This window comes from Kosakonia oryzae (assembly GCF_001658025.2).
Lineage (GTDB): Bacteria > Pseudomonadota > Gammaproteobacteria > Enterobacterales > Enterobacteriaceae > Kosakonia > Kosakonia oryzae.
Genome location: NZ_CP014007.2, coordinates 4,245,624 through 4,476,309, shown reverse-complemented (window position 1 = coordinate 4,476,309; position 230,686 = coordinate 4,245,624). Strand labels below are relative to the sequence as shown.

General features: G+C 53.4%; 194 protein-coding genes, 5 tRNA genes, 3 rRNA genes and 3 pseudogenes (2 of these 205 only partly in view). 136 read left to right on the top strand and 69 right to left on the bottom strand.

All coding sequences use genetic code 11. The annotated features are described in order from the left end of the window. On the top strand, positions 1-485 hold the 3' portion of the coding sequence (gene ampD, locus AWR26_RS21215) for a 1,6-anhydro-N-acetylmuramyl-L-alanine amidase AmpD (RefSeq protein ID WP_007373168.1). It extends 79 nt beyond the left edge of the window; 485 of the gene's 564 nt are visible here — the last part of the coding sequence; its start codon lies off the left edge, out of view; its stop codon occupies positions 483-485. Further along, complete coding sequence (gene ampE, locus AWR26_RS21210; RefSeq protein ID WP_043954986.1) at positions 482-1,336, top strand: beta-lactamase regulator AmpE; 855 nt, start codon at positions 482-484, stop codon at positions 1,334-1,336. The genes ampD and ampE overlap by 4 nt, the downstream gene beginning before the upstream one ends. A gap of 14 nt (positions 1,337-1,350) precedes the next feature. On the opposite strand, the gene AWR26_RS21205 is transcribed toward ampE, so the two are convergent. From AWR26_RS21205 to aroP, 3 genes are all read right to left on the bottom strand, one after another. Further along, the gene (locus AWR26_RS21205; protein ID WP_064568420.1) at positions 1,351-2,301 is read right to left on the bottom strand and encodes a glycoside hydrolase family 43 protein; all 951 of its coding nucleotides are present in this window, start codon (positions 2,299-2,301) and stop codon (positions 1,351-1,353) included. Next, entirely contained in the window at positions 2,301-3,707 is a 1,407-nt protein-coding gene (locus AWR26_RS21200) for a glycoside-pentoside-hexuronide (GPH):cation symporter (RefSeq protein ID WP_064568419.1), read from the bottom strand. Before AWR26_RS21200 ends, AWR26_RS21205 begins: the two co-directional genes overlap by 1 nt. 170 nt (positions 3,708-3,877) lie before the next feature. Further along, a complete protein-coding gene (gene aroP, locus AWR26_RS21195; RefSeq protein ID WP_139227946.1) occupies positions 3,878-5,251 on the bottom strand; it encodes an aromatic amino acid transporter AroP in 1,374 nt (457 codons plus the stop codon). A gap of 532 nt (positions 5,252-5,783) precedes the next feature. Between aroP and pdhR the strand changes: the two genes are divergently transcribed. The 7 genes from pdhR (at position 5,784) to yacL (ending at position 18,031) form a co-directional block, all read left to right on the top strand. Then, entirely contained in the window at positions 5,784-6,548 is a 765-nt protein-coding gene (pdhR, locus tag AWR26_RS21190) for a pyruvate dehydrogenase complex transcriptional repressor PdhR (RefSeq protein ID WP_043954981.1), read from the top strand. A gap of 162 nt (positions 6,549-6,710) precedes the next feature. Then, a complete protein-coding gene (gene aceE, locus AWR26_RS21185; RefSeq protein ID WP_064568418.1) occupies positions 6,711-9,374 on the top strand; it encodes a pyruvate dehydrogenase (acetyl-transferring), homodimeric type in 2,664 nt (887 codons plus the stop codon). Between the two features lie 14 nt (positions 9,375-9,388). Further along, on the top strand, positions 9,389-11,284 hold the full coding sequence (gene aceF, locus AWR26_RS21180) for a pyruvate dehydrogenase complex dihydrolipoyllysine-residue acetyltransferase (protein WP_064568417.1): 1,896 nt from the start codon (positions 9,389-9,391) through the stop codon (positions 11,282-11,284). A gap of 203 nt (positions 11,285-11,487) precedes the next feature. Next, positions 11,488-12,912, top strand: coding sequence for a dihydrolipoyl dehydrogenase (gene lpdA, locus AWR26_RS21175; RefSeq protein WP_007373177.1), 1,425 nt, complete (start codon positions 11,488-11,490; stop codon positions 12,910-12,912). Between the two features lie 157 nt (positions 12,913-13,069). Continuing rightward, complete coding sequence (locus AWR26_RS21170) at positions 13,070-14,482, top strand: hypothetical protein (RefSeq protein ID WP_074922568.1); 1,413 nt, start codon at positions 13,070-13,072, stop codon at positions 14,480-14,482. Between the two features lie 272 nt (positions 14,483-14,754). Beyond that, complete coding sequence (acnB, locus tag AWR26_RS21165) at positions 14,755-17,352, top strand: bifunctional aconitate hydratase 2/2-methylisocitrate dehydratase (RefSeq protein ID WP_139227947.1); 2,598 nt, start codon at positions 14,755-14,757, stop codon at positions 17,350-17,352. 316 nt (positions 17,353-17,668) lie between these two features. Further along, positions 17,669-18,031, top strand: coding sequence for a protein YacL (yacL, locus tag AWR26_RS21160; RefSeq protein WP_043954975.1), 363 nt, complete (start codon positions 17,669-17,671; stop codon positions 18,029-18,031). A 28-nt stretch (positions 18,032-18,059) separates the two neighbouring features. On the opposite strand, the gene speD is transcribed toward yacL, so the two are convergent. From speD to AWR26_RS21145, 3 genes are all read right to left on the bottom strand, one after another. Then, positions 18,060-18,854, bottom strand: a complete 795-nt coding sequence (gene speD, locus AWR26_RS21155; RefSeq protein ID WP_064568414.1) for an adenosylmethionine decarboxylase — start codon at positions 18,852-18,854, stop codon at positions 18,060-18,062. 20 nt (positions 18,855-18,874) lie between these two features. Then, the gene (gene speE, locus AWR26_RS21150) at positions 18,875-19,735 is read right to left on the bottom strand and encodes a polyamine aminopropyltransferase (protein WP_007373184.1); all 861 of its coding nucleotides are present in this window, start codon (positions 19,733-19,735) and stop codon (positions 18,875-18,877) included. A gap of 94 nt (positions 19,736-19,829) precedes the next feature. Next, positions 19,830-20,177, bottom strand: coding sequence for a YacC family pilotin-like protein (locus tag AWR26_RS21145; RefSeq protein ID WP_007373185.1), 348 nt, complete (start codon positions 20,175-20,177; stop codon positions 19,830-19,832). Positions 20,178-20,320: 143 nt separating this feature from the next. Between AWR26_RS21145 and cueO the strand changes: the two genes are divergently transcribed. Then, positions 20,321-21,907: a multicopper oxidase CueO gene (cueO, locus tag AWR26_RS21140; RefSeq protein WP_064568413.1), complete on the top strand. Its 1,587-nt coding sequence runs from the start codon at positions 20,321-20,323 to the stop codon at positions 21,905-21,907. A gap of 166 nt (positions 21,908-22,073) precedes the next feature. On the opposite strand, the gene AWR26_RS21135 is transcribed toward cueO, so the two are convergent. Next, positions 22,074-24,464 (bottom strand): glucose/quinate/shikimate family membrane-bound PQQ-dependent dehydrogenase, encoded by a 2,391-nt coding sequence (locus AWR26_RS21135; protein WP_064568412.1) that lies wholly within the window; start codon positions 24,462-24,464, stop codon positions 22,074-22,076. Positions 24,465-24,668: 204 nt separating this feature from the next. On the opposite strand from AWR26_RS21135, the gene hpt reads away from it, so the two are divergent. Then, a complete protein-coding gene (hpt, locus tag AWR26_RS21130) occupies positions 24,669-25,205 on the top strand; it encodes a hypoxanthine phosphoribosyltransferase (protein ID WP_051643997.1) in 537 nt (178 codons plus the stop codon). Between the two features lie 28 nt (positions 25,206-25,233). Here hpt and can read toward each other — a convergent pair whose 3' ends face one another. Then, positions 25,234-25,896, bottom strand: a complete 663-nt coding sequence (gene can, locus AWR26_RS21125) for a carbonate dehydratase (RefSeq protein ID WP_043954972.1) — start codon at positions 25,894-25,896, stop codon at positions 25,234-25,236. 102 nt (positions 25,897-25,998) lie between these two features. On the opposite strand from can, the gene AWR26_RS21120 reads away from it, so the two are divergent. The 3 genes from AWR26_RS21120 (at position 25,999) to AWR26_RS21110 (ending at position 29,067) form a co-directional block, all read left to right on the top strand. Next, positions 25,999-26,925 (top strand): ABC transporter ATP-binding protein, encoded by a 927-nt coding sequence (locus AWR26_RS21120; RefSeq protein ID WP_043954971.1) that lies wholly within the window; start codon positions 25,999-26,001, stop codon positions 26,923-26,925. After that, on the top strand, positions 26,922-27,692 hold the full coding sequence (locus AWR26_RS21115; RefSeq protein ID WP_043954970.1) for an ABC transporter permease: 771 nt from the start codon (positions 26,922-26,924) through the stop codon (positions 27,690-27,692). The genes AWR26_RS21120 and AWR26_RS21115 overlap by 4 nt, the downstream gene beginning before the upstream one ends. Positions 27,693-27,822: 130 nt before the next feature. Continuing rightward, complete coding sequence (locus AWR26_RS21110; protein WP_064568411.1) at positions 27,823-29,067, top strand: polysaccharide deacetylase family protein; 1,245 nt, start codon at positions 27,823-27,825, stop codon at positions 29,065-29,067. 5 nt (positions 29,068-29,072) lie between these two features. Here AWR26_RS21110 and panD read toward each other — a convergent pair whose 3' ends face one another. The 9 genes from panD to thpR all read right to left on the bottom strand — a co-directional run bounded on the left by panD (position 29,073) and on the right by thpR (position 36,143). Then, positions 29,073-29,453 carry an aspartate 1-decarboxylase gene (gene panD, locus AWR26_RS21105; RefSeq protein WP_020456583.1) on the bottom strand — a complete coding sequence of 127 codons (381 nt, stop codon included), beginning with the start codon at positions 29,451-29,453 and terminating at the stop codon, positions 29,073-29,075. Between the two features lie 127 nt (positions 29,454-29,580). Further along, complete coding sequence (gene panC, locus AWR26_RS21100; protein ID WP_064568410.1) at positions 29,581-30,444, bottom strand: pantoate--beta-alanine ligase; 864 nt, start codon at positions 30,442-30,444, stop codon at positions 29,581-29,583. 11 nt (positions 30,445-30,455) lie between these two features. Further along, complete coding sequence (gene panB, locus AWR26_RS21095; RefSeq protein ID WP_064568409.1) at positions 30,456-31,247, bottom strand: 3-methyl-2-oxobutanoate hydroxymethyltransferase; 792 nt, start codon at positions 31,245-31,247, stop codon at positions 30,456-30,458. Positions 31,248-31,346: 99 nt separating this feature from the next. Then, positions 31,347-31,826: a 2-amino-4-hydroxy-6-hydroxymethyldihydropteridine diphosphokinase gene (gene folK, locus AWR26_RS21090; protein WP_064568408.1), complete on the bottom strand. Its 480-nt coding sequence runs from the start codon at positions 31,824-31,826 to the stop codon at positions 31,347-31,349. Further along, positions 31,823-33,220, bottom strand: a complete 1,398-nt coding sequence (gene pcnB, locus AWR26_RS21085; protein WP_206062530.1) for a polynucleotide adenylyltransferase PcnB — start codon at positions 33,218-33,220, stop codon at positions 31,823-31,825. Before pcnB ends, folK begins: the two co-directional genes overlap by 4 nt. A gap of 84 nt (positions 33,221-33,304) precedes the next feature. Beyond that, entirely contained in the window at positions 33,305-34,171 is an 867-nt protein-coding gene (gluQRS, locus tag AWR26_RS21080) for a tRNA glutamyl-Q(34) synthetase GluQRS (RefSeq protein WP_139227948.1), read from the bottom strand. 91 nt (positions 34,172-34,262) lie between these two features. Next, positions 34,263-34,718 carry an RNA polymerase-binding protein DksA gene (gene dksA / locus AWR26_RS21075; RefSeq protein WP_007373199.1) on the bottom strand — a complete coding sequence of 152 codons (456 nt, stop codon included), beginning with the start codon at positions 34,716-34,718 and terminating at the stop codon, positions 34,263-34,265. 174 nt (positions 34,719-34,892) lie between these two features. After that, positions 34,893-35,597, bottom strand: coding sequence for a DNA/RNA nuclease SfsA (gene sfsA / locus AWR26_RS21070; protein WP_043954964.1), 705 nt, complete (start codon positions 35,595-35,597; stop codon positions 34,893-34,895). A 12-nt stretch (positions 35,598-35,609) separates the two neighbouring features. Beyond that, on the bottom strand, positions 35,610-36,143 hold the full coding sequence (thpR, locus tag AWR26_RS21065) for an RNA 2',3'-cyclic phosphodiesterase (protein ID WP_064568406.1): 534 nt from the start codon (positions 36,141-36,143) through the stop codon (positions 35,610-35,612). Positions 36,144-36,216: 73 nt separating this feature from the next. Between thpR and hrpB the strand changes: the two genes are divergently transcribed. The 6 genes from hrpB to fhuB (AWR26_RS21035) all read left to right on the top strand — a co-directional run bounded on the left by hrpB (position 36,217) and on the right by fhuB (AWR26_RS21035) (position 47,493). Continuing rightward, on the top strand, positions 36,217-38,646 hold the full coding sequence (hrpB, locus tag AWR26_RS21060; RefSeq protein ID WP_064568405.1) for an ATP-dependent helicase HrpB: 2,430 nt from the start codon (positions 36,217-36,219) through the stop codon (positions 38,644-38,646). Positions 38,647-38,756: 110 nt separating this feature from the next. Next, on the top strand, positions 38,757-41,285 hold the full coding sequence (gene mrcB, locus AWR26_RS21055) for a bifunctional glycosyl transferase/transpeptidase (RefSeq protein WP_064568404.1): 2,529 nt from the start codon (positions 38,757-38,759) through the stop codon (positions 41,283-41,285). A gap of 241 nt (positions 41,286-41,526) precedes the next feature. Beyond that, complete coding sequence (gene fhuA, locus AWR26_RS21050; RefSeq protein WP_064568403.1) at positions 41,527-43,779, top strand: ferrichrome porin FhuA; 2,253 nt, start codon at positions 41,527-41,529, stop codon at positions 43,777-43,779. A gap of 47 nt (positions 43,780-43,826) precedes the next feature. Beyond that, entirely contained in the window at positions 43,827-44,624 is a 798-nt protein-coding gene (gene fhuC, locus AWR26_RS21045) for a Fe3+-hydroxamate ABC transporter ATP-binding protein FhuC (protein ID WP_064568402.1), read from the top strand. Continuing rightward, a complete protein-coding gene (gene fhuD / locus AWR26_RS21040) occupies positions 44,624-45,514 on the top strand; it encodes a Fe(3+)-hydroxamate ABC transporter substrate-binding protein FhuD (protein ID WP_064568401.1) in 891 nt (296 codons plus the stop codon). Before fhuC ends, fhuD begins: the two co-directional genes overlap by 1 nt. Further along, positions 45,511-47,493: a Fe(3+)-hydroxamate ABC transporter permease FhuB gene (gene fhuB / locus AWR26_RS21035; RefSeq protein WP_064568400.1), complete on the top strand. Its 1,983-nt coding sequence runs from the start codon at positions 45,511-45,513 to the stop codon at positions 47,491-47,493. The genes fhuD and fhuB (AWR26_RS21035) overlap by 4 nt, the downstream gene beginning before the upstream one ends. Before the next feature lie 54 nt (positions 47,494-47,547). Here the strand turns inward: fhuB (AWR26_RS21035) and hemL are convergent, their stop codons facing one another. After that, a complete protein-coding gene (hemL, locus tag AWR26_RS21030; RefSeq protein WP_064568399.1) occupies positions 47,548-48,828 on the bottom strand; it encodes a glutamate-1-semialdehyde 2,1-aminomutase in 1,281 nt (426 codons plus the stop codon). 169 nt (positions 48,829-48,997) lie between these two features. Between hemL and clcA the strand changes: the two genes are divergently transcribed. From clcA to AWR26_RS21015, 3 genes are all read left to right on the top strand, one after another. Continuing rightward, positions 48,998-50,404, top strand: coding sequence for a H(+)/Cl(-) exchange transporter ClcA (gene clcA / locus AWR26_RS21025; protein WP_064568398.1), 1,407 nt, complete (start codon positions 48,998-49,000; stop codon positions 50,402-50,404). A gap of 82 nt (positions 50,405-50,486) precedes the next feature. Continuing rightward, positions 50,487-50,831 carry an iron-sulfur cluster insertion protein ErpA gene (gene erpA / locus AWR26_RS21020; protein WP_007373210.1) on the top strand — a complete coding sequence of 115 codons (345 nt, stop codon included), beginning with the start codon at positions 50,487-50,489 and terminating at the stop codon, positions 50,829-50,831. Between the two features lie 394 nt (positions 50,832-51,225). Then, on the top strand, positions 51,226-51,798 hold the full coding sequence (locus AWR26_RS21015) for a response regulator transcription factor (RefSeq protein WP_167351156.1): 573 nt from the start codon (positions 51,226-51,228) through the stop codon (positions 51,796-51,798). Between the two features lie 62 nt (positions 51,799-51,860). On the opposite strand, the gene AWR26_RS21010 is transcribed toward AWR26_RS21015, so the two are convergent. From AWR26_RS21010 to mtnN, 3 genes are read right to left on the bottom strand one after another with little or no spacing between them, the layout of a single operon-like run. Continuing rightward, on the bottom strand, positions 51,861-52,484 hold the full coding sequence (locus AWR26_RS21010) for a TRIC cation channel family protein (protein WP_064568396.1): 624 nt from the start codon (positions 52,482-52,484) through the stop codon (positions 51,861-51,863). A 14-nt stretch (positions 52,485-52,498) separates the two neighbouring features. Continuing rightward, on the bottom strand, positions 52,499-53,254 hold the full coding sequence (gene btuF, locus AWR26_RS21005; protein ID WP_064569075.1) for a vitamin B12 ABC transporter substrate-binding protein BtuF: 756 nt from the start codon (positions 53,252-53,254) through the stop codon (positions 52,499-52,501). A gap of 37 nt (positions 53,255-53,291) precedes the next feature. Continuing rightward, positions 53,292-53,990 carry a 5'-methylthioadenosine/S-adenosylhomocysteine nucleosidase gene (gene mtnN, locus AWR26_RS21000; protein ID WP_064568395.1) on the bottom strand — a complete coding sequence of 233 codons (699 nt, stop codon included), beginning with the start codon at positions 53,988-53,990 and terminating at the stop codon, positions 53,292-53,294. Positions 53,991-54,097: 107 nt separating this feature from the next. Between mtnN and dgt the strand changes: the two genes are divergently transcribed. From dgt to cdaR, 3 genes are all read left to right on the top strand, one after another. Next, positions 54,098-55,612 (top strand): dGTPase, encoded by a 1,515-nt coding sequence (dgt, locus tag AWR26_RS20995; protein WP_064568394.1) that lies wholly within the window; start codon positions 54,098-54,100, stop codon positions 55,610-55,612. Positions 55,613-55,747: 135 nt separating this feature from the next. Further along, positions 55,748-57,184: a serine endoprotease DegP gene (gene degP / locus AWR26_RS20990; protein ID WP_043954947.1), complete on the top strand. Its 1,437-nt coding sequence runs from the start codon at positions 55,748-55,750 to the stop codon at positions 57,182-57,184. 159 nt (positions 57,185-57,343) lie between these two features. Beyond that, a complete protein-coding gene (gene cdaR, locus AWR26_RS20985; RefSeq protein ID WP_020456602.1) occupies positions 57,344-58,501 on the top strand; it encodes a DNA-binding transcriptional regulator CdaR in 1,158 nt (385 codons plus the stop codon). Between the two features lie 42 nt (positions 58,502-58,543). Here cdaR and AWR26_RS20980 read toward each other — a convergent pair whose 3' ends face one another. From AWR26_RS20980 to map, 4 genes are all read right to left on the bottom strand, one after another. Then, complete coding sequence (locus tag AWR26_RS20980; RefSeq protein WP_007373219.1) at positions 58,544-58,933, bottom strand: DUF3461 family protein; 390 nt, start codon at positions 58,931-58,933, stop codon at positions 58,544-58,546. A 121-nt stretch (positions 58,934-59,054) separates the two neighbouring features. Next, positions 59,055-59,879: a 2,3,4,5-tetrahydropyridine-2,6-dicarboxylate N-succinyltransferase gene (gene dapD, locus AWR26_RS20975; protein WP_064568393.1), complete on the bottom strand. Its 825-nt coding sequence runs from the start codon at positions 59,877-59,879 to the stop codon at positions 59,055-59,057. Between the two features lie 32 nt (positions 59,880-59,911). Then, a complete protein-coding gene (gene glnD / locus AWR26_RS20970) occupies positions 59,912-62,587 on the bottom strand; it encodes a bifunctional uridylyltransferase/uridylyl-removing protein GlnD (RefSeq protein WP_064568392.1) in 2,676 nt (891 codons plus the stop codon). Between the two features lie 153 nt (positions 62,588-62,740). Further along, the gene (map, locus tag AWR26_RS20965; RefSeq protein WP_043954941.1) at positions 62,741-63,532 is read right to left on the bottom strand and encodes a type I methionyl aminopeptidase; all 792 of its coding nucleotides are present in this window, start codon (positions 63,530-63,532) and stop codon (positions 62,741-62,743) included. A 308-nt stretch (positions 63,533-63,840) separates the two neighbouring features. Here map and rpsB point away from each other — a divergent pair, with 308 nt between their 5' ends. The 20 genes from rpsB (at position 63,841) to tilS (ending at position 87,391) form a co-directional block, all read left to right on the top strand. Next, a complete protein-coding gene (gene rpsB, locus AWR26_RS20960) occupies positions 63,841-64,566 on the top strand; it encodes a 30S ribosomal protein S2 (RefSeq protein WP_064568391.1) in 726 nt (241 codons plus the stop codon). Positions 64,567-64,706: 140 nt separating this feature from the next. Further along, positions 64,707-65,558, top strand: a complete 852-nt coding sequence (gene tsf / locus AWR26_RS20955) for a translation elongation factor Ts (protein ID WP_064568390.1) — start codon at positions 64,707-64,709, stop codon at positions 65,556-65,558. 145 nt (positions 65,559-65,703) lie between these two features. Further along, positions 65,704-66,429, top strand: coding sequence for a UMP kinase (gene pyrH / locus AWR26_RS20950; protein WP_007373225.1), 726 nt, complete (start codon positions 65,704-65,706; stop codon positions 66,427-66,429). Between the two features lie 148 nt (positions 66,430-66,577). Continuing rightward, a complete protein-coding gene (gene frr, locus AWR26_RS20945; protein WP_064568389.1) occupies positions 66,578-67,135 on the top strand; it encodes a ribosome recycling factor in 558 nt (185 codons plus the stop codon). Between the two features lie 96 nt (positions 67,136-67,231). Beyond that, complete coding sequence (gene ispC, locus AWR26_RS20940) at positions 67,232-68,428, top strand: 1-deoxy-D-xylulose-5-phosphate reductoisomerase (protein WP_064568388.1); 1,197 nt, start codon at positions 67,232-67,234, stop codon at positions 68,426-68,428. A gap of 185 nt (positions 68,429-68,613) precedes the next feature. Further along, the gene (gene ispU, locus AWR26_RS20935) at positions 68,614-69,372 is read left to right on the top strand and encodes a (2E,6E)-farnesyl-diphosphate-specific ditrans,polycis-undecaprenyl-diphosphate synthase (RefSeq protein WP_043954934.1); all 759 of its coding nucleotides are present in this window, start codon (positions 68,614-68,616) and stop codon (positions 69,370-69,372) included. A 12-nt stretch (positions 69,373-69,384) separates the two neighbouring features. Beyond that, positions 69,385-70,242 carry a phosphatidate cytidylyltransferase gene (cdsA, locus tag AWR26_RS20930; RefSeq protein ID WP_064568387.1) on the top strand — a complete coding sequence of 286 codons (858 nt, stop codon included), beginning with the start codon at positions 69,385-69,387 and terminating at the stop codon, positions 70,240-70,242. 11 nt (positions 70,243-70,253) lie between these two features. Beyond that, a complete protein-coding gene (rseP, locus tag AWR26_RS20925) occupies positions 70,254-71,603 on the top strand; it encodes a sigma E protease regulator RseP (RefSeq protein ID WP_064568386.1) in 1,350 nt (449 codons plus the stop codon). A 31-nt stretch (positions 71,604-71,634) separates the two neighbouring features. After that, on the top strand, positions 71,635-74,049 hold the full coding sequence (gene bamA / locus AWR26_RS20920; RefSeq protein WP_064568385.1) for an outer membrane protein assembly factor BamA: 2,415 nt from the start codon (positions 71,635-71,637) through the stop codon (positions 74,047-74,049). Positions 74,050-74,166: 117 nt separating this feature from the next. Then, positions 74,167-74,661, top strand: coding sequence for a molecular chaperone Skp (gene skp / locus AWR26_RS20915; protein ID WP_064568384.1), 495 nt, complete (start codon positions 74,167-74,169; stop codon positions 74,659-74,661). A 3-nt stretch (positions 74,662-74,664) separates the two neighbouring features. Continuing rightward, on the top strand, positions 74,665-75,693 hold the full coding sequence (gene lpxD / locus AWR26_RS20910) for a UDP-3-O-(3-hydroxymyristoyl)glucosamine N-acyltransferase (RefSeq protein ID WP_064568383.1): 1,029 nt from the start codon (positions 74,665-74,667) through the stop codon (positions 75,691-75,693). Positions 75,694-75,864: 171 nt separating this feature from the next. Beyond that, positions 75,865-76,320 carry a 3-hydroxyacyl-ACP dehydratase FabZ gene (fabZ, locus tag AWR26_RS20905; protein WP_007373234.1) on the top strand — a complete coding sequence of 152 codons (456 nt, stop codon included), beginning with the start codon at positions 75,865-75,867 and terminating at the stop codon, positions 76,318-76,320. 3 nt (positions 76,321-76,323) lie between these two features. Beyond that, complete coding sequence (gene lpxA, locus AWR26_RS20900) at positions 76,324-77,112, top strand: acyl-ACP--UDP-N-acetylglucosamine O-acyltransferase (RefSeq protein ID WP_007373235.1); 789 nt, start codon at positions 76,324-76,326, stop codon at positions 77,110-77,112. Beyond that, complete coding sequence (gene lpxB, locus AWR26_RS20895; protein WP_064568382.1) at positions 77,112-78,260, top strand: lipid-A-disaccharide synthase; 1,149 nt, start codon at positions 77,112-77,114, stop codon at positions 78,258-78,260. The genes lpxA and lpxB overlap by 1 nt, the downstream gene beginning before the upstream one ends. Continuing rightward, on the top strand, positions 78,257-78,853 hold the full coding sequence (gene rnhB / locus AWR26_RS20890) for a ribonuclease HII (protein WP_064568381.1): 597 nt from the start codon (positions 78,257-78,259) through the stop codon (positions 78,851-78,853). The genes lpxB and rnhB overlap by 4 nt, the downstream gene beginning before the upstream one ends. Before the next feature lie 38 nt (positions 78,854-78,891). Continuing rightward, positions 78,892-82,374: a DNA polymerase III subunit alpha gene (gene dnaE / locus AWR26_RS20885; protein WP_064568380.1), complete on the top strand. Its 3,483-nt coding sequence runs from the start codon at positions 78,892-78,894 to the stop codon at positions 82,372-82,374. Between the two features lie 12 nt (positions 82,375-82,386). After that, positions 82,387-83,346, top strand: coding sequence for an acetyl-CoA carboxylase carboxyl transferase subunit alpha (accA, locus tag AWR26_RS20880; RefSeq protein WP_007373239.1), 960 nt, complete (start codon positions 82,387-82,389; stop codon positions 83,344-83,346). Between the two features lie 100 nt (positions 83,347-83,446). Continuing rightward, on the top strand, positions 83,447-85,585 hold the full coding sequence (locus AWR26_RS20875; RefSeq protein WP_064568379.1) for a lysine decarboxylase LdcC: 2,139 nt from the start codon (positions 83,447-83,449) through the stop codon (positions 85,583-85,585). Positions 85,586-85,643: 58 nt separating this feature from the next. Further along, complete coding sequence (locus AWR26_RS20870) at positions 85,644-86,033, top strand: VOC family protein (protein WP_007373241.1); 390 nt, start codon at positions 85,644-85,646, stop codon at positions 86,031-86,033. Positions 86,034-86,098: 65 nt separating this feature from the next. Continuing rightward, positions 86,099-87,391, top strand: a complete 1,293-nt coding sequence (tilS, locus tag AWR26_RS20865) for a tRNA lysidine(34) synthetase TilS (RefSeq protein WP_064568378.1) — start codon at positions 86,099-86,101, stop codon at positions 87,389-87,391. Positions 87,392-87,418: 27 nt separating this feature from the next. Here the strand turns inward: tilS and rof are convergent, their stop codons facing one another. Together rof and AWR26_RS20855 are read right to left on the bottom strand one after the other, a co-directional pair. Then, a complete protein-coding gene (gene rof / locus AWR26_RS20860; RefSeq protein ID WP_007373243.1) occupies positions 87,419-87,679 on the bottom strand; it encodes a Rho-binding antiterminator in 261 nt (86 codons plus the stop codon). Then, positions 87,666-87,866 (bottom strand): YaeP family protein, encoded by a 201-nt coding sequence (locus AWR26_RS20855; RefSeq protein ID WP_007373244.1) that lies wholly within the window; start codon positions 87,864-87,866, stop codon positions 87,666-87,668. The genes rof and AWR26_RS20855 overlap by 14 nt, the downstream gene beginning before the upstream one ends. A gap of 195 nt (positions 87,867-88,061) precedes the next feature. Between AWR26_RS20855 and AWR26_RS20850 the strand changes: the two genes are divergently transcribed. The 3 genes from AWR26_RS20850 to nlpE are packed head-to-tail and all read left to right on the top strand — an operon-like array spanning position 88,062 to position 89,757. Continuing rightward, positions 88,062-88,607, top strand: a complete 546-nt coding sequence (locus tag AWR26_RS20850; RefSeq protein WP_064568377.1) for a YaeQ family protein — start codon at positions 88,062-88,064, stop codon at positions 88,605-88,607. After that, positions 88,604-89,026 carry an alternative ribosome rescue aminoacyl-tRNA hydrolase ArfB gene (gene arfB, locus AWR26_RS20845; RefSeq protein WP_043954914.1) on the top strand — a complete coding sequence of 141 codons (423 nt, stop codon included), beginning with the start codon at positions 88,604-88,606 and terminating at the stop codon, positions 89,024-89,026. Before AWR26_RS20850 ends, arfB begins: the two co-directional genes overlap by 4 nt. Positions 89,027-89,061: 35 nt before the next feature. Continuing rightward, entirely contained in the window at positions 89,062-89,757 is a 696-nt protein-coding gene (gene nlpE / locus AWR26_RS20840; RefSeq protein WP_043954912.1) for an envelope stress response activation lipoprotein NlpE, read from the top strand. A gap of 47 nt (positions 89,758-89,804) precedes the next feature. Here the strand turns inward: nlpE and proS are convergent, their stop codons facing one another. From proS to metN, 6 genes are all read right to left on the bottom strand, one after another. Continuing rightward, a complete protein-coding gene (gene proS, locus AWR26_RS20835) occupies positions 89,805-91,523 on the bottom strand; it encodes a proline--tRNA ligase (RefSeq protein ID WP_043954911.1) in 1,719 nt (572 codons plus the stop codon). Between the two features lie 112 nt (positions 91,524-91,635). Then, a complete protein-coding gene (tsaA, locus tag AWR26_RS20830) occupies positions 91,636-92,343 on the bottom strand; it encodes a tRNA (N6-threonylcarbamoyladenosine(37)-N6)-methyltransferase TrmO (protein ID WP_064568376.1) in 708 nt (235 codons plus the stop codon). Then, positions 92,340-92,747: an Rcs stress response system protein RcsF gene (gene rcsF, locus AWR26_RS20825; protein ID WP_043954907.1), complete on the bottom strand. Its 408-nt coding sequence runs from the start codon at positions 92,745-92,747 to the stop codon at positions 92,340-92,342. Before rcsF ends, tsaA begins: the two co-directional genes overlap by 4 nt. A gap of 108 nt (positions 92,748-92,855) precedes the next feature. Next, positions 92,856-93,671 (bottom strand): methionine ABC transporter substrate-binding lipoprotein MetQ, encoded by an 816-nt coding sequence (metQ, locus tag AWR26_RS20820; protein ID WP_043954906.1) that lies wholly within the window; start codon positions 93,669-93,671, stop codon positions 92,856-92,858. Between the two features lie 39 nt (positions 93,672-93,710). Beyond that, positions 93,711-94,364, bottom strand: coding sequence for a methionine ABC transporter permease MetI (locus AWR26_RS20815; RefSeq protein ID WP_007373253.1), 654 nt, complete (start codon positions 94,362-94,364; stop codon positions 93,711-93,713). Then, the gene (gene metN / locus AWR26_RS20810) at positions 94,357-95,388 is read right to left on the bottom strand and encodes a methionine ABC transporter ATP-binding protein MetN (RefSeq protein ID WP_064568375.1); all 1,032 of its coding nucleotides are present in this window, start codon (positions 95,386-95,388) and stop codon (positions 94,357-94,359) included. Before metN ends, AWR26_RS20815 begins: the two co-directional genes overlap by 8 nt. Before the next feature lie 187 nt (positions 95,389-95,575). Between metN and gmhB the strand changes: the two genes are divergently transcribed. The 7 genes from gmhB (at position 95,576) to AWR26_RS20775 (ending at position 101,810) form a co-directional block, all read left to right on the top strand. After that, positions 95,576-96,142 (top strand): D-glycero-beta-D-manno-heptose 1,7-bisphosphate 7-phosphatase, encoded by a 567-nt coding sequence (gmhB, locus tag AWR26_RS20805; protein WP_007373255.1) that lies wholly within the window; start codon positions 95,576-95,578, stop codon positions 96,140-96,142. Between the two features lie 372 nt (positions 96,143-96,514). Beyond that, a 16S ribosomal RNA gene (locus AWR26_RS20800) occupies positions 96,515-98,054 on the top strand. A 73-nt stretch (positions 98,055-98,127) separates the two neighbouring features. Further along, a tRNA-Ile gene (locus AWR26_RS20795) sits at positions 98,128-98,204 on the top strand. 102 nt (positions 98,205-98,306) lie between these two features. Then, positions 98,307-98,382 (top strand) — tRNA-Ala (locus AWR26_RS20790). A 179-nt stretch (positions 98,383-98,561) separates the two neighbouring features. Continuing rightward, positions 98,562-101,466: ribosomal RNA gene (locus AWR26_RS20785) — 23S ribosomal RNA — on the top strand. Between the two features lie 94 nt (positions 101,467-101,560). Beyond that, positions 101,561-101,676, top strand: a 5S ribosomal RNA gene (rrf, locus tag AWR26_RS20780). The 16S, 23S and 5S rRNA genes sit together here with 3 tRNA genes alongside, the layout of an rRNA operon. Before the next feature lie 57 nt (positions 101,677-101,733). After that, positions 101,734-101,810, top strand: a tRNA-Asp gene (locus AWR26_RS20775). 84 nt (positions 101,811-101,894) lie between these two features. Here the strand turns inward: AWR26_RS20775 and fabF are convergent. Genes fabF through AWR26_RS20755 form a run of 4 tightly spaced genes read right to left on the bottom strand, consistent with a single transcriptional unit; the run spans position 101,895 to position 106,332 of the window. Beyond that, a complete protein-coding gene (fabF, locus tag AWR26_RS20770; RefSeq protein WP_064568374.1) occupies positions 101,895-103,169 on the bottom strand; it encodes a beta-ketoacyl-ACP synthase II in 1,275 nt (424 codons plus the stop codon). Between the two features lie 19 nt (positions 103,170-103,188). Next, positions 103,189-104,751 carry a DHA2 family efflux MFS transporter permease subunit gene (locus tag AWR26_RS20765; protein ID WP_064568373.1) on the bottom strand — a complete coding sequence of 521 codons (1,563 nt, stop codon included), beginning with the start codon at positions 104,749-104,751 and terminating at the stop codon, positions 103,189-103,191. Further along, on the bottom strand, positions 104,748-105,791 hold the full coding sequence (locus tag AWR26_RS20760) for an HlyD family secretion protein (protein ID WP_064568372.1): 1,044 nt from the start codon (positions 105,789-105,791) through the stop codon (positions 104,748-104,750). Before AWR26_RS20760 ends, AWR26_RS20765 begins: the two co-directional genes overlap by 4 nt. Further along, a complete protein-coding gene (locus tag AWR26_RS20755; RefSeq protein WP_064568371.1) occupies positions 105,778-106,332 on the bottom strand; it encodes a winged helix-turn-helix transcriptional regulator in 555 nt (184 codons plus the stop codon). The genes AWR26_RS20760 and AWR26_RS20755 overlap by 14 nt, the downstream gene beginning before the upstream one ends. A 200-nt stretch (positions 106,333-106,532) precedes the next feature. Between AWR26_RS20755 and dkgB the strand changes: the two genes are divergently transcribed. Then, positions 106,533-107,336, top strand: a complete 804-nt coding sequence (gene dkgB, locus AWR26_RS20750; RefSeq protein ID WP_007373263.1) for a 2,5-didehydrogluconate reductase DkgB — start codon at positions 106,533-106,535, stop codon at positions 107,334-107,336. Positions 107,337-107,369: 33 nt separating this feature from the next. On the opposite strand, the gene yafC is transcribed toward dkgB, so the two are convergent. Further along, positions 107,370-108,269: a DNA-binding transcriptional regulator YafC gene (gene yafC, locus AWR26_RS20745; RefSeq protein ID WP_064568370.1), complete on the bottom strand. Its 900-nt coding sequence runs from the start codon at positions 108,267-108,269 to the stop codon at positions 107,370-107,372. A gap of 229 nt (positions 108,270-108,498) precedes the next feature. Between yafC and AWR26_RS20740 the strand changes: the two genes are divergently transcribed. Continuing rightward, the gene (locus AWR26_RS20740) at positions 108,499-109,299 is read left to right on the top strand and encodes an endonuclease/exonuclease/phosphatase family protein (protein ID WP_035889512.1); all 801 of its coding nucleotides are present in this window, start codon (positions 108,499-108,501) and stop codon (positions 109,297-109,299) included. Positions 109,300-109,358: 59 nt separating this feature from the next. Here the strand turns inward: AWR26_RS20740 and mltD are convergent, their stop codons facing one another. Beyond that, a complete protein-coding gene (gene mltD / locus AWR26_RS20735) occupies positions 109,359-110,729 on the bottom strand; it encodes a murein transglycosylase D (RefSeq protein ID WP_064568369.1) in 1,371 nt (456 codons plus the stop codon). A 74-nt stretch (positions 110,730-110,803) separates the two neighbouring features. Next, a complete protein-coding gene (gene gloB / locus AWR26_RS20730) occupies positions 110,804-111,559 on the bottom strand; it encodes a hydroxyacylglutathione hydrolase (protein ID WP_064568368.1) in 756 nt (251 codons plus the stop codon). Between the two features lie 33 nt (positions 111,560-111,592). On the opposite strand from gloB, the gene AWR26_RS20725 reads away from it, so the two are divergent. Next, the gene (locus AWR26_RS20725; RefSeq protein WP_043954885.1) at positions 111,593-112,300 is read left to right on the top strand and encodes a class I SAM-dependent methyltransferase; all 708 of its coding nucleotides are present in this window, start codon (positions 111,593-111,595) and stop codon (positions 112,298-112,300) included. Here the strand turns inward: AWR26_RS20725 and rnhA are convergent. Further along, positions 112,297-112,764, bottom strand: a complete 468-nt coding sequence (gene rnhA, locus AWR26_RS20720; protein WP_035889499.1) for a ribonuclease HI — start codon at positions 112,762-112,764, stop codon at positions 112,297-112,299. The genes AWR26_RS20725 and rnhA overlap by 4 nt on opposite strands. Positions 112,765-112,816: 52 nt before the next feature. Between rnhA and dnaQ the strand changes: the two genes are divergently transcribed. Together dnaQ and AWR26_RS20710 are read left to right on the top strand one after the other, a co-directional pair. Next, a complete protein-coding gene (gene dnaQ / locus AWR26_RS20715; protein ID WP_090397556.1) occupies positions 112,817-113,548 on the top strand; it encodes a DNA polymerase III subunit epsilon in 732 nt (243 codons plus the stop codon). A gap of 132 nt (positions 113,549-113,680) precedes the next feature. Then, positions 113,681-113,757: transfer RNA gene (locus tag AWR26_RS20710), tRNA-Asp, on the top strand. A gap of 92 nt (positions 113,758-113,849) precedes the next feature. Here the strand turns inward: AWR26_RS20710 and AWR26_RS20705 are convergent. The 6 genes and pseudogenes from AWR26_RS20705 to queF all read right to left on the bottom strand — a co-directional run. Continuing rightward, positions 113,850-114,060, bottom strand: a pseudogene (locus tag AWR26_RS20705) (hypothetical protein); the annotation flags it as partial. A 174-nt stretch (positions 114,061-114,234) separates the two neighbouring features. Beyond that, positions 114,235-115,008, bottom strand: coding sequence for a flap endonuclease Xni (xni, locus tag AWR26_RS20700; RefSeq protein WP_064568367.1), 774 nt, complete (start codon positions 115,006-115,008; stop codon positions 114,235-114,237). A 90-nt stretch (positions 115,009-115,098) separates the two neighbouring features. Continuing rightward, positions 115,099-116,466, bottom strand: coding sequence for an L-serine ammonia-lyase (locus tag AWR26_RS20695; RefSeq protein ID WP_064568366.1), 1,368 nt, complete (start codon positions 116,464-116,466; stop codon positions 115,099-115,101). A gap of 56 nt (positions 116,467-116,522) precedes the next feature. After that, positions 116,523-117,812, bottom strand: coding sequence for an HAAAP family serine/threonine permease (locus AWR26_RS20690; RefSeq protein WP_064568365.1), 1,290 nt, complete (start codon positions 117,810-117,812; stop codon positions 116,523-116,525). 444 nt (positions 117,813-118,256) lie between these two features. After that, entirely contained in the window at positions 118,257-119,621 is a 1,365-nt protein-coding gene (gene ppnN / locus AWR26_RS20685) for a nucleotide 5'-monophosphate nucleosidase PpnN (RefSeq protein ID WP_043954876.1), read from the bottom strand. A gap of 87 nt (positions 119,622-119,708) precedes the next feature. After that, positions 119,709-120,554, bottom strand: coding sequence for an NADPH-dependent 7-cyano-7-deazaguanine reductase QueF (gene queF / locus AWR26_RS20680; RefSeq protein ID WP_064568364.1), 846 nt, complete (start codon positions 120,552-120,554; stop codon positions 119,709-119,711). Between the two features lie 69 nt (positions 120,555-120,623). Here queF and syd point away from each other — a divergent pair, with 69 nt between their 5' ends. From syd to AWR26_RS20640, 8 genes are all read left to right on the top strand, one after another. Beyond that, on the top strand, positions 120,624-121,175 hold the full coding sequence (syd, locus tag AWR26_RS20675) for a SecY-interacting protein (protein ID WP_064568363.1): 552 nt from the start codon (positions 120,624-120,626) through the stop codon (positions 121,173-121,175). A 633-nt stretch (positions 121,176-121,808) separates the two neighbouring features. Continuing rightward, positions 121,809-122,138 carry a YqcC family protein gene (locus AWR26_RS20670; protein ID WP_064568362.1) on the top strand — a complete coding sequence of 110 codons (330 nt, stop codon included), beginning with the start codon at positions 121,809-121,811 and terminating at the stop codon, positions 122,136-122,138. Continuing rightward, positions 122,138-122,932, top strand: coding sequence for a tRNA pseudouridine(65) synthase TruC (gene truC / locus AWR26_RS20665; RefSeq protein WP_064568361.1), 795 nt, complete (start codon positions 122,138-122,140; stop codon positions 122,930-122,932). Before AWR26_RS20670 ends, truC begins: the two co-directional genes overlap by 1 nt. Before the next feature lie 5 nt (positions 122,933-122,937). Continuing rightward, positions 122,938-123,387 carry a flavodoxin gene (locus tag AWR26_RS20660; RefSeq protein WP_064569074.1) on the top strand — a complete coding sequence of 150 codons (450 nt, stop codon included), beginning with the start codon at positions 122,938-122,940 and terminating at the stop codon, positions 123,385-123,387. Between the two features lie 377 nt (positions 123,388-123,764). Next, entirely contained in the window at positions 123,765-125,117 is a 1,353-nt protein-coding gene (locus AWR26_RS20655) for an MFS transporter (protein WP_064568360.1), read from the top strand. Continuing rightward, positions 125,117-126,457: an enolase C-terminal domain-like protein gene (locus AWR26_RS20650; RefSeq protein WP_064568359.1), complete on the top strand. Its 1,341-nt coding sequence runs from the start codon at positions 125,117-125,119 to the stop codon at positions 126,455-126,457. The genes AWR26_RS20655 and AWR26_RS20650 overlap by 1 nt, the downstream gene beginning before the upstream one ends. Positions 126,458-126,475: 18 nt before the next feature. Continuing rightward, positions 126,476-127,816 carry a glucarate dehydratase gene (gene gudD, locus AWR26_RS20645; protein WP_064568358.1) on the top strand — a complete coding sequence of 447 codons (1,341 nt, stop codon included), beginning with the start codon at positions 126,476-126,478 and terminating at the stop codon, positions 127,814-127,816. An 87-nt stretch (positions 127,817-127,903) separates the two neighbouring features. Continuing rightward, positions 127,904-129,043 (top strand): glycerate kinase, encoded by a 1,140-nt coding sequence (locus AWR26_RS20640; protein ID WP_064568357.1) that lies wholly within the window; start codon positions 127,904-127,906, stop codon positions 129,041-129,043. A gap of 139 nt (positions 129,044-129,182) precedes the next feature. Here the strand turns inward: AWR26_RS20640 and barA are convergent, their stop codons facing one another. Then, entirely contained in the window at positions 129,183-131,948 is a 2,766-nt protein-coding gene (gene barA, locus AWR26_RS20635) for a two-component sensor histidine kinase BarA (protein ID WP_064568356.1), read from the bottom strand. A 57-nt stretch (positions 131,949-132,005) separates the two neighbouring features. Here barA and rlmD point away from each other — a divergent pair, with 57 nt between their 5' ends. The 5 genes from rlmD (at position 132,006) to eno (ending at position 139,941) form a co-directional block, all read left to right on the top strand. Beyond that, positions 132,006-133,307 carry a 23S rRNA (uracil(1939)-C(5))-methyltransferase RlmD gene (gene rlmD, locus AWR26_RS20630; RefSeq protein WP_064568355.1) on the top strand — a complete coding sequence of 434 codons (1,302 nt, stop codon included), beginning with the start codon at positions 132,006-132,008 and terminating at the stop codon, positions 133,305-133,307. Between the two features lie 52 nt (positions 133,308-133,359). Beyond that, positions 133,360-135,597 carry a GTP diphosphokinase gene (gene relA / locus AWR26_RS20625; protein ID WP_064568354.1) on the top strand — a complete coding sequence of 746 codons (2,238 nt, stop codon included), beginning with the start codon at positions 133,360-133,362 and terminating at the stop codon, positions 135,595-135,597. A gap of 63 nt (positions 135,598-135,660) precedes the next feature. After that, positions 135,661-136,452: a nucleoside triphosphate pyrophosphohydrolase gene (gene mazG / locus AWR26_RS20620; RefSeq protein WP_043954858.1), complete on the top strand. Its 792-nt coding sequence runs from the start codon at positions 135,661-135,663 to the stop codon at positions 136,450-136,452. Positions 136,453-136,804: 352 nt separating this feature from the next. Continuing rightward, positions 136,805-138,442 carry a glutamine hydrolyzing CTP synthase gene (gene pyrG, locus AWR26_RS20615; RefSeq protein WP_035889482.1) on the top strand — a complete coding sequence of 546 codons (1,638 nt, stop codon included), beginning with the start codon at positions 136,805-136,807 and terminating at the stop codon, positions 138,440-138,442. Positions 138,443-138,642: 200 nt separating this feature from the next. Then, entirely contained in the window at positions 138,643-139,941 is a 1,299-nt protein-coding gene (eno, locus tag AWR26_RS20610; protein ID WP_064568353.1) for a phosphopyruvate hydratase, read from the top strand. Between the two features lie 56 nt (positions 139,942-139,997). Here eno and AWR26_RS20605 read toward each other — a convergent pair whose 3' ends face one another. Next, on the bottom strand, positions 139,998-141,107 hold the full coding sequence (locus AWR26_RS20605) for an SDR family oxidoreductase (RefSeq protein ID WP_064568352.1): 1,110 nt from the start codon (positions 141,105-141,107) through the stop codon (positions 139,998-140,000). Between the two features lie 383 nt (positions 141,108-141,490). Between AWR26_RS20605 and queE the strand changes: the two genes are divergently transcribed. Both queE and AWR26_RS20595 read left to right on the top strand, forming a co-directional pair. Next, on the top strand, positions 141,491-142,162 hold the full coding sequence (gene queE / locus AWR26_RS20600) for a 7-carboxy-7-deazaguanine synthase QueE (protein ID WP_064568351.1): 672 nt from the start codon (positions 141,491-141,493) through the stop codon (positions 142,160-142,162). 141 nt (positions 142,163-142,303) lie between these two features. Continuing rightward, positions 142,304-143,089 (top strand): SDR family oxidoreductase, encoded by a 786-nt coding sequence (locus AWR26_RS20595; RefSeq protein ID WP_064568350.1) that lies wholly within the window; start codon positions 142,304-142,306, stop codon positions 143,087-143,089. Positions 143,090-143,132: 43 nt separating this feature from the next. On the opposite strand, the gene queD is transcribed toward AWR26_RS20595, so the two are convergent. Further along, on the bottom strand, positions 143,133-143,495 hold the full coding sequence (gene queD, locus AWR26_RS20590; RefSeq protein ID WP_007373296.1) for a 6-carboxytetrahydropterin synthase QueD: 363 nt from the start codon (positions 143,493-143,495) through the stop codon (positions 143,133-143,135). A gap of 359 nt (positions 143,496-143,854) precedes the next feature. Between queD and cysJ the strand changes: the two genes are divergently transcribed. Both cysJ and cysI read left to right on the top strand, forming a co-directional pair. Continuing rightward, on the top strand, positions 143,855-145,660 hold the full coding sequence (gene cysJ, locus AWR26_RS20585; protein ID WP_064568349.1) for an NADPH-dependent assimilatory sulfite reductase flavoprotein subunit: 1,806 nt from the start codon (positions 143,855-143,857) through the stop codon (positions 145,658-145,660). Continuing rightward, positions 145,660-147,372, top strand: coding sequence for an assimilatory sulfite reductase (NADPH) hemoprotein subunit (cysI, locus tag AWR26_RS20580; RefSeq protein WP_064568348.1), 1,713 nt, complete (start codon positions 145,660-145,662; stop codon positions 147,370-147,372). The genes cysJ and cysI overlap by 1 nt, the downstream gene beginning before the upstream one ends. Here cysI and AWR26_RS25910 read toward each other — a convergent pair. Continuing rightward, positions 147,370-147,471 (bottom strand): annotated as a pseudogene (locus AWR26_RS25910) (hypothetical protein); the annotation flags it as partial. The gene cysI and the pseudogene AWR26_RS25910 sit on opposite strands and share 3 nt — an antisense overlap. Before the next feature lie 57 nt (positions 147,472-147,528). On the opposite strand from AWR26_RS25910, the gene cysH reads away from it, so the two are divergent. From cysH to AWR26_RS20535, 9 genes are all read left to right on the top strand, one after another. Then, a complete protein-coding gene (cysH, locus tag AWR26_RS20575) occupies positions 147,529-148,263 on the top strand; it encodes a phosphoadenosine phosphosulfate reductase (protein WP_064568347.1) in 735 nt (244 codons plus the stop codon). Positions 148,264-148,358: 95 nt separating this feature from the next. Beyond that, positions 148,359-149,237, top strand: a complete 879-nt coding sequence (locus AWR26_RS20570) for an NAD(P)-dependent oxidoreductase (protein WP_064568346.1) — start codon at positions 148,359-148,361, stop codon at positions 149,235-149,237. A 757-nt stretch (positions 149,238-149,994) separates the two neighbouring features. Next, the gene (locus AWR26_RS20565; RefSeq protein ID WP_043954843.1) at positions 149,995-150,711 is read left to right on the top strand and encodes a FadR/GntR family transcriptional regulator; all 717 of its coding nucleotides are present in this window, start codon (positions 149,995-149,997) and stop codon (positions 150,709-150,711) included. Next, positions 150,708-151,721 carry an ABC transporter ATP-binding protein gene (locus tag AWR26_RS20560; RefSeq protein ID WP_064568345.1) on the top strand — a complete coding sequence of 338 codons (1,014 nt, stop codon included), beginning with the start codon at positions 150,708-150,710 and terminating at the stop codon, positions 151,719-151,721. Before AWR26_RS20565 ends, AWR26_RS20560 begins: the two co-directional genes overlap by 4 nt. Continuing rightward, the gene (locus tag AWR26_RS20555; protein ID WP_064568344.1) at positions 151,718-152,785 is read left to right on the top strand and encodes an ABC transporter ATP-binding protein; all 1,068 of its coding nucleotides are present in this window, start codon (positions 151,718-151,720) and stop codon (positions 152,783-152,785) included. Before AWR26_RS20560 ends, AWR26_RS20555 begins: the two co-directional genes overlap by 4 nt. Before the next feature lie 11 nt (positions 152,786-152,796). Continuing rightward, entirely contained in the window at positions 152,797-154,311 is a 1,515-nt protein-coding gene (locus AWR26_RS20550) for an ABC transporter substrate-binding protein (protein WP_175518610.1), read from the top strand. 20 nt (positions 154,312-154,331) lie between these two features. Beyond that, positions 154,332-155,276, top strand: coding sequence for an ABC transporter permease (locus AWR26_RS20545; protein WP_064568343.1), 945 nt, complete (start codon positions 154,332-154,334; stop codon positions 155,274-155,276). After that, positions 155,276-156,151, top strand: coding sequence for an ABC transporter permease (locus AWR26_RS20540; RefSeq protein WP_064568342.1), 876 nt, complete (start codon positions 155,276-155,278; stop codon positions 156,149-156,151). Before AWR26_RS20545 ends, AWR26_RS20540 begins: the two co-directional genes overlap by 1 nt. Positions 156,152-156,160: 9 nt before the next feature. Further along, on the top strand, positions 156,161-157,762 hold the full coding sequence (locus tag AWR26_RS20535; RefSeq protein WP_064568341.1) for a gamma-glutamyltransferase family protein: 1,602 nt from the start codon (positions 156,161-156,163) through the stop codon (positions 157,760-157,762). Between the two features lie 163 nt (positions 157,763-157,925). On the opposite strand, the gene AWR26_RS20530 is transcribed toward AWR26_RS20535, so the two are convergent. Both AWR26_RS20530 and fadE read right to left on the bottom strand, forming a co-directional pair. Beyond that, entirely contained in the window at positions 157,926-158,696 is a 771-nt protein-coding gene (locus AWR26_RS20530; RefSeq protein WP_064568340.1) for an amidohydrolase, read from the bottom strand. Positions 158,697-158,807: 111 nt separating this feature from the next. Next, positions 158,808-161,255, bottom strand: a complete 2,448-nt coding sequence (gene fadE, locus AWR26_RS20525) for an acyl-CoA dehydrogenase FadE (protein ID WP_064568339.1) — start codon at positions 161,253-161,255, stop codon at positions 158,808-158,810. 236 nt (positions 161,256-161,491) lie between these two features. On the opposite strand from fadE, the gene lpcA reads away from it, so the two are divergent. Both lpcA and AWR26_RS20515 read left to right on the top strand, forming a co-directional pair. Then, positions 161,492-162,073 (top strand): D-sedoheptulose 7-phosphate isomerase, encoded by a 582-nt coding sequence (gene lpcA, locus AWR26_RS20520; protein WP_007373312.1) that lies wholly within the window; start codon positions 161,492-161,494, stop codon positions 162,071-162,073. A gap of 150 nt (positions 162,074-162,223) precedes the next feature. Continuing rightward, positions 162,224-162,991: a class II glutamine amidotransferase gene (locus AWR26_RS20515; protein WP_007373313.1), complete on the top strand. Its 768-nt coding sequence runs from the start codon at positions 162,224-162,226 to the stop codon at positions 162,989-162,991. On the opposite strand, the gene dpaA is transcribed toward AWR26_RS20515, so the two are convergent. Further along, positions 162,962-163,699, bottom strand: coding sequence for a peptidoglycan meso-diaminopimelic acid protein amidase (dpaA, locus tag AWR26_RS20510; protein ID WP_064568338.1), 738 nt, complete (start codon positions 163,697-163,699; stop codon positions 162,962-162,964). The genes AWR26_RS20515 and dpaA overlap by 30 nt on opposite strands. A 352-nt stretch (positions 163,700-164,051) precedes the next feature. On the opposite strand from dpaA, the gene dinB reads away from it, so the two are divergent. Next, the gene (gene dinB, locus AWR26_RS20505; RefSeq protein WP_064568337.1) at positions 164,052-165,107 is read left to right on the top strand and encodes a DNA polymerase IV; all 1,056 of its coding nucleotides are present in this window, start codon (positions 164,052-164,054) and stop codon (positions 165,105-165,107) included. Between the two features lie 35 nt (positions 165,108-165,142). Here dinB and pepD read toward each other — a convergent pair whose 3' ends face one another. Further along, entirely contained in the window at positions 165,143-166,600 is a 1,458-nt protein-coding gene (gene pepD, locus AWR26_RS20500; protein WP_064568336.1) for a cytosol nonspecific dipeptidase, read from the bottom strand. A 259-nt stretch (positions 166,601-166,859) separates the two neighbouring features. Between pepD and gpt the strand changes: the two genes are divergently transcribed. The 3 genes from gpt to crl all read left to right on the top strand — a co-directional run bounded on the left by gpt (position 166,860) and on the right by crl (position 169,126). Then, complete coding sequence (gene gpt, locus AWR26_RS20495; RefSeq protein WP_003863205.1) at positions 166,860-167,318, top strand: xanthine phosphoribosyltransferase; 459 nt, start codon at positions 166,860-166,862, stop codon at positions 167,316-167,318. 107 nt (positions 167,319-167,425) lie between these two features. Next, complete coding sequence (frsA, locus tag AWR26_RS20490; protein ID WP_064568335.1) at positions 167,426-168,670, top strand: esterase FrsA; 1,245 nt, start codon at positions 167,426-167,428, stop codon at positions 168,668-168,670. A 57-nt stretch (positions 168,671-168,727) separates the two neighbouring features. Beyond that, complete coding sequence (gene crl, locus AWR26_RS20485; RefSeq protein WP_064568334.1) at positions 168,728-169,126, top strand: sigma factor-binding protein Crl; 399 nt, start codon at positions 168,728-168,730, stop codon at positions 169,124-169,126. A 142-nt stretch (positions 169,127-169,268) separates the two neighbouring features. On the opposite strand, the gene phoE is transcribed toward crl, so the two are convergent. Beyond that, entirely contained in the window at positions 169,269-170,366 is a 1,098-nt protein-coding gene (gene phoE / locus AWR26_RS20480; protein ID WP_064568333.1) for a phosphoporin PhoE, read from the bottom strand. Positions 170,367-170,662: 296 nt separating this feature from the next. Between phoE and proB the strand changes: the two genes are divergently transcribed. Further along, complete coding sequence (proB, locus tag AWR26_RS20475; RefSeq protein ID WP_064568332.1) at positions 170,663-171,766, top strand: glutamate 5-kinase; 1,104 nt, start codon at positions 170,663-170,665, stop codon at positions 171,764-171,766. An 11-nt stretch (positions 171,767-171,777) separates the two neighbouring features. Further along, positions 171,778-173,031, top strand: coding sequence for a glutamate-5-semialdehyde dehydrogenase (gene proA / locus AWR26_RS20470; RefSeq protein WP_064568331.1), 1,254 nt, complete (start codon positions 171,778-171,780; stop codon positions 173,029-173,031). Positions 173,032-173,162: 131 nt separating this feature from the next. On the opposite strand, the gene AWR26_RS20465 is transcribed toward proA, so the two are convergent. Then, the gene (locus tag AWR26_RS20465) at positions 173,163-174,953 is read right to left on the bottom strand and encodes a methyl-accepting chemotaxis protein (RefSeq protein WP_064568330.1); all 1,791 of its coding nucleotides are present in this window, start codon (positions 174,951-174,953) and stop codon (positions 173,163-173,165) included. Between the two features lie 573 nt (positions 174,954-175,526). Between AWR26_RS20465 and AWR26_RS20460 the strand changes: the two genes are divergently transcribed. The 6 genes from AWR26_RS20460 to AWR26_RS20435 all read left to right on the top strand — a co-directional run bounded on the left by AWR26_RS20460 (position 175,527) and on the right by AWR26_RS20435 (position 182,388). After that, a tRNA-Thr gene (locus AWR26_RS20460) sits at positions 175,527-175,602 on the top strand. A 166-nt stretch (positions 175,603-175,768) separates the two neighbouring features. Next, complete coding sequence (locus AWR26_RS20455) at positions 175,769-176,983, top strand: tyrosine-type recombinase/integrase (RefSeq protein ID WP_064568329.1); 1,215 nt, start codon at positions 175,769-175,771, stop codon at positions 176,981-176,983. A gap of 142 nt (positions 176,984-177,125) precedes the next feature. After that, complete coding sequence (locus tag AWR26_RS25820; RefSeq protein ID WP_244256210.1) at positions 177,126-178,085, top strand: hypothetical protein; 960 nt, start codon at positions 177,126-177,128, stop codon at positions 178,083-178,085. Positions 178,086-178,209: 124 nt separating this feature from the next. Then, positions 178,210-178,431: a helix-turn-helix transcriptional regulator gene (locus AWR26_RS20445; protein ID WP_064568328.1), complete on the top strand. Its 222-nt coding sequence runs from the start codon at positions 178,210-178,212 to the stop codon at positions 178,429-178,431. 264 nt (positions 178,432-178,695) lie between these two features. Then, positions 178,696-181,245, top strand: coding sequence for an SIR2 family protein (locus AWR26_RS20440; protein ID WP_064568327.1), 2,550 nt, complete (start codon positions 178,696-178,698; stop codon positions 181,243-181,245). A 267-nt stretch (positions 181,246-181,512) separates the two neighbouring features. Then, positions 181,513-182,388: an AraC family transcriptional regulator gene (locus AWR26_RS20435; protein ID WP_064568326.1), complete on the top strand. Its 876-nt coding sequence runs from the start codon at positions 181,513-181,515 to the stop codon at positions 182,386-182,388. Positions 182,389-182,574: 186 nt separating this feature from the next. Here the strand turns inward: AWR26_RS20435 and AWR26_RS20430 are convergent, their stop codons facing one another. Genes AWR26_RS20430 through AWR26_RS20415 form a run of 4 tightly spaced genes read right to left on the bottom strand, consistent with a single transcriptional unit; the run spans position 182,575 to position 186,507 of the window. After that, entirely contained in the window at positions 182,575-183,852 is a 1,278-nt protein-coding gene (locus tag AWR26_RS20430; protein WP_064568325.1) for an MFS transporter, read from the bottom strand. Then, positions 183,849-184,340, bottom strand: coding sequence for a YhcH/YjgK/YiaL family protein (locus AWR26_RS20425; RefSeq protein WP_064568324.1), 492 nt, complete (start codon positions 184,338-184,340; stop codon positions 183,849-183,851). Before AWR26_RS20425 ends, AWR26_RS20430 begins: the two co-directional genes overlap by 4 nt. 15 nt (positions 184,341-184,355) lie before the next feature. Then, on the bottom strand, positions 184,356-185,279 hold the full coding sequence (locus tag AWR26_RS20420; RefSeq protein ID WP_064568323.1) for a dihydrodipicolinate synthase family protein: 924 nt from the start codon (positions 185,277-185,279) through the stop codon (positions 184,356-184,358). Between the two features lie 16 nt (positions 185,280-185,295). Beyond that, positions 185,296-186,507 carry a PfkB family carbohydrate kinase gene (locus AWR26_RS20415; RefSeq protein WP_064568322.1) on the bottom strand — a complete coding sequence of 404 codons (1,212 nt, stop codon included), beginning with the start codon at positions 186,505-186,507 and terminating at the stop codon, positions 185,296-185,298. A gap of 190 nt (positions 186,508-186,697) precedes the next feature. On the opposite strand from AWR26_RS20415, the pseudogene AWR26_RS20410 reads away from it, so the two are divergent. Further along, a pseudogene (locus AWR26_RS20410) lies at positions 186,698-187,016 on the top strand (transposase); the annotation flags it as partial. Positions 187,017-187,033: 17 nt separating this feature from the next. Here AWR26_RS20410 and AWR26_RS20405 read toward each other — a convergent pair. Both AWR26_RS20405 and AWR26_RS20400 read right to left on the bottom strand, forming a co-directional pair. After that, entirely contained in the window at positions 187,034-187,339 is a 306-nt protein-coding gene (locus AWR26_RS20405; RefSeq protein ID WP_064568320.1) for a hypothetical protein, read from the bottom strand. Between the two features lie 395 nt (positions 187,340-187,734). Further along, positions 187,735-188,886, bottom strand: a complete 1,152-nt coding sequence (locus tag AWR26_RS20400) for a Gfo/Idh/MocA family protein (protein WP_064568319.1) — start codon at positions 188,884-188,886, stop codon at positions 187,735-187,737. Positions 188,887-189,167: 281 nt separating this feature from the next. Between AWR26_RS20400 and AWR26_RS20395 the strand changes: the two genes are divergently transcribed. Continuing rightward, the gene (locus AWR26_RS20395; protein ID WP_064568318.1) at positions 189,168-190,034 is read left to right on the top strand and encodes a BadF/BadG/BcrA/BcrD ATPase family protein; all 867 of its coding nucleotides are present in this window, start codon (positions 189,168-189,170) and stop codon (positions 190,032-190,034) included. Positions 190,035-190,062: 28 nt separating this feature from the next. Beyond that, positions 190,063-191,184 carry an ROK family transcriptional regulator gene (locus AWR26_RS20390; protein ID WP_064568317.1) on the top strand — a complete coding sequence of 374 codons (1,122 nt, stop codon included), beginning with the start codon at positions 190,063-190,065 and terminating at the stop codon, positions 191,182-191,184. Between the two features lie 268 nt (positions 191,185-191,452). On the opposite strand, the gene AWR26_RS20385 is transcribed toward AWR26_RS20390, so the two are convergent. Then, entirely contained in the window at positions 191,453-192,544 is a 1,092-nt protein-coding gene (locus AWR26_RS20385) for an ABC transporter ATP-binding protein (RefSeq protein ID WP_064568316.1), read from the bottom strand. A 12-nt stretch (positions 192,545-192,556) separates the two neighbouring features. Then, complete coding sequence (locus tag AWR26_RS20380; RefSeq protein ID WP_064568315.1) at positions 192,557-193,156, bottom strand: GNAT family N-acetyltransferase; 600 nt, start codon at positions 193,154-193,156, stop codon at positions 192,557-192,559. Between the two features lie 527 nt (positions 193,157-193,683). Here AWR26_RS20380 and AWR26_RS20375 point away from each other — a divergent pair. Genes AWR26_RS20375 through AWR26_RS20365 form a run of 3 tightly spaced genes read left to right on the top strand, consistent with a single transcriptional unit; the run spans position 193,684 to position 196,769 of the window. Beyond that, positions 193,684-195,024, top strand: coding sequence for an ABC transporter substrate-binding protein (locus tag AWR26_RS20375; protein WP_064568314.1), 1,341 nt, complete (start codon positions 193,684-193,686; stop codon positions 195,022-195,024). A gap of 57 nt (positions 195,025-195,081) precedes the next feature. Beyond that, positions 195,082-195,954 carry a carbohydrate ABC transporter permease gene (locus AWR26_RS20370; protein WP_064568313.1) on the top strand — a complete coding sequence of 291 codons (873 nt, stop codon included), beginning with the start codon at positions 195,082-195,084 and terminating at the stop codon, positions 195,952-195,954. Beyond that, positions 195,954-196,769 (top strand): carbohydrate ABC transporter permease, encoded by an 816-nt coding sequence (locus tag AWR26_RS20365; protein WP_064568312.1) that lies wholly within the window; start codon positions 195,954-195,956, stop codon positions 196,767-196,769. Before AWR26_RS20370 ends, AWR26_RS20365 begins: the two co-directional genes overlap by 1 nt. A 68-nt stretch (positions 196,770-196,837) precedes the next feature. Here the strand turns inward: AWR26_RS20365 and AWR26_RS20360 are convergent, their stop codons facing one another. Beyond that, positions 196,838-197,581, bottom strand: coding sequence for an AraC family transcriptional regulator (locus AWR26_RS20360; RefSeq protein WP_064568311.1), 744 nt, complete (start codon positions 197,579-197,581; stop codon positions 196,838-196,840). Between the two features lie 180 nt (positions 197,582-197,761). Here AWR26_RS20360 and AWR26_RS20355 point away from each other — a divergent pair, with 180 nt between their 5' ends. From AWR26_RS20355 to AWR26_RS20235, 25 genes are all read left to right on the top strand, one after another. Next, the gene (locus AWR26_RS20355; RefSeq protein ID WP_064568310.1) at positions 197,762-199,894 is read left to right on the top strand and encodes a TonB-dependent siderophore receptor; all 2,133 of its coding nucleotides are present in this window, start codon (positions 197,762-197,764) and stop codon (positions 199,892-199,894) included. Next, positions 199,888-200,754, top strand: a complete 867-nt coding sequence (locus tag AWR26_RS20350; protein WP_244256209.1) for an iron-siderophore ABC transporter substrate-binding protein — start codon at positions 199,888-199,890, stop codon at positions 200,752-200,754. Before AWR26_RS20355 ends, AWR26_RS20350 begins: the two co-directional genes overlap by 7 nt. Then, positions 200,747-202,720: a Fe(3+)-hydroxamate ABC transporter permease FhuB gene (gene fhuB, locus AWR26_RS20345; protein WP_064568309.1), complete on the top strand. Its 1,974-nt coding sequence runs from the start codon at positions 200,747-200,749 to the stop codon at positions 202,718-202,720. Before AWR26_RS20350 ends, fhuB (AWR26_RS20345) begins: the two co-directional genes overlap by 8 nt. A 29-nt stretch (positions 202,721-202,749) precedes the next feature. Then, entirely contained in the window at positions 202,750-204,363 is a 1,614-nt protein-coding gene (locus tag AWR26_RS20340; RefSeq protein ID WP_064568308.1) for a cyclic peptide export ABC transporter, read from the top strand. A 207-nt stretch (positions 204,364-204,570) separates the two neighbouring features. Continuing rightward, the gene (locus AWR26_RS20335; protein ID WP_064568307.1) at positions 204,571-205,254 is read left to right on the top strand and encodes an ABC transporter ATP-binding protein; all 684 of its coding nucleotides are present in this window, start codon (positions 204,571-204,573) and stop codon (positions 205,252-205,254) included. Continuing rightward, positions 205,254-206,501: an ABC transporter permease gene (locus AWR26_RS20330; RefSeq protein ID WP_244256208.1), complete on the top strand. Its 1,248-nt coding sequence runs from the start codon at positions 205,254-205,256 to the stop codon at positions 206,499-206,501. Before AWR26_RS20335 ends, AWR26_RS20330 begins: the two co-directional genes overlap by 1 nt. Then, positions 206,494-207,240, top strand: a complete 747-nt coding sequence (locus AWR26_RS20325) for an outer membrane lipoprotein-sorting protein (RefSeq protein WP_064568305.1) — start codon at positions 206,494-206,496, stop codon at positions 207,238-207,240. The genes AWR26_RS20330 and AWR26_RS20325 overlap by 8 nt, the downstream gene beginning before the upstream one ends. Next, positions 207,237-208,490, top strand: a complete 1,254-nt coding sequence (locus AWR26_RS20320; RefSeq protein ID WP_139227848.1) for a hypothetical protein — start codon at positions 207,237-207,239, stop codon at positions 208,488-208,490. Before AWR26_RS20325 ends, AWR26_RS20320 begins: the two co-directional genes overlap by 4 nt. A gap of 192 nt (positions 208,491-208,682) precedes the next feature. After that, positions 208,683-209,678, top strand: a complete 996-nt coding sequence (locus tag AWR26_RS20315) for a sensor histidine kinase (protein ID WP_167351155.1) — start codon at positions 208,683-208,685, stop codon at positions 209,676-209,678. After that, positions 209,671-210,462 (top strand): LytR/AlgR family response regulator transcription factor, encoded by a 792-nt coding sequence (locus tag AWR26_RS20310; RefSeq protein ID WP_064568302.1) that lies wholly within the window; start codon positions 209,671-209,673, stop codon positions 210,460-210,462. Before AWR26_RS20315 ends, AWR26_RS20310 begins: the two co-directional genes overlap by 8 nt. A 444-nt stretch (positions 210,463-210,906) precedes the next feature. Then, positions 210,907-211,686: an SDR family oxidoreductase gene (locus AWR26_RS20305; RefSeq protein ID WP_064568301.1), complete on the top strand. Its 780-nt coding sequence runs from the start codon at positions 210,907-210,909 to the stop codon at positions 211,684-211,686. Then, complete coding sequence (locus AWR26_RS20300) at positions 211,686-212,075, top strand: acyl carrier protein (protein WP_064568300.1); 390 nt, start codon at positions 211,686-211,688, stop codon at positions 212,073-212,075. Before AWR26_RS20305 ends, AWR26_RS20300 begins: the two co-directional genes overlap by 1 nt. Next, complete coding sequence (locus AWR26_RS20295; RefSeq protein WP_064568299.1) at positions 212,075-213,139, top strand: hypothetical protein; 1,065 nt, start codon at positions 212,075-212,077, stop codon at positions 213,137-213,139. The genes AWR26_RS20300 and AWR26_RS20295 overlap by 1 nt, the downstream gene beginning before the upstream one ends. A 13-nt stretch (positions 213,140-213,152) precedes the next feature. Beyond that, positions 213,153-214,439 (top strand): beta-ketoacyl-[acyl-carrier-protein] synthase family protein, encoded by a 1,287-nt coding sequence (locus AWR26_RS20290; protein WP_064568298.1) that lies wholly within the window; start codon positions 213,153-213,155, stop codon positions 214,437-214,439. Positions 214,440-214,449: 10 nt separating this feature from the next. Beyond that, positions 214,450-215,856, top strand: a complete 1,407-nt coding sequence (locus AWR26_RS20285) for an AMP-binding protein (protein ID WP_064568297.1) — start codon at positions 214,450-214,452, stop codon at positions 215,854-215,856. A gap of 15 nt (positions 215,857-215,871) precedes the next feature. Then, positions 215,872-216,543 (top strand): hypothetical protein, encoded by a 672-nt coding sequence (locus tag AWR26_RS20280; RefSeq protein WP_139227849.1) that lies wholly within the window; start codon positions 215,872-215,874, stop codon positions 216,541-216,543. 52 nt (positions 216,544-216,595) lie between these two features. Then, a complete protein-coding gene (locus AWR26_RS20275; RefSeq protein ID WP_064568295.1) occupies positions 216,596-217,258 on the top strand; it encodes a class I SAM-dependent methyltransferase in 663 nt (220 codons plus the stop codon). A gap of 87 nt (positions 217,259-217,345) precedes the next feature. Beyond that, entirely contained in the window at positions 217,346-218,473 is a 1,128-nt protein-coding gene (locus AWR26_RS20270; RefSeq protein WP_167351154.1) for an AMP-binding protein, read from the top strand. Next, the gene (locus AWR26_RS20265) at positions 218,473-219,282 is read left to right on the top strand and encodes a class I SAM-dependent methyltransferase (RefSeq protein ID WP_064568293.1); all 810 of its coding nucleotides are present in this window, start codon (positions 218,473-218,475) and stop codon (positions 219,280-219,282) included. Before AWR26_RS20270 ends, AWR26_RS20265 begins: the two co-directional genes overlap by 1 nt. A 3-nt stretch (positions 219,283-219,285) precedes the next feature. Then, a complete protein-coding gene (locus AWR26_RS20260; RefSeq protein ID WP_064568292.1) occupies positions 219,286-220,359 on the top strand; it encodes a citrate/2-methylcitrate synthase in 1,074 nt (357 codons plus the stop codon). After that, positions 220,350-221,150: a hypothetical protein gene (locus tag AWR26_RS20255; protein WP_064568291.1), complete on the top strand. Its 801-nt coding sequence runs from the start codon at positions 220,350-220,352 to the stop codon at positions 221,148-221,150. The genes AWR26_RS20260 and AWR26_RS20255 overlap by 10 nt, the downstream gene beginning before the upstream one ends. Continuing rightward, on the top strand, positions 221,135-221,692 hold the full coding sequence (locus tag AWR26_RS20250; RefSeq protein WP_064568290.1) for a hypothetical protein: 558 nt from the start codon (positions 221,135-221,137) through the stop codon (positions 221,690-221,692). Before AWR26_RS20255 ends, AWR26_RS20250 begins: the two co-directional genes overlap by 16 nt. Before the next feature lies 1 nt (position 221,693). Then, complete coding sequence (locus AWR26_RS20245; protein WP_064568289.1) at positions 221,694-222,203, top strand: DUF6622 family protein; 510 nt, start codon at positions 221,694-221,696, stop codon at positions 222,201-222,203. Between the two features lie 228 nt (positions 222,204-222,431). Further along, complete coding sequence (gene gcvA / locus AWR26_RS20240) at positions 222,432-223,337, top strand: transcriptional regulator GcvA (protein WP_064568288.1); 906 nt, start codon at positions 222,432-222,434, stop codon at positions 223,335-223,337. A gap of 135 nt (positions 223,338-223,472) precedes the next feature. Further along, positions 223,473-224,363, top strand: a complete 891-nt coding sequence (locus AWR26_RS20235; RefSeq protein ID WP_064568287.1) for an oxidoreductase — start codon at positions 223,473-223,475, stop codon at positions 224,361-224,363. Positions 224,364-224,466: 103 nt separating this feature from the next. Here the strand turns inward: AWR26_RS20235 and AWR26_RS20230 are convergent, their stop codons facing one another. Beyond that, positions 224,467-225,384, bottom strand: coding sequence for a LysR family transcriptional regulator (locus AWR26_RS20230; RefSeq protein ID WP_064568286.1), 918 nt, complete (start codon positions 225,382-225,384; stop codon positions 224,467-224,469). 100 nt (positions 225,385-225,484) lie between these two features. Here AWR26_RS20230 and AWR26_RS20225 point away from each other — a divergent pair, with 100 nt between their 5' ends. Next, positions 225,485-226,483 carry an aldo/keto reductase gene (locus AWR26_RS20225; protein WP_064568285.1) on the top strand — a complete coding sequence of 333 codons (999 nt, stop codon included), beginning with the start codon at positions 225,485-225,487 and terminating at the stop codon, positions 226,481-226,483. Between the two features lie 122 nt (positions 226,484-226,605). Here the strand turns inward: AWR26_RS20225 and AWR26_RS20220 are convergent, their stop codons facing one another. After that, positions 226,606-227,076: a hypothetical protein gene (locus AWR26_RS20220; protein WP_064568284.1), complete on the bottom strand. Its 471-nt coding sequence runs from the start codon at positions 227,074-227,076 to the stop codon at positions 226,606-226,608. Positions 227,077-227,131: 55 nt separating this feature from the next. Beyond that, positions 227,132-228,598 (bottom strand): efflux transporter outer membrane subunit, encoded by a 1,467-nt coding sequence (locus AWR26_RS20215; RefSeq protein ID WP_064568283.1) that lies wholly within the window; start codon positions 228,596-228,598, stop codon positions 227,132-227,134. 89 nt (positions 228,599-228,687) lie between these two features. Between AWR26_RS20215 and AWR26_RS20210 the strand changes: the two genes are divergently transcribed. The 3 genes from AWR26_RS20210 to AWR26_RS20200 form a co-directional block, all read left to right on the top strand. Continuing rightward, a complete protein-coding gene (locus AWR26_RS20210) occupies positions 228,688-229,302 on the top strand; it encodes a TetR/AcrR family transcriptional regulator (RefSeq protein WP_064568282.1) in 615 nt (204 codons plus the stop codon). Positions 229,303-229,376: 74 nt separating this feature from the next. Further along, the gene (locus AWR26_RS20205; RefSeq protein ID WP_064568281.1) at positions 229,377-230,486 is read left to right on the top strand and encodes an efflux RND transporter periplasmic adaptor subunit; all 1,110 of its coding nucleotides are present in this window, start codon (positions 229,377-229,379) and stop codon (positions 230,484-230,486) included. Further along, a protein-coding gene (locus AWR26_RS20200; RefSeq protein ID WP_064568280.1) for an efflux RND transporter permease subunit crosses the window boundary here: on the top strand, positions 230,483-230,686 show its beginning. The gene runs 2,898 nt beyond the window's last position; the window shows 204 of its 3,102 coding nt (coding positions 1-204); the start codon lies at positions 230,483-230,485; its stop codon lies beyond the right edge, outside the window. The genes AWR26_RS20205 and AWR26_RS20200 overlap by 4 nt, the downstream gene beginning before the upstream one ends.

Here is a 230,686-nt window from a genome sequence, read left to right as displayed (position 1 = left end):
AGCCTTCACTGCTGGTGGTACATAATATTAGCCTGCCGCCCGGCAAATTTGGCGGCCCGTGGATAGACGCGTTGTTCACCGGCACGCTCGATCCCGATGCCGATCCCTTTTTCGCCGAAATTGTTCATCTGCGCGTTTCCGCGCACTGCCTGATTCGCCGTGATGGTGAGGTTGTGCAATATGTGCCTTTCGATAAACGCGCCTGGCATGCAGGCGTATCCTCTTATCACGGCCGGGAACGCTGTAATGATTTCTCGATTGGGATCGAGCTTGAAGGCACCGATAATCTGCCGTATACCGACGCGCAGTATCAGCAACTGGCGGCGGTGACGCGAACGCTCATTGAGCTTTATCCGTCGATTGCCAACAATATGACCGGCCACAGCGATATTGCGCCGCAACGGAAGACCGATCCCGGTCCGGCTTTCGATTGGGCCAGATTCCGTGCGCTGGTCGCCGGTTCGTCAGAAAAGGAGATGCCATGACGTTATTCACCATGCTGCTGGTGCTGGCAGCAGAACGGCTGTTTAAACTGGGAGAGCACTGGCAACTGGATCACCGGCTGGAAGCGCTGTTCCGGCGGGTTAAGCGTTACTCCATGTTCCGTACGCTGTTGATGACAGTGCTGGCGATGCTGGTGACTTTTCTGATCCTGCGTGCGCTGCAGGGGCTGTTTTTCAACGTACCGTTGTTGGTGGTCTGGATCCTGATTGGTGTGTTATGCATTGGCGCGGGTAAGGTGCGTCTGCACTACCACGCTTACTTGAAAGCGGCGGCACGTAATGACAGCCATGCCCATAATGCGATGGCGAATGAGTTAACGCTGATACACGGTGTACCGCCGGGGTGTAATGAGCGTGAGTTTTTACGCGAACTGCAAAACGCGCTGGTCTGGATCAACTTCCGCTTTTATCTGGCGCCGCTGTTCTGGTTTATTGTCGGCGCATACTGGGGGCCGGTGCTGCTGACGGGTTATGCGTTCTTGCGAGCCTGGCAGTCGTGGCTGGCGCGTTACCAGACGCCTAACGAACGTCAGCAGTCAGGCATTGATGCCATTTTACATGTGCTGGACTGGGTGCCCGTCAGGCTGGCTGGCGTGGTGTACGCGCTGGTTGGGCACGGCGAAAAGGCGCTGCCCGCCTGGTTTGCTTCTCTTGGCGACGGCCATACATCGCAATACCAGGTGCTGACGCGCCTCGCGCAGTTCTCACTGGCGCGCGAGCCGCATATGGACAAAGTCGAAACGCCGAAAGCCGCAGTGTCGATGGCGAAGAAAACCTCGCTGGTGCTGGTTGTTGTGGTCGCATTGTTGACGATTTACGGCACGCTAATCTGATTGCGTGCCGCAGTTTACTGATTATCCGCAGCCGGGATGCCGAAATCAGGCATCCCGTTTTCTTGCCAGCGAATCGTTTTCAGACGGGTATGGCGATTGGGATCGTAGAGCGGGTCGCCCTCAATTTCGTTGTAGTTCCGCGCGTGATACACCAGCACAACTTCCCCTTCCGGCGTTTGCGTAAAGCTGTTGTGGCCAGGGCCATACTGACGGTTTTCGTGGCTGGTTCTGAACACCGGCTGCGGTGATTTGTGCCAGTTCTCCGCGAGCTGGGGGTTAGCGGTAATATCAATCCACAGCAGCCCCATACAGTAGTTCTCATCGGTGGCGCTGGCCGAGTAACTGATAAACAGCTTGTCGTCGTGGAACAGGACAGCCGGGCCTTCATTCACCAGAAAACCCCGGCACTCCCAGTCAAATTCCGGCTTGCTCAGCATCACCGGCTCACCTTTGAGCGTCCATGGATTTTCCATTTCCGCCAGATAGAGGTTGGAGTTTCCCGCGATGTGCGGCGCTTTTTGCGCCCACAGATACCAGCGTTTGCCCTGGTGGACAAAGGTTGTGGCATCGAGGGCGAAAGTATCAAACGGGGTTTTCACCTGGCCTTTTTCCAGCCATTTTCCGCTGAGCGGATCGGCATCGGCGCACTCCAGCACAAACATGCGATGCTGGAACATATTCAGCGCATCCAGCGCTTTCGTCCAGGTCGCGGCAAAATAGAGATACCATTTACCGTCAATATGATGCAGTTCCGGCGCCCAGATTAGCTCGCTCATCGGCCCGCTTTGCGGCTTGCGCCAGACGACCACGCCTTCGGCATGACGCAGCCCCTCCAGCGTGGCAGCGCGGCGGATCTCCAGCCGGTCATACTCCGGCACGGAGGCGACAAAATAGTAGACATTCTCATGGTGCAGAATAAAGGGATCCGCGCGTTGTTCGATAAACGGATTCGGCCACTCTTTCATTATGCGTTCCTTACGTTGTCGCCTGCCGGTACGTGCTGACGATCGGTCAGCGCATGGTAGTTGATGCGACGTTTTTCCAGATCCGCCTGGATCTGTTTCATCAATTCGCGGTCGACTTTCAGCAAGCGAACCACGCCGGCGGTAATCAGGTAACCGACGCCCGGGATCACGGTAAACAACAGCATGATGCCGTTGATGGCGCTGGCGCTCTGCTGTTTGGCTCCGGCGTCGTAACCGTACCAGGAGAGCAGAAAACCGACCATCGCCCCGGCGATCGCCAGCCCGACTTTCAGGAAAAACAGGTTGCCGGAAAAGCTGATGCCAGTAATACGTTTACCGGTTTTCCACTCGCCATAATCATCGACATCTGCCATCAGCGACCAGTGCAGCGGGGAAGGGATCTGATGCAGGATATTGAGCAGGAAGTAGAGCACCACGATCAGCGTAGTGGCATGGGGATCAAAGAAGTAGAAGGCGCAGGAGAAGAACGCCAGCACGATATTGGTCCAGAAGAAGACTTTCAGCTTGCACCAGCGATCGGTGAGTACCTTCGCCATCATGCTGCCGAGCATCATGCCCACGACGCCGAGGCTGATAAACAGCGTGGCGAAGTGGGTGCTTTCCCCCATAACCCAGGTCACGTAATACATGGTAGCCGCCATGCGGATAAAGCCAGGGCAGACGTTACACAGCGTCAGCAGCAGAATGCGCACCCACTGGTCGTTTTTCCACACATCTTTTAAATCATTTTTCAGATCGTCATTGGTCGGTATCGCCGGGCGAATACGTTCGCGCACGGTAGCGAAGCAGAACAAAAACATGCACATACCGATAAATGCCAGCACTGCCATCGCCATCTGGTAGCCTTTGGCTTTATCTGCGCCGCCAAACCACTCCGCCATCGGCAGCAGCGTTAATGACAGGAGCAGCGTGGCAATGCCGACCATCACAAAGCGGTACGACTGGCAGGCAACGCGCTCTTTCGGATCATTGGTAATAACGCCGCCCAGCGAGCAATAGGGGATATTAATGGCGGTATAGGTAAGCGACAGCAGGAAGTAGGTGACGAAGGCATAGATAACTTTGCTGCTGTAGGCCCAGTCCGGCGTGGTAAACATCAATACGCTGAATACAGCATAGGGAACCGCAATCCACAGTAACCACGGGCGGAAGCGCCCGTATTTACTTTGCGTGCGGTCCGCGATTGCGCCCATCAGCGGGTCAGTAACCGCATCAATCACACGAATCGACAGCAGCAGGACGCCAACCAGCGCCGGAGCGAGACCGAAAATATCAGTATAGAAATAGTTAACAAACAGCATGATTGCGCCAAAGATGATGTTACATCCGGCGTCTCCCATGCCATAGCCGATCTTTTCTTTAACAGACAGCTTGTTGTTGCCCATTGCCGATTCTCCCATTGATATATGGTATGAATTATTTGCCTGCAAATTTTCGTTTGCGTAGCAGAATCAGCGTGGGGAGATGGACAAAATAGCTATGTAAAAGAAAGTGTGAGGGAGGTAACGTTGCGGTAACCCCCTCTCCCGCGTGGAGAAAGGGGGCAAGACAGGAATTAACTGGCTTTTACGGCTTTTGCATTTTTCTGTTTGAACAGATAGCCGACACCCAGCACGGCAATCCATACCGGGATCAGATAGACCGAAATCCCCATGCCAGGCGTCATCAGCATGATCACCAGCACAGCGGCCATAAACAGCAGGCAGATCCAGTTGCCCAGCGGGTAGAACAGCGCCGGGAAGCGTGGCGTCACGCCCTGCAACTGTTTCGCGCGACGGAAACGCATATGCGCCAGGCTGATCATCGCCCAGTTGATCACCAGCGCGGAAACCACCAGCGCCATCAGCAGACCGAACGCCGATTCCGGTGCAAAGTAGTTGATCAGCACGCACAGCGCGGTGAAGAGCGCGGAAGTCAGGATGGTGTTCACCGGCACGCCGCGTTTATCCACTTTTTGCAGCATTTTCGGCGCGTTACCCTGCTTCGCCAGGCCAAACAGCATACGGCTATTGCAGTAGACGCAGCTGTTATAAACAGAGAGCGCTGCTGTCAGTACCACAATGTTCAGCGCGTTGGCGACGAAAGAGTCACCCAGTTCGTGGAAAATCAGTACAAACGGGCTGGTATCTGCCGTTACGCGGGTCCACGGCATCAGCGAGAGCAGTACCGCCAGTGAGCCAACATAGAAAATCAGGATACGATAGATAACCTGGTTGGTGGCTTTTGGAATGCTCTGTTCCGGGTTATCGGCTTCTGCGGCGGTGATCCCCACCAGCTCAAGACCGCCAAACGAGAACATAATGATCGCCATCATCATCACCAGCCCACCGATACCGTGTGGCAGGAAGCCGCCCTGTTCCCACAGGTTACGTACGGTCGCCTGCGGGCCAGCGCTACCGCTGAACAGCAGCCAGCCGCCGAAAACGATCATGGCGACAACCGCGAACACCTTAATAATGGCAAACCAGAACTCCATCTCACCAAACACTTTCACATTGGTCAGGTTGATGGCGTTAATGATGACAAAGAAGGCCGCAGCAGAGGCCCAGGTTGGGATTTCCGGCCACCAGAACTGAATATACTTACCGACCGCGGTCAGTTCCGCCATCGCCACCAGCACATACAGCACCCAGTAGTTCCAGCCAGAAGCAAAACCGGCAAAGCTACCCCAATATTTGTAAGCAAAATGGCTAAATGAACCGGCTACTGGCTCTTCCACGACCATTTCGCCCAACTGACGCATGATCAGAAAGGCGATAAAACCTGCAATGGCGTAGCCCAGAATAATACCGGGGCCGGCGGATTGAATGACCGATGCGCTGCCCAGAAAAAGGCCAGTCCCAATAGCGCCACCCAGCGCAATAAGCTGAATATGGCGGTTCTTAAGGCCGCGCTTTAGCTGATCGCCGTGCTGTTGACCTTCCATCATGAAACCTCGTGTGTGGTTATTATGTTTACGCTGTCGTTTGCGTGTAAGAAATAAATTCCATTTTTTGTATTTTATTATTTACGAATTGCGGACGTGATTTTTCGTCTGGCTCTTTCGTAGTGCCAAGAATAGTGGTAAGTGCGCGTGAATGCATCTGCTTTATGAAGCTGTTATGACGACTGATGAAAAAGAAACCGTTTGTCAGTACCCCAACTACTCCCTTTCCGACTACTTATTTTGTTTTTATGCAAATAAATTGCATAAACAATCAAAAATAAATCAACTGAATCGGTTCATATGCCTTAACTGGCGTTTCAATAAAGTTAAAACTGCCTCTTTCGTGGTAAATGGGACATTTGTGCAAGGTTACATCTTTGAAACGTCATTTCTGTATGATTGTTAAAATGTGCGTGGTTTCCTGATTTCAATCAAAACCTGTATGGACAGAAGGTGAATACTTTGTTACTTTAGCGTCAAGAACGTGAAATTGGTAAGACCAATTTACTCCGGCGAATGGCAGAGACAGGGAACCATGGCCTACAGCAAAATCCGCCAACCAAAACTCTCCGATGTGATTGAGCAGCAACTGGAGTTTTTGATTCTCGAAGGGACCTTGCGTCCCGGTGAAAAACTTCCTCCAGAACGCGAACTGGCGAAACAGTTCGATGTTTCTCGTCCTTCACTGCGCGAGGCCATTCAGCGCCTCGAAGCGAAAGGTCTGCTCCTTCGTCGCCAGGGTGGCGGGACTTTTGTCCAGAGCAGTCTGTGGCAGAGCTTCAGCGATCCGCTGGTAGAGCTGCTCAACGATCATCCCGAATCCCAGTTTGACCTGCTTGAAACCCGCCATGCATTAGAAGGCATTGCGGCCTATTACGCAGCGCTGCGCAGCACAGATGAAGATAAAGCGCGTATCAGCGAGCTGCACCAGGCGATTGAACTGGCGCAGCAGTCCGGGGATTTGGACGCGGAGTCCAGTGCTGTCGTGCAGTATCAAATTGCCGTAACCGAAGCGGCACACAATGTCGTGCTGCTTCATTTGCTACGCTGCATGGAGCCCATGTTGGCGCAAAACGTCCGGCAGAACTTCGAATTGCTGTACGCACGCCGGGAGATGCTCCCGCTGGTCAGCAACCATCGCTCAAGTATTTTTGCGGCGATCATGGCCGGGCAGCCGGAAGAGGCGCGTGAAGCGTCGCACCGCCACCTGGCGTTTATCGAAGAGATTTTGCTGGACAGAAGCCGTGAGCAGAGCCGTCGTGAACGCTCGCTGCGTCGGTTAGAGCAGAGAAAGAATTAAGATTTTCTGGCGCAGTTTGTGCCGGAAGAGTTGTGACACCAGCGCCAAACTTTAGAGCGCGGCAACTAAACGCAGAACCTGTCTTATTGCATCTTTCCCGAAGGGTGCAATGGGACAGGTTCCAGACAAATCAACGTATTAGATAGATAAGGAATACCCCCCATGTCAGAACGTTTCCAAAATGACGTGGATCCGATCGAAACTCGCGACTGGCAACAGGCGATCGAATCGGTCATCCGTGAAGAAGGTGTTGAGCGTGCTCAGTATCTGATTGACCAGCTCCTTTCTGAAGCCCGCAAAGGCGGTGTGAAAGTGGCAGCTGGCACAGGGGCGAGCAACTATGTAAACACTATTGCCGTTGAAGATGAGCCGGAATATCCTGGCAATCTGGAACTGGAACGCCGTATTCGTTCAGCTATCCGCTGGAACGCAATCATGACGGTTCTGCGCGCCTCTAAAAAAGACCTTGAGCTGGGCGGCCACATGGCTTCCTTCCAGTCTTCTGCGACCGTATATGAAGTTTGCTTCAACCACTTCTTCCGCGCCCGTAACGAGAAAGATGGCGGCGATCTGGTTTACTTCCAGGGCCATATCTCTCCGGGTATCTACGCGCGTGCGTTCGTTGAAGGTCGTCTGACTGAAGAGCAGATGAACAACTTCCGTCAGGAAGTGCACGGCAAAGGCCTGTCATCTTATCCGCACCCGAAACTGATGCCGGAATTCTGGCAGTTCCCGACCGTATCCATGGGGCTGGGCCCGATTGGTGCGATCTACCAGGCGAAGTTCCTGAAATATCTGGAACACCGTGGCCTGAAAGATACCTCTGAACAAACCGTTTACGCTTTCCTCGGCGATGGCGAGATGGATGAGCCGGAATCCAAAGGTGCGATCACTATCGCTACCCGTGAAAAACTGGACAACCTGTGCTTCATCATCAACTGTAACCTGCAACGTCTGGATGGCCCGGTAACCGGTAACGGTAAAATCATCAACGAACTGGAAGGCATCTTCGCAGGTGCTGGCTGGAACGTGATCAAGGTGATGTGGGGTTCCCGTTGGGACGAGCTGCTGCGTAAAGATACCAGCGGTAAACTGATCCAGCTGATGAACGAAACCGTTGACGGTGACTATCAAACCTTCAAATCCAAAGACGGCGCCTACGTTCGTGAGCACTTCTTCGGTAAATATCCGGAAACCGCAGCGCTGGTTGCAGACTGGACTGATGAGCAGATCTGGGCGTTGAACCGTGGCGGTCACGATCCGAAGAAAATCTATGCTGCACTGAAAAAAGCGCAGGAAACCAAAGGCAAAGCGACTGTTATCCTGGCCCATACCATTAAAGGTTACGGCATGGGTGATACCGCTGAAGGCAAAAACATTGCCCACCAGGTTAAGAAAATGAACATGGACGGCGTGCGTTATATCCGCGACCGTTTCAATGTTCCGGTAACCGATGAGCAGGTTGAAAATCTCTCTTACCTGACCTTCCCGGAAGGCTCTGAAGAGTACAAATACCTGCACGAACGTCGCCAGGCGCTGAAAGGCTACCTGCCGTCTCGTCTGCCGAAGTTCACCGAGAAGCTGGAACTGCCTGCGCTGTCTGATTTCTCCCAGTTGCTGGAAGAGCAGAACAAAGAGATCTCCACCACTATCGCTTTCGTTCGTGCTCTGAACGTGATGCTGAAGAACAAATCGATCAAAGATCGCCTGGTTCCGATTATCGCCGACGAAGCGCGTACTTTCGGTATGGAAGGTCTGTTCCGTCAGATTGGTATTTACAGCCCGAACGGCCAGCAGTACACCCCGCAGGACCGTGAGCAGGTTGCTTACTACAAAGAAGACGAAAAAGGTCAGATCCTGCAGGAAGGTATCAACGAACTGGGTGCCGGCGCATCCTGGCTGGCGGCTGCGACCTCTTACAGCACCAACGATCTGCCGATGATCCCGTTCTACATCTACTACTCCATGTTCGGGTTCCAGCGTATCGGTGACCTGTGCTGGCAGGCTGGCGACCAGCAGGCTCGCGGCTTCCTGATTGGGGGGACTTCCGGTCGTACAACGTTGAACGGCGAAGGTCTGCAACACGAAGATGGTCATAGCCACATTCAGTCGCTGACTATCCCGAACTGTATCTCTTACGATCCGGCTTATGCGTACGAAGTGGCTGTCATCATGCATGACGGTCTGGAGCGCATGTACGGCGAGAAACAAGAAAACGTTTACTACTACATCACCACGCTGAACGAAAACTACCACATGCCGGCCATGCCGGAAGGTGCCGAGGAAGGTATCCGTAAAGGTATCTACAAACTCGAAACCGTTGCAGGTAGCAAAGGTAAAGTTCAGCTGCTGGGCTCCGGTTCTATTCTGCGTCACGTGCGTGAAGCCGCGCAGATCCTGGCGAACGATTACGGCGTGGGTTCTGACGTGTACAGCGTCACCTCCTTCACCGAACTGGCGCGTGATGGCCAGGATTGTGAGCGCTGGAACATGCTGCACCCGCTGGAAACTCCGCGCGTTCCGTACATCGCTCAGGTGATGAACGACGCTCCGGCAGTGGCTTCTACTGACTATATGAAACTGTTCGCTGAGCAGGTTCGTACTTACGTACCGGCTGATGATTACCGCGTACTGGGTACCGATGGCTTCGGTCGTTCCGACAGCCGTGAAAACCTGCGTCACCACTTCGAAGTTGATGCTTCTTACGTGGTGGTTGCAGCGCTGGGCGAACTGGCTAAACGTGGCGAAATCGACAAGAAAGTGGTGGCGGAAGCAATCACCAAATTCAACATCGATGCAGAAAAAGTTAACCCGCGTCTGGCGTAAGAGGTAAAGAGATAATGGCTATCGAAATCAATGTACCGGACATCGGGTCTGATGAAGTTGAAATCACCGAGATCCTGGTCAAAGTGGGCGACAAAGTTGAAGCTGAACAGTCGCTGATCACCGTAGAAGGCGATAAAGCCTCTATGGAAGTCCCGTCTCCGCAGGCTGGCATCGTTAAAGAGATCAAAGTCTCTGTCGGCGATAAAACCGAGACCGGCAAACTGATCATGATTTTCGATTCCGCCGATGGTGCAGCAGCCGCTGCACCTGCTAAGGCAGAAGAGAAGAAAGAAGCGGCACCGGCTGCTGCTCCGGCCGCTGCGGCTGCCAAAGAAGTTAACGTACCGGATATTGGCGGCGACGAAGTTGAAGTCACCGAGATCCTCGTCAAAGTGGGCGACACCGTTGCGGCTGAACAGTCTCTGATCACCGTAGAAGGCGACAAAGCCTCTATGGAAGTTCCGGCACCGTTCGCGGGTACGGTTAAAGAGATCAAAATCAACACCGGCGACAAAGTCTCCACCGGTTCCCTGATCATGATCTTCGAAGTTGCAGGCGCTGCACCGGCAGCGGCTCCGGCACAGGCGGCAGCTCCGGCTGCGACAAGCGCGCCGGCAGCAGCGGCTTCTGGTCCGAAAGAAGTTAACGTACCGGATATCGGCGGTGACGAAGTTGAAGTGACCGAAGTGCTGGTAAAAGTGGGCGACAAAGTTTCCGCTGAACAGTCACTGATCACCGTAGAAGGCGACAAAGCGTCTATGGAAGTTCCGGCACCGTTCGCCGGTACCGTAAAAGAGCTGAAAGTGAACGTGGGCGATAAAGTCTCCACCGGCTCTCTGATCATGGTGTTTGAAGTGGAAGGCGCTGCACCTGCCGCCGCTCCGGCTGCTGCGGCTCCGGCTCCTGCTGCTCAGGCGGCAAAACCGGCGGCTGCACCGGCACCGGCGAAAGCTGAAGGCAAATCTGACTTTGCTGAAAACGACGCATACGTCCACGCGACGCCGCTGATTCGCCGCCTGGCGCGCGAATTCGGCGTGAACCTGGCGAAAGTGAAAGGCACCGGCCGTAAAGGTCGCATCCTGCGCGAAGACGTTCAGGCTTACGTGAAAGAGGCGATCAAACGCGCTGAATCTGCGCCTGCCGCTGGCGCAACCGGTGGTTCTCTGCCGGGTCTGCTGCCGTGGCCGAAAGTGGACTTCAGCAAGTTTGGTGAAATCGAAGAAGTGGAACTGGGCCGTATCCAGAAAATCTCTGGTGCTAACCTGAGCCGTAACTGGGTGATGATCCCGCACGTTACGCACTTCGATAAAACCGATATCACCGATCTGGAAGCGTTCCGTAAACAGCAAAACGCCGAAGCTGAGAAGCGCAAACTGGACGTGAAATTCACCCCGGTTGTCTTCATCATGAAAGCCGTTGCTGCAGCGCTTGAGCAAATGCCGCGCTTCAACAGCTCTCTGTCTGAAGATGGTCAGAAGCTGACGCTGAAAAAATACATCAACATCGGTGTGGCGGTGGATACGCCGAATGGTCTGGTTGTTCCGGTCTTTAAAGACGTGAACAAGAAGAGCATTACTGAGCTGTCCCGCGAACTGACTGTCATCTCCAAAAAAGCGCGTGATGGCAAGCTGACCGCTGGCGAAATGCAGGGCGGTTGCTTCACCATCTCCAGCATCGGCGGCCTGGGCACCACCCACTTTGCGCCGATTGTGAACGCGCCGGAAGTCGCTATCCTGGGCGTCTCCAAATCTGCAATGGAGCCGGTCTGGAACGGTAAAGAGTTCGTGCCGCGTCTGATGATGCCGATTTCGCTCTCCTTCGACCACCGTGTGATTGACGGTGCTGATGGTGCGCGCTTTATCACCATCATCAACAATATGCTGTCGGACATTCGCCGTCTGGTGATGTAATCGAGAAAGCCGGCCTGACGGCCGGCTTTTTTCTGATAATCTCATTGGGCTTTTGGGGTTATCAGGGGCAAAGGACAAATCGTTTGCCGTTTGTTGTTTCAAAATTGTTAACATTTTTGTAAACTGCGGGCGGATAGAACGTCCCGGTGGATGAAGGGCGACACGAAGTACCCCTGACCGCCGGAAATCAATAAGAGGTCATGATGAGTACTGAAATCAAAACTCAGGTCGTGGTACTTGGGGCAGGCCCGGCAGGTTACTCTGCTGCCTTCCGTTGCGCTGATTTAGGTCTGGAAACCGTCATCGTTGAACGTTACAGCACCCTCGGCGGTGTTTGTCTGAACGTAGGTTGTATCCCTTCTAAAGCGCTGCTGCACGTAGCAAAAGTTATCGAAGAAGCCAAAGCGCTGGCTGAACACGGTATCGTATTCGGCGAGCCGAAAACCGATATCGACAAAATCCGTACCTGGAAAGAGAAAGTGATCACCCAACTGACCGGTGGTCTGTCGGGTATGGCGAAAGGCCGTAAAGTGAAAGTGGTCACCGGTCTGGGTAAATTCACCGGGGCGAACACCCTGGAAGTTGAAGGCGAAAACGGTAAAACCGTGATCAACTTCGACAACGCTATCATCGCGGCGGGCTCCCGTCCGATTCAGTTGCCGTTCATTCCACACGAAGATCCGCGTGTATGGGATTCCACCGATGCGCTGGAGCTGAAATCCGTACCGAAACGTATGCTGGTTATGGGCGGCGGTATTATCGGTCTGGAAATGGGTACCGTGTACCATGCGCTGGGTTCAGAGATCGACGTGGTTGAAATGTTCGACCAGGTTATCCCAGCAGCAGACAAAGATATCGTTAAAGTCTTCACCAAACGCGTCAGCAAGAAATTCAACCTGATGCTGGAAACCAAAGTAACGGCCGTTGAAGCGAAAGAAGACGGTATCTACGTTTCTATGGAAGGCAAAAAAGCCCCTGCTGAAGCGCAGCGTTACGACGCCGTGCTGGTGGCTATCGGTCGTGTACCGAACGGTAAAAACCTCGATGCCGGCAAAGCAGGCGTTGAAGTGGACGAGCGTGGCTTCATCCGCGTTGACAAACAGCTGCGCACCAACGTGCCGCACATCTTTGCTATCGGCGATATCGTCGGTCAGCCGATGCTGGCGCACAAAGGCGTGCATGAAGGTCACGTGGCCGCTGAAGTTATCGCCGGTAAGAAACACTACTTCGATCCGAAAGTTATCCCGTCTATCGCTTACACCGAGCCAGAAGTTGCATGGGTTGGTCTGACTGAGAAAGAAGCGAAAGAGAAAGGCATCAGCTACGAAACCGCCACCTTCCCGTGGGCTGCTTCTGGCCGTGCTATCGCTTCCGACTGCGCTGACGGTATGACCAAACTGATTTTCGACAAAGAGACGCACCGCGTTATCGGTGGCGCGATTGTCGGCACCAACGGCGGCGAGCTGCTGGGTGAAATCGGTCTGGCGATCGAAATGGGTTGCGACGCGGAAGATATTGCGCTGACCATTCACGCGCACCCGACGCTGCACGAATCTGTTGGCCTGGCCGCAGAAGTGTTCGAAGGTAGCATCACCGACCTGCCGAACCCGAAAGCGAAAAAGAAATAAGTTTTCGCTGACAATAAACGCCTCTTCGGAGGCGTTTTTTTTACGCCAATTTTACCAGGTAACCGCGTTTTTCACTGCCAGGGGGGTAAATATTACGCAGATTTTGCCGATAGTAATGCCTATAGCCATTCCCGGCGAGATAAGGAGTTTCATCGTCATGATCACCGGACTTAACCTGTCATCGCTTTCATCAGCAATGAGAGTGGCGTCAACTTCCCTGGCGAGCACCACGGTGCGCACAACTACCCGCGCTGCCACGCCTGCCGAAGCACCCTCTTCGACAAAAGTGATGTTTGGCAGCCAGACGTCTGATATTGCAGCGGTCTACAGCCTGTCACCGAAAAAACTCAGCGCGACTTCACCCCAGGATGCCGTGATGAAGGGGTTATTGCAGGCCGCTGTCGGCAGTAACTCGTTGTCCTCTTTAGGCAGTATTGGCAGCACGCTGCTGAGTAATCTGAAAGAGAGTCGTACCGATGTCACCCACGCCGTTACCAGCGCGACGGCGGGAGCGGCGGGCCAGCAATCTGCGGTTTCGCTGGATATTGTGACGCAGTCGGGTTCCACCTTGCACCTTAACATGACGCAGAAAGAGGATGGCGTGGTGGTGGAGTTAAAAACCGACGGTGAAGCGCTGAATGATGATGAAGCCGCGGCTGTCGCAAACCTGGGCACATCGCTTGAGAAAGCGCTAAGCGGACTGGGGCAAAATCCGCCGAAAATCGATATTTCCGGGCTAACCAACTTTGACAGCAGCGTGCTGAAATCCGTGGATTTAAAAACGGATGTTCGCACTGATGATGCTTCGGTACAGTCGCTGAATTTCCATGCCAGCACCACCGACCGCTATGTCGCCTATCAGGATAAGGATTTCTCGCTGAAAGTGAGCAGCGACCTGTCGAATCCAGCATTGGCTGGCGACTACGCTCAGCAGCAGGCCACGTTAAGCGCCTACGATACTAAGTTTGACAAGGCGCGCTCGACCGGGCACGGCGATCGCGATCAGATGGAAGCGCTGAAGTCGGTGTTCCGTGCGTTAAACACCACCGCCAGCGCGGAGCGTACCGCGATTACGGTTGGTGCGGATATTCGCGTTGATAACAGCGGCCGGTCGCAACTGAGCGGGCTGAACGATTTCTCACTGTCGCTGACACAGACTGAGAAATCAATTAACCCGGCGCGCGATGATGAGAAAGATCGTTTCTCTTATCAGGCCTCCCAGTCGACGACAGAAAACGTGCTCAGCGACGGTTCAAAAAGCGTGAAACAGACCACGCGCAGCCACATTAGCGCGGCCTGGCATGAAGCGCTCGATCCTTCGATTCCGCTGGCGCTGAATAAGATGAAGTCGTCGCAGAACTACACCTATCATCTGCTGGAAAATGATGAAGAGAGTACAACCACGCTGAATTACAACAGCCGTGGGATGCTGGGGTCGGTTGGTCACAACGAACAAGTGAACAACCGTGAAACGGTGAAAAAATATGTGCGCGGCGAGCTGGTGGATCAGACGGTCACGCCATTGCAGTACGCGCGCAGTAACGTGCTTTCGCTGCTGAAATCCGCATAACTCTGTCATCACAAAACGGCTCTGCGGAGCCGTTTTTCATGGTTTTTAGCGTCGATTCTGTTTCGTTAAAACCGTCTCTAGCCTGCATTATTCCGCCCTTAACGATTCAGCAAGTATTTAATGTTGCTTTTTTGTAAACAGATTAACACCCCCTGAAAATCCTGCTATGCTGCCCGACGCGGTTCGCGGATTTACCCTACAAACTGCTGTCTCACAGGAGCGTGAAGAGAAACGCCTGCCGCATTATGACAATGAGAGCGAGGAGAACCGTCGTGCTAGAAGAATACCGTAAGCACGTAGCTGAACGTGCCGCTGAGGGGATTGCGCCAAAACCATTAGATGCAACCCAGATGGCAGGCCTTGTCGAGCTGCTGAAAAGCCCGCCTGCTGGCGAAGAAGAATTCCTGATTGATCTGCTGACCAACCGTGTCCCGCCGGGCGTTGATGAAGCCGCCTATGTCAAAGCGGGTTTCCTTGCCGCTGTCGCCAAAGGCGAAGCCACCTCCCCGCTGGTTACCCCTGAAAAAGCCATCGAACTGCTGGGTACCATGCAGGGCGGTTACAACATCCATCCGCTGATTGATGCGCTGGATAACGACAAACTGGCGCCGATTGCTGCCAAAGCGCTGTCCCATACACTGCTGATGTTCGATAACTTCTACGATGTGGAAGAGAAAGCCAAAGCGGGCAACGCATATGCGAAGCAGGTGATGCAATCCTGGGCCGATGCCGAGTGGTTCCTGAGCCGTCCGGCGCTGGCGGAAAAAATTACCGTCACCGTCTTCAAAGTGACGGGCGAAACCAACACCGACGATCTCTCTCCGGCACCGGATGCCTGGTCGCGCCCGGATATCCCGCTGCACGCGCTGGCGATGCTGAAAAACGCCCGCGAAGGCATTGAACCTGATCAACCGGGTGCCGTTGGCCCGATCAAACAGATCGAAGCCCTGCAACAGAAAGGTTTCCCGCTGGCGTACGTTGGCGACGTTGTGGGTACCGGTTCTTCACGTAAATCCGCCACCAACTCTGTGCTGTGGTTTATGGGCGACGATATTCCGTTCGTGCCGAACAAACGCGGCGGCGGCCTGGTGCTGGGCGGCAAAATCGCGCCAATCTTCTTCAATACCATGGAAGATGCCGGTGCGCTGCCGATCGAAGTGGATGTCAGCAGCCTGAACATGGGCGACGTGATTGACGTTTACCCGTTCAAAGGTGAAGTGCGCAACCACGAAACCGGCGAACTGCTGGCCAGCTTTGAACTGAAAACCGATGTGCTGATCGACGAAGTGCGCGCCGGTGGCCGTATTCCGCTGATTATCGGCCGCGGCCTGACCACCAAAGCGCGTGAAGCGCTGGGTCTGCCGCACAGCGACGTATTCCGTCAGGCAAAAGATGTGGCAGAAAGTAACCGCGGTTATTCGCTGGCGCAGAAAATGGTGGGTCGCGCATGCGGCGTTGCGGGTGTCCGTCCGGGTGCTTATTGCGAACCGAAAATGACCTCTGTCGGCTCCCAGGACACCACCGGCCCGATGACCCGTGATGAACTGAAAGATCTGGCGTGCCTGGGCTTCTCTTCCGATCTGGTGATGCAGTCCTTCTGCCATACCGCTGCTTATCCGAAGCCGGTTGACGTCACCACGCACCATACGCTGCCGGACTTCATTATGAACCGTGGCGGTGTTTCCCTGCGTCCGGGCGATGGCGTCATCCACTCCTGGCTGAACCGCATGCTGCTGCCGGATACGGTCGGCACCGGCGGTGACTCCCACACCCGTTTCCCGATCGGCATCTCTTTCCCGGCGGGTTCCGGCCTGGTGGCGTTTGCCGCCGCGACCGGCGTTATGCCGCTGGATATGCCGGAATCAGTGCTGGTGCGCTTTAAAGGCAAAATGCAGCCGGGCATCACGCTGCGCGATCTGGTGCATGCTATCCCGCTGTATGCCATTAAACAGGGTCTGCTGACCGTTGAGAAGAAAGGCAAGAAAAACATCTTCTCCGGCCGCATTCTGGAGATCGAAGGTCTGCCGGATCTGAAAGTTGAGCAGGCGTTTGAGCTTACCGATGCTTCCGCTGAACGTTCCGCTGCCGGTTGCACCATCAAGCTGAACAAAGAGCCGATCATCGAGTACCTGAACTCCAATATCGTGCTGCTGAAGTGGATGATTGCAGAAGGCTACGGCGACCGTCGTACGCTGGAGCGTCGTGTCCAGGGTATGGAAAAATGGCTGTCGGATCCGCAACTGCTGGAAGCCGATGCTGACGCAGAATATGCGGCGGTGATCGACATCGATCTGGCGGAAATCAAAGAGCCGATCCTCTGTGCGCCGAACGATCCGGATGATGCACGTCTGCTGTCTGACGTGCAGGGTGCCAGCATCGATGAAGTGTTCATCGGTTCGTGCATGACCAATATCGGTCACTTCCGCGCCGCCGGTAAGCTGCTGGACAGCCACAAAGGCCAGCTGCCGACCCGTCTGTGGGTGGCACCGCCAACCCGTATGGACGCTGCGCAACTGACGGAAGAGGGCTACTACAGCGTGTTCGGTAAGAGCGGCGCGCGTATTGAGATCCCGGGCTGTTCCCTGTGCATGGGTAACCAGGCGCGTGTGGCCGATGGCGCAACGGTGGTTTCGACCTCGACGCGTAACTTCCCGAACCGTTTAGGTACTGGTGCAAACGTCTACCTGGCCTCTGCAGAACTGGCAGCGGTTGCCGCGCTGATCGGTAAACTGCCGACGCCGGAAGAGTATCAGACCTATATTGCTCAGGTTGATAAGACGGCGGTCGATACCTACCGTTATCTGAACTTCGACCAGCTTAATCAGTACACCGAAAAAGCCGACGGCGTGATTTTCCAGACCGCCGTCTGACCGACAAGCCACCCTTCGGGGTGGCTTTTTTTCTGCCTCCACTGCGCAATACGTTTCGTTTAAGCGCAGCAAAGTTTTTCAAACCCTGCTGTTTCCATAAAAAACCAGGCTACTTACGTGCCGCATTTAGCGGGTGCGTGAGACGATATTTGCCCGGCTCAAACCGATTGAGCATCGGGTGTCGAAGGCCGACGGGTGATTTCTGCGCAGGCAGATGGATATTTTGCAACGCTTCCGGTTGTTGCGCTGTTTTTCTTGTATTGTGCTGCGATAATTACTGCATAGGCGGTTATCAGGCCTGCAAGAGGAAGCAACTATGGATTACGAATTTCTGCGCGATGTCACCGGAACCGTTAAGGTGCGCATGTCGATGGGGCACGAAGCAGTCGGGCACTGGTTCAATGAAGAGGTAAAAGAGAACCTGGCCCTGCTGGACGAAGTTGAGCAGGCGGCAAAAACGGTGAAAGGCAGCGAGCGATCCTGGCAGCGCGCCGGGCATGAATATACGCTGTGGTTGGATGGCGAGGAAGTGATGGTTCGTGCCAACCAACTGGAGTTTTCCGGCGATGAGATAGAAGAGGGGATGAGCTACTACGATGAAGAGAGCCTCTCACTGTGCGGTGTGGAAGACTTTTTGCAGGTGGTCGCTGCCTACCGTCAGTTCCTGAAACAACGCTAACCGGGAGCGTCCTTGCTCCCTTCGCGCGTTACACGGCCGGGATATTTCGGCCGTAGTAGATCTCGCGCATCTCTTTCCACAGCGCTTCGGTGATCTCTTTACGCTCTTCGGGGGTCAGCTCTTCCGGCCTGGTATGGAACATGTAGTGCTTCAGGTCGAACTCCTTCAGCAACATTTTGGTATGGAAAATGTTTTCCTGATAAACGTTAACATCCACCATGTCATACAGTGATTTCATGTCATCAGACATAAAGTTCTGAATCGAATTAATCTCGTGATCGATAAAGTGCTTCATGCCGTTTACGTCACGCGTGAAGCCGCGAACCCGATAATCGACGGTGACAATATCGGACTCAAGCTGGTGGATCAGGTAATTCAGCGCTTTCAGCGGTGAAATTACGCCGCAGGTGGATACTTCAATGTCGGCGCGGAACGTACACAAACCGCCTTCCGGGTGGCTTTCCGGGTAGGTATGTACGCAGATGTGGCTCTTATCCAGATGCGCCACTACCGCTTCCGGCAGCGGGCCGGGGTGCTCTGTTTTGTCGATCAAGTGAGGATCGACCGGTTCTTCGCTCACCAGAATGGTGACGCTTGCGCCCTGCGGTTCGTAATCCTGACGGGCAATATTCAGGATATTGGCACCGATGATGTTACAGGTTTCCGTCAGGATTTCGGTCAAACGGTTGGCATTATAGAGTTCATCAATGTAGGCAATATAGCCGTCACGCTCTTCTGCGGTTTTGGCGTAGCAGATGTCGTAGATACAAAAACTCAGGCTTTTGGTCAGGTTGTTAAAGCCATGTAGTTTAAGCTTTTTCAATTTTTATCACCTCCTTAGAGTCACTGTGCAGACAACGCGTCTTGCAGATATTGTGGCAGAGCGAATGCTGCGGTATGAATCGCCGGATTGTAGTAACGGCAGGTGAGTGCGGCATTGTGGAAACGGGCGGCGATGATCTCGGTCGAAAGATGGCGCAGTACCTCGTTATCCGTGGCCCAGGCGAAGGTCATAATACCGCCGTAATAGGTCGGTACTGCGGCCTGGTAAAAGCTGACGTCGCTAAAATAGTGGCTCAGCTTACGATGACTGCCGACGGCTTCATCTTGTTGCAGGAAACTGACGCCGTTTTGCGCGACAAAGATCCCGCCAGCATTCAGGCAACGTTTGCAGCCTTCGTAGAACGCTGAGGTGAACAGGCTCTCGCCGGGACCAATAGGATCGGTACAGTCGGAAATGATCACGTCGAACGTCTTGTCGGTCTGATTAACAAAGTTGACGCCGTCATCGATCACCAGATGGAACCGCGGATCGTCGTACGCGCCCGCATTGTGCTTCGGCAGGTACTGGCGACAGAAAGAGACGACGCCCGCGTCGATTTCTACCATGGTGATGGTTTCGATGTTTTTGTGGCGGGTGACTTCACGCAGCATTGCGCCGTCGCCGCCGCCGATGATCAACACATGTTTTGCGTGGCCGTGCGCCAGCAGCGGAACATGGGTCATCATTTCGTGGTAGATAAATTCGTCGCGTTCGGTGGTTTGTACCACGCCATCCAGCGCCATTACGCGGCCAAAGGCGGCGTTCTCGAAAATGATCAGATCCTGGTGATCGGTCTTTTCGTGATAAAGCACTTTGTCCACGGCAAAGTACTGACCAAAATGGTCATGCAGCGTTTCTTGCCACATCGTGTTGTCGGCCATTGGTTGCTCCTTTGTTAACGCCCGTAAAACGGGCGCAACATAATAGCTAACTCTGCTCGTGGTTGCACGGTCAGAGTTTAACCATGGCGACAGCTTACTTCACGTAGGCGAGCAGGCTTAAGGAGTCGCGGGCCAGCGCTTTGCATTTTTTGGCGGTGGGAATGCCAATGCCGCTTAAATCGCGGTAGCTATCTTCGCCAAGCGACTTCATGTCCCATGCATCATAGTTGCTGAGATCCCACTGGTTTTGCTGGGCGAAAAATACCAGCGCACGGCGGATCTGCCCGTTGGGTAAATTGTTATAACCGCAGTCATTTTTCAGAAAGACGAACACCGCCGTGAGATCGGCCATGTCTTCGGCTTCGGATTCGCTTAGCGCATAACTGTTCACGGAGACAGCCAGCAGGCTGCCAAGGAGTACTGTTCTGAAAAACGTCTTCATTATTTCTACCACGGCGTAACGGAATTTAAACGTTAGCACAGTCCGCATAAGGCGACGATATTTATTATTACCTCTTTTCTTGACCTTCCGGCAGGGGAAAGGTTTAAGCTCAAATTATCGTCTGCACCAGATAAGGAAATGCCATGCAACGTCGAGATTTTTTGAAATATTCCGCCACGCTGGGCGTGCTAAGCGCCTTACCGCTGTGGAGCCGCCCACTGTTTGCCGCGGAACGCCCGGCGCTACCTATTCCCCCGCTACTTAGTGCCGATGCGCAAGGACGTATCGCGCTGACGGTGCAATCAGGAGAAACGCTATTTGGCACGAACAAAGCCGCCACCTGGGGGTATAACGGCGCACTGTTAGGGCCAGCGTTACAACTGCGTCAGGGACAGAAGGTGACGATTGATATTCGTAACACCCTTGCGGAAGAGACGACCGTTCACTGGCACGGGGTGGAAGTGCCTGGCGACGTTGACGGCGGGCCGCAGGGCATCATCAAAGCGGGCGGCAGTCGCTCAGTGACCTTTACACCCACGCAGCAGGCCGCGACCTGCTGGTTCCATCCGCATCAGCATGGCAAAACCGGCCGTCAGGTTGCGATGGGGCTGGCGGGACTGGTGCTGATAGAAGATGACGCTATTCGCCAGTTGCGGCTACCGACGCAGTGGGGCATTGATGATGTGCCGGTTATCGTGCAGGACAAAAGGTTTACCGCGCAGGGGCAGATCGATTATCAGCTGGATGTGATGAGCGCCGCGGTCGGTTGGTTCGGCGATACGCTGCTGACCAATGGCGCAATCAACCCGCAACATGCCGCTCCGCGCGGCTGGCTGCGCCTGCGCTTGCTGAATGGGTGTAATGCGCGTTCGCTGAACTTCTCGACCAGCGATAAGCGCCCACTGTATGTGGTGGCGAGCGATGGTGGTTTATTAAGTGAACCGGTGAAAGTGAGTGAACTGCCGATGTTGATGGGCGAGCGTTTTGAAGTGCTGGTGGATACGCGCGATGGCAAACCCTTTGATATCGTGACGCTGCCGGTGCAGCAGATGGGAATGACGGTCGCACCGTTCGATAAGCCGCATCCGGTATTACATATTCAACCGCTACAGATCGCCGCTTCGGGTACTTTGCCGGATTCGCTGGCCCCGGTGCCGGGTTTACCTGCGCTGACAGGCTTAACGCAGCGGACGCTGCAGCTATCGATGGATCCGATGCTCGACATGATGGGCATGCAGGCGTTGCAGAAGAAGTATGGCGATAGCGCGATGGCCGGGATGATGATGGGGAACGGGCAAATGGGACATGGCCAGATGATGAACATGGATCACGGTAAGATGATGGATATGGACCATGGGCAGATGAATCATGGCGCGCAGGGGTTTGATTTCCACAATGCCAACCGCATCAACGGTAAAGCTTTCGATATGAACACGCCCGCTTTCGCGGCAAAAAAAGGGGAGTACGAGCGCTGGGTGATTTCCGGCGAGGGCGACATGATGTTGCACCCCTTCCATATTCACGGCACTCAGTTCCGTATTTTATCGGAGAACGGCAAACCACCGGCCGCACATCGTGCAGGCTGGAAAGATACGGTTAATGTCTATGGTGCGCGCAGTGAAGTGTTAGTCCGTTTTCAGCATGATGCGCCGAAAGAGCACGCTTATATGGCGCACTGCCATCTGCTGGAGCATGAAGATACCGGCATGATGTTAGGGTTTACAGTGTAAAAACGCCTACCGTCAAACGCCCGGTGGCGAGATGCTTACCAGGCTTACGCGATCTGCAGGCCGGATAAGCGGTAGTGCCATTCGGCAAAAAAGCCCGGAAGCGTTTAGCCTACCGGGCTTTCTACCATCAGCATGCCGGATGCGTCATCTCATCCGGCATTTTTATTTACTTTGCATCGTCCGGCAGCGCATAGGCCACGATATAGTCGCCCATCTTCGTACCGAACGAGCCGTGACCGCCTGCGGAAATGACAACATACTGCTTGCCATTCACTTCATAGGTCATCGGTGTTGCCTGGCCACCTGCCGGTAACCGGCCTTGCCACAGTTTCTCACCGTTGCTCATATTGTATGCGCGCAGGTAGTTATCTGCGGTTGCGGCAATAAACAGCACGTTACCTGCGGTGGAGATCGGGCCACCCAGCATCGGCATACCCATATTGAACGGTACAGGAACCGGCATCGGGAACGGCATGCTGTCCTGCGGCGTACCAATACGTTTTTTCCATACCACCTGGTTGGTTTTCAGATCCAGAGCGGAAATGTAACCCCACGCCGGTTGTTTACACGGCAGACCAAACGGTGACAGGAACGGGTTCAGCGTTACGCCAAACGGCACACCATACTGCGGCTGAATCCCTGATTCCGTACCGGTGCCTTTTGCATCCTTAGGCGGTTCCATCGGGTTACCAGGGCCGCGCGGGATCAGCTTCGACACAAACGGCAGCGCCATCGGGTTAGCAATCGCTACCTGACGATCGGGATCGACAGAGATGCCGCCCCATTCGAACATACCCAGGTTACCCGGGAAGACCAGCGTGCCCTGCTCAGACGGCGGAGTGAAGATGCCTTCATAGCGCAGTTTCTGGAACATCACGCGACACACCAGTTGGTCGAACATGGTGGCGCCCCACATGTCCGCGCCGCTCAGGTTTTGCTTCGGACGGAAACTCAGGTCAGAGAAAGGCTGGGTTTTGCTGACGTAATCACCTTTCGCTGCGCCTTGCGGTACCGGTTTTTCCGGCGCCGGAACAACCAACTTGCCGTTGGTACGATCCAGCACGAAGATGTTACCAGTTTTCGCCGGCGCGTAGATGACCGGAACGGTTTTGCCATTAACGGTAATATCCGCCAGCGTTGGCTGCGACGGCATATCCATATCCCACAGATCGTGGTGAACCGTCTGGTAGCTCCACACCAGTTTGCCGGTGCTGGCATTCAGCGCCACGATTGAACTGGCATAGCGTTCCTGCTCCGGCGTGCGGTTACCGCCCCAGATATCCGGCGTGGTAACGCCCATCGGCAGATAGACTAAATCCAGTTTCGCGTCATAGGCCGCAGGTGCCCAGGAGTTCGGCGAGTTAAAGGTAAAGGTATGTTCGTCCGACGGAATCGCGTTCGGATCTTTCGCGCCCGGATCGAATGCCCACAGCAGTTTACCGGTGTTGACATCGAAACCACGGATAACGCCAGAGGTTTCACGGGTTGAGAAGTTATCGGTCACCGAACCGGCAATCACGATAGTTTTATCCGTGATGATCGGCGGCGAGGTCGGCTCATACAGGCCAGGCGTGGTGTCCGGCATGTTGGTTTGCAGATTCAGGATACCTTTGTTAGCAAAGGTTTCGCACAGCTTACCGTTATCCGCGTTGATGGCAAACAGACGGCCATCGTTCACCGGCAGGATAATACGGCGCGGGCAATCGGCAACCACGTCCGGGCTGGCATTATCGGCGCGCGCTTCATGGAAAGAAACGCCGCGGCAAGTGACATGCTGGAAGGATTGATTGGCATTCAGTTGCGGATCGAAATGCCACTTCTCTTTACCGGTTGCGGCATCAACGGCAAACAGACGCTGGTGCGCAGTACACAGATAAAGCGTGTCGCCGACTTTAATGGGCGTCACTTCATTGGTCAGTTCGCCCGGATCGGTTGGCAGCTTCAGATCGCCCGTGCGGAATACCCAGGCTTCCTTCAGGTTCTTCACGTTGTCGGCGTTAATCTGTTTCAGCGGCGAGTAACGTTGGCCTTCCTGGTTGCGGCCATAGGCCGGCCAGTCGCCATCCGCTACCTGAGAAATAGGTGCGGCAGGGGTTGAATCGGCGCTCAGAGTGCCATTTACTTCTTGCGGGTCGTTAAAGCCCGCCCAGGTGAGGATCCCGCCGCTAATCAGCAGGGCCACCACCAGTCCTGCGACGGCGCCGCCGGATGGGATAACCAGTCGCCGCCAGACGAAGGGGAGAATCAGCCAGATGCCAAAGAAGACGAGGATATCGCTTCGCGGCGCCAGCGCCCAGAAATCGAAGCCGACTTCCCACACGCCCCAGATCATGGTGGCAAGCAGCAGCGCGGCATACAGCCACAGCGCAGCACGCTTACCTTTCCACAGTAACCAGGTGACACCCAGCATCACCAGACCGGCGATCGGGTAATACCAGGAGCCACCAATGGCAACAAGCCAGGCTCCCCCGATTAACAGATACAGCCCGCAAAGCGCTGCAAACAGTGTTGTCAGCGTAATCAGAAGCCGCGGTTGTTGAGTTTTTGTTTCCGCCATAAAAGACACTCATCTAAGTTGTTAATTTTTTGATAGCAGATAATTATAGTCATTAACAAATGTGATCGTCATCACAAAATGAGCTTTCTTGTTCGATAGCCAATGAAAATCAATTTGCTGGTATACTTTGCGTCTTAATTCTCAATTCGTCAGGCAATCGCCAGTGATTGAGTGATTTACTCTTTAAATCAAATGGTTAGTAAAATGAAACACACTGTGGAAGTGATGATCCCGGAAGCGGAGATCAAAGCGCGTATCGCTGAACTGGGTCGTCAAATCACTGAGCGTTACAAAGATAGCGGCAGCGAAATGGTGCTGGTTGGCCTGCTGCGCGGATCATTTATGTTCATGGCGGATTTATGCCGTGAAGTGCAGGTTTCTCACGAAGTCGATTTTATGACCGCCTCCAGCTATGGCAGCGGTATGTCCACCACGCGTGACGTGAAAATCCTGAAGGATCTTGACGAAGATATTCGCGGCAAAGATGTGTTGATCGTCGAAGATATTATTGATTCCGGTAACACGCTGTCGAAAGTACGTGAAATTCTTAGCCTGCGCGAACCGAAATCGCTGGCGATCTGTACGCTGCTGGATAAACCTTCCCGCCGCGAAGTGGACGTGCCGGTGGAGTTTGTCGGTTTTGCTATTCCGGACGAGTTTGTGGTGGGCTACGGGATTGACTACGCGCAGCGCTACCGTCATCTGCCGTATGTCGGCAAAGTGGTTCTGCTGGACGAATAAAAAAATCGGGGCCGCTGGCCCCGAGTGATTATTTGTGGTTGTTGTGCTTCTTACTGAGGTTGGAGACGCCCTGGCGATAACGCTGCTCCAGCGATTCGCGGTTGGTTGCGCTCACTTCCAGATTGCGCAGCAGGCCGTCGTGAATGCCGTAGGCCCAGCCGTGAATCGTCACTTTCTGGCCGCGTTTCCAGGCGGATCGCATGATTGTTGAATGGCCCAGGTTGTAAACCTGTTCCATGACGTTCAGCTCGCACAGGGTATCGAAGCGGCTCTCTGCCGGTATCTCGCCGAGCAGCGAGCTATGTTTAAACCAGATATCGCGGATGTGCAGCAGCCAGTTATCGATAAGCCCAAGTTCAGGATTTTCAACCGCCGCCTGCACGCCGCCGCAGCCGTAGTGACCGCAGATGATGATGTGTTCGACTTCCAGCACGTCCACCGCGTACTGCACAACGGAGAGGCAGTTCAGGTCGGTATGAATCACCAGGTTGGCGACATTACGATGAACAAACAGTTCGCCGGGTTCGAGGCCGGTAAGGCGCTCGGCTGGTACGCGGGAATCGGAGCATCCAATCCAGAGGAAACGCGGTTTTTGTGCTTGTGCCAGCGTGGCAAAAAAACCGGGATCTTCTTCCACCAGCATTTTTGACCATAGTGCGTTATTGCTGATGAGTGTATCTATGTCCTTCATGGAAGTGGATAACCTGTAACGGTAAGTGCGTTGCGCTAATATAGGTGAACTCTTCCTCTTTTAAAACTACACATCGAGTGTAAAAAAGGTAAGCGATATTTCATGACCATTGCACTGGAGCTTGAGCAGCTTAAAAAAACCTATCCGGGCGGCGTTCAGGCGCTGCGCGGTATTGACCTGAAAGTAGAAGCCGGGGATTTCTACGCGCTTCTTGGACCGAATGGCGCAGGGAAATCCACCACCATCGGCATCATCAGTTCGCTGGTCAATAAAACGTCCGGGCGCGTCAGCGTCTTTGGCTATGACCTGGAAAAAGATGTGGTCAACGCCAAACGCCAGCTGGGGCTGGTGCCACAAGAGTTTAACTTTAACCCGTTTGAAACCGTCCAGCAGATCGTGGTGAACCAGGCGGGCTACTACGGTGTGGATCGCAAAGAAGCGCTGGTGCGCAGCGAAAAATACCTGAACCAGCTTGATCTGTGGGAAAAACGTAACGAACGCGCGCGGATGCTCTCCGGCGGTATGAAGCGTCGCCTGATGATCGCCCGTGCGCTGATGCATGAACCGAAACTGCTGATCCTCGATGAGCCGACCGCAGGCGTGGATATTGAACTGCGTCGTTCCATGTGGGGCTTCCTGAAAGATCTGAACGATAAAGGCACCACCATTATCCTCACCACCCACTATCTGGAAGAGGCGGAGATGCTGTGCCGCAATATCGGCATCATTCAGCGCGGCGATTTGATCGAAAACACCTCGATGAAAGCGCTGCTTTCCAAACTGAAATCGGAAACTTTTATTCTCGATTTGGCGCCGAAATGCCCGCTGCCGAAGCTGGAGGGGTATCAGTACCGGCTGGTGGATACTTCCACGCTGGAAGTCGAAGTGCTGCGCGAGCAGGGGGTGAACAGCGTTTTCAGCCAGCTCAGTGCGCAGGGTATACAGGTGTTGAGTATGCGTAACAAAGCCAACCGTCTCGAAGAGCTGTTTGTCACGCTGGTTCATGACAGAAAAGGAGAAAGCGCATGATGCAGCTCTATTGGGTGGCGCTGAAGAGTATCTGGTACAAAGAGATCCAGCGTTTCATGCGGATCTGGGTACAAACGCTGGTGCCGCCAGTGATCACCATGACGCTCTACTTTATTATTTTCGGCAATCTGATCGGTTCGCGGATTGGTGAAATGCACGGTTTCACCTACATGCAGTTTATCGTGCCGGGGCTGATCATGATGGCAGTGATCACTAACGCTTACGCCAACGTCGCATCGTCATTCTTCAGCGCTAAGTTTCAGCGCAATATTGAAGAGCTGCTGGTCGCGCCGGTTCCGACGCATGTGATTATTGCTGGCTATGTTGGCGGCGGCGTGGCGCGCGGGCTGTGCGTCGGTATTCTGGTTACTGCCGTTTCGCTGTTTTTCGTGCCGTTTCAGGTGCATTCATGGCTGTTTGTCGGTTTAACGCTGCTGCTGACCGCCGTGCTGTTTTCGCTGGCCGGTCTGCTGAATGCGGTGTTTGCCAAAACCTTTGACGATATCAGCCTGATCCCGACCTTTGTGCTGACACCGTTGACCTATCTGGGCGGGGTATTTTACTCCCTGACGCTGCTGCCGCCGTTCTGGCAGGCGCTGTCGCACCTGAACCCGATAGTCTATATGATCAGCGGCTTCCGTTTTGGTTTCCTCGGCATTACCGACGTTCCGCTGTTCACCACTGTGGCCGTGCTGGTGGTGTTTATCATCGCTTTCTATTTTATTTGCTGGTACTTGATTAATCGCGGCCGCGGGCTGCGCAGCTAATCTCTGCGGGCTGGCTCTTTTGCACAAGAGAGCCAGCCTATCTGAACAGGCTGTTTTTTGTACTTACTCCGGCCTTTGAATATGTGCAGTTTTGTTACACTAATGACAGTCTCTCAACCCGGTTCGTCTCATGTCGCGTTTGATTACCCTTCTGCTGCTACTGGTTACCTGTAGCGCGTCTGCCAGCATTGTCAGTGAACAGCGCATTCCTGCGCGCTATATGCAAACCAACGAGGATGCCAATATCTGGGCGCAGGTCGGCGACAGAGTGGTGACGGTCGGCAATATTCGCGCCGGGCAAATTCTGGCGGTGGTGCCGGGCGCAGAGGATTACTACGCCTTTCGCTTCGGCTTTGGCAGCGGTTTTATCGATAAAGGCCACCTGAGCGCGGTGGAAGGCAAGCAGCGCGTTGAGGACAGCCTTGGCGATCTGAATAAGCCGCTGAGTAACCAGAATCTGGTAACGTGGCAGGATACGCCGCTGTATACGGCACCGGATAACCGCAGTGAACAATTTGGTACGCTGGCGGAAAACCTGCGTTATCCCATTATCGATAAGCTGAAAGATCGCCTGAACCAGACCTGGTTCCAGATCCGCATCGGCAACCGGCTGGCCTGGGTAAGCAGCCTGGATGCGCAGGAAGACAGTGGTATTCCGGTGCTGACCTACCATCACATTCTGCGCGACGAGGAAAACACCCGTTTCCGTCATACCTCCACCACCACGTCGGTACGCGCTTTTACTAACCAGATGACCTGGCTGCGCGATCAGGGATATACCACGCTGTCGATGTATCAGCTTGAAGGCTATGTGCGTAACCGCATGAACCTGCCCGCACGTTCGGTGGTGATCACCTTTGATGATGGCCTGAAATCGGTCAACTGTTACGCTTACCCGATCCTGCGTGAATACGGTTTTAAAGCGACGGCGTTTATTATCTCCTCGCGCATTAAACTGAAGCCGCAGAAATGGGATCCGAAGTCGTTACAGTTTATGAGCGTGTCGGAGCTGAACAGCATGCGTGACGTGTTTGACGTGCAGTCGCATACGCACTTCCTGCACCGGGTCGATGGCACGATGCACCCGATATTGCTCAGCCGCAGCTACCACAACATCCTGTTTGATTTTAAACGCTCCCGCCGGGCGCTGGCGCAGTTCAACCCGCACGTGCTCTATCTTTCCTACCCGTTTGGCGGTTATAACGAGCTCGCGATAAAAGCGGCCAATGACGCCGGTTTTCATATGGCGGTCACGACAGTACGCGGGAAAGTGAAGCCGGGCGATAATCCGTTCTTGCTGAAGCGTTTGTACGTGCTAAGAACGGATTCGCTGGAAACGATGGCGCGGCTGATCAGTAACCAGCCGCAGGGGTAGGGGAATCAGGCAACCTGAACCGGCACAGCTTTCGCGGTGCGTTTCATTTCGTTGTCGCCGTCAAAATAGGCCACTTTCGGCTGCCAGCTACGGGCAACCTCATCCGGTACGGTAACGTAGCTGGCGATAATCAGGATATCGCCCACGTCTGCGCAGTGCGCCGCTGCGCCGTTAACCGAAATAATTCTGGAACCACGTTCCCCGGCAATAGCGTAGGTTGAGAAGCGTTTGCCGTTGGTCACGTTATAGATATCGATGGCTTCATATTCGAGAATACCAGCCGCCTCAAGGAAATCCTGGTCAATAGCGCAGGAACCTTCATAGTGCAGGTCGGCCTGTGTCACTTTGACGCGGTGGAGCTTGCCTTGCAGCATTGTGCGAATCATGAGTTAAACCTTCATTACGGATAAGTCAGCTAAAAATGAGGGGCGGCATCCTGCATTTCCCCGCATGCTCATTTCACTCCCGTCGACCGTGAAAAGTCTTAACGAGAGTGGAGTCCTGGCGAAATTTTTACCCTGCCTGGCGGGCAAGTTCAACCACTTTATTGTCGATAAGGCGCGCCTGTCCGAGCCATGCCGCCATTAAAATCACCGCCCGCTGGCTTTTGGCCGAAAGCGCTTCCAGCGTGTCGGCGTCGCGGATCTGGATATCGTCAGCGCGCAGACCAGCATCGTTGATTTCCTGGGCTGCAATGGCGATCAGCTCTTCTTCGTCACTCACACCAGTTTGCAATTTCTCCGCAGTGGCATTCATCACTTTGCTCAATGCCGGAGCGATTTTACGCTCGTCAGCGGTGAGGTAACCGTTGCGTGAACTCAGTGCCAGACCATCTTTCGCGCGGACCGTTGGTACGCCGACGATCTCAATGTCATAGCCCATATCGGCCACCATTTTGCGGATCAGCTGCAACTGCTGGTAATCCTTCTCGCCGAAGCAGGCGATATCCGGCTGTACCAGATTAAACAACTTGCTGACGATGGTAGAAACGCCGCGGAAATGCCCTGGACGGCTGGCACCCTCCAGCATGGTGGAGAGGCCCGGTACGTCAACATAGGTTTGACCTTCGGTGCCCTGCGGATAGATATCGGCAGGTGCAGGCGCGAAGACAAAATCCACCTTGCGCTTGTTCAGCTTTTCGCAATCATCCTGCAAGGTACGCGGATAGCGCGCCAGATCGTCCGGACGGTCGAATTGCATCGGGTTCACAAAAATGCTCACTACTACTACGTCGGCGCGGGCTTTTGCTTCATCGACCAGCTTCATATGGCCATCGTGCAGGTTACCCATGGTCGGGACCAGCGCAATACGTTTCCCTTCCTGACGCAGTCGGCGAATATGCTGACGCAGCAGCGGGAGTGTTTCAATAATCAACACAACAGGACTCCTTAATGGAAACTGTGTTCTTCGCCCGGATAGACGCCGGACTCGACTTCGGCAACATACTGCCTGACCGCTGCGCGCATGTCGCCTGCTTCATTGAGGAAATTTTTAGCAAATTTAGGAATATGGCCGCCAGTGATGCCAAAAGCGTCATGCATAACCAGAATCTGACCGTCGGTAACATTGCCTGCGCCAATTCCGATTACTGGAATGGTTAATGCGGCGGTAATGCGCTGCGCCAGTTCAACCGGCACGCACTCCAGCACCAGCAGTTGCGCTCCGGCAGCTTCCAGCGCCAGCGCATCGTCAAGCAGCCCCTGAGCTGCGTCGCCGCGCCCCTGAACTTTGTAACCGCCGAAAATATTGACCGATTGCGGCGTCAGGCCGAGATGACCGCACACCGGCACCGCGCGTTCGGTGAGCATTTTTACCGTCGGCGCCAGCCAGCGGCCGCCTTCAATTTTCACCATATTGGCGCCTGCGCGCATCACGATGGCGGAATTCTCAAAGGCCTGTTCCGGCGTGGCATACGCCATAAACGGCAGATCGGCGAGCAGCAGGCATGCCGGAGCACCACGGCGCACCGCTTGTGTGTGATAAGCGATATCTGACACGGTGACGGGCAGGGTGGAATCATGACCTTGTACCGTCATCCCTAACGAGTCGCCAACCAGCATCACGTTAATCCCTTCTTCGGCAAACAATTTGGCGAAGCTGTAGTCGTAAGCGGTGATTGTCGCGAAGCGTTTCTTATCCTGTTTACACTTATGCAGCCAGGAGATGGTGGTAGGTTTCATAGTGTTTCCTGATAGTTCAAAGCGTGTTTTGGCGCATTCTATCAGTAACATTCAGGTGGGCAATGATTTTAGGCCGCCTCAACGAGGCAGCAGGGGGAATTACCAGGCTTCGGGTTTTGGCGCGTTGAGCAATTCCAGCGTGGCTCGCAGCGAAGCACCATCCGGGAAGTACAGATCGGGGGCGATTTCAAACAGCGGCCACAGCATAAAACCCCGGTTTTTCATATCGTAATGCGGCACCGTCAGGCGCTGCGTATTCAGCGTTAAGGCACCGAACAACATAATATCGAGATCGAGTGTGCGTGGCCCCCAGCGCTCCGCTTTACGTACGCGGCCCTGCTGCAACTCAATCCGTTGGGTGTGATCGAGCAGCGCTTCCGGCGCAAGCGTTGTCTCCAGCGCCACGGCAGCGTTGAGATAATCCGGCTGATCCGGCGGCCCGAGCGGGGGAGTGCGGTAGAGCGAAGATACTGCCACAATGCGGCTGTGTGGGATTTCGCCGAGGGCGGCGATCGCCGCGTTGACCTGATCAAGCGGCGATGCGAGATTGCTGCCCAGCGCGATGTAAGCGAGGGTCACGCACTGCCCTCACGGCGCGGCGTACGTTTACGCGGGCGACGGTGACGGCGGCGTTCTGCTGGCTCTTCGCCTAAATCATCCAGCATATCTTTTTGTGCGGGCGGCGCTGAAACCTGGAATTCACCCCACCATTTCGCCAGACGTTGCAGCTCGCCGTTGTTTTCCGCTTCGGCGCGCAGCGCCAGCAGATCGTAAGCGGCGCGGAATTTCGGATGCTCCATCAGCTTCCAGGCGCGTTTGCCCTGGCGGCGGGACATGCGTAGCTGTAGCTGCCAGATATCACGGATAAGCGTCGTAATGCGTTTTGGAATGGCCAGCGAACGACAGGCTTCGTCCAGCACATCATTCATTGCCAGCGCGAATGCATCGTAATAGGCAAGCCCGCCTTCCTGCGCGATGCGCTGCGCTTCCTCGAGCAGCGGATACCAGAACATAGCGGCAAACAGGAACGCCGGATTGACGCGCATATCATTGTGGATACGGTTGTCGGTATTCTTCAGCACCTGCTCAATAATGCGCTCCATCGGGCTGTCACCTTTTTCGGTGAAGTAGCGGGTGATGGTCGGGAACAGGGGCTGGAACAGGCCATATTCGCGCAGTAAGCGGCAGGTGTCGTAACCATAGCCCGCCTGCAACAGTTTGAGGGATTCCTCAAACAGACGCGCGGGCGGAACATCGTTAATTAATGTGGCAAGACGTGGGATCGGCTCGGCCGTCTCTTCACTGATGCGCATCCCCAGCTTGGCGGCAAAGCGCACCGCGCGCAGCATGCGCACCGGATCTTCACGGTAGCGGGTTTCCGGGTTGCCAATCAGGCGAATCACGCCCTCTTCCAGATCGCGCATGCCACCGACGTAATCACGCACGGTAAAATCGGCGACGCTATAATAAAGGCTATTGATGGTGAAGTCGCGACGCTGGGCATCTTCTTCGATAGAACCGAAGATATTGTCTCGCAGCAGCATACCGTTCTGGCCGCGCTGGGAAATAGAACGATCGGTTTGCTGTTCGTCGTGATGACCGCGGAAGGTGGCAACTTCAATAATTTCCGGGCCGAACATGACATGTGCAAGGCGGAAACGGCGGCCGACCAGCCGGCAGTTGCGGAACAGTTTGCGTACCTGATCCGGCGTGGCGCTGGTGGTGACATCAAAATCTTTGGGTTTTTTGCCCAGCAATAAGTCGCGCACGCCGCCGCCTACCAGGTAAGCGTCGTAGCCCGCTTTATTCAGACGATAGAGCACTTTGAGCGCATTTTCACTGATATCTTTGCGGGAAATAGCGTGCTGCTCACGCGGAATAACCGTCATCTGCGGTTGAGCCAGCGCCTCAACGGCGATGCTCTCTTCGCGGCTTAGCACCTTGCGGCAAAAATTAGCGACTCGGGTAAAAATAGTACACCTCGGTAGTGTCAAACGTCAGGACAAAAAAATAGCGGCTAATCATAGCTCAGCGCGACGCATTTGAGAATGATGTATTCACATCTGCCCCTCTGGCACGCGGGAAAGTGACCAATTTTCGACCGCCCGATTCAGCAACGCTTCGATGCTGAGATCCTGCCACTCATTTGTTACATCCTGGTTCAGAAATTGTAAAGCCCTGATTATTATGGGGCGGGGATCGCCGCCAGGCAAGGCAGGGGCATGGTTTTGCTTGGAGAGCTTATTCCCTTGCTCATTAAGCGCCAGCGGTAGATGAATATACCCAGGCACAGGCCAGCCAAGCTGCTGATAGAGCGAGATTTGCCGCACTGTCGGTTCAATCAGATCCGCGCCGCGAACGATCTCCGTCACGCCCTGAAAATGATCGTCAACCACGACGGCCAGGTTGTAAGCGAATAGCCCATCACGACGATGAATAATGAAATCTTCCCGCGCCAGTTTTTCATCGGCCACAATACGGCCGCGTAGCCGATCGTCAAAATACAGCACCGGCTGATGTTGCAACAGACGTAGCGCGGCATTTTCCGGGCCGTTGTGTCGGGTGCGGCAATAGCCATCGTAGATGCCGCCGATACTCTGGATACGCGCGCGGGTGCAGGTACAGAAGTAACTTAATCCGCCACGTTGCAAAGTGGCGAGCACTTCACGGTAGGCATCATGTCGCTGCGATTGCCACAGCACTTCACCGTCCCAGTGTAAACCGTAGTGTTCCAGCTGACGCAAAATCGTCGTGGCTGCACCGGGAACCTCACGAGGGGGATCAATATCTTCGATACGGACGAGCCAGGCACCCTGATTGGCGCGGGCCTGCAGGTAGCTGCCAAGCGCAGCAATCAATGAGCCAAAGTGCAGTTCACCGGAAGGAGATGGCGCAAAGCGCCCAATATAGTGTGATTCAGGCATATCGACAGGCAAAAAAATATAGGGCGGGAATCACTCCCGCCGTATAAGGCGCACCACGCCTAAGTGATGCGTCATCAGTGATAGTGGGGGATTAACCCGCCATCTGTTTTTCGCGGATTTCCGCCAGCGTTTTACAGTCGATGCACAGATCGGCAGTCGGACGCGCTTCCAGACGACGGATACCAATTTCCACGCCGCAGGATTCACAGAAGCCGAAATCTTCGTCTTCTACTTTTTTCAACGTCTTCTCGATCTTTTTAATCAGCTTGCGCTCGCGATCGCGGTTACGCAGTTCGAGGCTGAACTCTTCTTCCTGAGCGGCACGGTCAACCGGATCCGGGAAGTTAGCAGCTTCGTCCTGCATATGCGTAACGGTGCGATCGACTTCATCCCTGAGTTGATTACGCCATGCTTCAAGAATTCGCTTGAAGTGCGCCAGCTGGGCTTCGTTCATATACTCTTCGCCCGGTTTCTCTTGATACGGCTCCACCCCAGCGATGGCGAGAATACTCAGGGACGATGTTTTACGGTTTTGCCCTTCTTGCATGTTGCTTCTCCTTAACACGCACTATCGATCCCCGTGTGGGGGAAAAATCAGGCCGCTATAAATAACAGATGCTTTTACAGATGGCAAATATCTAAACGTAACACTTGACAAGGCTGTGAGGAAAAGCGTATTTGCGCACGCGAACAATTCACTGACCCGTCAAACGCTTGCCCTCTATATAGTAAAAGGTAGCGGCAACCTAAGAGTGATATTATCGGCAGAAAGTTCCGCTTTATAAGCGATTACTTCTACCCCCTGACGTTGTGCGTCACTCAATAACCGTGCGTATTCCTCGTCAATATGGCGTGCTGGAGAAAAATGTTCAACGGCAGAGTGCAGGACGGCAAACAGAATTACCGCGCGATCGCCGCTGGCCGCGACGCTCATTAACTCCCGCAGATGCTTTTGTCCTCGCAGGGTGACGGCATCCGGAAAGTAGCCTGACTGCTGCTCGGCGAGCGTGACCGATTTCACTTCAATATAGCAGTTGCGACGATCCTCTGCCTGTAACAGAAAGTCAATTCTGCTACGCTCCGCACCATATTTTACTTCGCTTTTCAGCGAGCTATATCCCGTCAGTTCCGCCAGGCGACCGGCGAGAATGGCTTCTTTTGTTAATGCATTGGCCTGCTGGGTGTTGACGCAAATAAATGCTCCCTGCTGGGTTTGAGTTAATTCCCAGGTGTGTGCATATTTGCGCTTCAGATTTGTCGAAGTGGAATACCACACCGTATCGCCTGGCGTTGCGCAGCCCGTCATTGCTCCGGTATTAGGACAATGTAATGTCAGGGTTTCTCCTTCCGGGGTAATCACATCCGCCAGGAAACGTTTATAGCGCTGAATCAGTGTGGCGGATTTAAGCGGCGGAATAAATTCCATAGGAAATCCTTATTATTCTGTTGTAAGCGTCCAGCGGTTTAGCGGCGTGTAACGCGTGCGTCCCTGGATAAACTGCGATTCATACAGGGCAAATTCGCTGACCGGGAAAGACCAGCGAAACCCCGGCGGCGGGATTGGCACCGCGCGGCTGGCGTCGCGCAGCAACGTAATGTGCGGATGAAACGGTTGAGGGCTTTGATAACATCCGCTGCGCGAAGCCTGCGCGCGCAGCATATCGGCCAGTTGCAGCAACCCGCGTGGCGGCTGGCGCGAACCGAGCCAAATCACTCGGGATCGCAGCCACTGGCCAGCATCATCCAGATGAAGCGTAAAACCCGGCTGGCGAATGCGCCCGGCCAGCCCTTCCAGCGCACGCTGCTTTTCCGCGCTGATCTCGCCGAGGAATGCCAGCGTCAGATGCAGGTTTGCTGCTGCCACCGGGCGTCCGGCTTCGGGAGGAAAGTGCTGCGCGCGCCAGTGAATGACCTGCGTCTGGATGTCGGCAGGCAGTTCGATGGCGAAAAACAGCCTTTTTGATTCGGGCATGGCGTGTTCTCGGTAATGAATTATGGCGATGGTATACTAGCTGGCCTTCTTATGTGAATCCTCTGGAGCTTTTGTGTCCTCACTGCCGGTTGCTGCTGTTCTGCCCGATATCCTTGCTGCGTTACGTTCCTCTCCTCAGGTGTTGTTGAGCGCGCCGACCGGTGCCGGGAAATCCACCTGGCTGCCGTTACAACTGCTGCAGCAGGGGGAAATCAACGGGCGGATTTTGCTGCTGGAGCCGCGTCGCCTGGCGGCGCGCAATGTGGCGCAGCGGCTGGCGGAACTGCTGAATGAGAAACCCGGCGAGACCGTGGGTTACCGCATGCGGGCAGAAACCTGCGTAGGGCCGAACACGCGCCTGGAAGTGGTCACTGAAGGGATTTTAACGCGCCTGATTCAGCAGGATCCGGAGCTGAACGGCATTGGGCTGGTGATCCTCGATGAATTCCATGAACGCAGCTTGCAGGCGGATCTGGCGCTGGCGTTGTTGCTGGATCTCCAGCAGGGCCTACGCGACGATCTTAAATTGTTGGTGATGTCCGCCACGCTGGATAACGAACGTCTGCAAACTCTTTTGCCGCAGGCACCTGCCATCGTTTCCGCCGGGCGGGCATACCCGGTCGAGCAACGATATCAGGCGCTGGCAGCGCATCAGCGCTTTGATGAAGCCGTGGCGCAGGTCGTTAGCGGATTACTGCGCGAGGAACGCGGTTCTTTATTACTGTTTTTACCGGGCGTGGGTGAGATCCAGCGCGTGCAGGAGCAACTGTCCGCCCGCGTCGGCAGCGATGTGCTGCTCTGTCCGCTGTATGGCGCATTGCCGCTTAGCGAGCAACGCAAGGCGATTCTGCCCGCGCCCGCCGGTCAGCGCAAAGTGGTGCTCGCCACCAATATTGCCGAAACCAGTCTGACCATCGAAGGTATTCGCCTGGTGGTAGACAGCGCGCAGGAGCGCGTGGCCCGTTTTGATCCCCGCAGCGGCTTAACCCGGCTGGTGACACAGCGCATCAGCGTGGCGTCGATGACGCAGCGTGCCGGACGCGCCGGGCGTCTGGAAGCGGGGATTTGTGTACATTTATTGAGTAAAGAGCAGGCTGAACGTGCGGCGGCGCAAAGCAGTCCGGAAATTCTGCACAGCGATTTATCCGGCCTGTTGATGGAATTATTACTCTGGGGATGCCAGGATGCTGCGCAACTTTGCTGGTTGGATCTGCCTCCGGCGACTAACCTGGCGGCGGCGCGCACGCTGCTTACGCAACTGCGGGCGCTGGAAGAGGGGCGTTTAACAGCGTTTGGTCAGCGAATGGCCGCGCTGGGTAACGATCCGCGGCTGGCCGCAATGCTGGCGGCGGCGAAAGGGGATGATGAGATCGCGACGGCGGCAGCGCTGGCCGCCATCCTTGAAGAACCGCCTCGCGGCGGAAACAGTGATTTAAGCGCGGCCTTTTCGCGCACGCAGCCAAACTGGCAACAGCGTGCGCGCCAGCTCGCTCGCAGGCTGAAAAGCAGCGGGGGAGAAGCGGATATCAGCGCGGTGGCGCCACTGCTTGCCGGTGCGTTTGCCGATCGTATTGCGCGCCGGCGCGGGCAGGAAGGGCGTTATCAACTGGCGAACGGCATGGGGGCGACGCTGGATGCCGATGATGCGCTAAATCGCCATGAGTGGCTGCTTGCACCGTTGTTATTGCAGGGAAGTCAGTCACCGGATGCGCGCATTTTACTGGCCTTGCCGCTCGATATTGAGGCGCTGATCGCCCGCTGTCCGCAACTGTTGCAGCAATCAGATACCGTCGAATGGGACGAGGCGCAAGGCACGTTAAAAGCCTTTCGCCGTAGCAGGATTGGCCTGTTAACGGTGAAAGTGCAGCCGCTGGCTAAACCCTCGGAAGAGGAACTGCATCAGGCGATGCTTAACGGCATCCGCGATAAAGGCTTGCAAGTTTTGAACTGGACACCGGAGGCTGTGCAGTACCGTTTACGTTTACACTGCGCGGCGAAATGGCTGCCGGAAGAGGGCTGGCCCGCCGTGGATGAGGCCTCTTTACTGGAGAATCTGGAGCAATGGTTACTGCCGCAAATGGGCGGTATCCGTTCGCTGCGCGATTTAAAAGCGCTGGATGTTACGCAGGCATTACAAAACACCCTGTCGTGGTCATTACGTCAACGGCTGGATAGTGAACTGCCGGGGCATTACACTGTGCCGACGGGAAGCCGGATTGCCATCCGTTATCATGAAGATAACCCACCGGCGCTGGCGGTGCGCATGCAGGAGATGTTTGGCGAAGCGGCCACGCCGACGATTGCCCAGGGGCGCGTCGCGCTGGTGCTGGAGCTGCTTTCCCCGGCGCAGCGGCCGTTGCAAATTACGCGGGATTTAAGTGCATTCTGGAACGGCGCTTATCGTGAAGTGCAAAAAGAGATGAAAGGGCGCTATCCGAAACATGTCTGGCCGGACGATCCGGCGAATACCGCGCCGACCCGGCGTACAAAGAAGTATTCGTAAACCCGGCTGGGCAGCGCGATGCGCTAAAAATTGAGAGATTTCTTCTTCTGCCCGTTGGCAAAAGAACTGAGAATCAGGCCCTTGCGCCTGAATGTAGCGGAGAGTAAAGCATGGCGGGGAATGACCGCGAGCCAATTGGACGTAAGGGGAAACCTGTGCGTCCGGCGAAAGAAAAAATTAGTCGTCGCCGACTCCGGGAAGAGGACTACGACGATTACGATGATGATGAGGATGAAGAACCGATGCCGAGAAAAGGTAAAGGCAAAGGCGGGAAGCCACGCGGCAAACGCGGTTGGTTCTGGCTGTTGTTGAAAATTTTCATCGTTTTAGCCGTGCTGTGCGCCATTTATGGCGTTTATCTGGATCAAAAAATCCGCGCCCGTATCGACGGTAAAGTCTGGCAGTTGCCGGCTGCGGTTTATGGCCGCATGGTCAACCTTGAGCCGGATATGGCGATCAGCAAGAACGAAATGGTAAAACTGCTGGAAGCCACGCAGTACCGCCAGGTGACGAAGATGACGCGTCCCGGCGAATTTACCGTGCAGGCGAAAAGCATTGAGATGATCCGCCGCCCGTTTGATTTCCCGGACAGCAAAGAGGGGCAGGTGCGCGCGCGTCTGACCTTTGACGGCGATCGTCTGGAAACCATCGAGAATATGGACAGTAATCGCCAGTTCGGTTTCTTCCGTCTCGATCCGCGCCTCATTACGATGCTCTCTTCGCCGAACGGCGAGCAGCGTCTGTTTGTGCCGCGTAACGGTTTCCCGGATCTGCTGGTTGATACCCTGCTGGCGACCGAAGACCGCCATTTCTATGAACATGACGGTATCAGCTTCTATTCCATTGGCCGTGCGGTGCTGGCAAACCTGACCGCCGGACGCACGGTACAAGGGGCAAGTACGCTGACGCAGCAACTGGTGAAGAACCTGTTCCTTAGCAGCGAACGGTCGTACTGGCGTAAAGCCAACGAAGCCTATATGGCGCTGATTATGGATGCCCGCTACAGCAAGGATCGTATTCTTGAACTGTATATGAACGAGGTTTACCTCGGTCAGAGCGGTGACAACGAGATCCGCGGTTTCCCGCTGGCGAGCCTCTATTATTTTGGCCGTCCGGTGGAGGAGCTGAGCCTCGATCAACAGGCGTTGCTGGTGGGCATGGTAAAAGGGGCGTCGGTTTATAACCCGTGGCGTAACCCGAAACTGGCACTGGAGCGCCGTAACCTGGTGTTGCGTCTGCTGCAACAGCAAAATGTCATCGATCAGGAACTGTATGACATGCTGAGCGCACGTCCGCTGGGCGTACAGCCGCGCGGCGGGGTGATTTCACCGCAGCCGGCGTTTATGCAGATGGTGCGTCAGGAGTTGCAGGCGAAACTCGGAGATAAAGTGAAAGATCTCTCCGGCGTGAAGATTTTCACAACCTTTGATTCTGTCGCGCAGGACGCGGCAGAAAAAGCTGCCGTGGAAGGTATTCCGGCGCTGATCAAACAGCGCAAACTGAGCGATCTTGAAACGGCGATGGTGGTAGTAGACCGCTATACCGGCGAAGTTCGGGCCATGGTTGGTGGCGCGACGCCGCAGTTCGCGGGCTATAACCGCGCCATGCAGGCGCGCCGTTCCATTGGTTCACTGGCGAAACCGGCGACCTATCTGACGGCGCTGAGCCAGCCGAATGTCTATCGCCTCAATACCTGGATTGCCGATGCGCCGATCTCTTTGCGGTTGTCGAACGGCCAGGTTTGGGCGCCACAGAACGATGATCGCCGTTTCAGCGGTCAGGTTATGCTGGTGGATGCGCTGACACGTTCGATGAACGTGCCGACGGTTAATCTCGGGATGGCGGTTGGTCTGCCAGCGGTAACGGATACCTGGCTGAAACTGGGTGCGCCGAAAGAACAGCTTACCGGCATGCCGTCAATGCTGCTCGGTGCGCTGAACCTGACACCAATTGAAGTGGCGCAGGCGTTCCAGACTATCGCCAGCGGCGGTAACCGCGCGCCGCTTTCCGCTCTGCGTTCAGTAATTGCGGAAGATGGTACGGTGCTGTATCAGAGCTTCCCGCAGGCCGAACGTGCGGTGCCGGCGCAGGCGGCGTACATGACGCTGTGGACCATGCAACAGGTGGTTCAGCGCGGTACGGGACGTCAGTTGGGTGCGAAATATCCGGGTCTGCATCTGGCCGGGAAAACTGGTACTACTAACAATAACGTTGATACCTGGTTTGCCGGTATCGACGGGCGTGAAGTGACCATCACCTGGGTGGGGCGTGATAATAACCAGCCGACGAAGCTGTATGGTGCAAGCGGCGCGATGGCGATTTACCAGCGTTATCTGGAAAACCAGTCGCCGATCCCGCTGGATCTGACGCCGCCGGAAGACATCACCACAATGGGTGTCGACGATATGGGCAACTTTGTCTGCGGCGGTGGCGGTTCGCGTTCACTGCCGGTCTGGACAACCAGCCCGGAAACGCTGTGCCAGCAGAATCAGGTGCAGCCGCAAACCGGCAACCCGTTTGATCAGTCAACGCAGCCGCAGCAGCAGCCGCAACAACAGCAACCTCAGCAACAGCCACAGCAAGAGCAGAAAAGCGATGGCGTCGCAGGTTGGATCAAAGAGATGTTTGGCAGTAATTAACCCTGAAAACCCCGGTAACAAAGCCGGGGTTTTCCCTTTTTTCGCTATCGCAAACATTCAGATAACGACCTCTTAAACACCTTTTAACCCCACGTTTTTTATCTGGTTATTTCTTCATCCCTCAGGTGCTCTCGCGCGGCTTACTGCTTGCTATGCGTACAACGCTTCGCATATTATGCTGCGGTCATAATAATAATTATCGTTTACGTTATCGTTCACTCATTGATTCAGAGATAAACCAATGGCGCGTCCAAAAACTGCTCAGCCAGTCAACACTACGCTGCGTAAAATCGCAGTTGTAGTAGCCACAGCGGTTAGCGGCATGTCTGTTTATGCACAGGCTGCAACAACCCAGAATGAAGAAACCATCACCGTAACCACCGCGCCTGCTGCGCAGGAAAATGCGTGGGGTCCGGCGGCTACCATCGCGGCGAAACATACCGCTACAGCCACCAAAACGGATATGCCGCTGGAGAAAACACCTCAGTCTATTTCCGTGGTGACCAGCGAAGAGATCGCGCTGCATCAGCCGAAATCCGTGAAAGAAGCTCTCAGCTATACACCGGGCGTTGCGGTCGGCACACGCGGTGCCTCCAATACCTACGACTACCTGATTATTCGTGGTTTCGCCGCGGATGGTCAGAGCCAGAACAACTACCTCGACGGTCTGAAGATGCAGGGCAACTTCTACAATGACGCGGTAATTGATCCTTATATGATTGAGCGCGCAGAAATCCTGCGCGGCCCAACCTCCGTTCTCTACGGAAAAAGTAGCCCCGGCGGCCTGTTGAATATGGTCAGCAAGCGCCCAACCACCACGCCGTTGTATGAAATACAGTTCAAAGCAGGCACAGACAACCTGTTCCAGACCGGGTTTGATTTCAGCGATGCGCTGGATGATGACGGCGTCTTCTCTTATCGCTTAACCGGTCTTGCGCGTTCGGCGAATGCGCAGCAGGAAGACAAAAAAGAGCAGCGCTACACCGTTGCGCCATCCTTTACCTGGCGCCCGGATGACAAAACGAATTTTACGTTCCTCTCTTACTTCCAGAACGAGCCGGAAACCGGCTATTACGGCTGGTTGCCGAAAGAGGGAACGGTTCAACCGCTGCCGAATGGCTCGCGTCTGCCGACCGATTTCAACGAAGGCGCGAAGAACAACACCTATTCCCGTAACCAGAAAATGGTGGGTTATAGCTTCGAACATGCGTTCGATGACACCTTCACCGTGCGCCAGAACCTGCGTTACGCCGAGAATAAAACGTCGCAAAACAGCGTTTACGGTTATGGAATGTGTTCTGATCCACTCTATGCAAGCGCTCCGGCGAGCAGCCCATGTGCAGGCATTGCGCAGTCGGAGTGGGGCCATTACCTGACTCGCCAGTATGTGATCGATCACGAGAAGTTGCAGAACTTCTCCGTCGATACGCAACTGCAAAGCAAATTTGCTACCGGTTCAGTGGATCACATTCTGCTGACCGGCGTCGATTACATGCGTATGCGTAACGACATTAATTCATGGTTTGGCTATGCAGGCTCTGTCGCTCCGTCTGACATCTACAACCTTGATCGCGGTGACTTCGATTTTGGTGCTCGTCCGACGCCTTCTGGTGCTTACCAGATCCTGAACCGCCAGCAACAAACGGGCCTTTACGCACAGGATCAGGCGCAGTGGGATAAGGTGCTGGTTACGCTGGGCGGCCGTTATGACTGGGCTAAACAGAGCGCATTCAACCGCACCACCAATATCACAGCGGAACGCGATGATAAGCAGTTTACCTGGCGTGGCGGTGTTAACTACCTGTTCGACAATGGCGTAACGCCATACTTTAGCTATAGCGAGTCGTTTGAACCGGCATCGACCACCGGGGCGAGCGGCGCTATTTTCGCACCGTCCAAAGGCAAGCAGTACGAAGCAGGCGTGAAATACAGCCCGAAAGATCGTCCGATTGTCATGACCGGTGCCGTTTATCAGCTCACCAAGAGCAACAACCTGATGGCCGATCCAAACGGTTCTTTCTGGTCTGTTGAAGGCGGTGAAATTCGCGCGCGCGGCGTGGAAATCGAAGCCAAAGCGGCGCTGTCAGCGAATATCAACGTGGTGAGTTCGTATACCTATACCCAGGCTGAATACACCACTGATACCAACTACAAAGGCAACACTCCGGCGCAAGTGCCTAAACATATGGCGTCACTGTGGGGCGACTACACCTTTTACGACGGTGCGTTGTCTGGTCTGACATTAGGCACCGGCGCACGTCTCACTGGTTCAAGCTATGGCGATCCGGCGAACTCCTTTAAGGTGGGCAGCTACACAGTTGTCGATGCACTGGTGCGCTACGATCTGGCGCGTGTTGGCCTGGCGGGTTCCAACGTCGCGCTTCACGTGAATAACCTGCTCGATCGTGAATACGTTGCCAGTTGCTTCAACACGTACGGCTGTTTCTGGGGCGCAGAACGTCAGGTGGTGGCGACCGCAACCTTCCGCTTTTAATCTCTCTTCGGGCACGGTTAGCCGTGCCCTTTTATAAGTTGGCAATCATGCAGGAAAACAGAGCGCTTCCCGATACTACCTTTCAACTGACCGAGGTTGCTTTTAGCGTGCCGGGACGTACGCTGCTGCAGCCTCTCTCCCTGACATTCCCGGTAGGGAAAGTTACTGGCCTGATTGGCCATAATGGCTCGGGCAAATCCACATTGCTGAAAATGCTCGGCCGTCATCAGCCGCCTTCTGCGGGCGACATTCTGCTCGACGGGCAGCCGCTGGAGAGCTGGAACAGCAAGGCGTTTGCCCGCAAAGTGGCTTATCTGCCGCAGCAGTTGCCGCAGGCGGAAGGGATGACGGTGCGTGAGCTGGTGGCGATTGGCCGCTATCCGTGGCACGGTGCGCTGGGGCGTTTTGGCGTGGCCGACAGAGAAAAAGTGGAAGAGGCGATAGCGCTGGTCGGGCTAAAACCGCTGGCGCACCGGCTGGTGGATAGTCTCTCCGGCGGCGAGCGTCAGCGGGCGTGGATTGCGATGCTGGTGGCGCAGGACAGCCGCTGCCTGTTACTGGATGAACCGACCTCGGCGCTGGATATCGCGCACCAGGTCGATGTGCTGGCGCTGGTGCACCGCTTAAGCCAGCAGCGCGGGCTGACGGTGATTGCTGTGCTGCACGATATCAATATGGCGGCGCGTTATTGTGACTACCTGGTGGCGCTGCGCGGTGGTGAAATGATCGCCGAAGGCACACCGGACGCGCTGATGCGTGCTGATACGCTTGAACATATTTACGGTATCCCGATGGGGATCCTGCCGCATCCGGCGGGCGCAGCACCGGTGAGTTTTGTCTACTGATGGCTGGTCTGCACTCGATTAGCCGTCGTCGTTTACTGACGGCGATGGCGCTCTCTCCGTTGCTGTGGCATCTGCGCAGCGCTCGTGCGGCAACCGTTGATCCGCACCGTATTGTGGCGCTGGAATGGCTGCCGGTGGAATTGCTGTTGGCGCTGGGCATCACGCCGTATGGCGTTGCCGATGTGCATAATTACAACATCTGGGTTAACGAACCGTCGCTGCCCGCTTCGGTGATTGACGTTGGTTTGCGTACCGAACCGAACCTCGAATTACTCACGCAGATGAAACCCTCGCTGCTGGTCTGGTCGGCGGGTTACGGCCCGGATGAAGCCAAACTGGCGAAGATCGCACCGGGGCGCGGTTTTACCTTCAGCGACGGTAAACAACCGCTGGCGCTGGCCCGACGTTCGCTGAACGAAATGGCGCACATGCTGAATCTGGAAGCCGCAGCCAAAAAACATCTCGATCAGTTTGATGCGTTAATTGACGGGACAAAACCGCATTTCGCCCGGCGCGGCGATCGTCCGTTATTGATGATTACCCTGCTCGATCCGCGCCATGTGCTGGTGTTTGCCGAGAACTGCCTGTTCCAGGCGGTGCTCGATCAGCTGGGCGTGCGCAATGCCTGGCAGGGGGAAACCACTTTCTGGGGCAGCGTGACGGTCGGTATCGACAGGCTGGCAGCGTACAAAGATGTGGATGTGCTCTGTTTCGATCACGGTAATGAGCAGGATATGCGCAAGCTGATGGCGACGCCGCTGTGGCAGGCGATGCCGTTTGTCCGGGCTGGCCGTTTCCAGCGCGTTCCGGCGGTCTGGTTCTATGGCGCGACACTGTCGGCGATGCACTTCACCCGCGTGCTGGATAAGGCGCTGGGAGGCCGGGCATGAGCCAGCGTATTGCGCGTTTCCCGGTCTTCTTGCTGGCGCTGCTGTTTGTCGCCGCAGCCTGGCTGACCTGGAGCAACTTAAACGTTGCTCTGCCGCGTGCGCAGTGGGGGCAGGCGTTTCGTGCCCCCGATATGAATCTGATCGATCAGATGCTGTTCCATTACAGCCTGTTGCCGCGCCTCGCCGTCTCGCTGCTGGTGGGCGCGGGGCTTGGGCTGGTTGGCGTGCTGTTCCAGCAGGTATTGCGTAACCCGCTGGCCGAACCGACCACGCTGGGCGTGGCGACCGGCGCGCAGTTGGGCATCACGATTACTACACTGTGGGCTATTCCGGGCGTGCTGGCCTCGCAGTTTGCGGCGTTGATCGGCGCAGGCGCCGTTGGCGCGCTGGTATTTGGTGTGGCGTGGGGAAAACGGTTGTCGCCGGTGACGCTGATCCTCGCCGGTCTGGTGGTCAGCCTCTATTGCGGCGCGATCAACCAGTTGCTGGTGTTGTTTCACCACGATCAACTGCAAAGCATGTTTTTGTGGAGCACCGGAACGCTGACGCAGACCGACTGGAGCGTGGCGCAAAGTCTGTGGCCGCAGCTACTTGGCTGCGCTGTACTGACGTTGCTGTTGCTGCGCCCGCTCACGCTGATGGGGCTGGATGATGGCGTTGCGCGCAATCTGGGGCTTGCGCTGTCGATGGCGCGCCTGGCTGCGCTGACGCTGGCGATTGTCCTGAGCGCGTTACTGGTGAATGCGGTGGGGATCATCGGTTTTATCGGCCTGTTTGCGCCACTGCTGGCAAAAATGCTCGGCGCACGTCGTCTGCTGGCGCGGCTGCTGTTAGCGCCGCTGATTGGCGCGCTGATCCTCTGGCTCTCCGACCAGATCATCTGGTGGTTGACGCGGGTGTGGATGGAAGTCTCCACCGGTTCGATCACCGCGTTGATTGGCGCTCCGCTGCTGCTGTGGCTGTTGCCGCGTCTGCGGAGTATGAATACCCCCGCCATGGACGCCGGGGATAATGTCGCGGCTGAACGTCAGCAGGTACCGTGGTTTGTGCTGGGAGGGCTGGTGGTGCTGTTGCTGGTGATGTGGGCCGCGCTGGCTTTTGGTCGCGATGCACAGGGCTGGCACTGGGCCAGCGGCACGCTGTTGCAGGAGTTGCTGCCGTGGCGCTGGCCGCGCATTATTGCCGCGCTGACCGCCGGGGTGATGCTGGCTGTCGCGGGTTGCATCATTCAGCGCCTGACCGGTAACCCAATGGCCAGCCCGGAAGTGCTGGGGATCAGCTCTGGTGCCGCCTTTGGTGTGGTGCTAATGCTGTTCTTCGTGCCCGGCAACGCGTTTGGCTGGCTGATGCCCGCCGGGAGCCTCGGCGCGGCGCTGACACTGCTGATCATTATGATCGCCGCCGGGCGCGGAGGATTCTCGCCGCACCGCATGCTGCTGGCGGGGATGGCGCTCAGTACCGCCTTCACTATGTTGCTGATGATGTTGCAGGCCAGTGGGGATCCGCGTATGGCGGCGATCCTGACGTGGATTTCCGGCAGTACCTATAGCGCCTCGGGCGATCAGGTGCTGCGTAGCGGCGTAATGATGGTGATCCTGCTGGCGTTGACACCGCTTTGCCGTCGCTGGCTGATGATTTTACCGCTCGGCGGCGATACGGCGCGCGCGGTTGGCCTGGCTCTGACATCTTCACGTATCGCGCTATTGTTGCTGGCTGCAGCGTTGACGGCTACCGCGACCATGACCATCGGCCCGTTGAGCTTTGTGGGTCTGATGGCGCCGCATATTGCGCGGATGATGGGATTCCGTCGTACGATGCCGCATATTGTCATTTCGGCGCTGGTCGGGGGAATTTTGCTGGTGTTTGCTGACTGGTGCGGGCGGATGCTGATGTTTCCGTTCCAGATCCCGGCGGGATTGCTGTCGACGTTTATCGGCGCACCGTACTTTATCTATTTACTGAGAAAGCAGAGCCGCTAATTTTTTTCCCTCTCCCCACCGGGGAGAGGGCTGTGCCTTATCCGGCAAAAAACATTACAGCTTCGCGAAAACGCGACGTGCGGCATCGATAGTGTTATCGATATCCTCTTCACTGTGTGCCACGGACATAAAGCCCGCCTCAAACGCTGATGGCGCAAGATAAACGCCTTCTTCCAGCATCAGATGGAAGAAACGCTTAAAGCGTTCAACGTCGCACTTCACCACATCCTGATAGCAGGTCACGGCTGGCGCATCGGTAAAGAACAGGCCGAACATGCCGCCTACGTGGTTAACGACCAGCGGAATACCTGCCTGCTGCGCAGCTTCCAGCAGACCATCGGCCAGTTGTGTGGTCAGTTCGGTTAGCGTGGAGTGAACGCCCGGCTGCGCCACTTCGGTCAGGCAGGCATAGCCCGCGGCCATCGCAATCGGGTTGCCAGAGAGTGTGCCGGCCTGATAGACCGGGCCGGTCGGCGCCAGTGCGTCCATCACTTCACGGCGTCCGCCAAACGCGCCTACCGGCATGCCGCCGCCGATAATTTTGCCCAGACAGGTTAGATCCGGCTCGACGCCGTAATAAGCCTGCGCGCCCGCCAGCGCAACGCGGAAACCGGTCATCACTTCGTCAATGATCAACAGCGCGCCGAATTCATCGCACAGCGCGCGCAGGCCCGGCAGGAATTCCGGCTGCGGCGGTACGCAGTTCATATTGCCGGCAACCGGCTCAACGATGATACAGGCGATATCCTGCGGATACTGTTCGAAGGCCGCGCGGACGGAATCGAGATCGTTATAGGTGCAGGTCAGCGTGTGTTTGGCGAAATCAGCCGGAACGCCCGGTGAGTTTGGCTGGCCCAAGGTCAACGCGCCGGAACCGGCTTTCACCAGCAGGCAGTCGGCATGGCCGTGATAGCAACCTTCGAATTTGATGATTTTATCGCGGCCGGTAAAACCACGCGCCAGGCGGATGGCGCTCATGGTGGCTTCCGTACCGGAGTTCACCATGCGTACCATATCCATGGTGGGTACCAGTTCGGTTACCAGCGCGGCCATTTTGACTTCCATCTCCGTGGGGGCGCCAAAGCTCAGCCCACGGCTGGCCGCCTCAATAACAGCGTTGCGAATGGCTGGGTGGTTGTGCCCAAGCACCATAGGCCCCCAGGAACCGACGTAATCGATATAGGCTTTGCCGTCGGCGTCATACAAATAAGCACCGTCAGCACGCTCGATAAACAGCGGTGTACCACCAACGCCGGTAAAGGCGCGGACCGGAGAATTGACACCGCCGGGGATCAGTTCGCGCGCTGCGTTAAAGAGTTCTTCAGACTTATTCATCTTTCATTCCTGGTTCGTGGAAAATGCAATGCCGGTCATTCTATGTGATTACACGAATGTTATGAAAGTTTTGCCCCGGTGAAACGACATATTTTGCAGGACATTCCCCCGCGACGCGGCGGCAGTCGCTGGTTACAATACCCCTTTTGTATGACCTATAGAAAATCAGATGCAAGCAGAGACTCCCTCATTCGAACAACAACAAGTTGAGCAGCGCCGTCGACGGAATATTCTGCGTCAGATGCTGCAACGCGATAAAACGCCGCTGGCAATTTTAGTGGTGGCTGCAATAGCCGGTGCGCTGACGGGTTTGGTTGGCGTGGCGTTTGAGAAAGCGGTCAACGCGGTATTGAACGCGCGTATCGGCGCATTGGGACAAGTGGCGAACAGTGCGCTGGTTTGGCCGCTGGCGTTTATCGGTTCGGCGTGCCTGGCGATGATTGGCTACTGGCTGGTGCGGCGCTTTGCGCCGGAGGCGGGTGGTTCCGGTATTCCTGAAATTGAAGGCGCACTTGAAGAACTGCGCCCGGTGCGCTGGTGGCGCGTGCTGCCGGTGAAATTCATCGGCGGTATGGGAACGCTGGGAGCGGGTATGGTACTGGGGCGTGAAGGACCGACGGTGCAGATCGGCGGCAATATCGGGCGAATGGTGGGCGATCTGTTTCGCCTGCGCAGTGGTGAAGCCCGCCATACGTTGCTGGCGACCGGTGCCGCGGCCGGGCTTTCAGCGGCGTTTAACGCGCCGCTGGCAGGGATTCTGTTCATTATTGAAGAGATGCGTTCGCAGTTTCACTACAACCTGATCTCGATTAAAGCGGTGTTTACCGGCGTGATCATGTCGAGCATTGTGTTCCGGCTGTTTAACGGCGAGGCGGCAGTGATCGATGTCGGCAAGCTCAGTAATGCGCCGGTAAATACGCTGTGGCTCTATCTGCTGCTGGGAATGGTGTTTGGTTGTATCGGACCACTGTTTAATGCGTTAGTGCTGCGTACCCAGGATCTGTTTCAGCGACTTCATGGCGGACATACCGGGAAGTGGGTGCTGATTGGCGGCATCGTTGGCGGTGCGTGCGGTGTTTTGGGGCTGGTTGCGCCAGCGCTCTCCGGCGGCGGTTTTGCCCTCATCCCGATAGCGACGGCGGGCAATTATACCGTCGGCATGCTGTTGTTCATTTTCCTTGCCCGCGTAATCACCACCTTGCTTTGTTTTAGTTCCGGCGCACCGGGCGGTATTTTTGCGCCGATGTTGGCGCTGGGTACAGTCCTGGGGATGGCGTTCGGCAGCGCGAGCGCTATTATCTTCCCGCATTATCAGTTAGATGCCGGGACGTTTGCCATTGCCGGAATGGGGGCGTTGCTGGCGGCGTCGTTACGCGCGCCGCTGACCGGGATCGTGCTGGTTCTGGAAATGACAGACAATTATCAGCTTATATTGCCAATGATCATTACCTGCCTTGGTGCGACACTGTTAGCGCAGTTTCTTGGCGGTAAACCGCTCTATTCCGCTATTCTGGCACGTACGCTTGCCAGGCAAGCTGCCAGCGCGGATCCTCATATAGCGCGGGAGAATACTTGAACGATTTAGTTGCATACTGGATAATAGCCGAAAAGATCGGGTTAATATTTGCCCAGATCGCAGTATCAATTGGGAGCAAGACATGAGTGATGACGTAGCGCTGCCGCTGGAGTTTACCGACGCAGCAGCCAACAAAGTAAAGAACCTGATTGCGGACGAAGATAACCCGAATCTGAAGCTGCGTGTCTACATCACCGGTGGTGGTTGCAGCGGCTTCCAGTACGGTTTTACCTTTGACGATCAAATCAACGATGGTGATATGACTATCGAGAAGCAGGGCGTTGGCCTGGTGGTTGATCCGATGAGCCTGCAATATCTGGTCGGCGGTTCGGTAGATTATACCGAAGGCCTGGAAGGCTCCCGCTTCGTGGTAACCAACCCGAATGCGACCAGCACCTGCGGCTGTGGTTCCTCTTTCAGCATCTGAGAACCGTTTGCTGCCTGTAAAAAAGCCGCGTTTATCGACGCGGCTTTTTTGTTTTCACCGATCCTGATGTGTTTATCATCGTCTCTGAGCGTGAGTATAACGTCGCATCATGCTAATTAATGTTATGGATATAAACTGTTTTATTGTTGCTATGAAAACATAAGAATTAATTTTAACGATATAATTTTCTTAATTTCAAGGTGGCAGTGATTATTTCAGCGACAACTTTTTGGGAAGTGTTAGTATCTACTATTGTTACTCACACATAAAACCGCATAGTAATAATTGACCAGGAAGGACATTTAGTGAGGCATGGATGCATAATTGTCTTCAAAGTATTAATATAGCACTGCTAAATAAATTCAACATACTAAACAAACTGCTGATAGAATGCGTGCCGGATAATAAGAATATTGAAATTACATTTAGCGTATTTAAGAATGCCGATGCGCTTTTGCAAATCACCAGCACACGGCCTGTTGATCTCATTATTCTCGACCTCGGCACATGGTTTACTATCATCAACAATACCAGTCAGCATTTGCAGCAAACAACGGACGGTGTGCTTGCCTCTGGTAGCAAAGTCCTGTTGATTCTGCTGGAAGCCGATGCACATATCATTGACCAACTGGTAAAGATGAATGTTGATGCAATTATTAGCATGAGCGATAGTTCGTCTGAACTGAAACAGGCAATTGAGCACGTATTAAATCCAGAAATACAGCGGAAATATATTTCGAATTATATTACGAATCAATTGTATGGCCGTAAATACGAGAAATTATCAAAGAAAGAGTGGGAAGTGATAAAAATGTTCTCTGAGGGATATAGCTTACTTGAGATTGCTGAAAAACGTTGTCGGGCGATAAGTACCGTTGCTACCCAAAAAATGAACGCAATGAAAAAACTGAATTTGCGTAATAATGGCGAGCTAATTAAATATTTTTATATTCACAGCCTGCTTTAAAAAACAGGCTGACCATCAATAGCAGAACAATCTGCACCTGAGGCGCTAATCCGGGCTGCCGATCAGCGCCCGGTATCATCCAGCGCAAAGGTCGGTAACTTCAGATGCCAGCGAATTGCGGCCAGGCGAATAACCAACGTCACCACCATGCCCAGCATACTGGCGGTTTCCAGCGGCACGGCAAAGAAGTAAAACGCCGTGGCGTGGACAATCCCCCCGGCGATACAGGCCGTCGCGTAGATTTCGGTGCGCAGGATCATCGGCACTTCGCGCGCCAGGACATCGCGAATAATCCCGCCGCCAACACCGGTTAATACGCCCATGCAAATAGCAATAAGCGGCCCGGTTTCGGCGATAAACGCTTTGTTGACGCCGATACCGACAAAAACTGCTAATCCCACCGCATCCAGCACCGGCAGGATCCATTTGGGCAAACGCCGGGGCTGACGTACCAGCACAATTGTCAGCATGCAGGTCACCATGGCGATAACGAGATCGGTAGGATCTTTCACCCAGAATACTGGCCCGTGCGCTAATGCCATATCACGGATGGTCCCGCCGCCAACGGCTGTCACGACGCCAAGTACCAGCACGCCGAAAGGGTCCATACGTAATTTCCCGGCCAGCAAAACGCCCGAGATCGCAAATACGGCGGTGCCAATAATATCCAGCCAGTAAACCAGCATGGTTGATTCCCCAGTTATTTCACCTGCGCAAGGGCAGTACAGAGTTGTTGAGCGGCGAGGATAATACGCGGGCTTGCCCGTTCAAACCAGTCACCGTGCAGAGAAATAATCGGTACATTCAGCTGGTTTTGCCAGAACTGTTCAATTTTGGGGATTTCGTCCGCTTCTCCCGCAACAACAATCGACTGCGGCTGCCGTGCAAGCACCTGTTCACGGCTTACCTGCGGCCACGGCACGCGGCTGGCGGCGAAAATATTTTCCCCGCCGCAAAGCTCCAGAACCTCGTTCTGAATTGACCCTTTTCCACTGGTAAACAGCGGTTGCGCGCCAAATTGCAGAAAGACCCGTTTTTTGGGCTGACTGGCATAGCGGGATTTTAGCGTCTGGTATTCGGCAAGCAGATGTTGAGCCGCTTGTTCTGCCTGTTGCGGCCTTGGGCTGTAGGGCGCCAGTTTATGCAGCGTATCCGCCACCTGCTCAATGGTAATGTTATCCACCCACATTACGGTGATACCGAACTGTTTTAGCTGGTTGACCTGACGCTCCGTATTACCGCCGCGCCATGCCAGTACCAGATCGGGCTTCAGCGCGACAATGCGTTCAAGATTGATGCCTTGCCAACTGGCAACCTGCTCAATTTTTGCTGCTGCGGACGGGTAATCAGAATAGCTGCTGACGGCAACGGGAGTGATGCCTGCGGCAAATGCCAGTTCTGTATTGGCCGGGGAGAGGGTGATGACGCGCGGCGCGGCGAACAACCACGCCGGCATCAGAACAAGCAGGGCGGCAAGCACCCTGAAAAAATGATTAACCACGAGCCAGTTTCTGCACCAAAGTTTCAACCATCAGGCTGGACTGCTTCGCCGCCACGGCCAGGAACTCATCAAAGCTGAGGTGGGACTGCTGATCGGCAACGTCAGAGATGGCGCGCACAACCACAAACGGAATGCCATAGTTATGGCAAACATGAGCAATGGCAGTAGCTTCCATTTCTACGGCAATCGCCTGCGGGAAGTTGTGACGGATTTTCGCCAGGCCAACGGAGCCGTTAATAAAAGCATCGCCGCTGACAATCAGCCCGCGCACAGCATGCAGATCCAGCTCATTAATGCAGGCTTCTGCAGCAGCAATCAGTTTATCATCGGCTTTAAACCCGGCCGGGCAGCCCGGAAGCTGGCCATATTCATAACCGAATGCGGTGACATCGGCATCGTGATAACGCGCTTCGTCAGACACCACGATATCACCCACTTTCAGCGTCGGTGCAAGGCCACCAGCGGAACCCGTATTGATAATCACGTCCGGCTGGCAACGCTCCAGCAGCAGGGTCGCGCCCATCGCCGCGGCAACTTTACCAATGCCTGATTTCAGCAGCGCGACGTCTGTGCCATTCAGCGTACCGGTGTAGATTTCGCTGCCGCCAACGTTGAGCGTTTGACGGTTTTCGATTTTGTCACGCAGCAGCGTAACTTCTTCTTCCATTGCACCAATAATGCCAATTTTCATGGAGATACTCGCTAATGTGATAGGACAGAATTACGTTTCCAGGGCATAGTCTATCATGGCATACAGGATTGTAATGATATCCCGTGACGCTTCGCACAGGAGAGGAAATGGCAGAGATCGATTTTCGCAACAAGATAAACTGGCACCGCCGCTATCGTTCGCCGCAGGGCGTGAAAACCGAACGTGAAATTCTGCGTATTTTTGAAAGCGATCGCGGGCGGATCATCAACTCTCCCGCTATCCGGCGTTTGCAGCAAAAAACTCAGGTCTTCCCGCTGGAGCGAAATGCGGCAGTTCGTACGCGGTTGACGCACTCGCTGGAAGTACAGCAAGTGGGGCGCTATATCGCCAAAGAGATCCTCAGCCGTCTGAAAGAGCAGCGCCTGCTGGAAACGTATGGCCTGGATGAACTGACCGGGCCCTTCGAAAGTATCGTCGAAATGGCCTGTCTGATGCACGATATCGGCAACCCGCCATTCGGTCATTTTGGCGAAGCGGCCATTAATGACTGGTTCCGCCAGCGTTTGTCACCGGATGACGCTGTCGGACAGCCATCATCTGACGATCGCTGCGAAGTGGTGGCACTGCGTCTGCGCGAAGGGGAGGATGAACTTAACGCGCTGCGCTGCAAGGTTCGTCACGATTTAAGCCATTTTGAAGGTAATGCGCAGGGCATTCGTCTGGTGCATACATTAATGCGAATGAATCTGACCTGGGCGCAGGTGGGCTGTATTTTAAAATATACCCGTCCGGCGTGGTGGGTTGGAGAACCGCCAGCTTCGCACAGCTATTTAATGAAAAAGCCGGGTTATTATTTTTCCGAGGAAGCGTATGTTGCGCGCTTACGTAAAGAATTAGATCTCGATACTTACAGCCGCTTTCCTTTGACGTGGATAATGGAGGCTGCCGACGATATCTCTTATTGTGTCGCCGATCTGGAAGATGCCGTTGAGAAACGTATTTTCACTGCCGAGCAACTTTATCAGCATCTTTATGATGCCTGGGGCGAGCATGAAAAAGGATCGCTGTTTGCTCAGGTTGTCGAAAATGCGTGGGACAAATCTCGTGTTAATTCTATGAGCCGCAGCGCAGAAGATCAGTTCTTCATGTATTTGCGGGTGAATACGCTGAATAAACTGGTGCCCTATGCTGCACAACGATTTATCGATAATCTGCCGCAAATTTTCAGCGGAGAATTCAACCATGCTTTGCTGGAGGATGATAGTGACTTCAGCCAGCTACTTGAATTATATAAAAATGTCGCCATTAAACAGGTGTTCAGCCACCCGGACGTCGAGCAACTGGAATTACAGGGTTATCGCGTGATTAGCGGGCTGCTGGAAATTTACCGCCCGTTGTTGCAATTATCACTGGCGGATTTTACCGAGCTGGTGGAAAAAGAACGCTTGCGTCGTTTCCCGATTGAATCGCGCCTGTTTCATAAACTTTCGACGCGCCACCGGCTCGCGTATGTCGAGGCGGTCAGCAAATTATCGCCCGATGCTTTGGCGTATCCGGTGCTGGAGTATTATCACCGTTGTCGATTAATTCAGGACTATATTAGCGGTATGACAGATCTATATTCATGGGACGAATATAGACGGATGATGGCCGTGGAATAACCTGTTTGAATTGTAAAGACTGCCAATAAATTTTTACTTTTTCCAGACACTTGATTCCTGAACTTCAGGCTATAAATCGACTCTGAGTGACACATACACAGCAGTTTGCGTTAATCGGTAATGAGATTGAGAGACATGAAAAAAACCACGTTAGCAATGAGTGCATTGGCTCTGAGTTTAAGTTTAGCGCTGTCCCCTCTGTCGGCTATGGCAGCGGAAACGGCATCTTCAGCCACCACATCGCAGCAAATGCCAAGCCTCGCGCCGATGCTGGAAAAAGTTATGCCATCGGTCGTGAGTATCAATGTTGAAGGCAGCACCACGGTAAACACACCGCGTATGCCGCGCAACTTCCAGCAGTTCTTCGGTGATAATTCACCGTTCTGCCAGGATGGATCACCGTTCCAGGGCTCGCCGTTCTGCCAGGGCGGCGGCCAGGGTGGTCAGGGCGGTGCCGACAGCCAGCAGCAGAAATTTATGGCGTTGGGCTCCGGGGTGATTATTGATGCAGCGAAAGGCTATGTCGTTACTAACAACCACGTCGTGGATAACGCAAATACTATCAAGGTACAACTGAGCGATGGGCGCAAATTTGACGCCAAAGTCGTGGGTAAAGATCCGCGTTCTGATATCGCGCTGATTCAAATCCAGGATCCGAAAAACCTGACGGCGATTAAGATTGCCGACTCTGATGCGCTGCGCGTGGGCGATTATACCGTGGCGATTGGTAACCCATTCGGCCTGGGTGAAACCGTGACTTCCGGGATTGTTTCTGCGCTGGGCCGTAGCGGCCTGAATGCGGAAAACTATGAAAACTTTATCCAGACCGATGCGGCAATTAACCGCGGGAACTCCGGCGGTGCGCTGGTGAACCTGAACGGTGAGTTGATTGGTATCAACACCGCGATCCTTGCGCCGGACGGCGGCAACATCGGTATCGGCTTCGCTATCCCAAGTAATATGGTGAAAAACCTTACCGGGCAGATGGTTCAGTACGGTCAGGTTCGCCGTGGGGAACTGGGTATTATGGGCACCGAGCTGAACTCCGAGCTGGCGAAAGCGATGAAAGTCGATGCGCAGCGCGGGGCGTTTGTCAGCCAGGTTATGCCGAATTCTGCCGCTGCGAAAGCCGGTGTGAAAGCAGGTGACGTGATTACTTCGCTTAATGGCAAGCCTATCAGCAGCTTTGCCGCACTGCGTGCTGAAGTGGGTTCAATGCCGATTGGCAGCAAAGTTGAACTGGGCATGTTGCGTGATGGCAAACCGGTGAACATTACGCTGGAACTGCAACAGAGCAGCCAGAACCAGGTTGATTCCAGCACTATTTTCAGCGGAATTGATGGCGCGGAAATGAGTAATAAAGGCAAAGATGGCGGCGTGGTGGTGAATTCGGTGAAAGCCAACTCCCAGGCGGCGCAGATTGGCCTGAAAAAAGGTGATGTCATTGTTGGCGCGAACCAGCAGCCGGTGAAAAATATCGCCGAGTTGCGCAAAATTCTCGACAGCAAACCTTCCGTACTGGCGCTGAACATTCAGCGTGGTGATACTTCCATCTACCTGCTGATGCAGTAACCTGCCAGGCCCTCTTCCTCCATGTCGGGGAAGAGGGTTCTCCTCCTGTTTTGTGAGGCCTTCCACAACTCCATACTTCCGAATGTTGCTTTGTGCATTTGCACAGTGATTGCCAGGACTTTCTCCCATATGCTTGGGCTCTGCACAGGGGAGGGTTACATGGCTGGCTGGCATCTTGATACTAAAATGGCACAGGATATCGTGGCGCGGACGATGCGCATCATCGATACGAACATTAACGTCATGGATGCACGCGGTCGCATCATCGGTAGTGGCGATCGTGAACGAATTGGTGAATTGCACGAAGGTGCGCTATTGGTTCTCTCCCAGGGGCGTGTTGTCGATATTGATGACGCGGTTGCCCGCCATCTGCATGGCGTACGTCAGGGCATCAACTTGCCGCTGCGTCTTGAAGGGGAAATTGTTGGCGTTATCGGTCTGACCGGCGAGCCGGAAACGTTACGTAAATATGGCGAACTGGTCTGTATGACTGCCGAAATGATGCTGGAACAGTCTCGTCTGATGCATCTGCTGGCGCAGGATAGTCGCCTGCGTGAAGAGCTGGTGATGAATCTGATCCAGGCCGAAGAGCACACTCCGGCGTTAACTGAGTGGGCGCAGCGCCTCGGCATAGATTTAAATCAGCCGCGTGTCGTTGCGGTGGTGGAAGTGGACAGCGGCCAATTGGGCGTGGATAGCGCAATGGCTGAGCTACAACAACTGCAAAATGCGCTGACGACACCGGAACGCAACAACCTGATTGCGATTGTCTCACTGACTGAAATGGTGGTGCTGAAACCGGCGCTCAATCAGTTTGGTCGCTGGGATGCGGAAGATCACCGCAAACGTGTAGAACAATTGATTACCCGAATGAAAGAGAATGGCCAGCTGCGCTTTCGTGTCGCGCTGGGCAACTATTTTACCGGGCCGGGCAGCATTGCCCGATCGTATCGCACGGCGCGTACCACCATGATGGTGGGCAAACAGCGTATGCCGGAAAGCCGCAGTTACTTTTACCAGGATTTAATGCTGCCGGTGCTGCTCGACAGTTTGCGCGGCGGCTGGCAGGCCAATGAACTGGCGCGTCCACTGTCTCGTTTAAAAGCAATGGATAACAACGGGTTACTGCGCCGTACGCTGGCGGCCTGGTTTCGTCATAACGTGCAACCGCTGGCAACATCGAAGGCGCTGTTTATTCACCGAAACACGCTGGAATATCGACTGAATCGTATCTCTGAACTGACGGGGCTGGATTTAGGCAATTTCGATGACAGGTTGCTGCTGTACGTGGCGCTGCAACTGGATGAACAACATTGATATTTTGCCGGGTGAGGGAAGATTCCACCCGGCGAAATGGACTTATTTGTTGCGGGTCAGCTTCTCAAGATCGGATTCGATTTCATTAATCTTATTGGTCACTACACTTTCAAGATGGCGTAGATCGTCAAGGATCTTACGTTTCAGATCGACTTCAGTGCGATCGCGCTGGCAGATTTGATCCAGCTCATCAATTACATAGCGCAGGTTAGGACTGATCTCCTGCACCTCTTTATAGCCTTGTCCTACACCGTCGGCGACGACTGTTTTACGCTGGCGGGGGTATTTGAATTTGACGCTCTTGGCAAAAAACTCGCCTTTGTCCTTATGAAAATAGATTTTCAGAATATCGTTGTTCGCTTCCTGGCGGAGGCTATAGCGATCGATTTCATCAGGATTGGTGATGCCTAAACTTTTCAGATTATCGTACATAGCGGTACCCTTAAGCTCAACATAACCTATGAATAATTAATGAAAAAATCTATTTTTGCCACATGAAAATGCAAAAAAGGCGGGATATATCACCCTCTCCCAAACAGGGAGAGGGAAAGACTTAGTCGATGGTGCGCAGCAGTTCGTTAATACCTACTTTGCCACGGGTTTTGGCATCAACTTTCTTCACGATTACAGCGCAGTACAGGCTGTATTTGCCATCTTTAGATGGCAGGTTGCCGGAAACAACCACAGAGCCAGCCGGTACACGGCCGTAATGCACTTCGCCAGTTTCACGATCGTAAATTCGCGTGCTCTGGCCGATATAAACGCCCATCGAGATAACCGAACCTTCTTCAACGATAACGCCTTCCACTACTTCTGAACGCGCACCGATAAAGCAGTTATCTTCAATGATAGTCGGGTTTGCCTGTAATGGCTCCAGAACACCGCCAATACCGACGCCGCCAGAGAGGTGAACATTCTTACCAATCTGCGCGCAGGAGCCTACGGTCGCCCAGGTATCCACCATCGTACCTTCATCAACATAAGCGCCGATGTTCACGTAAGACGGCATCAGCACAGTATTACGGGCAATAAATGCGCCCTGACGAACCGCTGCTGGCGGAACCACGCGGAAACCTTCTTTCTGAAAGCGCGCTTCGTCATAGTCGGTGAATTTCATCGGCACTTTATCGAAGTAGCGGCTTTCCGCACCGTCGATAACCTGGTTATCGTTAATGCGGAAAGAGAGCAGAACGGCCTTTTTCAGCCATTGATGAGTGACCCACTGGCCTTCGATTTTTTCTGCGACACGCAGTGCGCCGGAATCGAGCAGGGCAATAACCTGATTTACCGCTTCGCGGGTTACGGTATCCACATTTGCCGGGGTGATCTCTGCGCGACGCTCGAAAGCCGCTTCAATAACGTTCTGTAACTGCTGCATTGTTTACTCTTTCCATCAGTGTAAAAAATCAATCACCCTTTATCGTTTGGATTGAGGGCCTCTGTCAACCGTTGTTGTACCTCCTTTTGCAGCGCATTATTAAGGCCACGCCGGTCGGCAGTTGCGATTATGAATAAATCTTCTACTCGCTCACCAATGGTTGTAATTCGGGCGCCATGCAGCGAAATTCCCAGATCCGCGAACACCTGACCGACCCGCGCCAGCAGGCCTGGCTGATCAAGAGCAATCAATTCCAGGAACGATTTTCTGTCGGTGTGTGTCGGCAGGAAATTCACCTCAGTATCCACCGTAAAGTGGCGTAATTTAGCCGGCTGGCGACGCGGTTGCGGCGGCTGCCAGCTGCGCTGGGTAATCGCCTGTTCCAGCCCGAAACAGATAGCATCATGACGATCGGCGGAGAGCGGGCTGCCATCCGGTTCCAGCACGATAAAGGTATCCATCGCCATGCCATCGCGCGTGGTAAAGATTTGCGCGTCATGGACGCTGAGGTTGCGTCTGTCGAGTTCGGCGCAGACGGCGGCAAACAGGTACGGCCGATCCGGGCTCCAGATAAAGATCTCGGTACCGCCGCGCGTTGCCTGCGGGCTCAGCAGGATCATCGGTTTGCTCAGATCGTGCTGCAATAAGTGTCGCGCATGCCAGGCAAGCTGATTTGGGCTGTGGCGAACAAAATAGTTGGCGCGACAGCGCGCCCAGATCTGGTGCAGTTGCTCTTCATCAATATTGTCCATCCGCAGTAGCGCCAGCGCCTGCAACTGATGGTGGCGCACTCGTTCGCGCATATCCGGCGTGTTTTGCATACCGCGGCGCAACTGTTTTTCGGTGGCGAAATAGAGTTCGCGCAACAGGCTCTGTTTCCAGCTATTCCACAGTGTTTCATTGGTGGCGCAAATATCCGCGACGGTCAGGCAGACGAGGAAGCGCAGGCGGTTCTCCGTTTGCACCTCTTCGGCGAACTGTTTGATCACTTCCGGATCCTGAATATCGCGGCGCTGGGCGGTGACTGACATCAGCAAGTGATGACGTACCAGCCAGGCAACGAGCTGGGTTTCCCGCGAGTTCAGCCCGTGTAATTCCGCAAATTTCAATACATCCTGCGCGCCGAGCACCGAGTGATCGCCGCCGCGACCTTTGGCGATATCATGGAACAATGCGGCAATCAGTATCAGTTCCTGGTGTGTCAGGCGCGGCCATAGCTCCACGCACAAGGGGTGCTTATTGCGCGTCTCTTCTTTGCCGAAGCTCTCCAGCTTCAGCAGTACGCGGATGGTATGTTCGTCCACGGTATAGGCGTGGAACAGGTCAAACTGCATCTGACCAACAATGTGCGACCACTGCGGCATATAAGCCCACAATACGCTGTGGCGGTGCATCGGCAGCAGCCCGCGGCTGACCGCGCCGGGGTGGCGAAGCATGCTGAGGAAAATCGAGCGTGCTTCCGGGATATAGCATAGCGGCTGTGTCAGATGGCGACGCGCGTGACGCAGATGGCGCAGGGTGGTGGAGTAGATCCCGGTAATCGTGCTATTGCGTACCATGATATAAAACATGCGCAAAATCGCCTGCGGCTCGCGAATGAATAGCGTCTCATCGCGCAGGTCGATCAGCGTGCCGCGCAACTGGAACTCATCATCAATCGCGCGCGGCCTTTCATCGTCAGTCAGCGCCAGAATAGCTTCGTCAAAGAGTTGCAGCAGCATCTGATTCAGCTCGCTGACGCGGCGCGTGACGCGGAAGAAATCTTTCATCATATGCTCAACCGGCTGATTGCCTTCGCCTGCGTAATTCAGACGTTGGGCAACGCTGAGCTGCCGATCAAAAAGCAGGCGGTTGTCGTAGCGATTTAGCTCCAGATGCAACGCGAAGCGGATCCGCCACAGCAGGTGTAAACACTCATTCAGCTCATTGCGTTCGGCTTCGGTCAAAAAGCCGAAACCGACCATTTCATCCAGCGATGTTGCGCCAAAATGACGGCGAGCGACCCACTGCAACGTATGGATGTCGCGCAGCCCGCCGGGGCTGCTTTTTATATCCGGTTCAAGATTATAGCTGGTGCCGTGATAGCGCTGGTGACGTTCATTTTGCTCCGCCACTTTGGCCGGGAAGAAGGTTTCGGAAGGCCAGAAGTCATCGCTAAAGATGTGCTTTTGCAATTCCAGAAACAGCGCGACATCGCCAATCAGCAGCCGCGATTCAATCAGGTTCGTGGCGACAGTGAGATCCGATAGCCCCTCCTGCAAACACTCATCCAGCGTACGTACGCTGTGACCAACCTCCAGTTTCACATCCCACAGCAGCGTCAGTAGCTCGCCGATCTTTTGCGCCCGTTCATCGGGAAGTTTGTTACGGCTGAGAATCAACAGATCGATATCCGATAAGGGGTGCAGTTCACCCCGGCCGTAACCGCCTACCGCAACCAGCGCGATATCGCCAACTTCACCGAAACCGTACCCCAGCCATAAGCGCTGCAAAAGCTGATCGATAAATTCGGTGCGGGCTTCAATCAATTGTTCTGCGGAAATGCCCGCATCAAAAACGTGCCCCAGCCACTGCTGAAAGGCGTCAATGTGCGCTTTAATGCTGGCGCACTGCAATTCGTCCTGAGACCAGCTGCCAGGATACGCCGGCTGGCCGGGAAGGGTGGGTTGTACTGTACTGACAAACTGTTCGGAAGAGAGATTACTCATTATCGCCACCCATTCGGCATGCGGGGTTATGTATAGACAAATTAAAAGAGATGGTAAGAAATGAAAAGTCGTTTATATCTATGACGCTGGCGAAAAAAGGGCAAAAAAAACGGCCCGCAGAGCGGACCGTTAAGGTAGCCGAAATACGCCGACTCAGGCGGCGGTCAGCACCGCGTCGATGGTGTCATCTTTACGCAGCGTCAGGATCTCGCAGCCGGTTTCGGTCACCACAATGGTATGTTCATATTGCGCTGACAGACTGCGGTCTTTGGTTTTTACCGTCCAGCCATCTTTCATGGTGCGAATACGGTAATCGCCCGCATTGACCATCGGTTCAATGGTGAAAGTCATACCGGCCTGCAACACAACGCCGCCGTCGTCAGCATCATAGTGCAGAACCTGCGGCTCTTCGTGGAACACACGGCCAATACCGTGACCGCAATATTCACGGACCACGGAAAAGCCCTGCGCTTCAACATACTTTTGGATCGCTGCGCCCAGCGTGCGCAGGCGGATACCCGGTTTCACCATGCGCAGCGCCAGGTAAAGGCTCTCTTGAGTGACGTGGCACAGACGCTCGCCCAGGATGGTCGGTTTGCCGACAATAAACATTTTGGACGTGTCGCCGTGATATTCATCTTTGATGACGGTCACGTCGATATTGACGATATCGCCATCTTTCAGGTGTTTTTCATCATCCGGAATGCCGTGGCAAACCACTTCATTAATAGAGATGCATACGGATTTCGGGAAGCCGTGATAACCGAGGCAGGCGGAGATCGCGTGCTGCTCGTTAACGATGTAGTCGTTGCAGATGCGATCAAGCTCGCCGGTGGTGACGCCCGGTTTAATGTACGGTTCGATCATTTCCAGCACTTCGGCGGCGAGACGGCCGGCGACGCGCATTTTTTCGATTTCTTCAGGAGTTTTAATAGAGATAGCCATGGAGTGAGTCCGTCAGTGTCGAATTTTTCGACTATACCAGGTTAGTGCTGTCAATGGTAACAGTCAGGCGTTGCTTGTGCCAAATTGAGAATCGGTAACAGCACGCTGCGTCAACAACTATTGGTTTCCTGCAGCGTTTTGTGGTATAAAGCGCGCCGGACTCTGTTCCTGTTTTTGGGACGTGAGCCACAAATCTCATTTTGTGTAATAACACACACGTATCGGCACATATTCCGGGGTGCCCTTCGGGGTCGGTAATATGGGATACGTGGAGGCATAACCCCAACTTTTATATAGAGGTTTTAATCATGGCAACTGTTTCCATGCGCGACATGCTCAAGGCTGGTGCACACTTCGGTCACCAGACCCGTTACTGGAACCCGAAAATGAAGCCGTTCATCTTCGGTGCGCGTAACAAAGTTCATATCATCAACCTTGAGAAAACTGTCCCAATGTTCAACGACGCTCTGGAAGAGCTGAAAAAAATTGCTGCCCGTAAAGGCAAAATTTTGTTCGTTGGTACTAAACGCGCAGCAAGCGAGCCGGTGAAAGAAGCTGCTACAAGCTGCGAACAGTTCTACGTGAACTATCGCTGGCTGGGCGGTATGCTGACTAACTGGAAAACCGTTCGTCAGTCCATCAAACGTCTGAAAGACCTGGAAACTCAGTCTCAGGACGGTACCTTCGACAAGCTGACCAAGAAAGAAGCGCTGATGCGTACTCGTGAGCTGGAGAAGCTGGAAAACAGCCTGGGCGGTATCAAAGATATGAACGGTCTGCCGGACGCTATGTTCATCGTCGACGCTGACCACGAGCACATCGCAATCAAAGAAGCAAACAACCTGGGTATTCCGGTATTTGCTATCGTTGATACCAACTCCGATCCGGACGGCGTTGACTTCGTTATCCCGGGTAACGACGATGCAATCCGTGCTATTAGCCTGTATCTGGGTGCCGTTGCTGCTACCGTTCGTGAAGGCCGTTCTTCGGATCTGGCTACTCAGGCGGAAGAAAGCTTCGTAGAAGCTGAATAATAAGGCACGCTCTCTGAGCCCCTTATTGAGCAGGTAGTACCGAGTTTGGTTAGGGGGCCTGTTTATGGCCCCCTTTTTCACTTTTAAGCCTGTTTGGTTCCTGAAACCGTGCAGGTCATATCTCTCCCGAGGATTAAAGAATGGCTGAAATTACCGCATCCCTGGTAAAAGAGCTGCGTGAACGTACTGGCGCAGGCATGATGGATTGCAAAAAAGCGCTGACCGAAGCGAACGGCGACATCGAGCTGGCGATCGAGAACATGCGTAAATCTGGTGCGATCAAAGCGGCGAAAAAAGCAGGCAACGTTGCTGCTGACGGCGTGATCATCACTAAAATCGACGGCACCTACGGCATCATTCTGGAAGTTAACTGCCAGACTGACTTCGTTGCTAAAGATGGCGGTTTCCAGGCGTTTGCGAACAAAGTTCTGGACGCAGCGGTTGCTGGCAAAATCACTGACGTTGAAGCTCTGAAAGCACAGTTCGAAGAAGAGCGTGTAGCGCTGGTTGCTAAAATCGGTGAGAACATCAACATCCGTCGCGTATCTTCCCTGGAAGGTGATGTTCTGGGCTCTTACCAGCACGGTGCGCGTATCGGTGTTCTGGTTGCAGCTAAAAATGCTGATGAAGAGCTGGTTAAACAGCTGGCTATGCACATCGCTGCAAGCAAGCCGGAATTCGTTAAGCCGGAAGACGTGTCCGCTGAAGTGGTAGAAAAAGAGTACAAAGTTCAGCTGGATATCGCCATGCAGTCTGGCAAGCCGAAAGAAATCGCAGAGAAAATGGTTGAAGGCCGCATGAAGAAATTCACCGGCGAAGTTTCTCTGACCGGCCAGCCTTTCGTTATGGATCCGAGCAAAACCGTTGCTCAGCTGCTGAAAGAGCACAATGCTGACGTGACTGGCTTCATTCGTTTCGAAGTGGGTGAAGGCATCGAGAAAGTTGAGACTGACTTTGCAGCAGAAGTTGCTGCCATGTCCAGACAGTCTTAATCATTAAAAGGAGCCGCCTGAGGGCGGCTTCTTTTTATGCCCTTCATCTGAAAATCAGCCAGCACACTAGTGTTTGCGCTGGCAGGCGACGTATCATACGCCAGTATTAAACCCGTCCAATTGTTGACAGTCTCAGGAAAGAAACATGGCTACCAATGCAAAACCCGTCTACAAACGCATTCTGCTTAAGCTTAGCGGCGAAGCGCTCCAGGGATCAGAAGGCTTCGGTATCGACGCAAGTATTCTCGACCGTATGGCGCAGGAAATTAAAGAGCTGGTTGAACTGGGTGTTCAGGTTGGCGTAGTGATTGGCGGTGGTAACCTGTTCCGTGGGGCTGGTCTGGCGAAAGCGGGGATGAACCGTGTTGTGGGCGACCACATGGGTATGCTGGCGACGGTTATGAACGGCTTGGCAATGCGTGATGCGTTGCATCGTGCCTATGTGAACGCGCGTTTGATGTCTGCTTTTCCGCTGAATGGCGTCTGCGATAATTACAGTTGGGCAGAAGCGATCAGCCTGCTGCGTAATAATCGCGTTGTGATTTTTAGTGCGGGCACCGGTAACCCGTTCTTTACCACCGATTCCGCAGCGTGCCTGCGTGGCATCGAAATCGAAGCCGATGTGGTATTGAAAGCGACGAAAGTTGACGGTGTGTTCACTGCCGATCCGGTACAAGATCCGACTGCTACCCTGTGTGAGCAACTGACCTATACCGAAGTGCTGGACAAAGAACTGAAAGTGATGGATCTGGCTGCCTTTACACTGGCTCGCGACCACAAATTGCCGATTCGCGTATTTAACATGAACAAACCTGGCGCACTGCGTCGCGTTGTTATGGGCGAAAAAGAAGGCACATTGATTACGGAATAATTCCCGTAAGCAATAAATAAAGGTAAGATTCCGCTTTAATTTATTAAGCAGTCCTTTCTGGCATCTTGCGGTGCCATTAATTGAACAGGCTATACTTAGCACACCCGCTGTATGGCCTGTCTGCGACAAGATTTCAAGGATCCGTAACGTGATTAGTGATATCAGAAAAGATGCTGAAGTACGCATGGAAAAATGCGTTGAAGCGTTCAAAACCCAAATCAGCAAAGTGCGCACTGGCCGCGCTTCCCCGAGTCTGTTGGATGGCATCGTTGTGGAATATTACGGTACGCCGACTCCGCTGCGTCAGCTGGCCAGCGTGACAGTAGAAGACTCCCGTACTCTGAAGATCAACGTGTTCGATCGTTCTATGAGCCCGGCTGTTGAGAAAGCGATTCTGACCTCTGACCTGGGCCTGAATCCAAGCTCTGCGGGTAGCGATATCCGCGTTCCGCTGCCGGCGCTGACGGAAGAACGTCGTAAAGATCTGATTAAAATCGTGCGCGGCGAAGCTGAACAGGCTCGTGTTGCGGTACGTAACGTCCGCCGTGACGCGAACGATAAAGTAAAAGCGCTGCTGAAAGATAAAGAAATCAGTGAAGATGACGATCGTCGTTCACAGGACGACGTGCAGAAGCTGACTGACGCTGCGATCAAAAAAGTGGAAGCGGCGCTGGCGGACAAAGAAGCGGAACTGATGCAGTTCTGATTCGAAAAAACCGACTAAAACGCCGTACAGAGAGCCATTCCGGTGGCTTTGCTGGCGGCGTTTTGCTTTTTATCCTCGCAACATTGTGAGCGTTTAATGAAGCATTTAACCCTTCTGGGCTCAACGGGTTCTATTGGTTGCAGCACGCTTGATGTGGTTCGCCATAACCCTGAACGCTTTTCCGTTACTGCGCTTGTCGCGGGTAAGAACGTTGCCCGCATGATTGAGCAGTGTCTCGAATTCTCTCCTCGTTTCGCCGTCATGGACGACGCGCACAGCGCACAGCAAGTGAAACAGGCGCTGCGCGAGCATGGCTGCCGTACTGAAGTACTCAGTGGTCAGCAAGCCGCCTGCGAAATGGCCGCGCTTAACGGCGTCGATCAGGTGATGGCGGCGATTGTAGGCGCAGCCGGACTTGTGCCTACACTGGCTGCCATTCGTGCCGGTAAAACCGTTTTGCTGGCAAATAAAGAGGCGCTGGTTACCTGCGGGCGTCTGTTTATGGAGGCGGTGAAAGAGAGTGGCGCACGGCTTTTGCCAGTCGATAGCGAACATAACGCGATTTTTCAGAGTTTACCGGAAACAATTCAGCAGAACCTGGGGTACGCTGATCTTGAGCTGAATGGGGTTTCGTCTATTCTGCTTACCGGGTCTGGTGGCCCGTTCCGGGAGACGCCGCTGTCGGATTTGGCAGCAATGACGCCGGATCAGGCATGTCGTCATCCGAACTGGTCAATGGGGCGTAAAATCTCCGTTGATTCCGCCACCATGATGAATAAAGGTCTGGAATACATTGAAGCACGTTGGTTGTTTAATGCCGCTGCCCGTCAGATGGAAGTACTGATTCACCCGCAATCGGTGATCCACTCCATGGTTCGCTATCAGGATGGTAGTGTTTTGGCGCAGTTGGGTGAGCCGGATATGCGTACACCCATTGCACATACGATGGCGTGGCCTGAGCGTGTGCCGTCTGGTGTCAATGCCCTCGATTTTTGCAAACTGAGTTCATTAAGTTTCGCAGAGCCTGATTTCAATCGCTATCCTTGCCTGAAGCTGGCTATTGATGCCTCCGATGAAGGGCAGGCAGCGACAACGGCGCTGAACGCAGCAAACGAGGTAACCGTCTCGGCATTCCTGGCATCTGCAATCCGTTTTACAGATATCGCTGCCCTTAATCTGTCTGTGCTTGAACAGATGGATTTGCGAGAGCCGCAGAGTATTGATGATGTACTTGCTGTCGATGCGCAAGCTCGTGAGGTTGCGCAAAAACAAGTGATGTGCCTCGCAAGCTAGTGATATTACAGTCATGAGCAACGGTGCTATTTGTTAGCGTTAGGCTTCGGTGATATAGTCTGCGCCACAAAATCGCCAGTTTGTGATATGGCGGATTGAGTAAGCCGTGGTTTACGCGGCTTTTTTGCGTAAGGGCTTTGTATTCCTGAGTACCGCTAAATCCTTTTCAGGGACTAAAACGCGTTATGTTGTCAGCTAACCAACCGATAAGCGAAAATTTGCCAACACATGGCTGCCGCCATGTTGCGATAATCATGGATGGCAATGGTCGCTGGGCAAAAAGACAGGGGAAACTCCGTGCCTTTGGTCACAGAGCTGGAGCAAAGTCTGTTCGCCGCGCGGTCTCATTTGCCGCCAACAATGGTATCGATGCACTGACGCTTTATGCTTTTAGTAGTGAAAACTGGAATCGCCCGGCGCAGGAAGTGAGTGCGCTGATGGAGCTGTTTGTGTGGGCGCTGGATAGTGAAGTAAAAAGCCTGCACCGTCACAATGTGCGCTTGCGCATCATTGGTGATACCAGTCGTTTTAATATGCGCTTGCAGGAGCGTATCCGCAAAGCAGAAGCGTTGACTGCCCAGAATACCGGGCTGACGCTGAATATCGCAGCGAACTATGGTGGTCGTTGGGATATCGTCCAGGGAGTCCGGCAATTAGCCGTGCAAGTGCAGGAAGGGCTGTTACGCCCGGATCAAATTGATGAAGGAACGCTTAATAAGCAAGTCTGCATGCACGAGCTGGCTCCCGTTGATTTAGTGATTAGGACTGGTGGAGAACATCGCATAAGTAACTTTTTACTTTGGCAAATTGCCTATGCCGAACTTTACTTTACTGATGTTCTTTGGCCCGATTTTGATGAACAAGACTTTGAAGGTGCGCTGCATGCCTTTGCCAATCGAGAGCGTCGTTTCGGCGGCACCGAGCCTGGTGGCGAAAACGCCTGATGGGGGTAGCTTTTGCTGAAGTATCGCCTGATTTCTGCTTTTGTATTAATTCCCGTAGTTATCGCAGCCCTTTTTTGGTTGCCGCTGGTGGGTTTTGCGATCGTTACGCTCGCTGTTTGTATGCTTGCTGCGTGGGAGTGGGGGCAACTGAGCGGTTTTTCGTCCCGTTCTCAGCGGATTTGGCTGGCGGTATTGTGTGGGCTGGTATTAGCTCTCATGCTGTTATTGTTGCCGCAATATCACAATAATATCCATCAACCGCTGGTGGAACTCTCGCTTTGGGCTTCGCTGGCCTGGTGGGTGGGCGCTCTGTTGTTGGTACTGAGCTACCCTGCGTCTGCTACGCTGTGGCGCAACTCCAGAGTTTTGCGTCTTGTGTTTGGCATATTAACGATTGTGCCTTTTTTTTGGGGCATGCTGACACTGCGCGCCTGGCACTACAACGATAACCACTATGATGGCGCGCTGTGGTTGCTGTATGTCATGATCCTCGTTTGGGGGGCTGATTCCGGCGCGTACATGTTTGGTAAATTATTCGGTAAACATAAGCTGGCGCCAAAAGTCTCTCCGGGAAAAACCTGGCAAGGTTTTCTCGGCGGTCTGCTGACTGCCGGAGTGATCTCCTGGGGCTATGGCACCTGGGCGAATCTCGAGATAGCGCCATCTACTCTGCTGATTTGCTCTGTGGTGGCTGCGCTGGCCTCAGTACTGGGCGATTTAACCGAAAGTATGTTCAAGCGTGAAGCCGGTATTAAAGATAGTGGTCATCTTATTCCGGGTCATGGCGGTATACTGGATCGCATTGACAGCCTGACAGCGGCAGTACCCGTATTTGCCTGCCTGTTATTGCTGGTTTTCAGGACGATTTGACGGAAGGTTTTATGCTGAGCATTCTCTGGAATCTGGCGGCGTTCATAGTTGCGCTGGGTGTGTTGATCACCGTGCATGAATTTGGCCATTTCTGGGTTGCTCGTCGCTGTGGCGTCCGGGTAGAGCGTTTTTCCATCGGCTTTGGCAAAGCGCTCTGTCGACGTACAGACAAACACGGCACCGAATTTGTAATTGCCCTGATTCCACTGGGCGGTTACGTCAAAATGCTGGATGAGCGCGTTGAACCGGTTGCTCCGGAAATGCGCCACTACGCCTTCAACAATAAAACGGTTGGCCAGCGCGCCGCCGTTATTGCCGCGGGTCCCATCGCTAACTTTATCTTTGCCGTCTTCGCCTACTGGCTGGTGTTTATTATTGGTGTCCCCGGTGTTCGCCCCGTTGTTGGTGAAATAACGCCCAATTCCATCGCCGCAAACGCGCAAATTGCACCCGGAATGGAACTTAAATCGATTGATGGCATCGAAACGCCTGATTGGGATGCTGTGCGCTTACAGTTGGTGTCAAAAATCGGCGATAGCCAGATGACCATCAGCGTAGCGCCGTTCGGCAGCAACAGTCGTCAGGAAAAGGTCGTGGATTTACGTCATTGGGCTTTTCAACCTGATAAAGACGATCCGGTAGCTACGCTGGGTATTCGACCGCGCGCTGCGCAGCTTGAGCCTATCCTCGCGGAGGTGCAGGTGGGATCAGCGGCCAGTAAAGCAGGTTTGCAAGCTGGCGACAGGATCGTTAAAGTCGATGGTCAGCAGTTAACTCAGTGGATGACGTTCGTTACTCTGGTGCGGGATAATCCGGGAACGCCGTTAGCGTTGGAAGTAGAAAGACAGGGGGCTCCCTTGTCTTTAACACTGATACCGGATACAAAACCCGGTAGCAAAGCAGAGGGTTTCGCGGGCGTTGTGCCTAAAGTTATTCCGCTGCCAGATGAATATAAGACAGTACGCCAGTACGGGCCATTTAGCGCCATCGTTGAAGCTACGGATAAAACGTGGCAATTGATGAAGCTGACGGTCAGTATGTTGGGGAAATTGATCACCGGTGATGTAAAACTGAACAACCTCAGTGGGCCAATCTCAATTGCTCAGGGGGCTGGGATGTCAGCGGAGTTCGGGTTGATTTACTACCTGATGTTCCTCGCATTGATAAGCGTGAACTTAGGCATTATTAACCTGTTCCCATTACCCGTCCTTGATGGTGGGCATCTGCTGTTTTTAGCGATTGAGAAGCTGAAAGGCGGACCGGTATCCGAGCGAGTTCAAGACTTTAGTTATCGCATTGGCTCTATTTTGCTGGTGCTGTTAATGGGGCTTGCACTTTTCAATGATTTCTCTCGGTTGTAAGAGAGTTTGTTAGGAAGAACGCATAATAACGATGGCGATGAAAAAGTTGCTCATAGCGTCGCTGCTGTTTAGCAGCGCCACCGTATACGGTGCTGAAGGGTTCGTAGTGAAAGACATTCATTTCGAAGGCCTACAGCGTGTCGCCGTTGGTGCGGCCCTCCTCAGTATGCCAGTACGCCCTGGCGATACGGTGAATGATGAAGATATCAGTAACACCATTCGCGCGTTGTTTGCCACCGGCAACTTCGAGGATGTTCGCGTCCTGCGTGATGGTGATACCCTGCTTGTCCAGGTGAAAGAACGCCCGACAATCGCCAGCATTACTTTCTCCGGCAACAAGTCGGTGAAAGATGACATGCTGAAACAGAACCTCGAAGCTTCTGGCGTGCGTGTGGGGGAATCACTGGACCGCACCACTCTGTCCGATATCGAAAAGGGACTGGAAGATTTCTACTACAGCGTGGGTAAATACAGCGCCAGCGTTAAAGCTGTCGTGACCCCGCTGCCGCGTAACCGCGTTGACCTGAAACTGGTATTCCAGGAAGGTGTTTCCGCGCAAATCCAACAGATTAATATCGTCGGTAACCATGCATTTACCACCGAACAACTCATCTCCAGCTTCCAACTGCGCGATGAAGTGCCATGGTGGAACGTAATTGGCGATCGCAAATACCAGAAACAGAAACTGGCTGGCGACCTGGAAAGTTTGCGCAGCTACTATCTGGATCGCGGTTATGCCCGCTTTAACATTGATTCGACTCAGGTTAGCCTGACGCCGGATAAAAAAGGCATCTACATTACCATCAACGTGACCGAGGGCGAGCAGTACAAGCTCTCCAGCGTGCAGGTGAGCGGTAACCTTGCTGGTCACTCCGCAGAGATTGAAAGCCTGACGAAGATCGAGCCGGGCGAGCTGTATAACGGCACCAAAGTAACCAAAATGGAAGATGATATTAAAAAGCTTCTCGGTCGCTATGGTTACGCTTATCCGCGCGTTCAATCTCAACCTGAAATCAACGATGCGGACAAAACCGTTAAGCTGCATATCAATGTGGATGCTGGCAACCGTTTTTATGTTCGCAAGATCCGCTTTGAAGGCAATGACACCTCAAAAGATGCCGTTCTGCGTCGCGAAATGCGCCAGATGGAAGGGGCGTGGTTGGGTAGCGATCTGGTCGATCAGGGTAAAGAGCGTCTGAACCGTCTGGGCTATTTCGAGACCGTTGATACCGAAACGCAGCGTGTTCCGGGCAGCCCGGACCAGGTTGACGTTGTCTATAAGGTGAAAGAGCGTAATACCGGTAGCTTCAACTTCGGTGTTGGCTATGGTACTGAGAGCGGCGTCAGCTTCCAGGTCGGCGTACAGCAGGATAACTGGTTAGGTACCGGCTATTCTGTGGGTATCAGCGGGACCAAAAACGACTACCAGACCTACTCTGAATTCTCCGTTACCAACCCGTACTTCACGGTTGACGGCGTTAGCCTCGGTGGTCGTATCTTCTATAACGACTTTAAAGCTGACGATGCGGACCTTTCTTCTTATACCAACAAGAGCTACGGTCTGGATGGTACCCTTGGGTTCCCGATCAACGAGTACAACACCTTGCGTGCGGGCTTAGGTTACGTTCATAACAGCCTGTCGAAAATGGAACCTCAGGTTGCGATGTGGCGTTATCTGGATTCCGTAGGTCAGAATGCCAGCACCACGAGCGATAATAACGGTTATTCGGCGGACGATTTCACCTTCAACTATGGTTGGACGTATAACAACCTCGACCGTGGATATTTCCCGACGAAGGGCTCGCGTGTCAACCTGAACGGTAAAGTTACTGTTCCTGGCTCCGATAACGAGTTCTACAAAGTGACGGTGGATACCGCCTCCTACTTCCCGATTGATGACGATCACAAATGGGTGATTCTGGGTCGTACTCGTTGGGGCTATGGTGACGGTTTAGGTGGCAAAGAGATGCCATTCTATGAGAACTTCTACGCCGGTGGTTCGAGCACTGTTCGTGGCTTCCAGTCCAACAACATCGGTCCGAAAGCCGTTTATTACGGTGGCAGTGGGTTGGATAACTGTAATACAACGGCTTCGAAATACTGTAAGTCTAATGATGCAGTCGGTGGTAATGCCATGGGCGTGGCCAGCGTTGAGTTCATCACGCCGACGCCATTTATCAGTGACAAATATGCTAACTCTGTACGTACTTCATTCTTCTGGGATGCAGGTAGCGTATGGGATACAAATTGGCAAAATACAGCGGAAATGAAAGCGCTGGGTATTCCGGATTATAGCGATCCGAGTAATATCCGCATGTCTGCTGGTATCGCATTACAATGGATGTCCCCATTGGGGCCGTTGGTATTCTCCTACGCCCAGCCGTTTAAAAAGTACGATGGAGACAAAGCGGAACAGTTCCAGTTTAACATTGGTAAAACCTGGTAATTCCGCACAGCAACGGAATGCATTCGCAGTGTAGTGATGGCTGTGGCTTTCAACCGGAAGCTCGGCCACGCAAAGAGCTGTACCTCCGGGTACAAACGGGATGGTAAGGAGTAAATTGTGAAAAAGTTGTTATTAGCGGCAGGTTTCGGTTTAGCAATGGCAGCATCAGCGCAAGCCGCTGACAAGATTGCAATTGTTGATATGGGTAGCCTGTTGCAACAGGTTGCGCAGAGTTCCGGCGTTTCTCAGACGATGAAAAACGAATTCGGCGGTCGCGCAAGCGAACTGCAGAGCATGGAATCCGACCTGCAAGCCAAAGCTCAGCGTCTGCAACGTGATGGCTCTACCATGAAGGCGAGCGATCGCAGCAAGCTGGAAAAAGACATCGCGTCAGGTCGTCAGGCATTTGCCCAGAAAGCACAGGCTTTCGAGCAGGATCAGGCTCGTCGTTCTAACGAAGAACGTGGCAAGCTGGTGACTCGCATTCAGGCTGCAGTGAAAAAAGTCGCTGCCGATCAGGGTGTTGATCTGGTTGTTCCTTCCAATGCCGTTATTTACAACAGCAACGATGTAAAAGACATCACTGCTGATGTACTGAAACAGGTTAAATAAGTAATGCCTTCAATTCGACTGGCTGATTTAGCTCAGCAGTTGGATGCAGAATTACACGGTGATGGCGATATCGTCATCACCGGCGTTGCGTCCATGCAATCTGCCGAAGCAGGCCACATCACTTTCATGGTCAACCCTAAGTACCGTGAACACCTGACCGGATGTCAGGCGTCTGCTGTCGTCATGACGCAAGACGATCTTCCTTTTGCCAGGAGCGCAGCGCTGGTCGTAAAAAATCCGTACCTGACCTACGCGCGTATGGCCCAAATTCTTGATACCACGCCGCAGCCGGCGAGCAGCATCGCACCTGGCGCGGTAATTGATGCAACGGCCACTCTGGGTAGCAATGTAGCGATCGGCGCAAATGCGGTGATCGAATCCGGCGTTATCCTGGGCGATAACGTTATTATCGGCGCGGGTTGCTTTGTTGGGAAAAGGACGAAAATTGGCGCGGGTTCGCGTTTGTGGGCAAATGTGACCGTTTACCACGAGATTGAGATCGGCGAAAATTGCCTGGTGCAATCGGGAACGGTGATCGGTTCTGATGGTTTCGGTTACGCCAACGATCGCGGAAATTGGGTTAAAATCCCGCAGCTTGGCCGCGTTATTATTGGCAACAACGTTGAGATTGGCGCCTGTACGACAATCGATCGCGGCGCGCTTGACGATACCCGCATTGGCAACGGCGTAATCATTGATAACCAGTGCCAGATTGCACATAACGTTGTGATTGGCGACAATACGGCGGTTGCCGGTGGCGTAATCATGGCGGGTAGCCTGAAAATTGGCCGCTATTGCATGATCGGTGGCGCCAGCGTAATTAATGGGCATATGGAAATTTGCGACAAGGTTACCGTAACGGGGATGGGGATGGTCATGCGTCCTATCACTGAGCCAGGAGTCTACTCCTCAGGCATCCCACTACAGCCAAATAAAGTGTGGCGAAAAACCGCAGCCCTGGTGATGAATATTGATGATATGAGCAAGCGCCTGAAAGCCGTCGAGCGCAAGGTTAATCAACAAGACGAATAATTCACCTGCATAACGCTTGTACACAGAAGCCTCCCGACATCAGAGAAGCGACAAAACACCTCTGCGACGAGAAGCCTAAAGTGTGTATACTTCCCGGCCTGTTGGCTTTCTGATGATTGCCGCGGGCCGTGTTATTATTGCCTTTTAGTATATTTAGACAGGAAGAGTATTTTGACTACTGACACTCATACTCTGCACATTGAAGAGATTCTGGAGCTTCTGCCGCACCGTTACCCGTTCTTGCTGGTAGATCGTGTGCTGGATTTTGAAGAAGGTCGTTTTCTGCGCGCAGTAAAAAATGTTTCGGTAAACGAGCCGTTTTTCCAGGGGCATTTCCCTGGCAAACCGATTTTCCCGGGCGTGCTGATTCTGGAAGCAATGGCGCAGGCTACCGGTATTCTGGCGTTTAAAAGCGTTGGTAAACTGGAACCGGGTGAGCTGTACTACTTCGCCGGTATCGACGAAGCGCGCTTTAAGCGTCCCGTCGTGCCAGGCGATCAGATGATCATGGAAGTCACTTTCGAGAAAACCCGTCGCGGCCTGACCCGCTTTAAAGGCGTTGCGCTGGTAGACGGTAAAGTTGTTTGTGAAGCTACTATGATGTGTGCACGTAGCCGGGAGGCCTGATACGTGATTGATAAAACCGCCTTTATTCATCCAACTGCTATTGTTGAAGACGGTGCCGTTATTGGTGCCAACGCTCACATTGGCCCGTTTTGTATTGTTGGCCCTCACGTTGAAATTGGTGAGGGTACGGTTCTGAAATCTCATGTTGTGGTGAATGGTCATACGACGATTGGCCGCGACAATGAGATCTATCAGTTCGCATCCATCGGCGAGGTTAACCAGGATCTGAAATATGCTGGCGAGCCGACTCGTGTGGAAATTGGCGATCGCAACCGCATCCGCGAAAGCGTCACCATCCACCGTGGCACAGTACAGGGCGGAGGGTTGACGAAGGTGGGCAGTGATAACCTGCTGATGATCAATGCGCATATTGCGCATGACTGTACCGTAGGCGATCGCTGCATTCTCGCAAATAACGCAACGTTGGCGGGGCACGTCTCCGTCGACGACTTTGCTATCATCGGTGGCATGACCGCAGTGCATCAGTTCTGCATTATCGGCGCGCACGTGATGGTTGGCGGCTGCTCCGGCGTGGCGCAGGATGTACCGCCTTACGTGATTGCTCAGGGTAACCATGCCACACCGTTTGGTGTGAACATTGAAGGCCTGAAACGTCGCGGTTTCAGCAGAGAAGCGTTAGTGGCTATTCGCAATGCGTACAAACTGCTGTACCGCAGCGGTAAAACGCTGGAAGAGGCGAAACCGGAGATTGCCGAGCTTGCTGCGAAGCATCCGGAAGTTGATGCGTTTATGCAATTCTTCGAACGCTCAACGCGCGGCCTGATTCGGTAATGATCGACAATCGTCCTCTTACGATAGCCCTCGTCGCCGGAGAAACCTCCGGCGATATTCTTGGTGCCGGTCTTATCCGCGCGCTGAGATCGCGTGTCCCCAATGCCCGATTTGTCGGCGTTGCGGGGCCGCGTATGCAGGCTGAAGGGTGTGAAGCCTGGTATGAGATGGAAGAGCTTGCGGTGATGGGTATCGTTGAGGTACTTGGCCGTCTGCGCCGCCTGTTGCATATCCGCGCTGATTTGACCCGTCGCTTTAGCGAGCTGCAACCGGATGTCTTTGTCGGTATCGATGCGCCGGATTTTAACATTACCCTCGAAGGCAATCTGAAAAAGCAGGGTATCAAAACCATCCATTATGTCAGTCCGTCCGTCTGGGCGTGGCGACAAAAACGCGTTTTCAAAATTGGCAGAGCCACCGATCTGGTGCTCGCATTTCTGCCTTTCGAAAAAGCGTTTTATGACAAATTCAACGTGCCGTGCCGTTTTATCGGCCATACCATGGCCGATGCGATGCCGCTGGATCCGGATAAAAGCGCAGCGCGCGATCAGCTGGGAATTGCTCATGATGTGCACTGTCTGGCGTTACTGCCTGGCAGTCGTGGCGCTGAGGTGGAAATGCTTAGCGCCGATTTCCTGCGTACCGCGAAGTTGCTGCGTGAAAGCTACCCCGATCTTGAAGTGGTAGTACCGCTGGTCAACGCCAAACGGCGCGAACAATTTGAGCGGATTAAGGCGGAAGTCGCTCCCGATCTGTCAGTGCATATGCTGGATGGTATGGCGCGCGAGGCCATGATCGCCGCCGATGCGGCCTTGCTGGCTTCCGGCACCGCCGCGCTGGAGTGTATGCTGGCGAAATGCCCGATGGTTGTGGGTTATCGCATGAAAGCATTCACATTCTGGCTGGCCAGGCGGCTGGTGAAAACACCTTATGTTTCGCTGCCAAACCTGCTGGCCGGACGTGAACTGGTAAAAGAGTTGCTGCAGGATGAGTGCCAGCCGCAGGCGCTGGCCGATGCGCTTGTACCGCTGCTGGCTAATGGTAAAACCAGCCACGAAATGCATGACATTTTCCGTGAACTGCACCAGCAGATTCGCTGTAATGCCGATGAGCAGGCGGCTGACGCAGTACTGGAGTTAGCACAATGATGGAGTTTATTTATCCGCACACGCAATTAGTTGCCGGTGTGGATGAGGTGGGGCGCGGGCCTTTAGTGGGCGCGGTAGTGACGGCTGCGGTGATCCTCGATCCTGAGCGTCCAATCATTGGTCTGAACGATTCGAAAAAACTCTCCGAAAAACGCCGTCTGGCGCTGAGTGAAGAGATCAAAGAGAAAGCGTTGTCCTGGAGTCTGGGGCGCGCCGAACCACACGAAATCGACGAACTGAATATTCTGCATGCCACGATGCTGGCGATGCAGCGCGCAGTTGCCGGGCTCTCTGTCGTCCCGGAATTTGTACTGATTGACGGCAACCGTTGCCCAGCCTTGCCAATGCCTTCGCTGGCCGTCGTGAAAGGCGATAGCCGGGTAGCAGAAATCAGTGCGGCATCGATTATCGCAAAAGTCACGCGCGATGCCGAAATGGCTGAGCTTGATCTTCTTTTTCCGCAATATGGTTTTGCGCAACATAAAGGCTACCCAACGGCTTTCCATCTGGCGAAGCTGGCGGAACATGGCGCAACTGCGCATCATCGGCGCAGCTTTGCGCCGGTTAAACGCGCGCTGGACCTTGTGTCCTGACTCTTGTGAACGTGAAATAACCAGGCTGGGATCTGAAAATGGCTGAACCACGTTTCGTACACCTGCGGGTGCATAGCGACTATTCCATGATTGACGGGCTGGCGAAAACCGGGCCGCTGGTGAAAAAGGCGGCCGCGCTCGGCATGCCCGCGCTGGCGATTACCGATTTTACGAACCTCTGTGGTCTGGTGAAATTCTACGGAACGGCGCACGGAGCCGGGATGAAACCGATCGTCGGCGCCGATCTGCATGTACAGAGCGATCTGTTAGGCGATGAACTGACGCAGCTCACCGTCCTTGCAGCCAACAATACCGGTTACCAGAATCTGACATTGCTGATTTCGCGTGCCTACCAGCGTGGCTATGGCGCACTGGGGCCGTGGATCGATCGCGACTGGTTGCAGGAACTCAGCGAAGGGTTGATCCTGCTCTCCGGCGGGCGCATGGGCGACGTGGGTAAAAGCCTGTTGCGTGGCAACAGCGTGCTGGTTGAACAGTGTCTCGATTTCTACAAAGAGCATTTTCCCGATCGCTACTACCTTGAGTTGATCCGCACGGGTCGTGTTGATGAAGAGCCTTATCTGCACGCAGCAGTACAACTGGCTGAAGAGCATGGTTTGCCGGTCGTGGCGACCAATGATGTGCGCTTTATTGATGCAGACGACTTCGACGCGCATGAGATCCGTGTCGCCATCCACGACGGTTTCACCCTGGACGATCCCAAACGTCCGCGCAATTACTCCGCGCAGCAATATATGCGCAGCGAAGAGGAGATGTGCGAACTCTTCTCCGATATCCCGGAAGCGCTGGAAAACACCGTCGAAATCGCCAAGCGCTGTAACGTTACGGTGCGTCTGGGTGAGTACTTCCTGCCGCAGTTCCCGACCGGTGATATGACCACTGAAGACTTCCTCGTGGAGAAATCAAAAGTCGGTCTCGAAGAACGCCTTGCGTTCCTTTTCCCGGATGAGCAGGTTCGTGCAGAGAAGCGTCCGCCGTACGACGAGCGTCTTGATATCGAGCTGCAAGTTATCAACCAGATGGGGTTCCCTGGTTACTTTCTGATCGTGATGGAGTTTATCCAGTGGTCAAAAGATAACGGCGTGCCGGTAGGGCCGGGGCGTGGTTCGGGCGCGGGATCGCTGGTGGCTTATGCGCTGAAAATTACTGACCTCGATCCGCTGGAATTTGACCTGCTGTTCGAACGTTTCCTTAACCCGGAACGTGTATCGATGCCCGACTTCGACGTTGACTTCTGTATGGAGAAGCGTGACCAGGTGATCGAGCACGTGGCGGACATGTATGGGCGCGATGCGGTATCGCAGATCATCACCTTCGGAACCATGGCGGCGAAAGCGGTTATCCGCGATGTGGGTCGCGTACTGGGTCACCCGTACGGCTTTGTGGACCGTATCTCTAAACTGGTGCCGCCGGATCCGGGCATGACGCTGGCGAAGGCGTTCGAAGCCGAGCCGCAACTGCCGGAAATCTACGAAGCGGACGAAGAAGTTAAAGCGCTGATCGACATGGCGCGCAAGCTGGAAGGGGTGACGCGAAACGCGGGTAAACACGCAGGTGGCGTGGTAATCGCACCCACCAAAATCACCGACTTTGCCCCGCTGTACTGTGATGAAGCCGGTCAGCACCCGGTTACCCAGTTTGATAAAAACGATGTTGAATATGCCGGGCTGGTGAAGTTTGACTTCCTTGGTTTGCGTACGCTGACCATCATCAACTGGGCGCTGGAGATGATCAACGCCCGGCGCGAGAAGAACGGCGAGCCGCCGCTCGATATCGCCGCCATTCCGCTGGATGACAAGAAAAGTTTCGACATGCTGCAACGCTCGGAGACCACTGCGGTGTTCCAGCTTGAATCCCGTGGCATGAAAGATTTGATTAAGCGCCTGCAACCCGACTGCTTCGAAGACATGATCGCGCTGGTGGCCCTGTTCCGCCCGGGGCCGTTGCAGTCAGGCATGGTAGATAACTTCATCGACCGTAAACACGGGCGCGAAGAGATCTCCTATCCCGATGTGCAGTGGCAGCATGAAAGCCTGAAACCGGTACTGGAGCCGACCTACGGCATTATCCTCTACCAGGAACAGGTGATGCAGATTGCCCAGGTGCTTTCGGGTTATACCCTTGGCGGCGCGGACATGCTGCGTCGTGCGATGGGTAAGAAAAAGCCGGAAGAGATGGCCAAGCAGCGCGGAACCTTCGAAGAGGGCGCGAAGAAAAATGGCATCGACGGCGAACTGGCGATGAAAATCTTTGACCTGGTAGAAAAATTCGCCGGGTACGGATTTAACAAATCGCACTCTGCCGCCTATGCTTTGGTCTCATACCAGACGCTGTGGTTGAAAGCGCACTATCCGGCCGAGTTTATGGCGGCGGTGATGACGGCCGATATGGACAACACCGAAAAAGTCGTTGGTCTGGTGGATGAGTGCTGGCGCATGGGGTTGAAAATCCTGCCGCCGGATATTAACTCCGGGTTGTACCATTTCCACGTCAACGATGACGGTGAAATTGTTTACGGTATCGGGGCGATTAAAGGTGTTGGTGAAGGCCCGATTGAGGCGATCATCGAAGCGCGTAATAACGGCGGATACTTCCGTGAACTGTTTGATCTGTGCGCGCGTACCGACATTAAAAAGCTTAACCGCCGGGTGCTGGAAAAACTGATTATGTCCGGGGCGTTTGACCGCCTTGGGCCGCATCGCGCAGCGCTAATGAACTCGCTGGGCGATGCGCTTAAAGCCGCCGATCAGCATTCGAAAGCCGAGGCGATTGGCCAGGCCGATATGTTCGGCGTGCTGGCCGAAGAGCCAGAGCAGATAGAACAATCTTACGCCAGTTGCCAGCCGTGGCCGGAACAGGTGGTGCTGGAAGGCGAGCGTGAAACGTTAGGTCTCTACCTTACGGGTCACCCGATTAACCAGTATTTGAAAGAAATTGAGCGCTATGTCGGAGGCTACCGGCTGAAAGACATGCATCCGACCGAACGTGGGAAAGTTACCACAGCGGCGGGGCTCGTCATTGCCGCGCGGGTTATGGTCACCAAGCGCGGCAATCGTATCGGCATCTGTACGTTAGATGACCGTTCCGGGCGTCTGGAAGTGATGTTATTCACTGATGCCCTGGATAAATACCAGCAGCTGCTGGAAAAAGACCGCATACTTATTGTCAGCGGACAGGTCAGCTTTGATGACTTTAGCGGGGGACTTAAAATGACCGCCCGTGAAGTCATGGACATTGACGAAGCCCGGGAAAAATACGCCCGTGGGCTTGCTATCTCGCTGACGGACAGGCAAATTGATGACCAGCTTTTAAACCGACTCCGTCAGTCTCTGGAACCCCACCGTTCGGGAACCATTCCAGTACATCTCTACTATCAGAGGGCGGATGCGCGCGCGCGGTTACGTTTCGGCGCAACGTGGCGCGTCTCTCCGAGCGATCGTTTACTCAACGATCTGCGTGGCCTCATAGGTTCGGAGCAGGTGGAACTGGAGTTTGACTAATACAGGAATACTATGAGTCTGAATTTCCTTGATTTCGAACAGCCGATTGCTGAGCTGGAAGCGAAAATCGATTCCCTGACTGCCGTTGGCCGTCAGGATGAAAAACTGGATATAAATATCGACGAAGAAGTGCATCGTCTGCGCGAAAAAAGCGTGGAGTTGACGCGCAAAATTTTCGCCGATCTTGGCGCATGGCAGGTTGCCCAACTGGCGCGACATCCGCTGCGTCCTTACACCCTGGATTATGTCCGCCTGGCGTTCGATGAATTCGACGAACTGGCTGGCGATCGCGCTTATGCCGACGATAAAGCCATTGTTGGCGGTATCGCGCGTCTCGACGGTCGCCCGGTAATGATCATCGGCCACCAGAAAGGCCGTGAAACCAAAGAGAAAATCCGTCGTAACTTTGGTATGCCGGCACCGGAAGGCTATCGCAAAGCGCTGCGCCTGATGGAAATGGCAGAACGTTTTAACATGCCGATTATCACCTTTATCGACACCCCTGGCGCCTATCCGGGCGTGGGTGCCGAAGAGCGTGGTCAGTCGGAAGCGATCGCCCGCAACCTGCGTGAAATGTCCCGCCTGAGCGTACCGGTGATCTGTACCGTGATCGGCGAAGGCGGCTCCGGCGGCGCGCTGGCAATTGGCGTGGGCGATAAAGTGAATATGCTGCAATACAGCACCTATTCTGTTATCTCGCCGGAAGGTTGTGCTTCTATTCTGTGGAAAAGCGCCGACAAAGCGCCGCTGGCCGCAGAAGCGATGGGCATCATCGCGCCGCGTCTGAAAGAACTGAAACTGATCGACTCGATCGTTCCGGAACCGCTGGGCGGCGCACATCGTAACCCGGAAGCGATGGCCGCTTCGCTGAAAGCGCAACTGCTGGCCGATCTTGCCGATCTGGATGTGCTGAGCAAAGACGATCTGCGTAACCGCCGTTACCAGCGTTTGATGAGCTACGGCTACGCTTGAGTTTCATGGCATTGATGAAAAGCCGCACCGCTGTGCGGCTTTTTTTATACCTGCGGTTTACCTCAACTATGCTTAGCTAAGGTTTTTAACGGAGGTAGCTGTGAATATTATTGCCATCATGGGACCCCATGGCGTTTTCTACAAAGATGAGCCAATCAAGGAGCTGGAACAGGCGCTACAGGCGCAAGGGTTTCATATTATCTGGCCCAGAAACAGCACCGACTTACTGAAGTTTATCGAGCATAACCCGCGTATTTGCGGCGTGATCTTTGACTGGGATGAGTACTCCCTCGATCTGTGCAGCGAGATTAATCAACTAAATGAATACCTTCCGCTGTATGCGTTTATCAATACCCACTCCACCATGGATGTCAGCGCGCAGGATATGCGCATAGCGCTGTGGTTTTTCGAATACGCCCTGAGCGTGGCGGACGAGATTGCCTCGCGGATTGTCCAGTACACCAAAGAGTATCTGGAAAACATCACACCGCCGTTTACCCGGGCGCTGTTCTCCTATGTAAAAGAGGGCAAATATACCTTCTGCACGCCCGGGCATATGGCAGGGACGGCGTACCAGAAAAGCCCGGTAGGCTGCTTGTTTTATGATTTCTTCGGCGGCAATACGCTCAAAGCGGATGTTTCGATCTCTGTGACTGAGCTGGGATCGCTGCTGGATCATACTGGTCCGCACCTGGAGGCTGAAGAGTATATCGCCAGGACGTTTGGTGCTGAGCAGAGCTATATGGTGACCAACGGCACATCGACCTCCAACAAAATTGTCGGTATGTATGCCGCACCAGCGGGCAGTACCCTGTTGATTGACCGTAACTGTCATAAATCGCTGGCGCATCTGTTGATGATGAGCGATGTCACGCCGCTGTGGCTGAAGCCGGGACGCAACGCACTGGGGATCCTGGGCGGTATACCGCGCCGCGAGTTTACCCATGCCAGCATCGAACAAAAAGTTGCAACCACGGCGGGGGCGCACTGGCCGGTACACGCAGTGATTACTAACTCCACGTATGATGGCCTGCTGTACAACACCGACTGGATTAAAAAAACGCTGGATGTGCCGTCGATTCATTTCGATTCCGCCTGGGTGCCGTACACCAATTTTCACCCTATTTATGCCGGAAAAAGCGGCATGAGCGGCGAGCGGGTGCCGGGAAAAGTCTTCTTTGAAACCCAGTCGACGCACAAAATGTTGGCGGCATTCTCGCAGGCATCGTTGATTCATATTAAAGGTGAATATGATGAAGACACGTTTAACGAAGCCTTTATGATGCACACCACCACATCGCCGAGCTACCCGCTGGTGGCATCGATCGAAACGGCCGCAGCGATGCTGCGCGGGAACCCTGGTAAGCGCTTAATTAACCGCTCGGTTGAACGGGCGCTGCATTTTCGCAAAGAGGTACAACGGCTGAAGGATGAAGCCGACGGCTGGTTCTTTGATATCTGGCAGCCGGAAGAGATTGATGAAGCTGACTGCTGGCCAGTCGCACCGGGTGAAGCATGGCATGGTTTTCGCGATGCGGATGCCGATCATATGTTTCTCGACCCGGTCAAAGTAACCATCCTGACGCCCGGTATGGACGAGCAGGGAAATATGAGCGAGGAAGGGATCCCGGCGGCGCTGGTGGCGAAGTTCCTTGATGAACGCGGCGTAGTAGTGGAGAAAACCGGGCCGTATAACCTGCTGTTTCTGTTTAGTATCGGAATTGATAAAACCCGGGCAATGGGATTGTTGCGTGGGTTGATGGAGTTTAAACGAGCCTACGATCTTAATCTGCGGGTGAAGAACATGTTGCCGGATCTCTATGCTGAAGATCCTGATTTCTATCGCAATATGCGGATTCAGGATCTGGCGCAGGGGATCCATAAGCTGATTCGCCAGCACGATCTACCGCGTTTAATGTTGCAGGCTTTCGATGTGTTGCCGGATATGAAGTTAACGCCGCATCAGGCATGGCAGCGGCAGATTCAGGGGGAGGTGGAAACGGTAGAACTGGAAAAACTGATCGGACGGATCTCGGCCAATATGATCCTGCCTTATCCGCCTGGCGTACCGCTGGTGATGCCCGGTGAAATGATCACTGACGCCAGCCGCCCGGTGCTTGATTTCCTGCTGATGCTATGCGCGATAGGTCGCCACTATCCGGGCTTTGAAACCGATATTCACGGTGCGAAACGGGATGAAGAGGGGACTTACCGGGTACGAGTCCTAAAAGGTCGCTAATCTATTGCGACCTGAAGAGGGCGGGGGTAACGTTCAGGCATTGAGAAAAGGAGAAACTATGCTGGGTTTAAAACAGGTACATCACATTGCGATCATCGCCACGGATTATGCTGCAAGCAAAGCGTTCTACTGCGATATCCTTGGCTTTACGCTACAGAGTGAAGTTTATCGCGAGGCGCGCGATTCGTGGAAAGGCGATCTGGCGCTGAACGGGCAGTATGTGATTGAGCTGTTCTCTTTTCCGTTTCCGCCTGCGCGTCCCAGCCGCCCGGAAGCGTGCGGTCTGCGCCATCTGGCGTTCAGCGTGGATGATATCGACCAGGCGGTGGCACATCTGGAATCGCACGGCGTGAAGTGTGAAGCAATACGCGTCGATCCCTGCACCGATAAACGTTTCACCTTCTTTAACGATCCCGATGGCTTGCCGCTGGAGCTTTACCAGCAGTAATACTTGCCACACAGCGCGATGCCCGGTAACGTGCCGGGCATCGTTTCCGTTTTTGACATACCACTATGACCACGCCACTTTTCGCGCCATTACCCACTGCATCACGCCAGTTTTTGGTGGCCTTCAGCGGCGGGCTGGATTCAACCGTGCTGCTGCACCAAATGATGCTCTGGCGCGAGCAACTGCCCGAGATCCGGTTACGAGCAATTCATATCCATCATGGGCTTAGTCCGCATGCGAATGCATGGGTTGAACATTGCCAGTCGCTTTGCGAACTCTGGCAGATCCCGCTAACGGTGCAATACGTGACGCTGGTCGATAATGGTGAGGGCATTGAAGCACAGGCGCGGAAAGCGCGCTATCAGGCATTTCGCCAGGCGTTGAAGCCCGGCGAAGTGCTGCTTACCGCGCAGCATCTGGATGATCAGTGCGAAACCGTACTGCTGGCGCTTAAGCGCGGCAGTGGGCCGGCAGGGCTTGCCGCGATGCCGCAAAGTTTGCCCTTTGCCGGAACGCAGCTTATCCGTCCGCTGCTCAACTTTTCGCGTGACACCCTGCATCAATGGGCGCAGCTGCATGATTTGCGCTGGATTGAGGATGAAAGTAACGCTGATGCCCATTATGACCGTAACTTTTTGCGCCTGCAGGTACTGCCGCTACTGACGGCGCGCTGGCCGCATTTCGCCGATGCCGTTGCGCGAAGCGCTGCGCTTTGTGGAGAGCAGGAGCAATTACTGGATGAGCTACTGGCTGACGAACTGGCGGCGGCCACGGAGAAAGGGGCGCTGAGCATTGCGGCCTTGCAGATGCTGAGCGAAGTTCGCCGCAACGCCCTGTTACGCCGCTGGCTGGCGCAGCAGGGCGCGGTAATGCCGTCCCGCGCAATGCTTAACCGCTTGTGGTTTGAAGTAGCGCAGGCGCGTGACGATGCGGAGCCTTGCCTGCGGCTGGGTGAGTATGAAGTGCGTCGTTTTCAGGGCAATCTCTACTGGATTAAAACGCAGCCCAGCCAGCGTAATACGCAACTGAACTGGCCGATGCCTTTTAAGCCGCTGTTGTTACCGGCCGGGCTGGGTGAACTGTCGCTGATTGCCGGCGGGGAATTGCGGGCGCCGACTGCGGAAGAGAGGGTTTCTGTGCGTTTCCAGGCGTCTGGTTTGCTACATATCGCCGGTCGTCATGGCGGACGTAAACTGAAAAAAATCTGGCAGGAGCTCGGCGTGGCGCCCTGGCGGCGGGACACCACACCGCTGCTGTTCTATGGCGAAACGTTAATCGCGGCGGCGGGTGTGTTTGTTACGCAACAAGGGCTGAAAACGGCCGGACAGGAAGGCGTGAAGCTGGTGTGGGAAAAGTAGAGGGCAGCCTGCGCTGCCCGTTGAATATCAGGACTCGCTCACCACGACGGTGCCGATTTCAGGATGGCTGAAGCTGGCAATTTTATCGAGACGTACTTCGCGTGAAACGCCTGCGACATCCACTACCAGATACTCCACATTTTTACGTGAGACTAAATCGTTGGCTTTGGCGCTGAGCACCTCGCCGTCTTTCAATTCCAGCGCCAATAAAAGATGATGCTGGCAGGCGAGTTCAAGATTGTCATAGTCATCACAGTTGATGGGTTGATAGGCATCATTCATTGACATAATCGCTCACCAGTAAGTTCGCGGCCGCATATGCCGCCTTTTCCCTGACCGACTCTGAAAGGGTGTCATCCGACGCCATTTCATTCAGCACTTTCAACACGCACCCCAGCGCATCCGGGATATACCCCAAATCTCCGCTGGCGATTTCCGCATACCGTTTGCGTACTAACTCACAATAATTGTTCACATCTCCTCCTGTCAGCTACCTGACTTTACTGTGAGATAACACTAAGCCTACGAAGATTAATACTGTTTAGCAAGGCGACTATAACATAGCTTATCGGCCATTATCAGCGTGATGGCGAATGATGCGCACAAGAGATAACAGCGCTTTGCCCCTGAATTCGCTACAATAGCGGCCATTTTATGCAGGAGTGGTGTTATGGCCTTAAAAGCGACTATTTATAAAGCGACGGTGAATGTTGCCGATCTGGATCGTAATCAGTTTTTAGATGCGACGCTGACGCTGGCCCGCCATCCTTCCGAAACCCAGGAGCGTATGATGTTGCGCCTGCTGGCGTGGATCAAATACGCCGATGAGCGGCTGCAATTCACCCGTGGCCTGAGCGCTGAAGATGAGCCGGAAGTCTGGCTGCGTAATGATTATCTGGGAATTGATTTGTGGATCGAACTGGGGCTGCCGGACGAAAAACGGTTGAAGAAAGCCTGCACACAGGCGAAAGACGTGGCGTTATTTGCCTATAATTCCCGGGCGGCGCAGATCTGGTGGCAGCAAAATCAAAACCGCTGTGCGAGCTTCGACAATTTAAGCGTCTGGTATCTGGATGATGAGCAACTGGCAGCGCTCAGCGCGTTTGCCAACGATCGCACCATGACGCTACAGGCAACCTTGCAGGATGGCGCCATCTGGCTTTCCGATGATACGAATAATCGGGAAATCCACCTTGAAGCCTGGCAGCAGCCATGATTACGATCTCCCGCACTGTCTCCATTGCTGAAGATGAGCTGGAGATCACCGCCGTGCGGGCGCAGGGTGCGGGTGGTCAACATGTGAATAAAAGTTCGACCGCTATTCACCTGCGTTTTGATATCCGGGCGTCAAGCCTGCCTGAGTATTATAAGGCGCGTTTACTGGAGGCTTCGCACCATCTGATTAGTAGCGATGGCTGGGTTGTGATAAAAGCGCAGGAATATCGCAGCCAGGAGATGAATCGCGAAGCAGCGATCGCGCGTCTGGTGGCATTGATCAAAGAATTGACCGCAGTGCAAAAGAGCCGTCGGGCAACGCGCCCGACCCGCGCATCGAAAGAGCGCCGGTTAACGGGCAAGGCGCAAAAGTCGTCGGTAAAAGCGCTGCGTGGAAAAGTCCGTCGCCATGATGGGTGACGGGCAATAACAGAATTGAGCATAAGGAATCGAGTGTGAAAAAAGCGATTTTATCTCTGCTGGCCGGGTGTACGTTGTTTGCCCTTTTCGGCTGTAATAATCGGGGTGATAACGAAATGGTGCAGCCGACGCAAGTTGAAGAGCTGAAACCGATGCAGCAGAGCTGGCGCGGCGTTTTACCCTGTGCCGATTGTGAAGGTATCGAAACATCGCTGTTTCTGGAAAAGGATGGCAGTTGGGTAATGAACCAGCGCTACCAGGGCGGGAAAGGTCCGGCGGTATTTGGCTCTTATGGCAATTGGGCGCGTACGGCCGATAAACTGATCCTTACCGATACTCAGGGTGATAAAACGTATTTCCGTGCGAAGGGTGATGCGCTGGAGATGCTGGATCGGGAAGGCAATCCGATTCACTCGCAACTGAACTACACGTTGCAACCGGTGAAAGCGTCGCTTCCGGCAACACCAATGGCAATGCGCGGTATGTACCGATATATGGCCGATGCTGCCGTATTTACGGACTGTGCAACCGGGAAGCAGGTTTCAGTGGCAAGCAATGCTCAGCTTGAGCGCGATTATGCGGCGGCGCGCGGTACCGAAAGCAAACCGATTCTGCTGGTGGTGGAAGGGCATTTTGCCTTTGAACCTAATCCGGATACCGGTGCGCCACAGAAAGTGCTGGTCATTAATAAGAAAGGGCAGTTCAGCGCCAACAAAGACTGTGATGATTAAGCCTCCGGCACCATAAAAAAGCCCCGCTCGCGGGGCTTTTTGTCGGCTTAGCCTTTAATGGCTTTCACCAGGTAATCAAGGATGTCGCCGGTTTTGATGAGCTGCTTCTCGCCGTTGCGACGATATTTGTATTCAATATCGTCGTTGTCGAGGTTGCGATCGCCGATCACCACCGTGTGCGGGATACCGATCAGTTCCATATCAGCAAACATCACGCCCGGACGCTCTTTACGGTCATCCATCAGCACTTCAATACCCTGCGCGCGCAGTTCGGCGTAGAGTTTTTCCGCCAGTTCCTGCACACGGTAGGATTTGTGCATGTTCATCGGCAGCAGCGCAACCTGGAACGGCGCGATAGCGTCCGGCCAGATGATCCCGCGCTCGTCGTTGTTCTGCTCGATCGCCGCGGCCACCACGCGCGTTACACCGATACCGTAGCAGCCCATGGTCAGGATCTGGTTGCGGCCATCTTCACCCTGTACCGCCGCGTTCAGCGCCTGGGAGTACTTGGTGCCGAGCTGGAAAATATGACCCACTTCGATACCGCGTTTAATCAGCAGCGTACCTTTACCGTCCGGGCTTGGATCGCCAGCGACAACGTTACGGATATCGGCCACTTCCGGCGTCACGACATCGCGATCCCAGTTGATACCGAAGTAGTGTTTACCGTCGATGTTCGCGCCTGCAGAGAAGTCGCTCATCGCGGCAACGGTACGGTCGATCACCACAGGAATTGGCATATTAACCGGACCAAGGGAGCCTGGACCGGCATTGACCACGGCGCGAATTTCCGCTTCGGTGGCGAAAGTTAACGGCGCAGCAACCTGCGGCAGTTTTTCCGCTTTCACTTCGTTCAGCTCGTGATCGCCGCGTACCAGCAGCGCGACCAGCGGGTAGCTGCTGCCTTCAACGGCTTTCACCAGCAGCGTTTTTACCGTTTTCTCAATCGGCAGGTTGAACTGTTCAACCAGCTCGGCGATGGTTTTCGCGTTTGGCGTATCAACCAGCGTCATTTCCTGCGTGGCGGCGGCGCGCGGTTCTTTTGGCGCCAGCGCTTCAGCAAACTCGATGTTGGCGGCGAAATCGGAGGAGTCAGAGAAGATCACATCATCTTCACCGCTCTGCGCCAGCACCTGGAATTCATGGGATGCGCTACCGCCGATCGAGCCGGTATCGGCCTGTACAGCGCGGAAATCCAGCCCCATACGGCTGAAGATTTTGCTGTAGGCGGCATACATTGCGTCATAGGTTTCCTGCAAGGATTCCTGAGAGGTATGGAAAGAGTAAGCATCTTTCATCAGGAATTCGCGGGAACGCATAACGCCAAAGCGCGGGCGCACTTCATCGCGGAACTTAGTCTGGATCTGGAAGAAGTTCAGCGGCAGCTGTTTGTAGGAATTCAGCTCGTTACGGATCAGATCGGTGATGACTTCTTCATGAGTCGGGCCGAGGACGAACGGGCGATCGCCGCGATCAACAAAACGCAGCAGTTCCGGGCCATACTGCTCCCAGCGGCCGCTTTCCTGCCACAGATCGGCTGGCTGCACCACTGGCATGGACACCTCAATCGCACCGGCGTTATTCATCTCTTCACGCACGATGTTTTCGACTTTTTTCAGGACGCGCAGACCGGTCGGCAGCCAGGTGTATAACCCGGAGGCCAGTTTGCGGATCATCCCGGCGCGCAGCATCAGCTGGTGGCTGATGACTTCGGCGTCGGCAGGCGTCTCCTTAAGAGTGGAGAGCAAGTATTGGCTAGTACGCATGTTGTTACGGTTCCATTTGGACAATCGGAACAGGCCCGAAATCAGGCCTGACACAAAAAAAGTGGTTTAGTTTATCAGCCTGGCAGAGATGCCAAAAGAGAGGGGAATAAAATTAGCGTGCTTCCAGCGCAAAGACTTCGAATCCTGTCGCCGTTACGCGCCAGCGCACATTAAAATCCAGCAGCCAGACGGCGTAAGTCTTCCCTTGCTCTTCCTCTTTTCGGTAGGCCGGACGCGGATCCTGCGCCAGCACTTCCAGCAAAAAGGCTTTGAAGTGGGGATAACGCTTTTCCAGCCCGCTAAGCTGCGACTCCACGTCGGGTGTAAAGCTAACCGGGATATCGGCAACCGGCGCCTGCTGCGCGTAACTGGCCTGCGCATCGGGCACGGCTTCGGCAAAGGGCAGATAAGGTTTGATATCCACAACCGGCGTGCCATCAACCAGATCCAGGCTACCGAGCTGTAAAATCACCTGATCTTTATGACAGCGGATCCCGTTTAATTCGACCAGCGACATGCCGATTGGATTGGGGCGAAACGTTGATCGCGTGGCGAACACGCCCATTCTTGCATTACCCCCGAGCCGCGGCGGGCGCACGGTAGGACGCCATCCGCCATCCATCGTTTGATGAAAAACGAAAAGCACCCACAAATGGCTGAACCCTTCGAGGCCACGCACCGCATCGGGTTGATTATAAGGAGGAAGCAAGTGAAGTTCGCCGCCGCCATGTTTCACCAGACCCGGCTGGCGCGGTACGGCAAACTTCTCTTTATACGGTGAACGGATGACACCTATTTGCCCGAAAGCAAAGGTATTCATTTTGCCGAAACGTCGAGTGCGGAACCCACGCAGATGGCCTGGCGGTAGCAGCCCGGCGTACCGCTGGTCACTTCACAGCTATGCAGCAGAACGGCATTGGCTTTGGCTTTTTTCGAGGCATTAATCTGCATGCGTTTGCGGGCGGTCGGGATGTTCGGCGGAGAGTCCTGGTTGCTTGCCTGACAGGATTCACCGGTTACTTCACCCAGATCGCGGAACGGTTTACCCACTAAATCTTGTGCATCAGTGATGATGCGCACTGGGGCAGGGCGTGTCACTTTCGGTTTTACCGGCTCTGATTTTGGCGTCACTGCGCTACTTTGTACCGGTTCGACAGGGGATCTGCTTAGCAGGGAGCAGCCGCTCAACATGAGTGCTAATAAACAGATCGGTAAAGCACGCATAATCTTTCCTCAAAGTGATTTTCTTAACGCCGCTTATTGAATCAGGGACGTGCACAAATGACAAGGCGGGCTTTCGCCCGCCTTGAATGATATTACAGACTGAAGAGATTACCAGCCTTTCACCGCGCCGCCATTGAAGACTTTGTTCGCCGCTTCACTCACTTCATCAGACTGGAAAGCCTGAACGAATTTTTTCACGTTTTCAGCGTCTTTGTTATCTTCACGGGCAACGATCAGGTTCACGTACGGGGAGTCTTTATCTTCAACGAAGATACCGTCTTTTGCCGGAGTCAGGCCGATCTGGCTGGCGTAAGTGGTGTTGATCACCGCCAGTGCAATCTGTGCGTCATCCAGAGAACGCGGCAGCTGCGGCGCTTCCAGCTCAACAATCTTCAGGTTTTTCGGGTTTTCGGTGATATCCAGTACGGTCGGCATCAAGCCCACGCCGTCTTTCAGTTTGATCAGACCCTGTTTCTGCAACAGCAGCAGGGAACGGCCGAGGTTAGTCGGATCGTTTGGCACGGCGACCTGAGAACCATCCTGCAATTCAGACAGTGATTTGATTTTTTTGGAATAGCCTGCGATCGGATAAACAAAAGTATTGCCGACCGGAACCAGTTTGAAACCGCGATCTTTGATCTGCTGATCGAGGTACGGTTTGTGCTGGAAGGCGTTAGCATCGATATCGCCTTTGCTCAGCGCTTCGTTTGGCAGCACGTAGTCGTTAAAAGTCACCAGCTCAACGTCGAGGCCATATTTCTCTTTCGCAACTTTCTGTGCGACTTCGGCAACCTGTTGTTCAGCACCAACAATCACACCGACTTTGATGTGATTCGGATCCTTTTCATCCTGGCCGCATCCGACCAGCACCAGAGAACCAAGCAGAGCACCTACCGCTGCAAAGGTCTTGAATTTAAAAGCCATGTTATTTCCCTTCTCTCAGAGTCGTTATGTTGTGTAACGTTATTTGTGCGTCACTGCCCGGACGATACGATCGCCCGCGAACTGAATTAAGTAAACCAGAACCACGAGTAATATCAGTACGGTATTCATTACTAATGGGTTATAGGTCACATAGCCGTACTGGATCCCCAGTTGCCCCAGACCGCCGGCACCGACGGCGCCGCCCATTGCGGAATAACCCACGAGGGTAATCAGCGTAATGGTCGCAGCATTGATGAGGCCCGGCAGCGCCTCCGGCAACAGCACTTTGCGGATGATCTGCATCGGCGTTGCGCCCATCGCACGGGAAGCTTCAATCAAACCTGCCGGCAGCTCCAGCAAGGTGTTTTCCACCATACGGGCGATAAACGGCGCGGCACCAACCGTCAGCGGAACAATGACGGCGTACAGACCAATTGAGGTGCCGACAATCACGCGCGTAAAAGGAATCATCCAGACCAACAAAATAATGAACGGAATGGAGCGGAAAATGTTGACCAGCGCAGAGATCACCCGATACAGACCCGGATTCTGCATGATCTGACCCGGACGCGTGACATACAACAGCACGCCAAACGGCAGACCCACGACAAAACCCAGCAGACCGGAGGCAAAGGTCATAAACAGTGTTTCCCAGATGCTGCGGGCAAAGAGCCACATCATTGCCTCAGACATAACCGAGTACCTCTATTTTTACATGGTGTTCCTGCAACCAGGCGATGGCCGCCTGGGTATCCTGCTGAGTGCCGTGCATTTCCGTCAGCATAATGCCGAACTTCACGCCGCCCGCGTAATCCATCTGCGCGCTAATAATGTTGTTGTTCACGTTGAAACGACGCGCGGTTTCAGACAACAGCGGCGCATCCACCGACTGACCGGTAAATTCCATACGCAACATTGGTACGCTGTCAGCCTGCGGTTGCGGCTGCAAGCGTTGTGCATAATCTTCCGGAATATCGAGATGCAGAGTGGACTGAATAAACTGCTGCGCCAGCGGCGTTTTCGGATGGGAGAAGACTTCACTCACTGTATCCTGCTCAATCAATTCACCGTTACTGATGACGGCCACGCAGTCGCAAATGCGCTTCACCACATCCATTTCATGGGTGATCAGCAGAATGGTCAGACCGAGGCGACGGTTAATGTCTTTCAGCAATTCAAGAATGGAACGTGTTGTTGCCGGATCCAGCGCGCTGGTGGCTTCGTCACACAGCAACACTTTCGGGTTGCTGGCCAGCGCACGGGCGATAGCCACGCGCTGTTTTTGCCCGCCGGAGAGGTTGGCCGGATAACTGTCATGTTTATCGCCAAGACCGACCAGATCAAGCAGCTCTTTTACCCGGCGATGGATCTCGTCACGCGGGGTATTATCCAGCTCCAGCGGTAATGCGACGTTACCGAAAACGGTACGCGATGCCAGCAGATTAAAGTGCTGGAAGATCATGCCAATTTGGCGGCGAGCTTTAGTTAATTCCGCTTCAGAGAGTTTGGTCAGTTCCTGGCCATCGACCAGCACACTGCCTTGCGTCGGACGCTCAAGCAGGTTAACGCAGCGGATAAGCGTACTTTTCCCCGCACCTGATGCGCCAATAACGCCATAAATTTGACCAGCGGGAACATGCAGGCTGACGTTGTTCAGCGCCTGTATAGTACGGTTCCCCTGCTGGAACACTTTGGTGATATTCGAAAGTTTAATCATTAGATTATTTTTATCGTATAAGAGTTAGCCGTGGCATTTTGTTCTGCCGGTTACGGGCGTACCCGTAAACAGAGCGGATGGTAAGGCATCCAGACGTCTAAATCAATGTCGCTCGTAATGATGAGCACTTTCCTGCGTTGCGAAACATGAGATACTAAGCTTCTATGCCTTTTTCAGGAGTAAACCCGTGGCAAAGTCAGTACCCGCTATTTTCCTCGATCGTGATGGCACGATTAATGTTGATCATGGCTACGTGCATGAGATCGATAACTTCGAATTTATTGATGGCGTCATTGACGCCATGCGCGAACTTAAAGAGATGGGCTACGCGCTGGTTCTGGTAACGAACCAGTCTGGTATTGCTCGCGGAAAATTTACCGAAGCGCAGTTTGAAACGCTGACCGAGTGGATGGACTGGTCGCTGGCCGATCGCGGTGTGGATCTGGACGGCATCTATTATTGTCCGCATCACCCGCAGGGAACCGTTGAAGAGTTTCGTCAGGTGTGCGATTGCCGTAAGCCGCATCCGGGGATGTTGATCTCTGCCCGCGATTTCCTGCACATCGATATGGCTGCTTCTTATATGGTAGGTGATAAAATAGAAGACATGCAGGCGGCGGATGCTGCGCAAGTGGGGACGAAAGTCTTAGTGCGCACGGGAAAACCGGTCACCCCGGAAGCGGAAAAAAGCGCTGATTGGGTGATTAATAGCCTTGCGGAGCTGCCATTAGCTATCAAAAAGCACCAAAAATAACCGTTGTGACGAAAAGATGAGCGGTTGAAATAAAAATGCATTTTTCCGCTTGTCATTCCTCTCCGGCTCCCTATAATGCGCCTCCATCGACACGGCGCCAGCGAAGAACATCCCGCAGCGACGTTAAGTCGGAAGAGAAAAAATCCTGAAAATCGGGGTTGACTCTGAAAGAGGAAAGCGTAATATACGCCACCTCGCGACAGTGAGCTGAAAGCCGCGTCGCAACTGCTCTTTAACAATTTATCAGACAATCTGTGTGGGCACTCAGGTGACGCGGATTCTTGAATGTCTTCGGACAAAAATGAATACCAAGTCTCAACGAGTGAACACGTAATTCATTACGAAGTTTAATTCATTGAGCATCAAACTTTTAAATTGAAGAGTTTGATCATGGCTCAGATTGAACGCTGGCGGCAGGCCTAACACATGCAAGTCGAACGGTAGCACAGAGAGCTTGCTCTCGGGTGACGAGTGGCGGACGGGTGAGTAATGTCTGGGAAACTGCCTGATGGAGGGGGATAACTACTGGAAACGGTAGCTAATACCGCATAACGTCGCAAGACCAAAGAGGGGGACCTTCGGGCCTCTTGCCATCAGATGTGCCCAGATGGGATTAGCTAGTAGGCGGGGTAACGGCCCACCTAGGCGACGATCCCTAGCTGGTCTGAGAGGATGACCAGCCACACTGGAACTGAGACACGGTCCAGACTCCTACGGGAGGCAGCAGTGGGGAATATTGCACAATGGGCGCAAGCCTGATGCAGCCATGCCGCGTGTGTGAAGAAGGCCTTCGGGTTGTAAAGCACTTTCAGCGGGGAGGAAGGCGGTACGGTTAATAACCGTGCCGATTGACGTTACCCGCAGAAGAAGCACCGGCTAACTCCGTGCCAGCAGCCGCGGTAATACGGAGGGTGCAAGCGTTAATCGGAATTACTGGGCGTAAAGCGCACGCAGGCGGTCTGTCAAGTCGGATGTGAAATCCCCGGGCTCAACCTGGGAACTGCATTCGAAACTGGCAGGCTGGAGTCTCGTAGAGGGAGGTAGAATTCCAGGTGTAGCGGTGAAATGCGTAGAGATCTGGAGGAATACCGGTGGCGAAGGCGGCCTCCTGGACGAAGACTGACGCTCAGGTGCGAAAGCGTGGGGAGCAAACAGGATTAGATACCCTGGTAGTCCACGCCGTAAACGATGTCGATTTGGAGGTTGTGCCCTTGAGGCGTGGCTTCCGGAGCTAACGCGTTAAATCGACCGCCTGGGGAGTACGGCCGCAAGGTTAAAACTCAAATGAATTGACGGGGGCCCGCACAAGCGGTGGAGCATGTGGTTTAATTCGATGCAACGCGAAGAACCTTACCTGGTCTTGACATCCACAGAACCTGGCAGAGATGCCGGGGTGCCTTCGGGAACTGTGAGACAGGTGCTGCATGGCTGTCGTCAGCTCGTGTTGTGAAATGTTGGGTTAAGTCCCGCAACGAGCGCAACCCTTATCCTTTGTTGCCAGCGGTCCGGCCGGGAACTCAAAGGAGACTGCCAGTGATAAACTGGAGGAAGGTGGGGATGACGTCAAGTCATCATGGCCCTTACGACCAGGGCTACACACGTGCTACAATGGCGCATACAAAGAGAAGCGACCTCGCGAGAGCAAGCGGACCTCATAAAGTGCGTCGTAGTCCGGATTGGAGTCTGCAACTCGACTCCATGAAGTCGGAATCGCTAGTAATCGTGAATCAGAATGTCACGGTGAATACGTTCCCGGGCCTTGTACACACCGCCCGTCACACCATGGGAGTGGGTTGCAAAAGAAGTAGGTAGCTTAACCTTCGGGAGGGCGCTTACCACTTTGTGATTCATGACTGGGGTGAAGTCGTAACAAGGTAACCGTAGGGGAACCTGCGGTTGGATCACCTCCTTACCTTAAAAGAACCCTTCCCTGAAGTGCTCACACAGATTGTCTGATGAAAAAACAGCAGTAAGAAAATCTCTGCAGGCTTGTAGCTCAGGTGGTTAGAGCGCACCCCTGATAAGGGTGAGGTCGGTGGTTCAAGTCCACTCAGGCCTACCAAATTGCTCCGGATACTGTGTTGCAAAATGACTCACATACTCAGATATGCTTCGTCATTTCGCGCCTTGTCTCCGAAGTAATTAAGGTTACAGAGACCACGATGGGGCTATAGCTCAGCTGGGAGAGCGCCTGCTTTGCACGCAGGAGGTCTGCGGTTCGATCCCGCATAGCTCCACCATCATTACTGCACAACCAAGAAAACTTCAGAGTACACATTCTGTGTGTGCTGCGAAGTTTTGCTCTTTAAAAATCTGGATCAAGCTGAAAATTGAAACACTGAACAACGCAAGTTGTTCGTGAGTCTCTCAAATTTTCGCAATGCGATGATGAATCGGAAGAAACATCTTCGGGTTGTGAGGTTAAGCGACTAAGCGTACACGGTGGATGCCCTGGCAGTCAGAGGCGATGAAGGACGTGCTAATCTGCGAAAAGCGCCGGCGAGGTGATATGAACCCTTGACCCGGCGATGTCCGAATGGGGAAACCCGGTGCACTTCGGTGCATCATCACAGCATGAATCCATAGTGCTGTGAAGCGAACCGGGGGAACTGAAACATCTAAGTACCCCGAGGAAAAGAAATCAACCGAGATTCCCCCAGTAGCGGCGAGCGAACGGGGAGGAGCCCAGAGCCTGAATCAGCTTGTGTGTTAGTGGAAGCGTCCGGAAAGTCGCGCGATACAGGGTGACAGCCCCGTACACGAAAACGCACAGGCTGTGAGCTCGATGAGTAGGGCGGGACACGTGGTATCCTGTCTGAATATGGGGGGACCATCCTCCAAGGCTAAATACTCCTGACTGACCGATAGTGAACCAGTACCGTGAGGGAAAGGCGAAAAGAACCCCGGCGAGGGGAGTGAAAAAGAACCTGAAACCGTGTACGTACAAGCAGTGGGAGCACCTTCGGGTGTGACTGCGTACCTTTTGTATAATGGGTCAGCGACTTATATTCTGTAGCAAGGTTAACCGTATAGGGGAGCCGCAGGGAAACCGAGTCTTAACTGGGCGTTAAGTTGCAGGGTATAGACCCGAAACCCGGTGATCTAGCCATGGGCAGGTTGAAGGTTGGGTAACACTAACTGGAGGACCGAACCGACTAATGTTGAAAAATTAGCGGATGACCTGTGGCTGGGGGTGAAAGGCCAATCAAACCGGGAGATAGCTGGTTCTCCCCGAAAGCTATTTAGGTAGCGCCTCGTGAATTCATCTCCGGGGGTAGAGCACTGTTTCGGCTAGGGGGCCATCCCGGCTTACCAACCCGATGCAAACTACGAATACCGGAGAATGTTATCACGGGAGACACACGGCGGGTGCTAACGTCCGTCGTGAAGAGGGAAACAACCCAGACCGCCAGCTAAGGTCCCAAAGTCATGGTTAAGTGGGAAACGATGTGGGAAGGCCCAGACAGCCAGGATGTTGGCTTAGAAGCAGCCATCATTTAAAGAAAGCGTAATAGCTCACTGGTCGAGTCGGCCTGCGCGGAAGATGTAACGGGGCTAAACCATGCACCGAAGCTGCGGCAGCGACACTGATGTGTTGTTGGGTAGGGGAGCGTTCTGTAAGCCTGCGAAGGTGGCCTGTGAGGGTTGCTGGAGGTATCAGAAGTGCGAATGCTGACATAAGTAACGATAAAGCGGGTGAAAAGCCCGCTCGCCGGAAGACCAAGGGTTCCTGTCCAACGTTAATCGGGGCAGGGTGAGTCGACCCCTAAGGCGAGGCCGAAAGGCGTAGTCGATGGGAAACAGGTTAATATTCCTGTACTTGGTGTTACTGCGAAGGGGGGACGGAGAAGGCTATGTTGGCCGGGCGACGGTTGTCCCGGTTTAAGCGTGAAGGTGTGTGCTCCAGGCAAATCCGGAGTGCTTTAACACTGAGGCGTGATGACGAGGCACCACGGTGCTGAAGCAACAAATGCCCTGCTTCCAGGAAAAGCCTCTAAGCTCCAGGTAACACGAAATCGTACCCCAAACCGACACAGGTGGTCAGGTAGAGAATACCAAGGCGCTTGAGAGAACTCGGGTGAAGGAACTAGGCAAAATGGTGCCGTAACTTCGGGAGAAGGCACGCTGATGCGTAGGTGAAGCGACTTGCTCGTGGAGCTGAAATCAGTCGAAGATACCAGCTGGCTGCAACTGTTTATTAAAAACACAGCACTGTGCAAACACGAAAGTGGACGTATACGGTGTGACGCCTGCCCGGTGCCGGAAGGTTAATTGATGGGGTTATCCGTAAGGAGAAGCTCCTGATCGAAGCCCCGGTAAACGGCGGCCGTAACTATAACGGTCCTAAGGTAGCGAAATTCCTTGTCGGGTAAGTTCCGACCTGCACGAATGGCGTAATGATGGCCAGGCTGTCTCCACCCGAGACTCAGTGAAATTGAACTCGCTGTGAAGATGCAGTGTACCCGCGGCAAGACGGAAAGACCCCGTGAACCTTTACTATAGCTTGACACTGAACATTGAGCCTTGATGTGTAGGATAGGTGGGAGGCTTTGAAGCGTGGACGCCAGTCTGCGTGGAGCCAACCTTGAAATACCACCCTTTAATGTTTGATGTTCTAACGTTGACCCGTGATCCGGGTTGCGGACAGTGTCTGGTGGGTAGTTTGACTGGGGCGGTCTCCTCCTAAAGCGTAACGGAGGAGCACGAAGGTCAGCTAATCCTGGTCGGACATCAGGAGGTTAGTGCAATGGCATAAGCTGGCTTGACTGCGAGCGTGACGGCGCGAGCAGGTGCGAAAGCAGGTCATAGTGATCCGGTGGTTCTGAATGGAAGGGCCATCGCTCAACGGATAAAAGGTACTCCGGGGATAACAGGCTGATACCGCCCAAGAGTTCATATCGACGGCGGTGTTTGGCACCTCGATGTCGGCTCATCACATCCTGGGGCTGAAGTAGGTCCCAAGGGTATGGCTGTTCGCCATTTAAAGTGGTACGCGAGCTGGGTTTAGAACGTCGTGAGACAGTTCGGTCCCTATCTGCCGTGGGCGCTGGAGAACTGAGGGGGGCTGCTCCTAGTACGAGAGGACCGGAGTGGACGCATCACTGGTGTTCGGGTTGTCATGCCAATGGCACTGCCCGGTAGCTAAATGCGGAAGAGATAAGTGCTGAAAGCATCTAAGCACGAAACTTGCCCCGAGATGAGTTCTCCCTGAGACTTCGAGTCTCCTGAAGGAACGTTGAAGACGACGACGTTGATAGGCCGGGTGTGTAAGCGCAGCGATGCGTTGAGCTAACCGGTACTAATGAACCGTGAGGCTTAACCTTACAACGCCGAAGATGTTTTGGCGTGAGAGAGAATTTTCAGCGTGATACAGATTAGACCGGTGTGCCCTGGTGGCATGGCGGTGAACAGAATTTGCCTGGCGGCACTAGCGCGGTGGTCCCACCTGACCCCATGCCGAACTCAGAAGTGAAACGCCGTAGCGCCGATGGTAGTGTGGGGTCTCCCCATGCGAGAGTAGGGAACTGCCAGGCATCAAATTAAGCAAGTCAGACCGGGGCAACAAACCGGTGGTTGTAAAGAAATTCGGTGGAGCGGTAGTTCAGTCGGTTAGAATACCTGCCTGTCACGCAGGGGGTCGCGGGTTCGAGTCCCGTCCGTTCCGCCACTTATTTGGAACCGTATCTCATATGAGATACGGTTTTTTTTCGTCTGTTGATCGCGTAAAAAAAGGGCAATTATGCCCTTTATGTTACTCCCACCGTTTCAGCAGCAAGCTGGCATTCACGCCACCAAAACCAAACCCATTTGATAACGCATAGTGCATGCGCTGAGGCTGTGCAGTAAGCGCAACCAGATGAAGTCCTTCAGCCTCAGCATCCGGGTGATGTAGATTCAACGTTGGTGGAACAACCTGTTCACGCAATGCCTGAATAGTGAAGATTGCTTCAATACCCCCCGCCGCTCCGAGCAGGTGACCGGTCGCTGATTTCGTTGAAGTAATAGCTACCTGATGTGTTCCAAAAACGCTTTTAATCGCAGCCAGCTCCCCTTTATCTCCAACCTGCGTTGACGTGGCATGGGCATTAATATGCTGAATATCTGCCGGGATAATACCCGCCTGCTTAATAGCCGCCTCCATCGCCCGACGCGCGCCGTTACCATCTTCTGGCCCGGCAGTAAGATGATGCGCATCGGCACTGGTACCATATCCGACCAATTCCGCCAGCGGCGTAGCGCCTCGCGCCAGAGCGTGTTCCAGCGATTCAATAACGACGATACCCGCACCTTCACCCATCACAAAACCGTCACGATCGCGATCGAAAGGCCGTGATGCCTCCTCAGGGCGATCATTAAAACTGCTGGATAATGCTTTTGCCGCAGCAAAACCGCCAAGACTGACACGATGGATCGCGGCCTCGCTTCCGCCGCACAGTGCAATATCCGCTTCACCGGCGCGAATCATTCGTGCTGCATCGCCAATTGCCTGAGCTCCTGCTGCGCAGGCAGTAACAGGCGCACCAATCGGTCCACGAAAACCGTGAGCAATAGACACGTGACCAGCAGCCAGGTTGGCGAGAAAGGAAGGGATGGTAAAGGGGGAAAGACGGCGCGGCCCGCGAGTATCCGTGGTACGTACGGCATTCGCTATCTCATTGAAACCGCCAATACCGGTAGCGATCACCGTTGCGGTGCGGTCTCTTTCAGCTTGATCTTCTGGAAACCAACCCGCCTGAGAGAGCGCTTCCTGCGCCGCCACCATCGCAAATTCGATAAAACGGTCCATTTTTTTCCGTTCCTTTGATGGGATCGCTACTGAGGGATCGAATCCATGTAGCGGATCATCTTCAATGGAAGGAACCTGTCCCGCAACTTTACAGGCAATATCCTCAACGATCTCCTCATCAAGTCGGGAAATCCCGGATTTTCCCTGCAATAATGCTTGCCAGACATGTGACACGCCGCAGCCGAGCGGGCTAACGATCCCCATTCCTGTCACGACGACGCGTTTTGTTGGAACGCTCATAACTCTTTCTCCTGAACTATCATGGTGTCTGCGGCTTTTTCATGAATGGAACAAGCAACGCAGCAATCAAAAAACCCAGCATAATTAACCAGAATGCATCCGAGAAAGCCTGGGTCCGCGCCTCCCGCATCGCTAATGACGAAAGGTTTTTCAGTGCGGCACTGTTGGCTATTTCCGGCGCAACACCCTGGCTTATCAATCGATTAGTACTGTTCTGAATGAAATCCGTCACTGGAAGGCTGGCGTTATTGAGATGATCGGCAAGGCGGCTATAGTGAAAATTGGTTCGGTCATTGATCACTGTGCCGCACAGGGCGATACCAATGGCACCACCGAGGTTGCGCATCAAATTAAACAGCCCGGATGCCAGTTTCAGGCGCGTGGGCGGCAGACTACCCAGCGTAAGTGTGACTGTTGGTGCGACAGCAAACTGTTGCGCCAGCCCGCGAAATGCCTGCGGCAACAGCAGCTCCTGCGCTCCCCATTCATGGGTTAGAGGAATAAAGCTGTACATCGAAACCGCAAATCCCAACAACCCCGCCATTAACAGCCAGCGTAAATCGACACGGTTGGCCAGCCAGGCATAAAACGGTATCGAGAGAACCTGGAACAAACCGGTAGAAAAAACTGCCAGGCCGATTTCCAGCGCGCTGTAACCGCGAACCGTCCCAAGAAACAGCGGAGTTAAATAGATCGTAGCAAAGATGCCGACCCCTGCCATAAACGAGAAATAGCAGCCCAGCGTAAAGGTTCTGTCCTGTAATGCCCGAAGATCCATTACCGGTTGCGCATGGCGAAGGGTTCGCACAATGAAAGCAATGCCACACAGCAACGCTATCCAGCCGGTGGTCGCCAGCGTTGTATCATCAAACCAGCCCCAGCGCGGCCCTTCCTCAAGGGTGTACTCCAGGCACCCCAGTGAAACGGCGAGCAGGATAATGCTCAGGTAATCAGCTCCGCGCAGAAGTGAAGGGTCAGGCGTATCGATTTTTACTAATAGCGGAACCGCAATGGTGATGTAAATTCCGGGCAGGATGTTGATAAAAAAAAGCCAGTGCCAGTTAAAATTTTCGGTTATCCAGCCACCGACCGTTGGGCCAAGAGTCGGCGCCAGCGACGCCAGACCGCCAATCGTTGCCGCTGCGATGACGCGTTGTTTTCCCTGGAAAAAAGCAAACGCTGTCGTGAAAACCAGCGGGATCATTGAACCACCTGCCAGGCCTTGCAAGGCGCGAAAAGCGATCATGCTTTGAATATTCCACGCCCAGCCGCACAGCAGGCTCATCACGGTGAAACCGGCCGCAGAAGCGGCAAATAGCCAGCGCGTTGACATAACCCGCGCCAACCAGCCGGAGAGAGGAATAATGATGATTTCTGCGATCAAGTAACTGGTCTGAACCCATACCGTTTCATCGTCGCCAGCAGAGAGCCCACCGCCAATGTCCCGCAGTGAGGCTGAAACAATCTGAATATCAATCAGCGCGATGAACATGCCCACGCACATACTGGCGAAGGCAAACACTTTCTGGCTAACCGGCATTGAAACGCCTTGTGACAGCGGTACTGTGCCAGTGCTGCTCATCGCGAACTCTTTTCATCAACAGTGACGACGACAGAAAGCCCCGGACGTAATACATCAAGTTTCGCCGCATCACCTTCCAATGCGATACGTACCGGAACACGCTGAACGATTTTGGTGAAATTTCCGGTAGCATTTTCTGCCGGGAGAATGCTAAACCGCGAGCCTGTTGCCGGTGAAACACTGGCAACGTGGCCATGGAAAGTGTGACCCGGCAAAACATCGGCCACGATCGTAGCGCTTTGCCCTGGACGCATATGCGCCAACTGGCTCTCTTTAAAATTGGCATCAATCCATAAACCGTCAGCGGGAACCAGCGAAAGCAATTGCGTTCCGCTGTTGACGAAGGAGCCGGACCACGCCCGACGATTACCGATCACGCCATCAAACGGTGCCCGAATTTCGGTATAACTGAGATTTAATCGCGCCATCGCTAGGCTGGCCTGTGCCTGTATCAGCGCGGCTTGCGTCTGTTTTTCTTTAGCATTCAGCACTAGTAACTGGCGTTCAGCGACCGTCGTATCCGCCTGCGCTTTGCTCTCTTCCGCACGGGCGCGACGGTAATCCGCAGAGGCATTTTCCCGCACCTGGGCAGAAACGGCACTGGACATCACCAGCGCGTTATAGCGGCGATTGTCATTTGCGGACTTTTCCGTAACGGCCCTGGCTGCTGTCAGAGAAGCGGCTGAGCCTTCAATGGTGGCCAGTTGCAATTGTCGGGTGGCATCAATGTCGTCCAGCGCGGCCTGCTGAGCGGCAACTTCACCGATGGCTTGTTCAACGGCGGCCTGATAGTCGCGATCATCAAGGCGGATTAACAGATCGCCTCGCTTCACTAACATATTGTCCTGTACCGCGATCTGCTGGATATAGCCGGAAACTTTACTGGAAATGGCGCTGATATCGCCGCCGACATAAGCATCATCAGTCGACTGAATAAAGCGCCCGCTTTGCCACCAGTAAACGCCGTAACTTGCACCCGCCAGCAACCCTGCCATCACTGCTATTAGCACCAGCGTTTTTTTCTTTTTATTCAGCGTCATGATCGCGGCTCGCATAGTGTTGCGGTACGAATTTCTGCGCGTTATCGCCAGCCCGTTTTCGTTGCAGATAGTCCTGGCGGTAGAGGATCATCGGCGATGCCGCAGGGCCTGGCGCCAGGGTGTATTTCTCCGGCGTGATTGGCTCACCGGTCGCTTTATCTACCAGCATTGTCTGGACCGGGCGCTGTGTTTCACGTTCAACCAGCTGAATTTGTGCTCCTTCCGGGGAGAAATAGCTATTTCCCCATTCAACCAGCGCAAGGAGCACTGGGCGGAAGTCGCGTCCGAGCTGCGTCAAATGGTATTCGTAACGTGGTGGCGTGCTGCTATAGCTCACCTTTTCCAGTAATCCGTCATCCACCAGTTCTTTCAGGCGGCGAGAGAGAATATTTGGAGCAATGTTGGTGCTCTTCTGGAACTCATCAAAGCGCGTGAAACCGGCAAACGCGTCACGCAGGATTATCATGCTCCAGCTATCACCAATGCGTCCCAGGCTGCGGGCGATGGGGCAGGGAGCAGTGCAAAGCGGTTGATTTTTCATTATCTGGCCTGGAAATTTGCTGTGTCATTGCGCTCACGGTGACATAGTGACTATCAAAATGCAAGTAACTCAATATACATGTCCCCGCAGAACTATTGCTTCTCAGGCAAAAATCCTCTGCTTTTTATGCTCTTTTTCCTTACCCGGCGCCTGGTAATAATCTGCGCACTGACTTAGTAAGCGACGAAAGAGGAATTTTTATGTCTATCCCTGCATTTGGTCTGGGTACCTTCCGTTTAACGGATGAAGCGGTGATCGCTTCGGTAAAAAATGCCCTTGAACTGGGTTATCGCGTGATTGATACCGCACAGATTTACGGTAATGAAGAAGCCATTGGTAAAGCACTTGCTGAAAGCGGTGTGGCGCGTGAAGAGCTGTTTATCACCACCAAGATCTGGACGGAAAACCTGGGTGAAGCAAAGCTGATCCCAAGCCTGAAAGAGAGCCTGAAAAAACTGGGCACCGATTATGTTGATCTGACGCTGATCCACTGGCCGTCTCCTGGTGCAGAAGTACCGGTAGCAGTTTCTATGCAGGAGCTGATGAAGGCGAAAGCGCAGGGCCTGACCCGTCAGATTGGCGTATCTAACTTCACCATCCCATTGATGGAAGAAGCGATCGCGGCGGTGGGAGCAGAGAATATCGCGACCAACCAGATTGAACTCTCGCCGTATCTGCAAAACCGCAAAGTGGTTGACTGGGCGAAACAGCACGGTATTCACATCACCTCTTACATGACGCTGGCTTATGGTAAAGCGCTGAAAGATGAAGTGATTGGCCGTATCGCGCAGAAACATAACGCCACGCCAGCACAGGTGATCCTGGCCTGGGCGATGGGTGAAGGTTATGCAGTGATCCCGTCTTCTACTAAGCGTGAAAACCTTGCCAGCAATCTGCAGTCGCAGACGCTTAAACTGGATGCAGCAGACAAAGCGGCAATTGCCGGGTTGGATTGCAATGACCGCCTGGTCAGCCCGGAAGGGCTTGCGCCAAACTGGGATTAAGCGATGGAATAACGGGAGCCTGCGCTCCCGTTGTTATTTCTCTACTGTCGGCGGTAAATGCTCGCTGACAAAATCAATAAAAGCGCGGATGCGGGTGCTCACTGCCCGGTCGCTGTAGTAAACGGCGCTGAAAGGCATTTCCACCGGCAGACGCTTATCCGCCAGCAAATCAACCAGTTCCCCACTCGCCAGTTCTTTGTCGATCATATAGTCCGACAGGCTGGCAATGCCATTTCCGCTCAGGCATAAATGTTTCAGCGTTTCACCGCTGTTCGACGCAATATCTGGTGTCACTTCATACAATTGACCATCGGCAGCGGCAATGGGCCAGACGTTAAGCGAAACCGGTTCGGTAAAACCAAGGCAGACGTGGTTGCTTAACTCTTCCACTGTTTCCGGTTTTCCGTAGCGGGCAATATATTCCGGCGAAGCGATGATTTTGCGATAGCTTTTAAACAGCGGACGGGCGCGCAGGCTGGAATCGGTCAGTTTACCTACGCGGATCGCAACATCCACTTTACGTTCGATCAGGTTGATAAAGGTTTCACTGGAGACCAGCGACAGTTTGATTTCCGGATAGCGCTCGCGAAACGGTTTTATCAACGGCATCAAAAAATGCAGCACCACAGGGGTTGCGGCGTCGATGCGTAACGTACCGCTGGGCGTGGAGTTGGTCTCCATGATCTCGGTTTCTGCTGCCGCCATCTCCTGCAGGACGTTTTGTACGCGCCGAAAGTAGCGCTCGCCTTCTTCGGTCAGGCTGAGCTGGCGCGTGGTGCGATTAAGCAAATTAACCCCAAGCTTATTTTCCAGCTTCTTCACCGCGCGGCTGATGGCCGAGTTGGCTTGTCCCAGGCGTTCCGCAGCCCGGCTGAAACTGCCGCTTTCAACAACGGCAACAAAAATCGCGAGTTCTTCTGAAGTGGTTTTCATTATTGCCTCTGTAGCAACATTTCAACGATATTTTTCATCCATAAGTTATTTAACCATGTTGCCAGAGCGGGTGCCACGACGGCTATTCATTAGTGATGTCACTAAGTACTTACTCACCAGCATAGGGTGTTTTTCTGGTGATTGAACGTTGAAACTCGGTGTTAAAATCCCTATAACTGAATGACCACCCGATGCAGGGGCGGACATCAAAGAGGTTTGAAAGCCGAAAGTGCCAAAAAATACCTATGCCATGCGATATGTTGCCGGACAACCCGCGGAGCGAATTTTACCGCCGGGATCTTTCGCGAGTATTGGCAAGGCGCTGCCCGCAGGCGTTCCGCTAAGCAGCGACGAAAAAATCCGTGTTCTGGTGTGGAATATTTTCAAGCAGCAGCGCGCGGAGTGGCTATCGGTACTGCAAAATTTTGGTAAAGATGCACATCTGGTTTTACTGCAGGAAGCGCAAACCACGCCGGAGCTGGTCCGGTTTGCGACCACTAACTATCTTGCTGCTGACCAGGTTCCCGCCTTTGTTTTACCGCAGCACCCCTCGGGAGTAATGACACTTTCCTCGGCGCATCCGGTTTATTGCTGCCCGTTACGCGAACGTGAGCCGATCTTACGGCTGGCAAAATCGGCATTAGTCACGGTTTACCCGTTGCCTGATTTACGCAATCTGATGGTCGTGAATGTGCATGCGGTGAATTTCAGTCTTGGCGTGGACGTTTACAGCAAACAATTACTGCCAATTGGCGATCAGATATTGCGCCATAACGGGCCGGTGATCATGGCCGGCGATTTTAATGCCTGGAGCCGGCCGCGCATGAATGCTCTGTACCGCTTCACCCGGGATATGTCTCTGCGGCAGGTGCGCTTTACCGACGACAATCGCCGGCGTGCCTTTGGTCGACCGCTCGATTTTATCTTTTACCGCGGGTTAAACGTGGAGGAAGCTTCAGTTCTGGTGACCCGCGCGTCGGATCATAACCCATTGCTGGTGGAGTTTAGCCCTGGCAAAGCCGGGAAGTAACAGGACGAAAAGGCAAAAAAAAGCACCGTGGGGAACGGTGCTTTTTTAATGGGCTTAAATCAGGAATCCGGCGTGGCGCTGTTTTTCACAAAGAGCGTCAGTTGATCGCCAGGCTGCAAATTATCCGTATCGTTGTTCCAGCGCATCACATCCTGGATGTTAACGCCGTGACGTTTTGCGATACTCGATAGCGAATCACCTTTGCGCACGCGATACGTAATGCTGTCGCTATTGCGGGCAAGACGCTGCGCGCTGCTGCCTGCGCCAACCGTCAGGTTCTGACCGATTTTCAGGTTTGCGCCGCGAAGGTTATTCCACTGCTGGAGATCCTTCGTGGTCACGCCGAGGCGTGAAGCAATCGCTGAAAGCGTGTCGCCTGAACGAACTTTGTAGCTGCGACTGGTCAGCGGGGTGTTATCCGCCACCAGGGTTGGCTGTACAGCGGCGATTTCGCCGGAGGCCAGAGATTCACGCAGTTGATCGGCGTGTTTCTTCGGTACCATCACGTACTGTGGCCCAACGGAACCGAGCGTGGAACCTTTAACGCCAGCGTTAAAGGTTTTCAGCTTGTTCACAGAGATGCCTGCCATTTCCGCCAACTGAGCAACTTCAACCGGGCTGCTCAATCTGACTCGCGCCAGGGCACGACTTTCGTCCGGCGTTGGCAAATTAACGCCATAACGCTTGCTGTTCTTGAGAATATCGCTCAATGCCAGCATTTTCGGTACGTAAATTTTGGTTTCCTGCGGCAGTGAGAGCGACCAAAAATCAGTGGGTTTACCCCGTGCTTTGTTCGCTTTCATTGCCTTCAGTACACGACCTTCACCGCTGTTATAGGCGGCAACGGTCAGTAACCAGTCGCCGTCAAACATACGATTCAGACGCTGCATCATGTCGAGTGCGGCTGTTGTAGACGCCACAATGTCACGACGCGCATCGTAACTGCGTGTCTGCTTTAAACCATAATTTCGCCCAGTGCTCGGAATGATCTGCCAAATGCCTGCGGCATTGGCGCCAGACGTCGCATGTGGGTTAAAAGCGCTCTCCACTATGGGTAGTAGTACCAGTTCCATGGGCATGTTACGTTTTTTAACTTGCCCTGCTATCCAGTACATATACGGCTCTGCCCGTAAAGTTACATCGTGGAGATAGCTCTTATTGCTTAAATACTTCAGTTTCTGTTCGCGAATCCGGGCATTTTCCGGAATTCCCATCTTTAGCTCGTCGCTAATGGAGGTCCACAAGTCACTGTTATCCTGGGCGGCGAATGTTCCATCGTCCATCCACCGCGCCTGACTAGTAAACTTCCCTGCTTCCCCTTGACCAGCTGCAGAAAGGCTCTGTGCGTGCTGTTGGACCGTGCCGTCGTGTTTAGACGCCTGGCACCCCACGAGCAGGACAGAGGCGAATAATATCGCTTTTGCCTTCATGTGTGTGTCAATAGTAGTTGCTTAAAAGACGAGCGATGATAACGGGGCAGCTCAGAAAAGGCAACCAGGAAATATCAGAAGTTATCTTTCTTTGCCCGTAACCACGCGAAACGCTCTTCAGGGTGTTGCAAATTTGTTTCTTTGTTGATTACCTCAATTAAATCAATGTCTTTGGTTCGTAAAAATAAATTAATTCGACGCTCGTTTTTCAGAATTACGGGTAGTGTTTTTTGATTTTTTGCACGTAACTCCTTAACTTCTCGATAGTATTCGTTAAGTGCAGGATCCTCAGGCAGGATACTGATTGCAAACTTCATATTCCCTAAAGTGTATTCGTGTGCGCAACAAATGACTGTCTCATCCGGAAGGGCGTTTATCTTACAAAACGATTGATACATCTGGGTTGCCGTACCTTCGAAAAGCCTGCCGCATCCGCCGGAAAAGAGCGTGTCACCGCAAAACAGATAAGGAAAGCTGAAGAAACAGATATGTCCTAAAGTGTGACCGGGCGTGGCGAATATAGAGAATTCGTGCCCCAAAACAGAAATGACCTGGCCATCAGCAACAATATGCGTAGCACCTTTATCTTGCGTCTCTGAGGGCCCGTACACCACGACGTCGGGATACCGTTGGCGCAGCTCTTTCACACCGCCAACGTGGTCATTATGATGATGCGTTAAGAAGATGGCTTCCGGCTGCCACTGTTTCTCTTCAAGGGCTTGCAGCACCGGCGCGGCTTCGCCCGGATCGACAATCAGGCAGCGTCCGTTATCATTGTTCAGTACCCAGATGTAGTTATCCTGGAAGGCGGGAATACTGTTAAGATTCATAAAATACCTCTCAAAGCGTGGCGGAAGGTGGTGATGAAACCGGCAAGGACTCCTCAGACATTCGTAGCACCCGTTAGCTGGAATGATTTACCCAAAGGCGCATATTACCGTGAGGCGCTGGAAGGAGAACTCAAGCCCTGGTTCGCAAAAATGTATGGTTTTCATTTGCTTAAGATCGGCAATCTCAGCGCAGAAATCAATGCCGAAAGTTGCGCCGTTTCCCATCAGGTGAATGTTTCCCTAGCGGGCGAGCCAATGCAGGTTCGTGCCGATCCGCTGCATCTGCCTTTTGCGGAAAAATCCGTTGATGCCTGCCTGCTGGCGCACACGCTTTCGTGGTGTACCGATCCGCACCGCTTATTGCAGGAAGTTGATCGTGTGCTGATTGACGACGGCTGGCTGGTGATGAGCGGCTTTAATCCGATTAGCCTGCTCGGCCTGGCGAAGGCCGTACCGTTTGCTCGCCGCTCGCCAGCCGTCAAAAGCCGCATGTTTACGCTGATGCGCCAGTTCGACTGGTTATCACTGCTCAATTTCGAAGTGTTACATTATAGCCGTTTTCGCGTGCTGCCATGGACGAAGCAGGGCGGTAAACTGCTTAGCTCGCATTTACCCGCGCTGGGGTGCATGCAGTTGATCGTCGCCCGCAAACGCACCATTCCGTTGACGCTCAACCCGATGAAGCAGAGCCGTAACAAAACCCCGGTGCGCCAGGCTGTTGGCGCAACGCGTCAGTCTTAAGCCTCTGGCTGATAACCCACGTCTTCCTGGGTCGGGTTCATCGCCGCCGCTCGCGCCAGCTCATCGCAGCGTTCGTTTTCCGGGTGCCCGGCATGGCCTTTGACCCATTCCCATTTGATTTGGTGCTGGCTGAGCGCTGCGTCCAGCCGCTGCCAGAGATCGACATTCTTCACCGGTTTTTTCTCTGCGGTTTTCCAGCCGCGCTTTTTCCAGTTGTGGATCCACTGGGTAATTCCCTGGCGCACATACTGGCTGTCGGTGCTGAGCACGATTTCGCAATGCTCTTTTAATGCTTCCAGCGCCACGATAGCGGCCATCAATTCCATACGGTTGTTGGTCGTCAGACGGTAGCCTGCGCTGAAGGTTCTTTCATGCTGACGATAGCGTAAGATGGCGCCGTAACCGCCGGGACCTGGGTTACCGAGACAAGATCCGTCGGTGAAAATTTCTACCTGTTTAAGCATCTCTGGTAGACTTCCTGAGTTGAAAACGACAAGTCTGACATAAATGGCCGCTATGAGCACTGCAATTACACGACAGATCGTCCTCGATACCGAAACCACCGGTATGAACCAGATCGGCGCCCACTATGAAGGGCACAAAATTATTGAAATCGGCGCGGTAGAAGTCGTCAACCGGCGACTCACCGGCAATAACTATCATATCTATCTGAAGCCCGATCGGCTGGTCGATCCCGAAGCGTTTGGCGTTCACGGTATTGCCGATGAATTCCTGCTGGATAAACCCACGTTCGCCGATATCGCCGATGAATTTATCGATTATATTCGCGGCGCAGAGCTGGTGATCCATAACGCATCGTTTGATATCGGCTTTATGGACTATGAGTTCGGCAAGCTGAATCGCGGGATCCCAAAGACCGATACGTTCTGTAAGGTCACCGATAGTCTGGCGCTGGCGCGTAAAATGTTTCCGGGCAAGCGCAACAGCCTCGATGCGCTCTGTTCTCGTTACGAAATCGACAACAGCAAACGTACGCTGCACGGGGCGTTACTCGATGCCCAGATCCTTGCTGATGTGTATCTGATGATGACCGGCGGCCAGACATCGATGAAATTTTCGATGGAAGGCGAAGGGCAGTCTCAGACGGGAGAAGTGGGGATCCAACGCGTTGTCCGTGCTGCCAGTAAGCTGCGCGTTGTTTTAGCCAGTGATGATGAGCTGGCAGCCCATGAATCGCGCCTGGATTTGGTGCAGAAAAAGGGCGGAAGTTGCCTGTGGCGCGGCTAAATCAGGTACTTATGCATGAATATTTGCTGTATAGATGATTTTTGCAGCAAATGATTAGAAACAGAAGAAAAAGCGTTGACGGCACCAGGTGCAATACGTAATATGCGCCTCGTTCCCTGACGGGAACACAGCGGAGCGGTAGTTCAGTCGGTTAGAATACCTGCCTGTCACGCAGGGGGTCGCGGGTTCGAGTCCCGTCCGTTCCGCCACTATTCAGAAGGCCTGAATCAGCAATGATTCAGGCCTTTGTCATTTCAGTTCTCCGCTTTCTCACTTTGCCGTATGGCTGGTGCTCCCGTTCTTATACAACTGCTAACGTTGATAGTTTTGACGGAATAACTCTCTGAACCCATGCCTTATCCAGTGGATAAAGATTCTTATGAATGCGGCTGTAGTTCAGGGCATAAAAGGCGGTGCTGAATCAACGTGACGAACGACCACATCGCCTCTTTCGCGCCGGAGCCGACAACGGCCTGGATGCAGCAGATAAAGGCAATCAAGGTCAGCAGCAGAAGCAAGTGGTGGGGAGTCAATGGCCGCTGCGGGGTTATTGGCAGGGGGATTATTTTTATGGCTGATTCTGATACCTGGCGTTCAAAAGGCCTGAGCGTCATGGTTCAGGCACTTGCCGTTTCTGCCCACGTACTCACCGGCTACCGGCTAAGTGGGCAATATACCGCTGGCGTTCAGCGCGTCAGGCGAAGCTGTTGTAAATTGCCATCAAGTTGCAAATCGGTTTGCAGACGCGCCACATCCCGGCAGGTAAATGCCATCGCCCGGTGTGTTTCCAGTTTCTGCCGCCACTTCTCCGGTACCGCTTCGAGGTTTTCGTATAGCGCCTCCAGCGTTGGAAACGTACTCAGCAACTGCGTTGCGCTTTTCGGACCAATGCCCGCCACGCCCGGTACTTTCGAACTGCTGATCCCAGCCAGCCCCCAGTAATCCGGTAATTGCTCTGGCGTAACCCCGTACTCCTGAGCAATAAAGGGCGCGTCCAGCCAGCGTTTCTGAAAGTAGTCGCGAATGCGGATCGTCGGGGAGAGCAACTGGCAGTAGCCTTTGTCCGTTGAGACAATCGTCGCCTGTTGCCCGGCCTGCGCCATTTTCACCGCCAGCGTTGCAGCAAGATCGTCGGCTTCGTTGCCAGGCGTTGCCCAACAGCGGATCCCGCGTTGTTCGAAAGCCGCACGCAGTAATGGCATTTCCGTCTGAAGGGTATCCGGCATGGGAGGGCGACCCGCTTTGTAATCCGGCAGTAACTGATGGCGCCAGCCCTGGTTACGGGCCTCATCATCAAAAACCGCGACGGCATGGGTTGGCTGACTGTGGATAATCAACTGCTCCAGCGCATGCAGGCAGGTATCAACGCAAGGTGAACCTTGCACCGCATGGATACGGCGAATCAGATTAAGTGCGTCAACAATGAGCAGATGAGCCACAGATACCCTCCTTGAAATCATCCGCTAAGGGTATCATCGCATGCCTGGCGAGGCTATAAAGCAGGGCAAAATCAGGAAGATGCCTCGCAAAACGAGGCATCTGATGCGGGATTAGTCGCAGGACACGATCTTCATCGCCAGCCCGCCGCGAGAAGTTTCACGGTATTTGGCGTTCATATCTTTTCCGGTTTCATACATTGTTTCGATAACTTTATCGAGGCAGACGCGCGGTTCACTGGTGCGACGCAGCGCCATTCGCGCGGCATTGACCGCTTTCACCGAAGCAATCGCGTTACGCTCGATACAGGGCACCTGCACCTGGCCTGCTACCGGGTCGCAGGTCAGACCGAGGTTGTGCTCCATACCGATTTCCGCCGCGATACAGACTTGCGCCGGGCTGCCGCCCAACAACTCCGCCAGCCCGGCCGCCGCCATGGAACAGGCGACGCCGACTTCGCCCTGGCAGCCTACTTCCGCGCCGGAAATGGAGGCGTTCATCTTATACAGCGAGCCAATGGCGCTGGCGACCAGCAGATAACGCGCCAGTGAATTAGCGTTAACCTGACGGATAAAGCGATCGTAATACGCCAGTACCGCAGGCACGATCCCGCACGCGCCGTTTGTCGGTGCCGTCACTACACGCCCACCGGCGGCGTTCTCCTCGTTCACTGCCAGCGCGAACATATTGATCCAGTCAACCACGGCCATCGGGTCGGTGCTGGTTTTATCGCTGCTGACCAGCATACGGCGCAGCGCAGCGGCACGGCGCGGAACGCGCAGTTTGCCAGGCAATACCCCTTCCGTTGCGATACCGCGCTCGATACCACCCTGCATCACTTCCCACACGCGGGCGAGATGCTGCTCCAGTTCGGTTTTGCTGTGCAACGCCAGCTCGTTTTTCATCATCAACCCGGAGAGCGATAAACCGGTCTCCTGGCAATGACGCTGCAAATCGGCGGCGGTTTGGTAAGGGTAGGGCACTTCGACCGGCGCGCTGGTGGGCTGGCCAAAGTGTTCTTCGTCAACGATAAACCCGCCGCCGATGGAGTAATAGGTCTGGCTGTAGAGCACCTGTTCGCCCGCAAGCGCAGTAATACGCATGCCGTTTTCGTGCAGCGAGAGGTTATCCGCATGGAAATTCATGCATTGATCGACCGGAAACTCCACTTCGTGCGCTTCGTTGGCCAACTGCAGGCGGCCATGGGTATTAACATCCTGAATAAAACCCGGAATGGCATCAATATCGACGCTATCCGGCAGATTCCCCGCCAGGCCCATAATAATCGCGATGTCAGTATGGTGCCCTTTACCGGTCAGGGAGAGAGAACCGTAAACATCCACCACGACGCGGGTTACGTCGTGCAAGATGCCACGGGCAATCAGATCGTCTGTGAACTGTTTACCGGCTTTCATTGGACCCACGGTGTGCGAGCTGGACGGCCCGATACCGATTTTAAAAATATCGAATACGCTGATCATGACGCATTATCCATTGCTATAGGGGATGCGCCGCCCGACAGGACGGCGCGAAAAGATTAACTGAACAGGGAGAAGAAGATCGCGGAGATGGCGATGAGACCCATAATCACGACGAAGATGTTGCTGATAGCGCCGCTGTATTTGCGCATTGCCGGTACTTTCGCGATGGCATACATCGGCATCAGGAACAGGATCATCGCAATGATTGGCCCACCCAGGGTTTCGATCATACCCAGAATGCTTGGGTTCAAGGTGGCAACGGCCCAGGTGGTCAACAGCATGAACAGCGCGGTAATTTTATTCAGTTTGTTGATTTCGATGGATTTGCCTTTGCTGCGCAGAGACTTAATCACCATACCGTTAAAGCCTTCACGGGCGCCCAGGTAGTGGCCGAGGAACGATTTGGTGATGGCGATCATCGCAATGATCGGCGCCATCCAGGCGATAACTGGCGCATTAAAGTGGTTCGCCAGATAAGAGAGAATGGAGATGTTCTGCTCTTTCGCCGAAACCAGATCGGCGGGCGCCAGGCTCAGCACACAGCTAAACACAAAGAACATAACGGTCATCACCATCATGAGGTGCGCAAAGGCCAGAATGCGGGAGCATTTACGTTCGGCTTCTGCGCCGTACTCTTCACGCTTGGCAACGGCAAAAGAGGAGATGATCGGCGAGTGGTTAAACGAGAACACCATCACCGGGATTGCCAGCCACAGCGTCATCCACAGGCCATGACCGGTGGCGGACGCGCTGCTCAGCGACAGGGTTTCCAGCACGGCACCGTTCCACTGTGGAATCAGGTACACCGCCAGCAGCATCAGAGCGATAACGAACGGAAATACCAGGATGCTCATCGCTTTCACAATCATCTGCTCACCGAAGCGCACAATGGTCATCATACCGACGATAAGGATCAGCGACAGAATCGCGCGCGGCGGCGGAGTCATTCCCAACTGGTGGGTCATAAAGCTGTCCACGGTATTGGTGATCGCCACGCTATAAACCAGCAGGATCGGATAAATCGCGAAGAAATAAAGCAGGGTAATCAACTTACCAGCGCCGATACCGAAATGCTCTTCGACCACTTCAGTAATGTCTTCACCTGGGTTTTTACCGGACAACACAAAGCGGGTCAGGCCACGGTGGGCGAAGTAGGTCATCGGGAAAGCGAGAATTGCCATGATGATGAGCGGGATCAGGCCGCCGACACCGGCATTAATTGGCAGAAACAGAACGCCTGCGCCGATGGCTGTGCCGTAAAGGCCCAACATCCACATAGTGTCGGTTTTGCGCCATGAACTGCGTGTTTCTACGGAGGTTCCTACGCCAGTCTGAATGGTTTCCATTTATACATCTCCTGGGGAAGCAAAATACTGCCGTTGCAGACAAATCAAATGTCGGAAACGTCAGCGTCAATATTTAAGTCGGCCAATTACAGTTTTTTTATAATTTCTCCCTGTAACTATTTGCGGCGGAAAGATACAGATAAGTTATGACAACATCAGTGATGCGGATCTCAAATGCAATAATCCACTTTTTATACGGATATATTTAGACCATTTATCTGGCTAATTATTAACATGTGAAATTTATGGGCGAAAAGGCTAACACTCGCCAGATATGCGATCAAATAACCGGTGACAGAAGATGATAAAAGCACTGCAAAACAACGTTTTTGCAGTTATTTATCGATATTAAAGGCGGTTGTTATACATGAATTGCTGGTCAGCAAATGATGGGCTACACGCGAGATATAAGGGCGGATTATGACTCCGCCCTGGAAAGGTCAATTAAGTACAAATTTCGTAGCAGGGGATGTAAGCGGAACCAGGGAGTTTCATACGGTGCTGGGCAACAAAACCCTGCAACAGATCGTCCATCCGGCGCATCATGTCACTATCACCGTGAATTTTATAGGGACCAAACGCTTCAATTGCGCGGATACCAGGCTCTTTCACGTTACCTGCCACAATACCCGAGAAGGCCCGGCGCAGATCCGCCGCCAGCACTTCTACCGGTTGGTCTGGGTAGAGTTTCAGGTTTGCCATATTTTCATGGGTCGGTTCGAACGGCACTTGCAGATCCGGCGCAATGCGAATTGACCAGTTGAAACTGTAGGCGTCCCCGGTATCGCGACGGTTCTCTTTCACCAGCGGCATGGCTTTTTTCATCTGACGCGCCACTTCCGCCGCATCATTAACGATGATGGTGTAGTGGCGACGCGCAGCTTCGCCCAGCGTATTGACAATAAATTCGTCCAGAACGCGGAAGTAGTCCGCACTCTCTTTCGGCCCGGTAAGGATCAGCGGCAGCACCTGGTTTTTGTTCGCCGGATTCATCAGGATCCCCAGCAGATAGAGCAGCTCTTCCGCCGTGCCCACGCCGCCAGGAAAGATAATGATCCCGTGCGCGATGCGGACAAAAGCTTCCAGCCGTTTTTCAATATCCGGCATGATGATCAATTCATTGACCAGCGGATTCGGCGGCTCAGCGGCGATAATGGATGGCTCGGTCATGCCGATAAAACGACCATCTTTATAGCGTTGCTGCGCATGGCCAACCGCGGCACCTTTCATTGGCGCTTCCATCGCGCCCGGCCCGCAGCCGGTGCAGATATTCAGCTCGCGCAGGCCTAACTGCGTACCCACACGGCGGGCGTAAAGGTACTCGGTTTCGTTGATCGAGTGGCCGCCCCAGCAAACCACCATATTTGGCGCTTCGCCGACGTGCAGGGCACGCGCGTTACGCAAAATGGAGAAGACCAGGTTGGTAATATGGATAGAGCTTTCCAGATTTAAATGCTGGAAACGCCCGGCATTATGAATTTGCCCATTGACGAAGAGAATATCGCGCAGGACCGCGAACAAGTTGGCCTGCAACGAGCGGATGATCCGCCCGTCGACAAAGGCCTCTTCCGGCGGGTTGATCAATTCCAGCTTCACGCCGCGTTCACGGCGCAACACGTTGATATCAAAACCGACATTGCGGGAAAGCAGCTCTTTGCTGCTATCCGTCTGGCTCCCTGAGTTCAGTACAGCGAGCGAGCAGTTGCGAAACAGTTGATAAAGGTCGCTGCTGGCCGTGCGTTTAAGCATATCGACTTCCAACTGCGACAGCATATCCATTGAGCCAAGCGGGCTAATATGTGTAATCAAGTGAACTCCTTAACGGGACGGAATTTATCTTCCCACTGATTACAATAGCCCTGGCTTATGACGTTTAACAACCCGGCGGGAAATGTTTTACTGACGTACCAGACGCCCGGTTGCAGGGATGAAATCGGTATTGGTACGCCACGGATTGATATCCAGCCCGCCACGACGCGTGTAGCGTGCGTAAACGCTCAGTTTTTCTGGCTGGCAGAAGCGCTGAATGTCGGTAAAAATGCGCTCAACGCACTGCTCGTGAAACTCGTTGTGATGGCGGAAAGAGACCAGATAGCGCAGCAGTTTCTCGCGATCGATCTTTGGCCCCCGGTACTGGATCTGCACAGAGCCCCAGTCCGGCTGGTGGGTAATCAGACAGTTTGATTTCAGCAGATGGCTGACCAGCGTCTCTTCAACCACTTTGCCGCTGGCGGCGTCCGTCAGCCACGCAGCATCAAAGGCATAGCTCTCGATTTCAATGTCCTGCTCGTCAATACAGGTGCCATGGAAATGGGCGATCGGCTGGCCTTCCAGTTCATCAATACGGTACAGCGCCACGCTGACGTTGCCTTGCGCGCAGGCGCTCAAATCGCGTTGTAGAGTGTCGCGTACCTCATCCCAACTGGCGAAGCGCGTCTGGTTAAAACTGTTGAGATAGAGTTTAAAGCTTTTCGATTCCACCAGATTCACGCTGGCGTGATCCAGTTCGACGTGGCCTACCGCCACCTGCGGTAAACCTTTGGCATTCAGCCAGGAGAGTTCATAAAGCGTCCAGATATCCGCTCCCTGAAAAGGAAGATTCCCGGCCGTCAGGCCCAGCGGATCGCGATTTAATGAACGGGGAACGCCCTGCAACAGGCTGGCGTCGTAGGTATCGCGGTAATCAGTGGTTTTGCCAAGAGTCAGGCCAGCCAGCGCCTGGTGGTTATCGTAAGAAGACATGTTTCATCGCCATTTTGCAGGTAAACTATTACGCAGAGTTTATCCTGGCTTAGATGAAGAGAGAAATCGGTGGAAAACGAGACGGCCATTGCGCTGAAAGCTTTTACGGAACGTTATTGCGACGCGTGGCACGCAGCGCGCGGCACCTGGCCACAAAGCGAGGAGCTGCACGGGATTCCATCACCCTGCATTATCTCTTCAACCGATGAGTATGTGATTTGGCAACCGCAGCCATTCTCCGCGCAACCGAACGTAAACCCGGTTGAGCAGGCGATGGACATTGTGGTACAAACGCCGGTTCATACGTTTTATACCACGCAATTCGCCGGGGATATGCACGCGCGCCTTGGCGCACTGCCGCTGACGCTGACGCTGCTGCAAACCTGGAGCGAAGAAGATTTTCTGCGCGTACAGGAAAACCTGATTGGTCATCTTGTCACGCAGAAAAGATTAAAGCTTTCGCCGACGTTGTTTATCGCCACACTTGATAGCGAGCTGGATGTCATTTCGCTGTGTAACCTGAGTGGTGAAGTGGTGCAAGAGACGCTGGGTACCCGCCAGCGCACCGTTCTGGCCCCGAGCCTTGCGAATTTTCTTAACCAGCTTGAACCTGTCGTGTAGTCCCCGTTGCTACTCTGCTTGTGCGAGATCTCTTACACGACCTGTGAGAGATCGCCAGGACATTTGCCATACTGTCATTGTGCTATTCCCCCTATACTTATTTAATTTCATAACGTTACGCTTTAACCCTTGCATATAAAGGGTTTCATTCAAAAGAAAATTTGCGTTAGGTGTTCTTGTAAGGGGGAGCAGAATGGGTAATTCTGTTTCTGTCGACAGGGAGTCTGACAACGAAGCGTACATCAGGATGATGTTGCTTCAGGGACACACCGGGAAGGTGCTACAGGGAAAGGCTTCAGGATGAAGCAGCAGGACAACGCAGGATTGCGTTAAGGGACACCTCCAGGAAGGAGAATGAGAGTCGGTCAGGATGGCCGGCAGATCAGGATGATCAGGGACACGCATTAAGGATGAGGCTAAGTCACATCGGGGTGGTGTGAGCATGATGCACAGTTCACGGATGAACCGGTCAGGAGACCACAGGAAAAGTTTTCAAGGATGAGCAGGGAGCACAACGAGTAGCCGGACTGCTACGAAACGAACCGGGAGCACTGTTTTTACAGTGCTCCCTTTTTTTATTTGCTCTGGTCTTTGCTATGCTGCGCGCCAGTCTGTTTTCTAGCGGGGGTTTTTATGACTCTTCATCAACGAGTGCGCGAGCAACTTCATCAACTCGAAGCGCAACTGCGCAAGCAAAATCTATGGCAAAGCGTGGCGCCAGCACCGGATGCTTTTACAAGCACGCAACCCTTCTGTATGGATACCCTGGAGCCGTTCGAGTGGCTGCAATGGGTATTAATTCCACGTATGCACGCGCTGCTGGATGGCCAGCAGCCGCTACCGCAGGCGTTTGCCATCGCGCCCTATTATGAAATCGCTGTTGACGCCACGCACCCCTCCCGTGAGGTGATGCTGGTTCACCTTCAGCAGCTTGACGCGCTGTTCGCTGGCGAAGATGACTAATGCTGGAGATTATTTACCAGGACGAATGGCTGGTGGCGGTGAACAAACCTTCCGGCTGGCTGGTACATCGTAGCTGGCTGGAGCGCGATGAAAAAGTGGTGGTAATGCAAACCGTGCGCGACCAAATCGGCCAGCATGTTTTTACCGCGCACCGTCTCGACAGGCCAACATCCGGCGTTTTATTAATGGGCCTTTCCAGTGAAGCGGGCCGCCGCCTGGCGCAGCAGTTTGAGCAGCATCAAATCCAGAAACGCTATCACGCAATTGTGCGCGGTTGGTTGATGGAAGAGGCACTGCTTGATTACCCGCTGGTGGAGGAGCTGGACAAAGTCGCTGACAAATTCGCCCGCGCGAATAAAGATCCGCAGCCTGCGGTAACCCATTATCGTGGGCTGGCGACCACCGAAATGTCCGTGGCGACCAGTAAATTTCCGACCACCCGTTATGGGCTGGTTGAACTGGAACCGAAAACCGGGCGCAAACATCAGTTACGCCGCCATCTGGCGCACTTACGCCATCCGATCATTGGTGACAGCAAGCACGGTGATTTGCGGCAAAACCGCAGCGCCGCAGAGCATTTTGGTTGTCAGCGGCTGATGCTGCATGCCAGCCAGTTAACGCTCACGCATCCGTTTACCGGCGAAGCCTTAACGCTGCGCGCTGGTCTGGATGCGGTGTGGATGCAGGCGCTGTCGCACTTCGGCTGGCGCGGGCTTCTCCCTGAGAATGAAAGGGTTGAGTTTGCGTCGCTGAACGGTCAGGATGAGGGCCATCTCGAATCACACAAGGAGTGATGAGCATGGCGAAGGTCGGAATTTTTGTTGGCACCATGTACGGTAATTCGCTGCTGGTGGCGGAAGAAGCGCAGGAAATCTTAAACGCGCACGGCCATAGCGCGACGGTGTTTGAAGATCCTACTGCGGCGGACTGGGATAACAACAAAGGCCATTACGCGCTGGTGGTAACGTCGACGACCGGGCAGGGCGATTTGCCGGACAGCATTGCGCCGTTGTTCCACTACCTGCGCGATACCGTGGGTTACCAGCCGGATTTACATTATGGTGTGATTGCCCTGGGCGATAGCACATACGCCAATTTCTGCGGCGGCGGCAAACAGTTTGATGCGTTGTTGCAGGAGCAGAGCGCACAGCGCATCGGTGATATGCTGCTGATTGACGCGAATGAAGACCCGGAGCCGGAAAGCGTGTCAAATCCGTGGGTTGAACACTGGGCAACGTTGCTGAAATAACGTTTTCCCTCCTCATCCGGGGAGGGAAAATACTCTCTTTTTATGGCGTCAAGCGACGCATTTCACATTCTTCGATCTCTACCTTCGTCTGATCTTCTTTGCCGATCCCCGGCTTCCATTTCCGTGAAGTACTCCCCATCACCCTGGGCTAATGCAATAAAGCAACTTGCCGGGCCCGATGAATGTTGTGTTGTTGCACGGTGAGTGTTGAAAGGCCGCTTCTTATACTTTTCTCGCCAGTTAAAAAATGCGTTCCGCTAACGGGAAAAACCCCGGCAGGAATAGCAAAAAACACACTACATCATCCTGTCTTCCCCTACAGGTTGTGCCGTACAGGATGAATGTACAAAGAACATTGATGCTTCGGGAGTACAACCATGAGTACATTCAGCCAGGCGGCGAGCGGCGCTGAAAAGCGCACAAACGCCCGCTACTGGATAGTGGTGATGCTGTTTATCGTCACATCCTTCAACTACGGCGATCGCGCAACATTGTCGATTGCTGGTTCGGAGATGTCCAAAGCCATCGGTCTTGATTCGGTCGCCATGGGCTATGTTTTTTCTGCATTTTCATGGGCCTATGTGATTGGCCAGATCCCGGGCGGCTGGTTGCTTGACCGCTTCGGCTCCAAACGGGTCTATTTCTGGTCCATCTTTACCTGGTCGCTGTTCACCTTATTGCAGGGCTTTGTCGATATCTTCAGTGGCTTCGGCATCATCGTGGCTCTCTTTACTCTGCGTTTTATGGTCGGCCTGGCCGAATCGCCCTCCTTCCCCGGTAACAGCCGTATCGTTGCGGCCTGGTTCCCGGCGCAGGAGAGGGGCACGGCGGTGGCGATTTTTAACTCCGCACAATATTTCGCGACCGTTATTTTTGCGCCGATCATGGGCTGGCTGACGCACGAAGTGGGCTGGTCGCACGTCTTCTTCTTCATGGGTGGTTTAGGGATCTTCATCAGTCTGCTGTGGCAGAAAATGATCCACGAGCCGAATCAGCACCCTGGCGTCAACAAGAAGGAGCTGGAGTACATTGCCGAAGGCGGCGCGCTGATCAACATGGATCAGAAGAACAATACTCACAGTGTCCCGTTCGCGGAAAAATGGGGGCAGATTAAGCAACTGCTGGGTTCGCGCATGATGATCGGCGTCTACCTGGGGCAGTACTGCATTAACGCCCTGACTTACTTCTTCATCACCTGGTTCCCGGTGTATCTGGTGCAGGCGCGCGGCATGTCGATTCTGAAGGCCGGTTTTGTGGCGTCAATTCCGGCTATTTGCGGGTTTGTCGGTGGCGTGCTTGGCGGCATCATTTCAGACTGGTTAATGCGTCGCTACGGCTCGCTGAATATGGCCCGCAAAACACCGATCGTACTGGGTATGCTGCTGTCGATGAGCATGGTGTTCTGTAACTACACCAACTCGGAAATGATGATCATCGGCTTTATGTCGCTGGCCTTCTTTGGTAAAGGGATTGGCGCGCTGGGCTGGGCGGTGATGGCAGATACCGCGCCGAAAGAGATCAGCGGTCTGAGCGGCGGCCTGTTCAATATGTTCGGCAACATCTCCGGTATCGTGACGCCCATTGCTATCGGCTACATCGTTGGCTCTACCGGTTCGTTTAATGGCGCGCTGATTTATGTCGGTATCCATGCGCTGGTGGCGGTATTGAGCTATCTGGTACTGGTCGGCGATATCAAACGTATCGTACTGAAACCTACAGGACGCGAGTAATGAATACACAAGCCAGCCCGATTATCACCGGGATGAAAGTCATTCCCGTCGCCGGGCATGACAGTATGCTGATGAACATTGGCGGCGCGCATAACGCTTACTTCACGCGCAACATCGTCGTGCTGACGGATAACGCCGGGAATACTGGCGTCGGTGAAGCGCCCGGCGGCGAAGTGATCTACAAAACGCTGGTTGATGCCACTCCGATGGTGGTCGGGCAGGAAGTTGCCCGGCTGAACAAAGTGGTGCAGCGCGTGCATAAAGGCAACCAGGCGGCGGATTTCGATACCTTCGGCAAAGGCGCATGGACCTTTGAACTGCGCGTCAATGCGGTTGCAGCGCTGGAAGCTGCGCTGCTCGATCTGCTTGGTAAAGCGCTGAACGTACCGGTGTGCGAGCTGCTTGGCCCCGGCAAACAGCGCGATGCCGTTACGGTACTGGGTTATCTGTTCTACGTCGGCGATCGCACGAAAACCGATCTTCCCTATCTGGATGCCACGCCTGGCAGCCACGAATGGTATCGCCTGCGTCATCAGGAAGCGATGACCAGCGATGCGGTGGTACGTCTGGCGGAGGCCTCGCAGGATCGTTACGGCTTTAAAGATTTCAAACTGAAAGGCGGCGTCCTGCCCGGTGAGCAAGAGATCGAAACCGTGAAGGCGTTGAAAAAACGCTTCCCGAATGCGCGCATTACGGTGGACCCGAACGGCGCCTGGCTGCTGGACGAAGCCATTAGCCTGTGTAAAGGGCTGAATGATGTGCTGACCTACGCCGAAGATCCGTGCGGTGCCGAGCAGGGGTTCTCTGGCCGCGAAGTGATGGCGGAGTTCCGCCGCGCTACCGGTCTGCCGGTCGCCACCAATATGATCGCCACCAACTGGCGAGAAATGGGTCACGCGGTGATGCTGAATGCTGTCGATATTCCACTGGCGGATCCGCACTTCTGGACACTCTCCGGCGCCGTGCGGGTTGCGCAGTTGTGCGATGACTGGGGGCTGACCTGGGGCTGTCACTCCAACAACCATTTCGATATTTCACTGGCGATGTTTACCCATGTCGGCGCCGCTGCACCGGGAACACCAACCGCTATCGACACCCACTGGATCTGGCAGGAGGGCGATGCCCGCCTGACCCAACAGCCGCTGGAAATCAGGCAGGGCAAAATTGCCGTGCCGGATGCGCCAGGCCTCGGCGTGGAGATCGACTGGCATCAAATCGAGAAAGCACATGCCGCCTATAAAAAACTGCCTGGCGGCGCGCGCAATGACGCAGGCCCGATGCAGTACCTCATCCCGGGCTGGACGTTTGACAAAAAACGCCCGGTCTTTGGACGTCATTGAGAGAGAAAAGGATAAAAAATGAGCACATATACGTCTACCCCCGTTGTCGCATCCATGCAGGTGATCCCGGTTGCCGGGCACGACAGCATGCTGATGAACCTGAGCGGCGCGCATGCCCCTTTCTTCACCCGCAATATCGTGGTGATCAAAGACAACGCAGGGCACACCGGCGTGGGGGAAATTCCGGGCGGCGAGAAAATCCGTAAAACGCTGGAAGATGCGATTCCGCTGGTGGTTGGTAAAACGCTGGGTGAATACAAAAACGTGCTGAACAGCGTGCGCCAGACTTTCGCCGATCGCGATGCCGGCGGCCGCGGGCTGCAAACTTTCGACTTGCGCACCACAATCCATGTGGTAACGGGTATCGAAGCGGCGATGCTGGATCTGTTAGGCCAGCACCTTGGCGTCAACGTCGCCTCCCTGCTGGGCGAAGGCCAGCAGCGTAATGAAGTCGAGATGCTGGGCTACCTGTTCTTCGTCGGCGACAGCAAAAAAACGCCGCTGCCGTACCAGAGTCAGCCGGATGACAAATGCGACTGGTATCGCGTTCGCCATGAAGAGGCAATGACGCCGGATCGCGTCGTGCGTCTGGCGGAAGCCGCTTATGAAAAATATGGCTTTAACGATTTCAAACTGAAAGGCGGCGTTCTGGCGGGCATGGAAGAGGCGGAAGCCATTTCCGCGCTGGCAAAACGCTTCCCGCAGGCGCGCGTCACGCTGGATCCCAATGGCGCATGGTCGCTGGATGAAGCCATCAAAATCGGTAAGCACCTGAAAGGCGTACTGGCTTACGCGGAAGATCCCTGCGGTGCTGAACAGGGTTTCTCTGGCCGTGAAGTGATGGCAGAATTCCGCCGTGCGACCGGTCTGCCGACGGCGACCAACATGATCGCCACCGACTGGCGGCAGATGGGACATACGCTGTCGCTGCAATCGGTGGATATTCCGCTGGCGGATCCGCATTTCTGGACGATGCAGGGCTCGGTACGTGTGGCGCAAATGTGCCACGAATTTGGCCTGACCTGGGGCTCACACTCCAACAACCACTTCGATATTTCGCTGGCGATGTTCACTCACGTCGCTGCCGCTGCGCCTGGCAACATTACCGCTATCGACACACACTGGATCTGGCAGGAGGGCAATCAGCGCCTGACCAAACAGCCGTTCGAAATCAAAGGCGGGATGGTACAGGTTCCGACCACGCCGGGTCTGGGCGTTGAACTGGATATGGATCAGGTGATGAAAGCCAACGCGCTGTATCAGAAACATGGCCTTGGCGCGCGTGATGATGCGATGGGGATGCAGTATCTGATCCCTGACTGGAAGTTTGATAACAAACGGCCCTGCATGGTGCGTTAATGAAATTGCCAGTCCTTGCGGGGGCTGGCATTTCAGTACCTTTCCTGGGTGTATGCTTATTGTTGTGAATATGCATAAGGATGGCTTATGAAGATTGTTATCGCTCCTGACTCTTACAAAGAAAGCTTAAGCGCCCTGGAAGTTGCGACGGCCATTGAGCGTGGTTTTCGCGAGATATTTCCCTCGGCGGAGTATATAAAAATTCCGGTTGCAGACGGTGGCGAAGGGACGGTAGAAGCCATGGTTGCTGCGACCAACGGCCGTATTGTTAAGGTAGCGGTGAAGGGCCCGCTGGGCGAACAGGCGGAAGGATTTTATGGCATTTCCGGCGATGAGCAGTCGGCGTTTATTGAAATGGCGGCGGCCAGCGGGCTGGAAATGGTGCCGCCGGCGAAGCGCGATCCGCTGATTACCACGTCGTGGGGAACCGGCGAACTGATCCGCCATGCGCTGGATGCAGGCGTTAAACATATCATTATTGGCATCGGCGGCAGCGCCACCAATGACGGTGGCGCAGGCATGGTGCAGGCGCTGGGCGCAAAGTTGCTCGACGAGCAGGATCGGCAGATTGCGCCAGGCGGCGCGGCGCTGGAATCGCTGGCGCGCATTGATCTCCGCGAGCTGGATAAACGTCTTGCCGGTTGTCGCATTGAAGTGGCCTGCGACGTAACCAATCCATTAACCGGAGAAGCGGGGGCATCGGCCGTTTTTGGCCCGCAGAAAGGTGCGACACCAGAGATGATTGCCCGGCTGGACAAGGCGCTGGCGCATTATGCAGAGATCATTGCCCGCGATCTGGACATCGACGTGCTGAACCTGGCGGGCGGCGGCGCAGCGGGCGGCATGGGCGCGGCATTATATGCGTTTTGCGGCGCGGAATTGCGCCAGGGGATCGAGATTGTCACCGACGCGCTGGCGCTGGATAAACATGTCAGGGGCGCGGATCTGGTGATCACCGGTGAAGGGCGCATCGACAGCCAGACGGTGCATGGCAAAGTGCCGGTCGGCGTAGCGAAAGTGGCCAAGCGCTACAATATTCCGGTGATCGGCATTGCCGGGAGCCTCACCGCCGATGTTGGCGTGGTGCACGATCATGGCATTGATGCCGTTTTCAGCGTGCTCTATACGATCTGTACGCTGGAAAAAGCGCTGGCAAATGCAGGTGAAAACGTCCGTATGACGGCGCGCAATGTGGCAGCGGTGCTAAAAGCGGGGCAGCAACTGTAGTGATATTTGCCGGATGGCGCAGGCGCTTATCCGGCTTACAAAGCGATTAAAGTGTCGCACTATCCCATGCCGGAAGGCATTGCCGCCATCCGGCGTGCAAGTCATCCGGCGTTCAGGCCATTCGTTACTCTCAACATCGCTACCCAATCAACCGGTGCGCTTCGCGCGTAACGTTATCCATCTCATCAAGCAGTTCCAGAAACTCCGGTTCCAGCTCGTCGGCACTGACGCCGCTACGCAGTTGATGTTCAATGAGCTGGCAGAGGTTTTTCAGCCGAGGAACGCCGCTGTAACCGCAACTGCCGTGCAGCTTGTGGATCGCTTCCTGCAACCCCTGCGGCGCTTCGCCGACCAGTTGTTCCTCCACCATATTGCGGATCTCCGGCAGAAACTCGATCAGCATATGCAGCATCTCGCGCGCAAGGTCGGTTTTCCCCGCCGCCTGTCGCAGCGCCAGTTGCCAGTCGAGCGTAACATCGTGATTGATCGGCAGCTCCACCGGGATCTCTTCGGTTTCCGGCGTATGCCAGACGCTGATTTCCGGGCCAGGCTTATAGCGCAACAGCAGGTTATGCAGCTTATCTTCTTCGATTGGCTTGGCCAGATAATCGTTCATCCCGGCGCTGAGCAACTTCTCTTTTTGCCCGGCCATCGCATGTGCGGTTACGGCGACGACGGGAGTTTGCTGCTGATGCGGTAGCTGGCGGATCAACTCGCAGGCACGAATACCGTCCATATCCGGCATCTGGATATCCATCAGAATCAGATCGAACTGCATCTGTTTGGCCCGCTCGATGGCTTGCAAACCGTTCTCGCACAGCTCGACGTGCTGCACCTGATCCTCAAGCAGAACGCCAATTAGCTTCAGGTTCGCCGGGTTGTCATCCACCGCCATGACGCTCATTGGCAGTTTGCTTTCATCCTCATGTGAGGTCCGAACCAGTTGCGTCGCGCGACAATACTCAGTCAAGGCGGGCAGCAGGCGGGTAGTGGTCAGCGGTTTAAGCAGACAAGCCGCTGCACCATCCTGTTTCAGCTCTTCGGCATTCACTTGTGCGTGGCACGGTAACGCCAGCAGCAGATAGTCGGTCATGGCTGCCGCACGCGCCAGGCGATCGTGCTGCATGCTGAGCGGCTCGCGCACGGTTACCGGCACCGCCAACAGCAAAATATCGTAGTGCCCTTGCGGGAGCGCCGAGAATGACGGGCTATAAATTATCTCCAGCGGCGTGTTGTTGAGCACTTCCAGCGTGCTTTGCGCCGCTGCGGCATTCGGTTCGACATACGCCAGACGTTTACCGACCAGTCTTTCCGTGGCGGGCGCTTCGGTGATGGCGTTTGGATTGAGGTCGAGATCAATATGGAACCAGAAGGTCGAACCCCGGTTCGGCTGGCTATGGAAAGAGATATCGCCGCCCATCTCATTCACCAGCCGTTGCGTGATCACCAACCCCAGGCCAGTACCGCCGTGGCGGCGAGAGATGCTGGCATCCGCCTGACGAAATGCCTGGAACAGGCGCGACTGATCGCGTTCCGGAATGCCGATGCCGGTATCGCGGATCTGCACCTCAATTTGCACTTTGTTATTGCTGATGGCGCGTTTCTCAACCACCACATCGATATTGCCATGTTCGGTAAACTTGATGGCGTTGCCGACCAGATTGGTGATCACTTGCTGCAGACGCAGCGGGTCGCCAATCACGTTATCCGGGACATCATTTTTGATGTTCAGGGTCAGCTCAAGCCCCTTATCGTGCGCCGAGTGCGCCAGCAAGATCACCACCTCATCCAGCGTGTTGCGCAGAGGGAACGGAATACTTTCGAGGATCAGTTTGCCCGCTTCCAGCTTGGAGAAGTCCAGCACATCGTTAATGATCGCCAGTAGGTTATTCGCCGAGCGTTCAATGGTCAGCAGGTGATCGCGCTGGGTAGGATTCAGCTCAGATTTCAATGTCAAACGGGTAAAGCCAATCACGCCATTCAGCGGTGTGCGCAGCTCATGAGACATATTGGCGAGAAACTCAGATTTAATTCGCGCGGCTTCCTGCGCACGCTTTTTCGCCAGATCCAGCTCAACGTTCTGGATCTCCATCTGCTCCAGCGTTTCACGCAGATCCGAGGTAGATTGATCGATATTATGCTGCATCTCTTCGTGGTAGGCCGCCAGCGACATGGCCATCGAATTGATGCCGTTTTTCAGCATATCCAGCTCGCCGAGCATAAAACCTTCAACACGGCTGTCGAGCTGCCCGCGACGGATACGGTCGACGGTATTCACCATATTACGAATGGGACCAGTCACGTCGCGCATCAGACGCCAGCCAAAAATCAGCGCAATACCAATACAGAATAAAATCATCAGGCTGGAGATAAAAATCTCCTTGTACTGCTGCAGGCGTACCGATTTCAGATCCAACTGTAGCGCCACATAGCCGAGCATATTGCCGGTGATTTTATCCGCAGGCAGAGCGGTGTTTGCCGGTTCAAGCCCCTCGGACAGGATCGGTGTGCGCAGCACCATCGTATCGCCGCGGCGGGTAACGTTTAGCTTGCGCGGGAAAGGCTGCCCTTCTGGCACCCTCAGATCGTCACCATCAAGCTGGAAATTGGACGAGACGAACACATCGTTGCGCCCGTCGTAAATGGTGATAGCGCGGACGATGTCAGAATGGCGGCGGTGAAGCACGCTAATCAACTGGCCAATGGCTTCGCGATCCTGTAGCGCCATGCTGTATTCGCTGGAAACCGCCAGCGGTTCGATAATACTGGCGCCTGCGTCTTCCAGTTGACGCTGTAAATCGTTATAGCGGTGAACGACGAAAAAGATACTGAGCAGCACACCGATAAGCACAGTGGGGGCCAGGATCAGAATCATCATGCGTGCGCGCAAGCTGTAGTTGGTCATGGAGTTCCGTTATGGGAGAATTAGGCCATTACACAGTTATTGAGAATATTCACTGCAATGGCGCAATTCTACTCTGCAAAACGACGCGTGACGACTCGTGAGCGCATTACCGTCACGGCAACCGACCTCGATCCCTTTGGTCAGGGGGTTGCTCGCCATAATGGTAAAGCGTTGTTTATCCCCGGATTATTACCAGCAGAAACGGCGGAAATTACCCTCAAAGAGGAAAAACGTCAGTTTGCCCGTGGGGAAGTAAAACACCGCCTGAATGACAGCCCGGAGCGCGTTAAACCGGAATGTCCACATTTTGGCGTTTGCGGCGGGTGCCAGCAGCAACATGCCAGCGTTGCTCTGCAACAGCGCAGTAAAAGCGCGGCACTGGCGCGATTGATGAAACAGAACGTTGACGAGGTGATTGCCGCACAACCCTGGGGATATCGCCGTCGGGCGCGTTTGAGCCTCAGTTGGCAACCGAAAACGCAGCGTCTGGAGATGGGGTTTCGCAAAGCGGGCGACAACGACATTATCAATGTGAGGCGTTGCCCGGTACTGGTGCCCCGTCTTGAGGCAATGCTGGTGCCGTTGCATGAATGTCTGGCAGGGCTTGGCGCAGTGCGCCATCTGGGGCACGTCGAACTGGTGGAGGCCGACAATGGCCCACTGATGGTTTTGCGGCACACTGCGCCGTTAAGTCATGCGGATAAAGAAAAACTGGAACGTTTTTCGCATTCTCAGGGGATTGCGCTGTACCTCGCGCCACAAAGCGAGATACTTGAACATGTTAGCGGAGAATCCCCCTGGTACAGCTCCGACGGGCTACGCTTAATGTTCAGCCCGCGGGACTTTATTCAGGTCAACGATGGCGTCAATCAGCAAATGGTGGCTCATGCGCTGGCGTGGCTTGATATCCAGCCCGACGACCGCGTACTGGATCTGTTCTGCGGTATGGGGAATTTCACTCTGCCGCTGGCGCAGCGCGCGTTAAGTGTCGTTGGGGTGGAAGGCGTCGCCGATCTGGTGGCGAAAGCGCAGGAGAATGCGCAACAGAATGGCTTGCAGAATGTGACATTCTTTCATGAAAATCTGGAGGATGATGTCACTCGGCAACCCTGGGCGAGCCAGGGATTTGATAAGGTGTTGCTCGATCCCGCGCGCACAGGAGCTGCCGGGGTGATGCGACATATTATAAAATTGTCTCCCGGCAGAGTGGTGTACGTTTCCTGTAACCCCGCCACGCTTGCCCGTGACAGTGAAGCGCTATTAAATGCAGGTTACCAGATTCAGCGGCTGGCGATGCTGGACATGTTTCCGCACACTGGTCATCTGGAATCGATGGTGTTGTTTGTGAAAAACAAATGATTAATTTCGGCTTGTCGAATTCGGCAGGCCCGGTCCCTGAAAGGAGAGGACAATGGTTGCGGTACGCAGTGCGCATTTGAACAAAGCGGGTGAATTCGATCCAGTCAAATGGATTGCCAGTCTGGGGATCACCAGTCAGCCGTCGTGTGAACGCTTAACCGAAACCTGGGAATATTGTCTGCGACAAACGCAGGGGCATCCGGATGCTGGCGTCGTGTTGTGGCGCGGCATTGAGATGGTAGAAATTCTCTCCATGCTGAGTATGGATATCGACACGTTGCGTGCGGCGCTACTGTTTCCGTTGGCCGATGCTGAAGTGGTGAGCGAAGAGGTGCTGAGTGAAAACGTCGGCGCCTCGGTGGTCAACCTGATTCACGGCGTGCGCGACATGGCTGCCATCCGCCAGTTGAAAGCCACGCATACGGATGCTGTCTCTTCTGAACAGGTTGATAACGTTCGCCGCATGCTGCTGGCGATGGTTGATGATTTCCGCTGCGTGGTCATTAAGCTGGCCGAACGTATCGCGCATCTGCGTGAAGTAAAAGATGCGCCGGAAGATGAACGTGTACTGGCGGCGAAAGAGTGTACCAACATCTATGCGCCACTGGCGAACAGGCTGGGCATCGGGCAACTGAAATGGGAGCTGGAGGATTACTGCTTCCGCTACCTGCATCCGGCGGAATACAAGCGCATTGCTAAGCTGTTGCATGAACGCCGTATCGATCGCGAACACTATATCGACGAGTTTGTCGGCCATCTGCGTGCCGAAATGAAAACCGAAGGCGTCAAAGCTGAGGTCTACGGCCGACCAAAGCACATCTACAGTATCTGGCGGAAGATGCAGAAAAAACATCTCGCTTTTGACGAGCTGTTTGATGTGCGTGCAGTGCGTATTGTTGCCGAACGCTTGCAGGATTGTTATGCCGCACTGGGGATTGTGCATACCCATTACCGCCATCTGCCGGATGAGTTCGATGACTACGTCGCCAACCCTAAACCGAACGGTTATCAGTCTATTCATACGGTAGTTCTGGGGCCGGGCGGGAAAACCGTTGAAATCCAGATTCGTACCCGCCAGATGCATGAAGACGCAGAGCTGGGCGTTGCCGCACACTGGAAGTACAAAGAGGGGACGGCAGTTGCCGGCAGCCCGCGTTCAGCGCATGAAGACAGGATTGCCTGGCTGCGTAAACTGATCGCCTGGCAGGAAGAGATGGCCGATTCCGGCGAAATGCTGGATGAAGTCCGCAGCCAAGTCTTTGACGATCGGGTGTATGTGTTTACGCCGAAGGGTGACGTGGTCGATCTGCCTGCCGGCTCCACGCCGCTGGACTTTGCCTACCACATTCACAGCGACGTAGGGCATCGTTGCATTGGCGCGAAGATCGGCGGGCGCATCGTTCCCTTTACTTACCAGTTGCAGATGGGCGACCAGGTTGAAATTATCACCCAGAAGCAGCCGAACCCAAGCCGCGACTGGCTGAATCCGAACCTCGGCTATGTGACAACCAGCCGCGGGCGTTCGAAGATCCACGCCTGGTTCCGTAAGCAGGATCGCGACAAAAACATTCTTGCCGGACGGCAGATCCTCGACGATGAGCTGGCGCATCTGGGGATCAGCCTGAAAGAGGCGGAAAAACATCTGCTGCCGCGTTACAACTTTAACGAGCTGGAAGAGTTGCTGGCGGCGATTGGCGGTGGCGATATCCGTCTTAATCAGATGGTGAACTTCCTGCAATCGCAGTTCAATAAACCGAGCGCCGAAGAGCAGGACGCCGCCGCGCTGAAACAGTTGCAGCAGAAAACGTATGCGCCGCAAAGCCGCAGCAAAGACAATGGTCGTGTGGTGGTGGAAGGCGTAGGTAATCTGATGCATCACATTGCGCGCTGCTGCCAGCCGATTCCGGGCGATGAAATCGTTGGATTTATCACCCAGGGCCGCGGGATCTCGATCCACCGCGCCGACTGCGATCAGCTGGAAGAGCTGCGCACCGTTGCGCCAGAGCGCATCGTGGATGCCGTCTGGGGCGAGAGCTACTCGGCGGGATACTCGCTGGTGGTGCGCGTGACGGCAAACGACCGTAGCGGCCTGCTGCGCGATATCACCACCATTCTCGCCAATGAGAAGGTGAACGTGCTGGGCGTTGCCAGCCGCAGCGACACCAAAGAACAGCTTGCCACCATCGATATGAATATCGAAATCTACAACCTGCAGGTGCTGGGCCGTGTGCTTGGCAAACTCAACCAGGTGCCGGACGTTATCGACGCCCGCCGTCTGCACGGTGGCTGATTTTCACTTCATCCGATCCTCTCCCGTCAGCGGAGAGGATCCCATTTTTTACCAGGAAGACTCATGACTCAAATCGATCGTCTGCTCGGGATTATGCAACGCCTGCGCGACCCGGAAACCGGCTGCCCGTGGGACAAAGAACAAACCTACGCCACCATTGCGCCCTATACGCTGGAAGAGACGTACGAAGTGCTGGACGCCATCAACCGGGAAGATTTTGACGATCTGCGCGGTGAATTGGGCGATCTACTGTTCCAGGTGGTGTTTTACGCGCGGATGGCGCAGGAAGAGGGACGCTTTGATTTTAACGATGTCTGCGCGGCGATTAGCGACAAACTGGAACGCCGTCACCCGCATATTTTTGGCGACGCCCATGCCGGAAATAGCACGGAAGTGCTGGCGCGCTGGGAGCAAATCAAAACCGAAGAACGTGCTGAGAAAGCGCAACACTCGGCGCTGGACGACATTCCCCACAGTCTGCCTGCGCTGATGCGCGCGCATAAAATCCAGAAACGCTGCTCCGGCGTTGGTTTTGACTGGACGTCGCTTGGCCCGGTGCTCGATAAAGTCTATGAAGAGATCGACGAAGTGATGGACGAAGCAAAGCAGGCCGTTGTGGATGAGGCAAGACTGGAAGAAGAGGTTGGCGATTTACTGTTTGCTACGGTAAATCTGTCGCGCCATCTGGGGGTAAAAGCGGAAGTCGCGCTGCAAAAAGCGAACCTGAAATTTGAGCGTCGTTTCCGCGAAGTGGAGCGAATTGTCCGCGAGCGCGGGCTGGAAATGACCGGTGTGGATCTGGAAACAATGGAAAATGTCTGGCAACAGGTAAAACGCCAGGAACATGATCTTTAACGGAATTGTTCCAGTAAGCGCCATTTGTGTGATTTTTTAAATAACAAGCGCTTGATTTACGTCAAAAACATTTACCTGAAAGCGGCTATTTTCACACTCCTTATATCTGCCAGAACGCTTTGAGAAGCGCCTCTTCGACTTATTCGGGGCGCGGCAAGGCGGCAACTGAGAAAATACCTGGACGCATCGTTATGCAGTGCGTCCGGGACAGGCGAATGAAGCCAGGGCAGATGCGGTCTGAAGAACGAAGGAGAGGGATAATGAAAGTTTGTGGCCTCAGCCATGATCGGGTATACTGCTTTCCCGTCCTGGTTATTCCATCGTCTTTTAAACCTAACTTCTCAGGTTCAGCATGACAACGAACTATATTTTTGTGACCGGCGGGGTCGTATCCTCTCTGGGTAAAGGCATTGCCGCAGCCTCCCTGGCAGCCATTCTCGAAGCTCGTGGCCTTAACGTCACTATGATGAAACTGGATCCGTATATTAACGTCGATCCGGGGACTATGAGCCCAATCCAGCATGGCGAAGTGTTCGTTACCGAAGATGGCGCTGAAACCGATCTTGATTTGGGTCACTACGAGCGCTTCATTCGCACCAAAATGACGCGTCGCAACAACTTCACCACCGGTCGCATTTACTCCGAGGTTCTGCGTAAAGAGCGTCGTGGCGACTATCTGGGCGCGACCGTACAGGTTATTCCGCACATCACTAACGCTATCAAAGAGCGCATCATTGAAGGTGGCGAAGGCCACGATGTCGCGCTGGTTGAAATCGGCGGTACTGTGGGTGATATCGAATCCCTGCCGTTCCTTGAAGCTATTCGTCAGATGGCGGTAGAAGTGGGCCGTGAGCGCACGCTCTACATGCACTTGACGCTGGTGCCGTACATGGCCGCTTCGGGTGAAGTGAAAACCAAGCCGACACAGCACTCAGTGAAAGAGCTGCTTTCCATCGGTATTCAGCCGGATATCCTGATTTGTCGTTCCGATCGTGCCGTTCCTGCTAACGAACGTGCGAAAATTGCTTTGTTCTGTAACGTTCCAGAAAAAGCAGTGATTTCTCTGAAAGACGTCGATTCTATTTATAAAATCCCGGGCCTGTTGAAATCCCAGGGGCTGGACGATTATATTTGTAAACGATTCAGCTTGAACTGTCCGGAAGCAAACCTGGCCGAATGGGAACAGGTTATTTATGAAGAAGCGAATCCGTCAGGTGAAGTTACCATCGGTATGGTTGGCAAGTATATTGAACTGCCGGATGCCTACAAATCGGTGATCGAAGCGCTGAAACACGGTGGTCTGAAAAACCGTGTCACCGTCAATATCAAGCTGATTGATTCGCAGGATGTTGAAACGCGCGGTGTGGAAATTCTGAAAGATCTGGATGCAATCCTCATCCCTGGCGGCTTCGGTTACCGCGGTGTGGAAGGTAAGATCGCTACCGCACGCTATGCGCGTGAAAATAATATTCCTTACCTGGGAATTTGCCTGGGTATGCAGGTTGCGTTGATTGAATTCGCACGTAATGTGGTCGGAATGGAGAACGCCAACTCCACGGAATTTGTGCCAGACTGTAAATACCCGGTTGTGGCGTTAATTACCGAGTGGCGTGATGAAGATGGCAACGTTGAGCAACGTTCTGAGAAGAGCGATCTCGGCGGTACGATGCGCCTCGGCGCACAGCAGTGCCAGCTTGGCGATGACAGCCTGGTTCGTCAGCTTTACGGCGCGCCAACTATCGTTGAACGCCATCGCCACCGTTACGAAGTCAACAATATGCTGTTGAAACAAATTGAAGCTGCGGGTCTGCGTGTTGCGGGCCGTTCCGGGGATGATCAGTTGGTCGAGATCATCGAGGTGCCGAATCATCCGTGGTTCGTCGCCTGTCAGTTCCATCCGGAGTTTACTTCTACGCCGCGTGATGGACATCCGCTGTTTGCAGGCTTTGTAAAAGCCGCCAGCGAGCATCAAAAGCGTCAGGCGAAGTAAAAAGATACAAAGACAGCGCTGTAATGGCGCTCCAATAGCATTCGTTCTACAACAAGGCAGCCCGTGAATGAATCCCCGGGAGCTTAGTCAACTAAGTGACCGGGGTGAGATAGCGGGCTAACGCAGTTGTAGGGCGAAGGATGAAGGAGCGGGCGTTGTTTGTCTGGAGTTTTAGCTTAACTTGTACTGAGGAAAACCTAATGTCCAAAATCGTTAAAGTCATCGGTCGTGAAATCATCGACTCCCGTGGTAACCCGACTGTTGAAGCCGAAGTACACCTGGAAGGTGGTTTCGTCGGTCTGGCGGCTGCGCCGTCAGGTGCTTCTACTGGTTCCCGCGAAGCGCTGGAACTGCGCGATGGCGACAAATCCCGTTTCCTGGGTAAAGGCGTACTGAAAGCGGTTGGCGCGGTTAACGGCCCGATCGCTCAGGCGATCCTGGGTAAAGATGCAAAAGACCAGGCTGGCATCGATAAGATCATGATCGATCTGGACGGTACCGAAAACAAATCTAACTTCGGTGCAAACGCAATCCTGGCCGTGTCTCTGGCTGTTGCTAAAGCTGCTGCTGCCTCTAAAGGCCTGCCGCTGTACGCTCACATTGCTGAACTGAACGGCACCCCGGGCAAATACTCCATGCCGCTTCCGATGATGAACATCATCAACGGCGGTGAGCACGCTGACAACAACGTCGACATTCAGGAATTCATGATTCAGCCGATTGGCGCGAAAACCCTGAAAGAAGCTGTACGTATGGGTTCAGAAGTGTTCCATCACCTGGCTAAAGTGCTGAAATCCAAAGGTATGAACACAGCTGTTGGTGACGAAGGTGGCTATGCGCCGAACCTGGGTTCCAACGCAGAAGCACTGGCTGTTATCGCTGAAGCAGTAGATGCAGCGGGCTACAAACTGGGCCAGGACATCGGTCTGGCGATGGACTGCGCAGCGTCTGAATTCTACAAAGACGGTAAATACGTTCTGGCTGGCGAAGGCAACAAAGCGTTCACCTCTGAAGAGTTCACTCACTTCCTGGAAGATCTGACCAAACAGTATCCGATCCTTTCCATCGAAGATGGTCTGGACGAATCTGACTGGGCTGGCTTCGCATACCAGACCAAAGTACTGGGCGACAAAATCCAGCTGGTTGGTGACGATCTTTTCGTAACCAACACCAAAATCCTGAAAGAAGGTATCGAGAAAGGTATCGCTAACTCCATCCTGATCAAATTCAACCAGATCGGTTCTCTGACCGAAACTCTGGCTGCGATCAAAATGGCGAAAGACGCTGGCTACACCGCTGTCATCTCTCACCGTTCTGGCGAAACTGAAGACGCTACCATCGCTGACCTGGCTGTTGGTACCGCTGCTGGCCAGATCAAAACCGGTTCTATGAGCCGTTCTGACCGCGTTGCTAAATACAACCAGCTGATTCGTATCGAAGAAGCGCTGGGCGAACAAGCTCCGTTCAACGGTCGTAAAGAGATCAAAGGTCAGGCGTAATCGCCAGGCCTTAGTGAAATGAAAAATGCCAGTCATCTGACTGGCATTTTTTTTGGCTATTTGAAATCCACTTCCATCTGCTGCGGGATTGTTAGCCCGCGCGTCGTTTGTACGCAACGGGCAATATAGTCCGTAAAGCGAGGTGGCTTCGGCATGCCCATACTCAGCAGCTTATCGTTGCTGAAACGCACGTTGAGCATGGCGAACGCGCCGTACAAACGCATCGCTTTCAACATCAACCGCTCATTACAGGGGCCGAAAATGCCCTTCAACTCACGGCGCATTTTCACCAGCGTCTCGTAACTGACCTGCGCGTATTTATCACCCACCGGAGCTTTTTCCAGCGCTTGCGCCATCGCTTTATCAATATCAGCAAAACGCACGCTGTTCTCTTCACCGGCAGAGATGTGCACCACTTCGCCCTGGGCGACCTGGCCTTTCAGCAGCATCAGCAACGCATCGGCACAGTAATCGACCGGGATAACATCGACGCGATCTTCCAGTGAGCACATAAATTTCTGCAACATTAATCCCATACTGAAGACCCAGAAAATACTGGTTGATGGCAGACATCCGTGATGCGTGTGCCCGACGACAATAGAAGGGCGGGCAATCACCAGCGGCATCTGCGGGCACTCCTGGCGCATCAGTTGCTCAATGGTCGATTTGGAGCGCGTATAGGCCACCAGATGCTCGGCATTCTCGTGAAACTCTGCGCTTTCTGGCACCAGTGAATCCGGTTCCGGCGTACAGGACATCGCTGTGCCGACGTGAAGGAAGCGCTGCAAGCCCTCTACCTGCGACATTCTGCGGGCAAAGGCCAGCGTTCCTTCGACATTCACTTTCCAGACCAGCGGGTTATTGCCAAAAGAGGCAACAGCCGCGCAGTTCAGCACGTGAGTGACGCTTTCCAGCGCAGGATCGTTGATGAAACCTTCCGGTTCGCCCAAATCCCCAAGCAGGATTTGCGAAGTATCAAGTGTATTAAGTTCCGCATCCGTCAGACCAAACTTGCGCATGTTGCTTTTAACGCGCTCAAGTCCGGCTTCTTTATCTTCTGCCCTTACCAACAGCAGTAAATTTATGGCTTCACTGCCGTGGAGGATTTTTTCCAATACCGCTCCACCCAGAAATCCCGTCACGCCCGTTATTAATAATGTATTCATGAATGCTATCTCTCCAGCGTTGCTCGGGCGGATTGTAGGCACGGAAAGCTAAACGCCATATCAATAAAGTGGAGTGGGAAATGGAGGATTCTTAAGCTTGTTTTAAGGAAAGTACGAAAGGGGATTTGCGTTCGACAACGGCAGTGAGTAATTAATTCCAGCACGAAATGTCAAAAAAATAACTCATTGATTTAAAATGCTTTATATTTTTATTGACAGTATGAAATGGCGACGACAATTTGCGTCGAAGTGTAAGAAAAAACATAGATAGTTACATCATTTTTAGCGGCCGCAGGTGGAGAAAAAGCGCAATACCGCGAAAGGCTATGAAGGTTAAGCCAGGATCTGCAATAATTAGCGTTTATTTCTGATCAGAGTTGACTATGCAGTACCCGATTAACGAGATGTTCCAGACCCTGCAAGGTGAGGGTTATTTTACCGGCGTTCCTGCCATTTTTATTCGTTTACAGGGATGCCCGGTTGGTTGCGCCTGGTGCGACACCAAACACACCTGGGATAAGCTTGCGGATCGGGAAGTGTCGCTGTTCAGCATCCTTGCGAAAACCAAAGAAAGCGATAAGTGGGGCGCAGCCAGTAGTGAAGATCTGCTGGCGATTATTACGCGCCAGGGCTGGACGGCACGCCATGTGGTGATCACCGGCGGCGAACCCTGCATCCACGATTTAACGCCGCTTACCAGCCTGCTGGAGCTGAACGGTTTTAGCTGCCAGATCGAAACCAGCGGCACGCACGAAGTGCGCACTTCCCATTCTACCTGGGTGACAGTATCGCCGAAGGTGAATATGCGCGGTGGCTACGATGTGCTGTTGCAGGCGCTGGAGCGTGCGGATGAAATCAAGCATCCGGTCGGGCGCGTGCGCGATATCGAAGCGCTGGATGAACTGCTGGCGCAGTTAACGGATGACAAGCCGCGGGTCATTGCCTTGCAGCCTATCAGCCAGAAAGAGGATGCAACCCGCCTGTGTATTGAAACCTGTATCGCCCGCAACTGGCGGCTCTCGATGCAGACACATAAGTACCTGAACATTGCCTGATAAATCAGCCCGCCCTGGCGGGTTGTTTTTTCCGCGAAATATCTGATGAAATTTTTACTGTGATGTACGTCACATTTTAAGTTGTGCGCCGTCATTAATAATTCCCTGCGTTTTTAACAAAAAATAATTCAGGTATTATTGATGTCAATTGATTCACTCAATGAATTCTCTTTAGATTTTTTTTCGCTACACGGGAAAACAGCAATCGTTAGTGGTGGAAATACCGGGCTGGGGCAGGCTTTTTCAATGGCACTGGCTAAAGCGGGGGCTAATATTTTTATTCCCGGCCTGACCGACGACGGTGGTGAAACCAAAGCCATGCTCGAAAAGCAGGGGGTCAGCGCGGAGTTTATGCAGATCGATATTACCGCTAAAGGCGCGCCGCAAGCGGTGATAGCCGCCTGCTGTGAACGTTTTGGTACCGTCGATATCCTGGTAAATAACGCCGGAATTTGTCATTTAAACTCCGTGCTGGATTTTAATCGTCAGGACTGGGATCCGATGGTGGATGTCAATCTGACTGCTGCATTCGAATTAAGTTACCATGCAGCAAAAATAATGATTCCACGCCGTTCCGGGAAAATAATTAATATTTGCTCTGTTCTGTCATATATCGATGGGCAACGTTCGCCGGCTTATTCTGCGACAAAACATGCACTGGTTGGATTTACCAAATCCTATTGTGATGAACTGGCGCAATATAATATTCAGGTTAATGGTATTGCGCCGGGTTATTATTCAACGAATATTACGCGGATCGCCCGCAGTAAAGCCAAAACGCATCGCTGGGTGTTGGATCATATTCCGGCGAACCGCTGGGGGGATAAGCAGGATTTGATGGGGGCGATGATTTTTCTTGCGAGTCGCGCAGCAGATTATGTCAACGGCCATGTGCTGGTCGTGGATGGGGGGTTTCTGGTTCGCTAACGGCTATCGGTCAGTCATCTCCGCAAGGAAATGACCGACTCGCTTATTCGCCGCGATAGACGCAACCTGCGGTGCAGGTCTCTTTCACCATGACTGCGCTCAGCAGCGGCACAACCGGCTTCATCTGATCCCAAATCCACTTCGCCAGCACTTCGCTGGTGGGGTTTTCCAGGCCCGGGATCTCATTCAGATAGTAGTGATCCAGCCTGTCATACAACGGCTTAAACGCCGCTTTCAGTTCGGCGAAGTCCATGATCCAGCCGGTATAAGGATCCACCTCGCCGGTGATCTCCAGGCGCACCATAAAGGAGTGGCCATGCAGACGACCGCACTTATGCCCTTGCGGGACATGCGGTAAATGGTGAGCGGCTTCAAAGGTGAAATCTTTAAACAACGTGGTCGACATAATGCACTCTCAGACTGACAAAAAACCGCCGCATAGTAGCGGAAATGACCTTTTTTAGCATTAACTAAAATCGCTAAAAGTGTTTACTCGTGAAATACCACCAGCCTGTATTTATTTTGTTGTTGTAATTCAATAAGTTAATTAACCTGTTTTAGTGTTAATAACTATAGCTAAAACAGGTTAGTTCTTTTGGTTATTTATTATTTCCAACCTTTCTTTAATTGTTATTATCCCGCCGTTAACCTTAGTTTCACTTCGGTTTTTAAAATTATATCCCCTTATCGTTTTTGCGTTGTTGACCGTGAAAAAGACTGTCTGCAAAACGAAGGGGAATTTTCGCTACTGGAACATAACAACGCATGACAACTCAGGCTCCACCTTCCGCGTTGCTGCCGCTAAACCCGGAGCAACTGGCGCGCCTTCAGGCCGCAACCACTGATTTGACGCCCACCCAGTTAGCCTGGGTTTCTGGTTATTTCTGGGGCGTACTGAACCAACAGCCCGCGGCTGCAGCTACCGTCCCGGTATCGGCAGCAGAGATCCCGGCAATTACGCTGATTTCCGCGTCGCAAACCGGCAACGCTCGCCGTGTAGCGGAAGCGCTGCGCGACGATCTGCTGGCGGCGAAACTGAACGTCAGCCTGGTTAACGCCGGTGACTACAAGTTCAAACAGATCGCTAACGAAAAATTGCTGGTGATGGTGGCTTCCACCCAGGGTGAGGGCGAAGCGCCGGAAGAAGCCGTTGCGCTGCATAAATTCCTGTTCTCGAAAAAAGCGCCAAAACTGGATGGCACCGCCTTTGCGGTGTTCGGCCTTGGCGATACGTCGTATGAATTCTTCTGCCAGGCAGGGAAAGACTTCGACAGCAAACTCGCTGAATTGGGCGCGGAGCGCCTGCTGGATCGCGTTGACGCCGATGTCGAATACCAGGCTGCGGCTGCCGAATGGCGCGCGCGCATCGTCGAGGTGTTGAAAGCCCGCGTACCGAAAGATTCTCCGGCGCAGGCGGTGGCGAGCGCGACGGGCGCGGTGAACGAGGTTTTCTCCAGCCCCTATACTAAAGAAGCGCCGTTGACGGCGAGCTTGTCCGTGAACCAAAAAATCACCGGTCGTCATTCCGAAAAAGACGTTCGCCATATCGAAATCGATCTCGGGGATTCAGGGTTGCGCTACCAGCCGGGTGACGCGCTGGGCGTCTGGTATCAGAACGATCCGGCTCTGGTGAAAGAACTGGTGGAACTGCTGTGGTTGAAAGGCGATGAACCGGTCACCGTTGACGGTAAAACACAGCCGCTCGCTGAAGCGTTGCAGTGGCACTTCGAGCTGACGGTCAATACCGCCAACATCGTGGAGAATTACGCCACGCTGACGCGCAGCGAAACGCTGTTGCCGCTGGTGGGTGATAAAGCCCGGTTGCAGCACTATGCCGCGACAACGCCGATTGTTGATATGGTGCGTTTCTCCCCGGCGCAGCTTGATGCGCAAGCGCTGATTGGTCTGCTGCGTCCGTTGACGCCGCGCCTCTACTCCATTGCCTCTTCGCAGGCGGAAGTGGAAAACGAAGTGCATATCACCGTCGGCGTGGTGCGTTACGAAGTGGAAGGGCGTGCGCGTGCGGGCGGTGCTTCCAGTTTCCTCGCGGATCGCGTGGAAGAAGAGGGCGAAGTGCGGGTGTTCATTGAGCACAACGATAACTTCCGCCTGCCTGCCAACCCGGAAACGCCGGTGATTATGATTGGCCCGGGCACGGGCATTGCGCCGTTCCGCGCCTTTATTCAACAACGCGCGGCCGATGAAGCGCCGGGTAAAAACTGGCTGTTCTTTGGCAACCCACACTTCACCGAAGATTTCCTCTATCAGGTGGAGTGGCAGCGTTACGTTAAAGAGGGCGTGCTGAATCGCATTGATTTGGCCTGGTCCCGCGATCAAAAAGAAAAAGTCTACGTACAAGACAAACTGCGCGAACAGGGCGCAGAACTGTGGCGCTGGATCAATGACGGTGCGCACATTTATGTCTGCGGCGACGCCAATCGCATGGCGAAAGATGTCGAGCAGGCTTTACTGGACGTGATTGCCGAATTCGGTGGCATGGATACCGAAGCGGCGGATGAATTTTTAAGTGAGCTGCGCGTTGAGCGCCGTTATCAGCGAGATGTCTACTAATGAGTGAAAAACATCCCGGCCCACTGGTGGTCGAAGGTAAACTGGCCGACGCCGAGCGCCTGAAGCTCGAAAGCAACTATCTGCGCGGCACGATTGCAGAAGATCTGCACGACGGCCTGACCGGCGGTTTCAACGGCGACAACTTCCTGCTGATCCGTTTTCACGGCATGTATCAGCAAGATGACCGCGATATTCGCGCCGAACGCGCCGAGCAGAAACTGGAGCCGCGCCACGCGATGATGCTGCGCTGCCGTCTGCCGGGCGGCATCATTACACCGAAGCAGTGGCTGTCGATTGATAAATTTGCCGACGATAAGACGATCTACGGCAGCATTCGCCTGACCAACCGCCAGACGTTCCAGTTCCACGGCATTCTGAAAAAGAACGTCAAACCGGCACACCAGATGCTGCATGAAGTCGGGCTGGACGCGCTGGCGACCGCCAACGACGTTAACCGTAATGTACTCTGTACGTCGAACCCGGTTGAGTCGGAACTGCATGCAGAAGCTTACGAGTGGGCGAAAAAGCTCTCCGAGCATCTGCTGCCGCGTACCCGCGCTTATGCTGAGATCTGGCACGACGCCGAGAAAGTGGCGACTACGGACGAAGAGCCTATCTTAGGGAAAACTTACCTGCCGCGTAAGTTCAAAACCACGGTGGTCATTCCGCCGCAGAACGATGTGGATCTGCACGCCAACGACATGAACTTTGTGGCGGTCGCGGAAAACGGCAAGCTGGTCGGTTTTAACCTGCTGGTGGGCGGCGGGCTTTCCATTGAACACGGTAATAAGAAAACCTACGCCCGCACCGCCAGCGAGTTTGGTTATCTGCCGCTGGAGCATACGCTGGCGGTGGCGGAAGCGGTGGTCACCACCCAGCGCGACTGGGGTAACCGTACCGACCGTAAAAACGCCAAAACCAAATACACGCTGGAACGCGTTGGCATCGACACCTTCAAAGCGGAAGTGGAACGCCGCGCGGGGATCAAATTCGAACCGATTCGCCCGTACGAATTCACCGGTCGCGGCGATCGCATTGGCTGGGTGAAAGGTATCGATAATAAATGGCACCTGACGCTGTTTATTGAAAATGGCCGTATTCTGGATTATCCGGGCCGTCCGCTGAAAACCGGTCTGCTGGAAATTGCTAAGATCCATAAAGGCGACTTCCGTTTAACGGCGAACCAGAATCTGATTGTGGCCGGCGTGCCGGAAAGCCAGAAAGCGAAAATCGAAAAACTGGCGCGCAGTCACGGCTTAATGGATGCGGTGAAACCGCAGCGTGAAAATTCTATGGCCTGCGTGTCGTTCCCGACCTGCCCGCTGGCCATGGCCGAAGCCGAACGTTTCCTGCCTTCATTTGTGGATAAAGTGGAAGCGGTGATGGAGAAACATGGCGTCGGCGACGATCATATCGTGCTGCGCGTCACGGGTTGCCCGAACGGCTGCGGCCGCGCAATGCTGGCGGAAGTGGGGCTGGTCGGTAAAGCGCCGGGTCGCTACAACCTGCATATTGGCGGTAACCGCATCGGTACGCGTATTCCGCGTATGTTCCGGGAAAATATCACCGAAACGGAAATTCTGGCGACGCTTGATGAACTGATCGCTCGCTGGGCAAGCGAGCGTGAAGAGGGTGAAGGCTTCGGTGATTTCACCATTCGTGCCGGGATCGTCCGTCCGGTACTCGATCCGGCGCGCGATTTCTGGGAATAATGCAGTAATGCCGGATGGCGGCGTAAACGCGTTATCCGGCCTGGGATTGGCGTAATTTGTAGGCCTGATAAGCGAAATGCCATCAGGCAGTAAACCCGGTAATCTGTAGGCCTGATAAGCGCAGCGCCATCAGGCAATGAACACGGTGAGGAACTTATGTCCAGACTCGATCTGAATGCGCTGAATGAACTGCCGAAAGTTGAACGTGTGCTTCAGCTTGCTGAAACCAATGCGCAACTCGAAAAGCTGAACGCCGAAGAGCGCGTCGGCTGGGCGCTGGAAAACCTGCCGGGCGAGTATGTGCTCTCCTCCAGCTTCGGTATCCAGGCGGCGGTAAGCTTGCATCTGGTCAACCAGGTTCATCCGAACATTCCGGTGATCCTGACTGACACCGGCTATCTGTTTCCGGAAACTTACCAGTTTATCGACGAGCTGACAGACAAGCTCAAGCTGAACCTGAAAGTATTCCGGGCAGAGCAAAGCCCGGCATGGCAGGAAGCGCGTTACGGTAAGCTGTGGGAACAGGGCGTTGAAGGCATTGAAAAATACAATGAAATCAACAAAGTTGAACCGATGAATCGCGCTCTAGCCGAGCTGAACGCGCAAACCTGGTTTGCCGGTCTGCGCCGCGAACAATCCGGTAGCCGCGCTAATCTGCCGGTGCTGGCTATCCAGCGCGGCGTATTTAAAGTGCTGCCAATTATCGACTGGGACAACCGCACGGTATATCAGTACCTGCAAAAGCACGGCCTGAATTATCACCCGCTGTGGGATCAGGGTTATCTCTCCGTAGGCGACACGCACACCACCCGCAAATGGGAGCCGGGCATGGCGGAAGAGGAGACGCGCTTCTTCGGTCTGAAACGCGAATGCGGGCTGCACGAAGGTTAAGCGGGCAGCATCAAACTTTGAAACACAATGAGGCAGGGAGCAATCCCTGCCTTTTTTATAGTTAAACACAGTCACCTAACAACAGGAGCATTGTGATGAAGATTGCGTTTCTGGGGCTTGGCACCATGGGGTTGCCAATGGCCGCGAATCTAATCAAAGCCGGTTATCAGGTTCAGGGCTGGAATCGCTCTGCCGGGCCGCGCGAGAAACTGGCATCGCTGGGCGCCACCGCAGCGGAAACGGCCGCGGAAGCGGTGAGGGATGCTGATGTGGTTATTTCCATTCTGGCGGACGATAACGCCACGCGCAGCGTCGTGCTGGAGGGCGATGTGCTGGCAACGCTGAAACCCGGGGCTATCCACCTGAATATGGCGACTATCTCTGTCGATCTGGCGGTGGAACTGGCGCAACTGCACCGGGCGCGTAATATCGGTTATCTTGCCGCGCCGGTACTGGGGCGGGTAAATGTTGCCGAGGCGGGGCAGTTAAATATTCTGGCGGCTGGCGACAGCGCGCTGCTGGCAAAGGTGCAGCCGCTGCTGGATGTGCTCGGTCAGAAGACCTGGTATCTTGGTGCGCGGCCGGAGCAGGCGAATGCCACGAAGCTGGCGGCCAACTTTATGATTGCCAGCGCCATTGGCACGATGGGCGAGGCGGTTGCGCTGGTGCAGGGGCATGAGGTTAATAAAGCCGATTTTATTGATTTAATCACCTCCACGTTGTTTGCCGCGCCGGTCTATAAAGGTTACGGCCAGGCGATTGCCAGCGACACCTTCGAGCCAGCCGGGTTTAAGCTGGCGCTGGGGCTGAAGGATGTGCGTCTGGCGCAGGATGCCGCCGAGCGGGTGAATGTGCCAATGGCGATTGCCGGTACGCTGCGCGCAGCGCATGTCGAAAGCCTGGCTCATGATGAAGGGCATCTCGACTGGGCCGCGCTGGCACGTACCGCCGCCCGCCGCGCCGGACAACTTTAACAAACCTGCCGGATGGCGGCTTCGCCACAGCCAACAATGTAAACCCGGTAAGCGCCATAGCCTCCGGGTATTTCCCTGCAGCGACACCTTTCTTACGATGAATAAAAAAGCTGAAGCGATGGGGTTGAGTCCCCGCTGAAATCGGCGAGCCGGAGGGCAGATGACAAGGTCTGGACGCCCTGGATGGCGTCCAGAGGCGAACCGAGCCATGGAGGGCGAGTTGAGCTGACCGCAGGCAGATGACCGGGAGGTGAGCGTAGTGCGTAGCACCGATTTCCTGCGGGGCCGCGGGGATTGATAAGGGGAGCGCGGTAAGCGCCCCTTATCCCGTTCACCGCATAAAGGTTTACAGAAACTCCCGCACGCATGGTGAACGGAATAATTCCACAATAATCTCAAAACGCCCGGAGGCACGATTGCCGGATGGCGGCTCCGCCTTATCTGGCCTACGCCACAGCCAATAATGTAAGCCGGTAAGCGCCAACGCCCCCGGGCAATCCCTCCCGTTTTAGTGCATTCCTTGCACTAAAGTTGTGCATTCTTTGCACGATGAAGCACTTCGCTTATACCCTGTCGTTTCGTCCGCAAAAAATAAACATTAGTAAATCAAAGTATTAACAAAAATTTCAAAAATATGACTGAACCAATACGTAATTGGTTCGTTAATTGCTTAGTTATAAGGGCGACACATCACGGATTAAATAATTAAATACTTGTAATTAAAGAAAAAGATAACGCGAATTACGGATGAACCAATATGGAAAAACCGTCACGCTATCTGGCAAATTCCAGTACGGCGCTTGAACAACTTCGTGGGCTTATTCACCAACATGAGTCAACACCAGGGACTCCACTGCCCACAGAACGTGAACTGGCGGAACGCTTAGGCGTTGGGCGGCGAGAAGTACGCCGTGCGCTGGACGTACTGGAAGAAGAGGGACGGATCTGGCGTAAGCAGGGCAAAGGCACGTTTATTGGCCCCGCTGCGCCGGTCGCGCCGCTGGCACTCCAGGGACTGGTGCAACAAACCAATATGCTGGAAGTGATGGAAGCGCGCTTGCAGGTTGAGCCGGGGCTTGCGCGGCTGGCGGCACTTCGCGCCAGCCCGGAAAACCTGGCGCTGATGCAGCGCATGCTGGAACGCATCGATAACGTCAATCCGGACGATCCGGATCTTAATGAGCTATGGGACAGCGCTTTTCACCGGGCCATCGCTGAAGCGGCGGGAAACCGTTTGATGCTCGGTCTTTTTGATGCCATTGACGCCGTGCGTCGCGAACCCGCCTGGCACCATCTGCGGGAGCTGGCGCGTACTCCGGCGAAGGTCGATCGTTATAACGATCACCACCACCGCATTATGCACGCCATCCGGCAGCGCCAGCCGCAGGAGGCTTTTCTGGCGATGCGTGAACATCTGCTCGACCTGCAACATGCCCTGATCCAGGCCATTCATCTCGAGGACGATACGCCATGAACACTATTCCTTTTCACGATCCCGCGCCCGTCCTGCGTCTGCACAACCTGAAAGTTCAGTTCGCCGGTAGCCCGGTCAGCGTACTGGACGGTATTTCGTTGACCATAAAAAGCGGGGAAACGCTGGCGCTGGTAGGGGAATCCGGCTGCGGTAAAAGCATTACCTCGCTGGCGTTGATGGGGCTGTTGCCCAACAGCGCGCAGATCCTCAGCGGCGAAATGCAGTTTCGCAGCCACAATCTGCGCCAGCTTTCGCCGAGGGAATATGCGGATCTGCGCGGTAATGAACTGGCGATGATTTTTCAGGAGCCGATGACCTCGCTGAACCCCTCGTTCACCCTTGGCGATCAACTGAGTGAAGCGGTGATGCGCCACCAGCATGTCTCCCGCCAGGCCGCGCGGGATATCGCGCTGCAGATCCTCGAAAAGGTACAAATCCCGGCGGCGGAGATGCGCCTGAAAGCGTATCCGCACCAGCTTTCCGGCGGTATGCGCCAGCGCGTGATGATTGCCATGGCGCTGATTAACAACCCGCGTCTGCTGATTGCCGACGAACCGACCACCGCGCTGGATGTCACCATTCAGGCGCAGATCCTCGCGCTGCTCAACACCCTGAAAGCCGAAACGGGCACGGCAGTATTGATGATCACCCACGATCTTGGCGTGGTGGCGGAAGTCGCCCAGCAAGTCGCCGTAATGTACGCCGGGCAAGTGGTCGAGCAGGGTAGCGTGGAGACGATTTTTGCCGATCCGCAGCATCCGTACACCATCGGCCTGATGGGTTCGATTCCCTCGCTGGGTGCACGCAAAGGCCAGCTTTCCACTATCCCCGGCGCTGTACCGTTACCGGAAGCGATGCCAAAAGGCTGCCGTTTCGCCACGCGCTGCCCGTTTGCGCAGAGCCGCTGCCACGCGGAAAAACCGCCGCTACAGCCGCTGGGACGGGGCCATCAGGCGGCCTGTTTCCGCGTCCCCCTTGAACAGCATATTGCGCTGGGAGAAACCGCATGAGCACACCGATCCTTGAGGCCCACGATCTCAGCAAACGCTTTGTCGGCGCGACGCGCCTGTTCGCGCCAAAACGCTTTGTCACGGCAGTCGATCGCATTTCTCTCGCCGTTTATCCCGGTGAAACGCTGGCGATTGTGGGCGAGTCTGGTTCCGGTAAATCGACGCTGGGCCGCCTGCTGTTACGTCTGCTGGCGGCGTCCGAAGGGCACGTTTACTACCAGGGCGAAGAGATTACTCATGCCAGCGGCGCACGGTTAAACCAGTTGCGCCGCGAGCTGCAAATCATCTTTCAGGATCCCTTCGCCTCGCTGAACCCGCGCATGACCGTGGAGCAGATTGTCGGCGAACCGCTGTGGCTGCACCAGAAAATGGGCAAAGCGGATCGCCAGGCGCGCGTTGCTGAACTGCTCGCCACCGTTGGCCTGCCTGCGGCCTGGGCGCGACGTTTTCCGCATGAATTCTCCGGCGGGCAGCGCCAGCGTATTGGTATCGCGCGTGCGCTGGCTTCCGGGCCGAAACTGCTGCTGGGTGATGAACCGGTGTCCGCGCTGGATGTCTCGGTACAGGCGCAGGTGGTGAACCTGCTGGAAAACCTGAAACAGCAGCTTGGGCTGACGATGATCATCGTCGCGCACGGTCTGGCGGTGATCCGCCATATGAGCGATCGCGTGGCGGTGATGTACCTCGGGCAGATCGTCGAAATGGCGACTGTCGATGAGATTTTCGACGCGCCGCTGCACCCGTACACGCAGGCGCTGATCGCCTCTGCGCCGCAAACCCAGCCCGGCCTCAAGCATGAGATGCCGCTGTTGCAGGGGGATTTACCCAATCCGGCCAGCCCGCCGCAGGGCTGTCGTTTTCATACCCGTTGCCCGCACGTCACCGATGAGTGTCGGCAACGCGAACCGATCGCTCAGGTACTTGAAGGCGGCCGCCAGGTCTCCTGTCATCGCTGGCAGGAACTCAACCGTGACCGCACGGTTATCCAGATTGCTCCACCCTCCGCCGCGTTCCTGCGACGCCGTGCTCTGTTCGAACACGCGGCCTCTCACTCATCCCTTTAAAGGAAAAAATAATGATTGTGCGTAATTCTCTTTTGACCGTTCTGGGAAGTGTTATGTTGCTGGGCGCGGCGCTGCCGACCCAGGCTGAAAGTGTGCTGCGTATTGGTTTAGGCGCGGATCCGGACATGCTCGATCCGCACCTGGCACGCACCTACTATGGCCGCTTTGTCTTCGCCTCGTTGTGCGATCGTCTGGTGGACGTCGATGAAAACCTGAAAGTGGTGCCGGGTCTGGCGAAGGAGTGGTCGTGGAGCGAAGACGGCAAAACCCTGACCATGAACCTGCGCGACGGCGTGACCTTCCACGATGGCGAGAAATTTGACGCCGCCGCCGCGAAATTCAGCCTCGATCGCGCCCTGACGCTGCCTGGCTCGCTGCGCAAAAGCGAGATCTCCTCGGTGGAATCCGTGGAAGTGACCGGGCCGATGCAAATCACCCTGCACCTGAAAACGCCGGATTCGGCGCTGCTGATGCAACTTACCGACCGTGCAGGCGCGATGCTGGCGCCAGAAGCGGCGAAAAAGCCGGACTTCGCCGCGCATCCGGTCTGCTCCGGGCCATACAAGTTCGACAGCCGCGTCTCGCAGGATCGCATCGTGCTTTCGCGCTTTGACAACTACTGGAACAAAGGCGCTTACCACTTCGACAAAGTGATTTATCTGCCGATCCCGGATGCCTCAGTGCGCCTGGCGAACCTGCGCGCGGGCGATCTGGATCTGAGCGAAGGCATTGTGCCAAGCGATGTGAAAACGGTAGAGAACGACGGCAAATTAAAACTGGCGAAGGTAACCGGGCTGGGGTATCAGGGCATCACCTTTAACATCAACAACGGCAAAGTCCCGGCTAACGATCCGTTTAAAGATGCGCGCGTGCGCGAAGCATTCTCGCAGGCAATTGACCGCGAGGCGTTAAACCAGGTGGTATTTGAAGGCCTTTTCACACCGGCGAACCAGGCGTTCTCACCGGTCAGCCCGTATCACATTAACCTGCCGGTGCCGCCGCGCGATGTTGAAAAAGCCAAAGCGCTGCTAAAAGCGGCTGGCGTGCAGACACCGATCAACGTCTCGCTGCTGGTGCCGAATAACCCAACTTCGCAGCAGGTGGCGCAGGTATTACAGGCGATGACCGCCGAAGCCGGTTTTAACGTCAATCTGCAAATGACCGAATTCGCCACGCTGCTGGATCGCCAGCAAAACGGAGACTTCCAGCTCAGCTACTCCGGCTGGTCTGGCCGCCCGGATCCAGACGGCAGCATCTTCGGCTTTATTCACAGCAAAGGCACTCTCAACGATGGCCGCTACAGCAATGCCCAGGTTGATGACTGGCTGACCCAGGCGCGTCTGCATAACGATCCGGCCACCCGTAAAGGGCTGTATGAGAAAGTCGTTAAACAACTGCAAACGGATATGCCGATTGCTTATCTCTACTTCGAGCCGCGCATTTTTGGGCTGAATAAAAAAGTAGAGGGCTTTAAACCTTACCCGGACGGCATTGTGCGCCTGGCAGGTATGACGTTCGCGAAGTAACGCAGTTGTAAGGAGATACCATGCTGGAATTGATATGCAAACGCCTGCTGCTCGCCATCCCGACGTTGTTGATGGTCAGTATGATGGTCTTCGGGCTGCAAAAGCTGCTGCCCGGCGATCCGCTGACGGCCATGCTCGGGGAAGAGCGCGATCCGGCAGTGATCGCCCAGCTACGCGCGGAGCTGAATCTGGATGCGCCGATTCCGGTGCAATATTTCCACTGGCTTACCCGCGCCTTGCAGGGGGATCTTGGCGTCTCCTTACGCACTCAGGAGACGGTGACGCATCTGATCGCCACCAAACTGCCCGTTACGCTGGAGATGTCCTTGCTGGCGATGATCTTCGCGCTGCTGTTCGGCATCAGCATGGGGATCATGGCGGCAGTGAACAAGAATAGCTGGATCGATCACGGCACTAACTTTGTCGCCATCTCCGGCATCTCAGTGCCGCACTTCTGGCTGGGGATTTTGCTGATCCTGATTTTCTCCGTCAATCTGCAATGGCTGCCTGCGTCGGGTTTTGTCCCCTTCAGCGAAGATCCGCTGCAGAACCTGCGCACTTTGCTGCTGCCTTCGCTGGTGCTTGGCACCGGGCTGGCGGCCACCTTAATGCGTCACACCCGCGCATCCATGATTGCGGTCCTGAAAGCGGATTACATCCGTACCGCCAGGGCGAAGGGGCTGCTGCCAAAAACGGTGATCATGAAGCATGCATTTCGTAATGCGCTGGTGCCGGTGATCACCCTGACCACACTGCTGTTTGGCGAACTGTTGGGCGGTGCGGTGCTGACCGAGCAGGTATTTACCATTCCCGGCTTCGGCAAAATGATTGTCGATTCCGTGTTTAACCGTGATTACGCGGTGGTGCAGGGCGTGGTGCTGGTGGTGGCGATTGGTTTTCTGTTGCTCAACCTGTTGGCCGATGTGCTGTACGTGCTGATTAACCCGAAAATGCGGAGCGAATAATGGCAGAACTGACCACTACGGGCGTGGCGGCGTCGCTGCCGCGTACGGAAAACCGGGTACTGAAGAAATTCCTCGCTAACAAAAGCGCGATGATTGGCGCGGTGATTGTCGGCATCTTTGTGCTGATCGCCTTGCTGGCGCCGTGGATCGCCCCGTTCGATCCGGTAAAAGCGAACTTTCTGGCGGTGCGTAAACCGCCCTCTGAGTTGTACTGGTTCGGCACCGACGAACTGGGGCGCGATATTCTGTCGCGCATGGTTTGGGGTGCGCGCACCTCGCTGCTGGCCGGTTGTATCTCAGTGCTGATTGCGGTGGTGATTGGCGTGCCGCTTGGCCTGCTGGCCGGTTATTTCCAGGGGATCTGGGATGGGGTGATTTCACGCTTTATCGAAGCGCTGCTGGCCTGTCCGTTTTTGATCATGGCGATCGCTCTCGGCGCGTTTCTTGGCCCAAGCCTGAGTAATGCAATGATCGCCATTGGCCTGTCGGCGATGCCGATCTTCGCTCGTCTGACGCGCGGCCAGGTGATCGCCATTCGCAACGAAGAGTATATCGACGGGGCGCGGGCGATTGGCCTGCCGGATCGCTGGATAATCCTGCGCTATGTGCTGCCCAATGTGATGTCGCCGATCCTCGTGCAGGCAACGCTGGCGATTGCCTCGGCGATCATCACCGAAGCCAGCCTCTCTTTTCTCGGCCTCGGCCAGCAGCCGCCGTATCCCTCCTGGGGCGCGATGCTGAATACCGCCAAAGGTTTTCTGGAGCAGGCGCCCTGGATGTCTATTTTCCCCGGTGTAGCGATTTTTCTCACCGTACAGGGATTTAATCTACTCGGCGACGGGCTGCGCGATGCGCTCGATCCACGCCACGACTAAGGAGTCTCGATGACGAAAGCGATTGATTTTAAAGTAGGTTATGCCTCATACCGCGCACCGATGATGGGACACAACGCGGTTGCCACCTCTCAGCCGCTGGCGGCGCAGGCTGGCATGCGCATGCTGGCGCTCGGGGGGAACGCGGTGGATGCGGCAATTGCCACGGCGATGGCGTTGACGGTGGTGGAGCCGACCGGCTGCGGCATTGGCAGCGATGCGTTTGCCATTGTCTGGGATGGCAAAGAATTGCACGGTCTGAACGCCTCCGGCCGCTCACCGGCAAGCTGGAATGCAGATATGTTTGCTGGCCTTGATGCGGTGCCGGAGCTGGGCTGGAATGCCGTTACCGTACCGGGCGCGGTTTCCGGCTGGGTGGCGCTGGCCGAACGTTTCGGTTCGCTGCCGCTGACCACGCTGGCGCAGCCGGCGATCGAGTATGCCCGTAACGGTTTTCCGGTTTCGCCACTGATTGGTGAGCTCTGGCAGCGCGGCTATAACAGGTTAAAAGATCAACCGGGTTTTAGCGCCTGTTTTGCGCCGGAAGGGCGCGCGCCGAAGATCGGCGAAATCTTCCGTAACCTGGCGCAGGCGAAAACGCTGGAGTTGATTGCGCAGACCAATGGCGAAGCGTTTTATCGCGGTGAACTGGCACAGAAAATCGCCGCTTTCGCGAAAGAGCATGGGGCGCACCTGAGCGAAGCGGATCTGGCAAACCATAAAGCCGACTGGGTTCCGCTGCTCTCGAAGGCGTTTGCCGGTGGTTCAGTACAGGAGCTGCCACCGAACGGGCAGGGGATTGCGACGCTGATTGCGCTCGGCATTCTTGAGCACTGCGATATTGGCCGCTATGACCCGGATTCGGTGCAGTCGCTGCATCTGTCGATTGAAGCGATGAAGCTGGCGCTGGCCGATCTTGATCGTTACGTCGCGGATACCGATCATCTGGAATTCGCCGCCGACCTGCTGCTCAGCGACGACTATTTAAAAGCTCGCGCGGCGCTAATCGACCCGGAGAAGGCCTCCGATTTTGTTTACGGTTCGCCGACGCAAAGCGGCACGGTGTACCTCTCCACGGCGGATGCCAGCGGCATGATGGTATCGTTTATTCAATCCAACTATATGGGCTTTGGTTCCGGCGTCGTGGTGCCCGAAACGGGTATCAGCCTGCAAAACCGCGGCTGTGGTTTTGTGCTCGATCCGCAACACCCGAATGCGCTGGCGGGCGGCAAGCGTCCGTTACACACCATTATCCCTGGCTTTGCGATGGGGGCAGACGGCAAACCGCTGATGTCTTTCGGCGTGATGGGCGGGCCGATGCAGGCGCAAGGCCATATGCAGATGGCGCTGCGTATTATGCTGCACGGGCAGAACCCGCAGGCGGCGATCGATGCGCCGCGCTGGCGCGTGGTGAAAGGCCGGGACGTGGTCGTGGAAGCGACGTTTGAACGCAATCTGATTGCCGGGCTGCGCGCGCGCGGACACCGGATTACGGTGGAAGATCCGCTGGAAGGCTATCATTTCGGTGGCGCGCAGGTGATCTATCGCCTGCCGGAAGGGCACTACGTTGCAGCGACTGAAAGCCGCAAAGATGGGCAAGCGTTAGTCAGTTAAGGGAATGATGCCGGATGGAGCCTGGCTTATCCGGCCCATGATGCTCTTCGATCTTCAGACCTGTAGGCCCGGTAAGCATCGCACCACCGGGCAGAACCTCGCGGCAAATAAAAAGGCCGGATAGCGCTTTGCTTACCCGGCCTGTAACACCACAACCCTTGCGTTAATCGAGCGTAAACGGATCGGCATCCTGCCAGGCCGGGAACTGCGCGCGATACTCCTGCAATGCGCTGAGCGACATTTCGGCGTCGATGCGCGTTGCCAGGTGCGGTTCGGCGGTGGCGATAATCTCGCCCTGCGGGCTGATCACCCGGCTGTCGCCACGGTAGTGATGACCGTTGCCGTCGGTGCCGACGCGATTACAGCCCGCCACCCATGCCTGGTTTTCAATGGCGCGCGCCACCAGCAGCGACTGCCAGTGCAGCGAGCGCGGCGCAGGCCAGTTAGCAACATAGAGCAGCAGATCGTAATCGTTGCGGTTGCGCGACCACACCGGGAAGCGCAGGTCGTAGCAAACCAGCGGCAGAATTCGCCAGCCGCGCCACTCAAATACCACGCGCTCATTTCCGGCTTCGTAGTGATGGTGCTCTTCGGCCATGCGGAACAGATGGCGCTTATCGTAAAAATGCACTTTGCCTTCCGGCTCAATCAGCAGAAAACGGTTTACCGGCCCGCGGTCCGTTTGCAGCGCGGCGCTGCCCGCAATCAGCGCATTGGTCTGGCGGGCTTTACTTTGCATCCATGCCACCACATCGTCTTGCGACATGGACTGTTTTGCCGCTTCCATCGCAAAGCCGGTGGTGAACATTTCGGGCAGGACAATGACATCCCGGCCAGTAACGCCCTCCAGCTGGATGTCGAAATGGCGCAAATTTGCAGGCCCATCCATCCAGACTAACGGTTGTTGTAACAGTGTAATTTTCAAACCAGGCACAGTGTTGACTCCCCGTAAGACAGCATTTGCACACTGTAGCATGCAAAGACAGAAAAAAACCCGCAGTTGCGGGTTTTGGTAAGGGAAGAATGCTTTCAGGCTATTACCGCATCAGGCCGCTTCCGGTTTACGCAGCTTTTCCGGCGCCTTGACTACCGGCTGCGTTGCCAGCGCCTCTGGCGCAAAATCATCAACGTTGATACTGCGCAGGCGGCTGACTTCCGCTTTGCTCAGCAGCGCCGCTTCTTCCGCAGTGATCAACCCGCTTGCCAGCGCCTGCTGGGCGAGATCATTGAGGCGAGTAAACGGCAGGTTTTTGCCCAGCGCTTTGCAGATGCGTTGGTGAACCGGATCGGCTGCCATCACATCGACCAGCGCCTCTTCCAGCAGGCCCACCGGGTTGTGCTCGCTCGGCGTCAGATACTGGCCGCGCCCGATGCGGGAGCGGGTGGCGCTCGGTGTTTGCAGGATCTTCGCCACTTTGTGGTCCAGCTTATCCGACGGTGCGCGGTAATGGCGACCGGTCGGGAAAATCACCAGGCTTAATGCGCCCGCGACGAAGCGATTCGGGAAGTTCTCCAGCAGATCGCTCATCGCCTGTTCCGCCTGATACAGCGCGTCCTGAACGCCCCAGTGTACCAGCGGCAGATCCGCTTCCTGGCGGCCTTCATCGTCATAACGTTTCAGCGTGGCAGAGGCGAGGAACAACTGGCTGAGAATATCCCCCAGACGGGCGGAGATACGCTCGCGGCGTTTCAGGCTACCGCCCAGCACCGCCATTGAGACATCAGACAGCAGCGCAAGGTTGGCGCTCAGGCGGTTCAGATGCTGGTAGTAACGTTTGGTGACGTCGCGGGTCGGCGCGGCGCTGGTTAAACCGCGCGTCAGGCCAAGCCACAGGCTGCGCATTTTATTACTGCCGACATGGCCGATGTGTTTAAACAGCAGTTTATCGAAAGCGTCCACATCATTATTCTGCGCGGCGGCCATCTCTTCCAGCACATACGGATGGCAGCGGATCGCGCCCTGGCCGAAGATCATCATGCTGCGGGTCAGGATGTTTGCGCCTTCGACGGTAATAGCAATCGGCGCACCCTGGTAGGCTCGTGCCAGGAAGTTGCTTTCGCCGAGCATAATGCCTTTACCGCCGGCAATATCCATCGCATCAATAATGGATTGCTGGCCACGGTGGGTGCAGTGATATTTCACGATAGCGGAAAGCACCGCCGGTTTTTCGCCGAGCATAATGCCGTAGGTGATGAGCGAGGCGGCCGCATCCATCACGTAAGCGTTACCGCCGATGCGCGCCAGTGGCTCTTCAATACCTTCCATTTTGCCGATTGGTACTTTGAACTGGCGGCGAATATGGGCGTAAGCGCCAATCCCCATCGCGACAGATTTCAGGCCGCCGGTGGAGTTAGACGGCAGGGTAATACCGCGACCGACCGACAGACATTCCACCAGCATACGCCAGCCCTGACCGGCCATTTTCGGCCCGCCAATAATGTAATCAATCGGCACAAAGATATCGTCGCCGCGGGTTGGCCCGTTCTGGAATGGAACGTTCAGCGGGAAGTGACGACGGCCAATTTCCACGCCCGGCGTTGATGTCGGGATCAGCGCACAGGTGATGCCCAGCTCTTCTTCGCCGCCCAGCAGTTTTTCTGGATCCGAAAGTTTAAAAGCCAGGCCGAGTACGGTGGCAATCGGCGCCAGCGTGATATAGCGTTTGTTCCAGCTCAGACGCATGCCGAGCACCTGCTCGCCCTGCCATTCGCCCATGCAGACTACGCCGGTATCGGGGATTGCGCCCGCATCGGAACCCGCTTCCGGGCTGGTCAGCGCAAAGCAGGGGATCTCCAGACCACGCGCCAGGCGCGGCAGATAATGATTTTTTTGCTCTTCCGTGCCGTAGTGTTGCAGCAGTTCGCCAGGGCCTAAAGAGTTCGGCACGCCGACGGTGATGGCAAGAATACCTGAGACGCCGGAGAGTTTTTGCAACACGCGGGACTGCGCATAAGCAGAGAATTCCAGACCGCCGTACTCTTTCTTGATAATCATCGCGAAGAAGCGGTGCTCTTTTAAGAATGCCCACAGTTCAGGCGGCAGATCGGCCATTTCATGAGTGATCTGGAAATCGTTCGCCATGCGGCAGGCTTCTTCCACCGGGCCGTCGATAAAGGCTTGTTCTTCAGCGGTCAGGCGCGGCTGCGGATAGTTGTGCAGCTTTTTCCAGTCCGGGTTACCGCGAAACAGATCGCCTTCCCACCAGGTCGTACCCGCGTCGATCGCTTCTTTTTCGGTACGCGACATCGGCGGCATCACTTTGCGGAAACCGCGAAATACCGGCGCGGAAATCAGTGCCTTGCGCATTGGCGGCAGGTTGAACGGCACCAGAATGATCGCCAGCGGCAGCAGCACCCAGATGGACCACAGCCCCATAACGCCCAGCGCGGCAGTCCACGCCAGTAAAATCACGCTGCTCAGGAGCAGATTGACCCGGTGATAAAACAGCACACCGAGGAGAACGATTGTTGCGATAAGGCTCAAAATCATCATAGAAAAAAGCTCCCTGTCTTGTAGGAGGTCTGACCACTTGTGATGTTATGGTTGTAGTGGATGAGATTTCTTTTAGCAATGTGTTTACAAAATAATTACAACCTGGTTCACATTGTTGGGGGGATTTTGCGCACGGAAAACGAAAACGCGCAGGTGCCGTGGCTTTAGCTTCTCGCTCCGGATCCTATCCGGTACACTGCGCAGTGTTATTTACATCTATGCTGAAGGATATCCTCATGTACCAGGATCTGATTCGTAACGAACTGAACGAAGCGGCGGAAACGCTGGCGAATTTCTTGAAAGATGAAGCCAATATTCACGCGATTCAGCGCGCGGCGGTGCTGTTGGCGGACAGTTTCAAAGCGGGTGGTAAAGTGTTGTCCTGCGGTAACGGCGGTTCTCACTGCGATGCCATGCATTTTGCGGAAGAGTTAACCGGTCGCTACCGTGAAAACCGTCCTGGCTATCCGGCGATTGCTATCTCCGACGTCAGCCATCTCTCCTGCGTGAGTAATGACTTCGGTTACGACTACGTCTTCTCCCGCTACGTGGAAGCGGTTGGCCGTGAAGGCGACGTGCTGCTGGGTATTTCCACTTCCGGCAACTCCGGCAACGTGATCAAAGCGGTGGCGGCAGCGCGTGAGAAGGGGATGAAAGTCATCACTCTGACCGGTAAAGATGGTGGCAAAATGGCGGGTACAGCGGATGTTGAAATTCGTGTGCCGCATTTCGGTTATGCTGATCGTATTCAGGAGATCCATATCAAAGTGATTCATATCCTGATTCAGCTGATCGAAAAAGAGATGGTTAAGGCTTAAGGAAGGCTATTTTATTTGCCATTTTGCACCTGGGCAGTGCTCAAAATCCTCACGTACTCTGTGTACGCTCCGGTTTTTCCGCGCTGTCCCTGTTCAACCTGGCTGCAACAATTACGCCTTCCCAGAATTAAGGCGTTTTTGGGGGTGAGTATGTGCGAACTGCTCGGTATGAGCGCCAATGTGCCGACCGATATCTGTTTTAGTTTTACCGGGCTTGTCCAGCGCGGTGGTGGAACCGGGCCGCATAAAGACGGCTGGGGCATCACTTTTTATGAGGGCAAGGGCTGTCGCACGTTCAAAGATCCGCAACCGAGTTTTAACTCCCCGATCGCGAAGCTGGTGCAGGACTATCCGATCAAGTCCCGCTCGGTAGTGGCGCATATTCGCCAGGCTAACCGTGGCGAAGTGGCGCTGGAAAATACCCATCCGTTCACCCGCGAGCTGTGGGGCCGCAACTGGACTTACGCACATAACGGCCAACTGAGCGGCTATAAATCGCTGGAGACCGGCAATTTTCGCCCGATTGGCGAAACCGACAGCGAAAAAGCGTTCTGCTGGTTGCTGCATAAGCTTACGGAACGTTATCCGCGCACGCCGGGCAATATGACGGCTGTGTTTAAGTACATTGCCTCGCTGGCAACGCAACTGCGCGAGAAGGGCGTTTTCAATATGCTGTTATCGGACGGGCGCTACGTGATGGCGTTCTGCTCGACGAATCTGTTCTGGATCACCCGCCGTGCGCCGTTTGGTGTGGCGAAGCTGCTGGATCAGGACGTTGAAATTGATTTTCAGCGGGAAACCACACCAAACGATGTGGTTACCGTGATCGCCACTCAGCCGTTAACCGGCAACGAAACCTGGCAAAAGATTATGCCAGGCGAGTGGGCATTATTTTGCCTGGGGGAGCGTGTAGTTTGACGCCAACTGTGGCTGAACGGCGGTGTTCAGCGGCTTGTTGACGACGTAGCGACCATCCACAACCGAGACAACCGGCGGCTGGTGGGTGGTAGCAAAATAGTCGTAACCCGGCTTCAGCTGTTTCCAGAAATCCGCATAGGTCGAATATTTGTGACGCTGCATATTGGCGTCGGTCATGCGGAACGGATAGATGCTCAGTTGCACGTTCGGCTGCCCAAAGACCAGCGCGGCAGTTACAAACTGGAAGATCTCATCAATGTTCGAATCCGTCATGGCATAGCAGCCAATCGAGACGCAGGCACCGTGGATCATCAGGTACTTGCCTTCATAGCCGTGGGCGCGGTCATAGGTATTCGGAAAACCAATGTTGATCGCTTTGTAGAAGCGGCTGTCCGGCTTCAACTGATTACGCTGAATGGAGTAAAACCCTTCCGGGCTTTTAAAATCGCCCTGGCGCTGTTTCGGGCCGAGACCGCCGGAGTAATTGCAGATTTTATAGCTGTCGAGCAGTTGGTATTGCTCGCCCATTTTGACGTAGAGATCAAGGGTGCGCTCTTCTTTGAAGATTTGGATATAAACCGGCGACCCCATTAACTGCTGCTTATATTCTTTGCTTACCGGCGTAATCGAACTGTTGCTGCCCATTAAGCCAGCGAACGAGACGCACGGGATCAGAAGCATCGCAATAAACAATGCGATTTTGCGCATACAACTTGTTTCCTTGATAAAGCGAATACCACATTGCCAGGACGGCAAAAGATGCCCAAAATTCAGACTAATCTGTTTCGGAGCGCCCACATTAGCATTACGGCATTTTTTCGCAAGCCAGAATAGAGTCCATCCTTCACGCTTCATCTTTTTTTGGCGATATTTTCGCCATTGCGCAAATTGTGTTCTGTTTTGCGTTTCAAACACCTGGCCGTTTAGCTGGGGGTTATTATGAAACTAAAACGGCAGAAGTAACCATCAAATTACCCTCTTTTCGGCGGTTTTACGCACTGGCTTCTCATTTCACTGGACTGTGCTGTATACTTATCCAGTGTTCTGTGAGGGCGTACGCATGCGCAAAATCATACATGTCGATATGGATTGCTTTTTCGCGGCGGTCGAGATGCGCGATAACCCCGCCCTGCGCGACATCCCCATTGCCATTGGCGGCAGCCGCGTTAAGCGTGGCGTTATCAGCACCGCCAATTATCCGGCGCGTAAATTCGGCGTGCGCAGCGCAATGCCCACGGCAATGGCGCTGAAACTTTGTCCTCACCTTACTCTGCTGCCCGGCCGTTTTGATGCTTATAAAGAAGCGTCAAATCAGATCCGCGAGATCTTTTCCCGCTACACGACATTGATTGAACCGCTTTCGCTGGATGAAGCCTATCTGGATGTTACCGACAGCCCGCACTGCTACGGCTCAGCAACGCTGATGGCGCAGGAGATCCGCCAGACTATTTTTAATGAAACGCAGCTAACGGCTTCGGCGGGCGTGGCGCCGGTAAAGTTTCTCGCCAAAATTGCCTCCGATCTCAATAAACCCAACGGCCAGTACGTGATCACGCCAGCGGACGTTCCGCAATTTCTCCGCACGCTGCCGCTAAGCAAGATTCCGGGCGTCGGCAAAGTGTCGGCGGCAAAACTGGAGACGCTGGGGCTGCGCACCTGTGAAGATGTGCAGCGCAGCGATCTGGCGATGTTGCTTAAACGCTTTGGTAAATTTGGCCGTATTTTGTGGGAGCGCAGCCAGGGCATTGATGAGCGGGAAATCAGTAGCGAGCGGTTACGTAAATCCGTCGGCGTGGAGCGCACGCTGGCAGACGATATTCACCACTGGGAAGAGTGCGAAGCGATTATTGAGCATTTATACCCGGAGCTGGAGCGACGGCTGGCCAAAGTGAAGCCGGATCTGCTGATTGCCCGCCAGGGCGTAAAGCTGAAGTTTAATGATTTTCAGCTCACTACCCAGGAACATGTCTGGCCGCGCTTAAATAAAGAGGATCTGCTGGCAACGGCGCGGAAAACGTGGGATGAGCGTCGCGGCGGGCGCGGTGTGCGGCTGGTAGGGCTGCATGTGACGTTGCTGGATCCGCAACTGGAGCGGCAACTGGTGCTGGGGTTATAAATGAATGTCCGCGCCGGGCGGCGCGGACAGCGGGCTTATTTCGCCGGAATCGCTTTCAGCAGCTCGGTCAGCAGCGTCCAGTAGTGGCCCACGCTTTCGATATGCACTTGCTCATCCGGAGAGTGCGGGCCAGTAATGGTTGGCCCAATGGAGACCATGTCCATGTTCGGGTACGGTTTTTTGAACAGACCGCACTCCAGACCTGCGTGGATCACCTGAATGTTCGGCGTTTTGTTGAACAAACGCTGATAAGTCTCACGCACCAGCGCCATTACCGGCGAATGCGCATCCGGCTGCCAGCCCGGGTAGCCGCCTTTCGGCGCCGTTTTCGCGCCAGCCAGCGCGCCCAGCGATTCCAGCATGCTCACCACGTAATCTTTACCGCTATCAACCAGCGAACGGATCAGGCAGATGATTTCCGCGCTGTCGTCCTGCAGGGTAACCACGCCGACGTTCAGCGAGGTTTCAACCACGCCTTTTGCCACGTCGGAGTTACGAATGACGCCGTTTGGCGTGGCGTTCAGCAGGCGAACAAACGTGTCGCGGGAAGCCGTGGTCAGCGCGGATTTATCGCTGCTTGCGCTTTCCAGCAGCACCACCAGGTTCTTCTCTTTCATCTCCAGCTCGTTTTTCAGGATTGCCTGATACGTGCTGGCCAGCGTTTTGAGCTGCGCGGCGTTAGCGGCCGGAACAGCGACTACGGCAATCGCTTCGCGCGGGATCGCATTGCGCAGGGTGCCGCCAGTGAAATCGAGCAGACGCAGATCCAGTTCCGCCGCATGTCCGGCCAGGAAGCGCGCCAGCAGTTTATTGGCGTTGCCCAGACCGACATGAATTTCCGCGCCGGAGTGGCCGCCTTTCAGGCCTTTCAGCGTCAGTTTGAAGGTTTCATAACCGGCCGGTACGGCTTCGCGGGTCAGCGGCAGGGTGGTGATAAAATCGATCCCGCCCGCGCAGCCCATGTAGATCTCACCCTCTTCTTCAGAGTCGGTGTTAATCAGAATGTCTGCCTGCAGCCAGTTGGCCTGCAAACCAAACGCGCCGTCCATACCCGCTTCTTCGGTCATGGTCAGCAGCACTTCCAGCGGGCCGTGTTGCACGGTGGAATCGGCCAGAACGGCCAGCGCAGAGGCCATACCGATGCCGTTATCCGCGCCGAGCGTGGTGCCGCGCGCTTTAACCCATTCGCCATCGATATAAGGGCGAATCGGATCGGTGGTGAAGTCATGAACGGTGTCGTTATTTTTCTGCGGCACCATGTCCAGGTGCGCCTGCAATACGACCGGTTTGCGATTTTCCATGCCGGCGGTGGCCGGTTTGCGGATCAGAATGTTGCCCACCTGGTCGCGCTCTGCGTGGAGACCTTTTTCCTTCGCCCAGCCCATAATATGTTCGGCGAGTTGTTCTTCATGGTAGGACGGGTGAGGAATAGAACAGATTTTGGCAAAAATATCCCACAGCGGTTGTGGCGATAGTTGAGACAGTTCAGACACGATGAGTCTCCTTACAAAGAGCCTGCGAAACTTACCTTGCAGGTCACAGGGTTAAATAAACGGGCATCGCAAGAGCGCCTTGCGAGATGGCGTTGAGAATAACACTTTCTTGCCAGACTGCGAGCCTGTAAACGTGGAAAAAGCGCCGCTAATGCCGGGTAATACTGGTTTTTAGTGCCGCAGATCTCTATAATCTCGCGCAACCTATTTTCCCCTGGAATACTTTTTAAGCCGTAAAACACGGGCTGGGACACTTCACATGAGCGAAAAATACGTCGTCACCTGGGACATGTTGCAGATTCACGCACGCAAACTGGCTGCCCGACTGATGCCTTCAGAACAATGGAAAGGCATTATCGCCGTAAGCCGCGGCGGTCTGGTACCGGGTGCATTACTGGCGCGTGAGTTGGGCATTCGTCATGTTGATACCGTTTGCATCTCCAGCTACGACCACGATAACCAGCGCGAATTAAAAGTGCTGAAACGTGCGGAAGGCGATGGTGAAGGTTTTATCGTGATTGACGATCTGGTTGACACAGGCGGTACTGCGGTAGCCATTCGTGAAATGTATCCGAAAGCGCACTTTGTCACCATCTTCGCCAAACCGGCAGGTCGCCCGCTGGTTGATGATTATGTTATTGATATTCCACAGGATACCTGGATTGAACAGCCGTGGGATATGGGCGTGGTTTTCGTTCCGCCTATCAGCGGCCGTTAATTCCCCCCGCACGTTCTGCTAACGCCCGGTTCTACCGGGCGTTGTTCATTTTGTCGCACCTCAGGTTACAATAACCTCCAGTGATAGATACATGGAGGCTGCGTGCGATGTCACAAGCCAATCTTAGCGAAACCCTGTTCAAACCCCGTTTCAAGCATCCGGAAACATCAACGCTGGTACGTCGGTTCAACGCTGGCACGCAGCCGCAGATCTTATCAACGCTGGACGGTAAAAACGTCCTGCACTGGTATCGCATGCTCAACCGCTTAATGTGGATTTGGCGCGGTATTGATGCCCGCGAGATCCTCGAAGTACAGTCGCGCATTGTGATAAGCCAGGCCGAGCGCACCGATCCGGAACTCTACGATACGGTGGTGGGTTACCGCAGCGGTAACTGGATTTACGAATGGTCCACGCAGGCGATGCTGTGGCAGCAAAAGGCGATGCAGGAGCAGGAAACGACGCAGAGCGGTCGCCACTGGCTGCGAGCCTCCAGCCTGTACAGCCTGGCAGCTTATCCGCACATCAAGGGCGATGTGCTGGCCGAGCAGGCGCAGGCGCTGGCGAATCGCGCCTATGAAGAGGCGGCGCAGCGCCTGCCTGGGGCGCTCAAAGAGATGCAGTTCAGCATTCCGGGCGGTTCGCCAGTGACCGGTTTTTTGCATATGCCCCCTGGCGACGGTCCTTTCCCGACGGTATTAATGTGCGGCGGGCTGGATGGCCTGCAAATCGATTACTACACCCTCTATGAGCGTTACTTCGCTCCGCAGGGAATGGCGATGTTGACGCTGGATATGCCTTCTGTCGGCTTTTCGTCGAAATGGAAATTAACCCAGGATTCGAGTCTGCTGCATCAGCACGTTTTAAAAGCGCTGCCGAATGTTCCGTGGGTCGATCATACGCGGGTCGCGGCGTTTGGCTTCCGTTTTGGCGCAAACGTAGCGGTACGCCTGGCTTATCTGGAAGCGCCGCGCCTGAAAGCGGTGGCGTGTCTGGGGCCGATAGTGCATTCGCTGCTTAACGAGCCGTTACGCCAGGGGCAGGTTCCGGAAATGTATCTTGATGTGCTGGCCAGCCGTCTGGGGATGCATGATGCTTCCGATGAAGCGCTGCGCGTTGAGTTGAATCGCTACTCCCTGAAAACTCAGGGCTTGCTCGGACGGCGTTGCCCAACGCCGATGCTTTCTGGTTTCTGGCAAAACGATCCGTTCAGCCCGGAAGAGGAGTCGCGTTTAATCAGTACGTCATCGAGTGAAGGCAAACTGTTGGAGATCCCCTTCAATCCGGTCTATCGCAATTTTGATAAGGCGTTGGAGCAAATAACCGGATGGATCAACCATCATTTCCGTTAATAGATTGATAAATTCTATTGATTTGGTAAAACAGTTGCTTCACAAAAGGAGATCGCAATGACGTTACCGAGTGGACATCCGAAAAGCAGACTGGTTAAAAAATTTACTGCGCTTGGGCCTTATATCCGCGAAGAGCAGTGCGAAGATAACCGCTTTTTCTTTGATTGCCTGGCTGTTTGCGTCAACGTAAAACCAGCGCCGGAGAAACGCGAGTTTTGGGGATGGTGGATGGAAATGGAAGCGCAAGAAAAACGTTTTACCTACCGTTATCAGTTTGGTCTGTTTGATAAAGAAGGGCACTGGAAGCCGACGGCAATTAAAGATCAGGAAGTGGTCGATCGCCTCGAACAGACGCTACGTGATTTTCACGAACGGGCGCGTACGATGCTGGCGTCCTTAGAGTTGAAGCTGGAACCTGCCGATAATTTCAAAGAGTCATTGAAACTCCCCGCGTAAATTCCCCCCTGAATAAAAAAAAGCCCGATCGCCTTTCACGTATCGGGTTTCTGACCCAGGCCAGCTTGTAACCTGAATCAGATTAAAGAAATGCCCTCAGTCGAGGGCATTAATATAACGAGGGTGTTAAGGGTTCAAAAACTTAGAACTGGTAGGTCACGGCAACGGCAACAACGTCGTCATTCGCCAGACCCAGTTTGTTATCGTCTTTTAGCTGGTTGATTTTGTAATCCACCATCGCAGAGATGTTTTTGTTGAAGTAGTAAGTTGCGCCAACATCGATGTAGTTAACCAGATCTTCGTCGCCAATCCCTTTTTCCAGATCTTTGCCTTTGGTCATCACATAGCCCAGGGACGGACGCAGGCCGAAGTCGAACTGATACTGGATAACCGCTTCGAAGTTCTCGGTTTTGTTAGCAAAACCTGAGCCCAGACCGGTAGAAGATGCGGCAGATACTGGCGTCATGTTGTAGGCGATGCCGTACATAGTAGCGATATACAGGTTATTGGCGTCGTATTTCGCGCCGGTTGCCCAGGCTTCGGCTTTCTCGCCGCGACCAAACGCTGCGGCGTTCTGCGCGGTGGTACGGTCAGAGTTAGCATAGGCACCAATCAGGCTGAACGCGCTGCCGCCGAAGTTATAGGAGAGAGAAGTGCCCCAGCCGTCGCCGTTTTGTTTGCTAACAGCGCGGCTGCTTTCATTTTTCCCCTGGTATTGCAGGGTCATGTTCAGACCGTCGATCATGCCAAAGAAGTCGGTGTTGCGGTAAGTAGCAACGCCAGAGGTACGTTTGGTCATGAAGTTATCGGTACGGGCCAGACCGTCACCGCCGAATTCCGGGAACATATCGGTTATGGCTGCCACGTCGTACAGCACGCCCAGGTTACGACCGTAGTCGATAGAACCGACGTCTTTCATTTTCAGGCCAGCAAATGCCAGACGGGTTTTCTGGCTGGATGTTGCATTGTTATTGTTGGTTTCGTCGTTGTTACCGGCAAATTCGGCTTCCCAACGACCAAAACCGGTCAGCTGATCGTTAATCTGCGTTTCGCCTTTGAAACCGAAACGAACATAAGTTTTATCACCGTCGTTGCTGGTATCGTCGCTGAAGTAGTGCATGGCTTTCACTTTGCCGTACACATCCAGCTTGTTGCCGTTCTTGTTATAAACTTCCGCTGCGTGAACGGATGCAGAAGCGACAACGCTCATTACCATTAATGCCAGAGTGCTCTTTTTCATTTTGATTCCTGATTTAACTAACGCGCTAATATTCGCTGGGCATATACCCCGTGAAAAAACAGGAAGGGTTTTATCGCTCTGAAATTAAACATTTATGACAAATTAAGAATATTTTTAAAAAGTTGTGTTTTAGTGTGTTTGCAATAAAAACGTCAAAATCTACCGTTACGCTTGCTGATCCCGCGCAACAAAAAAGTGGCCTGATTGCACTGACGGTTGGCAATCGCCGCGACTCCTGTTACAACGTCTGACGACTATCGATATTTCTTATTTTTTCTAAAAAACGGCAGAGAATCATGAGTGACAGCCAGACGCTGGTGGTAAAACTCGGCACCAGTGTTTTAACGGGCGGTTCCCGTCGCCTGAACCGCGCCCATATTGTGGAACTGGTGCGCCAGTGCGCGCAGCAACACGCCGCCGGGCATCGTATTGTAATTGTGACTTCCGGGGCGATTGCCGCAGGGCGCGAACACCTCGGCTACCCGGAATTACCCGCCACCATCGCCTCGAAACAACTGCTGGCGGCGGTGGGACAGAGCCGTTTGATTCAGTTATGGGAACAACTGTTTTCTATTTACGGTATTCACGTCGGGCAGATGTTGCTGACCCGCGCGGATATGGAAGACAGAGAGCGCTTCCTTAACGCGCGCGACACGCTGCGCGCGCTGCTTGATAACAATATCGTGCCGGTGATTAACGAAAATGACGCGGTCGCGACGGCGGAAATCAAAGTCGGCGACAACGATAACCTCTCTGCGCTGGCAGCGATTCTGGCTGGTGCGGATAAACTGCTGCTGCTGACCGATCAGCAGGGGCTGTTCACTGCCGATCCGCGTAACAACCCGGATGCAGAACTGATTAAAGATGTTTACGGCATCGATGATGCCCTGCGTGCGATTGCGGGTGACAGCGTTTCTGGCCTTGGCACTGGCGGAATGGGCACCAAATTGCAGGCTGCCGATGTCGCCTGCCGCGCCGGGATCGACACCATTATCGCTGCAGGCAGCAAGCCGGGCGTGATTGGCGATGTGATGGAGGGGATCTCCGTGGGAACGCGTTTCCACGCGCAAGCTTCGCCGCTGGAAAGCCGCAAACGCTGGATCTTCGGCGCGCCGCCAGCGGGTGAGATAGCCGTTGATGAAGGCGCCACTGCCGCGATCCTCGAACGTGGCAGTTCACTGTTGCCGAAAGGCATTAAAAGCGTGACAGGCAACTTCTCCCGTGGTGAAGTGATCCGCATCTGTAATTTGCAGGGGCGTGATATTGCCCACGGCGTTACCCGCTATAACAGCGATGCGCTACGCCGTATTGCCGGACATCACTCGCAGCAAATCGACGCCATTCTGGGCTATGAATATGGCCCTGTCGCTGTTCACCGCGACGACATGATTACCCGTTAAGGAGCAGAAGTATGCTGGAACAAATGGGCATTGCTGCAAAAGCAGCATCATACAAGCTGGCATTGCTCTCCAGCCGCGAGAAAAACCGCGTGCTGGAAAAAATCGCCGATTATCTGGAAGCGCAGTCGCACGAGATCCTGCTGGCGAACGAGCAGGATCTGCTGGAAGCTCGCCGCAACGGCCTGAGCGAAGCGATGCTCGACCGTCTGGCGCTGAACCCGGCGCGCTTAAAAGGGATCGCCGACGATGTTCGTCAGGTTTGCAAACTGGCCGATCCGGTCGGCCAGGTGATCGACGGCGGTTTGCTGGACAGCGGCCTGCGCATTGAGCGCCGTCGCGTGCCGCTGGGCGTTATCGGCGTGATTTATGAAGCGCGCCCGAACGTGACCGTTGATGTGGCTTCGCTGTGCCTGAAAACCGGTAACGCGGCAATCCTGCGCGGCGGCAAGGAAACCTGGCGCACCAATGCGGCCACGGTAAAAGTGATTCAGCAGGCGCTGGAAGAGTGCGGCCTGCCTGCCGGTGCGGTACAGGCGATTGAAAGCCCGGAGCGCGAACTGGTCAATCAAATGCTGCGCATGGATAAATACATCGACATGCTGATTCCACGCGGCGGCGCGGGTCTGCACAAGCTGTGCCGCGAGCAGTCAACTATCCCGGTGATCACTGGCGGTATTGGCGTCTGTCATATCCTGGTGGATGAGTCTGCCGAGATCGAACCGGCGCTGAAGGTGATCGTCAACGCCAAAACGCAGCGCCCAAGCACCTGCAATACTGTCGAAACCCTGCTGGTGCATCAGGATATTGCTGCGACTTTCCTGCCTGCGCTGAGCAAACAGATGGCGGAAAGCGGCGTTACGCTTCACGCCGATGAACAGGCTTTGGCGCTGCTGAAAAGCGGCCCGGCAAAAGTGGAAGCGGTGAAAGCGGAGCAGTATGACGACGAGTTTTTGTCGCTGGATCTGAATGTGAAAATCGTGGCCGACCTCGATGCGGCTATCGATCATATTCGTCAGCACGGCACGCAGCACTCCGATGCTATCCTGACCCGCACGCTGCGCAATGCGGAGCGCTTTATCAATGAAGTGGATTCTTCGGCGGTGTATGTGAACGCTTCCACGCGCTTTACCGATGGCGGTCAGTTTGGCCTTGGCGCGGAAGTGGCTGTCAGCACGCAGAAACTGCACGCGCGCGGCCCGATGGGCTTAGAAGCGCTGACCACCTATAAGTGGATTGGTTTTGGCGACAATACCGTTCGCGCATAAATAAAACGGGCGGTACATCCAATGCTGATGTATCGCCCGTTGGTTATTTTCCGGTTCTGACTTCTTCTGCGCGCCTGCAAATTCCTCTCGCGAATAACTTCAACGATCGGCCTGTTTACAGGCGCGAAGCCTTACATTTTATAGCGCCGGATGGCATCCATAAGCTCGTTTGCCTGCTGCAACAGCCCGGAAGCGGTGCTTTTGGACTCTTCCGTCAGCTGCACGTTGCGCTGTACGGTGGTTTCGAGTTGCGTCACCGCTTTGCTGATTTCATTGATGCCTTTGGTTTGTTCCTCTGTCGCCAGGCTGATTTCAGCAATCATGGTGGTTACCGAGGAGACGCTACCGACGATTTTTTGCATTGTCGTACTGGTATTATCAACCTGCTGCACGCCGGAGGCGACGCTGCTTACCGTGGTGTCGATGAGGTTGCTGATCTCTTTCGCCGCCTCTGCGCTACGGCTGGCCAACTGCCGCACTTCATTGGCGACAACGGCAAATCCACGCCCCTGTTCACCAGCGCGCGCCGCTTCTACCGAGGCGTTGAGCGCCAGAATGTTCGTCTGGAAAGCGATGCCGTTGATCACGCTGGTAATCACGCTAATTTGTGACGATGCGGCTTCAATCTCTTTCATCGTCTTAATAAGATAATGAACAGAATCAATGCCTTGCTGTGCGTCACTTGCCGCGTCAACGGCAGCCATATTCGCCTCGCGGGAGGTGGCCGACGAGTGGGCGACGTTGGCAGAGATCTCCTCAAGCGATACTGACGTCTGTTGCAGGCTGGCAGCAGACTCTTCCGTGCGCAGAGCCAAATCATCGTTTCGGGATGACATCTCTATCGCCGCGGTGCGTACCAGCCCGCTGTTGTTGCGGATGCTGGTCATCGCTTCGACCAGTTTGTCGGTGAAGCCGTTGAAGGCTATAGCGATTTGTGCGATTTCATCTTTGCCGTGTACCGGTAAACGCTGCGTCAGATCGCCCTTATCGGAAGAGAAGAATTCGTCCATCGCTTCACGGATCTTAATCAGAGGCGCAACGCTCTTCTGCGTAATGTAGCCGACGGTCAGCACAGATAAACAGATCAGAACAAGCAGCGAAATGGCGGACGTTTGCAGTAAGGTATTCATCCCGCTTCTGACTTCATTTTTATCAATCGCTACAACGATATACCACGCTGTGCCTTTAATCGGGCGAGCCAGCAGATAGGCATCGGCCCCGGAAACGGTTGCTTCAACTGGCGTAGCGGAAGCGAGTAGTTGAGATAAATTAAGTTTTGGGCTGACAGAACTCAGCGGCTTCATGGTGAGATCATCATTGGGGTGCGCAATGATTTGCCCTTGCGAATCGATAAGCATGCCAAAACTGTGCGGTGTTGGATGTATTGCCCGGACGTTTTTAATAATTTCATCCATCGCGATATCGCCTTCGATTACCGCTTGCAACACATTATTGTTGAAAGCAGGTGTGGCGATAGTCATCGTCAAACGACGGGAAGAGATATCCTGGTAAGGCTCAGTAATGATGGTTGTTCTGGCATTATTAGCCTCGATATACCACGGCCTGCTGGTAGGATCATATCCTTCAGGAATACCTGAAGGGTCGGAAGATAAAACATGCTTGTCAGTAAATGCAATGTCGACATTTAAGAAGTTTCCGGCAGCGGCGGCTTGCTTAAGCAACGCTACCGGGTCCGGGTGATAAACATAAGGTGTGAGATTTGATATTTGCGCAATTCGCGTGGTGACCCATTGTTCTATTGTTGTTGTGTTACTTTCCGCTAAGGAAGTCAGGGTTGAGTTGATCGACTTTGTCGTCGCATTATTACTGATAAAATAGTTAATTGCGGTGTTCAGAGAAAGTGATAGCACCAGAATTGCGACCACAATAAATAATATTCGATTCCGAAAAGATGAGAGCATAAAGCGTCCTTGTGGCTCGAGTAATACAACTAAGCATGATGGGGTAATAACCCATATATAATACTTTACTCAATCAGTAAGGGAAGCTTTCATATAGGTTGAATACAGCGCTTTTATGTGGCTAATCATGCTGATGAATAAAAATAGCTGTAGAAATAAGGGCGTATTGTCTTAACCTATTTAAATGTTTTATAGGATTCTACTTAATATATAAGAATGTAGTGAATTAAGAGAATTATCTGTACTTAAATAACGTCTTTAAATAAAATGATACCTGTAATAAATGAACAATATTTATTATAAATTCACGAGTAATTTGCGTGAATTATATAAACACATCTGTACATACTTTTAGCCCATTTGACCCGATTACGATATGGCCGTGGTGAAGGTATACAGAAACGGTACGATTGCTGGAAATGCCAGCAATCTCCCTGCGACAACACGCTCCACCGCGCAGAAATGATGCAGGGTGGTGCAAAAGTAGCCGTTTGATTCCCAAGGGCATTGACGCATCACTCGCTTAGTTTTAACCTTCTACTCCGTGATTCACACTCGTGAACGCATCGCAGGGCCGATATAGCTCAGTTGGTAGAGCAGCGCATTCGTAATGCGAAGGTCGTAGGTTCGACTCCTATTATCGGCACCATTCTAACGTCTCCCCAAGTCTACTAAAGTTCACTGAAACCCCTTATACTCTGCGCTTTACAGCCCCATTTAGTATTTCTACGTCTACTAAAGTTCCCTGAAATCTACGGTCATTTGGGGGGACTTATGGGGGGATATGCTGTTCGGTCTAGAGGAGGTACCCCCAAGTGAAACTAAACGCCCGGCAGGTGGACGCCGCCAAACCTAAAGATAAGCCCTACAAGCTGGCTGATGGTGGTGGTTTGTATCTCCTGATTAAACCTAATGGCGGCAAATACTGGCGGCTCAAGTATCGTGTAGCCGGTAAAGAGAAGCTGTTAGCGCTTGGCGTGTATCCTGAAGTCACATTGGCCGATGCTCGGTCAAAACGTGAAGAAGCCAAAAGGGGTATCGCTGGGGGTATCGATCCTATGGAAGCGAAACGGGAAGAGAAGATTGCCCGTGAAACTCAGTTAAACAATACCTTCAAAGATCTTGCCCTTGAGTGGCACAGCAGCAAACTAAAAAAATGGTCTGCTGGGTATGCTTCAGACATCCTGGAAGCTTTCAACAAAGATGTGTTCCCTTACATTGGCAAAAAACCAATAGCCGATATCAAACCGCTTGAACTGTTGAATGTGCTGCGGCGCATTGAGGGGCGCGGCGCTACAGAAAAGGCCAAAAAAGTTAGGCAGCGCTGCGGGGAAGTTTTCCGTTACGCAATAGTCACCGGCCGTGCTGAGTATAACCCCGCTCCGGATCTCACCAGCGCCATGCAAGGGCATGAGTCCAATCATTATCCTTTCCTCACACCGAAAGAATTGCCTGATTTCTTCAAGGCGTTGTCAGGATATACCGGAAGCGCGTTAGTAGTTTTGGCCGCTCGTCTGCTGATTATCACCGGCTTGCGTACCGGCGAACTCCGCGGGGCATTTTGGGATGAAATCAAAATCAGTAAGGCGGTCTGGGAAATACCAGCCTCACGTATGAAAATGCGTCGCCCTCACGTGGTGCCGTTGTCCAGGCAAGCTCTTACGCTTATTGGCCAGCTCCAAGAGCTGACAGGCAATTACCCGCTTATGTTCCCTGGCCGTAACGATCCGCGAAAAACAATGAGTGAAGCCAGCATAAACCAAGTTTTTAAGCGGATTGGCTATGACGGAAAAGTCACCGGGCACGGTTTCCGGCACACCATGAGTACCATCCTGCACGAACAGGGCTACAACACCGCGTGGATAGAAACGCAGCTGGCACACGTCGACAAAAACTCTATTCGAGGTACTTATAACCATGCTCAATACATAGACGGCCGCCGTGAAATGCTTCAATGGTATGCCGACTATATGGAGGCGTTGGAAAACGGCGAAAATGTAGTGCATGGAACGTTTGGGAAAAGCGCTTAACTGTATGTATAGACAGTGCTAATTGACAGTAGTAGACTTCTGTAGACGAACAATAATTAGGCATAGTCTAGGCTGGTCACCGAAAACCCGCACACCTTTGCGGGCTGACATATCCGAATAATCAGAGGGATGAGGTGGTGTAATGTCTGAAAATATTTCTATACCCTTTTCATTTTGTCGATTAAATAGAGCTGCTGATTTCTTAGGGATGAGTAATGAGGATCTACTTAGCCTTGCATTATCCGAGAAAATAATCCTTTGCGTTAGGTTAGATGGTTTAAATTCAGTACTTTTGGTCGATGGTAAACCCGAGGAGTTGGATGAATGGTATTTATCTTTAAAAAATGATGGCAGTGTATTAGCTGCTGCATTTTATTTATCGAAATACACATCGTTTTCCATTGATCGACTTTCTTACGATGAAGAGAATGAACAATGTATCTTTCATCCAAGGTTTTATCAAAGTTTAGATGCAAAGGGCAATCCATTAGGCAATCAATCCCAAAGTCATAGCGGAAGAGCCTATGGTCTCTGGGTTCCTCAGTTACCGGTAATAAATTCGATAATGAACTATGGACGTTCTTCTCTTTTATGGGGGTCTTTAGGCCTTTATCGTACAGATGAAAATACACCTGGTTTATGTTTAATTCCTTTGCCGATACACTCCGATAGTAACGATATTGATGATGAGGATGATAGCGATGAATGTGAAGAAAATTATCCAGATGTCGAAATAGCTGCAAATGACTTGTGGATAACATCAGAACAGGTGAGAAAATTACTAAACCATAATGGTGACTACAGCGATCTACCTCAGTGTAGTGATAATGAGACTTTCCTAACTGCCGATTTGGTGAAAAAAGTAAACAAAAACAACCAAAGCGCTGAACGTCATGCAATAAATCGGGAGAAACTATACAAATATGCGATAAGCTTATTATCGAAATATCCTGAGGAATGTCGAGGCGAACGCAAGGAAATAAGTCCTGAAAAATGGCGTGATTGCATTATGGCTCGTCAAAATGAGATACCTCCATTACCAATCACAAATGAAGATGTGATACTAAGACATCTGAGAGCTGCAGCAAATAACAAGGGGTAGAGTTAATTCACTCTACGGGTACAGTGGGTTTACTGTGCCTTATCCTTACCCCACACTAACGACATAATTCCTCCTGTAATCTATTGGCGTCTATCGATGACGCCACACGTAAACAGGAGGATAGATGTCAGTACGCCTTATTAAAATGCCTGAAGTTATGCGCCGCACCGGCAATGGAAAAGCCTGGATTTACAGGCTGATATCTCAAGGCCGCTTCCCTCGCCCCGTCAAAGTTGGGGCACGAGCTATCGCATTTGTAGAAAGTGAAGTTGATGAATGGATAAGCCGGCGCATTGAAGAGCGTGATGCTCTAATTTCCACAAAACCTCAAGTGACACTTTTATAGAAGAGTTGCATGCCTTATCTAAAATCACATCTTTACTATGAATCTATAGAAGATTTTTACGTGATCTGAAATCTTTAATGCATTGAATTTTATGGATATTATTTGTTTTAGGTAAACAGGACCCTGCTTTATCGTAGTGCTTGTGTCCGCTAAATACACTCTTGTGAAACTGGGAAATAGATTGTATGTTATTTGTGTGAATAGGATCTTTTAAAGTAATCTTCGACTATATTTCAAGTAAATTCGTTTTATATGGAGATAAATATGGATGCTATGTTAAATAGCCTTAAGCTTGCAAATTCAGCTAACGAATTAATAAGCGATGAAACGTATGAACGCCTCAAAAGACTGATTTCAACAGGTAATGCCATTGTATTTGTAGGTGCAGGATTTTCAAAAGAATCAATAAACATAATTGGAAGTACCCCGCCTTTAGCGAAAGATCTTGCTTTGCAAATTTCAAATAAGTCAGCAAACTATTTAAAAGAAATTGGTGCCGACTCTCATTATATTGAAGAAATTAAACAATGTGATGATTTAATGGTGGCTTCAGATTTCTTTCTTAACAATATCCCTCAAAAAGACGAACTTCTACAATTACTTAAAGATAATTATACAATTAAAGATGTTACGCAAGAGCAGATAGATATCTTCAGTATGAAGTGGCGAAGGATATACACTACAAACTATGACAATGCTATTGAACTTTCTTTGATTAAATCAGGAAAATCGGTCACTCCTCTAACGCTCGAAGATGCACCAAATCAGTACAAGTCAGCTGAAGATATCTGCCTCCACATCAATGGAAGAATTGAGCGTTCAAAAGAAAGCGATCTTGATTCTGCTATAAAACTAACAACATCATCCTATCTTTCTCCGGAGCAGTTCCTAACATCGAGCTGGTATAGGCAGTTTAAAGCCGATATAGACAATGCAAGTGCTATAGTTTTTCTTGGGTATTCGATGTATGACATTGATATTCAGAAAATTTTCTTTAATGATTCCTCTATTAAAAGTAAAACCTTTTTTATTACCAGGGAAGGCACCACCAAATTCCAAAATTATAAGTTAGCCATGTTTGGAGAAGTGATAAATATTGGTGTGAACGCCTTTTCCCATATTGCTGCCAAGTGCATTGAAGAATCACATCAAGACAAAGAAGTTGGTTTGATAAATTCTTTAGAGCTCTATATTCCTGGGGAGGAACATGATGAAATAAGAGATAATGACATCGCCAATTTTATGATCTTTGGGAAAGTGAGCGATCGATATATAGATGAAGTCACTCTCAATGATAATATGCATGACAAGATAATTTTACGTGAAGAAGTTAGTAAAATTATTGAACATATTGAAACAGATAATGATATTTTAATTGCCAGCGATTTAGGTAATGGCAAAAGTATAATGACTCGAATGTTAATGTCGAAATTATCAAGGAAAGGATATCTCTGTTTTTATTATTTATATAATGAATTTAGCTTCAGTAAGGACATTGAACGATTATCCAAGTTGGGGCAAAAAATTATTATTTTCATAGATGATTATAGTAACTGCATTGATGATACTCGTTATGCCATAGAAAACCGTAAGGACAATATACAGCTTGTACTGACTACGCGTCATTTTGGCTATGAAAATACTAAGCAACATTTATTAACGATGGATATGAGCAGTTTTAAAACTCATAGCGTCGATTATTTATCAGATTCCGAAGTTGATAATTTCGTACATATAGTTGATCACTTGGGGGGATGGGGCGAAAAAGCAGGGCTTTCTAGGCATGAAAAATTATCAGAACTTGATGAAAATGCTAGGAGCCAACTTTCGTTCTTGCTATTATCAATCCTCAAATCCGAAGCTATACAATCTAGAATTCGAGAAATATCTAATCTTGCACTCAATGATAAAGAATATAAAGAAACAGTTTTTGCCATTCTATTATTAGATGTCATAGGTCTCCCATTGGTAAGATCTTTAATTTCAGATGTGGCGGTTAATGAAAAAATTTACAGCGCGGAGTTTACTGAAAATGAAGGCGTTAAAAACTTATTCATCATAAATAATGGCATGGTTAAGACTAAATCTAGCACGCTGTCTAGATTCCTTATAGCGAATATTTTTGAACATAAGTATGTTGTAAATCAATTGCTTAAGGTTATTGAGCATTTATATGTTATTAATAAAGATGCAAAAGATCATAGATTACAAACTTTGATTACTTCTCTACTGAGATTCTCTATTATTGAAAAGCTTCTCCCACAAAGACGTGTGGAAATAAATTATTTTTATGAGAAAGTTAAACATATTATTCCTAATCTAATAAATGATCCGCATTTCTGGGTGCAATATGCAATGTCTATGATACCATTCAAAGACTATCCAAGTGCTGATAGATATTTAGCCACTGCCTATTCCTTGGCTGCAAGAAAAGATAACTATCATACAAAAAATATTGATACGCAGCGTGCAAGATTACATCTTTTGGTCTCTCTTACAAAAACTGGAAATGAGGCATACCTTGAGTTTGAGGCCGGTGACAACCTTATACGAATTATTCCAAATGATATTTATAAATACCGTCAGGTGCTTAGATATAGGGACATATATGAAAAAGTTTATCCAACTTTTAATGCTAAACAAAAGGTATTTTATGAGCATGCTGTAAAACGTATTATAAAAGAATCAGAAAGCCCTGAGTTGGTTGAGGATTTAACTTATAAAATTGGTGTAAATTGGCTCGATAAGTTGCGTGGCAATTTAAAATTGATAGTGGAAAATATACAGGAAAATAGACCTAAAGGTAAAAAATAACTCTTAATTAGAGCCTGTTTCTTACAGGCTCTAATGCTTTAGTAAGTTTAGAAGAAACTAACCTTAAGAAAATGCGTTGACTATACGGAAAAAATCATTGGGGGTACTTTTGGGGGTATCAATTTCATCAATGTAATAAAAAACATTAAAAAACAACGGTTTTTGTTTTTTGTTTCGTTCCTATTAGCTCCTGCGGACGTTCTTTGGGCAAGATCGGTCAGGCAAGCTGAATCGCCTTCGAGCATATTAAGCAGCACGGAGGAAGCCATGTGTGATAAGAAAACTGATAGTTACGCCAGACGTTTTAAACAGGTCTTTGATTATATTGACGGTCATCTCGATGACACATTATTACTGGAAAAACTCAGTGAAGTGGCGCATTTCTCGCCATTTCACTTCCATCGTCAGTTTTGTAGTTATTGTGGGATGCCACCTGGTCGTTACATCCAGATGATGCGCTTAAAACGCGCCTCTTATCGGCTGGCTTTTAATCCGTTAGAGAAAATCACTGATATCGCGCTCGACGCCGGTTTCCAGCATTCTGAATCATTTAGCCGTGCTTTCAGACAAATGTTTGGTCTCTCACCGACGCAATTTCGCCAGCAACCCCCCTGGGTGGATTGGCATAAGCGCATATCCGAACCTTATAAAGCCAGGAGACAAACGATGCAAGGCGAGATCAAGATCATCCATTTTCCCGCGACATCAGTCGCAATGCTGACTCATTATGGGCAACCGGAGCTAATAAACGAAACTGCGGCCCGCTTTATTGAATGGCGAAAAACCACCGGTTATTCGCCTGTTGCCAGCAGCCAGACCTACGGTATTGCACCACACGATCCGGACTTAACTCCGCCGGATGAATTTGAGTTCCATATTTGCGGGACAGTAACGTCACCGATTGCGGAAGACAATCGCTTCGGGGTGATAAATAGTGACATCCCTGCTGGTCGATGTGCGGTGTTGCGCCATCAGGGATCGCATGATGCATTAACCGGGTTGGCTAAGGCGCTATATCGTGACTGGTTGCCTGAGAGTGGCGAGGAACTCCGCGACTTCCCGCTTTTCTTTCATTACCACAACTTTGTGTATGAGGTGGCGGAACATGAATTACTTACGGATATCTATTTGCCGTTGAAATGAACTGATTCAGCCGGTCATTTTTATCGTTGCCTCGGGTATGAGGCCCGCCCCGAAGCATCCGGGCGGAATCTCATCACCTGGCTGCAGTAAATGCAAGGATAATCAAAGAACTCGGTAACCGCGATACGGCCGTGGCACATAGCAAGACAGACAAAGCACCCGCCGGCGCTTTGTCTGCGCAGAGAACTACTGTGCCAACGGTTTACGTACAAAGAAACCATAGAGACAGGCGCCAAGGAACAGCAGGCAGCCGCCGAGAATAAAGACGTTGGTGAAGTGGCCGGTAGCATCAAGGATAATCCCGGTGATCACTGGCGCCAGCGCTGCACCGAGGAAACCGCCAAAGTTCTGGATCGCACCGAGGGAAGCAACCTGCTCTTTTGGTGCCATGTCTGCTGCCAGCGCCCAGATAACTCCGGATGGCATTTGCGAGCAGAAATAGCCCAGCGTCAGTAGCGTAATCGCAGTACCGCTGTTGCTGACGAACGGAATTGGCATCACAAAACAGGCCGCCATCGTCGCACCCAGCACAATAGGCACCTTACGCGCCGTTACCGCATTAACCCCTTTGCGCACCAGACGGTCAGAGATCATCCCGCCGCACAGCACGCCAAGAATACCGGCGAAGAACGGAATCGACGCAATCAAGCCCGTCTGCTTCAGGCTAAAGCCCAGCGACGTTTCCAGATAACCCGGCAGCCAGGTCAGGTAAACCCAGATAGTAAACATGATGCAGAAGTTGCCGGAAATCATCAGCCAGGTCGTTTTGTTGCGGAACAGGTCGCCCCAGTTTACCTGCGGTTTATCCACTGTGGTTACGGCGACTTTACCGGTATGAATCAGCATCGCTTCCCGCGCATCCGGATCGCGATAAAACCTCAACCACGCCAGCACTAACGGAATCCCTAACAGACCTATGGTGATAAACATCCCGCGCCAGCCTACCCACAGCAGCAGAACGGTCAGCAGCGGCGGAGCAATGGCATTCGCAATTTGCGAACCGGTATTGATGATCGATGTCGGCAGGCCGCGCTCTTTATCCGAAAACCAGCTTTGGGTGATCTTGATACCCGAGGTAAAGAACGGGGACTCAGCAACCCCTAACAGCACCCGCAGACCGTAGAAAAAACTGTAGGTGTTCACAAATCCCATCAGGAAGGTCACGGCGGACCAGAGAGTCAGCGCACCGGTGAACATCTTCTTCGGACCAAAGCGGTCTACCAGCCATCCGGCGGGCAGGTTAGCCAACGCATAAGGCCAGAGGAACGCCGACAGCAGCAGGCCCATTTCAGTGCCGGAGAAACCAAACTCCTTCGAAATCGTGGTATTGGCGATACTCAGGTTGGCGCGGTCAAGGTAGTTCACCACCGCAGCCAGGAGCAGAATTAAAATGATTCCCCAGCGACGGCGGGAGAGCTTCGGCGGCGCAATTGCCGTGGCGGAAGCCGGATTTACTGTGCTCATACCGTCTCCTCCAGTAACGCACGATCGATTTTGATAACCGCCTTGCGCAGATGATTAACCCCACCACTCTGCGGATGGCAGCACGGACGATGAATATCCTGCGGAAAGAAAATCGCGAACATACCGGGCGTTAACGTCACCTGCGTCTCTTCTTCTTCAACCTGCCAGAACATGATGTCCTGCTGCGGTGTACGGTCATCAACAACGGTATGCAGACCGCTTTCTACACGGCTGACGCCCATGCGCTCATGACCCGAGATCAGATACTGAATATCGATAAACTGGCGGTGCGACTCCGGGCGCGCCTCTTCAAAAGGTACGCTGTCCATCTCCTGCAACAGGCAGAACAGCTTGCCAGGGATCAGGTCGATTTTGCCCGGCACGAAATCCTGAAAATCATTCTGCGCAAGAAAAGCCAGCGCCTGACGAATCACCGGATGGAAAGCGGATTCCTGGACAGGCCATGCCTTCATACTGGTTACGATCATAATGGCATCCTCTGCTTAGCCAGCGATACGCTGACGCCATTGTTCGGTTCCGGCACGAATCTGGTCGAGGATCACCGTCAGCCCCCAAAACTTATTCAGCACATCATCCTTGTTAACCCGGCAGGTGATGCCGTCAAAGGTCCCGAGGCGCTGATGATAAATTTTGGCGTTTTTCGGATAGCCCAGCGTTTCGGTCACGGCCCCCAGCGAGAGGAAAATCGCCAGTTCATCGGCCAGCGCGCGCTGCTTTTTCCCTTCCCGCCATAACCAGCTGTACAGCTCAGGATGGAAGTTGGTAAACACGCCGCTAAAGCCCTGCGAACCCGCCAGAATCGCCGGCCAGGCAATCGCCGCGTTGGCGTTAATAACGTTGAGCGGCGTCCCCTGAGCCAGACGTACGCGACGTTCAACGGTCAGCAGATCGCAGCTCACATCCTTCAGCACAATGAAACGGCCGCTATTGGCGCACCAGGTAAATTCATCATCGCTTAGCAGGCGGCGATATGGCGCCGGACACTCGTAAAGGCCGAGCGGCAGAGAGGTCGGCAGCGTTTCCAGCAGCGTATTGAGCGTAGCGTAGAAGACTTCGCTGCCCTCGTTTCGCGGATCGAGATGGTTGGTCACCAGCACCAGAGCATCAATACCGGTCTGCGCCATCGCCAGCAGCTCGGTTTTTTGTGCTTCAATATCGTCGCTGATATGACCAGAGGCGATAACCGGAATGCGGCCATTAACGTGCTGTACCACAAAGCGCGCCAGCTCAACACGTTCCTCTAAAGAAAGGAACTGCATTTCGCTTGACTGGCAGACGGCAAACAGCGCATCAACCCCTTTCTCCAGATACCAGTCGATTAATTTCGCCAGCGCCGGATAATCAATCCGATCGTCAGCTGTAAATGGCGTCAGCATTACCGGAACAATACCGTTGATCGTTTTCATATTATTTTTCCTGAGTTCAAAGGGTACGGAGTCGTGCGTTTGCCTGTTCGAAATCAGGCATGTTGGATGCCCCTTCCAGCTCAACGGCCAGAGAGGCAAAGGCGGAGGCCCAGGTTGTGGCCTGCACCAGACTGTTTCCGGCGGCCAGCGAGGCGGCTAGCGCACCGTTAAAAGCATCGCCAGCACCGGTGGTATCCACGGTGACGGCAGGGAAGGCGCGAATATGGCTAAACTGGCGGTTGTCCAGCAGCAGTGCACCACGCGACCCCATTGTAATCAGCACCTTACTGGCGCCCAGTTCGGCAATGCGCAGAGCCGCTTCTTTTGCCGTATCAAGATCGGTAATGTCGATACCCGACAATAACGACGCCTCCGTTTCGTTCGGCGTAATGACATCCACAAAGGGAATGCTGGGTATAATTTCAGCAGAATAAGGGGCCGGGTTCAGAATCACTCGCTTACCCAGTTCGTGAGCGATCTTAATTATCGAGTGAGTGGCATCGAAATTATTCTCCAGTTGAACCAATAACACGTCAGACGAAGATAATTCCGGAATAATTGCCTGAATTTCATTGTGGGTAATAGTCTTATTTGCCCCAGAATAAATGGCAATCATGTTTTCGCCATTTTCCTGAGAAACATAAATAATCGCATTACCGGTTGGTTCACTCTCAGATTGATAAAGCGTGTAAGAGTGAATGGCAGAGCGAGTTAGGTGATCCGCGGCTAAATTACTGAACTGATCTTTACCCACCTTTGCGACAAAGTGCACCTGAGCACCGGCTTTACTGGCGGCCGTTGCCTGGTTAGCCCCTTTCCCGCCCGGCCCCAGACTGCTGCCCAGCGCCATTAGCGACTCTCCTCCCCGTGGGAAACGTTCAACTTTAGCTACAATGTCAACATTGAACGAACCAAATACACATACCTTGCCCTGCATAAATTTTCCTTTCTGTCGCTCATCACTGGGTGATTTCCGGTGATTAATAGGTTGCAGTAGCACCTCAAAACTATCACCGGTTTCAGAAATAAGTTCAGCCAGCAAACTACGGCGTGAAATAATTGCTCCGCCGTAACAGCGCTGCACCAGACCCATCTCTGCAAGAGTATTTAAATCACTGCGTATCGTTTCTTTCGTGACATTAAAATGCGCAGCAAAATAATTCACATAGCCACGCTCGTGCTCATCTAAATATTGCAAAATAGACTTTCTACGTTCTTCAAGAAACATAATGGACCCCGATAGCACTCTTGCAGTATACGAACTGACCAAAGCCGGAAGAGTGACATTAATCCCATGTTTTCAGGCAGAACGGAAGCAAACAAAAATGATGAAATGGGTTATCAGATACATGGCCTGCCCCGTTGATTAATACTCCGCGATGTCAGTAATGGCTTCATAAACCACATGAGGACCTCCCATGAAGAAGCGATTTTCCGACGAACAGATCATCACTATTCTCCGCGAGGCCGAAGCCAGCGTTCCGGCCCGGGAACTTTGCCGCAAGCATGCTATTTCAGACGCCACCTTTTATACCTGGCGCAAGAAGTTTGGCGGCATGGAATTGCCTGAAGTCAAACGCCTTAAGGCACATGAAGAAGAGAGCGTCCTCCTCAGGACGCTGCTCGCTGAAGCCATGCTGGATAAGGAGGCGCTTCAGGTGTCTATGGGCCGAAAGTTCTGACGACAGACAGAAGCGGAAAACTGTGGCAGTTATGTGTGAGGCAACGCCGGTCAGCTATTGCAATAAAAGCTGTTAAAAAAGCGTTTCGCTAATTTCAATTTCATCAACCCGAACTATATCTGTCATAGTGAATCCACGCATATCTTCGCTAAAATCCTGACTTTGCATATATTGGCGATTTAAAAGGTTAACATCGCATTCTTCAGGGAAAGTGACCACCGCGATAACCTGATTAGCTTGCTCATTAGCACCCAGATATACGCTGTTAATGAAGATGCCAAACTTCGGTAAGCTCACCATATGTTTTGGCCAACAAGTGCGGAAATATTTTTCTGCACTTTCTTTATCTTTTAATGTATAGATTCTTAATTGTTTCATTGCGCGTCACCTTATCATTCGGAAATAGTTAAAAAACATAACTAACTTACAAAAAGCGATAAGAGTGTTTTATGCAAAAAAACACATGTTACGTTTTTTCTGATAACGATTGATGAATGATTTAATTTCTCTTATGCCCGCTATTCACGATGAATCGACGCGAGAGTCATGCGCGCTATTTCACTCCCGTCATCTATATCGGGTTTGGGTGTGATAGACACTGCTGCAAACCCTGAATAGTGTCAGACAAAACGAAAAACTATTGCTGACCTGCTCATGTGGTTTTGCGTGAGAAATAAAAACCGGCCAGGAGGCCGGTAAAGGAGATGTCCAGTCTGTACCGCCATGATAAAGCTCGCGATTAGGGGGATCGCGAGACTGTGGCCGTTATCGGGCTAATTTTTCCCCAGGCTGGCGTCAAATTGTTTCCAGCTTTCTGTCATATCCACCACGGTTTTCGATTTTCGCGCTTCGTCGATTTTAATCGCGGTGAGTCCGGCTTCCAGTGCGTCCACCACCGTGACTTTCAGCGGCGTTCCCTGTTTAATGTGTTTCACAATCTCTTCGGCCATCAGCGCATCAGCACCATAGTGACCATCGTAAGCGTTGCCGCTGTAAGTGGTATCTACTTCACGCTCACCGGTACGGGCGTTATGCACGCGGAAATAGTTACGCACAAAATCACCTTCCGCCATGCCGTCGGTGCCCATTACGCAGAAACGACGGAACTCATCCGGCACGTTGAGGTTGGCGTGAAAGGCCAGGGTGGCGCCACCGGCGTATTCAATGATGGCTGTCTGGTAATCGACGATATCGGCGTCGCTATCAAACACCGCGTCGGTACTGGACCAGCCGCTCGGCTTGATATGATACACCTCGGAATCAGGGGTGACGGCACCCTGCGGCGCGTGTTGCGGGGTAAAGGATTTACGGCCACCAAAGCTGGCGACGCGTACCGGGCGCTCACCCACTAAGCCCTGATAAAGATCGATATCGTGACAGCATTTTTCCAGAATGTACGGACCGGCGTATTTCTCCAGCCGACGCCAGTCGCGCTGGAAGAAGGCTCCATGGTATGGCTTGATATGTTCGGTGGCTTCGATGGAGGTAATCTCTCCGAGGCGTTTATCATCACGCGCCATCAACAGGTCGTGGTACAGCGGCGAGTAGCGCAGCACCAGACCGACCAGAATACGCTCGTGACCATACTGCTGCACCAGCCGCGCCATCGACATCGTCTGTTCTTCATTGATGACCACCGGCTTCTCGGTGAAGACGGTATAACCCGCTGCCAGTCCCTGACGAATATGCTCAAGATGCATAAAGTTCGGTGAGCCGATCAACAGCAGATCAAAACCGCCATGGCTCAACAGTGCGTCGATGCTGTCGAATGCCTTGCCGGGATCGATACCGAAGGTGTGAAGATTGGGTAAACCCGCCGGAGCCGGATCAACATAACCCACTACTGAGAATTCTGTATCGGCTTTGCTGAACTCTTTCACCACATGGGAAAGACGAAAGCCAAGACCAATAATGCCCACTTTCATGTTATACCCCTGAAGCCCGTTGCCTGTTCGCTGCCCGACCCGTCAGGCTGCTGATAATCTGACCGCTAACTTATTACGGCTGAAAAACTAATGTCAATGAGTATCCTGAGTTCAAAAAGCGGGATTTTTATTATTTATATGATTTTAATCATTTTTATTTGGTGTTGTATCTTCCATATTTATTTGTTATTGCGATTTAAGTTTTTTTACCCTATCTTTCGCACATCTATAAAAGGTCATTCCGAGCGGTGCCGGGCAGGAGGAAGCGCGTGCAGTCATTGATGCTGGGTATTGATGGTGGTGGTACGCGCTGTCGTGGACGTCTCACCGACGCTCAGGGACAATTGCTGGCGGAAGCGCGCGGCGGGCCGGCCAATGTCTGGTCGCACTTTGAAGCGGCGATTGACGCTATCGAGCGGGTGATTGACGATCTTTTCACTCAGGCGGCGTTACCGGCAGCGGCGCGGGCACAAACCGTGCTGGTGGCGGGGCTCGCCGGGGCGAATGTCGCCTCGGTCAAAGCACGTCTGGAGAGCTGGCAGCCGGTCTGCCAGTCGCGCTATGTTTTTACCGATGTCGAAACGGCCTGCGCCGGGGCGCATAATGGCGCGCCAGGGGCGGTATTTATCACCGGCACAGGCAGCCAGGGCGCGGCGTGGGATGGCACACAGTTTACCCTGCTCGGCGGCTGGGGATTTGCCCTCTCCGATGCGGGTTCAGGCGCGGTGCTGGGGCAGCGTGCGCTCCGACTGGCGCTGCTAGCCCATGAAGGCATTGTGCCGTCCTCGGCGCTGACACAACGCATCATGGCGCATTACCACGACAGCCCGGAACAGATGCTAATCTGGTCACGTCAGGCAACGCCAGCCGACTGGGGGCGGATAGTGCCGGACGTTTTCGCCGCTGCGCATGCGGATGACGTGCATGGCGCCGCGCTGGTTCAGCAAACCGCTGCGGATATCGCACTGATGATACAGCCGCTACTGGCGCGCAGCCACGGTAAGCTGGCGTTGATGGGGGGCCTGGCCGCGCCGATCCAGCCCTGGCTTCCGGCGGATATCGCCGCACTACTGGTGCCTCCGCAGGGCGATGCGCTGAGCGGTGCGCTACGGCTTGCCAGCCAGTTCAGTATGAACCAACCCGCATAACCTTTTCATTCTGCTGAAAAAGAGAACCATGATTGCTCCGAACGTAACTGCCCGTATTCTGCGGCTGATTGTCGAAAATGCGCCGATCAGCCAGTCCGATCTCAAAGTGCGCAGCGGCCTGAGTATGTCAACGGTCTCGCAGGCCACTAATCGCCTGCTGACCGGGGGCATCGTACAGGAGCTGGGGCTGCGACGTGTCTCGATGGGGCGTCCCAAAACCCTGCTCGGTCTTAATCCCGACCACGCCAGCGTGATCGGCATCCAGCTCAATGCGGAACGTAATCTGATTGTGCTGACCGACCTGGGCGGCAATATTATCGGTGAGCAGCAAATGCCTTCCGGGGCCATGACACCGAAACAACTGGGTGATGCGCTGGCAAAGTTTCTGCGCGGCGTGGAGAACAGAAAGGTGGGCGCCATTGGCCTGGCGCTGTCTGGTCTGGTGGATGCCAGCAATGGCTATTGCGTGCGCTCACGCGTGCTGGACTGGGATAACGTTCCGATTGCCATGCTACTGGAGGAGCGCTTCTCGCTGCCGGTATTTATCGAAAATGACGCCAACGCTTTAGCGATGGCGGCGCTGGTATTTGGTCAGCTTGGTCATGCGCAATCGGCAATTATCGCCACCTTTGGCAAAGGGATTGGCGCAGGTATTCTGCTCGATCGCCAGCTCTATCGCGGCCGTCATGGTAAAGCGGGTGAGATTGGCAATGCTCTGCTGGGGGATGGCTCCGAGCGCCTGCTGGAAGATGTCGCTTCATCGCAAGCGATTCTGCAACGGGTGGCCGCCACGCTGAAAGATGAGGTGCCGCAGGCGCTGCGCGATCTGGATATGCGCCCGACGCAGGAGGTGCTGAGCGCGCTGGCGGAGGCCGGGCATCAGTTGGGTATGTCGCTGGCAAACCTGTCGATTGCCTATGATCCCGATGTGGTCTATCTGGCGATGGAGCCACAAATGGCATCGCGCATTTTGCTGGATAATATCACCCAGAGTTTCCAGACCTATCGCCTGAAACTGACGCCGCATATGACGCCGTTGCAGTTTATTACCGAATCAAATCGAATGTGGGCACAGGGTGCGGCGGGTTTTGCGGTGAATAAATTGCTGGATTTGCTGGCTGCACAGGCGGATGAAGAAATAGCGTCGTAAAAATTTGCACTGTATCGCGTTATCTGGCATTCGCGGGTTTCGTTCTCCTCAGGCGAAGGCTGCTGCAGGCCGCGGTTCGCCCGCAAAAGTTGGATGCTGACTAAGCCATAGGTGAGTACATCCGCTATTACAATCATGAATGTATCAACCTGAGTTCGGTTGAATATCGAACTCAGGCTGCGCTGCAAGGCGGGAGTGAAATTCCGTAATGCCTTGCGGGTGGAAGCTCCATGGCGCTCAACCGCCGCTATTGCACGTGTAGCGCCTTTTACCGCAACCGCATTCCCCCCTCATCAAACAACAAACAACTCCCCGCATCCAGTTGGTAACGCACCGGCTCACCCATCTCATGGCTTGCCACGTTACGCTCCTCAATCACCAGCAGCCGCTCCAGGCCTACATCCAGATAAAGATAATTGGTGTGGCCCAGCATCTCACTGAACGACAGCGGTGCGCTAAAGCTTAACGGCGCGCTGGCTGAGCTGGCCGGCTGAAAATGTTCGGGACGTACGCCAAGCGTCACTTTCTGCCCTTCCTGGCAGGCAGCGTCAATCTTCATGGTTAATGCGGGAAGGCCGAGAGAAGGCACGCGCAACTGCACTTCGCCAGGCGCGATGGCGGCCACTTCTGCGGGTAAGAAATTCATCTTTGGCGAACCAATAAATCCGGCGACAAACAGATTGTCCGGATCGTGATACAGCTCCAGTGGTGCACCGACCTGCTCAATACGGCCCTGACGCAGCACCACTATACGGTCGGCCAGCGTCATCGCTTCCAGCTGGTCATGGGTGACGTAAATCATGGTATTACCCAATGAGGCGTGCAGCCGGGCGATTTCGATACGCATCTGCAAACGTAGCTCAGCATCCAGATTCGACAGGGGTTCATCAAACAGGAAAATGCGCGGATGGCGAATAATAGCGCGCCCAATCGCCACGCGCTGACGTTGCCCGCCTGACAAAGCACGTGGCAGACGATCAAGCAGCTCGGTCAGATGCAGGCGCTCCGCAGTCTGCGCAATGGCCTGTGCGATCTCGGTTTTCGGACGCTTCATCACTTCCAGCGGATAAGCGAGGTTGCCGCGCACCGTCATATTCGGGTAAAGCGCGTAGGACTGAAACACCATGGCGATACCGCGCTCGGTCGCTGGCTGGTGGGTCATATCCGCGCCCTCAATCAGCAGCTTGCCATCGCTGATCTCCTCCAGCCCGGCAATCATGCGAAGCAGCGTCGATTTTCCGCAGCCCGAGGGGCCAACAAACACCACAAATTCACCGCTGTTGATGGTGAGATCGATACCGTGAATCACGTTCACTTGCTCGTAAGACTTCTTAACGCTTTGCAGATGCAGGCTGGTCATACTGTGTCTCGCTTAAAGTAACTGGCCCATATAAATGGCGTTGCTGCGCACGATGGGCGTGAAGCCAAGGCGCTGATAAAAACCGCAAACCTGCTCATTTTGCAGGCTAACGCCGAGGTGCACGCCGGGCACATTCGCCTGGCGCAGCAACGCCAGCAGTTGCTCAATCAGTTTGCGCCCCCAGCCACCCTGCTGAGCGGATGGCAGCAGATTGATATGCAGGTGCGCTGGCCACTGGCTTACCAACAGATCGGCGGCGGTCTCCGGCTGGAAGAGGGTATCCAGAACTTTGCTGTCGAGCGGGGCGCTGGCCGGATAGCCACGATATTGCGCCTGCAACATCGGCCACCACTGCTGGTTCAGCAGCGCCTCGAAGGCACGGGTATCCGGTACGGCCACCGCATAGCCGACCACCTCGCCTTGCTGTTCCAGCACCAGTGCGAAATCCGGCGCAAAACGAGCGTAGGGAATCACAAAGCGCAGGCCGGGCAGGGCGGGGTCAGAATAGAGCGCTGTCGCGTCTTTTCCGGCATTGGCGGTTTCTAAACAAATACGCGAGAGCGCGGGAAAATCCGCCCCGGTAGCGTGACGAATAACAGCTTCAGCCGTCATGGTGGTGCCTCTGTGGTCAGGAGATAGACAGTTTTTACGGTAATGAAAGCGTACTTAGTTTTCAAGATGTAATAATTGCGTTGCCCTGCAAAGAAAACGCTAAACATAACCACAGCGCATGACCAGCAACGCGACAATGCGGCAATGATGCAGCGGCAAGCCCTTAATCCGCGAGCTTTTTAACATTTACTCGTGAGCGGTATTCATAACTATACGATTTTCATATGCTCTATCAGTGAGTTAATGCAGTTTAAAAGCACGAGTGAATTATGCTGAGCTTACGTAAAGCGTGACCGGTTGCATCGGCATTCTGGCTAATTAAGCAGCATTCCCTGCTGATTACCCCACTTTTCTTCTCACTTTTCGCACTGCATCACAGAGCAAAAATTACTCGCTGTACAGGTTTGACTTTATTTTTTTCATAAAGTAAGTATGGATATGAGCGTTATTTCTGCTGAATCAGCCTGCGGGAACTGCGGGTGCCGAGATGAAGGGATGCCAGTCATCTGTTGGAGAAACCGAGCATTATGTGTGATTCAACCGTACGTTCGCAGTACTTCTGTAGCTCTCTTCGCACCCTGTCTCGTCTGGTTTCCGCGGGGGTGCTGCTCGGCGCAGCGATGACCTCGGCGCAGGCGGTGACCCTGAATGAGTGGGACATTTATAACTATCCGCAGCAGACAGAAGCGGTGGATGAAGCGATCAAAGTGTTTCAGCAGCAGAATCCTGGCATTGTCATCCAGCGTTCTGTGCACTCCTTCGAAGATACCCGTATCCCGCTCAAACTGGCGCTGACAGCGGGTGATGGCCCGCAGATCGCCCAGGTTAACCAGGGCGGTGGCGACATGGGCTCTCTGGTGAAAGACAAGCTGCTTTGGCCGCTGGATGATTACGCCAAAACCTACGGCTGGACAACGCGCTTCCCGGATTCAATCCTGAAACGTAACCGCTGGTCCGATAATCAGGACTTCGGCAGCGGCAAACTGTATGGCGTCGCCAGCCTCGGTGAAATGGTTGGCCTGTATTACAACAAAGCGTTGCTGGATAAAGCCGGTGTCGCCGTGCCAAAAACTCTCGCTGAGCTGGAACAGGCGATGGAAAAGCTGAAAGCGCAGGGCACCCCGCCAATGATGCTGGGGTTGCTGGATGGCAACATGGGCCAGCAACTGCTCAGTACTCTCTGGGAAGCGCAGATCGAAAGCAGCGATCGTAAAAAACTCGATGACCTGATTTACGATGTGGGCGGTACCTTTAAAGATGACAAGCTGGTGAAGGCCGCCAACATGATGAAAAGCTGGAACGACAAAGGCTATTTCTTCACCGGCTACCAGGGGATTGGCCATGACGATGCCGCCACTCTGTTCCAGAACGGGCAGGCCGCCTTCCTGGTGAGCGGTACCTGGTATCTGGGGCAATTCAAAGATAATAAAGATATTCATTTTGCTGCGATGCCAATGGGCGCGGGCGTGCAGCACGCGCTGATGGTGGGAGGAACTGACCTCGCGTACTCCATCACCAGCACGGCGAAAACCAAAGAGCAGCGGGATGCCGCCGCAAAGTTCATCGACTATATCGTGTCGGATGAGATGGCGAACCGCTGGCTGAAAGTGGGCTTCCTGCCCGCCAGCGCCAGCAAAAATGCGCAAATCCCGGCGGATAACCCGTTACTGGCCGAGACCTACCAGGTGTGGGTAACGCTGAACGAGCATGATGGCCTCGGTCATTACGTGGACTGGGCGACCCCGACCATGAACGCCGAACTGAATCAGAATGTGCAGCAACTTCTGGCCGGGCGGCAAACCGCCGACCAGATGGTTGCCAGGTTCGACGACAACTATCAACGCTACCTGAAAACCCTGAAGCACTGATAATTCCGGCCCGGCAGTGATGCCGGGCCGCTGACAGGCCTGCAAGCGAGTACGGTTATGCTGAACAAATCTGCCTGGCGCAATGCGCTCTACCTTCTACCCGCAGTGCTGGTGTATGCGGTTTTTCTGCTGGTGCCGTTGCTGGCATCGCTGGGTATCAGTTTTACCGACTGGGATGGCACCTCCGTGCCAGTCTTCAGCGGCATCAGCAACTACCTGCGTATGTTCAGCGATCCGGTGTTCTGGGTGGCGCTGGGCAACAACGCATTGCTGATGTTGTTCTATACGCTATTGCCGATTAGTGTTGGTTTGCTGCTGTGCAGTTTCCTGTATGAAACGCGCAATAATAACGAGCGTAGCCTGTTGCGCATCTTCTTTTTCCTGCCGTATATCATGCCGATGGCGGTTCTTGGCGTGGTGTGGCGCTGGTTGTACAACCCGGCATTTGGCCCGATCGACCAGTTTTTGCGTGCGATTGGTCTGCCGCAGTTGGCGCTGTCATGGCTGGGGGATTTCAACTGGGCATTGCCTGCCGTCGGCATAGTAGCGACCTGGTATTTCTTCGGTTTTTGCCTGGTGCTGTTTATGTCGGGATTGCAGCGCATGGATCCCTCGTTGCTGGAGGCGGCCGATCTGGATGGCTCCTCGCGGCGGCAAAAATTTATGCGTATCACGCTGCCGTCACTGCGCCCCGAGTTACGTATCGCGCTGCTGCTGACGGTTATCGCCAGCCTGAAAGCCTTCGATCTGGTCTACGTGATGACGCAGGGTGGGCCGGGCACCTCAACCATGGTCACCAATCTCTTTATGTATAAGCAGGGCTTTGACCTGCACTACTTCGGCTATGCCTCGGCCGTTGCGGTATTCAGTATGATGATTGTGTTGTTGATCAACGCGTTAATCCACTTTGCTATTCGGGAGCGTCACTGATGCGTGGCACGCCAGCCGTTTTTCGTGCGCTTATCTGGATCGTGGCGCTGATGACCATTCTGCCGTTCCTGATGGCGCTGATGACCTCATTCAAAACCCAGATGGAGCTGTTCCAGGGCGTCTTTACCTTGCCTGCGTCACTCAACTTTAAAAACTACGTCACTGCCTGGCAGCAGGGCCATTTCAACGTTTACTTTATGAACTCGGTGCTGGTGGTGATCCCGGTGGTGATTTGCAGCATTCTGCTCGGCATTCTGGCCGGTTTTGGCTTTGCCTGGCTGAAGATCCCCGGCAAAAAGGTGGTGGCAGCGCTGCTTGGTCTTGGCATGGTGCTGCCGAGCGAAGCTTTTATTATTCCGCTGTATCACGAGCTGCGCTGGATGGGGCTGACCAACACTTACCTGGCACTGATTCTGCCGCAGATTGCCCTGTCGCTACCGTTTACCACGCTGATGATCGCTACGGCACTACAACAGGTGCCGCGCGAGTTAGTGGAAGCTTCAGTGATGGACGGCGCATCACGGCGTAAAATTCTGTGGGGCCTTCTGGTGCCCGCCATCTGGCCAACGTTATCGACGCTGGCGCTGCTGCTGTTTATCTGGACCTGGAACGAGTTCCTGATCCCCCTGATTCTGGTGAACAAAGATGAACTACGAACCCTGCCGATCGGCATGATGTTTTTCCAGAATAAAAACACCATTGATATCCCGGTGCTGATGGCGGGGGCGATGATCGTCATACTGCCTCTGGTGGCTGTATTCCTGATATTCCAGCGTAAATTTATCAGTGGCGTAACCGAAGGCGCGGTGAAATAAGCCCCTAAGGTGGTACCATCTCAAAAAGGGCAGGGAACTAAAACAGCTCTATTTACAGTAGGTTAGGCTTAGCGTGCCGCCTGCAGATAACGCTGTGGTGACACGCCCAGTTTTTTACGAAACATAGCAATAAACGCGCTGGGGCTGGCATACCCCAGCTCGCTGGCAAGCTGTGTCACCGCGCTGCCGCGCGCCAGATTACACACGGCCTCCATCAGCCGTAGCTGCTGCTTCCATTCGGAGAAACTCAGTCGCGTTTCTTCCCGGAACAGTCGCGCCAGCGTGCGCTCGCTGGCCCCGACTTTCTTTCCCCACCAGGCCAGCGTCTCTCCGTGATCGAGCTGGCGGCAGAGGATATCGCACACTTGCCGCAACCGGCGGTCGGCTGGCAACGTAATATGACAGAGTTCCACCGGCGCTAAACGGCGGAATTCGTCGCTCAATAGCCCATAAATCAGCCCGGTGCGTTCAGCGGAGAGCGATGCCTCCAGCCCGGCATCCAGCAGCGCATCGAGTAGCTGCGTCACGCTGCTCCCCCGGCACTGAGCGGGCTGGCGCTGCGAAAATGCAGGATTAAAATAGATATTATGCGTGACCACATTATCAATGGCCTGCAGCCCGTGCGGGATCCCGCCAGGTATCCAGATTGCTCTTCCCGGTGACAGCAGCCAGATATGCTGCGGCGTAACAATTTTCGCCACGCCGCGACGTGCCCAGATAAGTTGCCCCTGAGGATGCTGGTGGACGGGTTCTTCACCGCCTCTGCCGTACTGCAACTGGCGAATACCGTCAATGCCGTGCTGAGATGTCATCTGCCATGCCCTTTGTCCGATTCAAACCATTTTTTATCCTGATTGCTGATTAGGCAGACAAGCTTTGTCTGCCTGGCAACACTCTTGCCTTGAGTTGCGCCATTCTGCCATGCTTCCGCTTCTCTTTTGAAGTTGAATAATTATCATTTCCATTCAATTCTAATAACAAGCGGAAGTGCTATGAAACACACAGGTCATTTATTCAGGGATAACTCATTGAAAGTGATGGTGTTAAGCATCATTGCAGGATACAGCGGGCATGCTTTTACTGCCGACCTCGGGAAGGGTAACACAAAAGAAGAGACGCTGGTGGTCAGCGCTGCCGCCTCTCAGGGGGAAGAGGATGAGAATACGCTGGTGGCACATAATGCCGCAGCAGTGACCAAATCCAATCAACCCATCAGCCGGACTTCGCAGAGTATCTCCGTCGTGACTCAGGCTGAGATCGCCACGCACGCCGCCAGAAATATTCCGCAAGCGCTGCGCTATGTCTCAGGCGTTACTTCGGAAAATTCGGGTGCTGATACCCGCTTTGACACGATCATCGTGCGCGGTTTCGAAGCGGATGAATATCTCGACGGTCTGCGCCTGCCCAGAGAAGCCTGGTGGAGCCGTCCCGCCTGGGAGCCGTTCCTGCTGTCACGTATTGAGGTGGTAAAAGGGCCGTCGTCCGTGCTGTATGGTCAGGCGAATCCCGGCGGCATCGTTAACATGGTGAGCAAAATGCCGCAGGCCACGCCAGCGGGCCAGATTTACGTCAGTAGTGGCAATCACAATCAGTTTGGCACGGGGATCGATACAACCGGCGCACTCAATGAGTCTCAAACGCTGCTCGGACGCATCGCCGGAACCTTCTTCGACACCGAAACCCAGGTGGCGCATACCCGCTATCAGCACTATGACATCGCGCCTTCCTTTACCTGGCAGCCGGATGCGCAGACCTCGCTGACGCTCCTGTCTCAGTTGCGTAAAGATCCGGACAGCGGCTTCTACAACCAGATGCCCACTTCCGGCACATTGACGCACAATCCGTTCGGTAAAATCTCCACGGACACCTACATTGGTCAACCCGGCTACGATAAGTATCAACGCGAGCAGGGCAGCGTGGGCTACCAGTTCCGCCACGATTTCAACGATATTGTCACCTTCCGGCAGAATGTGCGCTATCTCAGCAGTACCGGTCGCTATCGGATGGTTTATCCCGTGGGCATACACGCGGATGCGCCGCTGGTCGATCGCGCCACGATGAACATCAAAGAGACGATGTCTAACTTCGCGATGGATAACCAGGCGGAGTTGCATCTGCAGAGCGGGCCGGTGCAGCACACCCTGCTGGCCGGTATCGATCGGATACATACCTCAGTGCGCAGCCGCTCGGGGTACGGTGATGCTGGCTCCATCAACTATCTGGATCCGGACTACAACACCTCGGTAGACGACACGCCTTATACCAGCAGTACGCACAATACTCTCGACCAGACCGGTTTCTATTTGCAGGATCAGATGGAGCTGAATAACTGGATCCTGAGTCTTGCTGGCCGCTATGACGATGCCAAAACCAAAAATATCGATTTGTTAAGCGACAGCCGTACGGAGCGCAATGACTATGTCACCACCGGACGCGCCGGTCTGCTCTACCACTTTGATAATGGGCTTGCCCCCTATATCAGCTACTCCACCTCATTTGTTCCCAGCAGCAGCAATGATTACAACGGTCATCCGTTTAAACCGACCCGTGGGAAACAGAGTGAGATCGGCCTGAAATACGATCCTGTGGGGTTGGATGCGCTGTTTACTGTTGCCCTCTACAATCTGCGCGAAACTAACATGGCCACCGCCGACACGGATCATCCTGGCTTTAGCATTCAGACCGGAGAGGTCCGCTCCCAGGGGCTTGAGTTGGAGGGGCGCATCAATATGACTCCGGCGTGGACGGTTCTGGGCTCCTGGAACCTGATTAGCCAGACGGTCCGCAGCGCTAATGACGGCACCCAGGGCAAACACCCGGTGGGGGTATCCCGCAATACGGGGAAACTCTGGAGCCAGTACGCCTTTAACGGCGCGCTTGATGGCTTCTCGATTGGCGGGGGAGTGCGCTATATGGGCACCAGTTACGCGAATACCAGCAACACCCTGAAAGTTCCGGCGGCAACTGTCTACGACGCCCGGGTCGCCTATCAGTGGCGCCAGTGGCAGTTGGCGCTCAATGCGGACAATATCGGCAACAAAACCTACATCGCTTCATGTAATAACCTCGGCTGCGAATACGCGCTTAAACGTCAGTACGTCGCGACGGTAAGCTACGCATGGTAACGATGTTATCCCGGCGAAAGCTGCTGCTGGCCACGTTGCTCACCCCGCTCATCAGTTGGGCGGGGAAATCCTCCGCACCGCCGAGGCTGGCGGTGCTGGACTGGGGATTGACGGAGATGCTGCTGGCTCTGGGCATCACGCCAGCGGCGGTTGCCGCACCGGCGTGGTATCGCAAATTGATTCCGGTGCCGCCATTGCCGGAGTCGGTGGTGGATCTTGGGCTGTTATTTCAGCCAAACCTGGAGACGCTGTGGGCGCTCAAACCGGATATGATCGTCATAACGCCGCAGCACGCATTGCTGAAACCCACGCTGGAAAAGATCGCCCCCACGCTTACGCTCCCGACGCATACCCTGGCGGGATTTATCACCGCCACCCGGGAGCTTGGCGCAAAATTTGATCGCCAGCAGCAGGCCTCCGCCCTGATTGCGCAGTTGCAGCAAACGCTCAATCGTATCGCGCGGCAGGGGCGCGAGGTGAAGCTGCCGGTCTTTCTCGGCACCGCCGTTGACACTCTGCATTTGCGGCTCTGCACCGCCGACAGCCTGCCCGGCAACGTGCTGAGCGCCTGCGGGTTGCGCAATGCCTGGCGCGGCAGTGCGGGGGCGGAAGGCAGCGTGCTGGTCGAGCTGACCCGCATAGCTGATACGCCTGCCAAACTACTGCTGTTTGTGCCAGAAGATCAGTGCGACGCGATGCAACGCTGGCGTCAGAGCCCTCTGTGGCAGCAGTTGCCCCTGACGCGTCCGCAGAACCTCAATCTGCTGAACACGCAGTTCAGCGATACGGGCGCACTGATCACGGCCGGGCGCTTCGCGACACTCCTGAATGACAGAATAGAGGCGTGGCGAAATGAGTAGTACTCGCCGTGGCTGGGCGCTGATTGTGTTGCTGTGGCTAACTGCCGCGCTGATGGCCCTGTCAGAACTCCACCGCCAGGGCGGCTTCAGCGCGCTCTTCGGCGCCACATCCCCCTCTTCGTCGGCGATTATCTTGCGCAGCATGTGGTTCCCCCGACAAGGGATGGCGCTGCTTACAGGCGCTACACTGGGAATTTGCGGCTGGCTGATGCAGCGCGCGTTACGTAACCCGCTGGCAGAACCTATTACCCTCGGTATGACAGCCGGGGCTACGCTGGCGATGGGGCTCGCTTCACTGTGGTTTCCTGCGCTGCTCGCCAGTGCCCGCCCGGCTCTGGCAATAGCTGGCGAGCTTGCGGCGCTGTTGGCCGTCATTCTGCTGAGCTGGCGGCAGCGTCTGTCTCCGCTGGTGATGGTACAGGCGGGGATGATGATTAATCTGTGGTGCGGAGCGCTCACCCTGCTTATTGCCATCATCAATGACCGCTTTCTGTTGCAGGTATTGATGTGGGGCGGCGGTTCGCTGGCGGTTGAGAGCAGCCAGCCGTTGCGCGATCTTTTGCTCCCTCTGACCGCCGCTTTTGCCGTTCTGCTGCTGATGCTCAGGCCGCTGGCGCTGCTGCAACTGCCGGAAACGATGGTCAATAGCCTTGGTGCCTCGGCGCTGCGCATACGGAGTATGGCGGTTCTGCTGGCGCTGGTCATGAGCGCCTTCACCATTAATGCTGTTGGCGTGATCGGCTTTCTCGGCCTGGCAGCGCCCCATCTGGCCCGCTTCGGCGGCGCGCGAACATCTCGCCAGATGCTGCTACATACGGCACTTCTGGGAGCCGGGCTATTGTGGTTTACCGATCAGTGCGTTGCGCGGGTCTCGCTGGCAAATGGCCAGCTACTGCCCGTCGGTATGCTCACAGCGGTGACTGGCGGCCCGCTGCTGATGTTGCTGGCGCGTTTCTCCAGACCGGGAACGTCTCCAGTAACGGGGCCGGAGCCCGTTGCGCCAGCAACCGCCGGTGCCGCATTGTTCTGGGTCTCCGGCACGCTTTTCCTGCTGGCGGTGGTGGTATCACTCTATATGGGCCACGGCCTGCGGCAGTGGCGTTGGGCCAGCCCGGATGAACTCGCCCATCTGCTGCCGCTGCGGGTGCCGAGGCTGATGGCGGCGCTCAGCGCTGGCGCGCTGTTAGCGGGCGCTGGCGTATTGATGCAGCGGGTCAGCGGCAATCCGTTGGCCAGCCCGGAGGTACTGGGTATTGGAGGCGGTGCCGCCATGGGCGTCATGACATGGGTTGTGCTTTTCCCCGCCAGCAGCGGCGGGCTGCTACTGAGCAGCCTGAGTGGGGCAACGCTCAGTCTGCTGCTGACGTTGTGGAATAGCCGTCGCGGAGCGTTCAACCCGCAGCGCGTCTTGCTCAATGGGCTGGCGCTGAATGCTCTCTGTCAGGCCACCGTCAGCCTGGTGATGCTCAATAATCTCAAGGCAAGCGCCATGTTGCTGCCGCTCATGACCGGCAGCACCTACTACATCAGCGCGCCGCTGGCAGAGATCCTCTTCGTATCGACGCTGCTGTTGCTGGCCGTGGTTCCGCTATTTCGCCGCTGGCTGCTGCTGTTACCCATGGGCAGTATTGCCGGTTCGCTCGGCGTCTCTTTACCGTTGGCGCGGGTTGCTGTCCTGAGCCTGGCCGCCGTCATGACCGGGCTGGCGACATTACTGGTGGGACCGGTATCGTTCATTGGCCTGTTGGGGCCACATCTGGCGCGCAGGCTCGGTGCCAAAACACCGCTCTCGCAGCTCTATGCCGCAGCCCTGCTGGCCGCCACCATCATGACGTTTGCCGACTGGATTGGGCGCAATGGCCTCTATCCACGTCAGTTGCCTGTAGGGCTGGTCGCCTCGCTGATTGGTGTCCCGCTGCTGATATGGCCACTGCTGCGGGGCAATGTATCCCGGCAGGCTGAATAACGAGTGTGAATAAAGTGAAAGGAATACAGATGTCGGTATTGATAATGGTCTTCAGGATGGTACGAGGCTGGCTGATCCTCGCCACGATCGCTGGACTGATCAGCGGTTTTTGTAATGCTACCCTGCTGGCAATGATTAACCACAGCCTTAACCAGCCTGTGTCCGCCGCCTGGTTCAGCCCCGGGGGCGACTTTGCTCTGCTGACCCTGCTGATGCTGACTACCCGGGTTATCTCTCAGACGACATTTATGTCGCTGGGCCAGAAAGTGAAAGCCCGCCTGCGTAAACAACTGGTCCGGAACATCAGTGAAACCAGCTGGCTGCAGTTGGAAAAGGCCGGAATGGCGAAAGCGTTATCGGCACTGACGCAGGATCTCGATACGCTGGTGGTCTTTTTTGTTAGCCTGCCCAACCTCTGTATCTATGGTGCAGTGATCGCTGGCTGCCTTATCTATCTTGGCAATCTGTCGCTGAGCGTTCTGCTGCTGGCTATCGTTGCCATCCTGTTGGGAAGTTTCGGCTATCGCGCGGCTCAGGGCCCGGCAATGGGGCTGTTGCGCACGTCACGTCAGCGGGAAGATACGCTGATTCAGCAGTGTAAAAAATTGTTCGATGGCGCCAGGGAGTTCAGGCTCAATATCATGCGCCGCCAGCAGTTTGTTGGCGTTGAGTTGTCCCATACCATTGAAGCCGTTCGCCGGGAGCGTACCCGGGGATACGTCCTGTACGGTCTGGCCAGTAGCTGGGGCAGTATTCTGTTTTTTGCCTTTATCGGCCTGGTGCTTTTTGGGCTGCGTGACGTGCTGGTGCTCGATACCCGAACGCTGACCGGTTATATCGTGGTCTTCTTGTATATGGTGGTTCCGGTGGAAGGCATCCTCTCTGCGTTGCCCGCCATCGCAGGCGCCCGGATCGCTATGCAGCGGGTCCAGCAACTCAGAACCGGATTAAGCCCGGAAATTTCGCCGAAAACGCACGCGGCAGAGCCTTTTACCTCGCTGGCGCTGGAGAATATTCACTACCAGTATCAGGGTGAAGACGGGGAACGTTTCTCCCTCGGCCCGCTGAGCCTGACCTTTACGCCAGGAGAACGAGTCTTTATCGTCGGTGGCAACGGTAGCGGTAAAACCACGCTGGCAAACTTGCTGGTGGGGATCTTCCCCGCTGACAGCGGCCAACTGTGGCTGAATGGCAAGCCCGTCGCGGCAGACGATCTGCAGTACTGGCGTCAGCACTTTTCAGTGATCTTCAGCGATTTCTTTCTGTTTGATGATGTCGCGTTCGTCACCGATCGGACACAGGAGCAGGTGGAGCATCTTCTAAATCTGCTCAAACTTAGCCATAAAGTCAGCTTTCGCAACGGACGCTTTTCTACCGTCGCACTCTCGCAGGGGCAGCGCAAAAGATTGGCCCTGTTGCAGAGCTGGCTGGAGGAGCGTCCGATCTATCTGTTCGATGAATGGGCCGCCGACCAGGATCCCGAGTTTAAGGCCGTTTTCTATCTCGAACTGCTGCCGATGCTGAAAGCCGAGGGGAAAACCGTGATCGCCATTACCCATGACGATCGCTATTTCCATCTGGCGGATCGGCTGATTAAGCTGGAGTCGGGCCAGATTGTCGAACACGCTTCACCGCCAGGGTGACAACGCCGCTCCGCTTTGGCTGCGGCCGCTGGCCTTGCTGGCAGAGCAAGGCCACGGTGGCCCGCATCCGGCGCGCAGCGTTACAGTTCATCCCGTTATATTACCTTTCATCCCCGCTTATTGCCGTTCGTCACATGCTGTAGTTTTTGCTGGCGACACTCCTTAGATTGAATGCCATTAATTCATGCATCTACAAGGGGAATGGCTATGTTGTCATTTTCTGACATTAAAAAAGACTACAGGCTGGGGTCGCAAACGGTACAGGCATTAGGTGGCGTGAATGGCGAAATCCACCCGGGAGAAATGGTGGCGCTGTGTGGCCCATCGGGTTCCGGGAAAAGTACCCTGCTGAATATCCTGGGCATGCTTGATATGAACTATCAGGGAAGTGCATTTATTGATGGCACACCTTTTCCCCGCAAAGTTAAAGAAGCTACCGCATTACGCCGAAGCAGTCTGGGTTTTGTTTTTCAGCGTTTCAATTTAATTCCGGTAATGACCGCTTTTGAAAATGTCGCTTATCCCTTAACGCTGAATAAATTCAGTACGAAAGTAAAAAAAGAAAAAGCGGAACAAATGCTGGCGAAAGTCGGGCTGGAAGATTTTCTGCAATATCGTCCGGAGCGTTTATCCGGCGGCCAGCAACAGCGTGTAGCGATTGCAAGAGCGTTAGTACATCAACCCCGGTTAGTGATTGCCGATGAGCCGACAGCCAGCCTGGACAGCCACTCCGCCAACACGATTATTCAGATCATGAAAACGCTCGGTCATGAAATGGGCACCACGTTCGTGATCGCGACGCATGACCCACGGATGGCAAGCCAATGCGACAGACATATTAATCTGGTTGATGGGCTTATCTCCACTGAGGAGATCCAATGGAACGCCTGATGCCCATAAGTATTAAAAGCGCATGGCTCAACCTGCAACGTAATAGCCGGCGATCGACACTGTCAATTCTGATTATCGCCGTGGTGGTCTTTGCATTATGTTGTATTGGCGGCTTTGGCCTGTATACCTATCAATCGCTGATGAAGGAAACGGCGATGAGCATAGGTCATATTACGCTGAGTCAGCCGAACTATTTTGCGCAGGAAGAAGAGATCCCGCTGGATAATGGCTTATCTGACTATTCCATGATCGGTAAAACACTGGTTTCAATTCCGGGAATTCATGCCATTCTGCCGCGAATTGAATTTAATGGTTTAATCAGCAACGGACGAAAATCGACCATTTATATGGGAACCGGAATTGATCCTCAGGAATTTGCTATTAAAGGTGAGTTTCTGGCAATGAAATCCGGGAAACCATTATCTCCCAAGCGTGACGATCCCGCAGCAAAAGACGATCCTGAGGTAATGCTGGGCGCGAACCTCGCGCAAAACCTGAAAGTGACCGTTGGCGATGTTGTGACACTGCTATCAACCACCACGGACGGTGTGCTTAATGCTATGGATTTCAAAGTGCAGAGCATTTTTTCTACCGGCGTTCCGGATCTTGATAAACGGCAGCTTTACATCAATATTGCCGCCGCGCAGGCGCTGCTTGCCACGCATAAAGTCAGTACGCTGTCGGTCTATTTATTTGAAACACCACAAACCCCGGTGCTACAAAAACAGATCGAAGCAAAACTTCATACCCTAAAACTGGCAGAACCGGTGATCGCGACACCGTGGCAGAAATTAGCGGTCTTTTATGATGGCGTTAAAAATTTATACAACCGCATTTTCGCCATTATGGGTGGCGTAATGGCGCTGGTTGTCTTCGCCGCGCTATTTAACTCCATGACCATGTCGGTAACGGAAAGAACCCGTGAAATAGGCACGCTGGCTGCGCTTGGTACCTATCCACAGGAAATTATTCGCGGTTTTTTGCTGGAAGCGGGATTAATGGCAATGTGCGGAGCAATGGTGGGCGGCGGATTATCTGCGGCGCTGGCGCTGTTATTAACGGTCGTTGATATCAGAATGCCGCCTGCGCCGGGCAGAACAGAAAGTTATCCGCTGCATATTTATTTCTCTGCGGAGCTGTTTATCAGCGTGGCGCTCGCCGTCGCCATTATTTGTTTTGTTGTTGCGTGGTTTGCCGCCCGAAAAGGTGTGAAGAAACCGATCATTGAGGCACTGATTTATGCGTAAAATATTGGCATTGTTATTCGCCGCGGGAATTGCTTTTTCCGCTCAGGCAGAAACAGTCGAACAGATGCTCACAAAAGCGGATCAATATCGTTCCAGAGAGCCTTATGCAAAAGTAACCACCGTGGTTAAGCTCTACCAAAATAATGAGCTCGATACGACCAGATTGTACGATGTGTATATCCGGCCCATGCGCGAGTCACTGGTATTATTTAAATCGAAAGCCGAGGAGGGTCAGAAATTACTGATGCTCGGTGATAATTATTGGCTATTGATGCCGCAAAGTCGTCGGCCAATCAGAATCACGCCCATACAAAAACTCCTTGGCAATGCGTCCGTCGGTGATATTTCTACCCTCAACTGGAGCGAACATTATCAGGGAACGCTGCAAGGGACGCAGGATATCGTGATACAAAATAAGCACGTCATGGCGAATCACCTTGAGTTGACAGCAAAAACGGCAGGTGAAACCTACGCAAAAATTCAGTTATGGCTGGATGCAACGAACGATTTCCCGCTAAAAGCAGACCTCTATTTGCTATCACAAAAGATGGCGAAGCAGGCCATTTTTACCGCGGATAATCCGCTTCATCCGCAAAAAATAGTTTCAATGACATTACTGGATAGCATACAGCCGGAGAAACAAACGGTTATTGATTACCAGAATGTCGTGCCCTGGCAGCTGGATGAAAAATATTACAATCCGGCCTATTTAATTCAGCAGCCAAGGGTAGATCTGTGACCGCTCCGGGTCGTCTATGTCTCTTATCCATGCTGATTGTTGGTGCGCGGGCTGAAGCTAAACTCGATGTTAACTGGACATGGCAAAGCAGTTTAGAAAGTGAGCAATACCGCCACACGCTGTTAAACGACACTTCTGGCGGGTCGATACAGTCTCTGGATTCGCTGGTCACGGCAACGGCCGAGTGGAACAGCGTAACCGGGACCTTTGCCCTGGAAGGCAATAATCTGTTAACAACAGATAGTCAGGACTCCGTTTCTAAGAAGTTGATTGTGCAGGAGTTATTTTGGCAGCCAGAAACCGAACTGGCAGGTGTGCCGCTTGATTTAAGCATCGGGAAGCAACGGCTGGACTGGGATGTCGGGTACGGATTTCGCCCCCTGGATATTTTTAAGTCGTACGAGCGCAACCCGGTAGGGATACAGGTGGACGAAGGTGTTGGCGCGGCCACGGCGTCCTGGTTTGACGGTGTCGGTCAATGGGAACTGGTGGCAACCGATGAGTCCTGGGCCTCAACCAATACGGACCAGGCTCGGCTGGCGGAAAAACAGCACGGCATCGGTCTTCGGCGCTATGCCCTGGTGGGGAGTACAGAACTCCAGGGAGTGATGTACTTTGATCAGGTTCATCGCGGTACTGTTGGGGGTTCCGTCGTTGCTGTCCTGACGCCGGCACTGGAGCTGCACAGCTCGTTTGCCTATGCGCAGCGTTATCAGTCTTATAAACAAGGCGATATGTATGAGCCGGTCAGGTGGGGAACAAGTAATGATTCGTATCAATTTTTGCTGGGTTTCAATTGGGCCAATACCACGGGTTTGAATATTATCGGTGAATATTGGTACGACGGGCGTAGTTGGGATAAGAGTATGTGGAAAAAGGCGCTTCAGCGCGCAGAGGAACTCTCGCAGCATCCGGCAACAACAGGTTTGGCCAGCAGTTATTCCTGGGGGCTGGACAATACCAGTTTAGTTGCACAGAACATCATGCTGCACTTTAAGATGAATATGTCTGCTTTACATCCCAAATATTTGTGGCTTGAAAAATTAGAACCCAGCCTGGATTTACTGGTTTCGCCAACTGATGGTGGTCTGGTCGCAACCCCAAGGCTCTCATACCCGGTGTATGAGTCAGGAGAATCTGATATGAAGATTGAACTGGCAAGCCGATTTTATACCGGTGCGGGAAATTCCGTGTATGCCAACATGCCGGATCGGGATTTGATTTTTATAAATCTTAAAGGAAATTTCTAATCAATATGATATAATTTTCGGAATAAAGCAGGGAAACAGGTTAATGCAGAGAAATATGAGTGGAAACTTCCACCATAATATAAAGCTAAAAGGACATTCGGGATGCGTAGGCTATTACCGGTAAGCCAAAAGTTTCGCACTCAGCTAATACAAACAAGTTTGTACTGTATGGGCGTTGCCGGAATACTCATCTTGTTTGAATCGCCAGCGGATTTATCTCACAACTGGGCGTCCTTATTATTCAGAAAAATGATTATTAGTTTTGGTTATGGTTACAGCGCCTTGTTCAGCGCATTGCTGCTGAGATGGGTGAAGCCATCACTGTCTGAAGCAAAAATTAACGGTCTCTCTTTCATCTGTTGCATCCTGTTTGGCAGCCTTAATGCCTATTTTTGGTTTAGCCCGTTATCTTATAACGAATTTTTTCTGAATCAACGTTCGACGCTGGCTCCTGGTTTCATTCTGGCCATTGTGAGTTTCACTTTCTTTTATATCCACGAACAGAAATTAAAAGCGCAGAACGCACTCGAAGTCGCAAAGCGCCAGCAATCTGAGCAAAAGAAAGCCCTGGCACTAAGTCAACTCAAACAGCTCCAGAGCCAAATAGAGCCGCATTTTCTTTTCAATACTATGGCGAATCTGGATGTCTTAATTGATAAAGATCCTGCGCTGGCAAAACTTTTACTGGTTAATTTGACGAATTTATTACGCGGGACCTTGAAAAAAAATCGCAGTGATTTTGTGAATATTGATGAAGAACTGGCGCTAATCGATGCTTATTTATCTATCCAGCAAATAAGGCTCGGCGCACGTTTGGTTTACAAGATAAGGAATGAGTTTAGCGCTGGCGCTTTTTTTATTCCGCCCATGTTAATTCAGCCGCTGGTTGAAAACGCCATTCGTCATGGTATCGAACCGCAACACCGAAGCGGATCGATTGAAGTCACGGTGAGAAAAGAGGCCGAAGGCGCCTGTATCCAGGTCACGGATAATGGCTGCGGGCTTTCTATGGCGCCATCATCTGGCGGGCATGGTCTGGCTCTGGAGAATATCCGGCAAAGGCTGGATGCAATCTATATGGGGAAGGCACGGTTACGCATCAAAGAAAACCCGACTCAGGGCGTCACTGCTGAAATTTTCATCCCGCTAATGGTAACCAATTTAACGCCGGAAATGCGCAATGACTAAAAACATAACCGCAATTATTGCTGATGATGAGCCTTTACTGAGATATCAACTCAATAAAATGCTGGCAGATGTTTGGCCTGAGCTGGACATACTGGCGAGCTGTGAAAACGGGAAAGAAGCGTTTGATGCCATCGCAGAAGAGCAGCCTGATATTGCCTTTCTGGATATCCGTATGCCGGAAATGGATGGTATGACGTTAATACGCAGGATCAGCCAGCTGGATAAATTTCCGTTAGTCGTGTTTGTGACGGCCTATGATGAGTACGCGGTACGGGCATTTGAAACCAATGCCATCGATTATTTGTTAAAACCGCTGAATGAAAAGCGGCTGGAACAATGCGTGTTGAAAATGAAGCAGCGGCTGAGTGAGACAACGGCAGACAAAACCACACCCGATCTGAATGCACTGTTCGAAAAATTTCAGTCCTTTCTACCCGTTGAACATAAAAGTTATTTGAAATGGGTTCGTGTGCAAAAAGGGGAGGATATTGAATTAATTCATTGTTCGGATATCCAGTTTTTTAAGGCGGAAGATAAGTACATATCGCTGTATAAGAAAAATAAAACGCAGTCAGACATTTTCCTGCTGCGCGGTTCGCTGCGGGAGCTGTTGCTACAGCTTGATCCAGACGAGTTCTGGCAGGTCCATCGCTCTGTTGTCGTCAACGTTAATGCCATCGAAAAAATAAAACGAGACTGTACCGGTAAGATTCAATTAATCATTGGTGGGCATGTGTTACAAGTCAGTCGGGCAATGCAGAACAAATTTCTCTATAACATCTAAATAATAAAAGATTAGAGATCGCGTTTACTGCTAAATGCACATTATCAATGCTGGTTATTAATCAGGAAAATAGTGTATGGCATAAAAATATCCATTGCAGCAATAACTATATTTAATAATAGCTTACGCCAGGTATTAGCAAATTTATTTGCGAAGATACCTGCGGATGATTATTGCCTGAATTACAGGTTATTTAATATCTGACTGTCAGTGGATATTAAATGCTTGTGATTGGATTCCTTTTGCCTTTTATTTGTCTGTAAATATTTTAAAGTAAAAGTAATTGATTTTGTAAAATTAGATGATATTTTAAAACGTAATCAGACATTGCTTATTTATATAGCCTTCTCAGGGCTTGTGTTTGTATTGAGAATGGATGATTCAATTTTTGAGCTGCAATAGAAGATTCATGGTTACGCTTAAATATAAGCAAGGAGAAGTGTCATGAGCCATATCTTTACCGATGTTATAAATCATCCTGCATATAATGAAAAACCTTTGGCGCTGGTGGTGGCAGGTACTGCTGAGATAGGACGGAATGTCATTGATTCATTAATTAATGATGGTTATCTCGTTGTTTTTACGTGGTTCAGTAATGAAGCCGTGGTCAATGATATGAAGGCGCGATATCAAAGCGCGGTTATGTCGGTTCAGCTGGATTTGACCTCTGAGCATGACGTCGTGCAATTCTGTACGGCCTTAGAAAATATCAAAGTAGACGTTGCAATCTACTGTGCCGGTAATAACCCGGCGTGTCTTTGCGATGAGCTGAAACCCGAAAATATTCGCACCACAACGCGTCTTAACTATCTGTCGGCAGTGTTAATTTTTAATACTATCGTCAAAACGATGAAGCAGTATAAAGAAAATGAGACCAAGCTGGTGTTTATCAGTTCGGTGGCGGCCAAAAAAATCAGCGTGGGCAACTCGCTGTATGGTTCGACAAAAGCAGCAATGGAAAGATATCTCTCCAGCGTCGCTCTGGAAATGGCCAGATTCAATATCAGGACGCTATGCCTGAGCCCTGGTTATATCAAAACAAAAATGCTCCAGGACTATTGTGCGAAAGAAGGGAGAAGTATCGCCAGTATAGAAAAAACGATCCCAATGAGAAAAATGCTGGCTACTGAAGATGTTGCAAATGCCGTCAGCTCATTTATTAACGGCACAATTATTACTACAGGCGTTTCATTAACGATCGGAAATGGTGAGGGGATAATCTAATGTATATTTCAACAATTAATCAGATTTTTAAAGATATCATGTACCTGGATGAAGCAGAAGAGCTTGATCCGAACAAGTCATTGTTCTCTGATTACGGAATGACCTCGATTGATTATATTGATTTTGCCTTCGAGTTAAAAAAACACTTCAAAGTTGAAGTTAGCCCTGAAAGCCTTTGGCCAGTAAATAAATGGGCGACTACAGAAGATTACTACTCATTTGATACCAAAGAGTGGACCAGCAAAGGCCTTACTGAAATCAACAATCTGCTGGGCTTAAAAGGAGCAGATGCTGTTGATAAAAAAATTCAGTTCAAGGAGCTCTACTCCTATTTCACACTGAACTATATCAACCAACAAATATCAGCCGTTAAGACGCAGGTCGCGTGATGGAAAAGGTCTATATAAAAAACTATGGTGTGCATCAGCAATTTGCCACCAATAGTGCGGCGCTGAGCCAGTTATTGGCCACTGAGGAGGAAATTAATCCTCATGAACTGGACTACTATCATTTTTCGACGCCGACGGTGCTGGAAAAAAAGTGGGTCAGCAGAGAGGACTGCTCAGTACTGAACTCAATGTCAAAAATGGCGATCAATGCGCTGATCGATTTTAAAAGCAAAGCGTGCCTGGACGAGCATGCAAAAGCCTTTCTTTATACGGCATGTGATAGTGAGGAACACAGTTTTACAACGCTTTTTGAAATTTGCCGTAAATATAACGATGATGGTTCAGTCTGGAAACATATCCAGCAATATAAAGAGATGAATAATCCTCTTGATATGCTGAGATTGCTGCCAACAAATGTGCTGTATCACACCTCAAAATTATTACGTGACCATGAGGAAGGTACGCCGTTACGCGCCGCATCGTTAAGTGGTCTGCTGGCATTAAAACTGGCCTGGGCTGACATCGTTAATTCAACGGCAAAAGAAGGGGCAATGGTGGTGAGCGCGGCAAATATGCTGACCTTCGATAGCCTGGCCGTTTTTAAAAAGTTTGGTGAAATCCGGAAAAATGCTGCGGATACTTCCGGTATTATCCCCAGTTGGGGGGCGGCGGTGATGTCTTTAGACAATGACAGCCGCAATGCGCTGGCTGAATTAACCTCTGTCACTGTTCGCTACTGCCCCAAAGTCAGGTTTGAACAAGAAGACTGGGAAAGTCTGTTGGGCAAACAGCGAACGCAGCAGGGAGAACCCGATGTTATTATCAGTTATAACAACGGTATTCGCGCACAAAAAATAGCGGAGTATGCTGCGCTGGAGAAATTTTTCCCCCGGGCCAGGATTATCAATTATAAAGCGAAAACCGGTTACACCGGGAAACTCAATAATATCCTGGATATTTTATGCTGCCTTAATGATCCCGCTATTCCTTCAGGAGCCCGGGTCATGCTGAATGGCGCTGGTATCAATTATGGTATCGGGAACATTTGGTTAATTAAAAGCTGAGGAACGGATCATAATGAATACCCATTTCGATGCAGATACTTTATGTATCAGTGCATATGGCGCTGTCACGCCATTAGGCAGCAATCTGGATGAAATTCATGCCAGCTTTATCAATGAGGAAAGCGGTATTCGGGAGATAAAGAAGTTTGATCACCGCTATTTTCAGACGCATGAAGCCGGTATCCCTGTTGAAGGTAACGCTGCAATTAGCTGGCCTAAAAAAAGCCCCTTCAGGAACGGTGAGCTTTTTTATGCCGGATTAGCGGCAAAGCGGTTGCACGATCGGCTGCGGCTACAGACATATTATTCTGCGGAAGAAATTGGCTGCATCGTGGGAATCGATGAGCCGGCGATCGATATTGAACAGTGCATCGGTTTCTCGGAAAAAGTTCCTGCTGATGCGGATAAGCAATGCCTGGTCGATGCTGCGCTGGAACATTTTAAAATTGGTGATTTTCTCGATCTTGATACCACTGCTGTGCTGAAAACGATACATGACATCATCCCCTTCGCGGGTCTCAGCTTCGCGCATTTAGGCCTCTGCTCAGCATCGACGCAAAGTATCGGCCTGGCTATGCGAGCCATCCGCAGCGGTGAAATTAAAGCGGCAATTTGCGGCGGTGTTTCAGCCAAAGTTACGCCGTTGAACCTTGCGCGATTAGAAGGAATGGGGGTGATCTCGACCGATGAACACTATTGTGGCACCGGGCGTTCGCGGCCCTTCGATCGGCACCGCAGCGGATTCGTCTTAGCAGAAGGCGCGGGGCTGTTCGTCATTGAAAAGCTATCCAGCGTATTGGCGCGGCAGGACAAGCCGCTGGCCTATTTATTGGGCTATGGGGGCGCACTCTGCGCGCAGCATATTGTGATGCCGCATCAAGACGATCTGGAAATGCAATTGTCGATGGAGCGGGCTATCGAACATGCGGGCATTGACCGTAATACGATTGACTTTGTGAATACACATGGAACATCGACATTACAAAATGATCAGCACGAAGCCAGCGCAATCAGAAAAGTATTTGGTGAGCACAATCCGGCGATTGTGGCGACGAAATCGTATCACGGGCACCTGATTGCCGCCGCCGGGGCGATGGAAATTCTGGGCGTGCTGGTTTCATTTCAGCATGATCTCTTACCCAAAATTTTGAATTGCGATGAACCCGATCCGCAATTACCTGATGGTATTGCGCTGGTGAAGGAGCATCAGTACCGGCCGCTTAAATACGCGTTGAAAAACTCATTTGGTATGGGCGGTGGTGCAGGCAGTCTGGTTTTAGGAAATCCCAAATATCTGTAAGGTAGATATCATGCTAACAATGCATTCCTTATTAGAAAGAAACTGGCAAGTGATTGATCATGACAGTCAATATTCGTCAGATGATATCGCAACCATAACAAAGGGCTGTGCCAGTAGCGTGGTCAGATATTTTCGTCATCGCCCGCAGGCGGAACAAAATAAGCTGTTTGTTTTTGTGATTAGAAATAATTTCGAAGGCATGATCAGCTATTTTGTTGCTTCTGCGCTCAGGTTGAAAGCCTGGATTGTGAATATTCATGACCTTGGCATTGTTGATATGCTGGTTGATACAGATTGCATTGCCACTTTTGTTATGAGCAATGAAGTCAGGGATATTAATACGATAAATCAACGGATTAATATCTCGTTTGACCGCCATTCTTCGCTTGCGAACGAGAAGCTTGAGGGTTTTACTGAGTATCCGTGCGCACGCTTTTATTTTTGCACCTCCGGCACAACCAGTACACCTAAGCTGATCCAGTACCATGAAAATACACTGATTGAAAACGCACGTGCGGTGAGCCAGTACCTCAAGCTCGGCAACGAAGATCGCTCATTGTGTTATTTCCCGGTGCAGTATATGTATGGCCTCTCAACCATGCTGTGCGCGTTTTTATCGGAAAGTAAGTTGGTATTTGAAAAATTTCACATCAGCAATATTGGTGAACTTGTTTCACACTACGGTATTACTAATTTGCCTTTAATCGGTGACTGGATGCTGCCCGTCAGCGAAATTTTTACCAAAAGCCGAATTCATGTAAACAATATCCTGAATGCCTCCGATCGTCTGCTCACCGTACAGGCAGCGAGCATCCTTTCATCCTGCGATACGTTATGGAATAACTTCGGCCAGACCGAATCCGGGCCGCGCTTGTTTCATAATCGGATCCGCTCGCAAGATGATATTGAAAAAACCAGTAAATATGGCGTTGTGGCGCCTGGTAAAGTCATGACGGACAGCATCAAAATTGATTTGCGTCCCGTCGATTCGGGCGCTTCTGATGCAGTGTGCCGGATGTTTTATAAAACGCCTTTCGCTTGTGATGGCTATGTTGATAGCTATCTGCAATTAAAACCGCGTGCGGAATGGTTTGATTCCGGCGATCTGTTTGTGAAAGATGAAACCGAATGCTACTACTGGATAGCCAGAGCGGTGAATGAATTCAAACACAATGGTAAGTTTATTCCCGTTCAGCTTATTTCAAATGATATTGTGAAATATGCCGGTGGCTTACGACACTATTTTTCAAAAGCGCAGAACGGCGAGCTTTATCTCAATCTTGATATGTCGGCGAACAGTGCGCAGATAAAAATAATCACCAGGCTATTAATGGATAAATGGTATCAGTATGCATTTAAAATAAATGTCAGAGAAATCGCGACGACAAAAACAGGGAAGATCAAATGTGCTGTATAGGGTTAGAGTCATGGCATGAATAAAGTGTATGTTAATCGTCATGCAAACAATTATCTGTGCATTGTGAGTCACTCTTTTTATCCCGCTTATTTGCATATTGACAGGCTTCATCGTTATTTGCCGGTCTCAACAAAGCGCTCAGCGGAAAAACTATTGTATCGAGAAATGGCCAGGGTACTTTTTGTCGATATAGTGAAAAGGATTTTACCTGGCGTAGAGGTGACACACAGTTCTGTAAGCCATGGACGCAATGAAAGCGTTATGTTGGTGAATAACGATCCGCGGATTCATTCTGTCGGGATTGATATCGAATTTATCGAAAAGGCGAAAGCACCAAGGCCATTTATGCTGGATTATTGTGAAAAATATGCCCGTTTCGTACAGGCGCCGGACAACCGCTTGTGCACCACGATATTTAGCTGTATGGAGAGCTTGTATAAGGCACTGTGCGTCATTTCTGCATGTACTTTTGATATCAATGATTATTTATTAGTTGCATATAGCCGGGTGAGATGCGTTTTTCGCTATGTTGGCAAAGTACCTGAATTTAAGGGAAGGACGTTTATTTGTAACTGCTATTACTTTGAGCAATCCGTAATAACCGTCGTTTTGCTGGATGCGTCTTTAACATCAATCATTTTAGATGATCTGTTATATGAAGAGATGAACATCGCACTACCCGGTTAACTTTTTAACCATCCTGTGGCAGAGCCATAAATTCATTTAGAGGAATATTGGTATGAACGATTTGCTGGTAGATATCACACCTGAACATTATGAAACTTACGCAACGGAAGGTACATCACCGTGGAATGCATACTTAAAGGAAAGGATTCTGGAAGAAGCCGCCAGTATTACTTCGCCGAGAAAAAAGATTCTGGATATTGGTATGGGAACCGGCCATATGCTTTTCGACCTATTCCAGTCGCAAAAACTCACTGATTACTCCTTTTATGGGGTGGATATTGATCCGCGCATGGTGCGTTTTTGCGTTAAAAAATGTAGCGAGCTGAAATGCCAGCACGTATTCAACATCGTTGAAGCCAGCGTCAGTAATTTACCGTTTCCCGATAATTCATTTTCAATGATCTATGCCCGCTCCGTTATTCATCACTGGGCTGAACCTGCAAAAGGATTGCAGGAGCTGTGTCGTGTTCTGGATAGCGGCGGTCGCATTATTATCCACGAACCGCTGGCCGATGCAGAAGAGAACGCGCTGGGTGTTTTCAATCAATCACGTAGTGAGTGTGGCGTGACGAATATGTCCACGGAAGAAAAATTCACGCTGGCGAGTCTTACCGCGCTTATGCACTGCTGCGATCTTGACGGGATAAGCTGGACAGTGACGCGCGGAGAAGGCCTTGCTGCCCTGGGCTGTGAAATTTTCATTAAAAAGGCCTGAGTCATCATGGATTATTGCTGCGCTGAGATGTATGCAAAAATGCAACCGCGGATTACGGCAATTACCGGATGCCAGGCATTCGATTATATGGCCTTCCGTGATTCAGTCAGGATTAGTTCCCACGTTTATTCAACCACTGGCGACAGTGGTTCTTTGACGCAACGGGACTCTGCGGCTGAACAAATACCGATGCTGCTTGGCGCCACAAGCGGCACCACCGGGGCGATGAAAATGATCAGCGTCCGTTTAAAATCCAGTAAGGACGCGGTCAGCGCATCGGAACACAACTTAATTCATAACCTGCGGTCGCGGCAGGTTTTTTCCGCCGGCGACGTCGTTGGCAATCTTTTTACGATTAACCTGTTTTCATCCTTACACTATTCGGCGTGTGAAATTTTAAAACATTGCCGCGCGCATGTGGTGCCGGTCGGCGATATTGCATTGCTGCGGAAGAGTCATTTCGATTTTCTGGCCGAAATCCAGCTCTCGACGCTGTTTGGTGTGCCGGCGACTCTCGTTCAGTTTGTGGAAACCATGATCGGGCTTGGGGTTCCGCTGGCCATTAAAAAAGTGGTCTTTACCGGCGAACCGATGTTGGCCGCGCATGAAAACTATCTGCGCGAGGTGCTGGGCGACGACCTGCGGATAATCGGTTTGTACGGCCTGTCGGAGTGCGGTTTCATTGGGATGTCTGTCGAGGGGCATCATAATAAGTATCTGCTGTTCAGCGATGATTTCTTCTTTGAATATGACGATAAAAAGGGGCTATTGATCACCTCGCTGGACCCGGATGCCTCGCGTAAACTTATCAGATATCCGGTAGGGGATCTGGGCAAATTATCCGTTGAAAATAATCAACTCTATTTTCAGGGTATTAAACGCAACGCTATTGATTTTAATTTCATGGGCAATCTGATTAGCCATGAAAAAATATCCAGAATGATTAATCAACGATTGCCTGAGGCGATTGTTCAAATCGTCTTGTCGTTATCCGCTGAGAGACAAGAAATTATGGATATTAAAATCTGCTGCGGATTATCTCATGACGTTGATTTGTCCGAACTGGAGGATGAAATCTGTCATTTGCCGGATATTTATGAAGCCTATATGAAAAAGCGGGGACGTATCAACCTCACCATTGTTGAGTATAACGCTCTGCTTTTTTCCCCCCGAGGGAAATGTCTGCTGGTTTGCGACACAAGGGAGTCATGCTAATGCAACTCGATCATCTGCTTCATGAAATTGTGTTAGTGAATTCGCATCCCATTGATGAGCATTCACTCTTTTCGATGGATTTTTACGACAGGCTCCAGCATATCAGCAGACAATTTTCTGCTGCGCGCAGAGAGAACGCCGCCGTTTTTAATACCTTCATTGATACCCACAAGGATCTTCTTGCGGAACTGGATCGTAAAGCGCTCGATTATGAAATGAAATATGAAGAGCAGATGTCAGGAATGATGTCCAGGCGTCTGGCGATCCCGCAATCTGAACTCGAGAGTATTAGTAATAACAGAAATAAATTTATCGATTTTTATCGCCAACTCTACAATGCAGAAAAGGCGCTTATCCGCAGTGACGCGGCAAATATTTGTCATGTAGGTTGTGGGCCGATGCCAACCAGCGTGCTGATGTGGGCAAAATATTCAGCATGTCAAATCACCGCGCTGGATATTATTCAGGATGCGGTAGCGCAGGCGCAAAATGTTTTCGATTGCTGGCGTATACCTAAAGACGTGGAGGCGCATCGCGTTCGCTTTTTATGCCAGCCGGGAGAAGCGTTTGATTATAAGGATATGGATGTGATCATTTTGTCCTCTTCCATTATGAATAAGAAAAACCTCTACGCTGCCATTAAAAAAACGATCACCAAAACGGTCGATGTGATCGAGCGGGAACCTAACTTTCTTTATGAGTCAGGATATCTGAATGCTGATGAAATGGCTGAGCAGCTTATCGCCAAAACCACGCTCAATAATGTCAACATCAGGCTCTACCGCCTGTCGCCAGAGCAACAGGAGTAAATCATGTCAGATGATGTTATCGATAATTATGATTTAGATAATAACGTGTTGTTTATTCGTGGATGCAATTTGATCGACATTGCCGATGCAAACCGTTATTTGCAAAACGCCTGGTTTGCGCTGACCGGCAGCCTCGTTAATGAAGAACAGATGGATCGGCTTATTCAGATCGCCAACACAGAGCTGAAACAAACAGACCCTGTAACGAAAATTAAAGCGATGCATCAACTGATCAACGCATTGCCATCACTGACCTTAATGCAGCGGTTTATGATGTTATTGTCGCAAGTTGAGGTGTCGGCAGCGCAGCATAAAGTTATGGCACCGGTAAACGCTGACGACTGTCTGAAAATTATCTTGCTTATGCCGTGGATTATTTCGCTGACGCGTTCCTCGGAGTCATTTATTGATTTACCGGCGATCGAAAATTGCAAAAGTTTTGAACACTATTTTTGGTTAGCGTTAACCGGTAAGGCGGCCTCTTCCGGGCTGGAGGAGGAGTCGCGTTGCCGGTTTATGTCTTTGCTGTTAGGCGGGTTTGGTACTGTGACGCCCACCACGACCACGGTAAGGTTTATTGCCAGTACCAAGAGCGATGTTATTTCTGCATTAATCGGCGGGTTTTGTGCCACCGGGCCTGCGCATATGGGCGCCTGTAAATATGCGATCATGAGGCTGTCCAGCGTCATTGATGATGTTGAAAAAGGGAATATTGATGCCGCGGCAAACCATTACTGCAAGGACAAGCCCTGGCCGGGGTTTGGTCATCCGATCATGCGCAATGATGTCCGGGTCGATTTCTTCTTTTCACGCTTTCACATGTTGATGCGGCCCTTCAGTGCACTTGCCCGTGCCATTTCGGACAACAGCGGGCTGCAACCCAATGTCGATTTTTTAATTGCCAGCGTCATGTGCGCGCAGCGGGTTGCGCCTGAACTGGGGCTGCTGGCCTTTTTTGTCTGCCGGATGCCGATACTTCTCGCACATTATCAAGCGCGGTTTAGCGCCCACTCCTTTGGTTTGTCATCAGAGGATTTAAGAGAAAAATATAAAAAGGTTCCCCAATCATGGCTATAAGTCATCGCATCGGAGCAAATTTCCTCGGGATATGTCAGGGCATCGCCTTAACGGGATCGGCGGCGGCTTGCGGACAAATTAATATTTCCCACTGGGATTTAGCGCATAACTACCTGAAACCGGGTTTGTTACTCGAAGCCTTGCATCAATTTGCCGTTCGCTTCGCCACTGCGGTTTCGAAAAATACCGATCCAACCTGGCGCTATCTGCCGGTAATGGTGGAACAGTTTGACTCTGCCGCCAATTTTGATAGCGAACTGTTACGCGTTGAAGGGCATATTGAACTTATTAATGATGCTTACCGTATTCACTGTAAGGCCACTCCACGCGATAATCACCGCGCTGTTATTGCGCAGGCTATTATCATGGTCAGCAAGGTCTACTTACCTGAATCGGCTTCCGACAACGCTTCGCCATCATTCCTCGGTGATTTATATAATGTTTCTCCGTTAACCGAGGATACTTATTCTTTTTCCTTTAACGCGCATCATCCGCTTTTTCAGGAGCACTTTCCCTCCCGGGCCGTATGTCCCGGTTCGTTGTTGATTGATATGGTTCTCGCATTAGCGTCGTGCGAGACGGCGGAAAATATCGCTTCTGTTACGCTGGAAAAAGTTAAATTTATTGAAGCGGTTTATCCGGGAAATGCCTATCTGCTGGCCATTAAACGAGAGGCGGAGTGTGATTCGAGCGGCGTTTTTTATATTCATGCAGAAACTAAAAAACGGTGCACGTGCGGCAAGTTTTCTATTAAATATAGAAAGGATGATGCGATATGTTCAATATTATAATTTCCTTCATCCCGTGGAGTATTTATTCATGGGTGGTCAATGAAAATGTTTTAACCATCGTTGAAAGATCACTGATCTTAAGTGTGATCTTACTGTTTATTATTGTGGTGAACATCAAAATTGTCCGGCAGGGAGAGCCGGTGATGATTACCAATATTTTGACGGTAATCATCCTTTTTGTTAATTACTTTGTCGGCTGGTCTACGCTATTACTGAATTACCCAACAAGTTTTTGTTATCTGTCACTTGCGTTCGTCTCGTTTATGAGTCTGCTGGTCAAGAAACCCTTTACCATTTTTTATGCCAGCGCCGGTGTATCTGAGGAGAAACGCAGGCATATCATGTTTTATCTTATCAACAAATATATTACATGGATTTGGACAATCATCTTTCTTGCCAATGGTCTGCTCAATGCATTTTTTGCATGGACTCCCCAGCTTCGCCTGGCGACTATTGGCCTGGTCTGTGTTGGTATTCTTTTTTCTAAATATCTTCCTAACATCATGCGATATTTTTATCGCGTTAAACACCATGGTGCATAATATGTCATTATTAACGATTTTGACCGGAACTCCTGTATGGGTCTGGATTTTACTTGTTTTTCTCATTGCGAGAGGAATAAATGCATTGAATGATCGGGAAATGGAAGTGAAACGGCTTTTTCTGTTGCCGTTAATCTTCCTTTTTTGGGGGGGAAGCGGCGTGATTAATGAACTGGCGTTCCCGCACTGGGGAATGGTATCAATGCTGGCGGGGCTACTCATTGGCGGCAGCGTTGGCTGGTTGCTCTGGCGCTCTGGCCCGCGTTTAAGAATCAAAGAAGGAACAGATTTAATTATTCGCCCGGGTACGCCATTGACCCTGATATTTATCATTGTTGCTTTTGCTACCAAATTCGCGTTGATTTTTTTTCTCAATGTCGAACCGAATTTGAAATACGCGTTTAATTTTAATCTTATGTTTGGTCTGTTGAGTGGGATTATCGACGGTGTGTTTTGGGGCGGAACGCTAAATTTATATTTTACCCCCCGACAGGCCGAGAAAGGCATCTGAATACATTGGCGCCTGCGTACTGCTGCCTGGCCTCCGGGCCGCCGATCAGCGCATGCGCGGGAGAATATGCAGAACGCTCCCAGGCTGAGGAGCGTTTCTGAGCGTGGCTTCTCTGTCTCGCATATTATTTTAAGCACACGATAGCGTGTTTTCTCTGCGGCACCGTTTCCCTGGCGATCGATTGAGCCTATTGTGTTATGAGCATTAGCTCATTACAGGGAATAGAAGATGCGTGATCTACCTCCTACTGCCACGCTGCGTGCATTCGAAGTAGCGACCCGCCACACGACGTTTACTGCCGCCGCAGAAGAGCTGTGTATTACACAAAGCGCCGTCAGCCATCAGTTAAAAAACCTGGAAGAACTCTGGGGACTGCAACTTTTTCAGCGCGGTAAGCCCCTCAGCCTGACCCCCGCTGGCGCCGCGCTCGCTCCTCTGGTGCGTGAATTTTTTAGCAAGCTGGAAACCACCCTTAGCGATCTGCGTGAGCAAAAAGGCCGGGTGCGATTGCGCGTCAATACCACTTACTCCTTTGCGCTGAAGTGGCTGCTTCCTCGGCTACCGGCGTTAGCGCGATTGCACCCGGAGATCCTGGTTAGTCTGGAAAGTACCGATAAAGCCATTCACTTCGCCAGCACCGACGCGGATGTGGCGATCCGTTTCGGCCACGGTAACTATCCGGCCTTGCACACGGAATTTATGTTTCGCGAGCAGCTCTTCCCGGTAGCCAGCCCGGCGCTTTTACAGCGGTTTGGCACGCCGGATAAGCCTGCCGAACTGCTGCGCTATCCGCTCCTGACGCGTGACGGCGCCGATCTGGTCCCGAAATGGGATGCCTGGTTTAAGCGGGTCGGCGTCAACACCGATGTGCTGCACGAGAGCGTCCGTTTTGCCGATACCAATATGACGATTGAAGCTGCGCTACTTGGGCAGGGGATTGCCCTGGCGCGTAGCGGGCACGTTGAAAAAGAGATTGGCGATGGCTCTCTGGTCCGGCTCTTTGATATCTCTTTTCCTTCTCCGGCCGCCTATTACTTCGTCTGCCCTCTGGGAACGGAAACCCAGCCTCATATTGTGAAATTCCGCAGCTGGTTGCTGGCCGAATCACAGCAGGCGCAGCGTAGTTATTGTTAAGGCATGAGTATTTGTTCATGGCGCGATGATGACACTTCACTGTTCATCCATGGGGGCGCTGTTTAGCATCGCTCTATGCTGACCGCGAGAGCGCAATCGGCACGCTGATGATTCAATCAACCAGGAGGGCTTAAGATGTCTGACTATCCTTCCATCGCGCTTATCGGCCCAGGCGCGATCGGTACGACTATCGCTGCGGTACTGCATGAAGTTGGCCGCACGCCGTTGCTGTGCGGGCGCACTGCCCATTCAAAGTTAGTTCTGCGCCACGATGAGGGGGAAATTGTTGTGCCGGGGCCGGTGTTGAACAATCCGGCTGCTATTGATCATCCTTTCGATGTGGTGTTTGTGGCGGTGAAAACGACCCAGGTTGCTGACTGTGCCGACTGGCTGGCCGCACTGTGCGATGAAAACACCGTGGTGTGCGCGTTGCAAAACGGTATTGAGCAGAAAAATCAGCTGGCAAGCCGTGTTAACGGTGCCAGCATACTGCCTTCTGTCGTCTGGTTTCCGGCGCAGCGTGAGCCAGACGCCTCAGTGTGGCTGCGCGTCAAACCGCGTCTTACGCTGCCGGATGTGCCGCAGGCAAAACGGGTGGCTGAGGCGCTCAGCGGCACTCGTTGTGCGGTTGAGCTATCGCCCGATTTTACGTCGATCGCCTGGCGCAAGCTGCTGCAAAATGCCGTTGCCGGTCTGATGGTGCTGGCTAATCGCCGCGCCGGGATGTTTTCTCGCGGCGATATAACGGCACTGGCGCTGGCTTATCTGCGCGAATGCCTGACGGTTGCACGTGCGCAAGGCGCGGTACTGCACGATAACGTTCCGCAGGAAATTGTGGAGGGTTTTCAACGCGCGCCTGCGGATTTAGGCACCTCGATCCTGGCCGATCGGCAGGCTAATCGCCCCATGGAGTGGGATATTCGCAACGGCGTAATACAGCGTTATGGTCATGCGCAGGGCATTCCCGTCCCCATCAGCGATGTGCTGGTTCCGCTGCTGGCGGCCGGGAGTGAGGGGCCGGGTTAACGCGTTTTCGGCCGCCACGTTTTTAAGCGCAGAGAGAGCCGGGCAAGCGATTTTGCCTGGCTCTCCGGGGGCTGATTCCACTGCTGCCGGTAATAACAAACTTTCAGTCCTTCTCGCTAAGATGTTTATTTCTCGACATGACCCATGTGATAAAAGTGCGTAATGGCGCAGGAATATGTTTACGCCCCGGATAATAAAGCGAGAAATTTTCAGCGGGATAAGGAAAAGCAGGTAATAAGCGAATCAGCGTGCCGTCATTAATTTTCTGGCGCACCAGCGGTTCATAAACAAAAGCAATGCCCAGTGCCGATTCAGCCGCCTGGATCATCGCGGCATCTGAATCAACAATCAGATCGCCATTCACCGCTATTTCTTTAATGTTATGTTGCTCATCGATAAATTCCCAGCGGTAAATCTTCCCGCTGGGAAAACAGCGATTAATACATTTAAAGTTAACAAGTTCCTGTGGTGAATCCGGTTCGCCATATTTGCTAATAAATTCAGGGCTGGCAACAGGAATAAGGGAAAGCCTGGGGCCTAACGCAATGGCAATCATATCTTTAGGGACATCCTGAATATAGCGAATTCCCGCATCGAAACCGGCTTCGATGATGTTCACTTTTTTGTCGGTGGTGAACAATTCCAGGGTGATATCAGGGTATTCCTTTTTGAATTCAATAAAATAGTCCTGAAAGAAAAGATCAAGCACGATGCGCGGCAGGTTTACTTTTATTTTGCCTTCTGGCTTCGCCCGGTGTGAATTGAGGCTGTCGATGGCGCGGATATAGTCATTAAAAACAGGCGTGATATTGTTTACGAATTCTTCGCCGATAGCTGTCAACGAAAGACTGCGGGTTGACCGGTTTAAAAGCCTTACGCCTAATCTCTCTTCCAGATTATTTATGGCGCTGGTCAGGGACGGCGGTGAAAGATTTAATTCTTTGGCCGCTTTGCGAAAACTTCCATGCTTTACAATAAGGAAAAGCATTTCGATATGCTGAAAGTCGGGAAGTTTTTTCATTGTTAATTTCCATTGAATACTGCATTAGGGACATATTAATTGTTACCGATATTAAAGGGAAGTATATCTGTAATCACCTTCTACAGATGAGGAAAATAAGGTGAAGAAACGTTTTCTTGGCAAAGATAAATTCCAGGTTTCAGCATTAGGCCTCGGTTGCATGGGGATGAGTTTTGCTTACGGCGGAGCCGAAGAATCGCAGGCCATTAAAACCCTGCACGCAGCGGTGGATATGGGCGTTACGTTCCTGGATACCGCTGAAGTTTATGGCCCTTATGATAATGAGTTGCTGATCGGTAAGGCCATCAAAGGAATACGCGATAAAGTCCAGATCGCGACAAAATTCGGTTTCCGTATTCTGCCGAATGGCCGCGGGATCGAACGAATGGCGGGCGTGGACAGCCGTCCTCATCATATCCGTGAAGCGGTCGAAGGATCGCTTCAACGGCTTCATATCGACACCATCGATTTACTGTATCAACACCGGATTGATCCCGATGTTCCGGTGGAAGAGGTGGTGGGAACGATGGCAGAGCTGATCAAGGAGGGAAAAGTTCGCCATATCGGGCTTTCGGAAGTGTCGCCGCAGACCCTGCGTCGTGCCTGCAAAGTCCATCCTGTCACGGCGGTCCAGAGCGAATATTCTCTCTGGTCGCGTGAGCCAGAAGCGGGCATTCTCAGCGCTTGCCGTGAATTAGGCGTCGGGTTTGTGCCGTACAGCCCGCTCGGTCGCGGCTTTTTGACCGGCAAGATTACCGACTGCTCCGGCTTCGCCAGCGATGATTTCCGTCGGCAGCTTCCTCGTTTTCAACGCGAGGCGATGGCGAAAAATCATCTACTTCTCAGCCAGTTGCAAAGCGTAGCCGAACGATACGAATGTAGTCTGGCGCAGCTTGCGCTCGCCTGGGTGATGAGCAAAGGCGAGGATATTGTGCCGATTCCCGGCGCCAGAAATAGTGCGCATCTACAGGACAATGCTGGCGCGGTCAGTTTGCCGTTATCGGGTGCGGATATCAGCATAATGGATAATATCTTTACCCCGGAGAGCGTTTGCGGCCTGAGATATAACGAAGGTGACTTTAATTTAATCGACCAATAATCGCCGACGATCCATAAGATCTGCCGCAGGTGGAGGGAGCGGTAAGATGCAAGATTGTCATAATGTGCTCTATTTTATCCGGGTAAAAATTGGCGGGATTTTGCCCGGGCGTAGGGGGTACTTCATTGGTCCGACTGGCGCAATGTAGCAGAAGGCAACATGCGATAACTAAGTTCGATGGAATTTGCTGTTTTGATTGCAGGTAATAATGCGTGAAAAAGAAAAAGGAGATCATCGATCTGCGCAGCGGAACAGGCCATCGACGGCGTGGCGGTCAGTAAAGAGAGGGTAGCCAGGTTCGCTTCACTCTCTGCCTGTACATAAACCACTGTTTGCGAAGGCCGGTATGCCGTGCTCTCCTGGCTGCGCTCTGCGGTGCTGGCTGTTGCACTGACAAGAATCATATCGGCTTCGTCGATAACCGCCCGATCGTTATCGAGGATCCAGCAGGGAAATTGTCTTGCCAGATCCTCGGCGCGATGAAGGCTATCGGCTAACAGAAAAACATGGGCGTCAGGCGCAAGCCGGAATAACCCGGCTAATAAGGTTTCGGTCAGATCAGTGATACCCAGAATACCGATTCGTTTCACCATTCCCTCTCTTCGCTCAGCGCACAGAATTTTTTAACGACGCCAGAACCGCCGCGCTTTAGCCGGATTGTCGGGCCGTTCCGCCGTCTGACGCGGGTTGCCAGCCGCCACCCAGCGCCGTGAACGCGGCCACGGCTGCACGTGCAGAGGCGGTCTGTGCCTGCGCCCTTGCATCGGATGCCTGAAGAAGGTTTTCATCGTTATGCAGAACATCAATCAGGCTGGCGGCCCCTTGCTGAAAAGCGACAAAGGAAGCCTGACGCGCGCTGGCCAGTGCGGTTTCACCCGTCGTCAGCGTCGCTGCCTGCGTTTCACGGTTGATCAGTGCGGAGAACGCATTTTCAACATCTTCGGTTGCGCGTAATACCGACAACCGGTAAGCCGCAAGCGCTTCCGCCTGCTGGCCTTTCGCCTGTTCGATCTGCGCGTTGATACGGCCAAAATCAAAAAGCCGCCAGCGTAAACCCAGTACGCCAGCCGACTGGCTGGCACCCGCAGTGAACAGATTCCCGCTGGAGACTGCCGTTGCGCTGCCGAGCAGGGCGTTGAGTGAAAACGATGGATAATACTCGCTGACCGCCACGCCGATGCGGGCGCTTGATGCGGCCAGGTGGCGCTCCGCCACGATGATATCGGGCCTGCGGCGCAGCAACTCTGCTGGAGTCCCCATCGCGGCGATCTGCGGTGTCCGTGGAATTGCTGCGGGCGAAGAGAGCTGCGCCCGGTGCGTGCCCGGCGGAGTACCGAGCATCACGTCCAGCGCATTCATTGCGGCATCAATTCCGTTCTGCAGAACCGGAACGGTAGCCTGAACCTGCGCCAGCGCGCCTTCGGTCTGGTGTACCTGATATTCAGGCGCTAACCCTTTGTTGTGGAGCAGTTGTACCTTTTCCAGCAGTTGTTGCTGCGTATTGACCTGATTGGTTGCAATGGCCAGCCGGGTCTGTAATCCGCGTAACGTAATATAGATATCGGCCGTTTGCGCCGCCACGGCGAGGCGCGTCGCGGCGACGCCCGCCTCAGAGGCCTGATAATCTGCCAGCGCAGCCTGACGCGCGCGGCGCAGCCCGCCGAACAGATCAATCTCCCAGCTTGCGTTGAGATCGGTTTCATAGGAATTACCGTAGCGATTATAATCCGGCGTCGAGTTGAGAACCTGTCCCAGCGGGGTTTCGACCGATTGATACGCGCGAGCGGCTTGCCCGCTGATATTTCCCGAGGGGAGTAGCGCCGCTGTTGCTGTTCCGAGCCCGGCACGGGCCTGTGTCATTCTGGCGGATGCCTGGGCGAGATCGAGATTTTGTGCGAGCGCGTCTGAAACCAACTGACTCAAGAGAGGATCCCCGAAACCCTTCCACCAGTTGGTGAAACTGACCGGACCGGATGCGTTTCGCTGCGGTTGTGCCGGTTGCGCCTGGTAGTGCTCCGCCAGCGGAGCATCAGGACGATGATAATCCGGTCCAACGGCGCAGCCCGCCAGAATGCAGGTACTCACAACCAGAGCAAGAGTACGTTGGGGAAACATGGTGAATCCTTGAGGCGAAATAAAGTTGTGACTACATTACCAAATGGTCACTCGTTGTCAATCCGGGCGCATTGAGCTAAGCTGAAAAAATGACTAAAGATATGAACACCACCCCTTCACGAGGCCCGACGGATCACAATGTCCGCGATCAGGTCGTTGAAGCGGCCACAGAGCACTTCAGCCATTTTGGCTATGAGAAAACCACGGTGTCCGATCTGGCGAAAGCGATCGGTTTCTCCAAGGCGTACATCTATAAATTTTTCGATTCCAAGCAGGCTATCGGCGAAGTTATCTGCGCTAACCGGCTGGCGATGATCATGGACATTGTCAATGCCGCCATCGCGGATGCGCCGACCGCTTCTGAAAAAATACGGCGTTTACTCAAAACGTTAACGGAAGCTGGCAGCGATCTATTTTTTTGCGATCGCAAGCTATACGACATTGCCGCTGTGGCCGCGCGGGATAACTGGCCGTCAGTGGTGGCCTATAAGCAGCACCTGCGACAACTGATTGAAACAATCCTTGTTGAAGGGCGTCAGGCGGGGGAATTTGAAAGAAAAACGCCGCTGGACGAGGCCGCGCATGCGATTTATCTGGTCATGCTCCCGTATATCAGCCCGGTTGAGCTGCAATATAATCTGGAAACAGCCCCGACGGCCGCTGTATTGCTGGCATCACTGATATTGCGCAGCCTGTCGCCGTAGTTTGTGACTATTGACAATATTGGTCACTAGTTTGAGAATGCGGTTCCTGTCCTGTTAAATAAATAAGGGAACCCATGCTCAGGCCCACACTTGCCACCTTTGTTTTTTGCCTGTTGCCGTTTGCGCTTGTCGCCTGCGGCGACGCTTCCAGCGTCGACGATCCCCGTAGCCAGCCACCTTTGGTGAGGTCGGTGACGGTGGTGGGCGCAGCCGATTCCTCGCGTGCCTTTACGGGTACTGTTGTGGCACGCATTCAAAGCGCTATAGGCTTCCGGGTGTCGGGCAAGATCCTTGAACGTCTCGTTGATACCGGTCAGACCGTCAAAAAAGGGCAGCCGTTAATGCGTCTGGACCCCGTCGATCTGCATCTGCAGGCGCAGGCCCAGCAGCAAGCCGTTGCGGCTGCACAGGCGCGCGCCAGGCAGACGGCCGATGATGAGGCGCGTTATCGGGGGCTGGTTGCGGCAGGCGCGGTCTCTGCTTCGGCTTACGATCAGATAAAAGCGGCTGCAGCGACGGCGAAGGCGGAATTGAGCGCCGCTCAGGCGCAGGCCAGCGTGGCGCAAAACGCGATGAGCTATGCGTTACTGGTGGCTGACGCCGATGGCGTGGTTATGGAAACGCTGGCCGAACCCGGTCAGGTGGTCAGTGCCGGAGAGCCGGTGGTCAGGCTGGCCAGAGCCGGACAGCGCGAGGCGATTGTCCAGTTGCCGGAAACGTTGCGCCCGGCACCTGGAAGCGAGGCGAGGGCGACGCTGTACGGTAACGAAAGCGAAGCGGTGACGGCAAAACTACGCTTGCTGTCAGATGCCGCCGATCCGTTGACGCGCACATTTGAGGCGCGATACATCCTTGAGGGCGATCTGGCGAACGCCCCGCTCGGCGCTACCGTTACGCTCCATATTGGCGAAGAGAATTTGTCTCATCCGTTGCTCCAGGTGCCACTGGCGGCAATTTATGACGCCGGTAAAGGGCCGGGCGTCTGGCGAATTTCCGGCAAGCCCGCCAAAGTGACATGGCAACCCGTGCAGGTGGTGAGCCTGGGGGATGATGCGGCAAGCGTGACCGGTAGCCTTAAGCCCGGCGAACAGGTCGTGGCGCTGGGGGCGCATCTGCTGCATGACGGTGAGGCAATCCGGCTGGCTAAGCAGAACGATGCCAGTGTCGCCGGGAGCCAGCCATGAGTACGTCGCGGTTTAACCTTTCGGCGCTCGCTGTGCGCGAGCGTTCCATCACCCTGTTTCTCATTTTGCTGATTACGATTGCCGGGATTCTCGCGTTCTTTGGACTGGGACGCGCAGAAGATCCGCCGTTTACCGTCAAACAGATGACCATCATTTCAGCCTGGCCTGGCGCCACGGCGCAGGAGATGCAGGACCAGGTG

Bases quoted from the DNA above. Each gene is read 5' to 3' on its own strand.
- ampE (WP_043954986.1), top strand. From the start codon at position 482: ATGACGTTATTCACCATGCTGCTGGTGCTGGCAGCAGAACGGCTGTTT.
- AWR26_RS21205 (WP_064568420.1), bottom strand. From the start codon at position 2,301: ATGAAAGAGTGGCCGAATCCGTTTATCGAACAACGCGCGGATCCCTTT.
- AWR26_RS21200 (WP_064568419.1), bottom strand. From the start codon at position 3,707: ATGGGCAACAACAAGCTGTCTGTTAAAGAAAAGATCGGCTATGGCATG.
- aroP (WP_139227946.1), bottom strand. From the start codon at position 5,251: ATGATGGAAGGTCAACAGCACGGCGATCAGCTAAAGCGCGGCCTTAAG.
- pdhR (WP_043954981.1), top strand. From the start codon at position 5,784: ATGGCCTACAGCAAAATCCGCCAACCAAAACTCTCCGATGTGATTGAG.
- aceE (WP_064568418.1), top strand. From the start codon at position 6,711: ATGTCAGAACGTTTCCAAAATGACGTGGATCCGATCGAAACTCGCGAC.
- aceF (WP_064568417.1), top strand. From the start codon at position 9,389: ATGGCTATCGAAATCAATGTACCGGACATCGGGTCTGATGAAGTTGAA.
- lpdA (WP_007373177.1), top strand. From the start codon at position 11,488: ATGAGTACTGAAATCAAAACTCAGGTCGTGGTACTTGGGGCAGGCCCG.
- AWR26_RS21170 (WP_074922568.1), top strand. From the start codon at position 13,070: ATGATCACCGGACTTAACCTGTCATCGCTTTCATCAGCAATGAGAGTG.
- yacL (WP_043954975.1), top strand. From the start codon at position 17,669: ATGGATTACGAATTTCTGCGCGATGTCACCGGAACCGTTAAGGTGCGC.
- speE (WP_007373184.1), bottom strand. From the start codon at position 19,735: ATGGCCGACAACACGATGTGGCAAGAAACGCTGCATGACCATTTTGGT.
- AWR26_RS21145 (WP_007373185.1), bottom strand. From the start codon at position 20,177: ATGAAGACGTTTTTCAGAACAGTACTCCTTGGCAGCCTGCTGGCTGTC.
- cueO (WP_064568413.1), top strand. From the start codon at position 20,321: ATGCAACGTCGAGATTTTTTGAAATATTCCGCCACGCTGGGCGTGCTA.
- AWR26_RS21135 (WP_064568412.1), bottom strand. From the start codon at position 24,464: ATGGCGGAAACAAAAACTCAACAACCGCGGCTTCTGATTACGCTGACA.
- hpt (WP_051643997.1), top strand. From the start codon at position 24,669: ATGAAACACACTGTGGAAGTGATGATCCCGGAAGCGGAGATCAAAGCG.
- can (WP_043954972.1), bottom strand. From the start codon at position 25,896: ATGAAGGACATAGATACACTCATCAGCAATAACGCACTATGGTCAAAA.
- AWR26_RS21120 (WP_043954971.1), top strand. From the start codon at position 25,999: ATGACCATTGCACTGGAGCTTGAGCAGCTTAAAAAAACCTATCCGGGC.
- AWR26_RS21115 (WP_043954970.1), top strand. From the start codon at position 26,922: ATGATGCAGCTCTATTGGGTGGCGCTGAAGAGTATCTGGTACAAAGAG.
- AWR26_RS21110 (WP_064568411.1), top strand. From the start codon at position 27,823: ATGTCGCGTTTGATTACCCTTCTGCTGCTACTGGTTACCTGTAGCGCG.
- panD (WP_020456583.1), bottom strand. From the start codon at position 29,453: ATGATTCGCACAATGCTGCAAGGCAAGCTCCACCGCGTCAAAGTGACA.
- panB (WP_064568409.1), bottom strand. From the start codon at position 31,247: ATGAAACCTACCACCATCTCCTGGCTGCATAAGTGTAAACAGGATAAG.
- gluQRS (WP_139227948.1), bottom strand. From the start codon at position 34,171: ATGCCTGAATCACACTATATTGGGCGCTTTGCGCCATCTCCTTCCGGT.
- dksA (WP_007373199.1), bottom strand. From the start codon at position 34,718: ATGCAAGAAGGGCAAAACCGTAAAACATCGTCCCTGAGTATTCTCGCC.
- sfsA (WP_043954964.1), bottom strand. From the start codon at position 35,597: ATGGAATTTATTCCGCCGCTTAAATCCGCCACACTGATTCAGCGCTAT.
- thpR (WP_064568406.1), bottom strand. From the start codon at position 36,143: ATGCCCGAATCAAAAAGGCTGTTTTTCGCCATCGAACTGCCTGCCGAC.
- mrcB (WP_064568404.1), top strand. From the start codon at position 38,757: ATGGCGGGGAATGACCGCGAGCCAATTGGACGTAAGGGGAAACCTGTG.
- fhuA (WP_064568403.1), top strand. From the start codon at position 41,527: ATGGCGCGTCCAAAAACTGCTCAGCCAGTCAACACTACGCTGCGTAAA.
- fhuC (WP_064568402.1), top strand. From the start codon at position 43,827: ATGCAGGAAAACAGAGCGCTTCCCGATACTACCTTTCAACTGACCGAG.
- fhuD (WP_064568401.1), top strand. From the start codon at position 44,624: ATGGCTGGTCTGCACTCGATTAGCCGTCGTCGTTTACTGACGGCGATG.
- fhuB (WP_064568400.1), top strand. From the start codon at position 45,511: ATGAGCCAGCGTATTGCGCGTTTCCCGGTCTTCTTGCTGGCGCTGCTG.
- hemL (WP_064568399.1), bottom strand. From the start codon at position 48,828: ATGAATAAGTCTGAAGAACTCTTTAACGCAGCGCGCGAACTGATCCCC.
- clcA (WP_064568398.1), top strand. From the start codon at position 48,998: ATGCAAGCAGAGACTCCCTCATTCGAACAACAACAAGTTGAGCAGCGC.
- erpA (WP_007373210.1), top strand. From the start codon at position 50,487: ATGAGTGATGACGTAGCGCTGCCGCTGGAGTTTACCGACGCAGCAGCC.
- AWR26_RS21010 (WP_064568396.1), bottom strand. From the start codon at position 52,484: ATGCTGGTTTACTGGCTGGATATTATTGGCACCGCCGTATTTGCGATC.
- btuF (WP_064569075.1), bottom strand. From the start codon at position 53,254: ATGCCGGCGTGGTTGTTCGCCGCGCCGCGCGTCATCACCCTCTCCCCG.
- mtnN (WP_064568395.1), bottom strand. From the start codon at position 53,990: ATGAAAATTGGCATTATTGGTGCAATGGAAGAAGAAGTTACGCTGCTG.
- dgt (WP_064568394.1), top strand. From the start codon at position 54,098: ATGGCAGAGATCGATTTTCGCAACAAGATAAACTGGCACCGCCGCTAT.
- degP (WP_043954947.1), top strand. From the start codon at position 55,748: ATGAAAAAAACCACGTTAGCAATGAGTGCATTGGCTCTGAGTTTAAGT.
- cdaR (WP_020456602.1), top strand. From the start codon at position 57,344: ATGGCTGGCTGGCATCTTGATACTAAAATGGCACAGGATATCGTGGCG.
- AWR26_RS20980 (WP_007373219.1), bottom strand. From the start codon at position 58,933: ATGTACGATAATCTGAAAAGTTTAGGCATCACCAATCCTGATGAAATC.
- dapD (WP_064568393.1), bottom strand. From the start codon at position 59,879: ATGCAGCAGTTACAGAACGTTATTGAAGCGGCTTTCGAGCGTCGCGCA.
- glnD (WP_064568392.1), bottom strand. From the start codon at position 62,587: ATGAGTAATCTCTCTTCCGAACAGTTTGTCAGTACAGTACAACCCACC.
- map (WP_043954941.1), bottom strand. From the start codon at position 63,532: ATGGCTATCTCTATTAAAACTCCTGAAGAAATCGAAAAAATGCGCGTC.
- rpsB (WP_064568391.1), top strand. From the start codon at position 63,841: ATGGCAACTGTTTCCATGCGCGACATGCTCAAGGCTGGTGCACACTTC.
- tsf (WP_064568390.1), top strand. From the start codon at position 64,707: ATGGCTGAAATTACCGCATCCCTGGTAAAAGAGCTGCGTGAACGTACT.
- pyrH (WP_007373225.1), top strand. From the start codon at position 65,704: ATGGCTACCAATGCAAAACCCGTCTACAAACGCATTCTGCTTAAGCTT.
- ispC (WP_064568388.1), top strand. From the start codon at position 67,232: ATGAAGCATTTAACCCTTCTGGGCTCAACGGGTTCTATTGGTTGCAGC.
- ispU (WP_043954934.1), top strand. From the start codon at position 68,614: ATGTTGTCAGCTAACCAACCGATAAGCGAAAATTTGCCAACACATGGC.
- rseP (WP_064568386.1), top strand. From the start codon at position 70,254: ATGCTGAGCATTCTCTGGAATCTGGCGGCGTTCATAGTTGCGCTGGGT.
- bamA (WP_064568385.1), top strand. From the start codon at position 71,635: ATGGCGATGAAAAAGTTGCTCATAGCGTCGCTGCTGTTTAGCAGCGCC.
- lpxD (WP_064568383.1), top strand. From the start codon at position 74,665: ATGCCTTCAATTCGACTGGCTGATTTAGCTCAGCAGTTGGATGCAGAA.
- lpxB (WP_064568382.1), top strand. From the start codon at position 77,112: ATGATCGACAATCGTCCTCTTACGATAGCCCTCGTCGCCGGAGAAACC.
- rnhB (WP_064568381.1), top strand. From the start codon at position 78,257: ATGATGGAGTTTATTTATCCGCACACGCAATTAGTTGCCGGTGTGGAT.
- dnaE (WP_064568380.1), top strand. From the start codon at position 78,892: ATGGCTGAACCACGTTTCGTACACCTGCGGGTGCATAGCGACTATTCC.
- accA (WP_007373239.1), top strand. From the start codon at position 82,387: ATGAGTCTGAATTTCCTTGATTTCGAACAGCCGATTGCTGAGCTGGAA.
- AWR26_RS20870 (WP_007373241.1), top strand. From the start codon at position 85,644: ATGCTGGGTTTAAAACAGGTACATCACATTGCGATCATCGCCACGGAT.
- tilS (WP_064568378.1), top strand. From the start codon at position 86,099: ATGACCACGCCACTTTTCGCGCCATTACCCACTGCATCACGCCAGTTT.
- rof (WP_007373243.1), bottom strand. From the start codon at position 87,679: ATGTCAATGAATGATGCCTATCAACCCATCAACTGTGATGACTATGAC.
- AWR26_RS20850 (WP_064568377.1), top strand. From the start codon at position 88,062: ATGGCCTTAAAAGCGACTATTTATAAAGCGACGGTGAATGTTGCCGAT.
- arfB (WP_043954914.1), top strand. From the start codon at position 88,604: ATGATTACGATCTCCCGCACTGTCTCCATTGCTGAAGATGAGCTGGAG.
- proS (WP_043954911.1), bottom strand. From the start codon at position 91,523: ATGCGTACTAGCCAATACTTGCTCTCCACTCTTAAGGAGACGCCTGCC.
- tsaA (WP_064568376.1), bottom strand. From the start codon at position 92,343: ATGAATACCTTTGCTTTCGGGCAAATAGGTGTCATCCGTTCACCGTAT.
- rcsF (WP_043954907.1), bottom strand. From the start codon at position 92,747: ATGCGTGCTTTACCGATCTGTTTATTAGCACTCATGTTGAGCGGCTGC.
- metQ (WP_043954906.1), bottom strand. From the start codon at position 93,671: ATGGCTTTTAAATTCAAGACCTTTGCAGCGGTAGGTGCTCTGCTTGGT.
- AWR26_RS20815 (WP_007373253.1), bottom strand. From the start codon at position 94,364: ATGTCTGAGGCAATGATGTGGCTCTTTGCCCGCAGCATCTGGGAAACA.
- metN (WP_064568375.1), bottom strand. From the start codon at position 95,388: ATGATTAAACTTTCGAATATCACCAAAGTGTTCCAGCAGGGGAACCGT.
- fabF (WP_064568374.1), bottom strand. From the start codon at position 103,169: ATGAGCGTTCCAACAAAACGCGTCGTCGTGACAGGAATGGGGATCGTT.
- AWR26_RS20765 (WP_064568373.1), bottom strand. From the start codon at position 104,751: ATGAGCAGCACTGGCACAGTACCGCTGTCACAAGGCGTTTCAATGCCG.
- AWR26_RS20760 (WP_064568372.1), bottom strand. From the start codon at position 105,791: ATGACGCTGAATAAAAAGAAAAAAACGCTGGTGCTAATAGCAGTGATG.
- AWR26_RS20755 (WP_064568371.1), bottom strand. From the start codon at position 106,332: ATGAAAAATCAACCGCTTTGCACTGCTCCCTGCCCCATCGCCCGCAGC.
- dkgB (WP_007373263.1), top strand. From the start codon at position 106,533: ATGTCTATCCCTGCATTTGGTCTGGGTACCTTCCGTTTAACGGATGAA.
- yafC (WP_064568370.1), bottom strand. From the start codon at position 108,269: ATGAAAACCACTTCAGAAGAACTCGCGATTTTTGTTGCCGTTGTTGAA.
- mltD (WP_064568369.1), bottom strand. From the start codon at position 110,729: ATGAAGGCAAAAGCGATATTATTCGCCTCTGTCCTGCTCGTGGGGTGC.
- gloB (WP_064568368.1), bottom strand. From the start codon at position 111,559: ATGAATCTTAACAGTATTCCCGCCTTCCAGGATAACTACATCTGGGTA.
- AWR26_RS20725 (WP_043954885.1), top strand. From the start codon at position 111,593: ATGAAACCGGCAAGGACTCCTCAGACATTCGTAGCACCCGTTAGCTGG.
- rnhA (WP_035889499.1), bottom strand. From the start codon at position 112,764: ATGCTTAAACAGGTAGAAATTTTCACCGACGGATCTTGTCTCGGTAAC.
- dnaQ (WP_090397556.1), top strand. From the start codon at position 112,817: ATGAGCACTGCAATTACACGACAGATCGTCCTCGATACCGAAACCACC.
- xni (WP_064568367.1), bottom strand. From the start codon at position 115,008: ATGATTTCAAGGAGGGTATCTGTGGCTCATCTGCTCATTGTTGACGCA.
- AWR26_RS20695 (WP_064568366.1), bottom strand. From the start codon at position 116,466: ATGATCAGCGTATTCGATATTTTTAAAATCGGTATCGGGCCGTCCAGC.
- AWR26_RS20690 (WP_064568365.1), bottom strand. From the start codon at position 117,812: ATGGAAACCATTCAGACTGGCGTAGGAACCTCCGTAGAAACACGCAGT.
- queF (WP_064568364.1), bottom strand. From the start codon at position 120,554: ATGTCTTCTTACGATAACCACCAGGCGCTGGCTGGCCTGACTCTTGGC.
- AWR26_RS20670 (WP_064568362.1), top strand. From the start codon at position 121,809: ATGACTCTTCATCAACGAGTGCGCGAGCAACTTCATCAACTCGAAGCG.
- truC (WP_064568361.1), top strand. From the start codon at position 122,138: ATGCTGGAGATTATTTACCAGGACGAATGGCTGGTGGCGGTGAACAAA.
- AWR26_RS20660 (WP_064569074.1), top strand. From the start codon at position 122,938: ATGGCGAAGGTCGGAATTTTTGTTGGCACCATGTACGGTAATTCGCTG.
- AWR26_RS20655 (WP_064568360.1), top strand. From the start codon at position 123,765: ATGAGTACATTCAGCCAGGCGGCGAGCGGCGCTGAAAAGCGCACAAAC.
- AWR26_RS20650 (WP_064568359.1), top strand. From the start codon at position 125,117: ATGAATACACAAGCCAGCCCGATTATCACCGGGATGAAAGTCATTCCC.
- gudD (WP_064568358.1), top strand. From the start codon at position 126,476: ATGAGCACATATACGTCTACCCCCGTTGTCGCATCCATGCAGGTGATC.
- AWR26_RS20640 (WP_064568357.1), top strand. From the start codon at position 127,904: ATGAAGATTGTTATCGCTCCTGACTCTTACAAAGAAAGCTTAAGCGCC.
- barA (WP_064568356.1), bottom strand. From the start codon at position 131,948: ATGACCAACTACAGCTTGCGCGCACGCATGATGATTCTGATCCTGGCC.
- rlmD (WP_064568355.1), top strand. From the start codon at position 132,006: ATGGCGCAATTCTACTCTGCAAAACGACGCGTGACGACTCGTGAGCGC.
- relA (WP_064568354.1), top strand. From the start codon at position 133,360: ATGGTTGCGGTACGCAGTGCGCATTTGAACAAAGCGGGTGAATTCGAT.
- mazG (WP_043954858.1), top strand. From the start codon at position 135,661: ATGACTCAAATCGATCGTCTGCTCGGGATTATGCAACGCCTGCGCGAC.
- pyrG (WP_035889482.1), top strand. From the start codon at position 136,805: ATGACAACGAACTATATTTTTGTGACCGGCGGGGTCGTATCCTCTCTG.
- eno (WP_064568353.1), top strand. From the start codon at position 138,643: ATGTCCAAAATCGTTAAAGTCATCGGTCGTGAAATCATCGACTCCCGT.
- AWR26_RS20605 (WP_064568352.1), bottom strand. From the start codon at position 141,107: ATGAATACATTATTAATAACGGGCGTGACGGGATTTCTGGGTGGAGCG.
- queE (WP_064568351.1), top strand. From the start codon at position 141,491: ATGCAGTACCCGATTAACGAGATGTTCCAGACCCTGCAAGGTGAGGGT.
- AWR26_RS20595 (WP_064568350.1), top strand. From the start codon at position 142,304: ATGTCAATTGATTCACTCAATGAATTCTCTTTAGATTTTTTTTCGCTA.
- queD (WP_007373296.1), bottom strand. From the start codon at position 143,495: ATGTCGACCACGTTGTTTAAAGATTTCACCTTTGAAGCCGCTCACCAT.
- cysJ (WP_064568349.1), top strand. From the start codon at position 143,855: ATGACAACTCAGGCTCCACCTTCCGCGTTGCTGCCGCTAAACCCGGAG.
- cysI (WP_064568348.1), top strand. From the start codon at position 145,660: ATGAGTGAAAAACATCCCGGCCCACTGGTGGTCGAAGGTAAACTGGCC.
- cysH (WP_064568347.1), top strand. From the start codon at position 147,529: ATGTCCAGACTCGATCTGAATGCGCTGAATGAACTGCCGAAAGTTGAA.
- AWR26_RS20570 (WP_064568346.1), top strand. From the start codon at position 148,359: ATGAAGATTGCGTTTCTGGGGCTTGGCACCATGGGGTTGCCAATGGCC.
- AWR26_RS20565 (WP_043954843.1), top strand. From the start codon at position 149,995: ATGGAAAAACCGTCACGCTATCTGGCAAATTCCAGTACGGCGCTTGAA.
- AWR26_RS20560 (WP_064568345.1), top strand. From the start codon at position 150,708: ATGAACACTATTCCTTTTCACGATCCCGCGCCCGTCCTGCGTCTGCAC.
- AWR26_RS20555 (WP_064568344.1), top strand. From the start codon at position 151,718: ATGAGCACACCGATCCTTGAGGCCCACGATCTCAGCAAACGCTTTGTC.
- AWR26_RS20550 (WP_175518610.1), top strand. From the start codon at position 152,797: ATGATTGTGCGTAATTCTCTTTTGACCGTTCTGGGAAGTGTTATGTTG.
- AWR26_RS20545 (WP_064568343.1), top strand. From the start codon at position 154,332: ATGCTGGAATTGATATGCAAACGCCTGCTGCTCGCCATCCCGACGTTG.
- AWR26_RS20540 (WP_064568342.1), top strand. From the start codon at position 155,276: ATGGCAGAACTGACCACTACGGGCGTGGCGGCGTCGCTGCCGCGTACG.
- AWR26_RS20535 (WP_064568341.1), top strand. From the start codon at position 156,161: ATGACGAAAGCGATTGATTTTAAAGTAGGTTATGCCTCATACCGCGCA.
- fadE (WP_064568339.1), bottom strand. From the start codon at position 161,255: ATGATGATTTTGAGCCTTATCGCAACAATCGTTCTCCTCGGTGTGCTG.
- lpcA (WP_007373312.1), top strand. From the start codon at position 161,492: ATGTACCAGGATCTGATTCGTAACGAACTGAACGAAGCGGCGGAAACG.
- AWR26_RS20515 (WP_007373313.1), top strand. From the start codon at position 162,224: ATGTGCGAACTGCTCGGTATGAGCGCCAATGTGCCGACCGATATCTGT.
- dpaA (WP_064568338.1), bottom strand. From the start codon at position 163,699: ATGCGCAAAATCGCATTGTTTATTGCGATGCTTCTGATCCCGTGCGTC.
- dinB (WP_064568337.1), top strand. From the start codon at position 164,052: ATGCGCAAAATCATACATGTCGATATGGATTGCTTTTTCGCGGCGGTC.
- gpt (WP_003863205.1), top strand. From the start codon at position 166,860: ATGAGCGAAAAATACGTCGTCACCTGGGACATGTTGCAGATTCACGCA.
- frsA (WP_064568335.1), top strand. From the start codon at position 167,426: ATGTCACAAGCCAATCTTAGCGAAACCCTGTTCAAACCCCGTTTCAAG.
- crl (WP_064568334.1), top strand. From the start codon at position 168,728: ATGACGTTACCGAGTGGACATCCGAAAAGCAGACTGGTTAAAAAATTT.
- phoE (WP_064568333.1), bottom strand. From the start codon at position 170,366: ATGAAAAAGAGCACTCTGGCATTAATGGTAATGAGCGTTGTCGCTTCT.
- proB (WP_064568332.1), top strand. From the start codon at position 170,663: ATGAGTGACAGCCAGACGCTGGTGGTAAAACTCGGCACCAGTGTTTTA.
- proA (WP_064568331.1), top strand. From the start codon at position 171,778: ATGCTGGAACAAATGGGCATTGCTGCAAAAGCAGCATCATACAAGCTG.
- AWR26_RS20465 (WP_064568330.1), bottom strand. From the start codon at position 174,953: ATGCTCTCATCTTTTCGGAATCGAATATTATTTATTGTGGTCGCAATT.
- AWR26_RS25820 (WP_244256210.1), top strand. From the start codon at position 177,126: ATGTCTGAAAATATTTCTATACCCTTTTCATTTTGTCGATTAAATAGA.
- AWR26_RS20445 (WP_064568328.1), top strand. From the start codon at position 178,210: ATGTCAGTACGCCTTATTAAAATGCCTGAAGTTATGCGCCGCACCGGC.
- AWR26_RS20440 (WP_064568327.1), top strand. From the start codon at position 178,696: ATGGATGCTATGTTAAATAGCCTTAAGCTTGCAAATTCAGCTAACGAA.
- AWR26_RS20435 (WP_064568326.1), top strand. From the start codon at position 181,513: ATGTGTGATAAGAAAACTGATAGTTACGCCAGACGTTTTAAACAGGTC.
- AWR26_RS20430 (WP_064568325.1), bottom strand. From the start codon at position 183,852: ATGAGCACAGTAAATCCGGCTTCCGCCACGGCAATTGCGCCGCCGAAG.
- AWR26_RS20425 (WP_064568324.1), bottom strand. From the start codon at position 184,340: ATGATCGTAACCAGTATGAAGGCATGGCCTGTCCAGGAATCCGCTTTC.
- AWR26_RS20420 (WP_064568323.1), bottom strand. From the start codon at position 185,279: ATGAAAACGATCAACGGTATTGTTCCGGTAATGCTGACGCCATTTACA.
- AWR26_RS20415 (WP_064568322.1), bottom strand. From the start codon at position 186,507: ATGTTTCTTGAAGAACGTAGAAAGTCTATTTTGCAATATTTAGATGAG.
- AWR26_RS20405 (WP_064568320.1), bottom strand. From the start codon at position 187,339: ATGAAACAATTAAGAATCTATACATTAAAAGATAAAGAAAGTGCAGAA.
- AWR26_RS20400 (WP_064568319.1), bottom strand. From the start codon at position 188,886: ATGAAAGTGGGCATTATTGGTCTTGGCTTTCGTCTTTCCCATGTGGTG.
- AWR26_RS20395 (WP_064568318.1), top strand. From the start codon at position 189,168: ATGCTGGGTATTGATGGTGGTGGTACGCGCTGTCGTGGACGTCTCACC.
- AWR26_RS20390 (WP_064568317.1), top strand. From the start codon at position 190,063: ATGATTGCTCCGAACGTAACTGCCCGTATTCTGCGGCTGATTGTCGAA.
- AWR26_RS20385 (WP_064568316.1), bottom strand. From the start codon at position 192,544: ATGACCAGCCTGCATCTGCAAAGCGTTAAGAAGTCTTACGAGCAAGTG.
- AWR26_RS20380 (WP_064568315.1), bottom strand. From the start codon at position 193,156: ATGACGGCTGAAGCTGTTATTCGTCACGCTACCGGGGCGGATTTTCCC.
- AWR26_RS20375 (WP_064568314.1), top strand. From the start codon at position 193,684: ATGTGTGATTCAACCGTACGTTCGCAGTACTTCTGTAGCTCTCTTCGC.
- AWR26_RS20370 (WP_064568313.1), top strand. From the start codon at position 195,082: ATGCTGAACAAATCTGCCTGGCGCAATGCGCTCTACCTTCTACCCGCA.
- AWR26_RS20365 (WP_064568312.1), top strand. From the start codon at position 195,954: ATGCGTGGCACGCCAGCCGTTTTTCGTGCGCTTATCTGGATCGTGGCG.
- AWR26_RS20360 (WP_064568311.1), bottom strand. From the start codon at position 197,581: ATGACATCTCAGCACGGCATTGACGGTATTCGCCAGTTGCAGTACGGC.
- AWR26_RS20355 (WP_064568310.1), top strand. From the start codon at position 197,762: ATGAAACACACAGGTCATTTATTCAGGGATAACTCATTGAAAGTGATG.
- AWR26_RS20350 (WP_244256209.1), top strand. From the start codon at position 199,888: ATGGTAACGATGTTATCCCGGCGAAAGCTGCTGCTGGCCACGTTGCTC.
- fhuB (WP_064568309.1), top strand. From the start codon at position 200,747: ATGAGTAGTACTCGCCGTGGCTGGGCGCTGATTGTGTTGCTGTGGCTA.
- AWR26_RS20340 (WP_064568308.1), top strand. From the start codon at position 202,750: ATGTCGGTATTGATAATGGTCTTCAGGATGGTACGAGGCTGGCTGATC.
- AWR26_RS20335 (WP_064568307.1), top strand. From the start codon at position 204,571: ATGTTGTCATTTTCTGACATTAAAAAAGACTACAGGCTGGGGTCGCAA.
- AWR26_RS20330 (WP_244256208.1), top strand. From the start codon at position 205,254: ATGCCCATAAGTATTAAAAGCGCATGGCTCAACCTGCAACGTAATAGC.
- AWR26_RS20325 (WP_064568305.1), top strand. From the start codon at position 206,494: ATGCGTAAAATATTGGCATTGTTATTCGCCGCGGGAATTGCTTTTTCC.
- AWR26_RS20310 (WP_064568302.1), top strand. From the start codon at position 209,671: ATGACTAAAAACATAACCGCAATTATTGCTGATGATGAGCCTTTACTG.
- AWR26_RS20305 (WP_064568301.1), top strand. From the start codon at position 210,907: ATGAGCCATATCTTTACCGATGTTATAAATCATCCTGCATATAATGAA.
- AWR26_RS20300 (WP_064568300.1), top strand. From the start codon at position 211,686: ATGTATATTTCAACAATTAATCAGATTTTTAAAGATATCATGTACCTG.
- AWR26_RS20295 (WP_064568299.1), top strand. From the start codon at position 212,075: ATGGAAAAGGTCTATATAAAAAACTATGGTGTGCATCAGCAATTTGCC.
- AWR26_RS20290 (WP_064568298.1), top strand. From the start codon at position 213,153: ATGAATACCCATTTCGATGCAGATACTTTATGTATCAGTGCATATGGC.
- AWR26_RS20285 (WP_064568297.1), top strand. From the start codon at position 214,450: ATGCTAACAATGCATTCCTTATTAGAAAGAAACTGGCAAGTGATTGAT.
- AWR26_RS20280 (WP_139227849.1), top strand. From the start codon at position 215,872: ATGAATAAAGTGTATGTTAATCGTCATGCAAACAATTATCTGTGCATT.
- AWR26_RS20275 (WP_064568295.1), top strand. From the start codon at position 216,596: ATGAACGATTTGCTGGTAGATATCACACCTGAACATTATGAAACTTAC.
- AWR26_RS20270 (WP_167351154.1), top strand. From the start codon at position 217,346: ATGGCCTTCCGTGATTCAGTCAGGATTAGTTCCCACGTTTATTCAACC.
- AWR26_RS20265 (WP_064568293.1), top strand. From the start codon at position 218,473: ATGCAACTCGATCATCTGCTTCATGAAATTGTGTTAGTGAATTCGCAT.
- AWR26_RS20260 (WP_064568292.1), top strand. From the start codon at position 219,286: ATGTCAGATGATGTTATCGATAATTATGATTTAGATAATAACGTGTTG.
- AWR26_RS20255 (WP_064568291.1), top strand. From the start codon at position 220,350: ATGGCTATAAGTCATCGCATCGGAGCAAATTTCCTCGGGATATGTCAG.
- AWR26_RS20250 (WP_064568290.1), top strand. From the start codon at position 221,135: ATGTTCAATATTATAATTTCCTTCATCCCGTGGAGTATTTATTCATGG.
- AWR26_RS20245 (WP_064568289.1), top strand. From the start codon at position 221,694: ATGTCATTATTAACGATTTTGACCGGAACTCCTGTATGGGTCTGGATT.
- gcvA (WP_064568288.1), top strand. From the start codon at position 222,432: ATGCGTGATCTACCTCCTACTGCCACGCTGCGTGCATTCGAAGTAGCG.
- AWR26_RS20235 (WP_064568287.1), top strand. From the start codon at position 223,473: ATGTCTGACTATCCTTCCATCGCGCTTATCGGCCCAGGCGCGATCGGT.
- AWR26_RS20230 (WP_064568286.1), bottom strand. From the start codon at position 225,384: ATGAAAAAACTTCCCGACTTTCAGCATATCGAAATGCTTTTCCTTATT.
- AWR26_RS20220 (WP_064568284.1), bottom strand. From the start codon at position 227,076: ATGGTGAAACGAATCGGTATTCTGGGTATCACTGATCTGACCGAAACC.
- AWR26_RS20215 (WP_064568283.1), bottom strand. From the start codon at position 228,598: ATGTTTCCCCAACGTACTCTTGCTCTGGTTGTGAGTACCTGCATTCTG.
- AWR26_RS20210 (WP_064568282.1), top strand. From the start codon at position 228,688: ATGACTAAAGATATGAACACCACCCCTTCACGAGGCCCGACGGATCAC.
- AWR26_RS20205 (WP_064568281.1), top strand. From the start codon at position 229,377: ATGCTCAGGCCCACACTTGCCACCTTTGTTTTTTGCCTGTTGCCGTTT.